Origin of the sequence: Falsiroseomonas sp., from assembly GCF_051859025.1 — a bacterium.
GTDB lineage: Bacteria > Pseudomonadota > Alphaproteobacteria > Acetobacterales > Acetobacteraceae > Falsiroseomonas.
In genome coordinates this window covers 1-218895 of record NZ_JBHYGL010000001.1, presented here as the reverse complement: position 1 = coordinate 218895, position 218895 = coordinate 1, and the positions used below count along the sequence as shown (strand labels likewise).

Genomic DNA, 218895 nt, shown 5'->3' with positions numbered 1-218895 from the left:
CGGATCTCCTTCAGGTCAGGCGCAGGCGGAATTCGTCGTTGCCGGCGCTGCTGGGCTCGGGCCGCAGGTCGAAGGACAGCATCGCGATGTTGTCCTCGTTGCTGTAGCGCGGGTTCAGCAGGCGGGACTGGGCCAGGTCGATGGTGCAGATGTTTCCGCCCACCGTGCCGTGCGTCACGCTGAAGGCGACCAGGCTGCCGAGCGAGGTGAAGAAGTTCGGCGTCAGGCCGTCCGGCGCCTCGATCGTCACGCTGGCAGTGGGCTGGCGGCCGGTGATCCGCAGGGCGCGGCTGCCGGGCATGTCCCGCATCGCGATCTGGTTGCCGTGCCGGTACTGGAACTGCCGCAGCACGACGTTCTGGCCGTTCAGCGTGCAGGTGGGCGTGTTGGCCTGGCTGACCGGCAGCGGCGCCTGGAAGCCCGTCAGCGTCGGCACCGGCAATGCCACGGCCGTGGGCGCGACGTAGAGGCCCTGCAGGTCGAAGCGGATGCGCGGGATCTGGCGCGCCTGCATCTCGATGCTGAAGTCGCCGCGGGCGCCCAGGCCCTGCTGCCGCGTGCCGTCCAGGAAGTGGTAGATGCTGGCGCTGTCCTCAGCGCCGCTGACCGGCGTGTAGTCCACGCGGGTGGTGGCGGTGATCGCCTCCGCCAGGCCGCAGGCCCGGAGCAGGGCGGCATAGCGGGGCGCGGTGCCCAGCGGGGTGCCACCACCGGCAAGGTCCACGGACCCCACCAGCCTATTGCGCGTGGCCACCAGGCTGACCGGATCGTTGCCGTAGTAGGGCAGCACCATCGGGCGCTCGACCTGGTCCGCCTCCATCGGCGTCCACTCCACGTCCTGGAACAGGACGGCGTCGGCCGTGTTGGTCGGAACGCTGTCTGTGGCGTAGGTGGTCTCGCGCTTCACCAGCGCGACCATGTGCGAATAGCGGGCCATGGATCAGGCCTCCTCAGGCTGGGATGCCGGTTCGGGCGCGGGATCGGTGGGCGCCGCCGGTGCGGGCACGGCCCGCGGACGGCGCCGGCGTGGCGCGGCGGTCTGCTCGGCCGACTGGGCCACGGGCAGGCCGTCATAGCCGATCACCTGGCCATCCGCGTTGCGTGGCGCGTCGCCGGCGGGGTGGGACCGCGTGGGCTCCTCCGCCCGCACGCGGGTGCCATCCGCCTGGATGATGTAGCTGCCGCCGCCTTCCATGGTGCCCCCTCAGGCCATGCGCAGCTGGCAGGCGGTGACGTAATCCTCCCGCCAGGCCAGCACGTTGTCTTCGATGTCGAGCAGACGGCCGGACCGCATCTCGACCTGTTCCCAGCCCGCCGCCGGCACCCAGCCCAGCAGGGCGGCGCGTAGCGCGGGGATCAGCGTTTCGGAGAGATCGACGGCGGCGGCCGCACCCCGCGCATCCCGCAGGTTCCGGTGCAGCAGCACCACGGCGAAGGTCTCTTGCGCCCGCTGGCGGAAGCCGCCGGCGGCCAGGTTGTTCGCGCCCCCGAGGCTGGCGATCGGCATGGCGTAGGCCGCAGGCAGCAGAGCATCGGGCGGCGGCGCCTGCAGCGCACTGAATTCGCCCAGCCCTTCCACCAGCTTCAGCGGCGGCATCATGGTGGCGCGAAGGCGCGCAATGACCAGGCGCTGGATCATGCGGCACCGCCGATGGCGCGCTGGATCTGGCGATCGACGATATCCTGGATCTCGGCCGTGTCCTCGGCATCCGGCGCGAGGAAGGGCCGGGCGGGGATCTTGATCAGCCGCTCCCCATAGGTGACGGGCTTGAAGCTCGTCGCATCCTGCCGCCGCGCGAAGACCTGGCGCTGCTGGCCACGCACGGTGCCGGCGCGGAAGCCCACCTTGCGCGAATAGGCGTACTGCGTGATCTCGCCCCCCAGTTCGTGGATGCGGGCATACGGCAGGTCGCTGCCGATCAGCACAGCATCACCTTCGCGCTGCCAGGCCAGCGTGTCCCGCAGGCGGCCGCTGACCACCAGGGGCAGGTTCTTGCCATCCTTGCGCGGTCGCTTGGCCTTCCAGGGCACGCGGTTCGGCCCCTGGCCTCGAATGAAGCGGGCGCGGCGCATCTCGGTCAGGTTGTCGCCGATCTCATCCAGGATCGGGCCCGGGTCCACAGCCCGCGCGGCGAGGCGCGCGAATGCGGCCTTCACCTGGCGGTCATCGACCTCGATCGTCGTGCCGCCGATCATCCGAAGTAGTCCGGCAGGCTGGCCCGGGCGAAGACGCGGTCCGGCGCGCTGACCAGCACGCGCCCACCGCCGGCGGCCGCGGGCGTGGCGCCGGCGGGGGCGGCGGCGGCGCCGGGCAGCGCGGCCCGGCCATCGGCCAGATCGCGCAGCACCTTCAAGGCGTCTTCATAGGCGGTTCGCACGGCGTCGCTGGCCGCGTTTCCGTGCAGCATGTACCGCGCCACATCGGCCGCCACCCGCAGCAGCATGGCCGGCACGGGCGCCACCGGCAGGGCGTAGCGCTGCGCCAGGTAGCCTTCGATCAGCGCGTCCGCATCCGCCAGGGCGGCGGAGACGACGGCCGCGTCGATCGTGGTGCCGGCGGTCCGGTCGGTGAGCTGCGCCAGTTCCGTGGAACCGAAGCGCGCGACCAGGTCCGCCTGGGTGGCGTAGGGCATGATCAGGCCCGCGGTGGCCAGCGCCAGGTGCGCTCGGCCGGCAGCAGGAAGAAGTTCACGGACGTCACCGCGAAGGCGGGGCCGGCATCGGCCAGGACATGCAGGTTCACGCAGTCCCGCGACCACACGCGGGTGATCACCGCCGGGTAGTAGTCCGCGCTGCCACGCCCCTCGCGCTCCGCCGCCGTCGGCGCGTAGAGCACGATGCGGCCGATCGCCGGCACGGGCGCGTCCTGGATGGCGGCGGCGGCACGCTCGATCGGCGTGGGGGCGGCGGGGTCCACGGGGAACATCAGTCGCCTTCCTCGGCCGCGCCGCAATCGATCAGCGCCTGGGCGGCCTTGGCCTCGATCGTGTAGCTCCGGCCGATGACCAGGTCTTCGTTGTCGTGCCTCACGGGCTGCAGGATGATGACGTCGAGGGTGCCACGCGTGACCACGGGCTCCGGCGCCGGTGGTGGCGCGGCGTCCACGGGCTCCGGCGCCGGCGGTGGCGCGGCGTCCACGGGCTCCGGCGCCGACGGTGGCGCGGCGTCCACCGGCGGGGCGGGGCTGGCGGCTTCCGCCGCCTTCGGGGCCTTCGCCATCAGGCGACCGCGTTCTCGAAGTAGTAGCCGCTGTCGGCGGCCGCGATGACCTCCTTCACGCTCTCGCCGACGCGGACGATCTCACTGCCCCGCAGGCCGGCGCGCGGCGCGGCGATGGACCCGGCGATCCGGGAACCCCACTGGGCGGTGAAGCCGAAGGTGGGCTGGTCCGCCGCCGCCTGTTCCTCCGACACGTACAGGAAGGCCGCGTGCTTGCCCCAGACGCGCGAGATGGTGGGCGTCTGGCCGCGCCGCGCGGTGTTGACGAAGCCGGCGCCGACCACGACCTCCCGCACTTCCAGCAGCGCGGCCATCTGATCCTTGCTGATGGCGCCGCCGGTCTGGGCGGTGCCGTAGACCGCCTGGATCACCCGGGGGTGCTGGCGCACCTTCGTCCAGGTGGCCTGGCCGAAGACCGCCACGTTCGGGCGAAAGATCGGGATGTCCAGCGCCGCCAGCATGGCGTCCAGCGGGTTGGCGTTGGTGAAGTCGGACCATTGGCTGGCGCCGGACAGCACGGTGCGGTTCGTGGACGGATAGGTCGCCTGCGCGAAGACCGTGTTCGCCACGCGGATCTCGCGGTCCAGCAGGATAAGCCCGGTCAGCAGAGACGTGGACTTCGCCATCGGCGAAACCGCGCCGGGAGCCTTCGGCATGCTGTTCCATGCCTCCTGCTCATCGTTCGGGATCATGTCGTCGAGGCCGTAGTCGATGCACTCGTCCGTCGCGTCCGTCCCGCTGAAGTCCACCATCGTGGGGTCGGACTTCCGGCCCACGCGAGTGCTGGGGACGGTGTAGGCCTCGCCGGCCGGATAGCGCCGGTAGTTGAAGCGCTTCGCGGTGGTGACGCGCGGCAGCACGCGATCCGCGATCAGGTCCACATCGCGGTTGCGGTAGCCGATGGCGATGGCGGTGAGTTCCGGATTGACCGGAAAGGCAGTGGTTGCCACGTCAGATGCTCCTGATCAGCCCTGGAGGGAACCGGGGCTGAGCAGCACCCGGATGATGTCGCCCGCGGCGACCGCCGCTTCCAGCGGGACGCCGATGATGCGGTTGTTCACCCCGGTGGCCGGCGCGGCGGCGACGGCGCGGCCGGTGGCGTCGGAGGTGACGAGGTTGGTCAGCGCGACCGCGCCGCCGGCCTCGACCAGCGCGATGCCGTTGATGACGACATCGGTGCGCTCGCCACTGACGGGCGCCACATCCATGGTCGCGCCGATCAGCGGTTCGGTCGCGGCCGCCGCCTGCACCACCGTATCGGCGGCGGACAGGCGGACGAGGCGGTAGGCAGCGATCGCGCCACCGGCCGTGAAATTCTTGATGAGTTCGGGATTGCTCACGGCTCAGGCTCCTGCGGCGCCGGTCTGGGCGCGGACGTGGGCGACCGCCTGGGCGGTCGAGACATGGCGGCCGGCATTGGCCTCGGCTTCCTGGAAGGCGACCGCCTCGGCGGCGATCGCGTGCGGGTCTTCGGGGCCGCCCTTGCGGGGGCCTCCGCCGCCGGCCATCTCGCGGAACTCCACGGCCTTGGGCTGGGCGGACAGCAGGGCGCGCAGCGCGTCACGCGGCGTTTCGGCCTCGCGCCCCTCCGCGAAGCTGACGGCATCGGCGCCATCCAGCTTGGCCAGCAGGCCCACCGCCAGCGACTGCACGGCCGGCAGCAGGCGGCCATCCGCGACCAGGCGCTCGCAGAAGGCGGCATCCTCGGCGCGGCGGCCGGCGGCCTCACGCTCCGCGAACTGGGCGACCTGGTCGCGCAGGCGCTGGGCCTCCGCTTCCAGCTCAGCCTCACGCGCGGACGGCTGGCCGCCCGCATTCTGGGTGGCCACGTCAGGCACCTCCGGCTTGGTGGGTTGTTCGGTGAAGGCGGGCGCGGGGGCCGGATCGGGCATGACTTCCCGCGCCTGATCGACGGCGGCCTGCGCCGCCAGCTGCTCGATGTCCCAGGCGGGCAGCGCCTTGTCGGCGGCTTCCTGGCCCTGGGTGCCGATCATCCACTCCCGGAAGCCACGAAACAGGCGCGCGACGGCGCCCATTGCGTAGCCCTCGGAGAACTCGACGACCCCTTCCTCGCCATCGGCGAAGGAAACGGACTTCAGCCCCTTCACCGCCGGCGGCTGCGCGCCGAGGAAGCCGACATGGCGCAGGTAGTAGGCGCCCGGCTTGGGGTTGGACGGGCTGTTCGGGGCGTAGAAGGTGACGCTGACCTTCTTGAACCGCCCTGCGTTGACCAGCTCCTGGAAGGCGGGGTCCACCTGGCGCGGCTCGGCGCGCAGCACGCCGTCGGTGAATTCCAGCCCGGCCACCCAGCCATAGGCCGGGCCATCATGCGCGGGGTGGCCGACGACGATCGGCGCCTCATGCACCGCCGGGTCATAGGCCGCGACGGTCGCGGCCATGTCGGCCTCGCTGAAGGTCAGCGCGCCCCCGGACATCGGGGTGTGCCGGCCGGGGCGGAAAATTTCGATCTGCTTGGCCACGTGCCCTTGCGATCCCTGTTCAGGATCGGCACCGTGGCGTTCAGGCACCCGTGATTATACGCTGACAGCTGTCAGCCGAACGCCTATCTTGGGGCGGACGGGCGGGCCCCCGCGAAGGACCAATGCCGGGCCCGGCCACAGATATCCCCGCGCGGAGAGGGTGGGCCCCACCCAGTTCCCCCGCCCGTCACTCCCCCCGCCTGAACAGCAGCACGCCGCGGCGCTGGCGCTCCAGATAGGCCAGGCCCTTGCGCTCGTCTTCGCCGGCGCTCGGCTCGAAGCTGGTCACGCCGCGCCAGGTGCCGATCCCCTGCTCGAACAGGGCGAAGCCAGTGCGGCGGCGGTCGGGCGTCGTGAACCATGCGAGGTAGTATCGCAGCAGGCGAACGCGCTGGCCGCCCTTGCCGTCGCCGGTGACATCCAGCGATGTCCAGACTTCGTCGGGGTCCAGCAACGCCTGGGCTGCCAACAGGATCGTGGGCGCTCTGCCCCGCTTGGTGACCTTCAGATCCCCGGTCCGGCGATCGCGAAACATCTCCTCGCTGATCAGCACGTCAGCGCCGAGCACATCGCGGAACAGGGCGGGCTTGCCCGGCGCGGCGCCGAACTCCGCAAGGAAGCGCTTCACATACTCTTCCGCCGGCAGATCACCCGGCAGGATCTTCTGTGGCGGCACGACGCGCGGCGCTGGCGGCGGCGGCACCGGAGACGGCGTTCCGAAGATCCTCGGGACAGCGTTCGCATCGCCCGCGGTCATGTCACCAAGCGTCACCAGCGGATGCTCACCCGCCGGCCGCGGCACCAGCGCATCCATCGGCCGCTGGCCGGGGCTGTGCCCGAAGCCGGTGTCGATGCCCTTCGGCACGCGCACCCGCTGCGGGCCGGCCGCGGTGTTGATGGTGCGGTCCTCGATCTCGACCGGCGGCGCCTGGTCGCTGACCTTCCAGCCCTCACGCCGCAGCATGCCCGGGGAAACCATCAGCACGGTGCAGCGGCAGCCCCAGCCGTTCTTCGGGCTATGGGTGCGCCACCACGGATGCTCGGGCGGCAGGATGGTGCCGTTCCAGGCCGCGTGCTCCGGCCGCGTCGCGAGATCCATGGTGGCGACGTAGCGCACCCACAGATCCCGCCCCGCTGCCCGCGCTTCGGTGATCTGGCGCCACTTCCCGGCTTCGCGGGACTGGCCGAGGTTGGTTTCGAAGATCACCCGGGCGCGCCACCCGATCGGGCCGCGATAGGTCCAGCCCTCCCGGGTCACGATCGCGGCGAATTGCCGCTGGAAGTGCCGCACATCGCGGCCGTCCTGCATCGTCTCCAGCAGCGCCTGGCCGATGGACTGCAGCAGGCTGTCCTTCTTGGCGCCGGCGACGGCGAAGCCCCAGTTGTTCACCTCGCCCAGCGTGTCCGTCCAGCGATCGGACGGCAGCAGCGTGCCGAGGCGCTGGCGCAGCGCATCGGCCTGCTGCGTGAAGGCGACGCCCCCGTTGATCGCGCCCGACATCAGGCGGCCAGGTTATCGGCGATCTCGGCGCGCCCGGTGAGCTGCGCGACCGCCAGCGCCTGGGACATCGCCTCCGCCAACCCGGCGGTGGCCAGGCTCGGGTAGAGCTTCAGCAGGCCGGACGCCACGTCCTCCAGGCTGGCGGCGCCGGCGACGACGCCGGCGATGCGATCGAGCCAGGCATCCGTCTCCGGCGCGGCCGCGGCGCCCAGCTGCTCGGCCAGCGCAACCTCCGGCACCTGGCCGCCCATCCTGGCCCGGGCCCGCGTGCCGGCCTCCGCGAACATCGCGGCCAGGTTGTCGCCGGGTGGCACCGTCGGCGGCGGCTCATCCGGCGGTGCCTGGTCGGGCACCCAGCCCTCGCCATAGGTGCCCTCGATGTATTCGGGCGTGGGCTTGTAGCCGAGGCCCTTGACCTTGGTGTCCCGCTCCGCCCGCGCGACCAGGTCCTCCGGCTCCGACACATCCCACCAGACGGACGGATAGGGGATGCCCAGCGCGGCGTAGCCCGGCAGGTTGAAGTCCACGATCCAGCGAACCAGGCTGCCATTCAGCGTGTCGGACAGCAGATCCGCATCGCCCTTGGTCAGTTCCAGCCGGACCTCATTGTGCACCTGGCCCAGCGCGCGGCTGCCGCTGCTGCCCTGGCTGGTGGTCAGCGTCTGGCCGAGGACGACCTTGCTGATGTCCTCGTCCATGTAGCGGGCCAGCTTCTCATAGCCGTCGAAGGTGCCGTTGCGCTTCGCTTCCAGCAGTTCCACCGCCATCCCCTCCGGGATCGCCACGCCGGCTTCGCTGGCGATCGCCTGCAGGGCGGCCAGCAGCTTCGCCTGGTCTGGCTCCGACGTGCCATTGGGATAGCGGCCCAGCGCCGTGGGCTGGCCGAACTTCTCCAGCCCGCTCAGCCAGAAGCCGATCCCCTGCCGCTTGAAGAAGACCGGCCAGAACAGCCGCGACCCCAGGCCAAGGCCCCAGGGGTGCTCATACTTCGACCCGAAGCGATGCAGCACGAACTTCCGGGGCGGCACCGCTTCGCCGATCGACGGAGACGCCTTGGTCAACAGCCGGAGATCCGCGACGGGCGGCGGGGCGTCCTGGAGGCGCGTCGGCGTGGTGGCGGGCGGCAGCCGGAATTCGAAGCGCAGCGGGTCCCGGCCGCGCAGCTCCGCGGGCATGATCTCCCGCCCCCGGATCACCCACATCACCTCCGCCACCGCCACGCCCTTCAGCAGGGCGTCCAGCAGCTTCTCCACCGCCTGGTTGAACTTGCTGCCCTTCAACGCGCGCTCGACCAGGTCCCGCGCCTGTTCGGCCCGGCTGTCATTCTCCGCCCCGGCATGGACGGACCATTCCCGGCCGAGCAACGCCATGCGGCGCTTGCCCAGCTCGCACCCCACCTGCGGGTCCCGCTCCAGCTCGTCATACAGGGCCAGGCGCTTGGCCTGGCCGCGCGACTGGATGATCGGGTCCTCGATCGCGATCTTGTCGCCGTAGTGCCAGCGGTTCGGGTCGGTCCCGATGGTGGCGACTTCGCGCGCCAACTCGGCCGGCGCGGGGGCCTGTTCGATGCTGTCCGACACGTCAGTGCCCCCTTGTCCGGCGAAGGCCGATTTTCTGGCCGCAGAGGCCCGTGGGGCGCCGGGCGCTCCGATGGCGCACGAAATCGCCCCGGAGCCGCTCAGCCCCTTTCAAACGGGTATGAACGGGCGCGTTTCGGGGCTGGGGGGTGGCGCGACCGCGCATCATCGCCCCCAGCCGTCCAGTCCGCCCATGAAGTCCCGCACGATCGGCGCGGCCGCGCGGCCCTGGCCGACGGTCTGGAACTCGATCGGCGCCGGCGGCGTGTCGGCGGCGCCGAGGCCGAGGAAGCACGCCCAGGCCCGGTCCGCGTGGCCGTTCGCATCGCGCTCCGCCACGAAGCGCGGCACGCCGGTGGCGCCCACTTCCTTCTTCAGTTTGTGCAGGTCCGCCCGCAGCGCCGGCCGTCCGGCCGGGATACGCACGCGGCGGTCCTGGAAGGCTTCCTTCGCCAGCGTCGCCAGGCGCAGCTGCACCGCGCCGTTCATCAGCACGCCTTCGACGCGGGTCGTGCCGTAGGCGCGCTGGGCGTCTTCCACCGGCTTCTCACCCATGCCCGTCTGGTCCCAGGCGGACCGGATCACGCGGTAGCGGTCGAAGACCTGGTCGCGGGCGCGGTCCTGTTGGGCGAAGGTGGCGCCCTTCAGCTCCACGATCTCCCGGCACCACATCACGTCCCCCACCTGTTCCCACACCCAGATGACGAACAGGTCCCGGCGCCGGCCGATATCGACGCCGACGAAGACCGGGCCGCCCTGGTACAGCTCCGGCCGCCCGGCGTCCTCATGCTCCACCCCGCTGATGAGGTCGAAGGACAGCCAGGCCGATGCCTCGTCCAGCCAGTGCAGTTCGAATTCCTGGGCCCAGGCGTCGTCGTCGTTGATCGCGGCGCGCAGTTGCTCCACGTCCCGAGGCAGGCCATCCGCCACGGCGCGGTGGATGTCCACGATGTGGCGGGACCAGGTGGCGTCCTGGCCCGTCACCAGTTCGTAGAACTTGTTGCCCTTGCCGTTGGGCGTGCTGGTGATGCGCAGGCGCCAGCCATTGGAGATGACGGGGAACAGGGCCTTCCAGATCGCGTGGCTGTCCTGGTGAAAGGCGAATTCGTCCAGGAAGACGTTCGCGCTGAAGCCGCGGGCGGTGTCCGGGTTGGCCGGCAGGGCGGTGATCTTGCTGCCGTTCGGCAAATCCACCTCCAGCGCCCGCACCCGCGTCTGTTCCCCCACCCAGTCGTAGTCCATGGCCTGGCAGGCGGCGCCATAGGCGGCGGCGTGGCGCTTGATGCCCTCGTCCATCGCTTCCTTCGCCTGGCGCTCGCCGCGCGACAGGATCACCCAGCGCTCGCGCGTGCCCTGCGCCGCCGCCTCGATGCAGCTGTCCACGATCTCCAGCGTGGTGGTGAAGGTCTTGCCGGTCTGGCGGGCGAACATGCCGAGCTTGAACCGGCTGCGGTCCAGGAACCAGGCGCGCTGATAGGCGAAGAGGGGAATGGCGGGGGTCATCCGGCTGGGAAGTCCTCGTCCTGAATGTCGTCCGGAAGCGGCTCCACGGTCAGCCGAGCTTCCACTGTGCCATACCCAACCCGGAATTCTGCGGACTGGCTTCCCCGCTGCCCGTGCGCGCACCAAGCCTCCATCCAAAGGTGGAAGGCCAGGTAGAGCGGCGCTTCGCTTTCCGGGATGCGGCGAGCGACCTTGCTGTCGTCCGGGTAGATGCCCACCCGCACCAGGTTTGTGGAGGTCAGGAACACCGCCTCGACGGCCAGATAGCCCGTCATCGGCGCCATGGACGCACAAAGCTCCATCGCCCGGCCGGGCAGCAGCCCAAAGCGTTCGGCGAGTGACGCTACATCGAGGTCGCGCTTAGTCGGCATGATGAGAGCCTTTCGTGGGTGCGCCAGCCTATCCGGCGCACCCAGCCGGCCTACATGGAGCAGCCCGGCCGCGTCATGCCCGATGGCGCCTCTGTCCACAGAAATCTCAGCGAACCCGACGGCCGGACAGAAACTCACGCAGCAGGTAGCCTTCCAGCGCCCAGATCTTCGCCCGGGCATTCTCCCGGGCGATGCGGCGGCCGATGGCCTGGTCGAAGTTCTCCGGGCTGGCCGCCGCGCTTTCACCGGTCACGCAGAAGCCGTTCCGCAGCGTCAGGCAGCACACGGTGAGCGTGGTGCCGGGGAAGACGTGATACGCCTCCGCCGCGATGGCCCCGTCGATCTGGTCCGGCGTCAGCCGCGGGGCAGTCAGGCCCTTCGCCACGATCTCCGCCTCGGTCGCCGCTTCGTCGCGCATGGTCATCCCTCCGGGTGTGGCCCGCCCCAAGGGCCGGGCGTGGGCTGGGCCTGCAGGCGCGCCAGGCGCTCGCAGGCGATGTCGAAGTACCGGCGCTCGGCCTCGATCCCGATGCAGTCGTGGCCCAACTGCTGGGCGGCCACGAGGGTGGTGCCGCTGCCCATCCACGGGTCCATGATGATCCCGCCGGCGGCCACCCGCGCTTCGCGGATGCACCACCGCATCAGGGCCGTGGGCTTCTGGGTTGGATGCACCCGGGGCTTGCCGGGCCCTACATCCTCCCGCCCCTCCGGCCCCACATGCCAGCCGCCCCATTGAAGGCGGTAGATCCGCATCGGGCGCTGCACGGGCCGGCGCGGGCGGCCGCCGCGCTGGCGGCGCGGGAAGGGCTTGTCCAGCAGCAGCGCGGCTTCGCCATCGCCCTGGCATAGCCGCCCGCCATCCGGCCTCTTGTCCCACACCAGCCAGGACCCGGGCGGCATGCGGTCCGCGAAGCGATGCGCGCCCCACAGCAGGATGATGTCGGCCAGGTGCAGCCAGGGCGCGGGGTCGAAGGGCGCGTCGTCGCCCATGATCGCGGGGTAGTTCTTCGACGGCTCGCCGGATCGTATGACGTTGACCTTCAGGCGCTGGCCATAGGGCGGGTCCGCCACCACGGCCGCGGGGCGTGGCAGCGTGGGCGCGATCTCCCGGCTGTCGCCCAGCCAGAGCGTGGCGCCGCCGATCCGGACGCATTCGGGCGTCATGCGGCGCCTCCCATGGCCCGCCTGGCCTGGATGCGCGCCATCTGGCGCAGGCGCCGCTCGCGTTCCCTCCGGCCGTTGGCGCCGGGCACAAGCGGGTTTGCACGGGGGTTGAAGCGGCGGCCTTCGCGTGGCCGAGGCGCGGCGTTCGCGCAGCTGACGTCGAAGATGGACGGCGCGAACAGGCTGAAGGTGTCGATGACGATCATGCTGCTGCTCCCGTGATGCCGTAGACTTCCTCCCGGATGCGCTTCAGCGCCTCCGGGTCCAGGCGCATGGCCTTGCCGACGCGATCGACGGCATCCACCGCGGCGGCCGCAGCCTTGGCCGTGGCGTCGGCGCGGGCCTTGGCTTCCAGATCCGCCTTGACCCGGTCCGTGTCCGTGATGGCCTTCACCATCCGCGCCAGCCGGGCCAGTTCCAGAGGCTCCACCGCCGCTTCGTTGTCGCCGGCCGCGGCCATGGTCTGGAAGGCGAGCGTCTTCACCATTTCCGCCAGCAGGCGGCCCACATCGCTGTCCGGATCCGCGCGGAACTGGGCGGTCCATTTCCCCGCGACTTCCTGCGCCTCCCGGTACCGGGTCAGGCTGTCCTCGAAGTTCTGGCGGTAGCGGTGCACGGCTGATTTGCTGGCGTCGCCGCCCATGCCGCGGATCAGGGCGACGATGTCGTCGAGCGTCGCGCGGCCTTCGGTGATGGCGGCGTCCACCGCCGCCTTCACGCGGGGGTCGAGTGCCTGGATGCTGGACCGGCGGGCCATGTCACCGCGGCCTCGGCTTCTTCACGCCGGGCACCACGGCGCGGCCCAGCGCCACGTCCTGCCCGCGCGCGGTGATGGTGGCCACCACCAGGCCGTGCGTGTCCCGGGTGGTGGCCAGCCCCTGCTCCGCCAGCCAGGCCAGGTCCACGCGCACCTGGTCGCCGGAAGGATTGTGGCCGAAATCGCCCAGGGCGGAATGCAGCAGCGCTTCATTCCCCGAACCACCCGGGGAGGCTTCCAGCAGCAGCAGGATGGACAGGCGCCGATCCTCGGTCACCAGCTGGGGGTAGGACATCAGGCGCCTCGCTTCAGGTGCTCGTCGATCAACTCCACGCGCCGGCCGGTGGCGGTCATCAGCTTCTCCATCCCTTCCAGCCGGGCGCCGACGGCGCGGACATCGCCGCGGAGATCCGCGAACATCAGCGTCAGGGCGTTCATCTGCTCCGCCGTGGGCAGGTGGCGCATGGCCGTCTCGATGCTCGCCAACCGGCCGTCATGCGCATCGATCCGCTCATCCAGCGCCTTCACCGCGCTGGCGGAGGCAGTGCCGGCCGTCTTTTCCGCCACGATCTGCAGGATGTGGCTGCGCAGCATCCAGCCGCCGAGCGCGACAATCAGGCCGAGCCCGAAGACCAGCAGGCCCTGGTACTGGAGCAGCTCCATGGCGCTACTTCTGCGCCCGGCGCGCGCGGATGATGTCGTCCAGGCCGGTGGGGCCGATCTTCAGCTTGGCCAGCGCATCGGGCACCCGGCCGCGCATGTAGGCGGCCGCATCGCCCACGATGCTCTCCGCTGCTTCGTAGACGGGCCCGTTGTCCGTTGGGGCGGTCATCGCCGCCAGCTGCAGACGCTGGCTGGCCGCGTCCTCGGCATAGGCGATGGCGCGGTCGAGCGCTTCCAGGAAGTAGCCCCGCACCTTGTCCTCGGCCGACAGGTTCAGCCAATCCGCCCCCTTCTTCGCGGCGACGGCGCCGAGGCCGAACAGCAGAGTGCCCGCGACGTTGATCGCGATCTCCGCGAAGGGCATCAGGAAATGGGCGATCGAGTTCATCGGCGTCTCTCCGGTTCAGGCTTTTGCCAGCTGGCCGGGCACATCGAGCCCGGCGAGGTCCATGGCTTTCTCGATCAGGTCCGGCGGATAGGGCTGCTGCCCGTTCTCCTGCCGGACGATGGCGGCGATCAGCGCGCCCATGACGGCGGGGTCCTGCACATCCACGGGGGTGGTGATGGTGACGCCCAGCGCCTTGGCCAGCGCCCGCGCATAGGCATCCGTGTGGTTCGCCACCACGGTGCCATCCGGCTTCCTGTGGCTGGGCGGCGCCCAGCGGTTCGCGATGGCCTGCGGCGTGCGGACATCCCGGTTGCGGTAGCTCAGCAGGATGCGGGCGATGGCGCGCAGGCCCCATTCGGGGGCGGTGAAGACCACGAATTCGGCATCGCCGGACTGGTCTTCCGCCTGGCCGCGCCAGGTGACGGACTTCGTGCGCAGCACGTTGCCGGGGTTGTGGTTGCGGATGCCGCGGGGCTGGCGGGCTTCGGCTTCCAGGATGGGCTTGCGGGGCGGGGTGGGGCTCGGCATGCTGGCACCGTGCCGTGCGGCGCCCCCACCCGGCAGGCTGACAGCTGTCAGCGGGACAGGCGAAGGGGGGCCGAAGCCCCCCTTCTTTCAGTCCAGTCTCAAGCCGGTTGAGACTGCGTTGAGACCGGCTTCAGCGGCCCGCCATCGGCCCGGTTCGCCAGCGCCTCCAGCTCCGCCTGCAGGGGCTCCACCAGCACGGCCAGGAGGGTGGAGAGGTTCTCCGCGCGGACCGAGGCGAGGTCCCCGGCGGCGGTGATCAGGTCCGTCACGCCACCCAGCGCGGCCGCCAGGCGCTGCGCGCGATCGAGGTCCGCGCCGCGGATGGGTTGGGCAAGATGGGCGGGGTCAAGCATGTCGGTGCCCCCCTCGCGACTGGTGTCCGATCATCGGACTACGCTCCTCTGGCTCAGGGCGCACGGGGCGCCCCGGGTGTTGGAAAGCCGCCAGAGGACAGCCGCGCGCAGCTTTAGGTTCGGCCGTAGCCGTTCCCTGAACATGCCTGCGCGCCACCCGGGACATAGGGGTTCCCCGTGCGAGGGGCGGACGCCTCTGGTCAGCACAGCCGCACGCGGTTTCCACGCCACATGCGTCCGTCGCGGAACATGCGCGCACGGGATGGTGAAGGCAAGGCATGGACTCTGCCCGCCGTCGAAATGGCTGGACGCCGAAGAGGCGCCGTTGCAGCGTTCGGCCACCGCACCGATCGGAGCCTGACCATGCGACGCCTTCTGCTTGTTGCCCCGCTGATCCTCGCCGGGTGTGGCGTTTCCCCCGCATTCCGGCCGACGACGCCCGCAATGCCCGGTCCAGATGGCCTGCCGGCTATGCAGTTCACCCGGACGGTCCGCCTGGAAGGCCCCGTCGGGAACCGCCTCGAATTCGTAGCCGGGGCCGTGCTTGTGGCTGACCGGACGCGCGACGAGGATGGCGCGACGCTGTGGTGCGGCCCCGTGCAGATCACGGACATCACGATCGAGCAGCGCCCGACCTGCATCACCAGGGATGGTGACAGCGTTCAGCTGGTTCAGGAAATTCGTGGCGGCGGGTGGCAACGCACATTGCCAGCCGGTAGCTACCGAGAATTCCGCCTGCGGTAGAAGGACAGTGATATGGCCTGGCCCCTGATCCCCGCCTTTGTGTGCCTGCTGGTCGCGGCCTGCGCACCAACGCCGCAGGACACCCGCGTTGACCAGACGCCGGACTGGGTGAGCCGCAACGCTGGCGCCGCGCCGGTCATTACTCCGCCAACGGCACCGGCTGTGCCGGCAACGGATGCCGCTTGGTTCGTTCGCTGCACTGAGAACGCCGTGACTACTGCCGCCGAATGCTTCGCCCAGCGCTGGGCCGGCGGCGGCCGCTTCGCGCGCGTCAGCTTCGGCCGCGCCCGAAACGGCGCGAGCTTCGGCCCCCACCTCCACGTAACCCACGACTGGCCCGATCCGCAGGTACAGCCCATCGTGAGGGTGGACACCTGGCGCCCGCTTGACCTTGACCAGCGGCGGATGGGTCGGAGTTGCGAAGCTATCCGGCAGATGAAAATTGGCGCCGTCATGCGCGTGCAGGCCGCGGACTGGCCGCGGTGCGAGGCCTGCATGCAGTACGAGGTATCGCTGCCAGGCTTCGCAGCCGCCTACGAAGAAGCCCGCCGCCGCGCCGCGGCCCAAGGCATCAACGCAAGCTGCCCCGGCGATCCGCCTCTGCGCTGACCCATCATTGCCCATCGTCGAGCGCCTGCCGTTCCGCGCGGTGCTCAACCAGGCGGATGTAGATCCCCACCGCCGCCACGGTCACCGCCGCGCCGATCGCAGCGCCGCCCAGCAGCATCACGACGGTCTGCGCGAAGCTCATCCCTTCGGCCCTTCCAGGCGAAGGCGCACCGGCATGAAGTCACGCCCGGGCTCGATGCGCAGGTGCAGCGACACATCCAGCCGCGTGCCGTCGGGAAGCTTGAAGTCGGCGTGGATGTAGGGGGAATTGCCCAACTCGGCCGTCTCGGCGCCCGCGATGAACACCACGGCCTGGTCGCTCAACAAGCCCAGGCAGCTCTTCAGCCCCTTCTGCAGCGCGCTGCGCGCTGCCTTTTCACGCGCGGCGCTCACGCCCCGAACCCCAGGCCCGCCACGCCGGCCACCCAGACGGCCATCTCTGGCGTCCGCGGCACCGGCCGCACGGGTGGCACCGCCACCACGGGCGCCATCTCGCAGAACTGGGCGATCAGCTCCTCGGCCTGCGCCAGTTCATGCACCGCATGCGCCAGCGCCCCGTAATCCCCCATGGTCCCGTCCGGCTGCATGCTGAGCGAGACGGCGAGTTCCGACGCCTCGTTCGCGATCATCAGCAGGGCATCCAGGCGGCGTTGCTGCCAGCGGCGCGCCGCGGCGGCAGGGTCCAGCAAGGGCATGGCGTCCATCACGAAGCTCCTGATGAGGGTGGCGGGAACAGGTTCATCTGGCGGCTTTCCTGTTCCTCTCGGAACTTCGCCAGCCAGCGATGCACGGTGCGGACATGCAGGCCGGTTTCTCCGGCCATCTGGTCCACCGTCAGAGGCCGCGCGGCCAGGCTGCGAAGCGCGCGCAGCTGCTGCGCGCGGTCCGCGTCAGGCCCCTGCGGGACCGTGATGCGCGTGCCCGGCTGGTGGTAGTCACGGGTCAGCAGCCATTCGAGCATCTCGATCCCGAAGGCCCGGGCGACAGGATGCTCCGCCGTGGCGCTGGCCGGCAGGTAGAGGTAGCGGCCGCCGAACCGGCGCGCGAAGGCCAAGGCCACGGGAAGCCCGTGCACCTCCGCCATGTCGCGCAGCAGGTTGGGCAGCCACACCCGTTCCATGGGTCAGGCGGCTTCCCGCGCGTTGATCGCGGCGCAGAGGTCGCAGCAGAAGCGATACCGGCTTTCGGGCTTGAAGGCGCGCTTGCAGCGCAGGCACTTCCGCTGGCCCACCTTGTCGGCCGCCTGGGCGCGGCCGGCGCCGATGCGCGTGGGCAGGGTCTGCCAGCTGCCGTCGCAGGCAGCGGCCAGGCGGCGGTTCTGGCCCACCGGCAGCATCGCCACCAGGCCGGCGATCCGCGCGGCGCGCAGCATGTCGGCGACAGTGCCCTCGTGCAGGTCCAGCGCATCGGCCAGGTCCTGATTGCTCGGGCAGGGCTGGCGGTCTTCCGCCGCGCGCCGCAGCTCCGCCACCAGGCGGTCCAGCGCTGCCTGGTTACGCTGCATCGCCGGCCTCCGCCTTCCGGGCGTGGCGGCGCAGCAGCGCGCCGAGGTCCCGCACCGCCTTCGCCGCCTGCGTGGCATCCAGCGCCGCTGTGTTGGCCACGCGGAAGGTCTTCGTCAGCCAGGTGTCCAGGCGGGACATGCGGCCGTGGCGCAGCGCGCCGGCATCGGCCAGCGCGCTCCACAGCGCCAGCACCATGGCCTGGTCCCGCGTCTCGGTCGGGTGGATGGTCAGGCCATTGGCGACTGCCACGACGGGGTCGCTGCCATCCACGCGGTCGCGCCAGTCCTTCAGCGCCTCGATCAGCTTGTTCAGATCGCGCGGCGTGCACCACGCCAGCTGATGCTTGCCGGTGACGCGCTTCGCGAAGGTGGCCAGGGCCTGTTCGCTGGGGTCCCGCACCGCGCCGGCCTCGTGCAACTCGATCCACAGGCCGCGCGCCATCTTCATCTGCGGGCGATCATCCAATGGCGTGGCCGTCTTCGCGGCCTTGCCCTGGCGCTTCGGCGCGCCGCGCTTGTGCAGCGCATCCAGCACCAGGCCGAGCTTGCGGCCATCCATCTCCCGCAGGCTTTCCCGGCCCGCGACATTGCCCAGGAAGGCGCGCCAGGTGCTCTCGTCCTCCAGGCCCTCGACCTGCTTGCGGCAGGCATGGACGGCGGCGATCAGCCGGGGCGGCGCGCTCATGCTTCGTCTTCCTCGTCGGGGTGCAGATCGGCCGGGTCCGGTTCCTCGCCCTCGACCACCACGCGGACCTGCGGCGCCAGCAGGCGCAGCACGGCCATGAAGTGCGCGCGGATGTGGTTGGCCATGAACCGGCTGGGGGCGATCAGCTCCAGCATCTCGCCGTCATGCCGCCGGCGGGGCGCGCACTTCGCGATCCAGGCGCGGAAGTCGGCGACCGACATGCGGTCCTTCAGCGCCGGCCACAGATCATGCGCCTCATGCGCCTGCCCGGTGCCGGCGCCTGCCTGCACCGCCGCGACGGCGGCCGGCAGGTAGTCCAGGAACCGGCCCTGGCGGAGAAAGGTCGCGGCGTGCGGGATGTAGGCCGGGTTGGTGCCGATCTGCTTGCATTCCGCCGCATAGTTCGCGGCTGTGGCGACCAGGTCCTCCGCCTTCCGGCCGGCCTTGACGGCCTCCGCGAAGGCGGCCTCTGCCAGTGCCTTCGGGTTCGGCATGCGCGGCGGATAGGCCTTCCAGAAGGCGTCGAAATGCGGCTTCAAATGCGGTGGAAGGCCGCTTCCACGGAACAGGCTGGCCTGGCGGGTCATTCGCGGCCGCCTCCGGGCAGCGCCAGCGGTGCGGCGCTGCCACGCATGCCGAGGCTGACATTGGTCTCCCGGCCAGACCGCGCCCCGGCGTAGTATGCTTCGGCGAAGTTGCGGGCATTCAAGCCCACCTTGCGCGCCTTGGCTGTCTTCATCGGGCCCTCGGCGTCGAGTGCCTTATCCGCCCGGTCCAGGTCGCGCTTGCGTGTGGGATCTTGCAGGTCGATCAACGCCAGCAGCTTCTTGGACATCGCCACCGCGAAGCCGGCCATGAAGGCCTTGCGCGCCTGGGTTTTGGTGCGCGCCGTGCGGCGCCGCTTCATCTCCGGCGACTTCGCGAATTCGCGTGACGCGCGGGCGGCCGCGCCGGCGATGACGCCGTGCAGATACTCCGCGATCTCCGGCCAAGGGTCGCAGCCGAGGTAGACCAGCGTCCGGCCCTGATAGCCCGTCTCGGTGTAGAGCCGGCAGCGCGCCGCATAGGCCACGGATGGCCAGATGGCGTCGATCTCGGTCCACTTCTTCAGCAGCGGCAAGCGCGCCTTGGTGACGGCGACCAGGTCCTCGGTCAGCCCATGCTGGCGCATCAGCTCCAAAGCCTTCTCCGCCGCCAGCAGCGCCTCGGCCTCGGTGCAGCCGCGCGCCGGCGTCTTGGCCAACAGCGCGCGGATGCGCGCCTTCACGGCGTCCAGATCGTCTCCGACCATCACGCAGCACTCCGCATGGCGGCGTCGCCGGCGGCCTCGTGCAGCGCCAGAAGGGCGCGCAGCGTGACGTGCAGGGCGGCGAGGCCGGGGGTGTAGGCGCGGGTCTCGAAGACCAGGCGCCGGGGGTTGGGGACCACGCCGTTGGCGTCCAGCGCGGCGGGCTCGCAGTTCGAACACATCGCCCAGCCCAGGACGGGCGCATGGCGCGGGTCGCGGCCAACGCGACACTCCCAGGCATCCGACAGCAGCGCGAAGGCGGCGAAGGGATCGCGGGACAGTTCGGGCACCGGCTGCCAGGTGCGCGCCAGCGGCCCGCGGCAGCGATAGGCGTTGGGGTGCCGCGCCTCAGCGCCCCGCCGCACGGTCCAGCCCAGCGCCTGCATGACGCGGGCGTCGATCACCCGGTTGGCACGCTGGGCCAGGCCGGTGGCGCCGATCAAGCAGCGCAGCTCGATAGGGTCCGGGCGCATCAGGCGCTGCCCCCCACCGCGGGATAGTGGCACAGCGCGCGGTCCGGCAGGCCGGCGGTGCCGCAGACCCAGCGGTGATGCACGATCACCACGGCGCCCGCGACCACGACACCGTAGAGATGCCCTTCCGGTGCGTGGAACATGGTCAGGATGGTGCCGAACCGGATGCCGAACTGCGGCGCGTGGACCAGCACCGGCGCGTCCGCCACCAGCGTCGGCGCTGCCTGGATGTCGGCGCCCGCGATCATCGGGCGGCCTTCCGGCGGGCGATCTCCGCCGCCTGTTCGGCCAGGACCACGCTGCGGGGCTTGGGCGGCTCGGTGGGCGCCGGGGCGGCGGCCGGGGCCGGCGGCTCCGACCAGTTCGGCAGCGTCACCTGGATCCACCGGTCCTGGTAATCGAACTCGACCGCCACAGCCGGGCGCTTTCCTGGCGCGATGCCCGGCGGCAGGGGCAGGCGCAGCGCGACCATGCCGGATGCGGCCCGGTGCGGCACCTTGGACAGCGGGTGCAGGCCGTTCGGCATGATCCGGAGCATGCCCTGATGCTCGCCGCCGCCGATCTCGACCTGGACACTGCTGCCCACGGTCAACCAGGTGATGCCGTCCAGCAGCGCCGGCCGGAAGCACAGGGTGAACTTCGGCGGGCGCCGGCCGATGCCGGCGCTGCTCGTGGCCGTGATCGCCACACGCGCCTTCGCCACAGCCTTGGGGCTGGGCGGGGGAAGCGGGGACCAGCTCATGCCGCCACCTTCGCGTCCGTCTCGGCGGCCATCTGCATGCCGGCCGGGGTGACGACGAAGTCCTCGATCCCGCTCTTCACCGTGATGCCGTCGATCGCGGCGGCGGCGACCGGTTCCTTCAGCAGGGCTTCCTTGTCGATCTCGTGCTTCGTGCGGACGAAGCGGCCGAGCTTCTTGTCGGCCAGCAGCGCCTCCAGCACCTTCTCCGCTTCCTTGATGGAGATGCTGGCGGGCCGCATGCGCCAGGCGATCTCGCCGGACGGCATGCGCACCGTCTTCGTGGCGCCTTCCCTCGTCAGGCGCGTGCGGTTCGCGTCGGCCCAGATCTGAAGGCCGCGGGTGGCGTCCTGGATCTGCTGGGCGATGGTGGCGGCCTCGGCCTCCGCCCGCTTCTTCGCAGCGGCGATCGTTTCATCCAGCGCTGCCTTCAGGACCAAGGCGCGGCGCTGCGCGTCGCCGATGCGCTGGACGAAGGCGTCGGCCTCCATCGCGTCCTGCGGCACCGGCACCGTGTTCGCCACGGCCTTGGCCTTCTTCGTCCTGCTCATGCGGTCACCTGCTCGGGCTGGGAAATGGCGCCGGCGCGCCGGGGGAGTGGCCGGGGAAAGGGAAGGCGCCGGTCCCGGCGCTGGGCGCCCGGCGCCGCCGTGGGCGCGGGCGCGCGGGTCAGGCGGGCGAAGCGGTGCTCGGCCTCCGCCACCCGCGTGCAGCGGCCGCAGGCGTCGATGCCGCCATCCGCCATCAGCACGGCGCCAGTGTCGGCGCAGAGGGGGCAGAGGTCGCGCATCAGGGGATGGCCAGCAGCTGGTTGAGCAGGAAGACCGCACGGTCCTTCTGCACCGGGGTCAGCACCACCTTGTCGGCCAGCAGTTTCAGTTCGCCGCGTTTCGCGGCGGACGCCTGGCCGGATTGACCGCGCCAGCTCCACCTTCTCCGCGTTGCAGGCGGCGATCATCGCGTCGCACAGCGCGAAGCGGAGGGCCTGCGCGGCGGGGTCCACGGGCGGGCCGCTCATTCGCCGGCCTCGTGCGCGCGCACATGCGCGTGCGCGCGAGGCCCGGCATCGTCAACCCCCTCCGCCTTGCCCTCGATTGCGGCCATGGCGGCCGCGCCCGGCCGGATGGGCAGGCCGAGCTTGCCGGGGTCGTGCCCCATCTCGACCAGGATCTTCAGCGTGGCCTCGTTCCGCTCCATGACCGCTTCCGGATCGCGGAGGAACCGCACCGCGGCGCGCAGGCCGTTCGGATCGACGCCCGCCTTCTTGGCTTCCTTGAAGACATCCGCCTTGTCGGCGTTCAGGCCCTTGATCTCCTCGTCCAGCTGGTCGATCCGGCTGACCCAGCCTTCCAGCATCGCCTTGACGTTGCTGCGGCTGCGCGGGGTCGGGGTACGCGTCATGCGGGCTGGCCCTGTTCGTTGGTGGTGATGGCTTCCAGGCGCTCCACCGCCGCGGCGGCCGCGTTCACGCGGGCGCGGAGGGCGGCGATGAAGGCGGGGCTGGCGAGCGTTTCCGGCGTCGCGATCGCGAGCAGGCCGGCGATGTGGTGGATCTGCGGCGCAATCATGCGGCGCGCTCCCGCGCAGCGCGGCTGTGCGGGCAGGCGCGGCAGCCGGCCGCCATGCGGCGGTGGAAGGCGCTGGCGGGCTGGCGCGTGGCGCGGGCCTGCCATTCGGCGCAGAGGTCCGTCTGCAGGTCGCCCAGCACCGGGCAGGCGACCACGGCCGCCATCAGGTGGCCGCGGACCAGCTGCTCGATGCGGTCGGTGCTGGCGCCGTAGCGGCCCCGCACCACGCTGTTCACCGCGCTGGGCGACAGACCAAGCGCCCGGGCGATCGCGCTCTGGCTGTCCGCGTCGCAGCGGCGGGCCAGCGTCTCCACCCAGTCCGGCACCTGGCCGGGCCAGCCCTCGATCGCGGCGGCCAGGTTCTTGCCGATGGGGCTGCCGGCGGCGCTCATGCGCGCTCCCATTCAGCCCAGACCACCTGGCCCTGGTTCGGGTCGAACAGGGTGGCGCGGCGCTGGATCTGCGGCGCCTGCGGCCCGGTATTCTTCACCAGGCGGTAGGTCGCCAGGCCGCCATGCGGCGTGCCCGGCTTGACGGTGGCCAGGTAGCCGGCACGGGACAGCGTCACGCAGTACTTCCGCGCCTCGGCCAGCGCGATCTTCGCGCCCGGCAGCGTCGCGGCGATAGCCAGGTCCTGGGCCGTGAAGGTGCTGAGCATCTTCATCGTCCGCCACATCCGGGCCCGGCCCGTCTCCGGCGCTTCCGTGCCGTCGGGCCGAAGCTCCGGCATCAGCACCGGCAATTCGCGGGTGGTCTGGTAGCGCGCGCCATCCAGCGGGCCCGGCGAGCCGCCACGGGCGACGAGGCCGGCGAATTCCAGCGTCTGCAGGAAGCCGCGGACGGTGCGCGTCGGCGCGCCGCTGGCCTTGCTCAGTTCCGTCACCGTGCCGCCCTTCAGGCGGCGCAGCGCGTCCCACACGGCCGGGCGGCCATGGGCGTGCCGGGCGGCGGCGACGGCATCCACGGGCCGGCGGCCGCGACCAGGCGCATGCACGGATCGGGTGGCCTGTGCCGTCATGCGCAGGCCTCGTCGCCGCGCAGCGTCTGCTCGATGTGCAGCGCGATCGCGCCCACGGTGGCGCGGTCTTCGAAGACATCCAGGCCGAAGTCGATGCCGAAGGTCTTCTCGATCTCCAGCTGCAGGTTGATGCAGTCCAGCGCATCGCAGCCGAGGTCCTCCAGCGCATCATCGCGGCGGATCTTCGTCACCGTGATGCCGGTTTCCTCGGCCACCAGCTGGCGCAGGATGTCGAAGGTGGTCAGCGGGCTGTTCATGCGCGCTGCCCTTCGGTGCGAAGCGCCAGCATCACGCGGCGCATGAAGCGGCGATGGGCCAGCGTCTCCAGCGCCTCGGCGCCCAGGTCGCGCGCCAGGTTCGCCACCAGGTGCCACGCCTGCGCGGGCAGGTGCCGGCGTCCCACCAGCTGCTGCATGCAGACGCACAGGGAGGCGCGGATGTGCATGCGGTGGGTGCTGAGCTGATCCGGGGTCATCAGCGGCCACCCATCTTGCGGGAGGACGGCGTGGCGCCGGGCAGGAAGGTGGTGCGGGGCTCGACGCGCCCCGTCATCAGCGGGCGGCCGCCCCACCAGGCGCTGTCCAGGATCTCCGCCGGGCGCTTCTTCGCTTCCTCGGCGATGTCCTGCAGGTTGATGCAGATGCGCCGCGCGCCGCCGTCGCTGGCCCGCACGACCTGGTCCATCAGGTCTTCGGCCACCGTGATGCCGGGGCAGTAGAGCCGCGCCAGCAGCTGCGCGTCCTGGCTGTCCGCCGGCACCGCGCCCACCCACTGCACCACGCGGTTATGCACCCGCTCCACCTGGCGGAGCTTCGCCGGCAGCCGTTCCTCACCGATCAGCGCGACGACGGCGCCGGAGGCTTCGTGGATGTCGCGCACGACCTCGATCGCGCCTGCCTGCAGGATGTGATCGGCTTCGTCCAGGATCAGCGGCCGCTGCAGGATCGCCAGCTGGTCCGCGATCTGCGTGACCATCTCGTAAACCCGCTGCGCGGGCTCGACGCCGATCTCCCGCAGGATGCCGAGGCACAGCGCCCGCTTCGTCCAGGTGCTGCGCGCCTCGACGTAGAAGGCGCGGTGGGCGTTGGCGGCGAAGGTGGCGGCGTGGGTCTTCCCGTAGCCGGACGGGCCGTAGAACACGACCAGGCCGGGTAGATGGGCGTGCCGGTGCATCGCCGCGTCCATCGCCTCACCGAACAGCGCGACGTTGCGCAGCAGGGCGTGGGAACCGGAGATCCCGAAATGGGCTGCCGCCGGAACGGCGGGGTGCTGAAGGACGCGTGCAGTCGCCATGATGTGCCTTTCAGGCCTGGTTAAAGCGGACAGCGGCGGGATCGGTGCCTTCGACGGTGCAGGCCCAGCGCCACTCGGCGCCGGTGCGGTAGGCGTCGAACCAGCGCCGATCCTCGTCGCTGATGGGGGTGCCTTCGGCCGCCGCCGCGCGGATCGCGCGGGCGCGGGCCAGGCGCGCGGCCTTCTGCGCATCGGCGCTGGTGGCGGCGGCGGCTTCGGCCGCGCGGGCGGCCTTCTGCGCCAGCCAATCCGCGCGCAGTGCATCGGCCGCGGTGCGTTCCGGCGCTCGCGGCGCCTCATCCGCGCGGGCGGCGCGGCCATGCTGCTCGATGGCCGGGGTGGAATGCGGCGTGACGGGGCGCGGGAAGGCGACGACGGTCGCGGCCTCCGCCTTCATGGCCGCGGTGGCCAGGATGGCGTCCGTCAGCGCCTTGCCCTTCAGCTTGCCGCGCGCTGCTTCGCGCATCTTCGCGCGGCCTTCGCTGATGCCGCGCTTCGCGATGGCCTTGGCCGCCTGCGCCACCGCCTCCCGGTCGATGCCGGTGCGGTCCGGGTCCTCCGCCACGCAGATGAAGGCGCCGTCCTCGTCGAAGACGTAGATGCGGCCGAGGTCCGCGGGATCGGCGCGGCACTGCACCGCTTCGCCGACGCGCAGGCCGAGTTCGGGGGCGATGAAGTGCCCGCCATCCACCCGGATGCCCTTCTTGCCCACGACCCGCTGGCCGTTGCCACCGGCCAGTGGAGCCAGCAGCACATCCAGCGCCCGCTCATCCTCGATCCGGCGCTGCGGCGCCTGGCAGGCGGCGGCGCGCAAGCGCGGCGTGGTGCCGATGCCGCCGTGGCGGCGGTTCTCGTAGAGGTCCCGGCACCACCGATCGCAGAAGTCCTGGAATTCGGCGGCGGTGAGCTTCACCTGGGCCGCGCCGCCCTGCTTCATCAGCTGCTGGGCGAAGCTGCGGCGGCTGCGGATGGCCTGCGCCTCCGCCACGTTGTGGCCGGTGTAGCCGGGCAGCAGCTCCACCAGGCCGTGGCTGAACACGCCCAGCGCGCGCTCGATGTGCGGCTTCTCTTCCGGGCTGAAGGGGTTGGTGACATCGCGCTCGATGCCGAGGTCCGCGCAGAGCCGGACGATGTGGGCGGAGGTGTAGTCCGCGCCGTTGTCGGTGCGCAGCACCTCCGGCACGCCCCATTCCAGCAGGGCGCGGCGGATCAGCAGCGCGATGCCTTCGCTGGACGATGTCGGCCACACCAGCAGGCGCTTGCGGCGGCTGAACACGTCCACCACGCCGACGACGGTGTGGCGACCATCCAGCAGCATCACGTCGCCCGGCGTGCTGTCCATTTCCCAGAGCTGGTTGACCCGCACGATGCCGGCGGAGGCATTCCCGAAGGCCGGCCGGAAGCGGCTGCGATGCGCATCCGGGCTGACGAGGTTCGCGTGCAGCTGGCGGTTTTCCTTCCGCCAGGCGTCAAGCCAGCGTTGGATGGACCGCACCGTCGGCAGCACCACGCCGGGATGCTCGGCTTCCAGCGTCTGCAGCAGCTGCGTGGCGTTGGCGCTGGGGTGTTCCAGCAGAAAGCCCTCGGCCGTGCCGGCCAGGGCGTCGGAGACATCGAGCGTCGCCTGCCGGGGCTTGTAGTCCCCGGCCAGGCCGGCCACGCCGCGCTCCGCGCGGATCTTCCGCCAGGACAGCAGGCTCTTGCCGCAGCAGCTCGGCACGATGGTCCGCACCCAGTCGGGCACGCTCACCGCGCCGGCGCTGTAGGCCTGGCAGAACAGGTCCGCGCCGCGGGCGCCCACCTTGCCGGCGCCGCCGGACCAGGTTTCGAAGGCCGCCAACACCGCGGCGCGGGCATCGGCCCGCAGCGCCAGCTTCGGCGGCAGGGACAGAAGGGCCTGCTGGGAACGGGTGACGGTCGCCAGTTCCGGCAGCCCGGCACCGGCGGGCGCGGCCGGCAGGCAGTGGCGGAGGAAGCTGGCCAGGCGCCGGGCGATCGCCGTGCGGATCGCGGATCGCATCGAGTACTTGTTGAAGACATGGACTTCGCCGCCTGGGCCGTCCTGCACTTCGAAGATGACGCGCTCGGCCTGCATCAGGTCCCGCACGCCGCGCTTCGTCGTCGGCAGGCCCGGCACCGCGAAGCTGGCGATCTCGGCGGCCGTCCAGCCGGGACGGCCGAGCAGCTCCGCCGCGCGCTGCGCCCATTCCGGCACCTCGGCCTCGGGCGCGCTCGTCGCTGCGTGCTGCAGCGCCATGGCGGTACCGCCGTCCATCAAGCGGCCGCCTGCCGGCGCGCATAGCGCGACGGCCAGATGGTTTCCGGCTGCAGGCCGAGCGCATGGGCGATCGCCTTTTCAGCCTTCGGCCAGGGCTTGTCCACGGCGTTGCGCAGCGCGGTGCCTTTGTATCCGGCCTCCTCGGACACCTGCTTCCAGGTCAGACCCCGGTCCCGGAACGCGATCACGAAATCGATCGCTTCCCAGTCCCTTTGCCTTGCCCGGTTGTGGCGAGGAGAAGCCATGCGCTACGATCTTTCGCGGTGAATATTTTCACTGCGAACTTCGCAGTAAAAATAGGAGGCGTCAAGCGCCGCATGAGCGAAAGTGCAACGGCCGCGCGTGGGCGCGGGCGACCACGCGCCGTGGTCGATGAGGGGCTGCGTGACCGGCTTCGGCTGGCTATCGGGGCGCGGTCCGTGAACTCGGTCGCCAAGGCGGCAGGGATCGGAGAGGGGCTGCTACGCGGCTATCTGCAGGGCATGCAGCCGGGCGGGGACAAGCTCGTGCGTCTGGCCACCGCGCTCGGCGTCAGGCTCCAATGGCTGGCCACCGGAGAGGGCGCGCAGACGGCCAGTTCGCCCTTCGCCACGGCGCTGCCTTCAGCCGACTTGGTGCGGGTGCCGCTCTATCCGGTGGAACTGGGCGCCGGCCCTGGACGCACTGTATGGCCGGCTGGCGAACCGGTCGGGCACTTCGACCTGCCACTCGCCACCGTGCGGGCCGCACACCAACAGATCTCGGCGCTGGCCGGCTTCCATGTCCGCGGTCGATCGATGGAGCCGGAGATCCGTGATGGCGATATCGCCATCCTCGACCTGACGCGCACGGTGCTGCCGCCGCACGGTCGCGCCATTTACGGCATCCGCCTCGATGGCGAGCTGTGCCTGAAGCGACTGGCCTGGATCGACGACGATATCGAGATCAGCAGCGTCAACGCGGCGGACTTCCCGCCCATGCGCCTGTCGGCGCCGGATGCCGAGCGCCTGGCCATCCTCGGTCGGTTCTGGGCCGCGTTCGACAGCCGCCCGCGCACCGTGCAGCAGTAGCCGAAGCCGGAACGACTTTTCGAATTAGGACGATTGTCCAGTTCCCACCTCGGTGCGGTGCGTGAGCCCGCCCTGGGCTGGTGAAAACCCGTTTTTTTGGCGGTTTCAGGCGCCTTTCATGCTTGGTGGGAACCGCCTTCACCGCACGGCCCTTTTCTTCCCACCCTGCTGGCCTCGCAGGACGGGCATTCAATGGCTTAGCGCCACACCCCGCAGCCTAGACGCCCCTAGCGAGGAAGAACCATCTGGCGCCCTCCAGGCAGCGCCGGCGAAGCCGAAAACCAATTTTTTGAAGCTTTAGGCCGGTTTCCCTCTATCTCCCGCCTCATCCCGGCATTTCCCGGTTCCTTCAGGACGGAAAGACCATCTGTCGGGTCACAAACGCGTCTCTCCAACCGGTATCGATTACCTGTTGGAAAAAGGCGCTTGCCTCAGTGCCAACCTATTGAAAAATATGGCGTCCCCTAGGGGATTCGAACCCCTGTTACCGCCGTGAGAGGGCGGTGTCCTAGGCCTCTAGACGAAGGGGACCCAGACAAACCGTCAGGCGCCGTGGCGCCGCGGTGCACGCTCTCTAGCGTCCCGACCGGGGGCGATCAAGCCGCCCCGCCGCTTTTTCCGGCGCGCTGTTTCGCCGCGTCGTAGCGCCCCGTCCGGCAGGCGTCGGAGCAGAAGCGCACCTGGTCCCAATCCCGCGCCCATTTCTTCCGCCAGGCGAAGGGGCGGCCGCAGGCGGCGCAGGTCTTCTCCGGCAGGTTGGGCTTGCGATGGGCCATCGGCGCCTACTCCGCCGCGCGCAATTCGCCGACCACGCGACCGCTGCGGCCATCCACCAGCAGCACGCGCTCAGACCCGTCGGGCCGCGTGACCAGGACCGCGATCCGGCCCTCCGCGCTGGCGATGGACATGATCCGCGTCCCCGCGGGCTGGCCGAGCGCGCGCGGCGGCATCACGCCGGAATCGCCACCGGCGCGCTGGACGATCAGCGCAACCAGCGTCACGGTGCCCGCGACGATGAGCACCCCCATCCCGATCACCAACGCCTTGAGCAGTGCCACGACCCAATCCCCCCTGAAGCCCGATCCCGAAACCGGCGAGACGCAGCGCGTCGTCGCCCCCGCCGAGGCTGCCGGCACCCGTGCCGACCGATTCATCACGGATGCCCTCGGCGTCGCGATAGGCGGTCTCTCGCGGTCCCGGGTCAAGGCGTTGATGGAAGCCGGCCAGGTGACGCGGGATGGCGCCATCATGCGCGACCCGGCGGAGGCGATCCGCGCCGGCGCGACCTACACGCTCCGCCTGCCGCCGCCGGAACCCGCGACGCCGCAGCCCCAATCCATCCCGCTGACCATCCTGTTCGAGGATCGGCACCTGCTGGTGATCGACAAGCCCGCGGGCCTGGTGGTGCACCCCGCGCCCGGCAACCTGGACGGCACGCTGGTGAACGCCGTGCTGGCCCATGCGGCGGAGGATCTGACAGGCATCGGCGGAGAGAAGCGCCCCGGCATCGTCCACCGGCTGGACAAGGACACCTCCGGCGTCATGGTCGTGGCGAAGTCCGAACGCGCGCACACCGCGCTGTCGGAGGCCTTCGCGACCAGGGACCTGGACCGCGAATACCTGGCGCTGTGCTGGGGCCTCCCCTCCCCCATCCAGGGGGAGGTCGATGCCCCGATCGGCCGCCACCCGATCGACCGCAAGCGGATGGCGGTGGTGGAACGGCAGGGCAAGCACGCGCTGACGCGTTACCGGACGGAACGCGGCTTCGGCACGGCCTGCGCCCTGGTCCGCTGCCGGCTCGCCACGGGGCGGACGCACCAGATTCGTGTCCACCTGGCCCATATCGGCCACCCCATCGTGGGAGACCCGGTCTATCTGAAACGCACGCCGGCCAGCGCGAAGACCCTTCCGGCGGCGACGCGGGACCTGCTGCTGGCCTTCCCGCGGCAGGCGCTGCACGCCGCGACTCTCGGTTTCAAGCACCCCGTGACCGGCGATTCCCTTACATTTTCGGCCCCGATTCCCCCCGACATGCAGGCACTTCTGACCGCGCTAGGCGGAGGTTAGCGTTCTGGATCAACGGGTTAACGTCTTCTGCAGCATGTTACTGGCACGTTACCGTTCGTAAACCTACCTTGCAGGTCGGTTTTTCTTGCCGGCCACGCGGCGTGGGGCTACAAATCCCCTGCCAGCATCGGGTGGGTGCCGCTTCGTGCCCTGCCCCGGAACCCAGGCCTCGCCGTGTCGAACCATGCGCACGGGGTGGATTGGGTGGCAGGAGCACCCCACCGCGCCTCTCCCCGTCGTGACCGGGGGGTCTGCGGAAAGGGAGGGCCCGTCCGGCGTTGGCGGAACAGCACAGTCACAGCGGACCCCGCCGTCACGGGGGGTGCCGGTGACATAGGAGGCAGTTCTCCCCATGGCTTCCCTGTCGATCCCGATCGCCCCCGAGGGCAACCTCTCCCGCTACCTGCAGGAGATCCGCAAGTTTCCGATGCTGACGCCGGACGAGGAGTACGCCCTCTCCAAGCGCTGGAAGGACGAGGGTGACGAACCCGCCGCCCATCGCCTCGTCACGTCGCATCTCCGCCTCGTCGCCAAGATCGCCATGGGCTACCGCGGCTACGGCCTGCCGGTCGGTGAGCTGATCTCGGAAGGCAATGTCGGCATGATGCAGGCCGTCAAGCGCTTCGACCCGGATCGCGGCTTCCGCCTGGCGACCTACGCCATGTGGTGGATCCGTGCCGCCATCCAGGAATACATCCTCCATAGCTGGTCCCTGGTGAAGATGGGGACGACGGCCGCGCAAAAGAAGCTCTTCTTCAATCTCCGCCGGCTGAAGGGCCAGATGGCGGCGCTGGAGGATGGCGACCTGAAGCCGGAGCAGGTGGAGAAGATCGCTCGCGTGCTCCAGGTGCCGGAGCAGGACGTGGTCTCCATGAACCGCCGCCTCGCCTCGCCCGACAACAGCCTGAACGCCCCGGTCCGCGCGGATTCGGACGGCGAATGGCAGGATTGGCTGGTCGATGACAGCGAGAGCCAGGAGACGGAGCTCGCGGACCGGCAGGACATGTCCAACCGCCGCCAGCTGCTGGGGGAGGCGCTGAAGACGCTGAATGACCGGGAACGCCACATCCTGATCGAGCGGCGCCTCAAGGACGAGCCGACGACGCTGGAGGAGCTTTCGCAGCAGTACAACATCAGCCGCGAACGCGTCCGCCAGATCGAGGTCCGCGCCTTCGAGAAGCTGCAGAAGAGCATGAAGACGCAGATCGTCGAGCAACGGCTCGCGGTCAGCTGATGCAGCGGCGACCGGCTGGCGGGTTCATCCCGCCGCCGGATCGCGCCGAATCGCATCCCTCTCGACAATGGTACGGCGCCCGGCGGAACCCCCTCCGGGCGTCATGCTTTTGGCCGTCCCGTGGACCAGAAGCACTCCCCCTCGCCCTCGCTGGCGACGCCCCCCCCCTCCGCCGATCAGGCGCCTGGCAGCAATGAAGGTCGGCGCTTCGACCCGCCACGCGCCGCGCCCGCCGCGGCGGTTCCGGGGCGCGACGACATCTTCTTCGCGGCCGTCGAGATGACGCGCATGCCGATGATCGTCACGGACCCCAACCAGCCCGACAATCCTATCGTCTTCGCCAACCAGGCCTTCCAGCAGATGACGGGCTACGCGGCGGAGGAGGTGATCGGCCGCAACTGCCGCTTCATGCAGGGCGCGGGGACGGACCCCGACAGCATCGCCACCCTCCGCTCCGCCATCGCCGACCGCACCGACGTGTCGCTGGAGGTGCTGAACTATCGCAGGGATGGCCGCCCCTTCTGGAACGCGCTCTTCGTCAGCCCGGTCTTCGCCGCCGATGGAAAGCTGCTCTACTTCTTCGGCAGCCAACTCGACGTGACGCGGCGGCGGGAGGCAGAGGCCGCGGCTCGCCGCGCGCAGCGGCTGGAAGCGCTCGGCCAGCTCACCGGCGGCGTGGCGCATGACTTCAACAACCTCCTCCAGGTCGTGACGGGGTCGCTGGAGATGATGCGCCCGCTGGTCGAGGCATCCGACAACCCCCGGTTCCGCCGACGGCATGAGGGCGCGCTGGAAGCCACCAGGCGCGGCGCGGCGCTGACGCGCCAGCTGCTGGCCTTCGCCCGGCGCCAGCGGCTGGAAGGAAGGCCAACCGACATCAACGACACCGTGCAGGGGCGGTCCGAATTGCTGGCGCGCGCGCTCGGCCCCGGCCTGGTGCTGCGGCTCGACCTCACGCCCCAGGCGGGCCAGGCGCATGTCGATGCCGGACAATTGGAAGCAGCCCTGGTGAACCTGCTGTTCAACGCACGGGATGCGATGCCGGCGCGGGGAGAGGTGGTGGTCGCCACCAGCCGGGTGGGAGAGGCCGAGGCCATGGCCGATGCCGGCCCGGATGAGGAGACCCGCGCGCCCCACGGCTTCATCGAACTCGCGGTGCGCGACAGCGGCACGGGCATCGCGCCGGAGATCCTGGACCGTGTGACGGAGCCCTTCTTCACCACCAAGGATGTCGGCCAGGGATCGGGCCTCGGCCTGGCGCAGGTCTATGGCTTCGCCCGACAATCCGGAGGCCATCTGCGGATCGAAAGCCAGCCGGGCCGCGGCACCACGGTCAGGCTCCGCTTCCCCGCGCTGCAGCCGGATAGCCGGGTACCGCAGCCCCCGGCGCCCGACCGGCCGCGCCAGGCGGAACCGCGCGGCGGCGGCGAGAGCATCCTGATCGTGGACGACAATGCCGAGGTGCTGGAACTGGCCGAAAGCGTGCTGACGGACCTCGGCTACCGCGTCGCCACGGCGGGCGATGCGCGGGCGGCGCTGGCCGTGCTGGAGGCCCCCGGCAGCCGCTACGACCTGCTGTTCAGCGACGTGGTGATGCCCGGCGGCATGAACGGCATCACCCTGGCCGCCGAGGCCCGCCGCCGCTTCCCGGGGCTGCGCGTGCTGCTCTCCACCGGCTTCATCGACCCGCGGGAGGAAGCGGCGGCGGAAGGCATCCGGCCGCATGGCTTCCCGGTGATGCAGAAACCCTATCGCCGGGCGGAACTGGCCCGCCGCATCCGGCGGGTCCTCGACGAGGGCGGCGGCGGGGGCTGATCATTCCCGCACCGGATGGGCCACGCGCCTGCCATCACCGTGACCGATGGACCCCATCCGCCCCCCCGATTGGACCGGGGATGGCCGGGCGCCCATCTTCCAGCCCACGGAGAAGGAACAGCCCGATGTCCGCCACCACCCTCGAACAGCCCGCCAATGCCGATTATGCCGCCGATCCCGGCCTGAGGATCGGCCATGTCCACCTCAAGGTCGCCGACCTTGAACGCGGGCTCGCCTTCTGGCGGGACATCATCGGGCTGCAGGTGATGCAGCGCATGGGGGACCAGGCGGTGTTCCTCTCGGCCGGCGGCTACCACCACCACATCGCGCTCAACACCTGGGAAAGCGCCGGCGGCAGCCCGCCCGGCTTCGGCATGACGGGGCTCTACCACGTCGCGCTGCTCTACCCCGATCGCCCTTCGCTGGCGCGAGCGCTGAAGTCGCTGGTGCAGGCGGGCTATCCGCTGGAAGGTGCCTCCGACCATGGCGTCTCCGAGGCCATCTACCTGCGCGACCCCGATGGCAATGGCGTGGAGCTGTACCGCGACCGCGACCGCGCCGACTGGCCCTTCGACGCGCAGGGGAAGCTGGCGATGGTGACGAAGCGGCTCGACCTGCGGGCGCTGCTGGCGGAGGCCGGCTGAGGCCGCGTCCGTCCCGCGCCCCACGCAGCGATTGACAAGCGCGAAGCCGGTCGCCTCAATTGTCCTGACAATTGGGCAAAGCCGGCGCGACCGGCAGGGGAGCGACCGCGATGGGTGGGATGGATCCTGGTGGCGCCACGTCGCTGCCTCGTCGCCGGGCGGTGCTGGGCGCGGCGCTCGGCGCCGGATTGCTGGCCTCGCCCGCCCTCGCCCAGCCAGCCTGGCCGGCGCGGCCCATTCGCGTCATCGTCCCCTTCGCCGCCGGCGGCGCCACGGACCTGATCGCGCGTCTGGCGGCGGAGCACGTGGCGCCGATCATCGGCGCGCCGATCGTCATCGACAACCGCGGCGGCGCGCAAGGTGCGCTCGGCATGCAGGCCGGGGCGCAGGCGCAGCCGGATGGCTACACCTTCATCGCCACCGCGCCGGGCGTCATGGCCGTCAATCCCTGGGTCGTGCGGCGCCTGCCCTATGACCCGGAGGCCGATTTCGTCTCCGTCGCGATGATCGCCAGCATCCCCTATGTCATGAGCGTACCGAAGACCGTCCCCGCGCGCAGCGTGGCGGAGTTCATCGCGCTCGCCCGCGCGCGGCCGGGCGCGCTGAACTTCTCCACCTCCGGCAATTCCTCCCGCCTCACGGTGGAGTTGTTCCGCGCGCTGGCGGGCGGGCTCGACATGACGATGGTGCAGTATCGCGCCGCCGGCACGCTGCGCACGGACCTGCTGCGCGGGGACATCCACCTGGCGATCGACCAGATGCCCGGCTTCCTCGAGGATTTCGCGAAGGGGGAACTCATTCCCCTCGCCGTCACAACGCTGACGCGCAGCCCCGCTCTGCCGGATGTGCCGACGATGCAGGAAGCCGGCGTCGCGGGGTATGAGGCCGCAGCATGGGTCGCCTATTCCGCGCCCCGCGGCACGCCCGCGCCCATCATCGCCCGCATGAATGCCGCGGTGAACGAGGCGCTGCGCAAGCCGGAGGTGATCGCGCGCCTCACCAGCTGGGGCGCCGATCCCGCCGGCGGCACGCCGGAAGCGATGGAACGCGATGTGAGGGCGGAGCGCGCTCGGTGGGGCGATGTGGTGCGCCGCGCCGGGATTGAACCCGAATAAGAACCCGCCCGGGTTGCCGTTGCGCCCGGGCGCTACGCCCTGGCGTGGCGCGACGGCACCGCCGGCAGGCCGAGATTGCCGCGCAGCGTCGTGGCCTCGTATTCCGTGCGGAACAGGCCGCGCCGCTGCAATTCAGGCACCACCAGATCCACGAAGGCGTGGATGTCGCGCGGTGACTTGGCGGGCAGCACGTTGAAGCCATCCGCCGCGCCTTCGGTGAACCACTGCTCCATCACATCGGCGACGTCGCTGGGCGATCCCACCACTTCCAGGTGCTGGTCGCTGATCACCGCATTCTCGAACAGCTGGCGGATGGTCCAGTTCATGCGACGCGCCTGCGCCAGGTAGCGGTCGCTGCGGCTGATGCCGGAAATCGACTTCACCTCCGGCGGCAACGGCGCATCGATGTCGTAGTGCGAGAGGTCGCCGAAATGCCGGCCGAGGCGCTGCAGCCCGACCAGGGGATCGAGTTCCTTCTGCATCTGGCGCAGCAGCGCCTGCGCCTTGTCCCGCGTCTCCGCCACCACGGGCAGGATGCCGGGCAGGATCTTGATGTCGTCCGGCGCGCGGCCGAACTTCGTCACGCGCTGCTTCATCGCGGCGTAGGTCTTCTTCGCCTCCTCGAAGTCGTTCGCCAGGGCGTAGATGACATCGGCGCAGGAAGCGGCGAAATCCATGCCGTCCTCCGACGATCCCGCCTGGAAGATCACCGGCCTTCCCTGCGGCGGCCGCGGCATGGTCAGCGGGCCATCGACGCGGAAGAACTTTCCCTTGTGGTTGATGGGATGCATCTTGGTCGCGTCGAAGAAGACGCCCCGATCCCGGTCGCGCGGGAAGGCATCTTCCTCCCAGCTGTCCCAGAGCCCGTCGCAGACCTCGATCGCCTCCTGCGCGCGCTCATAGCGCAGCGACTTCTCGAGAATCCTGTCCTCCCCGTAGTTCCGCGCCTCCGCATCCCGGGAGGAGGTGACGACATTCCACCCCGCGCGACCGCCGCTGAGATGGTCGAGCGATCCGAATTGCCGCGCCAGCTGGTAGGGCTGGTGCAGCGTGGTGGAGGCGGTGGCGACCAGGCCGATATGGGTCGTCAGGCCACTGAGCGCAGCCAGCAGCGTGATCGGCTCCAGATCGTCGCCGCCCGCAGCGCGGCCCAGCGCGCCCTTCGGCAGGTCGCTGGCGAAGAAGGCGTTGTGGTCGGCCAGGAAAAAGATGTCGAAGCAGCCGCGTTCCAGCGCGCGGGCGATGTCGACGTAATGCGAGAGCGTGGTGCCGCCAGACGATGGCATGGCCGGGTCGAGCCAGCCGGTGGGATGGTAGCCGAGCCCCTTGACCGAAGCCCCAAGGCGCATCCTGCGGTCGGTCACGGTCGTACTCCCTGCCATCGCGGCGCACCCAAATGTCAGGACATTTGGCAGGGGCTGTCAACGCCGCCCCCGCGCTACTTCCTCAACGCGTGCACCGACGACACTAGCAGCACCGCCGCGGCGCCGAGGTAGAGGAACACCGCCGGCACCAGCGGCAGCAGGATGCCGGCGGCAAGCGGCCCGAGCCCCGCGCCGATATCCCGCCAGGTCGCCATCCGCGCCAGCGCCGCCACCCTCTCCTCCGGCGGCGCCCGGCTGGCGGCCACGGGCGCGGGCAGCGGCTGCAGCAGCCCGCGCAGCCCCACCACCATCAGGCTGCCGACCCAGAGCCACCCCACGCCGATCACCGCAAGCCCGGCGGCGGAGGCCAGCGTCACCACCAGCAGGACCCGCGCCGCGCCGAAACGCTCGGCAAGCCGCCCGGCGGGCGGGCCGAGCAGCACCTCCGCCAGGTAGCGCGCCGCCAGGGCGCCGCCCGCCGCCAGGGCGGCACCTTCGGGCATCGCCTGCGCCGCCAGGAAGGCGAGGCCCAGCACGAACAGCCCATCCAGCGCGAAGCCCTGCACGAAGGACCAGACATCCAGCGACCGCGGCAGCGCGAAGCGCGGCCCGCCGGCGGAAAGCCGCACCGCCTCCCCCTCCGGTAACCGCCAGGCGAAGACCAGGCCGACCAGCGACACCGCGCCGAGGCAGAGGAACACCACCCGAGGCCCCGCGACCTCCGCCAGCACCGCGCCCGCCAGCAGCCCGATCATCGGCCCCGCCGCGATGATGCCGCGCGATGCACCGCTGCGCCGCGACGCGCCCGTGGGTTCGGCGGTGGCCAGTGCCTGGGTCGCGATGTTCATGGCCGCGAAGGCCAGGCCCCAGAGGAGGCGCGCCGGCAGCAGCCACCAGACGCCGGGCAGCACCGCGTAGCCCGTGGTGGCGCAGGCCGCCGCCAGCACCGCCACCACGCAGGCGCGGCGCGGGCCGAACACCTCATACCCCCGCGCCACCCAGCCATAGCCCAGGATCCGCACCAGGCGATTGGCCGCCAGCAGCAGCCCGGCCTCCGCCAGCGACACGCCGAAGACCGCGGCATGCAGCGGCAGCAGCAGGTACAGCACCGTGTCGCCCGGCAACGTCATCGCCAGGACCAGGGAGGCATCGCGGGATGCGCGGTCGGCCTCCGCCCGCGTCATGGTGCGGGCGCCGTGGCGGCCCCCTCCCCCAGCGGCCGCGTCATCAGCACGCTGTCCACCCAGCGGCCATGCTTCCAGCCGATCGCGGGCAGCATTCCCGCATGGGTGAAGCCCGCGCGGGTATGCACGCCGATCGAGGCCGCGTTCCCGCTATCCCCGATCACCGCCACCATCAGCCGGAAGCCGCGCGCCGTGCAGCCCTCCACCAGCGCATCCAGCAGCCGGGCGCCGATGCCGCCGCGCCCCGCATCGGGGGCGACGTAGATGCTGTTCTCCACCGCGAAGCGATAGGCCGGGCGGGTGCGGTAGGCGCTGGCATAGGCGTAGCCCAGCACGCGGCCATCGGCGGATTCGGCCACCATGTAGGGGTAGCCCGCCGCCAGCACCGCCTGGCGCCGCCGCGCCATCTCCGCCTCGCCGGGCGGCTCGGTCTCGAAGCTCGCCAGCCCATGGGCCACCCAGTGGCCGTAGATGGAGGCCAGGGCCGGCACATCGCCGTCGCGGCTGTCACGGATCGTCACCATGACAGTATGATGTCAGACAACTTCGCGCCCGACAACCAGATGTCTAGATGAATTACCGGTAGTCCCCCGCCCATGCGCCCGCCCCGTCAGGGGCGGGCGTGGCAGGAAGGTTCAGCCCGCGAAGGGGTCGCGCAGCATGATCGTGTCGTCGCGGTCCGGGCTGGTGGACAGCAGCACCACCGGCGCCTCCACCAGTTCCTCGATCCGGCGGACATACTTCACCGCTTCCGCCGGCAGTTCGGCGTAGCTGCGGGCACCGGCGGTGGAGCCCGACCAGCCGGCCATCACCTCCCACACCGGTTCCGCCTTCTCCTGCGCCGCGATGGAGGCCGGCAGGCGCTTCACCACCTCGCCGCCGATCCGGTAGCCCGTGCAGATGCGCAGTTCCGGCAGCCCGTCCAGTACGTCGAGCTTGGTCAGCACCAGGCCCTCCACGCCGCCGACCTTCACGGCCTGGCGCACCATGCAGGCGTCGAACCAGCCGCAGCGGCGCGGCCGGCCCGTCACGGTGCCGAATTCGCGCCCCCGCTCGCCCAGCAGCTTGCCGGTGGCGTCATGCAGTTCCGTCGGGAAGGGCCCGGCCCCGACGCGGGTGGTGTAGGCCTTGGCGATGCCCAGCACGTAGCCGATCTGCTTCGGCCCGATGCCCGACCCCGCCGCCGCATTGCCGGCCACGGTGTTGGAGGAGGTGACGAAGGGATAGGTGCCGTGGTCCACATCCAGCATCACGGCCTGCGCGCCTTCGAACAGCACGCGCTTGCCGGCGTGATGCGCCTCCTCCAGCAGGGCCCAGACCGGCTCCGCATAGGGGAGGAGTTGGGGCGCCAGTTCCAGCAGGCGGTCGAGCAACGCCTGCTTCTCGAAGGTCGGCGCGCCGAGCCCCTTCAGCAGCGTGTTGTGGTGCAGCAGCAGTTCATCGAGCTTGTGGGACAGCACCGCGGGCTCCGCCAAATCGCCCAGGCGGATGGCGCGCCGCGCCACCTTGTCCTCATAGGCCGGGCCGATGCCGCGGCCCGTGGTGCCGATGGCGGACGCCCCGCGCGCCACTTCCCGCGCCTTGTCGATGGCGGGGTGCAGCGGCAGGATCAGCGGCACATTCTCCGCGATGCGAAGGTTGTGCGGGCCCACATTGAGGCCCTGCGCGTTGACCTTCGCCACCTCCATCAGCAGGTGCTCGGGGTCCAGCACCACGCCATTGCCGATGACGCCAAGCTTGCCGCGCACCACGCCGGACGGCAGCAGCGACAGCTTGTAGACGTTGTCGCCGACGACGAGGGTATGGCCCGCATTGTGGCCGCCCTGGAACCGCACGACGATGTCGGCCCGGCTTGCCAGCCAGTCCACCACCTTGCCCTTGCCCTCGTCGCCCCACTGGGCGCCGATCACGGCAACATTCGCCATCGCGCTGTCTCCCTGGCCGGCCTTCGGGCCGGTGCGTGGTGAGAAGAAACCGTCAGACCGGAACCGCGTCGCCCGCGCCGTCCATGTGATGCGTGCAGCGCAGGCTGTCCGGCGTGTCGCCGGCCGACAGCTGCGCCACCGTGGCAAAGCCCTGCGCCCGCAGCGCCGCCGCAAGGGCGCCATCGGCGCCGGCGGGGATGAAGACGCGCCGCCGCGGCGGGGCCGCCGCCACCGCGCGCAGCATGGCATCGGGGTAGAGCGTCATGCCAGTCGCCGGCTCCTCCCCGGACAGGTACCGGCCACCGCGCGCCAGTTCCCCGGTCAGGCCCTCGCCGAAGATCGTGAAGGCGACGCCGGTGTGGTAACGGAAGCCGCGGAACTCGACAGGGTCCAGCGTGATGCGCAGCCCGGGCGCGCGGGCGCGCAGCGCCACCACGATCGCCGCCGCATTGTCGGCGATGGCCCGCGCCGCCGGGGGCAGGTCCGCCGCCGCAAGCGCCGCCAGCGCGCCATCCACCGGCCCGGCCGAGGCCAGCAGCGCCGGCAGCAGAAGCGCCGCGCCGCCGCCGGCTTCCGCCCGCGCCGTCACCGCCGCCATGTCCTTCCGGTCCAGCGCCCGGCCGAGCCGCCGCCGGTCCTCCCCCTCCACCCCCGCCGCATCCAGCAGCGCGGGGGCCAGGCGAGGCAGCGTGATGTCGAGCGACGCGCCGGTGATGCCGACCGCGGCCAGGGCTTCCGCCGCCACCGCCGCCACTTCCGCATCCGCTTCCGCGCTGTCGGCGCCGATCAACTCGATCCCCGCCTGGGGCAATTGCCGCGCGGGGGCCAGCTGCGTGCCATGCACGCGCAGCACCTGGCCGGCATAGGAAAGCCGCAGCGGCCGGGGCACGCGGGCCAGCCTGGTCGCCGCGATGCGCGCCACCTGCGGCGTCGTATCCGCCCGCAGCCCCATCATCCGGTGGCTCACCGGGTCCATCAGCCGGAAGGTCTGGTCCGCCACGGCGGCGCCGGAGCCCGCGAGCAGGCTGTCCTCGAATTCCAGCAGCGGCGGCTTCACCCGTTCATAGCCGTGCCGCGCGAAGACCTCCGCCAGCACCTCGACGAGCATCGCCTCGCGCTCCGCCTCGGGCGGCAGCACGTCGGACAGGCCGGCGGGCAGAAGGGCGGGGTTGGGCGGGTCGTCTGTCATTGGTCTTGCGGTGTGAACAGGCGGCGCGTGTGTGGCAGGGGGGGCGCCCCGCCGCAACCCCTGCCCCGCGCATGACCGCCCCCGGGATTAGGCGAGAAAGATGTCGAAATCCGCCCGCAGCCCGCCATCAACGGGCGCGACCCGGGCCGTCAGCAGCGCCCGCTGGTCCGGCGCCAGGCGGCGCAGCAGCATGTCGCCCTCGTTCCGGGGCTCATCCGGGAAATAGACCTGCGTGGTCAGCGCCGTGCCGCCCGCCGCCGGCTGCGCCCGCAAATGGATGTGGCGCGTGCGGCCGGGGTAGAGGCCCGGGCGGATGGTGCGGAAGGCGTAGCGCCCGGCGCCATCCGCCACCGCGCGGCCAAAGCCCTGGAAGCCCGCATCGCGCTGCGCCAGGCGGGAATCCCCGGGATGGAGGTAGATGCCCTGGTCATCCGCCTGCCAGATCTCCACCCGCGCCCCCGGCAGCGAGGTCCCGTCGGCGGCGCGCACCACGCCTTCCAGCAGCAGCGGCACGCCCCGGGCCGGCGCCGCCTGCCCCGCCACGCGCAGCAGATCCGCATCCGCATCGACCGGGATGGCGCGGGGGTAGTAGGGGCCTTCCATCTGGGCGGGCGTGCGCACCACCTGCGCGGCGGCGGGCGTCACCAGCAAGGCGGGGGCGACCAGCAGCAGGCGGCGGGGCATCAGGACGGTCATGGCGGCATCGTTCCTCTTGATGTCCGACCGGATAATCCGCCCCCCGGCTTGAAGGCGAGTGAAGAAGCGTGACCGGATTCGCCCTTGGCGCCGGCGCCTTCGCCCGCCACTCTGGCCAGGACAGACGGAGACCCCGCCATGCGCCGCGCCACCCTGCGAAGCCTGCCGATCCTGGCCCTGCTGGCGATGGGCGCCTGCGCCGATCCGGCGGCCGAACACCTGGGCGGCTTCGGGGATCCGGTGCGCGGCGCCGCGATGCACGCGCCCTTCATCCTGGGCGATACCGCCCTCCTCGCTGGGCAGCCCGCCCGCGCCGCCCGCGCCGCGGTGCAGATGGAGGTGCTGGCCCAGGGCTTCGCGGCCGATGCCCCCTTCCGCCACGACACATCCGGCAGCGTGCAGCACGCCACCGCCCTCGGCCGGGCGGAGATGCGCCGCGCGCTCGGCATCGCGCCGGATGCGCCCGCGGATCTGGTCATCGATACGCTGCGCGATGCCGCGGCGGCGCTGGATGCCGGCAGCCCCGCCCGGGCGGAGGCCGCGCTCTCCGGCCCCGCCTACCCCGCCGGCGCGGCGGCGACGCTGGCCCGCCTCAACCGCCTGCCCTACCTGCCCCGCGTGGCCGAAGCCGCCGGCGCCGCGTGGCAGGAAGTGCGCCGCCGGGACGGCTTCGGCCGGAGGGGCTGAGGCACGCCGGCAAGCCGCCGGGGGCTTCGCGCGTTCAGGCGCTGGCGCCCCCCAGTCGCGACGCCCTTTCGCGACATTCGACGGCATCGCCTTCCATGCCGAGGCGCCGATAGCTTTCGGCGAGCAGGCCAAGGGCGTGCCGCATCTGCCCCTGGCCCTGATCCGTGTCACGCCAGCGCTGGACCGCCCTTCCCGCCTGCCAGAAGACCTCACCGAGCGTGCAGACCTCCCGGTGCCATCCGACGTCCGCGCAGAGGTCCATGAGAAACAGGACGAGGTCCGGCCGGTCGCCGCCGCCGTTGCGACGGACTCCCTGTATGGCGACATTCGCAGCCGCGATGCGGTTGCCTGACGCCAGCAGGGCGCGTGCCTTTTGCAGCACCTCATCGAGAGCGCCGTCGGGGCCCGGGCGCCCGGCGCCGCCTGCGCCACGGGCCGCTTCCGCCGTCACGGCGCGGCTCCCGCATCGTCGATCATGGCCGTAAGCCGGCCCACATCGATCGCGAAATCGGATCCCTGCTCCGCGGGCTCTCCGAGCATGTACTGGTAACGACACCCCATCGCGCGACCCAGCCCCACATAGGCATCGGTGCCCCTGCCAGGATTGAAGATCTCGATCACCCGCGGGTTGCGGTGGGCGAATGCGAGATGCGTGAGGCCCGCGCCGTGCGAGGCGACGATGAAGTCGGCCTCCGACATGAGACGCACCTGATCCGCTGGCGGGATGTGCCCGAGCGCGACGCTCGTGAAGCCGCGCTGCTCCAGGGCTCGCCAGAGCTCCTCCTCGTTCACGACCTTCCGGGTCGCCGCATCGGCACGGGAGATGTAGAGGCGCCGCGCTGGCGCCACCGAGGATTCATGGCTGGCGACGCGGCGCAACCCGGTCGCGAAGCGGCGCAGATGCTCGACGGAGTTCGCGTGGAGGAGGTGGGCGGGATGCGAATTCGGCCTGGTGCCGCTGTCGCTGAACCAGCAGAGGTAGCCGCTTGGGCGGAACCGGCACGGCCCGTCCGGAAAGATGAATTGCGCGGTGTCCAGGCCGTAGGCTTCGGCCATGCCTGCCAGCATGAGCGCGGAGTAGCCGTTCAGCCGGGACGGGACGATGAAGAAAGCCTCCCGGGCCCGATCGGGGAACATCTGGAGGTAGAAGCCGACGCGATTGAGCCAGCAGAGCGTGAAATGGGAGATGTTGCGGCCGTTGAAGATGTCGCCGATGAGGATAGCGTCCCCGGGCAGGTCCACCGCGGGACAGCCGAGTATCGACCGGCCGAGCGCCATCGGGCTCGCGCCCATGAAGACGCGGTGCTCATCGGCGCTGAAGGCCTGGTACCAGAGGGAATCGGCGTAGAGGACCGCGCCTCGCTCCCGGAACACGTCGTATTCGCGGCGGCGCGGTGCTGCCGACAGGCGACGAAGGGGCGTGCCGACCGCGAAATCGGGATCGAAATACTCGTTCGCCGACTCCGGGCGTCCCTTCACCACCTCCGGCGGGGGCGCCGGTTCCAGGTAGTAGTCCCGTCTATCCAGGCCGGCGGCCTGGAAGACAGCGTCCTCCAGCCACCCATCCTTCGTGAACAGGCCCCGAGGCGGCACCTCCACGCCCGACTGCGCGGCAAGCTCGGCCAGTTCCTGGCGAACCCGCTTCTGCTCCCGCCCACCACGGAAGGTCATGTTCATCAGGTAGTAGTGGAGCTTGCGCGAGAAGCTTTCGGTTCCTCGGTGCTGCAGATGAACCCGCGCCATCTTCGCGATGTCGACCTGGGCCTTGTTGGGATCCGCATCGAGCGGAACTTGAGGGGCTCCTGACGTCTGCAATGGTCGCGCCCGCCTTGCGATGACGCCGCCGCTTACCCGGAGCATGGGTGACGGCACGTGAAGTGGCCCCATCAGACCGGCGTTGCGGCCTGGCGGAACTGCCCCGCTTTTGCGGCAAGGCGGGCGACCACTCTCTCGAACCGCGCCAGGCTTGTGAAGCCGTGCGCGTCATGACCGCGGACACGATTGCGGCATCGGGCGCGATGGCCCGTCGCGGGCTGCAAGACGATTCCGCAACCCCGCCCGCCGAGGGACGCTTTGCCGCCAGCGACGCACAACGCGCCGCGAGGGAGCAGAGAGACAATGCCGCAACTCGCCGCCACCGTCCGTCACATCGCCGAGGGCGTGAAGGGCTTCACCATCACCGCCGCCGTCAAGAACATCGAAGGCTGGGAGGAAACGCTCGGCAAGGTGGAGACACCGGGCGCCAAGGGGATCGTCCGTGACCTGGAACGCCTGAGGAAGCTGATCCAGTCCGACGACATCGATGGCGACGCCGTCAGGAAGATCATCGCCAGGCTGGGCGAGGAGACGGTGACGATGGCCGGCAAGGCCGATGAGCCGAAGGGCGGCCGCATCAAGGAACTGGGCGAGGCGCTGACCGCCGCCGCCAAGTGAAGGCAGCGCCAGCCGCCCGGGCGATCCCGGGCGGCTGGACCACCGTTCAGAAGGCCAGCGGCACCGCCCGCACCACCAGCGGCAGGCCGCGCACCGCCGCCAGCACGGCATCCGGCACCGGCCCATCCAGCCCCACCAGGCAGATCGCATCCCCGCCCGGCTTGTCGCGGCCGAGGTGGAAGGTCGCGATGTTGATGCCCGCCTCCGCCAGCGTCGTGCCGAAATGGCCGATGAAGCCGGGCCGGTCCTGGTTGGTGACGTAGAGCATGTGCGGCGCGAAATCGGCCTCCACCGGAATGCCCTTAACCTCCACCAGGCGCGGCTTGCCCGTGCCGACCAGCGTGCCCGCGACGCTGCGGGTCCACTCATCCGTCACCAAGGTGACGCGCAACAGCGTCGCGTAGTCACCGCTCCGTTCCAGCACCGTCTCCGCGACCTCGATCCCCCGCTCCTTCGCGAGCGCCGGCGCGTTCACCATGTTCACCGCGCCCATCATCGGCGCCAGAACACCCGCGAGGGCCGCGGCCGTCAGCGGCTTCTGGTTCAGCTCCGCCGCCGCGCCTTCGTATTCCACGCGGATGGCCTTCACCTCATCGCCCACATTGGCGGTGAGCTGCCCGGCCAGCGCGCCGAGTTGCCGCGCGAGTTCCATGTAGGGGCGCAGCCGCGGTGCTTCCTCGGCAGACACGCTCGGCATGTTGATCGCATTCGACACAGCGCCAGACAGAAGAAAGTCGCTCATCTGCTCCGCCACCTGCAGCGCCACATTCTCCTGCGCCTCTGCCGTCGCGGCGCCGAGATGCGGGGTGCAGACGACGTTCTCCAGCGTGAACAGCGGGCTGTCCGTCGCCGGCTCCACCTCGAACACATCGAGTGCGGCGCCGGCCAGGTGGCCGGATTTAAGCGCGTCATACAACGCCGCCTCGTCCAGCAGCCCGCCGCGGGCGCAGTTGATGACGCGCGCGCCCTTCTTCAGCGCGAAGATCCGCTCCCGGTTCAGGATGTTCTTCGTCTGCTCGGTATAGGGCGCGTGGATGGTGACGATGTCCGCGCGCGCGATCAGCGCATCGAGGTCCACCTTCTCCACCCCGATCTCCAGCGCCCGCTTCTCGGACAGGAATGGATCGAAGGCGACGACCTTCATGTGCAGGCCATTGGCGCGGCTGGCGACGATGGAGCCGATATTGCCGGCACCGATCAGCCCGAGCGTCTTGCCCGTCAGTTCCACGCCCATGAAGCGGTTCTTCTCCCACTTCCCCGCCTTGGTGGAGGCGCTGGCCTCCGGCAGCTGGCGGGCCAGGGCGAACATCATCGCGATGGCGTGCTCCGCCGTGGTGATGGCGTTGCCATGCGGCGTGTTCATCACGACGACGCCGCGCGCGGTCGCGCTCGACACATCGACATTGTCCACGCCGATGCCCGCGCGCCCCACGACCTTGAGGCGCGGCGCGGCATCCAGCACTTCCCGCGTCACCTTGGTCGCGCTGCGCACCGCGAGCCCGTCATACTGCCCGATGATCTCCCGCAGTTCCGCGGGCTTCAGGCCAGGCTTGAAATCAACCTCGATGCCCCGTGCCTGGAAGATCGCGATGGAGGCCGGAGACAGCTTGTCGGAGATGAGAACCCTGGGCGCCGACATCAGGCAGCCACCTTCTTCGCATCGGCGGCCACGCTAGCAAAAGCCCAGTCGAGCCAGGGCAGCAGCGCGGCGATGTCGCTGGTTTCCACCGTCGCGCCGCCCCAGATGCGAAGCCCCGGAGGCGCGTCGCGATAATTCGCGGCGTCGAGCGCAACCCCTTCCTTCTCCAGAATCGAAGAAAGCTTCTTCGCCGCCGCCGCCTGCCCGTCCGCATCCAGCGCCGTGAACCACGGCGCCACGATCTTCAGGCAGATGGAGGTGCAGGACCGCGTCGCCGCGTCATCCGCCAGGAAGGCCGCCCAGTCGCTGGTTGCGACCCAGCCCGCGATGGCGGCCAGGTTCGCCTCCGACCGCGCGACCAGCCCCTTCAGCCCGCCGACGCTTTCCGCCCAGCGCAGCCCGTCGATCGCGTCCTCGACGCACAGCATGGAGGGCGTGTTGATCGTTTCGCCCTTGAAGATGCCCTCGTTGATCTTCCCGTCCTTGGTCATGCGGAAGATCTTCGGCATCGGCCAGGCCGGCTTGTGGGATTCGAGCCGCGCGACGGCGCGCGGCGACAGCGCCAGCATCCCGTGCGCGGCCTCGCCGCCCAGGACCTTCTGCCAGGACCAGGTCACGACATCCAGCTTCGCCCAGGGCAGTTCCATGGCGAAGGCGGCGCTGGTCGCGTCGCAGATCGCCAGCCCCTCGCGGTCATCCGCGATGAAGTCCGCATTCGGCAGCCGCACGCCACTGGTCGTGCCGTTCCAGACGAAGACGAGGTCGCGCTTCGGATCGACCTGCGCCAAATCCGGCAACTGCCCGTAGCCCGCCGACAGAACGCGCACGTCCGTCAGGCGCAACTGCTTGGTGACGTCCGTCGCCCAATCCTTCGAGAAGGATTCCCACGCCAGGATATCGACGCCCTTCGGCCCCAGCAGCGACCACAGCGCCATCTCCACCGCGCCGGTGTCCGATGCGGGCACGATGCCCAGGCGCCAATCCTTCGGCATGCCGAGGATCGACTTGGACAACTCGATGGCTTCGGCGAGCTTCGCCTTCGGGTCCTTGGCGCGGTGGCTGCGCCCGAGCAGCGCGCCTTCCAGCGCGGCCAGCGACCAGCCGGGGCGCTTGGCACAGGGACCAGACGAGAATCGGGGATTGGACGGACGGATGTCCGGCTTGGTGCTCATGGCGGTGGCTCCCTTCCAGAAGCGAATGCGCCCCGGTGGGGGGGCGTGGCCCGCCGCAACAGGTAGTCCCGCGACGCGCTACCCGCAAGCGCCCCCTCGCTTGCCCACTTCTTGCATGCCAGTCTTCGCACGCTGAACCGGAGCCCCGCCCATGCCTCGCCTGACCCGCCGCGCCGCCCTGGCCCTGCCCGCGATCCTTGCAGCCCCGCTCACCGCACGGGCACAGTCGCGGACCATCACCCTGATCTGCCCCTTCGGGCCCGGCACCAATGTCGACCAGATCGCGCGCCTCATCGCGCCGGAACTGGGCAGCCGCCTGGAACGCCAGGTGGTGGTGGAGAACGTGACCGGCGCCGGCGGCACCATCGCCACCGAACGCGCCGCCCGCGCCACGCCGGACGGCACCACCCTGCTCATCGGCGTCGAAAGCACGATCAACGTCGCCCAGCTCGTCACCCCCTCCACCACCCGCTACGACGGGCTGCGCGACTTCGCGCCGATCCACATGATCGCGACGCTGCCGCTGCTGCTCATCGGCCGCCCGAACCTGCCCGCGAGCTTCGCGGAGCTGATCGCGATGAGCGCATCCCGCCCCGCGCCCTTCAGCTTCGGCAGCTCCGGCACCGGCACCTCCCTCCACCTGTTCGGCGAATTGCTGGTGCAGCGGGCGAACCTGAAGATGGAGCACGTGCCCTATCGCATGGGCGCGCAGATGCTGACGGATGTGATGAGCGGGCAGCTCGACCTGGCCATCAGCACCCTGACCAGCAGCGCGCCCATGGTGCGGGACGACAAGGTGCGCGCCTGGGGCGTGTCCTCCCCGACAAGGCACCCCTTCCTGCCCGCCATGCCGACCTTCGCGGAACAGCCGCAGACCGCGGGCATGTCCATGGAAGTCTGGCAGGCCGTCTTCGCCCCCGCGCGCACGGACCCCGCCTTCGTCGCGCGCGTCTCCGCCGCCGCGGCGGCCGCGATGGCGACACCGGAACTCCAGCGCCGCATCCGCGACATCGGGCAGACGCCGAGCACGCTGACAGGGGATGCGCTCAACACCTTCCTGCGGGAGGAAAGCGCGCGCTACGAGGCGCTGGTGAAGGCGGCGAATATCCAGCCGCAATAGCCTGACCCGTTCCGGGGGGAGCGCCGCTCCCCCCGATACCCCCCGCGCCAGGGCCGTGACGGCCCTGGACCGTCGTCAGTCAGCGGGGTGCCGACCCCAGTGCGGCGCTGCCACCCGGCAGCGGCAGCGCCTGGCCAACCGGGGCCAAGGCGCCATCCTCCGCCACGCTGAACAAATTCAGGCTCTGCTCCACCATGTTGCCGACCATCATCATCCGGCCGGCCGTGTTGAAGACCGCGCCCTGGGACCAGGTGCCGACCCGCCCCTCCCCCGCCGGCACGAAGCGCATATTCTCCACCCGATAGGTCCGCACCAGGCCAGGGCCCCGGAACGGCGAATTCTCCGCCTTGTTCGACCCGTTCATCACCGTCACGGCGACGACCTTCCCGTCCGGACTGACGGTAATCCCCTCCGGCGTCTGCCCCACCGTCAGCGTGTGCACCACCCGCCAGGTGCCGGGATCGCCGCGCAGGCTGATGAGGCTGATCGTGTCCTCATCACCCCCGCCACGCCCGATATTCGCCACCGCCGCCCAGCTCCCATCCGGCGCGATGCCGATGCCATAGGGGCGCAGCCCCGCGGAGATCGTGCGGTTCGTCCGCGTCACATTCTCCCCATTGATGGCCAGCACATGGATGAAGAAGTCGCCATCCCGCGTCACCAGCGCATGCCGCCCATCCGGCGTGATGGACACGGCGGAAACGCCCGTCGCCGCCGGCCCGATCTCCACCGTGCCCACGGCCTCCAGCCGCCCATCCCTGATGCGGAAGACGGAAACGCTGCCCGCTTCCCGGTTCGCCACCAGCGCCAGCGTCCCGGCGCGGTTCACCGCGATGCCGGCGGGGCCGCGCCCCGTCTCCAGCGTCTGCACGACAGCCGGCGGCGTCGCGCGCAGATCGATGACGGACAGCACATTGTGCGGCACCGTCCGCGTATCATTCGCCGGATCGATCCGCTGGTTGGCCGTGACCAGCACAAGCCTTTCATCCGGCGTCAGCGTGACGGAGGAAGGCGGCCCGACGACGGAGACCGGCGCCTCCACCTCCGCCACCTGGCGCGGCGGCGTCACCGAGAAATCGAAGACCGTCACGGTATCGGCAGGCGGGCTCGCCGCGATCACCGTCATGCCGTTGATGAGCCTGGCCTTGGAATCATTGGCTGAGGCAACGAGTTGCGCCTGCGCCGGCACCGCTGCCAGCGCAAGCAGCGCCGCGCCCGCGAGTAGGGTGTGTTTCAAGGTTTGTTCCTCCCCAGCCGGATCATGGCTCCGGTCGCGCGATCCTCCGCCCTCACCGCCGCGCGACGCAAGCGCCGATGGGCTTGCAAGCCGCCAGGGGCCGGGCCAATCGACAGGGGGATGCAAACGGGGGAAGCCACATGATCGGCGTGGATTGGGGCACCAGCAGCCTGCGGGCCTATCGCATCGGCGCGGATGGCGCGGTGACGGACCGGCTGGACCGGCCGGGCGGCATCCTGACGGTGGAGGGCGGCCGCTTCGCCGACGCGCTGCGCGACACGATCGGCCCCTGGATCGCCGCCGGCGAAACCCGCGTGCTGCTCTGCGGCATGATCGGCAGCCGCCAGGGCTGGGTGGAGGCCCCCTACCTCCCCTGCCCCGCCGGCCCGGCCGAGATCGCCGGCGCCACCATCCCCGTGCCCTTCGAGGATGCGGAAACCCGCCTGGTCCCCGGCCTGACCAGCAGCGACGAAGCCGGCGTGCCCGACGTGATGCGCGGCGAGGAGACGAAGCTGGTCGCGCTGGCCGACCTGCTCGGCGATGCGCCGGCGCTGGCCTGCCTGCCCGGCACCCACAGCAAATGGGCGCATCTCGAAGGCGGCCGCGTCACGCGCTTCACCACCCAGATGACGGGGGAGGCCTTCGCCGCCCTGTCCCAGCACACCATCCTGGCCCGCACGGCGCAGGATGGGCCGGACCAGCCGGAGGCCTTCGCCCGCGGCCTGGCCCGCGCCCGCCAGCCCGGCGGCCTGCTGCACCACCTCTTCGGCACGCGCGCCCTCCACCTGATGGACCGGCTTCCCGCCACCGAAACCCGCTCCTACCTCTCCGGCCTGCTGATCGGGCATGAAGTCGCTTCCGCCTCCAAGGGCGCGACGCGCGTGCAACTGGTCGGCGCCGCGGGCCTCGCCGCGCTCTACGAAACCGCGCTGCGCGATGCCGGCATCGAGGTCACGACCCATGACCCGGACCTGGTCGCATCCGGGCTGCACCACATCGGCAGGAGCCTCGGATGGCTGTAACACTGAAGGACTGGCTGGCGCGCTGCCCGCTGGTGGCGATCCTCCGCGGCGTAAGGCCAGAGGAGGTGGAGGCGATCGGCGATGCGCTGCTGGCCGCCGATATCCCCGTGCTGGAAGTGCCGCTGAACTCCCCCGACCCGCTGGAGAGCATCCGCCGCCTGGCCACGCGATTCGGCGACCGCGCGCTGGTCGGCGCGGGCACGGTGACGGACCCCGGCGATTGCGCGCGCATCGCGGCCGTGGGCGGGCGCCTGATCGTGACACCCCATGCCGACCCCGCCGTGGTTCGCGCCGCCAAGGCGCAGCAGATGATCTGCGTGCCCGGCTTCTTCACACCCGGGGAGGCCTTCGCCCTGCTCGCCGCCGGGGCCGATGGCCTGAAGCTGTTCCCGGCGGAGGCCGCATCCCCCGCCGTCCTCAAGGCGATGCTGGCGGTACTGCCGAAGGGCACGCCGGTGCTGCCGGTGGGCGGCATGGACGCCACCACCATCCCCGCCTGGCGTGCGGCGGGGGCGGCGGGGTTCGGGATCGGCAGCGCCATCTACAAGCCGGGCGACGATGCCGCCGCCGTGGCGGCCAAGGCGGCCGCGCTTCGTAACGCCTGACCCTTATGTAATATACAAATGGCCGCCTTGCCTGGACCGGCAGGTGCGGGCATTGATTGCGCATCCGGCGGTCTCCGCCGCGTCCAAGAAACGAACAATCCAGGGAGCTCATGGGATGCTGATCCAACGCCGCCACCTCGCGGCCCTCGGCGCCGCCGCCTTTGCCGCGCCGGCGCTGGTGCGCCCGGCCTCCGCGCAGGAACTGACGCTACGCCTGCACCATTTCCTGCCGGCGGTGTCCAACGTGCACCGCCACTTCCTGATGCCCTGGGCGCAGAAGATCAGCACGGAAAGCCAGGGCAAGCTGCGCGTGCAGATCTTCCCCTCCATGCAGTTGGGCGGCGCGCCGCCCCAGCTCTTCGACCAGGCCCGCGACGGCGTGGTGGACATCGTCTGGACGCTTCCCGGCAACACCCCCGGCCGCTTCCCGCGGATCGAGGTCTTCGAACTGCCCTTCGTCGGCAGCCCCAAGGCCGGCCCCAACGCCAAGGCGACCTGGGAATTCTACACCACGCATCTCCGCGACGAATTCCGGGAAGTGCATCCCATCACGGTGTGGACCCATGACGGCGGCGTCATCCACGCCAACAAGCCGGTCAACCGGCTGGAGGATATGCGCGGCCTGAAGCTGCGCTTCCCGACCCGCCAGGCCGGCGAGGCGCTGCGCGCGCTGGGCGCCGCCCCCATCGGCATGCCCGTCCCCCAGGTGCCGGAAGCCGTCAGCCAGGGCGTGATCGACGGCGCCGTGGTGCCGTGGGAGGTCGTGCCCTCCATCCGCCTCCAGGAACTGGTGCGCAACCACACGGAGATCGTGGGCGCCCCGACCCTCTACGCCGCCTCCTTCATCCTCGCGATGAACAAGGCGAAGTATGAGGCGATGCCGGCCGAACTGCGCACCGTGCTGGACGCCAATTCCGGCATGGTGGCCGCCGAGATGGCCGCCAAGGTCTGGGACGAACAGGGCCCGGTCGTGCGCGAACAGGTCGCCCGCCGGCGGGACAACCGCATCGTCCAGCTTTCCGCGGCCGAGAAGGAGCGCTGGATGATCGCCTGCCGCCCGGTGCTGGACAATTGGCTCGCCGCGTCGCGCGAACGCGGCTTCGATGGCGCCGGCCTGCTGGCCGATGCACGCGGGCTGATCGCCAAGCACGGCGGCTGAGACCACCGCGGCCAAGGCCGGCCCCCCACACGCAGAGGAGCCGGCCTTGTCCGAGCCTGACGCCCGCCCCGCGCCGCCGAGCGGCCCGATCGCGACCCTAGCGCGGGTGCTGGCCTTCGCCGGCGGCATCTCCCTGCTCGTGGGTGCCGGCATCACCACCACGTCGGTGCTGCTGCGCTGGACCACCAGCCAGCCCATCCGCGGCGACTTCGAGATGGTGCCAATCGCCACCGGCATCGGCGTCTTCGGCTTCCTCGCCTATGGCGCGCTGATGCGCGCGAACATCCTGGTGGACACCTTCACCACCTGGCTGCCGAAGCGCGTGACGGATGTGATGGACGGGTTCTGGACGCTGGTCTGGGCCGCCATCACCCTGTGGCTGGCGGAACGCATGGTCATCGGCTCGCTCGATACGCTTTCCTCCGGCACCCGCACCATCGGCCTGCTGGCGCTGCCCTATTGGTGGGCCATCGGCATCGGCGCGCTGTGCTTCGCGGCCACGGGACTCGTGGCCCTATGGTGGGTGCCGCGGCACCTGCGGGGGCAGGGCTGATGGCGCCCGAATTCGTCCTGGCCGCGACGGGCTTCGCGGTGCTGCTCGGCCTGATCGCGATCCGCGCGCCGGTCGGGCTTTCGATGCTCATCGTCGGCATCGGCGGCTATGTCCACATCCTGGACTGGAGCACGCTGGGCAACTACCTCAAGACCACGCCCTACCATCTGTTCGCGAACTACACGCTTTCCGTCATCCCGTTGTTCATCCTGATGGGGGCGCTGGCGGAACGGGGTGGCCTGGCGAGGGACCTGTTCGCCGCCGCCAATGCGCTGATCGGCCGCAAGCCCGGCGGCATGGCCATGGCGGTGATCGGCGCCTGCGCCTGCTTCGGCGCGGTCTGCGGTTCATCGGTCGCCACCACCGCCACCTTCGGCCGCGCGGCCCTGCCGGAGTTGCGGCGCTTCGGCTACCCCGCTGGCTTTTCCGCCGGCACGGTGGCCGTGGGCGGCACGCTCGGCATCCTCATCCCGCCCAGCGTCATCCTGGTGGTCTATGCCATCAGCACCGAACAGAACATCGCCAAGCTCTTCATGGCGGCGCTGATCCCCGGGCTGCTCGCCACCGTCCTCTACCTCATCGCCATCGCCATCGTCGTGAAGCTGAAGCCCGAACTCGGCCCGCCCGGGGAAGCGCCCAGCCCGGCGGAGCGGCGTGAGGCCTTCCTCAACGTCATCCCCGTGCTGCTGATCGCGATCGTCGTCGTCGGCGGCATCTATGGCGGCGTCTTCACGCCCACGGAGAGCGCCGCCGTCGGCTGCATCGCGACGCTGGCCGTCGGCGTGCTGCGCGGCACGCTGAAGCCCCGCCAGGTGAGGGAAAGCCTCTTCGCCACGGCGGAGACCACGGCGATGATCTTCGCCATCCTGCTGGGGGCGGAGGTCTTCAACACCTTCCTCGCCTTGTCGCAGGCGCCGGATTTGCTGGCGATGTGGATCACGGAGCAGGACTTTCCTCCGTACGGCGTCCTCGTCATCCTCCTCGTCGCCTACATCATCCTCGGCGCGGTGATGGATGAGTTGGCGATGATCCTGCTGACGCTGCCGGTCTTCTTCCCCGTCGTCACGGCGCTGGATTTCGGCCTGACGACGGAGGAAACCGCCATCTGGTTCGGCATCCTCGTCCTCGTCGTGGTCGGCATCGGGCTGACCGCGCCGCCCATCGGGCTGAACGTCTTCGTCGTCTCCGGCCTGGCGAAGGACGTGCCGATCTCCCAGATCTACAAGGGCGTCATGCCCTATCTGGCGATGGACGTGATCCGCCTGGTGCTATGCGTCATCTTCCCGGGCATCAGCCTCTGGCTGGTGAACTTCCTGACGGGATGATCAGCGCGCCGGCGGCATCTCCGTCGGCCCGCCCGCCTGCTTCCAGGCCGTGATGCCCCCGCCGAGATGGGCGACGCCTTCCAGCCCCATCTCCTGCGCCGTCCTGGCCGCCAGCGCGGATCGCCAGCCGCTGGCGCAGTAGAACAGGAAGCGCTTCTTCTCCTGGAAGACCGGCTTGGCATAGGGGCTGTCCGGGTCGATCCAGAATTCCAGCATCCCGCGCGGGCAGGCGAAGGCGCCGGGGATGCGGCCCTCCCGCTGGATCTCCCGGGGGTCGCGAAGGTCCACGAAGACCACGCCGGGGTCGCCCTGCAGCGCCAGGGCCTGCGCCGCTTGCAGCGTCTCCACCACCGCATCGGCTTCCGCCAGCAATTCCTTGTAGCCCTTGCGCATCGCCCTACCCCCCAAGCATCGCCTGGCAGGATAGGGCGCACGCGGCGCGGGAGGCTAGGTGCGCTCCGGGTGCACCGCCGGGCCGGGGGGCGCCGGGCCGGGATCGGTCGGGCCTTCCACCGGCCGCTGCGGCGGCTCATGCACCGCGGGGCCGACCGGCGCCGGGCCGGGGTCCGGCTTCCGTTCGGGCTGGACGCCGGTATTGCTCCCGCCGCCGCGTTCCTGTGAACCACTCATCCGCCGCTTCCTTCCGTTCGCATGGCGTCCCGAACGCGCGGCAACCGGGCGGGTTCGCCGGGGGGATCGGTTGACGCCAGCGCCGCCCGGCGGCACCAACGCGCCACGAAAGAGGGGACCCCCACCATGGCCGACGCCTTCATCTGCGACGCCGCCCGCACCGCCATCGGCCGCTATGCCGGCGCGCTCAAGGATGTCCGCCCGGACGACCTCGGCGCCGTGCCGCTGAAGGCGCTGATGGCCCGCAACCCCGGCGTGGACTGGGCCGCCGTCGATGACGTGATCTTCGGCTGCGCCAACCAGGCGGGCGAGGACAACCGCAATGTCGCGCGCATGTCCGCCCTGCTGGCCGGCCTGCCGGAGGGCATCCCGGGCGCCACCGTCAACCGCCTCTGCGGTTCCGGCATGGATGCCGTCGGCATCGCCGCCCGCGCCATCAAGGCCGGAGAGGCCGACCTCATGCTGGCCGGCGGGGTGGAGAGCATGACCCGCGCGCCCTTCGTCATGGGCAAGTCGGCGGAAGCCTTCGGCCGCGCCGCCGAGATCTACGACACGACGATCGGCTGGCGCTTCGTGAACCCGAGGATGAAGGCCGCCCACGGCATCGATTCCATGCCGGAGACGGCGGAGAACGTCGCCCAGGATTTCAGCATCAACCGTGCGGACCAGGACGCCTTCGCCTGGCGTTCGCAGCAGCGCGCCGGCGCGGCGATGGCCAGCGGCCGCTTCGCGCAGGAAATCGTTCCCGTCTCCATCGCCCAGAGGAAGGGCAACCCGATCATCGTCGACCGGGACGAACACCCCCGCCCCGACACGACGATGGAGGCGCTGGCGAAGCTCGGCACGCCCTTCCGCAAGGAAGGCGGCAGCGTGACCGCGGGCAATGCATCCGGCGTCAATGACGGCGCCTGCTCCATCATCCTCGCCAGCGAAGCCATGGCGGCGAAGTCCGGCCTGACGCCCCGCGCGCGCGTGGTCGCGGCCGCGACCGCCGGCGTCGCGCCGCGCATCATGGGCTTCGGCCCGGCGCCGGCGGTGCGCAAGGTGCTGGCCAAGGCGGGCCTGTCCCTGTCCGACATCGCGGTGATCGAGCTGAACGAGGCCTTCGCCGCCCAGGCCCTGGCCGTGACCCGCGACCTCGGCCTGCCCGACGATGCCGAATTTGTGAACCCGAATGGTGGCGCGATCGCGCTCGGCCACCCGCTGGGGATGAGCGGCGCCCGCCTGGTGCAGACAGCGGTGCAGGAACTGCACAACCGCCAGCAGCGCTACGCGCTGGTGACGATGTGCATCGGCGTCGGCCAGGGCATCGCGATGGTGCTGGAACGGGTCTGACACTCGACAACTTCAAAACGGGTCTGGAATCAGGCCCCAGGTCTCTCCCGCACAGCGCAACGAAGTGATACGGATCGCGCCGGGGCAGTGCGGGGGAACAGGATGTTTCTGCAACTCGGGGACATCGTTATGCATGCGGTGGTGGAGGGTCCGGCGGAAGCGCCGCCCCTCCTCATGCTGCATTCCATCGGCACGTCGCTGCACGTGTTCGATCCGCAGGCCGCGGCCCTGTCGCGCCACTACCGCGTCATCCGCATGGACCTCCGGGGCCATGGCATGTCCGGCGTCACGGATGGCGATTATTCCATGGCGCTCCATGCGCGGGATGCCGTCGCGCTGCTGGATTCGCTCGGCATCCGGCAGGCGCATGTGCTGGGGCTTTCCATCGGCGGGCGCATCGCGATGGAACTCGCGGTGCTGGCGCCCGATCGCGTCGCGTCGCTGATCCTGATGGACACCGCGCTGGAATTCCCGCCGCCCCAGGCCTGGCAGGATCGCATCGACGCGGTGCTGGAGATCGGCACCCAGGCGCTGGTCGAAGTGGTCATGCCGCGCTGGGTGGTGGATCCCTCCCTCGCTTCCTCCCAGGGCCTGCGCCAGATGCTGCTGCGCACGGATCGCCGCGGCTATGCCGGTTCCGCCGCCGCACTCCGCGATGCCCGTGCGGTGGACGTGGCGGGGAAGATCACCTGCCCCACCACGGTCGCCGTCGGCACCAGCGACATCGCGACGCCGCCGGCCATGTCCCGCGCCATCCAGGACGCCGTTCCCGGCAGCCGCTACGTGGAAATCCCCGAGGGCGGCCACCTGCCGACCTTCGAACGCGCCGCCGACACCACCGCCGCGATCCTCGGCCACTTCGCCGCCTTCGCGCCCCCGCCGGGCTATGATGCGGGCCTCGCCATCCGCAAGCAGGTGCTGGGGGAGGCGCATGTCGCCCGCGCCAGCGCCAACATCACGCCACTGGATGCCGCCTTCCAGGAATGGATCACGGCCAATGTCTGGGGCGGCGTCTGGACCCGCCCGGGCCTGCCGCGCCACACCCGCAGCCTGCTGACCCTCGGCATGATGGCCGCCCTCGGCCGGCATGAGGAGTTCGAGTTGCATGTCCGCGCCACCCGCAACACCGGCGTGACGCCGGAGGAGATCGGGGAGGTGCTGCTGCAGGTCGGCGCCTATGCCGGGGTGCCAACGGCCAATTCCGCGTTTAAGATCGCCAAGAACGTGCTCAAGGAAGGCTGACTCGAGAATGAGCGACCCAGTCCCCTATCGTAGGCCCGACCCGGCGACCCAGCCGCCCTATGACGCCCCGTCCTATGGCAGCACCCATAAGCGCCACCCGAAGCAGCCGATGCTGCGCGTCCCGCACACGCTGACGGAAACCACCGCGCCCCGCTTCGACCAGCGCTTCTACGGCACCCAGGCCGATATGAGCCAGGTGAACGGCAAGGGCGCGCTGGGTGAGCGGATCATCGTCGCCGGCCGCGTGACGGATGAGGATGGCCGCCCCTGCGCCAACACGATGGTGGAGGTCTGGCAGGCCAATGCCTCCGGCCGCTACCATCACCCGCGGGACCAGCACGACGCGCCGCTCGATCCCAATTTCGAAGGCCGCGCCCGCATCTTCACCGATGCCGATGGCCGCTATTCCTTCGTCTCCATCAAGCCTGGCGCCTATCCCTGGCGGAACCACCACAATGCCTGGCGGCCGATCCACATCCATTTCGGCCTGCATGGCGCCGGCTGGGCGCAGCGCATGATCACCCAGATGTATTTCCCGGGCGACCCGCTGCTGGCGCTGGACCCCATCTTCAACACCACGGCGGATGAGGCCGCGCGCAACCGCCTGGTCTCCAGCTTCGACCTCGATGTGACGAAGCCGGAATGGGCGCTGGGCTACCGCTTCGACATCGTGCTGCGCGGCCGCGACGCCACGCCCTTCGAGAATGCGTAAGGGGGACGCGCCATGACACCCGCAACGGCCCACCAGACCGCCGGCCCCTACTGGCACATGATCGATTTTCCTGAGTGGGCGGACCTGCTTCGCGCGGACGGCCCCAATGCAGGCGCGCAGGGCGAACGCGTCACCCTCACCGGCCGCATCACGGATGGCGACGGCGCCGCCGTGGTCGATGGCCTGGTGGAGATCTGGCAGGCCGGCCCGGACGGCGCCTATGAATCCGGCTTCCACGGCTTCGGCCGCTGCGCCACCGATGGCGAAGGCCGCTTCCGCTTCACCACCGTGAAGCCTGGCCCCGTCCCCGGCCTCGGCAACGCCACCCAGGCGCCGCACATCACCATCACCCTTTTCGCCCGCGGCCTGATGCGCCACGTCGTGACGCGCGCCTATTTCCAGGGCGAGGCCCTGAACGCCACCGACCCCGTGCTGGCGATGGTCGAAGACCCCGCCCGCCGCGCGACGCTGGTCGCGAAGCCGGCCGGCGATGGCGTCTGGACCCTGGACATCGTGCTCCAGGGCGAAGGCGAGACGGTCTTCCTCGACGTCTGAAGGGCGGGAGAACCCCCACCCAACCCTCACCCCGCGAGCGCGGGGGAGGGCTTTTCTGCCACCGCCGCCGCCGCTCCCTCCCCCGCGCTTGCGGGGGAGGGTTGGGGTGGGGGTCTGGTGCGCCCCCGGAGAACCCCCATGACCGTCTCCCCTGCCGATGGCCCCGTCTTCGGCGCCGTCTACGGCACCGATGCGATGCGCGCCGCCATGGGGGAACGCGCCTTCCTCCAGCGCATGCTCGACACCGAAGCGGCGCTGGCTCGCGCCCAGGCCCGCCTCGGCATGATCCCCGGGGAGGCCGCCGCCGCCATCACCGCCGCCGCGCGGGTGGAAACGCTGGACATCCCCGCCCTCGCCGCCGCCACCCGCAACACGGGCTTTCCCGTGGTTGGCCTGGTGAAGCAACTCAGCGCCGCTGCCGGCGCCGATGCGGGCCGCTGGACCCATTGGGGCACCACGACGCAGGACATCGTGGACACCGCCCTGGTGCTCCAGATGCGCGATGCCTTCACGCTGATCGCCGCCGACCTCGATCGCCTCATCGCCGCCTTCGCGAAGCTGGCGCGGGACCACCGCCACACCGTCATGGCCGGGCGCACCCATGCCCAGCAGGCCCTGCCCATCACCTTTGGCTACAAGGCCGCGCTGTGGCTCGATCCGCTCATCTCCATGCGCGAACGCCTGGGCCAGGCGCTGCCGCGCATCCTGAAGCTGCAATTCGGTGGCGCCGTCGGCACCCTTGCCTCGCTGGGCGACCGGGGCCGGGACTGCGCCGCGGAACTGGCGAAGGAACTTGACCTCACCCTGCCCGCCATCCCCTGGCATGTGGCGCGGGACGGCACGGCGGAAGCCGCCTGCTGGCTCGGCATGCTGTGCGGCGTATTGGCGAAACCCGCCACCGACGTGATGCTGCTGATGCAGTCCGAAGTGTCGGAGGCCAGCGAACCCTCGGCGCCGGGCCGCGGCGGGTCCTCCACCATGCCGCAGAAGCGCAACCCCATCGCCTGCGAATACGTCATCGCCCAGGCCCGCGCCGCCCAGGCCCTGGTGCCGCAGGTGCTGGGCGCCATGGCGCATGACCATGAACGCGGCGCCGGCCCGATGCAGATCGAGCAATTGGCCCTCGCCCCCATCTTCCTCTACGCCCATGGCGCCATGGCCCAGGCGCTGCTGATCGCGGAGGGGCTGGTGGTGGATGCCGCGCGGATGCGCCGCAACCTCGATGCCTCCGGCGGGCTGATCGTGGCGGAGGCGGTGATGATGGGCCTGGCCCCCCTGCTCGGCCGCGGCGTGGCGCATGACGTGGTGCACCACGCCTGCGACGTGGCGCTGGCGGAAGGCGTGACGCTGGATGTGGCGCTGGCCCGCGAATCCCGCGTGACGACGCATCTGGACCAGGCGGGCATCGCGAAGCTGACGGACCCCGCCGGCTACCTCGGCGCCACGCAGGGCTTCATCGACGCGGTGCTGGCCCGCGCCGCGGTTTAGCTGGCGGCACGCCGCCGGGGGGTTAGCTGGCGGCACGCCGCCGGGGGGTTAGCTGGCGGCCCGCCGCCGGGGGTTAGCTGGCGGCCCGCATCGCGCAGGCGATGGTCGCCGCCGCGCAGGCCACGCTGAAGGGCTTGGCCAGGAAGGGCGCCCCCGCCAGGCCGCGCCCCGGCTCCGCCTGGCGGAACCGGCCGGAGGCATAGATCACCGGCAGGTCCGGTCGCAGCACCCGCGCCGCCCGCGCCAGCGCGAAGCCATCCGCGCCCGGCAGGTTGATGTCCGTCAGCAGCAGCGCGATCTCGGGATGCCGGGCCAGGATGCGCAGCGCCATCTCGGCATCCTCCGCCTCCAGCACCTCGAACCCCGAATCCGTCAGCCCCTCCACCAGGGTCATGCGGACCAGCGGATCATCCTCGACGAGCAGAACATGCCGGGCCTCTGCCATGGGGTCCCCTTTTCCATGCCCAGCCTAGCGCCCGGATCGGGCCACGGGATGGGCGGTCGGTGGCACGACTGCGTGATGCCGGCGACGGGGGTGACGCTGTGACGGGAAAACACCATGGTCCTGCCGCGATCAGGGCATCGGTTAACAAGCGATCAACACCCTTCGCCGATGCAGCCGCCGCGATCCACGCCAGAAGGGCGAGTCGGCCGGTGACGGCCGATGCCCCAGAACCGCCGCCCCAGGATGGGGCGTTGGGCGCTTCGCGCCCACGGGATGTCCCCCTGGGGGCGCTTCGCGCCCACGGGATGTCCCCTTGGGGGCGCTTCGCGCCCACGCCATGCCCAATGGGCGCGCTTCGCGCCTACGGCATGCCCAATGGGCGCGCGTCGCGCCCAAGGCACGCCCCTTGGGGCGCGTCGCGGCCCTTGCCTCCGGCTCCGGCCGCGCCATACACGCAGGCATGGTTCCTCAGAACATCGCGATCGTGGGCGCCGGCCTTGCCGGCATGACCTGCGCCAAGACCCTCGAAGCCCATGGCGCCCGCGTGCGCCTCTTCGAGAAGAGCCGCCGACCCGGCGGCCGCATGGCGACCAGGCGGGTGGAGGTGGACGGCGTCACCCATGCCTTCGACCACGGCGCCCAGTACCTGACCGCGCGCGGCCTGCACTTCGCCGCGGTGCTGGAAGTGACGAAATCGATGAACTGGCCGGATGAGAAGCGCTGGGTCGGCCAGCCGAACATGGCGATCATCTGCCGCGGCATGGCGGACGGCCTCGACATCACGGCGAACCGCCATGTCGTGGAGATCACCGGCAGCCCCGGCGCCTGGATGGTCCGCCACCACGATGCCGCGCTGGTCACGCCAGGCGGCAACGCCCCGGATGCCCCGCCGGAGGAGGACGGGCCCTTCGACGCGGTGGCGCTGGCCATCCCCTCCCCCCAGGCGATCCCGCTGCTGGCCGGCCCCGCGCCCCATCTGGCGCTGGTGCTGGAAGGCGTGGTCATGGCGCCATGCTGGACGCTGATGGTGGCCTTCCCGACCCGCCTGCCCCTGCAGGACACGCTGCGCCTGACCGGCGGGCCGATCGGCTGGGCGGCGCGGGACAGTTCCAAGCCCGGCCGCAACGCGGAACAGGAGAACTGGGTGGTCCAGGCCAGCCCCGCCTGGACCCGCGAACACCTGGAACGCCGCCCGGCGGAGGTCGCGCTGCTGCTGCGCGATGCGCTGGAAAAACTGGTGGGCCAGCCCCTGCCGCCGACGCTGGTCTGCCTGGCGCATCGCTGGCGCTACGCGCTGGTGGAAAAGCCGCTCGGCGCCCCCTGCCTCTGGGACCCCGCCCTCGGCCTCGGCGCCGGCGGGGATTGGGCGATCGATGCGCGGGCAGAGGCCGCGGTGGATAGCGGCACGGCCATGGCCGCCGCGATCCGAATGGAATGACCCGCCCCCGATGACCTGCCCCGCATGACCCGCCAGGCTGCGCCCGCGACGCTGGAGGACACGCTGGGCTGGGCCCTCGCCATGGTCGCGCGCGGGGTCGCGGACCGGCGCCACCCCTTCCACACGCCGGTCCTTGCCACCACCGGGCTCGATGGCACGCCGCAGGCCCGCACCGTGGTGCTGCGCGGCATCGATCCCGCCACCCGCCAGCTTCGCCTGCACACGGATGCGCGGGCGGGGAAGGTGGCGGAACTGGCGGCGGAACCGCGGGCCACCCTCATGTTCTATGATGCCGGCGCGCAATTGCAGCTTCGCCTCGGCGGTCGCGCCACGCTGCACCGGGACGATGCCCTGGCCGACGAAGCCTGGGCGGCCAGCAGGGATTTCAGCCGGATGTGCTACGCGATCGAACCCGCCCCCGGGCAAGCCGTGCCCGCCCCGCCCGCCGCACCGCTGGACAGCCAGGCGGGCCGGCCGCATTTCTGCGCGGTGATCCTGCACCTCCACACCCTCGAATCCCTCCACCTCGCCGCCGGCGGGCACCGGCGCGCGCGCTTCGCCTGGGACCAGGCCAGTATCCCCAGCGGCACCCCCAGCGCCGCCTGGCTCGTCCCATGACGAATGCCGAGGCGCTGGAGGCCGAGATCCTCCGCCAGACCAGCGAACGCGGGGCGGAGAAGAGCATCTGCCCGAGCGAGGTCGCCCGCGCCCTGTCCGACGACGAAGCCACCTGGCGCCGCCTGATGGGCCCGATCCGCGCCGCCGCCATCCGCCTGGCCCTGGCCGGGCAGGTGGAGGTGCTGCGCAAGGGCAAGCCCGTCGACCCCACCGCGGAAATCCGCGGCGTCATCCGCCTGCGAAAGTCAGCAACATGAGCACCCTGTCCCTGCTGCTGGGCCGCGGCACCGCCGGCCTGCCGCAAGCGGAACCGGTCGACTTCAACGGCCTGGTCCTGCCCCCCTCCCCCAACGCCCACCTGGCCGCGCCAGCCGGCGCCACGGCCGAACGGCATGAGACGACGCCCCTGCTGCCCGTCTCCCCCGAAGCCGCCTGGGCCGCGCTTCGGATGCTGGGCGAAGGGGAGGCCCGGACCTGGAAAATGGCCGAATGGCCGGACCGGCGGCAGGTGCAATGGGTGGTCCGCACCCGCCTCGCCAATTTCCCGGACATCGTCGTCGGCCAGATCGTGCCCCTGCCCGGCGGGTCCGGCATGTTCCTCTATTCCCGCAGCCTCATCGGCTATTCCGATTTTGGCGTGAACAAGCGCCGCATCGCCGAATGGCGCGCGCGGATGGACGGGGCACTGCGCGCCCCCTGATACTGGCGGGGCTCCTCCAGGATTCCCCGCCATGCGACGCCTCGGTTCCTTCCTGCACGATGCCTGGACCCTGGCCCGCCCCTATTGGGTGAGCGAGGAGCGCGGCCGCGGCCTGCTGCTGCTGGGCGCCGTCATCGTGCTGAACCTGTCGCTGGTCGGCATGACGGTGGTCCTCACCTACTGGCAGCGCGCCTTCTACAACGCGCTGGAGGCGAAGGACGCCGCCACCTTCTGGTCCCTGCTGTTCCTCGGCGGAGAAGCCGATGGCACCTGGTTCCCCGGCTTCACCGTCGTCGCGATCGCCTACATCCTGATCGCCGTCTACCAGCTCTATCTCCGCCAGGCCCTGCAGATCCGCTGGCGCCGCTGGCTGACCAAGGACTACCTGGACCGCTGGCTCGCCGACCGCGCCTATTACCGCATCGCGCTGACGGACCCCGCGACCGACAACCCCGACCAGCGCCTGGCCGATGACCTCCGGCTTTACGTAGACGATACGCTCTCCCTCGGCCTCGGCCTGATGAACAGCGTCGTCACGCTGTTCTCCTTCATCCTCGTGCTCTGGTCGCTGTCCGGCCCGCTGGAGGTCTTCGGCATCACCATCCCCGGCTACATGGTCTGGGTGGCGATCCTCTATTCCGTCATCGGCACCTGGCTGGCGCATTTGATCGGCCGCCCGCTGATCCGCCTCAACTTCCTCCAGCAACGCGTCGAGGCCGATTTCCGCTACGCCCTGGTCCGGCTGCGCGACAACGTCGAAGGCGTGGCGCTGCACCAGGGGGAGGCCGACGAGAAGCGCGGCCTGCTCGCCCGCTTCAACGCGCTGACGGAGAACTGGTGGGGCATCATGACCGCCACCAAGCGCCTGACCTTCTTCACCGCCGGCTTCACCCAGGTGGCCAGCATCTTCCCCATCGTCGTCGCCGCCCCCGCCTATTTCTCCGGCCGCATCCCGCTCGGTGGCCTGATCCAGACGAGTTCCGCCTTCGGCCAGGTGCAGGGCGCGCTGTCCTGGTTCGTGGACAATTACGCAAGGCTGACGGAATGGCGCGCGACGGTCGAGCGCCTGACCGGCTTCCGCCGCGCGATCGAGATCGCCCGCGCCGCCACCGATGGCGTCCGCGCCACCCCCGGCACCGATCCCGCCGTGGTGCTGGACGACGTGACCATCAGCCTGCCCGGCGGCCGCGTGCTCATGCACGGCGCCTCGCTCCGGCTGGAGAAGGGGGAGGCCGTGCTCATCACCGGCGCCTCCGGCAGCGGGAAATCGACGCTGTTCCGGGCACTCGCCGGCATCTGGCCCTTCGGCCAGGGCACCGCCCATATCCCCGACGGCGCCCGCGCCCTGTTCCTGCCGCAGCGCCCCTATTTGCCGCTGGGCAGCCTCCGCCGCGCCGTCTGCTACCCGCTGGACGCCACGGCGGTGCCCGACGATGCGGTGCGCGAAGCCCTCTCCGCCGCCGGCCTGCCCCACCTGCTGGACCGGCTCGATGAGGAAGATGCCTGGGACCGGCGCCTGTCCGGCGGCGAACAACAGCGCCTCGCCATCGCCCGCGCCCTGCTGGTGAAGCCGGACTTCCTGTTCCTGGACGAGGCGACGGCGAGCCTGGACCCGACCGGCGAGGAAGCGCTGTACCGCCTGGTGGCGGACCGCCTGCCCGGTACCGCCGTGCTCTCCATCGCGCACCGCCCGGCCGTGGCGCAATTCCACGGGCGCCGGCTGGTGGTGGCGGAGGGGGCGCTGCGGGCGGGGTAGCGGGGGAGCCGGGTGTGGCGGGATGGCTGCTTGCGACCCGGTGCGGACATACGCACCGGATTCCTGCATAACCTATCTCACTGAAATTCCTGGGCCCGGAGCTAGTGCACAATTTCTGAATTATGCAACATATTCCGATAACGTTTGTTGATATTTTCGAAATTTCTCTTGCTCAGTCTGCACCCGCTATGTATCGTCCTTGTGTTGACCGGCTTGTGGTTCAACTGGCGTCTAAGAGTGTGGGTTCACGCCTCTCCACGAAAAAGGGCCATGTCATGGGAATCGGTTCGAGGCTTGCTGGACACATCGCAGACAAGGGTCTCGTGACAATAACGCAGGGAATGCATCTGGGCGACGAAATAACCGGAAATTCTAACGTGTTTATCAAATCAGTTGGCCTGGCCGCTGGTGTGATCGCGGGCGGTGCTGTAGCAGCAATTAGGTTAGCAAATCCCCTAGATATTGCCGATAGCATCCTGACGCCAGAGAAGGATATGATTGAGAGGGTGGAAAAGAAAATGGATGCTTTAATCAAAGAAAGCAAAAGCTAAACAGCCGCTATACCCTAAGCAACTCCTCTCAGCTTGTCGTATAGCGTGGCGAAAACTGCTCGCTGCGCAGATCATAGACCATGCGCTCCATCACCACGCCGTGCCATTGCGAAATTCTTGATTTTTGCACCAGCGGCTCGCTTCTGCTTGTTGCGCTCCCCGCCCTTCGCAGCCAATCCGCCTGCATGCACGGACAAGCTCCCCGAGCGCTGGTCCAGATTGGACGGTGCCCCAAATCGTAGTCGCCGCGATCCAGCACCTACGCCGCCAATGCGCCCGGGAGCCGCCTCCTCGAAGCGGCCCCAGGGAAACATCACCCCGGCAGCACCGGCGCATCCCGCGGCGTCAGCGCCCGCCCCGGGCCCAGCGCCCATTCCGCGATCTCGTCCCGCCGCGCGAACCACACGCCGGGATGCTTCCCCGCCCAATGCAGGAACCGCTGGACGGAGGGGATCACCGCCGGCCGGCCCGCGACGAAATCATGCAGCGGCACGCTCATCATGCGCCGGCGCGCCGCGCCTTCCTCGTACAGCACCTCGAATTCCTGCCGCAGCATCTGCTCGTAATCGTCCAGGCTGCGCTGCTGGTTCTGGAAGAAATTCAAATCGTTGACGTGGCCCATATAGGGCACCAGGCACAATTCCTTGTCGCCGTTGACCGCCTGGATCCAGGGCTCGTCGCGGGACCGGTCGTCGATCGAATAGACCAGGCCCAGCTCCTGCAGCAGGTCGTTGGTGTTCACGCTGCCCTGCAGGCCCTGGGCATTGAATCCCTTGGGCCAAAGGCCCGTCGCGCTGCGCAGCGCCTCGAACCCCTCCCGCAGGAAGTCCCGCTCCTGCTCCTTCGGCAGATGGTATTGCGGCGCGTGGCGGATGGCGCGGCCGCCGGCCTCATGCCCGCGCTCCACGATCTCCTTCGCGAGGTCCGGGTATCGCCGGATCGTCTCCCCGATCATGAAGGAGGAGACGCGGATATCCAGCCGGTCGAACAGGTCGAGCAGCCGCGGCACGCCTTCCTTCGCACCATAGGTGCGGCCCTGGATCATCGGCAGGTTGGGGAAGCGCTGCCCGGTCTGCGGCGTGCCGGGCGGCCCGTTCTGCCACATGGCGGGCTGCCCGCCATCGGCCTCGAACATCATGCAGACCCCGATGGCGAGCCTGGCGCCTCCCGGCCAGAAGGGCCCGCGCGGCCGCCGCGCCGGCTGCGCCACCACCGGCGAGGCCAGCAGCCCCGCCGCCGCGCCCATCATCGCGCGCCGTCCGATCGCCATCCCGCCTCTCCCGTCGTTGCGTCGCCGGCAGATCGGGGGCGGTGCCGGGTGGGTCAAGCCTCCAGCCCGCGGGCAACCCCCACAAGTTGGTCCAGCGCCGCGCCCCAGCCCTGGTCGAACCCCATGGCCGCGTGGCGGTCGCGGTCCGCCGCATCCTTGTGCATTACACGGGCGGTGTAGCGAGTGCCCTCCGCCACCTCCTCGAAGGTCAGGATGGCGGTGATGAAGGGGTTCAGGCGCGGCCGGAAGCCTGGCAGCAGCGCGTCGGTCCAGACCAGGCGGGAATGCGGCACCACTTCCAGCCAGCAGCCCGGCGGCTCGTTCATCACCTGGCCCTCGGGGCCCTGCATCACGGTGTGGAAGATGCCCCCGGGGCGGAGGTCCACCTCCGCATGGGTGGTCTTCCAGGGATGCGGCGTGAACCAGCGCATCAGCAGCGCGGGCTCCGTCCAGCAGCGCCACACCAGGCGCGGCGGCACCGGCAGGATGCGGGTCTGCACCAGGTCCGCATCAGTGTCGTTCACAGCCATCCTCGTCACCCCCCGCGCAGTCGCGGCCTGGTCGCGCCTGGCCGGCGCCGCAACCTATTGGTTAACCACTTAGCCAACCAATCACCATCCCCCCGACCCGTCCAGTCACGCCCGCGTCACCAGGTCCTTGCCAGATCGACCCGTCACGTTATGTTATACTGTACCATTTGGACCACCCGCCATGCCGCTCGACCTCGCCGACAACCCCTCCCCCCTCACGGCAGTCGCCACCCTCGCCCCCGTTCTGCGGGATGGCACCAACATCGCGGCCTGGCGGCGCAGCCCGCCACTCTGCCTCTTCGCCGGCCTCGCGCCCCTGCTCGCCCGCGGCCCCTTCGTGGCGATCGCGGAGGATGCCCCCGGCGCCGCCATCGCCACCCTCGACGGCGAGCTTTCGCTGCCCGACCCCCTGCGGGCCGATATCCTCGTCCTCGCCACCAGCTTCGCCACCCTGCTGGGCCAGGACCGCCTCCGCATCCGGCTGGAGGCGCTGCGCGGCCGCGGCTGCCATCGCTGGCATGCCGATGCTGTCGGGCTCCGCCTGCTCTGCACCTATGCCGGCCCGGGGACGGAGTGGCTGGACCTCGATGGCGGCGCGGCGCTGGCCCGGCGGCTCGACCCCGCGCACCTCATGATGCGGCCGCACCGCCTCGGCACCGGCGATGTCGCGGTGCTGAAGGGGGAGGCCTGGCCCGGCAATGCCGGCCATGGCTGCATCCACCGTTCGCCCCCCAACCCCGATGACGCGCCCCCGCGCCTGGTGCTCTGCCTCGATGAGGCCGGAAGGTTCCCCGCGCCATGAAGGCCGATCCCCGCCTGCCCGTCACCGTGCTCTCCGGCTTCCTCGGCGCCGGCAAGACCACGCTGCTGAACCATGTGCTGGCGAACCGGGAGGGCCTGCGCGTCGCCGTCATCGTCAACGACATGTCGGAGGTGAACATCGACGCGGCGCTGGTCGGCAATACGGCCGCGCTCTCCCGCACCGAGGAACGCCTGGTCGAGATGTCCAACGGCTGCATCTGCTGCACGCTGCGGGAGGATCTGATGAAGGAGGTCACGGCGCTGGCGAAGGAAGGCCGCTTCGACGCGCTGCTGATCGAGAGCACCGGCATCGCCGAACCCATGCCCGTCGCCGCCACCTTCGATTTCCGGGACGAACACGGCTTCAGCCTGGGTGACATCGCCCGGCTCGACACGATGGTGACGGTGGTGGATGCGGCCGCCTTCCTGGCGGATTACGGCAGCGCCGACAGCCTGCGCGCCCGCGGCCAGGCGACCGGCGATGACGATACGCGCCTGCTGGTGGACCTGCTGGTGGAACAGGTGGAATTCGCCGACGTCATCGTCGTCAACAAGGCGGACCGCGTCACGCCCGATGAACTCGGCCGACTGGCCGGCATCCTCGCCACCTTCAACCCGCGGGCGGAGATCGTGGCCAGCGTCCAGGGCCAGGTGCCGCTGCGCCATGTGCTGGACACCGGCCGCTTCGATTTCGCGCAAGCCTCCCAGGCCGCCGGCTGGGCGCAGGCGCTGTCCGGCCAGCATCTGCCGGAAAGCGAGGAGTTCGGCATCACCAGCTTCGTCTGGCGCGCCCGCCAGCCGCTCCACCCCGCCCGCTTCAAGCGGCTGATCGAAAGCCCCCTGCCCGGCGTGATCCGCGCCAAGGGCTTCTTCTGGCTCGCCACCCGCATGCCCTGGGCGGGGTCCTGGCAATTGGCCGGCGCCGTCGGCAAGCATGAGGCCGCGGGCGTCTGGTGGGCCGCCCAGCCGCGGGACCGCTGGCCCGAGGATGCCGACTGGCGCCGCGGCGTGATGGCCAATTGGCAGGAACCCTTCGGCGACCGGCGGCAGGAGATCGTCTTCATCGGTATCGGCATAGAGGAGGGCCTGCTGCGCATCGCCCTCGATGCCTGCCTGCTGACCGATGAGGAAATGCGCGGCGGCCCCAGGGCCTGGGGCCGCTTCGCCGATCCCTTCCCCGCCTGGCGGCAGGGCTGACCCTCAGCCCAGCCACCACCAGGCGGCCAGGCCCAGCACCACCGCCCACAGCGCCACCACCGCCACCGCCCCGCCCCGGCTGACGGGCCGGGCGGCCAGGCGCGCGGCCTCCGCCCCCAATTCGGCCTTGAGCCCCGCCGGGATCATGCGCAGCACCAGCCACACCAGGCCCGGCAGCAGGATCAGCTCATCCAGCAGCCCCAGCACCGGGATCACATCCGGAATCAGGTCGATGGGGGAGAAGGCATAGGCCGCGATCCCCGCCGCCAGCAGCCGCGCCGCCCAGGGCACGCGGCTGTCCCGCGCCGCCAACCACAGCAGGATCGCCCGGCGCTTCAGCGCCCCCGCCCATCGCTTCAGCGCCCCTGCCCATCGCTTCAGCGCCCCCGCCCATCCCTTCAGCCGCTCCATCAATCCCCCCGCCCGCCCGCCACGCACGAAGCCGTGATCGATGGCGCGTGGCTTGCTTGGCCCCTGGCGCCTGTCGGGCGCGGGAAGGGGATTGCCTCTTTCCCGTGCACACCGGGCCCATGAAATGCTGCCGGGATGATCAAATGAACCGCCGCCACCTGCTGACCAGCGCCACCGCGCTGGCCCTTCCCCTTCTGCTGCCCGCGGGCGTCCTCGCCCAGGGGGCCTTCCCCAACCGCCCCATCCGGATCGTCAGCCCCTTCTCGGCCGGCGGCACCTCCGACGGCGTGGTGCGGCTGCTGTCGCCGACGCTGGAACGCGTGCTCGGCCAGCCCGTCGTGCTGGACAACCGCCCCGGCGCCGGCGGCACCGTCGGCACCGCGCATATCGCGGCGGAACGGCCGGACGGCTATTCGCTGGTGCTGGCCAATGCCGGGCCGATGGCGATCGCGCAGACGCTGTTCCCCAACCTGGCATACGATGTGCGCCGCAGCTTCTCCTACGTCATGCTCGTCGGCGGCGCGCCGATGGTCGTCGGCGTTCGCCCGAACGGGCCGATCCGCAGCATGGCCGACTACCTGGCCGCCGCTCGCGCGCGGCCGGAGGCGATGAGCTACGGCTCCGCCGGCATCGGCTCCGTCGGCCACCTGGCGGGCATGCTCTGGGCCAGCGAGACGGGGGTGCAACTGCTCCATGTGCCCTTCCGCGGCGGCGGAGAGGCCGAGCAGCAGGTGCTCGGCGGCAGCCTCCACTCGCTGTGGAACACGCTCGGCGCCCATGCCGGCAGCGTGCGCGGCGGCACGCTGCGGGCGCTGGCCATCACGAGCGGCGAACGGATGTCCACCTTCCCCGACGTGCCGACCATCGTGGAGGCCGGCTTCCCCGGCGCGACGGCGATCAACTGGTTCGTCCTGGCCGGCCCCGTCGGCCTGCCGGAGGGCGTGGTGGCGCGCGTGCGGGAAGCCTTCACCATCGCGATCAACGAACCGGGCATGAAGGACCGCATCGCCGGCCTCGGCGTGCTGCCGATGACGGATACCGGCCCCGCCGATGTCCAGGCCTTCGTGAACCGGGAGGTCGCGCGCTGGTCGCCGATCGTCCGCGCCTCCGGCGCCACGCCGAGCTGAAGACCCTGTCGGGGGGAGCCATGCTTCCCCCGACGGCCTCAGTCGCAGCCGCGCAGCACCCGCAATACCTCGTCGCCATACCGGTCCAGCTTGGTCCGCCCGACGCCCGGAATGGCGCCCAGCTGGTCCAGGCTGCGCGGGCGGCCGGCCGCGATTTCCGCCAATGTCTTGTCCTGGAAGATGACATAGGCCGGCACCTGCTGGGCCTGGGCCTCCCCCCGCCGCCAATCCCGCAGCGCCTCGAACACCCGGTCGCCGACCGGCGCGCCGCCGCCACCGCCGCGCACGCCGCGCGTCCCGCTGCCGGAGGGGGCGTTGCCGGCGCGCAGCACATCCTCCCGCAGCAGCACCTTCTCCTCCCCCTTCAGGATCGGGCGGGCGGCATCGGTCGGCACCAGCTCGCCATGGTTCTCGACCGCCACGTCCAGCGCGCCCCGCGCCACCAGCTGCCGCGCCACGCCGCGCCAGGCGAATTCGGACAGATCCTTGCCCACGCCGAAGGTCGGCAGCTGGTCATGGGAGAATTGCGCGACCTTCTCCGTCATCTTGCCCCGCAGCACGTCCACCACATGCGCGACGCCGAAGCGCCGCCCGGTGCGCAGCACGGCGGAGAGCATCTTCTGCGCCGCCACCGTCCCGTCGAACAGCTTGGGCGGCGTCAGGCAGACGTCGCAATTGCCGCAGGGGGGGATGTCATCCTCCCCGAAGCAGCGCAGCAGGATCTGGCGGCGGCAGGTCGCGGCCTCCGCGATCGCGACCATGGCGTCCAGCCGCTGGCGCTCGATCCGCTTCTGCTCCGGCTGCGCAGGGCTTTCCTCGATCCGGTGGCGGGCGAGCGCGATGTCGCCGGCGCCATACAGCAGCAGGGCGCGGGCCGGCAGGCCATCGCGGCCGCCGCGGCCGATCTCCTGGTACCAGCTCTCCGGCGACTTCGGCAGGTCGAGGTGGGCCACCCAGCGCACATCCGGCCGGTCGATCCCCATGCCGAAGGCGATGGTGGCGCACATCACCACGCTGTCGCCGCGGGCGAAGCGGCGATGCGCGTCGCGCTTCGCGCCGCTGTCCATGCCGGCATGGAAGGCCAGCGCGTCCACGCCATCGCCCCGCAGCCATTCCGCCGTCTGCTCGGTCTTGTTGCGGGTGCCGCAATAGACGATGCCGGCGCCGCCCTTCGTGCTCTCCTCCCGCAGCAGGGCACGAAGCTGGGCGCGTTCCTGCTCCCGCGGCACGGCCTCGATCCGGATGTTCGGGCGATCGAAGCCGCCCCGGAACACCGGATCATCCTGCAGCCCCAGCTGCCGGCGGATATCCTCCACCGTCCGCTGGTCCGCCGTCGCGGTCAGCGCCACGCGCGGCGTGCGCGGGAAGCGTTCGGACAGGACACCCAGTGTCCTGTATTCCGGCCGGAAGTGATGGCCCCACTGGCTGACGCAATGCGCCTCATCCACCGCGAACAGCGCGATGGGCAGTTCCTCCAGCCGGTTGAGCATCCCCTCCAGGGTCAGCCGTTCCGGCGACACATAGAGAAGCTTGAGGTCGCCGCTATGCAGGTCCCGCAGCACGGTGCGGGCCTCGCCTTCCGGCAGGTCGGAATGCAGCGCGGCGGCGGCGACGCCCTGCTGGCGCAGCGCCGCCACCTGGTCCTCCATCAGGGCAATGAGGGGGCTGACCACCACCCCCACCCCTTCCCGGCACAGCGCCGGCACCTGGAAGCACAGCGACTTGCCGCCGCCCGTCGGCATGAGCACGAGGCCGGAGCCCCCGCCCGCGACATGGCGCACCACCTCCTCCTGCCGCCCGCGGAAGCCGGGGTGGCCGAAGACGCGGCCCAGAACCTCGACAGGGTCCACGAGGCTTTCCATGGGAGGGCTGGTTACGGCGGAGAATCGGCCATCATCGGGCATGGCATCCTGTGCCATGCCCGGGGGCCCGCGTCATGCGGCGATGCGCAAGCGCATCGTCCCTCAGTTCCCGCCGATATGGATCTCCACGCGGCGGCTCTGGATCGGGGCGGCATCGAAGGCGACGGCGCCGCGGCCCTGCTGGGTGATCTGCGCGCGCGGCACGCCGGCGGCTACCATCTCATTCACTACGCGTTCCGCCCGGGCGCGGGAGAGCGCGACGGTCGGCGCCAGGCCGGGCTCCGGCGCGGAGAAGCCGAGCACGCGCACCGGCGCGCCGGGGTAGCGCCTGGCCACCGCCACCGCATCCAGGATCACGGCCTTGGCCTCCTCGCTCACGCCGATGCTGTCATCCTCGAAGAACACGACGCGCACGGGCTGGGCCGCCAGCTGCGCGCCCATGGGGTCGGTCGGCGCGCAGGCCGCGGCCAGCGGCAGGGCAAGAAGGGCGGCGAGGCCCAGGACGCGACGATTCATGCAACAACTCCCCAGATCGATTGCCGCATTGGTCGCCGCTCGGCCGCCGCGCGTCAATCACGCGGTGCCGACGGCTCCGCTTTTCCGCCACTCGCATTCCGGTTGTGTGGCCACCTCCCGTTAAGCATTCGTCCCGCATCTTGCGACCGTGCCCGATCAAGCCACCCACGCCCCGGACAACGCCAGCAATCCGGCCCCTCGCGCCGGCCTGCCGGACCCACGTCGTTTTGACCCCGTCGCCTTCCCGGGCGCGGAGCCCGGGGAAGCCTGGCCGCCCACCCATTTCAACTTCCACGCGCCCTGGATGCACGAACCCGGCCTGGGCTTCGAACGGGATGCCAGCGGCGGCATCGCCGTGGTGCGGTCCTTCGCCCATCTCCGCCTGCTGGTGGATATCGACACGGCGCACCAGCTGTTCGACCTGGCGCCGGGCAGCCGCGATTTCCGCCTGCTGCGCCTGATCCCCGCCGCTTTGCGCTGCGTGGACCGCATCCTGCCCGGGGACCCCATGCCAGGGCCCCTGCTGGATGAGGAGGAGGAGGTGCCGGAGGAGCACCACCTCTACGCCGCCACCACCGCCATGGTCGAACGCCTGGCCTCCCAGGCCGGGGAGGAAGGCCAGGCGCTGGCGGAGGCGATGCGCCGCGTCCCCCCCGGCCCCGGGATGTTCGAGGCCGCGGTCGCCCGCTGCATCACCCGCTTCGGCTTCCCGATGGCGACGGTCGCCCCCCTGGCGCGCCGCCTGCAGCGCCTGGCCAATGCCCATGCCCGCGTGCTGGCCACCGCCGCCGCGCAGCCGGACTATGCGGCGATGGAGAAGGTGGTGCTGCGCACGCGCCAGACGCTGGGCGCCGATCGCGGCTGGGTCGGCGGCGGGCTGCTGACGCGCGCCATGGACGGGCTGCTGCCCCAGATCAACCGCCCCCGCCGCGCCAGCGCCGCCATCCTGGCCGCGGCGGAGGAAGCCATGCGCCGCCCCCTGCCGCTGGAAGCGCCGACGCGGCTGATCCTGGAACAGGATGGCTACCGGGACCGGCTGCTCGACATCTCCGTCTTCTGGCGCCGGCTTTCCGCCGCCTGGATGACAGTGGACCCCGACACCACCGACCGGCGGGAGATCGAGGCCCTGGCCCGCAACACGCTGCGGCGCCTGTCGCTGACCTCCCTCTACCGTCCGCCGGACGAGCCCTGAGGGCTATTCCTCCACATCCAGCGCGTAGCCGGCGGAGCGAACGGTGCGGATGATGTCCGCCTCCCCCTCCCCGTTCACCGCCTTGCGCAGGCGCCGGATATGCACGTCAACCGTCCGCGGCTCCACATGGATGTCGCGGCCCCAGACGGCGTCCAGCAGCTGTTCCCGTGTGAACACACGGCCGGGGTGGCTCAGAAAGAACTCCAGCAGCCGGTATTCGGTGGGGCCGAGATGCAGCGACCGGCTGCCCCGCGTCACGCGATGCGCGTCCTGGTCCATCACCAGGTCGGCATAGGTCAGGCGCCCCTTCACCGGCACGGCGCCGGACCGCCGCAGCAGCGCCCGGATGCGGGCCAGCAGCGCGTCCATGACGTAGGGCTTGGCGATGTAGTCGTCCGCGCCGGTATCCAGCGCGCGCACCGCGTCCTGGTCCTCGGTCCGCGCCGTGACCATGATGATGGGCAGGTCGCGGGTGTTGGGGCGCCGGCGGATCTGGCGGCAGACCTCCAGCCCCGAAAGCTGCGGCAGCATCCAGTCCAGCAGGATCAGGTCCGGCGGGCCTTCGGCGACGCGCAGCAGCGCCTCCTGCCCATCGGTCGCTTCCTCAACACGGAAGCCCTGCTTTTCCAGATTGTAGCGCAGCAAGGTCAGCAGCGGCGCCTCGTCCTCCACCACCAGGATGGTGGGCTTGGCCAGGCTGCCAATGGCGTCGGGCATGGCGTGATCCCTCACTCAGGCGGGCGGACGACGGCGTAGGCGGAGCCATCGGCCTTGGGCCGGTCATCCGGCAGGCTGTCGCCGCGCACGGCGTAATGCACCGTCTCCGCGATGTTGGTCGCGTGGTCGCCGATGCGTTCCAGGTTCTTGGCGATGAACAGCAGATGCGTCGCCGCGGTGATGTTCCGCGGATCCTCCATCATGAAGGTCAGCATCTCCCGGAAGATGCCGTTGTAGACATCGTCCACCGGCTCATCCGCCGCCCAGACGCGCTGCGCCGCATCGGCATCGTCATTCACCAGCGCATCGATGGCGAGCTTCAGGTTCTCCTGCACCAGGCGCGCCATGCGGCTGAAGCCGTTCAGGCTGCCGATCGCGGGCTGCTGCGCGATGACGATGCTGCGCTTGGCGGCGTTGCGGGCGTAGTCGCCGATCCGTTCCAGATTGTGGCTCACCTTCATGGCGGCGACGATGAAGCGCAGGTCGCTCGCCATCGGCTGGCGCGTGGCCAGGATGCGGATGCAGAAGGCCTCGATCTCGCGCTCCAGCTGGTCGATCGCGGCGTCGCGGCCGATCACCTCCGCCGCCAGCGTGGCATCGCGGCGCACCAGGGCGACGGTCGCGTCATTCACCTGGCGTTCCGCCAGCCCGCCCATCCGCGCCACCATGTCGCGCACGCGGCGAAGCTGTTCGTCGTAGCTGCGGACGATATGCTCGCCCTGTTCCATCGGCATGATCCAGATCCTCCCGATCAGCCGAACCGGCCGGTGATGTATTCCTGCGTCCGCTTCTCCCGCGGCGCGGTGAACATGCGCGCCGCCGGCGCCACCTCCACCAACTCGCCGAGGTAGAAGAACGCCACCTGGTCCGCGCAGCGCGCGGCCTGCTGCATGTTGTGGGTGACGATGCAGATGGTGAAGTCGCGCTTCAGCTCGTCGATCAGCTCCTCGATCTTGAGGGTGGAGATCGGGTCGAGCGCGCTGGTCGGCTCGTCGAACAACATCACCTCCGGCCGCACCGCGATGGACCGCGCGATACAAAGCCGCTGCTGCTGGCCGCCCGACAGGCCCATGGCGCTGGATTGCAGCCGGTCCTTCACCTCGCCCCAGATCGCGGCGCGGGACAGCGCCCATTCGATGCGGTCGTCCAGTTCCGATTTCGGCAGCTTCTCATGCAGTTTGATGCCGAAGGCGATGTTGTCGTAGATCGTCATCGGGAAGGGCGTCGGCTTCTGGAACACCATGCCGACCTTGGACCGCAGCTCATTCAGGTCGACCGACGGGTCGATCATGTTGCGGCCATCCATCAGCACCTCGCCCTCCGCCCGCTGCCCGGGGTACAGGCTGTACATCCGGTTCAGCACCCGCAGCAGCGTGGACTTGCCGCAGCCGGACGGCCCGATCATGCCCGTCACCTGCCGGTCCGGCAGTTCCAGGTTGATCCCCTTCAGCGCCTTGTTGGTGCCGTAGTAGAAATCGAGGTTGCGGACCGAAATGCGCGAGGTGGCATTGATCTGCGCGCCCGACCGCGCCTGCATGCCGCCGAAGCCGGCCTCGGCGCTCTGCTTGGTCTCGGTGGTGGAGCTCATCGGCCCTCTCCCTTCCTGGCTCACTGCCGCCCGCGCAACAGCGTGCGGGCGATGATGTTGATGGCGAGCACCCCGAGGGTGATGATGAGGGCGCCGGCCCAGGCGATCTCGATCAGGTCCGGGAAGCCGGAATTGGCCTGCTGGTAGATGGCGATCGGCAGGCTCGCCATGGCGCGGCTGAGGTCGAAGCTGGTGACGTTGTTGCCGAAGCTGGTCAGCAGCAGCGGCGCCGTCTCCCCCGCGATGCGCGCGATGGCCAGCAGGATGCCCGTCACGATGCCCGACGCCGCCGCCTTGTAGCAGACCAGCGTGATCATCTTCCACTTCGGCGCGCCGAGGCCGATCACCGCCTCCCGCAGCGTGTTCGGGATCAGCTGCAGCATGTCCTCCGTCGTGCGCACGACGACGGGGATGACGATGATCGCCAGCGCCAGCGCCCCGGCAATGCCGGAGAACGCCCCCATCGGCAGCACGACAAGCTGGTAGATGAACAGGCCGATCAGGATGGACGGGGCGGAAAGCAGCACGTCCGACACGAAGCGCACCGCATTGCCGAAAGCCGATCCCCGCGCGTATTCCGCCAGGTAGGTACCGACCAGCAGGCCGATCGGCGTGCCGATCAGGGTCGCGATGGATGCCTGGATGATGCTGCCGATGATGGCATGCACCAGCCCGCCGCGCTGCGCCGTCTCCTCGCCATAGCTGGTGGGGCGGAATTCGCTGACGAAGATGTTCAGGTCCAGCGCCACCATGCCGCGCCACAGCAGCGTCGCCATGATGGAGGCCAGGAAGAACAGCCCCAGCAGCGTCGCGCCCATGCACAGCCACTTGACGGTGATGTCCACCATCCGGCGGCGGCGCCCGAGCGCGCGGGCGGTGGCATCGTTGCGGGCCGCCGCCCGGGGCGGCAGGGTTGTCGTGCTCATGGGATCAGGCCTTCAGCCGGGACCGCAGCAGCCAGCGCGACAACGCCAGCACGAGGAAGGAGATGACGAAGAGCAGGAAGCCCACGGCGAACAGCGCGGATTGCTTCAGGCTGCCGGACAGGCTTTCGGGAAACTCCATCGCGATGACGGAAGCGATGGTGGTCGCGGGATCGAAGACCGATTGCGGCATCCGGTTGGCGTTGCCGATCACGAAGGTGACGGCCATCGTCTCCCCCAGCGCGCGGCCGAGGCCGAGCATGATGCCGCCGACGACGGAGATGCGGGTGTAGGGCAGCACCACGCCCTTCATCACCTCCCACCGCGTGGCACCCAGGCCGTAGGCGCTTTCCTTGTACACCGGCGGCACCTGCTGGAAGACGTCGCGCATGGTGGCGGCGATGAAGGGCAGGATCATGATGGCCAGCACGATCGCGGCGGTGAACAGCGACGTGCCCGCGAAGGACCGGCTTTCGAAGATGAAGCCGACCAGCGGGATCTGTTCCAGGTATTCGCCCAGCGAAAGCTGGATATAGACCTGCACGAAGGGCACCACCACGAACAGGCCCCACATGCCGTAGATGATGGACGGCACCGCCGCCAGCAATTCCACCGCCGTGCCGACCGGCCGCCGCAGCCAATCCGGCGCAAGCTCCGTCAGGAAGAAGGCGATGCCGAAGGCGACGGGCACGGCGAAGATGATGGCCAGGATCGCGCTGACCACCGTGCCGAAGACGGAGACGAGCGCCCCGTACTCCTCCCGGTGATCCTCCACCGGGTTCCACGCATCGCTGACCAGGAAGCCGAGCCCGTAGTGCTTGAAGGCCGGCAGGGCGCCGATGAACAGCGTCAGGATGATGCCGCCGAGCGTCAGCAGCACCAGCACGCCGGCGCCGGTACACAGGCCCTCGAACACCTTGTCGCCAAGGCTGCCGCTGCCGCGGCGTCGCGCGGCGCCGGGAATTGCCGAGGCATCGGCGGGGATCGTCTGCTGCAAGGCGCGTATCCTGGTCGGAGAAGAATTCGACGGACCTACAGGTGAATCAAGCCCATGCGGAAGGGCCAGGCGCCACCACGCCCGGCCCCCTCCTCACGGACGCGGCCGGATCAGGCGACCGGCCACAGCGCCTCGCCGCCCGGGCCCTTCACCCGCGCCGCCCAGGCGGCCCGGATGGCGGCATGGGCGGAAGCCGGCAGCGGGATGTATTCAAGCCGCGTCGCGGCCTCCGCGCCATTCGTGAAGGCCCAGTCGAAGAAGCGCATGGCATTGCGGCTACCCGCCACCTTGTCGGCCGCCGGGTTGGTCGGCAGCAGGATGTAGGTGGGGGAGGTGATCGGCCACACATCCGCGCCGGCCAGGTCGATCGTGTCGGCCGCGAAGTTCGGCACGTTCCAATCCGCCGTGGCCGCCGTGGCGTTGAAGGCCGCGGGCTGCGGCGTCATGAAGTTGCCGGCCTTGTTGCGGATCTGCGTCGTCGGCATCCGGTTCACGACGGCATAGGCATTCTCGATGTAGCCGATGGTGCCGGGGCTGTTGCGGATGATGTTGGAAACACCCTCATTGCCCCGCGCGCCATTGCCGACCGGCCAGCGGACGGAAGTGCCGGCGCCCGGGCCGTTCTTCCATTCCTCGGACACGCGGGACAGGTAGGTCGTCCACACCCAGGTCGTGCCCGACCCGTCGGCGCGATAGGCGATGGACAGCGGCAGGTTCGGGATGGTCAGGCCGCGGTTCAGCTCGACGATCCGGTTGTCGCGCCAGCGGGTGATCTTGCCCAGGAAGATGTCGGCGATGACTTCCGGCGTCAGCTTCAGCGCATTGTCCGCCACGCCGGGCAGGTTGGCGCTCAGCACCACCGAACCCATCACGGTCGGGAATTGCAGCAGGTTTCGCTCGGTCAGCTGCTCCGTCGTCAGCGGCGCGTCGGAGGCGCCGAAATCGACCGTGCGGGCCGTGATCTGGTTGATGCCGCCGCCGGAGCCGATCGACTGGTAGTTCAGCTGCACCGCACCGGCGTCACGCGCCAGCGCCGACCAGCGCTCATAAAGCGGGCGGGGAAAGGTGGCGCCGGCGCCGGTCACCGTCGGGACCTGGGCCATCGCGCCGCGGGCATCGAACAGCCCGGCGCCAAGGGCCGCGCCGGTGCCGAGCAGAAGGGTGCGCCTGTTCACTGTGTCTCTCTCCGGTCCTGTTCGCGTGCCGGAAGCGCAGCGTGGCGTCCGGCGAGCGCCTTCTAGGCGCATGGGACGACCAACCGATTGCAGTTTGATGAAGCTTCGATGACAGAGCGCCCGACAACCCGGCGCCTTGTCGCCATCTTCACGCCGCGTCGAGGGTGATCCTGGTGCGGTTCCAGCCATCCCCGGCCGGGCCGTAGTCCAGCCCCGCCGCCATCTTCCGCACCAGCGCCAGCCCCATGCCGCCGATGCGGTCGTCATCCAGCCGTGGTGCCGCGGGCCGGACGGCCGCCCGCGGATCGAAGGGCGCGGCCGCGTCCTCGATCACCAGCACGGCGGCGCCCCCTTCCGCCTCCACGCTGAGCCGGGCGGCGGGCGCCTCCCCCGCGAATCGGCCATGCATGACCAGGTTCGCCAGCAATTCCTCCGCCACCAGCGCCAGGCGGTAGGTGGCGGCGGGGCCGAGACCCGCTTCACCGGCCCAGGCCTCGATCGCCGCCTGCGCCTCCGCGATCGCGGGCAGCCGGATCGGCACCTCGAGTCGCAGCATCGGCGCGTCAGGCGGCCAGTCGGGCCAGCGCCTCATCCTCGGTCGCCACCAGCGGCAGCACCTGGTCCAGCGCCATCGCCGCCAGGACCTCCGCCACCATGGGCTGGGCGCCGAACAGCACCACCTTGCCGCCGCGCCGCGACACCACCCGCGCGGCGGACAGCAGCAGCCGGATGCCGAGGGAGGACAGGAATTCCAGCGCCGTCAGGTCCAGCACCGCGCTGCGGCCGGATGCGGCGATGGTCGCCGTGAAGGGCGTCTCCACCGCGCCGACCGTGCCGGAATCCAGCCGCCCCGTCAGCACGATCCTGTTGGCCTGGTCGTTGATCTCCACCACGTCGAACTTCACGCCATCGCTCCCGTCCCGAACCGCCGGTCATCTAGACCAACCGCCCGCGCCGCGCGTGTGACAGTTGCACGACACTGCCCCGCCGCCCCCGCCCGTGCCAGCATCGCGGCCGGAGGATAACGACCATGCTCGACCCGGAAGCCGAGGGGCCTGTCCCCTCCCCCGCCGCCCGCCTGCGCGCGGTGCTCGACGCACCCGGCATCGCCGTGGTGCCGGGCTGCCATGATGCGATGGGGGCGCGCCTCATCGCCCGCGCCGGCCTGCCCGCCGCCTTCCTCTCGGGCTACGCCGTCTCCGCCGCGCGCCTCGGCCTGCCCGATGCGGGGCTGGTTTCGTACCGGGAGATGCTGGATGCGGGGCGGGAGGTCTGCGCGGCGACCACGCTGCCCATCATCGGCGATGCCGATACCGGCTTCGGCAATCCCGTGAATGTCCGCCGCACCATCGCGGGCTACCACCAGGCCGGCTTCGCCTGCGTGATGATCGAGGACCAGATCTTCCCCAAGCGCTGCGGCTTCGCCCAGGGTCTGGAAGTGGCGCCGCGCGACGAAGCTATCATGCGCCTGCGCGCCGCCCTGGATGCCCGCGATGCCATCCGCCGCGCCGGCGGCGACCTCCTCATCATCGGCCGCACCGACAGCCGCGCGGCGGTCGGCCTCGACGAAGCCCTCTGGCGCGCCCAGGCCTTTGCCGAACTCGGCGCCGACATCGTCTATTTCGAGGCGCCCCAGTCAACGCAGGAAATGGAGGCGCTGCACCGCGTCACCGGCAGCACGCCCACCATGCTTGCCCAGGTCGAGAAACCCGGCCGCCCCTTGCTGGCGCCCAGGCAGGCGGAGGCGATCGGCTACGACATCCTGCTGCTCGGCGTCACGCTGATCAACGTCGTCATCAAGGCGCAGCAGGATGCGCTGGCGCTGATGGCGCAAGGGCAGCATCCCGGCGCGGACCGGCTGCTGCCCTTCGACGAACTCTATGACCGCGTCGGCTTCAACGCCTATTACGCCATGGAGAAAAAGTACGCGCGCTGAGCGCGCGTCACCACACCCAGCGCATGCCGATGGTGGCGACATGGTCGGTGCCGCCTTCGCGCTTCACCGCATCGTAATCCGCCACCACGGCGAAGCGGTCGCCGCGGTAGGCGGTGATGCCGATGCCGCCCGTCAGCCCGTTCTGCCCGACCCGCGCGGATTCCACGCCGAAGCCCACGCCGCCCAGACGGTGCGTGGATCGGCCGAGGCCATCCTGCATCTCCCGCGCATATCCCAGGCGCGCCTCCGGCCGCAGCCGCACCCCGTTGCCGAGGTCGAAGCTCCGCGCCGCGGAGACGCCGATGCCCGCGCGCAGCGCATCCGCCGTGCGCCCATCCACCGTCAGGTTCAGCGAACCCGCCCCCGTCTCCGTGAAGCCGCGGCGGGCGATGCGGTCCCAGCGCAGATGCAGCCGCGGCTCGATCTCGATCCCCTCGATCCGGGTGGAGAAGCCGATCCCGGCCTCTGCCGTCACATCCGTGCCCTGGCTGTCCGCGGTGGCGCGGCGCGACAGGGTGCCGAAGGCGATGGTGCGGCGCGCATCGTAGCGGCTGAGGCCGGTGCCGAGGGTGACATCGACGAAGGGCTTCCATGCCGCTTCCGTGGGCGGCGCATACAGGCCGTAGAGGCTGGCCTGGTAGCTCTCGATCCGCACCTCCCCCGTCGCGCCATCGCCATCCACCTGGCCGCGCAGGAAGCCCAGCGCGATGCCGCCGGTCAGGCCGGGCGCAAAGGCGCGGTCCGCGCCCACCAGCGCGCCGCCGGATTGCCGGCTGTATCCCGGCGCGACGCCGTCGCTGCCCGTGCTGCCCCAGCCGCCCAGCGCCCGGCCCCAGACGGACCAGCCCGGCAGCCCGAAGGCGCCATCGCCGCCGTCGCCCGTGGGCTGTTCCTCGTCGCCCACGCCCGCGCCCGGCATGGCGGACATCCGCGCGATGCGCGCGCTGTCCAGCGCCACGCGCGGCGCCAGCGCGCCCTGCGCCGCGACCAGCCCCGCATCGCCGCTGCGGATCGCGCCCATGCGCTGCGCGGTGGCGCCGCCGAAGATCCGGCGATGCGCCAGCGACGCCGCCAGCGCATCGGCATGGACGACGCCGGAGACCTGGTCCAGCGCCGCGGGAACGGCGCGGGCCGGCAGCGCGTAGAGCGCGCCGAAGGTGGCTTCCGCATCGCCCGTCATCCGCAGCCCCGCCGCCGGGCGGATGGCGTCCAGCGCCGCACCGGTGGAGACCTGGTTCACCCGCTGCCCGACGCCGAGCGGCGCGAGGTCCGCATAGCGCGCCGGTGTCAGCACCAGGTCGAGCGTATTGGCCCCATAGATCGCATCGAAGCGGGACCCCGCCGGCAGGCCATCCGTCGGCTGCGTGAGGCCCGCGAAGCTGCCGAGAACGCCACCCTCCGCCCGGATCACCCGGAAGCCCTGGCCGATGGCGGGGTTGAAGCTGTTGGTGGCATCCCCGCTGATGCCGCGCAGCACGGGTGCCAGCGTGCCGCCGGCGGTCAGCGTGCTTCCCGCGCCCGTCACCAGCACCTGGTCATGGAACCCGCTGCCCGTGCCGGCGGTGGGCCCGTCGATCTCCAGCCGGGTGGTGGACCCTGCCGCCAGCGTCACCGGCGCGGTGAAGGTGATGATGCCCGGCGATGCGCCGGGGGAGAGCGTGCCGGCGATGGTGCTGGGGCCGGTGACCGTGCCGCCGCCCATCACCGTGCCGCCCGACAGCACCGATAGCGGCCCGCCAAGCTGGCCCTGCACCGACAGCGTGCCCTGCTGCACCTGCGCGCCGCCGCCATTCTGCACCTGACCCTGCAGCGTCAGCAGCCCGCCGCCCAGCACCTGCAACTGCCCGTCGCCGGTGATGGTCCCCGTCAGCACCACCGCGCCCAGGGATGTGTCGATGATGCCGTTCGTCGCCTCCACCACCACGGGCTGGGTCAGCACCACGCGCGCCGTCGGTCGGAAGGTGCCGCCGCGGAAGGTCACGGTGGTGGCCTGCGCCGCGCTGTCACCCTCGTTGAAGGAACCGCGGCTGCTGTCGATCACGCCGCCACCGCCACCGCCGCCCGACAGCCCGCCCACCGGCACCACCGCGTAGCGCACCGTGCCGCCGCCCCACATCGTGTCGCCGCTGGCCTCGCCGTAGAAGGCGATGGTACTGAAGGTACCGCTATCGCTGATCGCGGCGACAAGGTTCCTGAACTGGCTGTAGCGCGCATAGCCGGGATTGTCGCTATCGGCATTGGCGGAGCCGACCAGAATCGGCGTGCCGCCATCGAAGGCGATATAGAGCGCGCTCGGGTAGCAGCAGGTCGCCCAGCCCTCCAGCTCGATCGCGAAGGCGTTGATGGGTGTGGTGAAGGTGAAGACCAGCCCGCTGCCCGCGATGCCGGTACCGTCCGCCACCATGCGCACGCTGTCGCCGCTGTTGAAGGTGCCGCTCGGCCCCTGGGTGGCCGTGAAGCGGGAGGTGCTGGTGTTGCGCGTGGCGCCGTCGGCGGCGGTGATGGTGAAGGCGCTGCGCGCCCAGCTCGTCGCGCCGCTGGTCAGCCCGCTCAGCAGGTCCGTGTTCACCGTGCCGCCCGCGGTCGCCACGCGATTGTCGAAATCCGTCCGCCCCTCCGCGATGCTGTCGAAGAAGGTCGCTGTCGACGCCGCCGCATCCGGCGGCTGCCACCCCATCAGCGCCAGGCTGGATGCGGAGAGCAGCAGCATGGCGGCACGGCCGGCATGACGCCGGCGACGGGGGAGCAGTTCAGACATTCCTTGGCCTTCCTGGCGCGTGGGCCAGGCCGATTAGCCAAGGTCGGGTAAAGGCCCGGTTAACACCGCGCCGCCGGACTCACTCGGCGGAGGCACCGGAGGCGCGGACCACCCCGGCCCATTTCGTCACCTCCTCCGCCAGGTAGGAAGCGAAGGCCGGGCGGTCCCGCGCATCCGGCACGAAGCCCATGGCATCGAGGCGCCCGCGCGTCTCGGCCGATGTCAGCACCTTGTTGACCTCGGCATTCATCCGGTCGGTGATCGCGGCGGGGGTTCCGTGCGGCGCCATGAGGCCGAACCAGGTCAGCGCCTCGAACCCCGGGAAGCCCTGTTCCGCGACCGTGGGCACATCCGGCAGCGCGGGGTCGCGCCGCAGGCTGGTCACGGCGATGCCGCGCAGCCTGCCATCCCGCACCATGGGCAAGGCGGGCGGCAGGCTCGTGCTGCCGATCGGCACCTGCCCGCCCACCACCGCCGTCACTGCCTGCGCCGGGCCAAAGGGCACGTGCTGCACCTCCACCCGCGCCAGGCTGCGGAACAGCAATTCCATGCCGAGATGCGTCGTCGTCCCGATGCCGGAGGAGCCGTAGTCCAGCGGCCTGGTCCGCGCCGCCGCGATCAGCTCGCCGAGGTTCGCGACGGCGAGCCTGTCCGTGTTCACCGTGATGATGTTGGGCGTGCTGGCCAGCATCGCCACCGGCTCGAAATCCGCCACCGCGTCGTAGCCGGCGTTGCGGAACAGGGACGGGTTGACGGAGAAGGCGACGGAATGCGCCAGGAAGACGCTGCCATCCGGCGCGCTGCGCTTCACCGTCGTGGTCGCGATGTTGCCGCCCGCGCCGGGCCGGTTCTCCACCACCACGGGCTGGCCGAGCACCGGGGCCAGCGCATTGGCCAGTGCCCGGGCCAGGACATCCGTGCTGGCGCCGGGCGGAAAGGCCACCAGGATGCGGATGGGCTTGTCAGGCCAGGGCGCCTGCGCGAAGGCCGGCGCCGCCAGCCATCCTGACGCCGGCTCCGCCAGCAGGCCCGCCGCGGCGCCCAGCGCGGCGCGACGGCCCATGATGATGCGCCCCATGGTCACGCTCCTCCCCATCGTCATTCTTCGTTGATGGGGCGGAGCATATCCCCACCCCGCGAGCGCGGGGAAGGGATCGTGGGTCTCAGCCGAAGGCGGGATCGTCTGCGATGGTGTTGCGCAGCACGCCGATGCCCTCGACCTCGATCTCCACCACCTTGCCCGGTGCCAGGAACAGCGGCGGCTTGCGCGCATAGCCCACGCCCGAAGGCGTGCCCGTCGCGATCACGTCGCCCGGCTCCAGCGTCATCACCTCGGAGATGATCTCGATCGCGCGGGCCACGCTGAAGATCATGTCGCCCGTCGTGCTGTCCTGCACCGTCTGGCCATCGACGCGCGCGCAGATGCGCAGCGGCGCCGCACCGGCGGGCAGTTCGTCCGCCGTCACGATCTCCGGCCCGAAGGCGCCCGTCGCGTCGAAGTTCTTGCCCATCGTCCACTGCGTGGACTTCCGCTGGTAGTCGCGGATGGACCCGTCATTGAACAGCGAATAGCCCGCCACGTAGTCCAGCGCGTCGGCCTGCTTCACGCAGCGCGCGCGCTTGCCGATGATGATCGCCAGCTCCGCCTCATAGTCGAACTTGTCGGAGACCTTGGGCCGCAGCATCGGCTGGTCCGGCCCCACCAGGCTGGTCTGCACGCGCAGGAACATCGCGGGATAGTCGGGGATGGGGTTGCCACCTTCCTTCGCATGCAGCGCGTAGTTCAGCCCGATGCAGGCCACCTTGCCCGGCCGGGGGATCGGCATGCCGAGCGTGAGGCCCGCCAGCTTCCGCCGCGCGGAGGCAGGTGCCGCCGCCGCCGCCGCCGCCAGCTTCGCAAGCCCCTCCGCCCCCAGCCTGACCAGCGCCAGCGCGTCATCCGGGAAGCCGGCCAGCGCGGCCACGGGCACCACCTCATCCCCGATCCGCACACCAGGCGCGCTGCGCCCATTCTCGATGAAGCTGAGCAGACGCATGCGGCGGTTCCTTGCGAGGGCCTGGACGGTGTTCCCACCTGGATTTTTATCGACAAAACCGCCCCCGGGCAACCCGCCCCCAATCCCCGGCCGACGCTGGCAGCCCCCCGCCTTCCGCGCGATACTCCGCCCCCGCAACGGACAGGCCCCTTCCATGCCGCACCCGATCCGCCGCCGAGGCCTGGCCGCCGCCGCCCTGCTCCTCTCCGCCGCCGGCCCCGCGCCGAGACGGGTGGGGGAGGCCGTGGAAATCACCGGCACCGCCCGGGCCGAACGCCCCGGCGCCAGCCGCACCCTCGCCCCCGCCGCGCCACTGGGGGAAGGCGATACCCTCGTCACCTCAGCCGAATCCCGGCTGCTGGCGCGGCTGGCGGGGGATATCGAACTCCGCCTCGGCCCGCTCTCCCGCCTGCTGCTGGACAGCCTGCCCGCCGCGCCCCAGGCCGCGCCGGCCGATGGCGCCGGCACCGTGCTGCGCCGCGCGGCCGGCTCCCTCTGGTTCAGCCGCCCCGAAACCGCCCCCCGCGCGCCCGTCGCCATCATCTCCCCCGCCGCGCTGATCGGCGTGCGCGGCACCGCCTTCTGGGCCGGGGAGACGGAGGGCCGCTTCAGCGTCTTCGTCGCGCGCGGGGAGGCCGCGGTCTCCGCCGGCGGCCGCCTCGTCACGCTGCCCGCCGGCTTCGGCACCGACATCATCGGCGGCGTGCCGGATGCGCCCCTGCCCTGGGCCGCCGCCCGCATCGCCCGGGCATTGGCCACGGTGGGGCTCTGACCCCCCTCCGCTGGGGTGCCGCCACCGCGGCGCTGCTCCTCGCGCTTCGCCTGCTGCTGCCGTCGCCCTTCGCCGCGGCGCGGGATGGCGCGCTGGATGCGCTGCTGGCCGCCTGGCCCCGCCCCGGCCCCGCGCCCCCCGTGCTGGTGGTGGCGATCGACCGCGACAGCCTGGCCGCCATCGGCCCCTGGCCCTGGCCGAGGGACCGCATCGCCGCGCTGCTGGACCGCCTGGACGGCGCCGCCGCCATCGCCACCGACATCCTGTTCGAGGGCCCGGACCGCGCCGCCCCCGCCATCCTCGCCCGGCGCCTGGCGGAGTCCCTGCCGCCCGCCGAAGCCGCCGCCCTGCTGCGCCGCGCCGCTGGCCTGCCGGACCATGACGCCACGCTGGCCCGCACCCTGGCCGGCGCCCCCGTCGCCATCGGCTTCCTGCTGGCGCCGGAGGCCACGCCACCCCCCGCCGCGCCCGGCGGCTTCGCTTTGCTCGGCAACCCCGTTGCGCTGACGCCACTCGCCGCCCCCGGCGCCGCCACCGCCCTGCCCGCGCTGGTCGCCGCCGCCCCCGGCCATGGCGCCGCCTCGATCGAGGGCGGTACCGTCCGCAGCGTGCCGCTGGTGGTGCGCGTGGGCGATGAATGGCGCCCGGGCCTGGTGCTGGAGGCACTGCGCCTGGCACTCGGCGGTTCCACCCCCCTGCTGGCGCCGGAGGGGCCGGAACTCCGCCTGCGCGGCGTGGTGCTGCCGCTGGACCAGACCCTGTCCATCCGCCTGCATCCCGGCCCGGCTTTGCCGCTGGTGTCCGCCGCCGCGCTGCTGGAAGGCCCCGCCCCCGCCATCCACGGCCATATCGTGATGCTGGGCGGCACCGCGCCCGAACTCGGCGCGCTGCGCGATTCCGGCTTCGCCCCCCTGGTCCCCGGCATCCGCCTGCAGGCGGAGGCACTGGCCCAGGCCATGACCCTCTGGCTGCCCCGCCGCCCCGCCTGGCTCGACAGCGCGGAGATCGCCGCCGCCGCCGCGCTCGGCCTGGCCGGCGCCGCGGCCGGCGCGGTGCTGCCACCGCTGGCGCTGGCGGGCCTGGCCATCGCCGCGCTCTTCGCCATCCCGATCGGCGTGCTGGCGCTGCTGTCAGGCACGATGCTGCTGGCGGACCCGCTGCTGCCGCTGGCAGCCCTGCTGGCGCCGGCCGCCGTGGCGGCGCTGGCCGCCTTCATCGCGACGCGCGCCAGCCGCGCGCGCCTGGTGGCCCGCTTCGCGCAATCCCTGCCGCCCGGGCTGGTCGCCCGCATCGCCCGCGAACCCGGCCTGGTGCGCATCAGCGGCGAGGCACGGCGGATGAGCTTCGTCTTCACCGACATCGCCGGCTTCACCGGCCTGGTGGAGCGCAGCGGCCCCGCCACGCTGATCGGCCTGCTGGACGCCTACATCGCCGGCGCGGCGGAGATCATTGCCCGCCACGGCGGCACGCTCGACAAGGTGGTGGGGGATGCGCTGCATGTGATGTTCGGCGCGCCGCTGGACCAGCCCGGCCATGAACGCCACGCCGTCGCCTGCGGGATGGAACTGGCGGCCTATGGCGAGGATTTCGCCAAGGCCCATGCGGAGGCCGGCTTCGGCATCACGCGAATCGGCATCGCGACCGGCGTCGCCATCGTCGGCGATGTCGGCGGCGGGCGGGTGCTGGACTACACCGCGCATGGGGATGCGGTGAACCTGGCCGCGCGGCTCGAAGCGGCCAACAAGATCTTCGGCACCACGGTGCTGCTGGATCGTGAGACAGCCGCCGCGCAATCCGGCGCCGGCTTCCGCTGCCTGGGCCGCCTGGCCGCCCGCGGCCGCGCCGCCGCCGTCGATGTCTACAGCCCGTGGGACGCCCCGCCCGAGGCCCGCGCCGCCTGGGATGAAGGCCTCGCCGCCCTGCTGGCCGGCGACGGCCCCGCCGCCCAGGCCGCCTTCAGCCGGGTCGCCGGCGCCCTGCCCGAGGACCCGCCGACGCTGTTCCAACTGGACCGCCTGAATCGCGGATTTTCTTCTGTTTTGGTGGACCAGCGCGGTGGGTAGGGGTCAGTCCAGCGGGATGTTGAACCCCCGGATCACCCCGCGATACTGCGCGACCGTCTCCTCCATCAGCCGCGCCAGCTCCGCCGGGGAGGAGGAGACAGCTCCCGCCCCGGTCCCCTCCACCGCCGCCCGGTATTCCGGGCTGGCCACCGCCTCCACCACCAGCCGATTCACCGTCGCGACGACGGGCGCCGGGATGCCATTCGCCCCGCAAATGCCGAGCCACCCCTGCGCCACCAGGTCGATCCCCTGTTCCCGGAGCGTCGGCACATCAGGCGCCACCGCCAGCCTTTCGGGGCTGGTCATCCCGATCGCCCGCACCTGCCCCGCCTGCGCCAGCGGCATGGTGTTCACCAGCGGCCCCACGAACAGCTGCAACCGCCCCGCGATGAGGTCCTGCAGCACCGGCGGCGTGCCGCGATAGGGCACCTCGACCATCCGCGCGCCCACCAGCCCCTCGAAGATCCGCGCCACAAGGTTCGGCATGGAGGCCCCGCCGACATGCCCGAAGGCCACCGCCTCCGGCCGCGCCGCCGCCAGCGCCGCGAATTCCCGCGCATCCCGCACGGGCAGGCTGTTGGGCACGACCAGCGCGTAATAGGCCCGCGTGATCTGGGAGATCGGCGCGAGGTCCGACAGCGGATAAGGCCGCGCGGTGCCGAGCGTATTCAGCGCATCGATATAGGTGCAGACCAGCAGCGTGTGCCCATCCCGCGGCTGGGACATCACATGATCCAGCGCGATGCGGCCGCCGGCGCCGGTGCGGTTCTCGATCACCACGGGCTGCGGCAGGCGGGCGCGAAGCTGGTCGGCGATGATGCGGGCGGGAATGTCCGTGGGACCGCCGGCGGGGAAGCCGACGAGGAGACGGACGGGGCGGGTGGGCCATTCCTGGGCGGCGGCGGGGGTGGTTAGTAGTGCGGCAGCCAGAGCCACGCCGAACACCTTTAACATGCCACGATTCCCCCCGGCGCGTCTTCGACCAGAGTATGACGCCATCTGCGACGAATGAACAAGCGCTTAATATGGCAATCTTATCTCTATAGATGCGCTCGGAGCTTAATTGCCGACCAACATGCAAGCGCCCAGCCCAAAGCCGGTTGGCGGAGGGCACCAAATAAGTTCAGATCACCCCAATCATACCGCACCAAACCGTACGTAAAGCGAATCAATCAAAGCAGGAAACGCAGCATACTAAATTTGTTCGTTTGCGGCTCGACTAAGCCGCAAGAGCGACACACATTTCTGCCGCACAACAAAATCAGTCTCATGAACTTCATCTGGCTGCATAAAAAGAATGTGCAGCGGCAGCCTTGCACCGGCCAAGCTTAATTCATTTTTAAGCCGCAATAAATTTTCTCCACGCGCACCAACGATTAGCAAATCTACATCCTGCCCAATCCCGCTTAAAGTCGAGCCAAACATAAACGATTCAAAATATGAGAGCGATGGACAGGCCACCAGAAGAAATTTTGCTATCTGGCTCGCAGTCATCAAGCGTTGCTCAAACGCTCTCTCAGCTCCTCCCATTTCAATACCTCGCATCCCAGTTCTCGCCCCGCATCTAAAGCGTCGAAAGATGGGCGCCCATTCGGATTGATGTTCCACACAAAATCCAGTGGACCGAATTGCTCCCAAAGACTACGAATTGCGTCGGCAGTCGGCTCGTACTCAGAAACCATACCAATAGTGACGGTCCGACCGTCTTTAAGAAAGACACGGTGTATGCGGTCGAATTTACGCTCTGTCCGCTCCACCGACCGATGTTGCCGGAGGATCCGACTAGAAAATCTATACATCTTATGGGACGCGGTATTTGCGTTACCCTCCAGCGCAGCCGATAAGAGGGTTCCAAAATTGCCCCAGCCCACACGGCGCGCTTCGAGATATTCGATTGCTCCACCCACCCAAACGCAAGTGGTGCGATAACCACAAATAAAATCCAAATCCGGAAACTCATTCACGTATTGCTTCGCGACCGCTTCGTCGATCAGCTCATCAGACGAAATCAGAGCTAGAACATCCGGCTGATCCTCAGTAGAAAGGCGAATCAAATTACCGGTCACGAATTCTGCCTTCGTTCGCCCAGCCGTCTTGGCGATATTGGCGAGTGCGTACCTCACCTGCCAATTCACGAGAATATAGCCTCCATTAAGACTGGAAAACGAGTTGCTTGCCCAACAACACCACAAACGTGGCGCTCGGATAGGCCGCGCACGTGCTCCTTATACTCCGCGAATACTTGACGCTCTCCGTCAGATGCAAGTGATAAATTCGCATTGACTATTGCCTGGATGCGGTAATGGTTTGGGAGAATAACGCTCCTCACTCGTTGGTTCCAGACCCTAGCAGCCTCCGACTCTGGATCATAGCTAAAATCAAATCCATCAACTGGCGCGTACCGCTGCCAGATCGCTTTGTTTTCAGCCAGGATGTGGTCAATTGCAGCCCTCACGTGCGAGCGATCGCTGTAGGTTTTAATCCCCTGCTTAAGCAGCAACCTCGCAAGGTGGTTGAGCTTCCAGTCAAGCAGCCTACCTCTCGGATAGGCTGCCGGATCCTTATCAATCATCGTGTGACACGTCGGACACAACACAAGCAGATTTTCGACCGAATCGGCGACGAAATTACCCTGCGGCCGATCCTTGTGTCGCGGTCCATGATCGCCGTGCGGGATAACATGCGCCATTTCGGCAATGTGCTTGTCGCCACCCAGTTCGCTTGGGAAAAGAGTATTTAGACAATCGGGATTCTGGCAGTGTCCGGACGCATCCGAAAACAAGCGAAGGCGCATTGCAGTCGGTATCGCTTTCCGCTCGGCCATCAATCACCCCCCACAACCTAGCCGCAACCGACCCTGGCGGAGCGGCCTTACGCGAAACGCAACCGGGAAACGTCAGCGGAATATCTGGCGTTACAGCACACGCGATGCAACTCAAAATGACTTTTTCAGGCTTCGTCACCCAGGCCTATGCCGGCTGCACGGTAAATGCTCAACTGGAGCGTGCGCAAGTAGGCCACGAAGTCATGAGTCGGCGAATCATGAGTCGATGGCGCAGGATGTGGGGGCAGGGGCGGCACACGGCAGGAGTTCAACGGCTGTATGAATCCGCAGCGCCGCGCTGAATAACCCATCCATGCCGCCTCAACCAAAGCGATTTGCTCACACCCCCCCTCTCGCAATCCCCCCCACAACCCCCTTCGCCGCCGTCTTCAACCCTGCAATCCGCGCCCCAATAACCTCCGCCCCCGCCCCTTCCCCCGCGCGCAATTCCAGCACCGCAATCGAGCACCCCAGCAGCGGAAACCGCCGCGCCTTCCCGTCCCGGTCCTTCCCCGCGATGCTCCCCGCCGCCCGCTCCTCCGCGCTGTAGAACGCCCCCGCCGCCTCGCTCATGAAGGCCTGGCGGAACGCCAACAGCCGCGCCTCCAGCGCCGCGCCTTCCACCTCCTCGAACCCCGCGAAGAAATCATCCCCCCCGATGTGCCCCAGGAAGCACCCCGCGACACCGGAGAAACACCGGCGCAGGACGGTGGCGCAGAGGAACAGCGCCTCGTCTCCCGTCCGGAATCCGAAGGCATCGTTGAACGGCTTGAAGTGATCCAGGTCGAGGTAACACAGCGCCCGCGGCACCGGCGCGGCCACGCCCAGCCGTTCCACCGCCTGGCGCACCGCCTGGTTGCCCGGCAGGCGAGTCAGCGGGTTGCGGTCCGTCGCTTCCTCCAGCTCCGCCCCATGGCGGCGGGCCTGGCGCAGCGCGCCATCGGCGGTGCTTTCCACCTGCGCCGTCGCCGCGCGCAGTTTCGCGCACAAAACCCCCAGCAGGCGAAGCAGCGCTTCCGGCCGCCCGGCCAGCACCGCCATGGCGGCCTCGCGCGGCAGGAACACGGCCTCCAGCTCGCTCGCGGCCACCGCATCGGCGGATCGGGCGCCGCCATCCAGCAGCGCCACCTCCCCCACCGCATCGCCGGGGCCGAGGTGGTTCAGCACCACCTCCGCCCCCTCCGCGCTCTCGATGCGGATGCGGACCTCGCCGGCCGTCACCACCCACAGCCCGTCGCCCGCATCGCCGCGGCGGAACAGCGCGCCCCCTTCCGGCACGCGCCGCGCCTCCGCCACCTCGCTCAGCGCGCGGAGGTCCGGGCCCGCCAGGGCCGCCAGCAGCGGCGCGCGGGAAAGCAGGCCCGGATCAGGCACGCCGATCGGTTATTCGGCGGCCAGCGGCATCACCTGGCCAGGCATCCGCCAGCCATACTGCGCATCCAGCCCCAGCGCCTTCACGATCGCCACGCCGCGCGCCAGATGGTCCGGCTTCAGCCCCGTCAGCGGCCGCCGCAGGTCACCGGCCGGCAGCCCGACGGCCTTCATCAGGGACTTCACGGCCACGGGGTTGATGGCGCTGTAGGTGAAGTGCAGCAGCGGCAGCAGCCGGAGGTAGGTCTCCCGGAACACGACGGATTGCTCCGGCGTCGCCCAGGGCGTCGAAAGCCGCGCCATCCCCACCGGGTCGATATTGCCCGTCATGTTCGCCGTGCCGTGGCCACCCAGCGACATGGTCGGCACCACCAGCCCGAGGTTCGGGCTGTCGCAGCACATGATCGTCGCATCGGGGTTCGCGGCGCAGACCTGCGCCACCTGGCCGACGCGGGTCGTGCTTTCCTTCAGCACCACGATGTTCGGGTGCTTCATCAGCCGCAGCAGATGGTCCCAGTGCAGGTCGGACTTCACCCGCGGCGGGTTGTTGTAGATGCCGATCGGCAGTTCCACCGCATCCGCGCATTCCGCGAAGAAGGCCTCGATATCGTCCTCCGGCGCGCAGATATAGGCGGGCGCCGCCAGGATCGCGCCATCCGCGCCCGCCGCCTTGGCGTGCTTCAAATAGGCGATGGTGGCCGCCGTGCTGGTGCCCGTGCAGCCATAGAACATCTTCATGCCGCCCACCTTCATGGCGGCCGTCTTCTCGACGATCTCGCGACGCTCATCCGGCGTCAGCATGGAGACCTCGCCCGTCGATCCCATGATGAGGATGGCGGAGGTGCCGGATTTCGCATGCCAGTCGATCAGCGTGCGGAAGCCGCCGAAATCGACGCTGCCATCGGCGTTGAAGGGGGTGATGAGGGCGACGAAGGAACCCTCGATCCGCATCTTGGCCATGGGCGCACCTGTGACGTTGGGGCTGCCACGCTAGCAACTCCGCCCGGGCCTGGGTAGGCGGCCAGGAAACACTGGCGCGGCGCCATTCGTTCCTGGTATGTTTCGCCCCCGTCACCACCCCTGCCGCGTCCCGCACCTCCGCGAAAACGGTGCTAAAGGTGCTAAAAGCACTAAATCCATAGTATTTTTTAGTGACCGGGATGCCACACCTGCGGTTTCCCGTCGCGCCCGGGGCTTCCCCTGCCGCCCCGCCCGCCGCAATTCTTCCCCCATAGCCGGAGGAATTCCATGATCGCGCGCCGTTCCCTGCTGCTCGCCGCCCCTGCCCTGGCGACGATCCCGATCGGCGATCGGGCGCTCGCGCAGTCCTGGCCGTCGCGCCCCATCACCATCATCGTGCCCTTCCCGCCCGGCGGGTCGAATGACCTGCTGGCCAGGCCGCTCGCCGCCAAGCTCCAGCAGGCACTCGGCGGCCATCCCGTGGTGGTGGAGAACCGGGGCGGCGCCGGCGGCACGGTCGGCGCGGCGCAGGTGGCGCGCAGCGCGCCGGACGGCCACACGCTGATGTGGGGCCATGTCGGCACGCTGGCCGTGAACCCCTTCATCTACCCCAACATCCCCTATGACGTGCTGCGGGATTTCGCCCCCGTCGCGCTGGTGGCGACGCTGCCGGGCGTGCTCGCCATCCACCCCTCCGTCCGCGCCCGCACCACGGCGGAATTCATCGCGCTGGCCAAGGCGCAGCCGGGCACGCTGGAATACGGCAGCGCCGGCAATGGCAGCGCGTCCCACATCACCATGGCCAGCTTCTGCGACGCCGCCGGCATCGACCTGGTCCATGTCCCCTATCGCGGCAACGGCCCGATGCTGACGGACCTGCTCGCCGGCCGCTTGAAGGTCGCCTTCGCCGGCGCGCCGGTGGTGCTGCCCGCCGTGCGCGACCGCCTGCTGGTGGCGCTGGGGATGAGCGCCGCGCGCCCCTCCCCCTCCATCCCCGGCATCAACCCGGTGGCGGAGGCGCTGCCGGGCTACGAGATGGTGCAATGGCACGGCCTGGTCGGCCCCGCCGGCATGCCGCCCGCCGTCATCACCCGGATCAACGAGGCCGTGAACGGCCAGCTCAATGACCCGGAACTGCTGCAGCGCCTGGCGACGGAAGGCGCGGATGCCGCGCCGCGCACGCCGGAGGCCTTCCGCGCCCTCATCGCCAGCGAACTCGATCGTTTCCGCACGCTGATCACGCGCGCGGGCATCCGGGCGGATTGAGCCCGCCTCCTACCGGTGCTCACATCCCGCGCGACGACAGGGGAAGAATGATGATCGGACGCAGGTCCTTGATGCTGGCCACCGCCGGGCTGGCCACAGCCGGCACGGCCCGAGGGCAGGAAGCGCGCGGCCCCGTGCGCGTGGTGGTGCCCTCCCCGCCCGGCGGCCCGCCGGACCTCATCCTGCGCGCCATCCTGCCGAAGATGTCGATCGCGCTGGGGCAGACGCTCATCACCGACAACCGCGCGGGCGGCGCGGGGCTGGTAGGCACCGGCTATGTCGCGCGGCAGCCCGCGGATGGGCTGACCTGGCTGTTCACCACGGCCAGCCACACCAACATCCCGCCCTTCAATGACAATGTGAACTACGACCCGGTGCGGGACTTCACCCATGTGACGCTGGCCGCGCAGAATTTCGGCCAGGCGCTGGTCATCCACCCCTCCGTCCCCGCCACCAACCTGGCGGAACTCGTGGCGCTGGCGAAGGCGCGGCCCGGTGCGCTGACCTACGCCAACGCCGGCAACGGCACCGCCAGCCACATCCCGGCCGAGCTGATGAAGACCATGACGGGCACGGACATCCTCTCCGTCCCCTATCGCGGCGTGGCGGAGGCGACGACGGACCTGCTGGCGGGGCGCATCGACATGTTCTTCGTCGGCACGCAGATCGCGCTGCAGCACGTGCAGGCCGGGCGGCTGCGCGCCATCGCGCTGACCGGCGCGCGGCGCTGGAAGGGCATGCCGGATACGCCGACGCTGCAGGAACAGGGCCTGGCGGGCTTCGATGTGGTGAACTGGTTCGGCCTCTGGCTGCCCGCCAATGCCGCGCCCGCGCTGGTCAGCCGCATCCACGCCGCGGTGGCGAGTGCGGTGCGCGACCCGGAGGTGATGGCGCAATTCGACAATCTGGGCCTGGAAGGCGTCGCCATGCCGCCCGCGCAATTCGCCACCTTCGTGGCCGACCAGGCCCGCATCGCGCAGGAAATCGGCCGCCGCGTGGCTCGTCCTGGCTGATGCTGACGCTGACCGTCGCCTGCGCGCCCTATGACCGCGTGCGGCCGCTGTTCGATGGGCGCGTGGCGCTGCCGGGCATCCGCCTGGTGCCCGTGCCCATCCATTCGGAGCAGAGCTTCCCCCGCGCCTTCACCCGCGCGGAATTCGACGTGACGGAGCTCTCGCTCTCCTCCCAGCTCATCCAGGTTTCCCGCGGCCAGGGCGAGTATGTCGCCATCCCCGCCTTCGTCTCCCGCGCCTTCCGCCATGGCTGCATCTACCTGCGCGCCGATGCCGGCATCGCCGATGCGAAGGGGCTGGAGGGCAGGCGAATCGGCATCCCGGAGTACCAGATGACGCTTGGCCTCTGGCTGCGCGGCATCCTGGCCGATGATCACGGCGTGGACGTCAACGGCATCGCCTGGCGTACCGCCGGCACCAACCAGGCGGGGCGCAAGGAACGCCTGCCGCTGGAACTGCCGCCAGGGATGGATGTGCGGCCGCTGCCCGATGGCGCCACGCTCAACCAGGCGCTGCGGGATGGCGAAATCGATGCGATCCTGTCGCCCACGGAGCCCCTCGCCTTCGCGCAGGGCGATCCGCGCGTGGTGCGCCTGTTCCCCGATCCGCGCGCGGCGGCGATGGCGTATCACCGCCGCACCGGCTTCCACCCCATCATGCATGTGATGGGCCTGCGGCGTGACATCGCGGCGAAGCATCCCGGCCTCGCCGGCCAGCTCTACGCCGCCTTCGACGAAGCCCGCCGCATCGGCCTGGCGGACATGGAGGCCGATCTCCGCCATTCATCCCTCAGCCTGATGCTGCCCTTCCTGGCGGAGGAATGGGCGGCGACCAAGGCACTGCTCGGCGCCGATCCCTGGACCTATGGCATCGCCGCCAACCGGGCGGAGCTGGAGGCGATCGCCCGCTGGTCGCACGCCCAGCACCTGTCCCGCCGCCTGCTCCGGGTGGAGGAGATGTTCCACCCGGAAACGGCTGGCAGCTAGGCGGCCAGCCTGCCGCCCCGCAGACGGTCCAGCAGCGGCTCCGCCGCCTGGCTCGGCGCGGATCGGAACACCACCGCCAGCACGCCGCCTTCCGCGCGCACCACGCGCGCGGCTTCCGGCCTCTGGCCTGGCGCCAGCACCATGGACAGTTCCGTCCCCGGCGAAAGCTCCACCGCGCAGCGCAGCGCGGCGCCGCCGGCCGAGAGATCCACCAGTTCCACCGACTGCTCGGACCGGCCAGGCAGCAGCAGGCCGACCCGGCTGCCCTGCGCCGGCAGGCGTTCGAAGCGCCGGCGTTCGCCATTGTCGCCGCGGATGGCGGCGAGGAAGCCATCCACCTCCTGCCGCAGCGTCATGGTCTGCGCGGAAAGCCCCTCCGCGGCGCCGAGCACGGCGCGGCTGTCGGTGCCGGAATTGCGCGCAATCGAGGACAATTCCTCCATCGCCCCGGTGACGACCCGCGTGCTGGTGGAGACGGACTGGACGCGCTGGTTGATCTCCTGCGTCGCGACGCCCTGCTCCTCCACCGCGGAGGCGATGGTGGCCGCGACCTCATCCATCCGGCGGATGGAGGCGACGACGCCCTGCATGGCATCCGCAGCGCCGCGCGTGGCGCTTTCCATGGCGGTGATCTGGGCGGCGATCTCCTCCGTCGCCTTCGCGGTCTGGGTCGCCAGCGCCTTCACCTCCCCGGCCACCACGGCGAAGCCCTTGCCGGCCTCACCGGCGCGGGCGGCCTCGATCGTGGCGTTCAGGGCCAGCAGATTGGTCCGCCCGGCGACGTCGGAGATCAGGCGCACGATGCCCCCGATGCGGTCCGCCGTCACCGTCAGGGCCTGCATCCGCTCATCCGTCGCGGTCGCCTGCTCCACCGTCTCCCGCGCCACCATCGCGGCGGTCGCCACCTGGCGGCTGATCTCGGAGACGGAGGAGGCCAGTTCCTCCGCGGCCGAGGCCACGGTGCCGAGGTCGCTGGCGGCGCTGTCGGCGGCCTGGGCCGTGCGCGCGGCCTCGGCTTCCGTCTGCTGCGCGCTGGCTGCCATGCCGCCCGCGGTTTCCCGCATCGCGGAAGCGGCTTCGCCCAGCGATCCCAGCACGCCGCCGACGGACCGGCCGAAATCGGCGGTGTGGCGTTCCATCGCCGCGGCGCGGCGCAGCTGGATGGCGCGTTCTTCCGCCGCCTGCGCCTCAAGCCGCCGCTTCTCGGACGCGGCCGCGGCCAGTTGCGCCAGCGCGCCGGCCATGCGGCCGATCTCATCGCTCCGCCCGGCGCCGGGGATGGCGACATTCTCGCGTTCCTGGGCGATGTCGCCCATGGCGACGGCCATGCCGACCATGGGGCGCGCGATCCGCGCCGCGATCAGCAGGCCCGCCAGCGCCGTCACCGCCACCAGCACGGCCGCCACCGCCAGCATGCGCAGCACCGCGGCCGTGCGGGCCATGGCCCAGGGCAGGTCCGGCACGGCCAGCACCGCGGCGCCGGCGGGACGGCCCTGGAAATCCTTCACGCCCACGACGAGCGCGGTGTGCAGGCCCTTGTCGCCGAGTTGCAGCATCAGCGGCACGGCGGAACCGCCCTGCCGCGCCGCCGCCAGCAGCGCCGGCGGCAGCGCCTCCGCCGTGAGGCCCGGGACGGTGGAGCCGAGCAGCGCGCCATTGACGAAGAGCAGCGCCTCGCCGCCCGCCAGCTCACCCAGCATGGTGGCGGTGGCGGCGTTCAGCCGCGTGCCCGCCTTCACCGTGCCGACAACGCGGCCATCCTGCATCACCGGCAGCGTGGCGCCGATGGCGAGTTCGTTGCTGGCCGGCGACATGACATTGCCGAGTCCCGGGCGGCCGGACAGCGCCGCCGCCACGTCCGGCACCGCCGATTTATCATCGCCGAAGCGATCCGGCCGGTGCCCGCGCGCCAGGATGCGGCCGCGCGAATCGGTGGCCTCGATCACCTCTACCGTCGGGTCGGCGGCGCGGATGGCGGCGAAGGTCTCGGCCATCAGCCGCTGCGCCGCCGGCGCATCGCCGCGCGCCAGCGCCTGGACGACGTTGGGGCGGGAGGCGAGGCTGCCGGCATAGCCATGCATCTGCCGGCCGATATCCGCCAGCGCCGTGGACAGCCGCTGGCTGGCCGCGGCCAGTTCCGCATGCTGCCGGTCCTGCTGCACCGCGAGCAGCGCGGAATAGCCGCTGGCCGCCGTCAGCAGCACGGCGATCAACGCCGGCACAACGGCCAGGGCCGTCAGGCGGCCGCGCAGGCCGGTGAACCGGGATGGGATTGGCAAGGCAAGGCACCTCCGCGCTGATCCCTCCCACCCTGCTGTAATCAAGTGAATGGAATGAGAACGGTTGCAGCCCTTGGCGGGGATCGCGTGAAGGCCGAACCGGGGCGGTGGCGTCGAACCCGGGCCCGGTCCGCACGGTTCACGGGCGAACCCTGCCTTGGTGGAGGATGCGGTGCGCGGCCTCAGCCCGGCGTGAGCCCCGCCGCGCGCACGATCGGCGCGAAGGATGCCAGTTCTGCCTGCACGAAGCGGGTGAAATCCGCCGGCGTGCTTTCCGGCGGGGGCGCGCCCAGCAACTCCTCGAACCGCGCGATGGTGGCGGGGTCCGACAGCGCGCTCCGCACCGCCTCCGCCAGCCGCGCCACGATGGCGGGCGGCAGGCCGGCGGGGCCGGAGAGGCCGAACCAGGCGGCGCTGACGACATCCACGCCCCCCTCCCGCAGGGTCGGCAGGTCCGGGAAGCGGGCGGATCGCGTGGCGCTGCTGACGGCCATGCCGCGCAGGGAACCCGACCGGATATGCGGGCCGGCACTCGGCAGGCTGTCCAGCATCGCCGGGACGACTCCCGCGATGGTGTCCGTCAGCGCCGGCCCCGCGCCGCGATAGGGCACGGCGTTCACCTTCACGCCCAGCGCCGCGCCCAGCCGGATGCCGGCCAGGTGGCTGGAGGTGCCGATGCCCGCCACGGCGAAGTCGATCTCCCCGGCCGCCCGCGCCATGGCGATGAACTGCGCCAGGTCCCGCGCCCGGTGGCCCGGATTCACCACCAGGACGGAAGGGCTGGTCGCGACCAGCGCGACATGGGTGAAGTCCCGCATCGCGTCATAGGGGATGTTGGCATAGAGCGCGGGGGAGACGCCGTGGGAGGTGCTGTTGGACATCACCAGCACATGCCCATCCGGCTGCGCCTGCGCGACGGCGGCGGAGCCGATGGTGGCACCCGCGCCGGCGCGGTTCTCCACCACCACCGCCTGGCCCAGCAGCGCGCCCAGCCGTTCCGCCACCAGCCGCGCCATCACATCCGTCGTCCCACCGGGTGCGAAGGGCACCACCAGGCGGATCGGGCGCGTCGGCCAGGATTGCGCGCGGGCCGGGAGGGCAAGGAACAACGGCGCGGCCAGCGCCGCGCGGCGGGTGAGCTTGGGCATGGGGTTTCCTCCGGTCTTGCGGCGATCATCGCCGCGACCGGCGCTGGCCTCAACCCGCCCGGGCGAGCTTCCGCCTTTCCTGCCCGGCCGCGTCGAAATTGGCGGGGTCGAGCCAGGCCGAGATGGAAGCGCGCCGTGCGGGCCATTCCTCCGCCAGCAGCCCGTACCAATCCGTGTCCCGCCGCCGCCCGCGCGCGATCATGTGGGCGCGCAGCCGCCCCTCATGCCGGAAGCCCAGGCGTTCCGCCGCCCGGCCCGATGTCGGGTGCAGCGCGTTGCACTTCCACCCCGCGCGCAGGTAGCGGAGGTCCCCCAGCACATGGTCCAGCAGCAGGAAGCAGGCCTCCGTCGCCGCCCGCGTCCGCGCCAGGCCAGGGGGAAACCAGATATTGCCCAGTTCCACCGCCGCATGGGTCGGGCGGATGTCGAGCAGCCCGATCCACCCCGCCGCCGGGCCCGGCATGCCATCGGCGCAGAGCGGCCGGACGGCCCAAAGCAGTTCCTCCCGGCTTGCCCCCGCCAGGCGGAGATAGCCGCGGAAGGCAGCCTCGCCGGCGAAGGGGCCGACGGGGAGGAAGGCGAAGCTGTCCGGCGCCGCCTCCGCCCTCGGCCAGAGATCGGCGGCATGGCCGGCCACCAGCGGTTCCAGCAGCGTCCAGCGTCCGGCATGGGGTTCCGCAGCCGGGCGGGCGCGCGGCATCGCCTCCACCACCGCTCCCGTCATGCCAGGCGCCGCCCGCCGGCCAGCACGCCGTAGAAGGCGGGAGAGAGGCGGAACAGCACCACCCCGGCCGCCGCGGTGATGGCGATGGTGAGGGCGACGGAGGCGCCGTAATGCGCCAGCAGCCAGCCCTCCCCGGTCGCGGGCATGAGGCGGGAGAGGATTTCCTTCACCAGGGCGATGACGGGGTAGTGCGCGGCGTGCAGGAAGAAGGCGAAGCCGCCCCAGCGCGCCAGCGCGCCGCCCCAGCCCGTGGCCGCCAGGTGCAGGCAGGCCCCCCAGCACGCCGCGACACCGAGGGGGCGCATGAGGCGGGTTGCGACATCGAGCCAGGCGATGGTCGCGGGGTCCGCCATGTCCACCATCAGCGGCGCCAGCGTGCGCAGCGCGACCAGCGCGGCATAGGCCACCAGCAGCGACAGCGTGACGGTCGCGGACAGGCGAAGATCCCATTCCCGCCGCCGTGCCAGCGCGCCCAGATAGAAGAAGAACAGCACATCCGTCCGGATGAAGATGCCGAGCGTGAAGCCCGCCGCCCAGACCGCCGCCAGCACGACGGCGCCCGCGATCGGCGCGTGCCGCAGCGCCAGCCAGATCAGCGGCGCGCAGAGCACCGTGACGAACAGATCCCGCACGAACCAGAACTGGAAGGCGATGGGGACATCGGTGATGCCGAGCACCGCATTCACATAGTCCCAGGCCCCGGCGGTGGCGGATTGCAGGTTGAACTGCTGCGCGAAGCCGATGGTGGGCGCCACGCGCTGCACCAGGATCGCCAGCGCCAGCGTCGCCAGGTTCCACAGCAGCAAAGGCAGCAGCAGCGACCTCGCCCGCCCCCGCATCTTCCGCCCGGTGCCCTGGCCCGCATTGTCGCCGCCGCCAAAGAACAGCCAGCCGGAGACGGCGCTCAGCAGCGGCACGGCGCTGAAGAAGAAGAAGGTCAGGAAGCCGTTGATGAAGGTGGCGATGCGAGGGCCATCGGGATCGATGCCCAGGAAGGGCGGGCGATGGTCACCGGGCAGGTTGAAGTAGTGCAGGAACACCAGCCCGATCACCAGCGCGACGCGGGCGAATTCGATGGTACGAGGCAGCGAGGCAGCAGCCTCGATCGGCCGCGCCGGGGCATGCGGTGCGGTCAGCACGGCACTCATCCTCTCTCTCCTGTCTCGCCGGTCAGCGCGCGGGCAGCGCCAAATCGGGCAGGCTGCCCTCCGTGGGCCGGTCGCGGTGCGGGGTGCTCACGCCGCTGGGCGCCTCGGCGCTGTCCAGCCGCAGCGCCATCTCCTCCACCAGGCCTGCCGCCGCCGCCTGCATGGAAAGCGGCGCCAGGGTGTGTTCCGTGCCGTCCAGCACCCGGCAGCGCACCAGCGGGAAGGCCGCCAGGCGGCGCCCGCGGCGGCCGAAATGCGCGCGCAATTCCCGCAGGCCGCGGTCGCCCTGGCTGTAGCCGAGCAGCAGGTGCACCCGCCGCGCCGCCAGCCGCCGCATCCAGGCGGAAGGCGCATCCAGCCCCGTCTCGATCCCGAGGGCGGCGAGGCGGCGATCCGCCTCCGCCCTCAGCCGGCGCCACGCCATGCGCGGGCGGCGCAGCCAGGGAGCCTCCCCGGGCGGGGGGCCGCCATCCAGCGCGGGGGCGCCGCCCTGGCTGCGGTCGAAGGCCGGCAGGTTGAACAGCGCCAGGCCATCGATGCGCGGGTCCAGCAGCGCCAGCCGCAGCGCCACATGCGCGCCCGAACAGAGCCCGATGGCCAGGCAGCGGGAGGCACCCTCCGCCGCCAGCGCATCCCGCCCGGCCCGCGCCGCCGGCAGCAGGCCATCGGCGAAGGGATCGGGGGCCACGGCGGGGTCCACGCCTTCCGCCGTGTCGCTGTCGCCAAGCCCGGGCAAATCCATGCGGAGCGACGGGATGCCCGCCGCCGCCAGGCGCCGCGCCAGGCGCACGCCGAAGCGCCCGACGCCCACATGGCCATTGGCGCCGCTGTTCAGCAGCAGCGCCGCGGTGCGCCGCGCCAGGGCCGGCGACGGGCTGCACAGCACGCCGGCCAGGCTGCCGCCGGGGCCGAAGCGCAGCACGCGTTCGGTGGCGCCGCCGCCGATGGGGCGGGGCTCGGCTTCGCTGACAGTCGGGTTCACCGTGGCGGGGCCGGCGCCTTCCGCGAGCCAGGCGCTGGCGCGGGCGAAGGCCTCCACGGGCAGGCGCGCCTCATGCGCGGGGGCCAGGAAGCGGGCGAGGCCGTCGAATTCCTCGAAGGCGACGGCGGGGGCGACGCGGCGCGCGGCGCCGGCCTCCCGGTCCATCACCAGCACGCGCGGCACGGCGGCGCGGCAGAGCGCGGCGCCAAGGTCGCCACTCGCCAGGTCGTCCAGTTCCTCCGCCGGCCAGGCATGGCCCGCGACCTCGATCCCCGCCGCGCGGTCATCCCGCCCGCCGCCCACGTCAGCCGCCAGCAGCATCTGGCGGCGATGGGTGCGGCCCTGCGCCACGGGCGCCAGCAGCAGCAGGCAGGCGACCTCCCCCGGCCGCCGCGCCGCCGCCTGGGCGGCCAGCAGGGTGCCGAGGCGGAGGCCCGCCAGCGCCACCGCCTGGCACCCCGCCTCCGCGCGCATCCAGTCCATCGCGTCCAGGATCGCGCCCCGCGCCGCTTCCAGCCGGAAGCGATCGCCGGGACTGTCGCCAGCGCCGGGATGGTCCATGCGCAGCGTCGGCAGGCCGAGCGCGGCGCATTGCATCGCGAGGTCGCGCAGCCCGCGATGGGCCAGCAGCGCCTCATGCCCCTCCGGCCCCACCAGGATGACGCCGCGGTCGGTTGGCTCACCAGAGGCGGGATGGAACCAGCCATGGCAGCCCGCGACGGTGACCGGCACCGCGCGAGGGGGTGCCTGGCTCCTCACGGCCACAACGCCGCGCGGACAAGACCGGGCCAGCGGGTGGGGTCCATGCCGTGGTGGCGCAGCAGCGCCAGCACGATGCGTTCCAGCCCGAAGCCGGCGCAGCCGGTATGGGCGAGTTCGCCATCCGCGCCCTGGATGCCGTAGGCCTCCGCGAAATGGGTGACGTGGTAGTTGAAGGACCCGCAGGCGTTGGGGCGATCGGGGTCGCTGATCGGCACCAGGATCTCGAACTTCAGGCGCTGGCTGCGCTGGCCGTCGCGCATCAGGGGCGCGGCGCGGCCGAAGAAGGGATCGTTCGCGATATCGGTGGCCGCGGGCAGGTGCAGGGATGCGAACATCGCCATGGCGCGGTCCATCCAGCGCGACTGGAATTCGCGGATGCGGTCCGGCGTGCCGAAGCAGACCTGTTCGCGCTGGCGGAACATCTGCATCCGCACGGGATCGACGGAGGGTTCGCGCCGGAAGCAGTAGGAGGAACTGTCCACCAGCCAACCGTCCGCCGGCAGGCGGCCGCGCGCGGCGACGATGGGATAGACGGGGTAGCAGGAAGCCGGCGTCAGCATGACGTCGGCGGGCTGCATGTGGCTGGCCCAGCCGCCCTGTTCCGGCGTGCAGGCCAGCGCGCGGCGATGCGCGGTATCGTCGCCGCAGAAACAGGAAACCCCTGCCGTCAGCTGGGGAAAGTTGCGGAAATAGCCGCTGGCCTCGAACCCCGCACGGGACATGGCGGGGGGGAAGCGCAGCACCTCCACCCGGTCGTCGCCGGCAAGGCGGCCGACCATGGTGTCCACAGCGGCGACGACGCTTTCGAAGGCTTCCCCGCGCCCATAGAGGCCATCGACGCCGGTCGGCAGGAGATGGCCGTGGCGGACCAGCTCTTCACGGAAAAGATCGGCTGGCGTCGCAGCCCTGGCCAGGATGGCGGTGTCCATGATGCTTCCTCTCGGGGGCCCGTTATTCAGGCAGCGAGGGAATGCCGTTGCAGTTCCTCCGCCGCACCGATCAGCGCCGCAACGGTGGAAAAGGTTTCCCTCTTCAGCAACCGATCAGGGAAACTTGAACCGAAATGTTCCTCCAGCCCCACCATCACCTCGACCGCGCCGAAGGAGGAAAGGCCGGCATCGAAGAGATCCGCCGTCAGCGCCAGTTGCGCGACGGGTACCGAGAGGTCGCCGCGCCCATCCAGAATCTGCCGTACCACCTGTTCCATTGCCGCCCTCATCCATCTGGGAAGATGCGAGATTCGGCGATGCGTCGCGCGGCCACAATTCAACTCCGCATCAAGTCGTGGCTGCAACAGTGGGCATTTATTGCGCGGTCAGCGGAACTCGATGCGCATTGCGAATTTGCAAGACAGCGCAAAGGCTCCATCACACGGAAGGCAGCGTGGATTGCATCGCCTTCCATACTCGTTCCGGCGTCGCTGGCATGTCGATATGCGCCACACCGATCGCATCGCAGATGGCGGAGATGATGGCGGGCAGCGCGCCGACCGTCCCGGCCTCACCGGCGCCCTTGGCGCCGAGGGGGTTCATCGGCGTGGGCTGCGGGTTGGACTGCACGGCGACGAAGGGCATGTCCACCGCGCGCGGCATCGCATAGTCCATGAAGGACGCGGCAAGAAGCTGCCCCGTCTCCGCGTCGAAGACCGCCTCCTCCATCAGCGCCTGGCCGAGGCCCTGCGCGACGCCACCCTGGATCTGGCCCTTCAGCAGCAGCGGATTCACGACGGTGCCGACATCATCCACCACCGTGTAGCGCGTGATGGCGACGGCGCCGGTCTCCGGGTCCACCTCCGCCTCGCACAGATGGCATCCGTTGGGGAAGGTCGCGTCCTGCGGGGCGACGATGGCGGTGGCGTGGAAGCCCTTCTCCTCACCCTGCGGAAGCCCGCCCGGCACATGCGCAGCGCGCGCCACCTGTTCGATGGTCACGGCGCGGTCCGTGCCGGCCACGGTGAAGCGGCCATCGGCGAAATCGATGTCGGCGCCGGCGGCTTCCAGCATGAGGCCGGCGATGTGGCGGCCGCGATCGATGATGCGCCGGGACGCCACCGTCATCGCCGTGCCGCCCGCGATGATGGACCGGCTGCCGAAGGTGCCGCGGCCATGCGGCAGGGCATCCGTGTCGCCATAGGCCACGCGGACCTTCAGCGGATCGAGCCCCAGCATCGTCGCCGCCATCTGGCGGAAGGCCGTCTCATGCCCCTGGCCGTGGCTGTGCCCGCCCAGCAGCAGCGTGCAATGCCCGTCGGAGCCGAAGCGGATCTCCACCCCTTCCTCACCCGGCGTCTTCGCGGGACCGGCGCTGATCTCGATGGCATTGGCGATGCCGAGGCCGAGTTTCATCCCGCGCGAAGCCGCTTCCGCGCGGCGGGCGGGGAAGCCGGCGACATCGGCGGCTTCGAGCGCCATCGCCATGCCGCGGGGGAAGTCGCCGCTGTCATAGGTGAAGACCAGACCCGTGCGGAACGGCAATTCGGTCGGCTGGATCAGGTTCTTCCAGCGCAGCGCGGCACGGTCCATGCCCAGATGGAGCGCCGCCATGTCGATCACACGCTCGATCGCATAGGTCGCCTCCGGTCGGCCGGCGCCGCGATAGGGGGCCGTCGGCTGGGTGTTGGTGAAGGCGCCCAGCACCTCCGCATGGATCGCCGGCGTGCGGTAGACACCGGCCAGGCCGCCGAGGTTGTTGGTGGAGGAATGCGGCGTCAGCAGCGCGAGATAGGCGCCGAGATTGGCGACGGTGCGGATGCGGAGCGCGAGGAAATTGCCCTCGGCATCCAGCGCGAGTTCGACGGTGCTGTCATTGTCCCGCGCATGGGCATCGGATTGCAGCGCCTCGCTGCGATCGGCCACCCAGCGCAGCGGACGGTTCAACCGCTTCGCCGCCCACAGCAAAGCGGCCTGTTCCTGCGTGGGGTGGCTGCGCAGGCCGAAGGCGCCGCCCATGTCGGGGGCCACGACCCGCAGGGCGGAGGAGCCGGCGCCCAGCACGGGGGCCAGCGTGTCGCGCAAATTGTGCGGGCCCTGGGTGCCGTTGCGGAGCGTCCAGCGCCCTTCCGCCTCGTCCCATTCCGCGATGGCGGCGCGCGGTTCCATGGGGTTGGCAGAGACGCGGCTGATGCGGAAATCCAGCGTGACGCGATGCGCGGCCCGCGCGAAGGCGGCGCCGACCGCCGCGGCATCGCCCTGGGCGAAGCCGAAGCAGATGTTGTCCGGCGCCAGGTCCGGCCAGACCGGGGCCGCGCCTTCCGCCAGCGCCACGGTGGCGCTGGTGACGGCGGGCAGCACCTCCCACTCCACCAGCACCGCTTCCGCCGCGTCCCGCGCCTGCTGCTTCGTCTCCGCGACGATGAGGGCGATGGGGTCGCCGACATGCTTGGCGGCGCCCACGGCCAGCGGGCGGTAAGGCGGGCGGGGCATGGGGCTGCCATCGGGGCGCTGGCGCGGCACGGCGCAGGGCAGCGTGCCGATACCATCCGCCACCGCATCCTGCCCCGTCAGCACGGCGATCACGCCAGGCAGGGAAAGCGCCGGTGTGACGTCGATGGCGGTGATCCGGGCATGGGCGTGGGGGGACCGCAGGAAGACCGCATGGGCGGCATCCGGTGCGCGCAGATCGTCGGTGTAGCGGCCCTGGCCGCGCAGCAGGCGCGCATCCTCGAACCGGCGGATGGGCTGGCCGATGCCATTCGGGTTCGGGGCGGGCTGCTGCATGGGACGGTCCTGCGTTCTTTCCCAAGGCCTACCGCCGGTCGTCCGCCGCGTCCATGCGGGTGCTTGCGCCAGGATGGACGCACCGTAGAGTCCAGACCATGGAAACGTCCACCGCACCCCAGCCGCCCCGCCGCACCCGCGCGCCGGAAGCGACCAGGCGCGCCATCCTGGACGCGGCGCGCGCGGAATTCGCGGCCAAGGGCTACGCCGGCGGCCGCGTGGACGATATCGCGGCGCGGACTGCGACCTCCAAGCGCATGATCTACTATTACTTCGGGGGGAAGGAGCAGCTCTACGCCGCGGTGCTGGAGGAGTTGTATGGCGGCATGCGCGATGCCGAGGCCGCGCTGGCGCTGGACAGCCTGCCGCCCGCCGAGGCGATGCGCCGCCTGGTCGAAGTGACCTTCGACCACCACGCCGCGCATCCCGAATTCGTGCGCCTCATCAGCGTGGAGAACATCCACGAGGCCAGCAATGTGAAGCAATCCCCCGAGATCCGCACGCGCAACGCGACGGTGATCGGGCGGATGACCGCGCTGCTGAAGCGCGGCGAGGCGAGCGGCGATTTCCGCCCGGGCGTGGACCCTGTGGACCTGCACATGCTGGTCAGCAGCTTCTGTTTCTACCGCATCTCCAACCGCCACACGCTGGGCGCCATCTTCGGGCGGGACACGATGGAGCCCGCCACCGCGGCGCGGCAGCGGGAGATGATGGTGACGGCCGTGCTGCGGTACCTCGCGCCTTGATCAGATGCGCCCGAGCACCATCAGCACGATGATGACGATGAGGACGGTGCCGAGCACGCCGACGCCGCCATGGCCGAAGCCGTAGCCATAGCCGCCGAAACGCCCGCTTAACCCGCCGAGCAGCAGGATGATCAGCGCAATGAGGAGGATGGTGCCGAGGCTCATCGGATCAGCGCGTCTGCACGCTGAGGCGCTGGCCGCCGACATTCACGTCCAGCACGGTGTTGTTCTGGTTGTAGGCCCAGACGCCGACGCCGCCCGCGATGGCGGCGAGCATCGCGACGACGAGGATGACGGATTGGCGGGTCATGCGGCGTATTCCGGTTGATGGGTCCGGCACCTGAACACCCCAGGGATGCGCCGGGTTCCCATCGTTGCGGAATAATCAGCCGCCCCGCAGCGCCGCCCTGAAGCCGGCCAGCATCCGCTCCGCATCCGGCACCAGGCCGGAGAAATGCGTGAAGGCGTGCGCGGCCTGGAACACCGCCATGCCGCCGCCATCCAGCGTGCGGCAGCCCAGGGCGCGCGCGGCTGCCAGCAGCGCCGTCTCCAGCGGGAAATAGACGATCTCCGCCACCCACAACCCGCCATGCAGCATCGCCGGCGGCAGCGCCATGCCGGGCAGCTTCGCCATGCCGACCGGCGTGCAGTTCACCAGGCCATCGGCTTGCGCGACCTCCTCCGCCAGATCGGCCACCGGAACGGCGCGGCCATCCCCGAAGCGGGCTGCGAGCGATGCGGCGAGTTCACCCGCGCGGCCCGCATCCACGTCATGCACCGCCAGGCGCTGCACGCCCGCATCCAGCAGCGCCTGCGCCACGGCGGAACCGGCGCCGCCCGCGCCCAGCTGCACCACGCGCCCGCGCGCCACGCCGGGCAGGCCGCGGCGGAAACTCTCCCCGAAGCCGCTGCAATCCGTGTTGTGGCCGATGCGCCTGCCATCCCGCAGCACCACCGTGTTGACGGCGCCCAGCGCCGCTGCCTCCGGCGACAGCTCATCCAGCAGGGGAATCACCTGCTGCTTGCAGGGGAAGGTGATGTTGAGCCCCGCGAAGCCCATCCTCTCCGCCGCCACCAGCAATTCCGGCAGCGTCGCGGCGCCCCCCGGAATGCGATCGAGGTCGATGATCCGGTAGACGCAGGGGAAGCCCTGGGCCGCGGCCTCCGCCATGTGCAGCGCCGGCGTGCGGCTGGCCTGGATGCCCGCGCCGATCAGGCCGAGCACCAGGCCCTTTTCCTTGAGGGGCGCGAGGACGGAAGCGGTCGGCAGGCTGTCGGGCATGGACGCATCCTCGCGTATCGCGGCCCCTTCAGAAAGGGCTTGCAGTTTTTATGGACTAACCAGTACATACACGTCAACGGAACCGATGGCCGCGCCCTGCGCGAAGCCCCGGGCCGGAGGAACGGAGACCAGGAATGACCAACCTCACCCGCCGCGGCTTCGGCGCCGCTTCGCTTGGGCTGATCGCCGCCGCGCGCCCCGTTTTCGCGCAGGATGCCTGGCCCGGCACGCGCCCCGTCACCCTCGTCGTCTCCTGGGCGCCTGGCGGGTCTTCCGACTTCACCGCGCGCCTGCTGGCGCAGGGGCTGTCGCGGGAACTGCCGGGCAATGTGGTGGTGGATAACCGCCCGGGCGCGTCGGGCACGATCGGCCATGCCTCCGTCGCCCGCGCGCGGCCGGATGGCACGACGCTGCTGCTCGGCGTGAATTCCACCTACGCCATGTCCCGCCATCTGTTCCCGCAGCGCGGCTATGATGATGAACGCGCCTTCGCGGGCATCGGGCGCGTCGCGATCTCCCCCATCTTCCTCTGCGTCAGCCGGGCGCTTGGCGTGACGGACATCGCGGGCCTGGTGGCGCGCGCGAAGGCGGAGCCGGGCAGGCTCTCCTACGGCTCCTCCGGCGCCGGTTCCTCCGCCCATCTGGCGACGGAGTTGTTCCTGCGCGCCGCCGGGATCGACATCCTGAACGTCACCTATCGCGGCGGCGCGCCGGCGGTGCAGGCGCTGGTGACGAATGAGGTGCAGGTCGCCTTCGTGGATGGCGTCACGGCCCTGCCGCTGATGGCGGCCGGCCAGATCGTCGCCATCGGCATCAGCAGCCTGGAACGCAATTCCCTGGCGCCGACCGTGCCCACCATCGCCGAATCCGGCTTCCCGGGGTTCGAGGCCACGACCAACTGGTCCCTCCTCGCCCCCGCCGGCACGCCACCCGCCATCATCGCGCGCCTGGCCGCCGCCAAGTCGACCGTGCTGCGCACGCAGGACGTGATCGACCGCCTGCGCCAGGTGGCGATCGTGCCGATGGACGGCACGCCGGAGCAGTTCCCGGAATATCTGGCGGCCGAAAGCGCCAAATGGGGCGAGGTGATCCGCAGCCGCGGCATCACCCTGGAATGATCCCGTAACATCGGTAAAACGTGCCTGCCCGGCCGGCCCCCATCCCGGGGCCGGCCCCAGACGAACCAAAGGGGAAGAGACACCGCCATGATCACCCGTCGCCTGCTCGGTGGCCTTGCCGCCGTGCCCTTCATCGCCCGCGGCGCCGCCGCGCAGGATGCCTGGCCGAGCCGCCCCGTCACGATGGTGGTGCCCTGGGCCGCCGGCGGTTCGACGGACGCGGTCGCCCGCATCCTCGCCGCGCGGCTGTCCAGCGATTCGGGCCGCAGCTTCGTGGTGGACAACCGCACGGGCGCCAATGGCACCATCGGCTTCAACTCCGTCGCCCGCGCGCGGCCGGATGGCTACACGCTGCTGGTCTCCACCGTCAGCACCTACGCCATGGCGCCGCACATGATGCAGCTGCCCTACAACAACGAACGTGACTTCGTCGGCATCGGCCTGATGGCCGCCATGCCGATGATCCTCTGCGTCAACAAGAATTTCCCGGCCAACACGCTGGCCGAATTCGTCGCGGCCGCGAAGCGCCCGGGCGCCAACGTCACCTATGCCAATTCCGGCGTCGGCTCCTCCACCCATCTGGCGACGGAACTGTTCCTGCAATCTGCCGGCCTCCAGCTCACCGATGTCGGCTACCGCGGCGGCGCGCCGGCGGTGCAGGGCGTGCTGGCGAATGAGACGCCGATGATCGTGCAGGCGGCCTCCGGCGTGCTGCCGCTGATCCAGGCGGGCGAACTCAAGGCGCTGGCGATCTCGACCCGCGACCGCAGCCCGGTGGCGCCGAACATCCCGACCTTCCGCGAACAGGGTTTCGCCGAGTACGAGGTGTACGAGCACATCGCGCTGCAGGCCCCGGCGGGCCTGCCGGAGGCGATCGTCAACCGCGCCAACGCCCTGGCCAAGGCCGCGCTGGAAGCGCCGGAGACGCGGGAACGCCTGGCCGCGCTGGCCGTCGTCCCCGTCGTCGGCACCCCCGCCGAATGGCCCGCCTATTTCGCGGCGGAGAACGCGAAGTGGCGCGGCATCATCCGCAGCCGCAACATCACCCTTCAGTAAGGGCAGCCCACCCGGCACCGGGATGCGCTATGCGTGTCCCGGTGCCTTCCAGGGACGAATCCAGCATGCAGCGGTCGATCGCCACGGTCTGTCTTTCGGGCACCCTCCCGGACAAGCTGGAATCGGCCGCCGCCGCGGGGTTCGAGGGGGTGGAGATCTTCGAACAGGATCTCCTCGCCTTCGATGGATCACCGGCGGAGGCCGGGCGCATGGCCGCCGACCTCGGCCTCGCCATCACCATCTTCCAGCCCTTCCGCGACTTCGAGGCGATGCCCGAGCCCGCGCGCGCCCGGAACATGGACCGCGCGGAGCGAAAATTCGACACGATGCAGGCGCTGGGGACGGACCTCGTCCTCGTCTGCTCCAACACCCAGGCCGCCGCGATCGACGACCCCGCCCGCGCCGCCGCCGATTTGCGGGAGATGGCGGAACGCGCCGCCAGGCGCGGCCTGCGCGTGGGGTTCGAGGCCCTGGCCTGGGGCCGCCACACCAACCGCTGGCGCCAGGCCTGGAGCATCGTGCAGCAGGCCGACCACCCCGCGCTCGGCCTCATCCTGGACAGCTTCCACACGCTTTGCCTCGGCGATGACCTGGCCGGGCTGTCGCAGGCGGTGCCACCCGAAAAACTGTTCTTCCTGCAACTCGCGGACGCGCCGCGGCTGACGATGGACCCGCTTTCCTGGTCCCGCCACCACCGCACCTTCCCGGGCCAGGGGGAGCTGGATGTCGCCGGCTTCCTGCGCGCCACGCTCGATGCGGGCTATGCTGGCCCGGTCTCGCTGGAGATCTTCAACGACGAATTCCGCGCCGCCCCCTCCCGCCGCATCGCCCGCGACGGGCTGCGCAGCCTGGTCTGGCTCGGCGAACAGGCGAAGGTCGCGGCGCTGCCGGCGGTGCCGAAGCTGGCCGGCATCGAGTTCGTGGAATTCGCGGTGGATGAGACGGCGCGCGCCGAACTAGCCGCCTTCATCGCGGCGCTCGGCTTCCGGCGCGCGGGCACGCACCGTTCGAAGGCCGTGGAGCTGTGGCGCAATGGCGGCGCCAACATCGTGTTGAACGCGGAACCGGACAGCGCGGCGGCGGAGCGCTTCGCCCAGCTCGGCGCCACCGTCTGCGCCATGGCCTTCCGCGTCGATGATCCCGCCCGCGTCGTGGCCCGCGCCGAGGCGCTGCGCTGCCCAACCTTCCGCGAGCGGGTTGGCGAGGGCGAGCGCCGCATCCCCGCCGTGCGCGCGCCGGACGGCACCCTCATCTACCTCGTGCAATCCCCGAGCCCGACGCCGATCTGGGAGGACGACTTTCATTTGTTGCCCGATGCGGGTGAGGACAAGGGCGACCTGACCGGCATCGACCATGTCGCGCAGGCCCTCGCCCCGGGGATGCTCGACAGCTTCGTGCTGTTCTACCGCGCCGTTTTCGGCCTGGCCGCCGACGCGCCCTGGGAATTGCCGGACCCCTACGGCCTGGTGCGGTCCCGCGCCTTCACGGGCGGAGACGGGTCCGTGCGCCTGCCGCTCAACGTCTCCGAAAGCACGCGCACGGGCACGGGGCGCTTCGTCTCCGCGCTGGCCGGCGCCGGCGTGCACCACATCGCCTTCTCGACGAGGGACGCGGCTTCGGTGGTCGATGCCGCTTCGACCCGTGCCGCGCCACTGCTCGACATTCCCGAGAACTACTACGAGGATTTGGCCGCGCGCGTGGGGCTCGGGGATGCGGCGCTGGCTGGGCTTCGCGAACGCCACCTGTTGTTCGACCAGGACGGCAGCGGCGGCGTGTTCCTGCACGCCTATACCGCGCCCTTCCATGACCGCTTCTTCCTGGAGATCACGGAGCGGGAGGGCGGCTATGCCGGCTTCGGCGCGGTGAACGCCGCGGTGCGCATGGCGGCCCAGCAGCGCGGCAGGGGCTGATTACGCCGCTGTTGCCGCCGGCAGGGTGATCCGGAACACCGCACCCGGCCCCTCATTCGCCGCGCTGATCGTGCCGCCCATGCCCGTGACCAGGCCGTGGCAGATGGACAGGCCGAGCCCGGTGCCGAGATCCGCTCCCTTGGTGCTCACGAAGGGCTGGAACAGCCGCGCCAGCACCGCATCGGGCAGCCCGCCGCCGGTATCGGCGATGGTGATGCTGACCAGGCCGGCGGCCGCATCCGCCACGGCGCTCACATCGATCCGCCGCGGCCCCTCGGCGGCGGTCTGCACCACCGCATCCCGCGCATTCATGATGAGGTTGGCCAGCACCTGTTCCAGCGCAACCAGGTGCCCCAGCACCACGGGCGGCGGGTCCCCGAGCGTGACGACGAGTTCCACCATCGCATCGCGCAGGCTGCTGGCGACGAGGGACTGCGCGCCCTCGATCGCGGCCTTCACCGGCACCGGCTGGGGCTCGCCGCCGATCTCCGGCCCGCGCGCGAAGCGGCGGAGATGTTCGATCACCTCCGCCGCGCGCTTGGCATAGCCGATGATGCGCTGCAGCCGCTGGCTGGCTGCCGCGGTATCGCCGCGCTCCACCGCCGATTGCGTGTTGGTCGCGGCCAGGGTGATGGCCTGCAGCGGCTGCTTCAGTTCATGCGCCAGGCCCGCCGACATCTCCCCCAGCGACGCCAGGCGCGCGCTGGTGATGGCGCGGGCCTTGGCCTCCCGCTCCGCCGTCACATCGGCGATGTAGCCCACCACCTCCGTCCGGCCATCCGTGCCGCGATGCATCACCGCCATCGTCACCGCCACGGTGATGAGGCGCCCGTCGCGGCAGCGCATCGTATAGTCGCCGCTGACCTCGCCCTCCGCCATCAGGGCGGCCATGTCGGCGGCCAGGCGTTCCGGATTGTCGAGGATGGAGCGCAGGCCGCCCGGCTGGTTGATGGTTGCCATCGGCCAGCCCGTCAGGCGTTCCATGCCGGTGCTGACGAAGGTCTTGCGGAAGGTGCCATCCGGCTGGGCGCTGCCCCTGAAGACCACGACCGGCGCGGCGGCCAGGGTCTGGTCGAGTTCGACCCGCGCCTGCTCGGCACGGCGCGAGGCCTCGTATTGCGCGGAAACGTCGCGGGTATAGCCCACCACCTCCCCGCCCCCGTTCGGATGGACGGAGACGCGGACCAGCACGGTGGACATGCGGCGATAGGATCCATCGGGCTGGCGGAGCTGCCAGTCATACTCCGTGGAGCCATGGGCCAGCGCATCCGCGATGCTGTCGTCGATCCAGGGCGTCCCCTCGGCCATGTAGGGTGTCCAATCGGCCATCCCGGCCAGGCGGCCATCCGGCCAGCCCGTCACCAGGTCGATGGCGCCGCCGCGGTACAGCAGGCGCGATGGGCCGCGCGGACCGAGTGATTCCCGCAGGAACAGGACCACGGGCAGCCCGCCATGCAGCCGCTCCACCTGCCCGCGCCCCTTGCGCAGTGCACTCGCCTCGACCTTGAGCCGTCGGGCGCGGGAGATGGCGACGCCCCCCGCCACCGCCAGCAAACCAGCCAGCAGCCCGCCCAGCACCGACATCCGGATCGAATTCCGCAGAGCCGGAATTCCGCGCAACTCCGACTGCGTATCGACCGCGACGAAGACGGCCAGGTTGGTATCCGCCACGAGGCGGCCAGCGCGCAACGTCTCCGCCTGTGTGAAGGGGTTGCGGCCGCGTGCCGTGTATTCCCCGTTTTCGTCGAGTTCCGTGGTCCAGGGATCGCCGCCAGCAGGAACCGGGCCAGCGATTGGCACCCCGCCGGCCTGCGGACCGACATGCGCCCGGATCAGCGCATCGCCCTGCCGGCGGATCACGGCGACCACATCGCCTTCCCGCTCCGCCAGCGGCGCCAGGGCGCGGCGGAGTTCTTCCGGCCTCAGGCCGACCAGCACGACGCCGCCGAAATCACCCGCCGCATCATGCAAGCGCTGCGCGGCCAGGATGATGGTGCCGCCGGTGCCCCGCCCGACGATCGGTGCGGTCAGGAAGGTGCCTCGGAAGCCATCCCGCAGCGCGATGAAGTAGTCGCGGTCGCTGGCCTGGAACTGCATGGAATCGGGGATGGAGGACCAGCGCATGTGCCCGTCCGGCCCGAGGATCACCACGCTGCGAAAGGGCGTCCGGCGCTCCCCGCGATCCCGCACGAGATGCCGGAGCGTCGTCTCCATCTGCCGGCGCAGGACCGCATCGGCGACGTCGTCCAGCAACACCCATTGCTGGGCCAGCAATCGCAGCGTCACCATGTCGTCGAGGTTGCGGAGCAGCAGTTGCTCCGCCACGCGCGCCGTGGATTCCGCGCGTTCGAAGCCGGCACCGGTCTTCAGGTCTTCCTGCAGCCGGACGAAGCCTTCGCCGAGCAGCCACGCCGATCCGGCGCCGCCCACCACAAGGGCGACAGCACCGACGATCACCACGGGGCGGAAATACCGCCACTTCGAGAAGCTGGAGAGCACCGCGCACTGATCACAGAAAATTGATTGAACGCGTCTTAACCAGTCCAGCAATTGGAAGCGAGGCTTCGACCAAATGATCTTTCTTGGGATGATCAGCGCCGGATGAGCACGTAATTGACCGTCAGGTCGATGGTGACGCCGTTCGGGTCCACCGGCGGCGGGAAGGCCGGCAGGGTCGCGCCGCTGAAGGGGAAGGTGGTGCCGAAATTCAGGGAAGGCGAGGTCGAGGGGCCGGTCAGCCGCACGCTCCGCACCTGGCCGTTGGGCTCCACGATCACCTGCACCCGCACCGTCCCGGATTCCCCCAGTTCCAGCGCCCGCATGGGGTAGCGCAGGTTCCGGTTCATCCAGTCGCGGAAGGCCGCGCTCCACCCCGCATCCACCTGCGCACCCAGGACCCGCACGCTGGGGTCGGTGCTGGCGGCACCCTCCGCCAGGCGCGGATCGACCGAGAGGTCGAGCCCCTGCGCCTGGCGCCGCCCCGGCGGGGCGCTGCGTGCGGGCGCGCCGAGTTGCACGCCGCCCGGGACGAAGACGCTGCCGGGCGGCAGGGCCGGGCCCGCCTGCTGTCGCGGCGGTTCGGGCCGCGGCGCCGGGCCGGGGGGTGCGTCGAAGCGGGGGCGGAGGCGAAGCGGCTGGGCCGGCGGCAGGATCTCCGCCTCGGTCGGCAGAGGGGGCGGCTCCGCGACCTCCGCCGGCGGAGCATCGGGTACCGGCGGTGGCGCCGGTGGGGGCGCCGGTGGGGGGGGCAGCATGGCGATCACGCCCGGCGGTGCCGGCGGCGGGGGTGGCATGGCCAAGGGCGGTGTGGACGGCGGTGCGACCGGCGGCGGGGCGGGGGGACGCGGTACGGGCGGGGCCACCACCCGCGCTTCCGGGAAGGGCGGCGCCGGGACCGGCGGCGGCGGCAAGGCGGGCGGCGGCACGGGTTGCGGCGCCGGCTGCGGCGCCGGCGGGGCGCTGGCCTGCGGTGGCGCGGGCACGGCTGCCGCCATCTCGGGGGCGGGCGGTGCCTCGATGCCTGGTGGCGGCTCCTCGGTCGGCCGGTCGGGGTTGCTGCCCTCCAAGACGATCTCGATGGCGGAATCGGCGGCGCTGCTGTCCCGGCGTTCCCGCTGGCCGTCCCACAGCAGCAGCGCCATCACCAGCGCATGGGCCAGGAGCGACCCCAGCAGCCAGCCGAGCACCCGCCGCGACCGGCGCCCGGCGGCGGGGCGCACCTCCGCCGGCGGAGGCGCATCCCCCGCCAGCGGCAGCGGGTCGCGCCGCGCCGGGCCCGGGCGCGATGCGCCGAAGCGGGGCAAGGGGGAGGAAGGGCGGGGGTTCTCTGACACGGGGCGCGACCGGGATAGACGATCCCGGCCGCGATGGGGAGGAAACCGGCCGTGACGAAATGTCGCCCCTGCCGGTTAGCACCAGGGGGTTACAACCCGGGTTCTATGACCAGGGGCCTAGGCCAGGATGGCCACCCCATCGGCCGCCCGCGCCCCCTGCCCTGCCGGCAGAACGAAAAGCGGATTGATCTCGGCCTCCACCAGGCGATCGCCCAGCGCCTCCCCCATCCCGGCGAAGCCCAGCACGGCCTCCACCAGCGCGGCCTCATCCGCCGGCGGCGCGCCACGGAAGCCGGCCAGCAGGCGGTGGGCCTTGAGGCTCCGCACCATCGCCTCCGCATCGGCGCGCGCCAGCGGCAGCATCCGCAGCGCGGTATCCCCGAAGATCTCCGCCGCCGTGCCGCCCGCGCCGAGCAGGACGGCGGTGCCGAGATGTGGGTCACGGATCAGGCCGAGGATCATCTCCACCCCGCCCGAGACCATCTCCTGCACCAGCACGCCCTCGGCCTGCGGCACGCGGGCCAGCAGGGTGGCAGCGGTGGTGGCGACATCGGCGGGGGCGACGCGCAGCGCCACGCCGCCGATATCGGATTTGTGCGCGATGTCGCGGGCCAGGATCTTCACCACCAGCCGGTCGCCCAGCCCCGCGGCGGCGGCCTGCGCGGCTTCCGGCGTCAGCGCCACGGCTTCCCGCACGGGCGTCACGCCGAAGCGGGCGAACAGGCGCTTGGCCTCGGCCTCATCCATCGGGCCCGCGGGCAAGTCCAGCGCCTGCGCCGCCGTTTCCGCCGCCAGCACGGGCGCGGGGCGCGCGAGGGCGGAGAGGATCGCGGCAATCCCCTCCGGCGTGGTGGAGGCCGGGACGCCGCGGCTGTTGAGCCCTGCCGCGATGTGGGGGGCATGGGGGCTGACATAGGCGATCACGGGCTTGGTGCTGCCCGCCCGCGCTTCCAGGATCGCATCCGCCACCAGCGTCGGCTGCGCGAGCGCCGAACTGCCGACGATCACCACCAGCTGGTCATAGGAAGGGCTTTCCAGCAGCGCCGTGATGGCGCCCCGGAACAGGTCCGGCCGCACGCCGGCCAGCGTGACATCCACCGGGTTGCCCGCCACCGCCTCCCCGATCAGGGCCTCGATCCGTGCGGCCGTGGGCGGGTCCAGCGGCGGCAGCGTGCCCCCCGCCAGGCCCGAGGCATCGGCGACCAGCGCGCCCGCGCCACCGGTGGAGGTCAGCACCGCCACCCGGAACCCTGCCGCGCGGCGTTCACCGGCCAGCGCGGCGGAGACCTCCAGCAGGTCGGAGAAGCGCTCCACCCGGATCACGCCGAGGCTGGCGAAGAAGGCGTCATACATCCGGTCCGCGCCGGCCATGGCGCCGGTGTGGGAGATGGCAGCGAGGGCGCCGGCCTCGCTGCGCCCCACCTTGAAGACCACCACGGGCTTGCCCGCAACGGCCGCGCGGCGCGCGGCGCGGCGGAAGGCGGCGGGGTTGCGGATGCCTTCCAGATACAGCGCGATGCAGCGCGTGGCGGGGTCGTCCACCAGGTGGTCCAGCACCTCCGCGGCCTCGATGTCGCCCTCATTCCCCGTGGCGACCAGGCGCGCGAAGCCGATGCCGGCCGCGGCGCCCCGTGACAGCAGCGCGCCAAGGATGCCGCCGGACTGGCTGACGACGGAAAGGCCGCCCGAGGGCAGATCCTCGAATTCCAGGGCGCCGGTGGCGCTGAGGACGATGCGGTCGGCCAGATTCACCAGGCCGATGGTGTTCGGCCCCAGCAGGCGCATCGGCCCGCAGGCCTCCCGCAGCCTGGCCTGCTTCGCGGCACCGTCCTCGCCCGTCTCGCCATAGCCGCCGGCGAGCACGATGGCGGCCTTGCAGCCCTTGGCCGCGAGGTCGCGCAGCGCCTGTTCCGCGCGGTCCGGCCCGACCAGCACGATGCCGACATCCGGCGCCCCGGGCAGGGACGCCACATCGGGGTAGCAGCGCAGCCCCGCGATCTCCGCAGCGCGGGGGTTCACCGGCCAGACATCACCGGCGAAGCCGTGCCGCACCAGGTAGCCCACGGGCCGCCCGCCGGTCTTGGTCAGGTCGGTCGAAGCCCCGACCACCGCGACGCTTTTCGGCCGCAGCAGCGCATCGAGGCCCGACATCTCAAGCGGGCCGGTCACTTCTTCGACTTCTCGAGGAAGGCGGTGACGGAGGCGCGGTGTTCCGCCGTGGTGTAGCAGATCGCCTGGCTCTGGCTGCCGATCGCCAGCACCTGTTCGAAGGAGGATTCGAGGCTGCGGTCCAGCGTCGCCTTGGCGAGTGCCAGCGCGCCGGAGGACCCCGCCCCCACCTGCTCCGCCCATGCCTGCGCCTGCGCCAGCAGATCGGCATCGGGCGCGACGCGATCCGCGAGGCCCATCGCCAGGGCCTCCTGCGCCGCCACGCGACGGCCGCTGAACACGAGGTCCTTCGCCTTGGACAGGCCGATGCGGCGCGGCAGGAAATACATGCCGCCGCCATCCGGGATCAGGCCGCGGTTGATGAAGCTCATGGTGAAATGTGCGGAATCGCCGGCCAGGATGAAGTCGCAGGCCAGCGCCACATCCGCGCCCAGCCCCGCCGCCGCGCCATTCACCGCGGCGATGGTGGGCTTCGGCATCAAATGCAGCAGCGTGATCGATTTGTGCGTCCGCGCCTGACGCCGCCAGCCATTGACCGCCACTTCCTCGGCCGGCGCCGCCAGGCGGTTCTTCATCCCCCGCACATCGCCGCCGGCGCAGAAGGCGGTTCCCGCGCCCGTCACGACCAGCGCCTTGATGGCGGGGTCGGCGGCCACTTCCTCCAGCGCCTCGATCATCACGCCGCGCATCGCATCGTCGATCGCGTTGCGCACCGCCGGGCGGTTCAGCGTCAGCGTCGCGATGCCGTTGGTGACGGACAGCAGGATGGCGGGGTCGGACATGATGCGGTGATCCTATTCGGCGCGGAGGTTGGCGCGGCGCACGACGCCGGCCCAGCGTTCACGGTCGGAAGCCAGGAGCTGCGCGAAATGCTCGGGCGCCGGGCTGGGGGCGATCTCGTCCACGCCGGATTCCACCAGGCGGCGGCGGATCTCCGGGTCCTCCATCGTCGCCTTGGCGGCGGCATGCAGCACGGCGATGCGATCAGCCGGCGTGCCCGCCGCCGTCAGCAGCCCGTACCAGGTGGCGCTATCCAATTCGGGAAAGCCCTGCTCCACGCTGGTGGAAAGCTCCGGCAGCGCCACGCTGCGCGACCGCCCCGCGATGGCCAGCGCCCGCAGCGTGTTCGCCGCGATATGCGGCTGCAACGGCGCGGAGGCATTGGTCAGGATATCCAGCCGTCCGCCGAGGATGTCGTTCAGCGCCGGCCCCGTGCCGCGGTAGTGGATCGCCTCCAGCTCGATCCCCAGCACCACGCCGATCATCGCGCCCAGCGCATGGCCATTGGTGCCGACACCAGGCGTGCCGAAGCGCAGCGGTTCCCGCCGCTGCTTCCCGAAGGCCTGCAACTCCGCCAGGTTGCGCGCAGGGATGGAGGGATGGACGCAGATCACGTTGGGCGAGGCGCCGAGATAGGCGATGGCCGCGAAATCCCGCACGGGGTCGTAGGGCAGCCGCGGCTGCACGAGGGAGGAGATGACGAAGCTGCCGCTGCCAGCCAGCAGCATGGTGTGCCCGTCCGGCGCCGCCTTCGCGACCGCGTCATTGCCGAGCAACCCGCCCGCGCCGCCCCGGTTCTCCACCACCACGGGCTGGCCGAGGCGCGCGGCCATGCCGTCCGCCAGCATCCGCCCGACCACGTCATTGCTGCCGCCCGCGGTGAAGGGGATCACCATCCGGATGGGGCGGGCGGGAAAGGCCTGCGCATAGGCGGGCATGGGAAGAAGGGCGGCGGGCAGCAGCTTCAGGGCATCGCGGCGACGCATGGCGGTTTCCTCCGTGGCGCGGCACTGCGGCCGCTTGGTGGGTGGCTGTGTGCAGGCATGGCGAAGACGGCGCCAGCGCGCAATCCTTGCCCTACCCCAAGCCCCGGTTATGCTGGGTGGCCATGGACCTTCCGCCCCTCGGTGCGCTGCGTGCCTTCGCCCTGGTGGCGGAAACCGGCAGCCTGACCGCCGCCGGCGCCCGGCTGAACCTGACCCAGCCCGCGATCAGCCGCCGGATCCGGGAACTGGAGGCGGCGCTGGGCGTGGCGCTGGTGCATCGCGGCGCCAATGCGCTGCGGCTGACCGAGGAAGGGGCGCGCTACGCGGCCGCGCTGAACCAGGCCTTCGGGGACATCACGGCGGCCACGGCCGCGCTGCGCGGCGCCACGCCGCTGCGCATCCGCGCCTATACCACCTGGGCGCTGCGCTGGCTGATCCCCCGCCTGCCCCGCTTCCGCGCCCTGCATCCTGGGCAGGAGGTTGAGGTGATGACCGGCACCGACCCCGCCGTGGATTTCGCGCGGGAAGGCCTGGACGCCGCCATCCGCACCGCGCCGGCAGACAGGCCCCCGGCCCGTGGCGCGGTGCGCCTGCAACCCGTGCTGGTCGCGCCCTTCGCCGCCCGGCGGGGGAGGCTGGAGGGCATGAGCCTGCTTGGCAGCCGTGTCCGCCCGCGCGACTGGGCACGGTGGCATGAGGCCGCCGGCCTGCCGCCCCCCGCCGCGCCCCTGCTGTTCGAAAGCACGACGCTGGCGATCCAGGCGGCGGCGGAGGGTCTGGGCGCCGTCATCTGCTCCCCGGCCTTCGTGGAGGAGGAGGTGCGGCGCCGCCGCCTGGCCAGGCTGTCCCGCGTGGAAGCGGAAACCGGCGACCATTACTGGCTGATGCTGCCCCCCGGCACGCCCACGCCCCGCGCCGCCGCGCTGCGCGACTGGCTGCTGGCGGAAGCCGCGCCGCCTACCGCCGCCAGCGATCCCTGAGCGCCCGGAACCCGCAGCGTTTCACGCCCGCCGCGGCGATGACTGCATCCATCGTGCCGTCGCCAAAGCGCTCATATTCGCCGATGCGCCATTCCGGCTTCTGCCGCGGATGGGCTGCCGTGATGGCCTCGATATCGCCGGGCGCGTTGGGGTGGAGGGAGACGAAGGTCAGCCCCTCCTCCGCCGGTACGACGATGTCCCGGTAGCTTTCGGCGGAGACGTCGCGGTTCGGCGTCATGGCGAAGCGGTCGATCACGGGCATGCCCGCCTCGGTCATCATCGCGAAGGCAGCGGCATAGAGCCCGCGATCCACCTCCCCCAGCTTCAGCACGCCGAGGTAGCTGCCGATCTCTCGCGGCAGCAGCAGCGGCAGGCGGTATTCCAGCGCGAGCGCCAGCGTGTGCGGCAGGATCTCCGGCGCCAGGGCGGCGCCCATATGCGTGTCGAGATGCGTGGCATCGATGCCCATCGCCAGCGCGCGGTCGATCTGCGCCCGCATTTCGTCGCGCGCCGCATCGGGCTTCACCGTCGCGCGCAGCGTGGCCACGTTCGGCGGGAAGTAGCCATCGGCATCCATCAGGCCGGATGCCGCGCTGCGCGTCGAGATCGGCCCCCAGCGATAGGCGGGCCATTCGCTGGTCAGCGTGAGATGCACGCCGAGGTCGAGCGTCGAATCCCCCCGCGCCGCCGCCGCGATCTCCGGGAACCAGGGACACGGCACCATGACGCTGCCGCTATCCAGCCGACCCGCCCGGAACAGGTCGAGATAGGCGACATTCGCCCCATGGCACATGCCGACATCATCGGCGTGGAGGATGACGGTGCGCGTCACCCGAAGGCGCTGGCCGCGAAGCGCGCCAAATTGTCATGGCCCATGCGCGCATAGGTCAGGGGATGCGCGATGGCGGGGTCCTGCTCGGCCTCCACCACCAGCCAGCCTGCATAGCCGGCGGCGGCGACATGGGGCAGCACGGCGGCGTAATCCACGCAGCCATCGCCCGGCACGGTGAAGACGCCGGCCAGCACGCTGTCGAGGAACGACAGGTTCCGCTTCTTCACATCTGCCATCACATCCGCGCGGATGTCCTTGGCGTGGAAATGCGTCACGCGCTTCGCGTGGTTGCGCGCGGCGCGCACGGGATCGCCGCCCGCGAAGGTCAAATGCCCCGTATCCAGCAGCAGCCCGACATGGCTGGTGCCCGCCATCATCCGGTCGATCTCGGCCTCGCTTTCGATCAGCGTGCCCATGTGGTGGTGATAGGCCATCGCCAGGCCGCGATCGCCGAGGCGCTTCGCCATCTCATCAAGGCGCGGCAGCAGCACATCCCATTGCCGTTCCGTCAGCACCGGCCGCTCCGCCACCGGCTTCGCCTTGTTGCCGTGAATCGCCGACGTCACCTCGCAATGCACCATCGCCGTGCAGCCGAGTGCCGAGAGCAGCGCGATATGCGGCTCGGCGGCTTCCATCTCGGCGTCCACGTCGCGTTCCAGCAGGTTCGACCCATACCAGCCCGAGGCCAGCGCCAGCCCATGCGCATCCAGGATCGGCTTCAGCGCGGATGCCATGCGCGGGAATTTGTTGCCGAGTTCCACCCCCGCGAAACCCGCCAGCTTCGCCTCCGCCAGGCAGGTCTCGAGCGGCGTTTCCGCGCCCAGTTCCGGCATGTCGTCATTGGTCCAGGTCAGCGGGTTGATCGCCAGCTTCACGCGCATCTCAGTGTTCCTGCTTCTTCAACGCGGCCTCATAGGCGCGCCGTGCTGCAATCTGTGTCTCGCCACGCGGCGCGGCGGCCACGGGCACGTCCCACCAGGCGCCGCCTTCCGCGGTGCTGACCTGCGGGTCGGTATCGATGACGATGACGCTGGTGCGCTTCGCCGCCAGCGCCTTCGGCAGCGCCGCTTCCAGCCCCGCAATGCCATCCACCTTCAGCGCGATGGCGCCCATGGATTTCGCATGCATCGCGAAATCGACGCGCGGCGCGGCATCCGGCAGCAGATTGTTGAAGGGCGCGCCGCCCGTGCCGCGCTGCAACCGGTTGATGCAGCCGAAGCCGCGGTTGTCCAGCACCACGATGGTGAGCTTCGCGCCCAGCATGACGGAGGTCGCGATCTCGCTGTTCATCATGAGGTAGCTGCCATCGCCGACGAGGACCACGACCTCCCGCTTCGGCAGCGCCATCTTCGCGCCGAGCCCGCCTGCGATCTCATACCCCATGCAGGAATAGCCGTATTCCAGATGGTAGCTGGCGGCATCCGTCGCGCGCCACAGCTTGTGGAGTTCCCCCGGCAGCCCGCCCGCCGCGCAGACCACGACGCCATCGGCCGGCATCGCGCGGTTCACGGCGCCCAGCACCTGCGCATCCGATGGCAGCGCCACGTCCTTCGGCTTCGGCGCGGCCGTCACCTTCTCCACCACCCGGTGCCAGCGCGCCGTCGCCGTCACGGCCTTTTCCTGCCAATCCCTCGGCGCCGCCCAGCGGCCGAGCGCGCTGCTCATCGCCACCAGGCCCCGCGCCGCATCGGCCACCAGGGGCTGGCCCTCATGCTTCACCGCATCGAAGGCCGCGACGTTCAGGCCGAGCAGCCTCGCGCCCCCGAACAGCGCGCGCGATCCGCTGGTAAAATCCTGCAACCGCGTGCCGACCGCCAGCACCAGGTCCGCCTTGGCCGCCAGCGCATTCGCCGCCGCGCTGCCCGTCACGCCGATGGAGCCCGCATTGCGCGGGTGGTCCCAGGACAGGCTCCCCTTCCCCGCCTGCGTCTCCGCCACCGGCACGCCATGGCGATGCGCGAAATCGGCCAGCGCGGCCTCCGCCCCGCTGTATTTCACGCCGCCGCCGGCCAGGATCAGCGGGCGCTTTGCGGCGCGCAGGGCCTCCACCGCCGCTGCCAACTCCCGCGCATCGGGCTCCGGCGCGCGGGTGCGGTGGATGCGCTTGCGGAAGAACTCGGTCGGCCAGTCGAAGGCTTCCGCCTGGACGTCCTGCGGGAAGGCCAGGGTGACAGGGCCGCATTCCACGGGGTCCGTCAGCACCCGCATCGCCGCCGGCAGTGCCGCCAGCAGCTGTTCCGGCCGCATGACCCGGTCGAAATAGCGGGAGACGGGGCGGAAACAGTCATTGGCGGAGACCGTCCCATCCGCGAAGGATTCGACCTGTTGCAGCACAGGGTCGGGCCGCCGATTCGCGAAGACATCGCCGGGCAGCAGCAGCACCGGCAGCCGGTTCACATGCGCCAGCGCCGCCGCCGTCACCATGTTGGTCGCCCCCGGCCCGATGGAGGTCGTGCAGGCCATCATCCGCCGGCGCGCATGGGCCTTGGCGAAGGCGATGGCGGCATGGGCCATGGCCTGTTCGTTATGCGCCCTGAAGGTCGGCAGGGCCTTGCGGTTCGCCTCCAGCGCCGGGCCGAGTCCCGCCACATTCCCATGCCCGAAGATGGCGAAGACCCCCCCGAACAGGGGGACGGTCCGGCCTTCGACCTCGGTCATCTGGGCCGCGAGGAAGCGCACCGTGGCCTCGGCGGCGGTCAGGCGTATGGTGGCCATGGGACTGGTCCTGGAGAATTCGGCGTGGCCGAGTTGACGGCCGGGCCAGTGTTACGGATTGATGACAGCCCCCACAAGCCGGGGCCGCCCATGGCGGCCCCAAGGGGAGCCTCAAGGGAACGCCATGCTGCAATTCGCACAATTCGGGGCCGGGCGCATCGGCGCCATCCATGCCGCCAACCTGGCCGCCAGCGGCAGGGCGGCGCTGCGCCATGTCGTCGACGTCCACGCCCCCTCCGCCGCCGCCCTGGCCGCGAAGCATGGCGCCCAGGTCAGCGACACGGCCACCGCCTTGGCGGACCCCGCCGTCGGCGCCGTCATCATCGCCAGCTCCACCGACACCCATGCGGACCTGGTGATCGCGGCGGCCGAGGCCGGCAAGGCCATCTTCTGCGAGAAGCCGATCGACCTGTCCCTGCCCCGCGTCGATGCCTGCCTGGCCGCCGTCGCCAAGGCCGGCGTCCCCATGCTGGTCGGCTTCAACCGCCGCTTCGACCCCAATTTCGCCGAACTCCACCGCCGCATCGGCGCCGGCGCCATCGGCGCGGTGGAACAGGTGGTCATCACCAGCCGGGACCCCGGCCCGCCGCCGGTTTCCTACATCAAGGTCTCCGGCGGGCTGTTCCGGGACATGACGATCCATGATTTCGACATGGCCCGCTGGATGCTGGGCGAGGAACCGGTGGAGGTCTTCGCCACCGGCGCCGTGCTGGTGGACAAGGCGATCGGGGAGGCCGGCGACATCGACAGCGCCATGATCATCCTCAAGACCGCGTCCGGCCGCATGGCCCATATCAACAACAGCCGCCGCGCCGCCTATGGCTATGACCAGCGCGTGGAGGTGCATGGCAGTGCCGGCCGCCTGATCGCGGGCAACCGCGTGGGCACCACGGTGGAGCAGGCCGATGGCAAGACGGTGGCCACCGACCTCCCGCTGCATTTCTTCCTGGAACGCTACGCCGATGCCTACCGCATCGAACTGGCCGCCTTCCTCGACGCGGTCGAGAAGGGCACGCCCATGCCCGTCGGCGCGGAGGATGGCCGGCAGGCGTTGGTCCTGGCCGATGCCGCCTACCGGTCCCTGACCGAGGGCCGCCCGGTGAAGATCGGATGACCATCCTGCCGAAGGTCTCGCTGACGGGCCGCTGCGTGCTCGTCACCGGCGGCACACAGGGAATCGGGGAGGCCTGCGCGCTCGCCGCCGCCGAGGCCGGCGCCCGCGCCGTCTGCATCACCGGCCGCAACGCCGATCGCGGCGCAGCCGTCGTCGCGGCGCTGCGGGCGCTGGGGGCGGAGGCGCATTTCGTCGCCGCCGACCTGGCCGATGCCGAAGCCACGGCCGGGATCGTGGCGCAGGCGGAAGCCGCGCTAGGCCTGGTGGATGGGCTGGTGAACGCGGCCGGGCTGACGGATCGCGGCACCATCCTCGGCACCGATATCGCGCTGTGGGACAGGCTTTTCGCCATCAACGCCCGCGCGCCCTTTCAGCTGATTCAAGCCGTGGGTCGTCGCCTGGTCGCCGAAGGGCGGACGGGCACGATCGTGAATATCATCACCATGTCCTCCCATGGCGGGCAGCCCTTCCTCACGGGCTATTCGTCGTCCAAGGGCGCGCTGGCGGTGCTGACGAAGAACACCGCGCTCGGCCTTCGCCCCCACCGCATCCGCGTCAACGGCATCAATCTGGGCTGGGCCGATACGCCGGGGGAACACGTGATCCAGCAGAAGGACGGCAACCCGCCGGACTGGCTGGACCGCGCCGCGCCGACGCAGCCCTTCGGGCGCCTGGTCAGCGCGCCGGATGTCGCGGGGCTCGCGACCTACCTGCTGTCGGATGCGTCGGGCATCGTCACGGGATCGCTGATCGATTTCGATCAGAACGTCATGGGAGCATACGAATGAACACCCGTGACCTCGCGCTGCGGCGTGATGCGGCGGCCGCCATCGCGCGGGATGCCGCGCAGGGCGCCTTCCTCATGCGCGCCCGCGGCATGGGTGCGGCCAGCTTCAAGGGCGCGCAGGATTTCCTGACGGAAGCCGATGGCGCCACCGAACGCTTCATCCGCGACCGCCTGGCCGTGATCTTCCCCGGGGAGGCCGTGCTGGGCGAGGAGATGGGCGGCGGCCTCGGTGCCGTGGATGGCCCGCTCTGGATCATCGATCCCATCGACGGCACCTCCAACTTCTCCCGCAACGGGGATCGCTGGTGCGTCTCCATCGGCATGGCTCTCGATGGGAAGGCGGTCGTCGGCGCCGTCGCCCGCTACGTGCCGTCCGAGGTCTTCGCCGGTGCCAAAGGCTGCGGCGCCACGCTCAACGGCGTGCCGATCCGCGCCTCCGCCATCGACAGCATGGCCCTAGCCACCATCGAGGTCGGCTGGTCGATGCGCCGTCCCCTCGCCGCCTTCCACCAACTGTCCCAATCCATCATGGGCATGGGCGCCGGCTTGCGCGTCGGCGGCTCCGGCACGCTGGGGCTGGTGGAGGCCGCCAACGGCCGGCTTGAGGGCTATATCGAGCAGCACATCAATTCCTGGGACGCCTGCGCCGCCGTCGCCATCGCGCGGGAGGCCGGCGCCTGGGTGAATGACTTCGACAGCGGGGACTGGCTTTCCAGCGGCAACCCCGTCGGCATCGGCGCACCCGCCCTCGGACCGATCCTGGCCCCGCTGCTCGGCCCTTGAGCCTACCCCCTGCCCGGCCTTAACTGTTTCACCATCATCCCGGACCGGCCTGATAAGGCTGGCCGGATCAAGGAGGTTTCCCGTCCATGTCCCTCGCCCGTCGTCTTCTCGCCACCGGCCTCCTGCTCGGTGGCACGGCCTTCCTCCCCGCCGCCGCCAACGCCCAGGGCAACCTGGTCGTCTACTGCTCGGTGCAGGAGGAATGGTGCCGCCCGATGATGCAGGCCTTCGAGCGTGCGACCGGTGTCCGCGTCGCCATGACGCGGCGATCGAGCGGCGAGACGATGACGCAGATCCGCGCGGAAGCCACCAACCCCCGCGGCGATGTGTGGTGGGGCGGCACGGGCGACCCGCACATGCAGGCGGCGGAGGAGAACCTCACCCTCGAATACCGCTCGCCGCGCCTGTCGGAACTCCATGACTGGGCGACGCGCCAGGCGGAGCAGACGCAGTTCCGCACCGTCGGCATCTATGCCGGCGCGCTCGGCTATTCCTACAACGTGACCGAGTTGAACCGCCGCCGCATCGCGGCCCCGCGTTGCTGGGCGGATCTGGCGAAGCCGGAATTCCGTGGCGAGATCCAGGTGGCCGACCCCAACACCAGCGGCACCGCCTACACCATGCTGGCGACGCTGCTGCAGGTGATGGGGGAGGAACCGGCCTTCGCCTACCTCCGCGCCCTGCATCGCAACGTGAACCAGTACACGCGGTCCGGCGCCGCCCCCGCCCGCGCGGCGGCCACGGGTGAAACCCTTGTCGGCATCACCTTCCTGCATGATGCGGTGACGCAGAAGATCGCCGGCGCGCCGGTGGAGATCGTCGCGCCGTGCGAGGGCACGGGCTACGAGATCGGCTCCATGTCCATCATCCGCGGCGCCCGCAACCTGGATAATGCGCGCCGCTTCTATGACTGGGCGCTGTCGCCGGAGGCGCAGAACATCGCGGGCCAGGCGAATTCCTACCAGCTTCCTTCCAACCGCAACTCTGCCATCCCGCCCCAGGCCCCGCGCTTCGAGAATATCCGCCTGATCGACTATGATTTCGCCCGCTGGGGTTCGGCGGCGGAGCGTACGCGCGTGATCACCCGCTGGGAACGCGAAGTCCGCGCCGGCTCCCGCTGAGAGCTTGTGCGTCAATGCCCGACGGCGCCGACCGGCGAAGAAGCCGGGACGACTGCGTGGCGGGCATTGATGCTCAAGATCGATTTCTCTCTTTTCGATAGGCCTTCACCATGGGCGCGTTGACCCTTGGCCGCGCGGCGCTGATATGCGCCGCGATCGGCTTCCTCCTCGCGCCCTGGCATGGGCTAGAGAATGGCCTGGCGGCGATGTCCGCCTGGCCCCGCGGCGAAGCATCCCCGCTGCTGGTCCTGCTGCTGGATGGTTCCCGCTGGTGGCTGTGGCCCGTGGCCGCGCTGCTGGCCGCCGTCGCGCCCGCGCTGCTGCGCGGCCGGGCGCAGGGCCTGCTGATGATGGTCGCTGGCGCGGGCATCGTCGCCTGGGTCTTCCTGATGGGCCACGCCATCGGGCTGAACGGCCTGGCCTGGAAGGGCCTGGCGCCGCTGCTGGGCGCCCCGCCGCCGCAACCCTCCCTCGGCTGGGGTGCGCTGATGGTGCTGGCGGGTGGTGTCGCGCTGTTCTCGGCGGGGCTCGCCGCACGCGGCAGCTTCGGCGCGGATGCCTTCGTCAGCTTCCTCGTCTGCGGCAGCGCCTTCCTGCTGATGCTCTTCGTCTTCGTGCCGCTCGTCACGATCCTGTCGGCCGCGATCTATGAGGGCGACCGCTTCGCCCCCGATGCACTGGCGGCCCGCTTGACGGCGCCCGAAGCGTGGTCGCTGGCCTGCGTCACCACCCATGCCGGCTGCGGCGTGGTGTGGAACACGCTGCTGCTGGCGACGCTGACGGGCGTGATCTCCACCCTGCTCGGCCTCGGCTTCGCGCTGCTGGCGGTGCGCGGCAATGTGCGCGGCGCCGTCGCCTTCCGGGCGATGACGATCCTGCCCCTCATCACGCCGCCCTTCGTCGTATCGCTGGCCTTGATCGTGCTGTTCGGCCGCACCGGCATCGTCACGGGCTTCCTGTGGGAGAATTTCGACATCCCCCGCAGCCGCTGGATCTACGGCCTGCCCGGCGTGCTGCTGGCCCAGGTCCTGGCCCAGGCGCCCGTCGCCTTCATGCTGCTGGACGGCGCGCTGCGCGCCATCTCCCCGAGCCTGGAGGAAGCGGCCAGCACCATGGGCGCGAAGCGTTTCAAGGTCTTCCGCAGCGTCACCTGGCCGCTGCTGAAACCGGCGCTGGCCGCGGCCTTCCTGCTCGGCTTCGTCGAAAGCCTGGCCGATTTCGGCAATCCGCTGGTGCTGGGCGGCGATTTCGACGTGCTCTCCACCCGCATCTTCTTCGCCATCGCCGGCGCACGGCATGATCCCGGTCGCGCCGCGGCGCTCGCCTTGCTGCTGCTGGCGCTGACCTTCGGTGCCTTCGCCTTCCAGGCCTGGTGGCTCGGCAAGCGGCGCTACACCACGGTGACGGGCAAGGGCGACAGCGGCTTGCCGGCGCCGCTGCCGAAGGGGCTGAAGCTCGGCTGCTCCCTCGTCGTCTGGCCCTGGATGGCCTTCACCGCCGTCGTCTACGGCATCATCCTGGTCGGCGGCTTCGTGCGTGACATCGGCCGCGGCGACATGGAATTCACCTGGCGCCACTTCCTCACGGGCTTCGAGGTCGAGTGGCACAACGGCGTCGATTTCCGCAGCAGCGCCTGGGACAGCCTGTTCACGACGATCGAGGTCGCGGCCATCGCCGCGCCGCTCACCGCCGGGCTTGGCATCCTCCTCGCCTGGCTGATCGCGCGGCAAAGCTTCAAGGGGCGCGGCACGCTGGAATTCATGACCATGCTGTCCTTCGCCATCCCCGGCACGGTGGTCGGCGTTTCCTACGTCATGGCCTTCAACGTGCCGCCGGTGGAACTGACGGGAACGGCGCTGATCCTCATCATCTGCTTCGTCTTCCGCAACCTGCCTGTCGGCGTGCGCGGCGGCCTCGCGGCCCTGGCGCAGATCGACAAGTCGCTGGACGAGGCCTCCGCCACCATGGGCGGCGGCGCGCTGTCCACCCTGCGGCGCGTGGTGCTGCCGCTGCTGCGGCCCGCCATCGTCGCCTCGCTGGCCTTCAGCTTCGTCCATGCGATGACGGCGGTGTCCGCGGTGATCTTCCTCGTCTCCGCGCAGCATAATCTGGCCACCGTCTACATCGTCGGCCGGGTCGAAGCGGGTGAGATGGCGCTGGCCATCGCCTATTCCACCGTGCTGATCGTCATCATGCTCGTCGTCGTGCTGGGCATCGAGAAACTGGTCGGCCGCGCGCAGATCGGCCGGCGCGCCGCCACGCCAACCACCATGCACGCCGGGGCCTGACCGACATGTCCGACGTCTCCATCACCTTCGATCGCGTGACCAAGGCCTTCGGTGCCTTTCGCGCGGTGGACGAGGTCTCCTTCGCCCTGCCCCGCGGTGCACTCGTCACCCTTCTCGGCCCCTCGGGCTGCGGCAAGACCACCACGCTCCGCCTCGTCGCCGGCCTCGAACTGCCGACCGGCGGGCGTATCGAGATCGAGGGCAAGGACGTCACGGCCCTTGCCGCCGCGGAACGCAAGATCGCGATGGTGTTCCAGTCCTATGCGCTGTTCCCGCACATGAACGTGCTGGAGAACGTCTCCTACGGCCTGCTCGTCAACGGCGCCCGCAAGGCCTCCGCGGAGAGCGAGGCGCAGGCGATGCTCAAGACGCTGGGCCTCGAAGGCCTCGGCCAGCGCCTGCCTTCCGAACTCTCGGGCGGCCAGCAGCAGCGCGTCGCCGTCGCCCGCGCGCTGGTGCTGCGGCCGAAGGTCCTGTTGTTCGACGAACCGCTCTCCAACCTCGATGCCCGGCTCCGCCGCCGGGTGCGGGAGGACATCCGCGACCTGCAGAAGAAGCTCGACCTCTCCGTCGTCTATGTGACGCATGACCAGCAGGAAGCGCTGGCCGTCTCCGACCTCGTCTGCGTCATGCGCGCGGGCAAGATCGCGCAGATGGGCACGCCCAACGCGCTCTACGAAGACCCCGCCGACGCCTTCATCGCGGATTTCATGGGGGAGGCGAACGTCATCCAGGGGGAGGTGCTCGGCCCCAACCGCATCGCCCTCGGCGGCATCGCGCTCGACACCATCATGCGCGCGCACGCCTCCGGCCCCGCGCAGATCGCCGTGCGCCCGGAATCGGTTCTCCTCCAGCCCGAGGGATCGCCCGGCCTGCCGGGCCGCATCCAGCGCGCCGCCTTCCTGGGCCAGACCCGCGAATATGAGATCCAGACCCCGGCGGGAGAGTTGTTCGTCGTCACCCCCGCCGCATCCCCCGCCTTCGCGCCGGGCGATGCGGTATCCTGCGCGATGCAGCGCGTGATCCCGCTGCGACCGGCAGCTTGAGAGCACCACGATGACGACCATCGACTACTACATCAGCCTCAACAGCCCCTGGGCGCATCTGGGCGCCGCCCGGATCGAGTCCCTGGCCGCCCAGCACGGCGCGACGCTTCGCGTGCATCCCTGCGACTACCGGGAGACGATCTTCCCGGCCTCCGGCGGCCTGCCCCTGCCCAAGCGCAGCCCGCAGCGCCAGGCCTACCGGATGCAGGAATTGCGGCGCTGGCGCGATCTACTCGGCACGCCCATCATGCTGGCCCCGCAGCACGCACCCTTCGACGAACCTTTCGCCGCGCATTGCGTCATCGCGGCGCGGGAGACAGTGGGGAATGCCGCCGCCGTCACCCTCGCCCACCGCATCCTGCGCGCGCTGTGGGAGGAGGAGGCGAACCCCGCCGACCCCGCGACGCTCACGCGCCTCATCACGGAAAGCGGGATCGACGCCCCTGCCCTGCTCGCCACCGCCGCCGAACCCCAATGGGCGGCGATGCGCATCGCGGAGAGCCAGGCCGCGCTGGCGCGCGGTGTCTTCGGTGCGCCGAGCTACGTGATCGGGGACGAGATCTTCTGGGGCCAGGACCGCCTGGATTTCGTCGCCCGTCACCTCGCCGGGGGTTAGCCCCCGGCCCGTTCCAGCATCCGCAGCGCGATCTCCCTCTCCCCGCTGATGGAGAGGTTGGCGCCGAGGCCGTTGAGGTGGTCCACCGCCTCATCCGAATGGGCGCGGGCCAGGATTTCCAGCTTCGCGTTCACGGCGCGGCATTGCTCGACCACCTGACCGGCCTCGAAGGTCTCCGGCACCGTCACGAACAGGCGGCGCGCATGGGCCATGTTGGCGGCGGCCAGCACTTCCGGGTCGGCGGCATTGCCGACGACGATCTCCGCCCCATCGGCGCGGGCGGCCGCCACTGCCTCATCCGCTTCCTCGATCACCACCACGGGGCGTCCCGCGGCCACCAGGCGGGCGCCGACCAGGCTGCCGACGCGGCCATAGCCCACCACCACGTCATGGTCCGTCAGCGTCGTCACCGCGGGCCCGGCCGTGTCGGGCTCGGGCTCCGGCGTGTCGGAGGTGCCTGCCGCCACGGCGTCCCTGGCGCCCTCCACCACCGCTTCCGCCACCGTCGCCGGCGCGGGTTCCGGCACCGCGTCGGCTGCCGCCTGCGCGGCGGCTTCGGGGGCGCGGGGCGCCGCATCGGCCGCGGCCTTCGCGACGGCGTCCTTGGTGAACTGGATGCGCGTCAGGATCTTGGTGCGGCCGCGCTCCACCGCCGCGAACAGGAAGGGGTTCAGCAGGATGGAGATGATCGCGCCCGCCAGCACCAGGTCCCGCGCATGCCCATCCACCAGGCCGAGCGTGACGCCGAGCCCCATCAGGATGAAGGAGAATTCGCCGATCTGCGCCAGGCTCACGGAAATCGTCATCGCGGTTGCGGCAGGGTGGCCGAAGGCGCGGACGATCGCATAGGCCGCCGCCGACTTGCCGATGACGATGATCGCCACCGTCGCCAGAACCGCCATCGGGCTTTCCACCAGCACAGCCGGGTTGAACAGCATGCCGACGGAGACGAAGAACAGCACCGCGAAGGCATCGCGCAGCGGCAGCGCTTCCTCCGCCGCGCGCTGGGACAGGCGGCTTTCGCCCATCACCATCCCCGCGAAGAAGGCGCCCAGCGCGAAGGACACGCCGAACAGCGCCGCCGCGCCATAGGCAACGCCCAGCGCCACCGCATAGACGGCCAGGCGGAACAACTCCCGCGACCCGGTATGGGCGGCGTAGTGCATGATCCAGGGGATCAGCCGCCGCCCCGCCACCAGCATGAGCGCGACGAAGGCCGCGACCTTGGCGATGGTGATGGCGAAGGTGGAGGCGAGGTCGGACATCGACATCGCCGCGCCGCCCGGCAGCAGCGCCGGCCCGATGGCGGGCAGCAGCACCAGCGCCAGGACCATCGCCAGGTCCTCCACGATCAGCCAGCCGACCGCGATCTTGCCGCGTTCGGTATCGATGATCCGCCGTTCCTGCAGCGCCCGGACCAGCACGACGGTGGAGGCCACGGACAGCGCGAGGCCGAAGACCAGCCCCGCGCCGATGCCCCAGCCCAGCGCCCAGGCCAGCGCCATGCCCATCAGCGTCGCCACCGCGATCTGCCCGACCGCGCCGGGCAGCGCGATGGACTTCACCGCCATAAGGTCCTTCAAGGAGAAGTGAAGACCGACGGCGAACATCAGCAGGATCACGCCGATCTCGGCGAGCTGGTTCGCCAGTTCCTGGTCCGCCACGAATCCGGGCGTGAAGGGCCCGACCGCCACGCCCGCCAGCAGGTAACCCACCAGCGGCGAGAGTTTGAGGCGGTGCGCCACCATGCCGAAGATGAAGGCCAGGCCGAGGCCCGCCGCGATCATCGCAATCAGTGGCGTGTGGTGTTCCAATGTCTCGTCTCCGGCGTGGTGAAGATCCGTGCCGAAGCCGATAGGGCAACCGGCACGGGCCGGCCACCCATAATCATGGGTGGCTCAGGCGCCCTGCCGCAGGCAGGACGTCAGGCGACAGCGTAACGTTCGAGTGCGAGGTCATCCGCCGCGATCTCCGGCGTGCGCCCCGTGACCAGGTCCGCCAGCAGGCGGCCGGATCCGCAGGCCATGGTCCAGCCGAGCGTGCCGTGGCCCGTGTTCAACGACAGGTTCGTGAAGCGCGTCGGCCCCACCACCGGCGTGCCGTCCGGCGTCATCGGCCGCAGGCCGGTCCAGAAGCTCGCACGCTCGATGTCGCCGCCCTTCGGAAACAAATCGCCGACGCTGTGCGCCAGCGTCTCCCGCCGCGGCTTGCGGAGCTTGAGGGAGAAGCCCGCCAGTTCCGCCGTGCCGCCGACGCGAATGCGATCGCCGAGGCGCGTGATCGCGACCTTGTAGGTCTCATCCATCACGGTGGAGACCGGCGCCGCGGTCTCGTCCGTGATCGGCAGGGTCAGCGAATAGCCCTTCACCGGATAGACCGGCACCCGCACGCCGAGCGGCCGCAGCAGCGCCGGCGAATAGCTGCCCATGGCGACGACGTAATGGTCCGCGGTCACGCGCCCCGTATCGGTCATCACGCCGGTCACGCGCCCGCCCTCGGTCTCCAGCCCCGTCACGGTCACGCCGTGGCAGAAGGCCACGCCCGCGGCGGCGGCGAGCGCCGCCAGGCGCTGGGTGAAGACATGGGCGTCGCCCGTCTCGTCCCCCGGCAGTTGCAGGCCGCCGACGAACTTGCCCGGCACCAGGCCCAGCGCAGGCTCGGCGGCGATGCAGCCGGCCTGGTCCAGCACGTCGTGCCGCACGCCGAAGCCCTTCAGCACTGCGATGTCGGCGCCGATGGAATCCAGCTGCTTCTGCGTGCGGAACAGCTGCAGCGTGCCGCGGGTGCGCTGGTCGTACTGGATGCCGGTGTCGTCGCGCAGATCCTTCAGGCAGTCGCGCGAATACTCCGCGAGCCGCACCATCCGCGCCTTGTTGCGGCCATAAGCGGCTTCCGTGCAATTCGCGAGCATCTGCGCCAGCCAGCCATAGAGGCCGCTATCCACGCTCGGCCACATCACCAGCGGCCGATGGCGCATCATCAGCCACTTCAGCGCCTTGATCGGGATGCCGGGGCCCGCCCAGGGGGCCGAATAGCCGGGGGAGACCTGCCCCGCATTGGCGAAGCTGGTTTCCATGCCCGCCGCCGGCTGTCGGTCCAGCACCGTCACCTGGTGGCCCGCCCGGGCCAGGTACCAGGCGCTGGTCACGCCCACCACGCCACTGCCGAGGACCACCACGCGCATCGCTGCCACTCCGTTGCGAGTGGGTTAAGGATACGAGCGGAAGCGGTGAATTTCATGCGTGATCGACGCAGATTGCCTCGCCAGTGGGCAGTTTGCGCAATAATCTGCGATGATTCCGCAGGATCCACCAGACCCATGGATGACATCGACCGCGCCATCATCCGCGCCCTCCGCATCGATGGCCGCATGCCCAATGCGAAGCTGGCGGAACTCGTCGGGCTCAGCCCCTCCGCCTGCCTCCGCCGCCTGCGGATGCTGGAACATGACGGCACGATCCGCGGCTACACCGTGGTGGTGGAGGATGCGGCACCGACGGGCGCCGTCGTCGTCATCGTGCAGATCACGCTGGAACGGCAGACGGATGACCACCTCAAGCGCTTCGAGGAAGCGGTCCGCCGCTGCCCGGAAGTGCGGGAGTGCTACCTGATGACCGGCATCGCGGACTATCTGCTGCGGGTGGAGGCCCGGGACGCGGCCGATTACGAACGCATCCACAAGGAAGCGCTGTCCCGCATGCCCGGCGTGGCGCGCATCCAGTCCAGCTTCGCGATCCGCACCGTCATCCGGGGATAGCCCCATCACGGTCACGAATGACGACCATCGCGGTCGTGCGCTGGCGTTGCCGCCGCCGGGCGCCCAACTGTGCCCTCAACGCCGCGGCGCATCCCCGCCGCCGGCCGCTTTCCAGGGATTGCCCCGATGACCGAAGCCCGAGACCTCTTCGCCCCCGCCACGATCGGCGACATCCCCGTCGCCAGCCGCATCGTCATGGCGCCGATGACGCGCAACCGCGCCCCCGGCAACCTGCCCAATGCGCTGATGGCCGAATACTACGGCCAGCGCGCCTCCGCCGGCCTGATCGTGACGGAGGGCACGACCCCCACCGCCAATGGCCGCGGCTACATCGACATCCCCGGCCTCTACAGCGATGCGCAGGTGGAAGGCTGGCGCGGCGTGGCGGATGCCGTGCACGCCAAGGGCGGGCGCATCGTCGCGCAGCTCATGCATGTCGGCCGCATCTCCCACCCCGATTTCCAGGAAGGCGCGCAGCCCGTCGCGCCCTCCGCCATCGCCGCCAAGGGGGATATCTTCACCTTCGAGGGCATGAAGCCCCTCGCCACGCCGCGCGCGCTGGAACAGGCGGAGATCGAGGCCCTCATCAAGGCCTATGGCGATGCCTCTGCCAATGCCGTGAAGGCGGGGCTGGATGGCGTGGAGATCCATTCGGCGAATGGCTACCTGCCCAACCAGTTCCTGGCGCCCAACGCCAACCAGCGCACGGACCAGTGGGGCGGCAGCGTCGAGAACCGCGCCCGCTTCCTGATCGCCATCGTGGAGTCCGCCGTGAAGGCGATCGGCGCCGGCCGCGTCGGCGTCCGCATCAGCCCCGGCAACCCCTTCAACGACATCGCCGACCCGGCGGCGGAGGAGACCTATGAGTATGTGACCAAGGCGCTCGGCGGCCGCGGCCTGGCCTTCCTGCACATCCTCGATGCCCGCCCGCCCTTCGACATCGCCGCCATGGCGCGCCGCAATTTCGGCGGGCCGATCATCCTGAATGGCGGCTACGACAAGGCGCGGGCGCAGGCGGATATCGCCAGCGGCCGGGCGGATTTCATCGCCTTCGGATCGAAGTTCATCAGCAACCCGGACCTGCCGGCCCGCCTGCTGAAGGATGCGCCGCTGACGGCCCCGGATACCGCCACCTTCTACGGCGGCAACGCCAAGGGCTACACGGACTACCCGACGCTCGCGGCGTGACAATGACGGGGGGCGGGCAACCGCCCCCCCGTTCCGCGCTACCACCCGATCGCCTTGGGCAGTCAGGTCGCGCACTGACGATCCTTTGAGTTGAGCCTCCCGGCGAAGGGGCTTCTTGTCCACCTCCCGGCGGGAGGAAGCCCTGGATCACGTGACAATGGCCCCCGCGCTGGACGGGCGCCCTCCGCCGCCCTCGCGTCGCCGCGCCGGCCTCGACCAATTGGCCCAGGTCGCGGCGGTGCTGGCCCCCGCCCTGCTTTTCGCAATCTTCGCCGCCAATGCCTGGCATGCCGCCTGGGATGATGCGGGCGCGGAGCTGCGCCGCAGCGCCGACACCGCCGCCGAATACGCCAGGCGCGTGCTGGACAGCCACGCGCTCCGCCTCGACCGCGCGAACGACCTGCTGGCCGGGCTGGATGACGACCGCATCCGCGTGGAGGAAGCGCGGCTGCACGCCGCCTTCGCGCGCATCGCGAAGCAGGGCGCGGATGCCGATCCCGGCATCTCCATCTTCGTCTTCGATGCTGCCGCCCGCCCGCTGGTCAGCGCCAGCGTCATGCCGGTGCCGCGGAACCTCGACCTCTCCGACCGTGAGTTCAACCAGGCACTGCGCGACCCCGCGGTGGAGGAGCCGCATCTCAGCGGCGTGCAGGTCGGCCGCCTCGACAAGCGCGCCTTCTTCGCCCTGACCCGCCGGCGCGCCCCTTCCGGCACGCAGCCACCCGGACGCTATGAGGGCGTGCTGAACTACAGCATCTATTCCGACCATGCGGCGGAGGATCTGCGCCGCATGGCGGCCCAGCCCGCCGACATCGTCAGCCTGGTGCACCGGGATGGCCGCGTACTGGCGCGTTCGGTCCCTGCCCCCGGCGACCCCACGCAACTCCGCGTCTCCACGAACGGTCCGATGCTGGCGGCGATGGCGCGGGGGGAGCCGGCCTTCACCTCCCGCCGACCCTCCGGCCTCGATGGCGTCGAACGCCTGGCGGTGTATCGCGCCGTCACCGGCTATCCCGCCTATGTCGCGCTCGCCCGGCCGCGCTCCGCCATCGTCGCGCGCTGGGCGCAGGGCGCTGCGATCCAGGGCCTGGCCGCGCTGGGTGCGGCGGCGGCGCTGCTGACGGTCGCCGCCGCCATCCGCCGCCGCCGCCTGGCGGAGGATGCGGAGGCCGAGGCGCTGGCCGACGCCAACCTGGTGCTGGAACGCCGCGTCGCCGAACGCACCGCGGCGCTGGCCGAGGCAACGCAGCGGGCGGAGGATGCGGCCGCCGAACGCGCCACCATCCTGTCCCAGCTGGCGGAGGGCGTGATCGTCGCCGACCGCCATGGCCAGATCACCTTCGTGAATGACGCCGCCGCCCGCATCCACGGCGCAGCCCATCTGGGCGTCCCGCCCGAAGGCTATGCCCGCGCCTATGAATTGCTGACCGAGGACGGCCACCCCCACCCGCCGGACGACCTCCCCCTGTTCCGCGCGGTGCGGGAAGGCACCGTCGTCACCGATGCGCGCTGGCGCATCCGGCGGCCGGATGGCGTGGTGGTGCTGGCCAGCGGCAGCGCGCGCCCTCTCCTCGATGCCACGGGCCAGCCCCATGGCGCGGTGCTGACGCTGCGGGACGAAACGGCGCGGGACAGGGCGGAGCGCGCACTGGCCGCGAGCGAGGCCGAGTTCCGCGCCATCTTCGACACCGCCGCCGCGGGGGTGACGGAGGTGGATGTCGCCACCAACCGCTACCGCCGCGTCAACCGCCGCTTCGGCGAACTGGTCGGGCGGGATGAGGCGGAGATCATCGGCGCCGGCCTCGGCCCCGATGACGTCACGCATCCCGCCGACCGCGCCATCAACATCTCCGCCGGCGCGGCGGCGGCGCCGGACGGGCGGCAGGAGGGGGACAAGCGCTACATCCGCCCCGATGGCGGCGTGATCTGGGTGCGGATCAGCGCGGCCGTCGCGGCGCGGGACGCGGCCGGCAACCCCACGCGCACCGTCTCCATGGTCCAGGACATCACGGAAAGGCGGCAGGCCGAGCGGCGCCAGGCGCTGCTGGTGGCGGAACTCAATCACCGCGTGAAGAACGCGCTGGCCACCGTCCAGGCCATCGCGAGCCAGACCCTGCGCGGCGCGGGCGGGGATCCGGGCCGCTTCGCCACCGATTTCACCGGCCGGCTGCGCGTGCTGGCCCGGGCGCATGACCTGCTGACCGACAATGCCTGGCAGGCGGCGGACCTCGATGTGCTGGCCAGGGCGGCGCTCGCGCCCTGGATCGCCGCGGAAAGCCCGGACCGGGTGGCGATCAGGGGCCTGGCCGGCACTCCGCTCGGCCCGCGCCAGGCCCAGGCGATGGTCCTGGCGCTGCACGAACTCGCCACCAACGCGGCCAAGCATGGTGCCCTGTCACGGCAGGGCGGGCGCGTGGCGCTGGAGGCCTCGGCAGCGGAGGAGCGCGTGCGCCTGTCCTGGCGGGAAGCCGGCGGCCCGCCGGTGCCGGGCCCGCCCGCCCGCCGCGGCTTCGGCACCCGCCTGCTGGAACGGGGCCTTGGCGCCGATCTCGGCCCCGGCGCCAGCGTCCGCCTCACCTTCCCGGCGGATGGCGTGCAGGCGGAAATCCTGTTCCGCCCGGACGGAGACGCCATGGCGTGATGCCCCCCGGATTGGCGAAGCCCGCCGTCCGGCCTAGCCTGCGGTCATCCCGATCCGAGAGGCCCCGCCCTGATGACCGACGCCCCCTACGACCTGCTGCTGCGTGGCGACCTTGTGCTGTCGGACCGCGTGGTGGCCGATGGCTATGTCGGCGTGCGGGCGGGGCGGATCGCCGCGATCGGGGAAGGCGAGGCCCCGCCCGCGAAGGCCGTGGCGGATCATCGCGGCAAGGTGGTGATGCCCGGCCTGGTCGATGGCCACATGCATACCTCCAGCAGCACCGGCTGGCCGGGGATCGAGGGCGCGACCATGACGGCCGCCGCCGGTGGCGTCACCACCGTCTGCGACATGCCCTATGACGTGCCGAACCCCGTGACCACGGCCGCGATCTTCGCCGACAAGGTGGAGCATGTGCACCGCCTGTCGCATGTGGACATGGCGCTCTACGGCACCATCCGGAAGGATGGCGGGCTGGACGACATCGCCGCCATCGCCGAAGCCGGTGCCTCTGCCTTCAAGGTCTCCACCTACGAATACGACGCGCACCGCTTCCCGCGCATCGACCACCCGACGATGCTCTCCGCCTTCGCGGAGATGGCGAAGACCGGCCTGATGGTCGCCGTGCACAACGAGGACCAGGAACTCGTCGTCAAGCTGACGGAAGCCGCCAAGGCCGCGGGCAACACCAGCCCCATCTGGCATTGCCGCACCCGCCCGCCACTGACAGAAAGCATGGCGGACCTCGAGATCTTCGAGATGGCGCTGGAAACCGGTGCGCATGTCCACATCGCCCATTCCTCCATCGCCCGCGGCTTCGACCTGGCGACGCTGTATCGGAACATGGGCGCCAGGACCTCCGGCGAGGCCTGCATCCAGTATCTCTGCATGACGGAGGAGGACATCATCCGCCTGCAGGGCTTCGGCAAGTGCAACCCCCCCTTCCGCACGGCGGAGGAGGTGGAGCGCATGTGGGGTGCCATGGCCGCCGGCACCGTCGCCTATGTCTCGACCGACCACGCGCCCTGGCCCAAGGCCAAGAAGCAGTACACCGGCGACATCTTCACGGTGGGCGCGGGCCTGACGGGCCTGCAGAGCTTCGCGCCGCTGATGTACACGCTGCTCGTCGAACGCGGCATGTCGCCCACGGTGATGGCGCGCATGTGCAGCGAACAGCCCGCCCGCTACCACGGGCTGGATCCCGTCAAGGGCGGCATCCGGCTCGGCGCCGATGCGGATTTCTGCGTGCTGGAGACCGGCGACTTCGTGTTCGACGAACGCATCATCCAGGATCGGGAGGATGCGCGCTGGTCGCCCTATCACGGCCGCCCGATGAAGGCGCGCGTGGCCAGCACCATCCTGCGGGGCCAGGAGATCTGGAACGGCAGCGAGGTGAAGGCGAAGCCCGGCACCGGCCGCTTCGTGCCGCGCCAGCACCGCCGCAGCGCGCTGGACTGATCGCCATGCCCGGCGACTCCAAAACCGGCGACTATTACGTCAAGGCTCTCGCCGTCGAACTCCCCCTCGCCTATGCGGAACGCATCGTGGACGCGACGCTGGCGGCGGGGCGGGAAGCCGGGCTGCTGCCGCTGACCGTCGTCGTCCTCGATGCCGGCGGGCATGTCGTGGTGCAGAAGCGGGAGGATGGGTCGGGCATCCTCCGCGCGGAGATCGCCCGCGGCAAGGCGCATGGCGCGCTCGGCATGGGCATCGGCAGCCGCGTCATCCGCGACCGGCTGAAGGAACGCCCGGCCTTCCAATCCGCCATCGCGGCAGCCAGCGACGGGCGCTTCATCCCCGTCCCCGGCGGCGTGCTGGTCTGCCGCGCGGATGGGGCCGTGATCGGCGCCGTTGGCGTCAGCGGCGATGCGTCGGACAAGGATGAATACGCGGCCATCGCCGGAGTCCGCGCCGCGGGCCTGACGCCCCATCCCGAGAGCCCCGTGGAGAATTGGCGCGATGCCGGGCTTTGACAGACGGGTCTTCGAGCGGCGTTCCCTGCTGATCCTCGCGGGCAGCACGCTGGCGGTACCGGCGCTGGCGCAATCCTTCCCCGCGCGCCCCATCCGCCTGGTGATCCCCTTCCCCGCCGGCGGCCCCACCGATGTCTATGCCCGCTTCTACGCGGAGCGCATGACCCGCGAACTCGGCCAGCCCGTGGTGACGGAGAATCGCGGCGGCGCCGGCGGCGCGATCGGCGCGCAGGAGGTGATGCGCGCGCGGCCGGATGGCCACACGCTGCTCTTCGGCACCGCCTCCACCCACGCGCTCTACAACCTCGTCACCGCGCAGCCGCAATACGACCAGGCGAAGGATTTCCTGGCGGTGGCGACGCTCGGCGGCGGCCCGCTCTGCTGGCTGGCCAATCCCTCGCAGCCCGGCACGCTGGCGGGCTTCCTCGCCGCCGCCCGCGCCGCCCGCCCTCCCCTCGCCTATGGCTCCCCCGGCACCGGCACGCTGATGCATCTGGCGACCGAGATCCTGAAGCGGGAAGCCGGTGGCGTGGACATCAACCACATCCCCTATCGCGGCGCCGCGCCCGCAATGAACGACCTGATCGCGGGGACCCTGGCGCTGGCCGTCAACACGCTGGGCGCCGGGTTGCCGTTGCACCAGGCCGGCCGCGCCCGGATGCTGGCCGTGGCGTCGGGCGCCCGCGCCCCCCAGGCGCCCGATGTGCCGACGGCGGCGGAGGCGCTGGGCCGCCCCGGCTTCACCGCCGTGCTCTGGCACGCCGTCTTCGCGCCCCCCGGCCTGCCCGACGCCATCCTGGCCCGGCTTTCGGAGGCGACCAACGCCGCCCTGGCGGACCATGGCTTCCGTGCCCAACTGGCGAATGCGGGGATCGAGGCCGCCGCCCCCGGTACACCCGCTTCCGCGGCGGCCTATATCGCGGCGGAAACGGCGCGCTACCGCCCCATCGTCGACGCCATCCGCCCCGAACTGGAGAGCTGATTCCGCCCCATGGCCCGCCGACCGCGCCGCGACGATGCCGACCGCGACCCCGCCGATGATGAGGCGCGGGAGTACACGCCGCCTTCCCGGCGGACGAGCAATATCGTCATCGGCGTGCTCGTCAGCGCCGGTCTGTTCCTGATCGCCTATTTCATCCTGGAACTCAGGCTGGAGGACATGGGCGGCACAGCCGGTATCATCGTCATGGCGATCGTCTTCATCCTCATCGGCCGCGCCGCCCCCTGGCGATAGGGGGACGCCCTGCCCGGCCGGCCAGGCCCATAGTTCCGTCGTGCCCCCCGGAAGCAGGAGCCCCCCCGATGCCCGTCCCCGCCATCGCCCCCTTGTCCCGCGACGCGATGGAGCCCCGCTGGCGCGCGGTGGCGGAAACCGCGGACCAGGTGCGCGGCGAATCGACGCTGATCGAGGTGCTGGCCCAGGCGCCCGAGTTGCTCGGCTGGTACTATGACGGCTTCTACGCGGAGGTCTTCTTCAAGGGCCGCGTGGAACGCCGGGTGAAGGAGGTTCTGCGCCTCAGCCTCTCCACCATCCATGGCTGCGCCTTCTGCAACAAGGGCAACACGAAATCCGCGCTGGATGCCGGCGTCACCCCGGCGCAGATCGACGCCATCGGCGATATCACCAACCCCGTCTTCGACGACCGCGACCGCGCGGTGATGCGCCTGGCCGCGGAAATGGCGCTGCCGAACATGCAGGGCGAATGCACCCCCGCCCTGCAGGCCGAACTCCGCCGCTTCTTCACCGAGCCCGAGATCGTCGAACTCGCCATGGTCGCCGCGGTGCTGACCGGCATGGCCAAGATGCTGTTCGTCTTCGACCTGGTCAGCCGCGAAGCCACCTGTCCGATCGGGCCGCGCGCCTCACGGTAGCGGCTCCACCCGCCAGCCGAATTCGCCCCGGCGCAGCATCACCGCCTCCGGCCCCATCATCGCCGGTGGCGCGCCGCGCCAGGCGCAGAGCATCGCCTCCTCCGCCCCGGTCCAGCGCCAGAAGGTGAAGAAGGTGAAGCGCTCGGGCTCGCCACGCGGCACATGCTGCCAGGCCCGCACCAGGCCACCGCGGGAGAGGTCGAACACCTCGATCCCGTTCAGCGCCATGTAGTCGGAGGCCGAGACGGAGATCATCCATCGCAGGCCGGGGGAGAAACGCGGCTGATCCGCCAGCGACTCCGCGATGCCGGTGGTCCGGTCCACCCAGAGGAAATCGGCATGTTCGTAGTGCTGCCGCTGCACCAGGTAGCCGCGCGGGGCATCGAAGGCCGCGACAAGCCGATGCGTCACGCAATACGGGTCATCGACACCCCGGGCGCAGCCGGCGGCATCGGGCAGCAGGATGGGATCGCGGTCGCCCTCCAGCACCAGCACGGCGCCTTCCCGCCGCGCCAGAGCCAGCGCGGTCGGCGTGGGCATGGGGGTCGCGGCGCCGAAGCCTGGGGCGGCGATGAAGGCATCACCCTCCCCCTCGCAGGGCGTCTCCGCGAAGGCCATGGCGGGCAGCAGCAGCAGGGCAGCCATCAGGTGTCGCATGGCGCGCATCATGCCGCCGACCGCTTGCAGAATCATCGACGCAGCCACCCCCCGGGCTGACTCGGGCCGGCCAGGGCGCTAACACTTCGCCATGGCCACCCACCCCCGCCGTCCCCCCGGCCAGCGCTGGATCAAGCGCCCGCCCCGGCCCTCCCGCGCCGCGCCGCCCCAGCCAGCGGTGCGCCAGAAGCCCGGCCGCACCCAGCTGCTCATGGCGGTGGGCACCGGCACCGCGGCCGGCATCGTCGCCGTCATCCTCGCCCAACTCGCCGGCGCCCGGCCCGGCATCCCGGGCTTCGCCTTCGGCGTGGCCTTCTGCCTCGGCTTCATCATGCTCTGGCGCGGCTTCGGCGGCACGGTGCAGGACATCAAGGATATGTTCCGATGACACGCAAGCTCATCATCGCCGGCGCGCAGCTCGGCCCCATCCAGCGCGCAGACAGCCGCGCGGCGACACTCGCGCGCCTGGTCGCGCTGCTGGAAGCGGCGGCGGCGAAGGGCGCGAAGCTCGTCGTCTTCCCGGAACTCGCCTTCACCACCTTCTTTCCGCGCTGGCCGATGGAACGCGACGCACCGGAACTGCTGGGCTGCTTCGAAGCCGCCATGCCGAACCCGCAGGTGCAGCCCCTGTTCGACCGCGCCCGCGAACTCGGCGTCGGCTTCTACATCGGCTATGCGGAGCTCACGCCCGATGGCCACCGCTTCAACAGCGCGATCACCGTCGGCCCCGATGGCGCGATCCTGTTCAAGTACCGCAAGATCCACCTGCCGGGCTCCGACCACGTCAAGGACGGCCAGAAGTACCAGCAGCTCGAGAAGATGTATTTCGAGTATGGCGACATGGGATTCCCCGTGCAGCGTGGCCCGGAATCCTGGGGCCGCCCCGTGCTCGGCATGCTGGTCTGCAACGACCGCCGCTGGCCGGAAGGCTGGCGCGTGCTCGGCCTGCAGGGCGTCGAACTCGTCATGGTCGGGTACAACTCCGCCGCCTACGACCCCAATGGCGGTGAGGGCGAGAGCGAGGAGCTGCGTACCTTCCATTCCATCATGGCGGCGCAGTCCAACGCGTACATGAACGCCACCTGGGCGATCGCGGTGGCCAAGGCCGGCGTGGAGGATGGCGCGGGCCTCATCGGCGGGTCCGTCATCGTCGATCCCAACGGCCGCATCGTCGCGCAGGCAGCGACGAAGGATGATGAGGTGATCGTCGCCGAGGTCGATTTCGACGCCTGCCGCCAGGGCAAGGAGAAGATGTTCAACTTCGCCCAGCACCGCCGGCCGCAGCATTACGCGCGCATCGTGGACCAGGTAGGCGCGACGCCCCCGGCCTGAACGACGCCACCCGCAGCACCCTCGCATCAGGATACGCCATGTCCCGCCGCCTCGTCGTCGCCGCCGCCCAGATGGGTCCGATCCAGAAGGCCGAGGGGCGCGACGTCGCCATCGCCCGTATGGTCGGGCTGATGGAGAAGGCCGCGCGGCGCGGCGCGGAAGTGGTGGTCTTCCCCGAACTCGCGCTGACGACCTTCTTTCCGCGCTGGTATCACGGGAATCTTGCTGAGGCCGACCATTGGTACGAACACGCGCTGCCGTCGAACGAAACCGCCGCCCTGTTCGACGCCGCCCGCCGCCTGAACATCGGCTTTCACCTGGGCTATGCGGAAAAGACGCCTGACGGCCGCCGCTTCAACACGGCGGTCTATGTCCATCCGAATGGCGAAATCGTGCTGAAATACCGCAAGGTCCACCTGCCCGGCCACGCGGAATACGACCCTGTCCGCACGGTGCAGCACCTGGAGAAGCGGTATTTCGAACCGGGCGACCTCGGCTTCCCCGTGGTCCGCGCGCCCCTCGGCGCCGCCGGCCCCGTGAACATCGGCATGATGATCTGCAATGACCGCCGCTGGCCGGAAGCCTGGCGCGTGCTGGGCCTCCAGCAGGTCGAGCTTGTGATGCTGGGCTACAACACCCCCAGCCTGAACATGGAGAACCGGGGGTTCGAGGCGCATCATCTTCGCGTCGCCCACAGCCATCTCTCGATCCAGGCAGGCTGCTACCAGAATGCCTGCTTCGGCATCGGCGTCGCCAAGGCGGGCACCGAGGACGGGCACGAGCTGTTCGGCCATTCGATCATCGTGAACCCGCAGGGCGAGATCATGGCCCAGGCCACGAGCTGGGATGACGAGGTGATCGTCGCGGAATGCGACCTCGGCATGTGCGAACTCGGCCGCAACACGATCTTCAACTTCGCCCGCCACCGCCGCCCGGAACACTACACCCGCATCACCGCGCAGGTGGGCAGCGAGGCCCCGCCGGTCTGGACGCCCAAGCGCTGAAGCGTCGCAGGCTAGCCGCCGCCCCGCCGCCCGCGCTAAACCCCCCGCACGCCCCGATCGCGAAGGCCCCGCATGACCGACCCTGACGCCTACCCCGTCCTTTTCCGCGTCACCGCGGCGACCGAGCTGCGCCAGGGTCCGGGCGCGGACCAGAAGACGGTTCGTGCCCTGCCGGCCGACCAGATCGTGGTGATGGTGACGGAAGCCGTCGATGGCTGGGTCCAGGTGGAGGCCCCGGGCGGCCAGCAGGGCTATGCCCCGGTCGGCCTGCTCCGCCGCCAGGTGGCAGGCGCCAAGTCGCCGACCCATGTGACAGAAACCTTCCCCTGGCGGAACGTGGACCGCGTGAACCGCGATCCGAAGATGCTGCACCCCGCCTTCCGGGACCGCGCCCTGCGTGTCGTCTCCCGCCTCAACGCGGAAGGCATCCCCTTCGGCATCTATGAGGGCATGCGCGGCCCCTGGCGGCAGAACCACCTCTACGCCTCCGGCCGCAGCCGGTCGGGCCGGATGCTGACGCCGGTGGCGGCCTGGCACAGCCTGCACCAGTTCGGCCTGGCCGCCGATTTCGTCCTGGCCCTGGAAGGCCGCTGGTCCTGGGATGCGGATGAGGGCCAGTCCCAGATGTGGGACCGGCTGGAAGCCGTTGGCCGTGACGAGGGCCTGGTCTCCAAGCCCGGCGAACGCCCGCACCTCCAGCTCGGTGGCATCACGATCGAGGATCTGAAGGCCGGCCTGCCCCCCGGCGCTGACCCCGCCTGGCTGACCGCCTTCACCTGGGTGACGGATAGCTGGGACGGCAAGCCGGCCGGCCCCAAGCTGAAGTAGTCGCTACCTGGCGCGGGCCAGTTCCCGCGCCAGCGTCTCGCGCTCCGCGCAGCCACCACAGCTGTTGGTGAGCTGCGCCAAATTGGCCGCCGCTCCCGCGCGGTCCCCCATCTCCAGCATCAGGCTGCCCTGGTAGGCAAGGGCGCCGGGGTGGTTGGGGTTGCTGCCCAGCGCCAGCAGATAGGCCTCCATCGCCGCATCCCGCCGGCCCAGCCGGCGATGCGCGAAGGCGATATAGACCAGGATGTCGGGGTCCCCCGGCAGGCGGGCCAGCGCCGCTTCCAGCAGCGGCAGGCCGAGCTCATAGCGCCCGCCCTCCACCAGCCGGGCGCCCTCCGCCACCTCCGGGTCGCCGGGCGGGTCCGGCAGCACCGCCAGCGCCGGCCCTGCGAGCAGGGCCAGGGCCACCACCGCGGCGCGCCTCATTCGGCCGCCAGGGCCAGCGCCGGCCGCCCTGCCACCACCGCCTGGATCGCCAGCGCCGCCGCCGCCTGGCAGGGCTCGATCACTGGCACGCCGCAGGCGGCCTCGACCGCCGCGCGATGCGCCGCCATGCCGGCGCAGCCCAGGATCACCGCCTCCGCCCCCTGCTCCACGATCCGCCGCGCCGCCGCGACCAGGGCGGCGCGGGGCGCCACCGGGTCCGTCAGCACGTCCATCGGCAGGTTCAGCGGGATATGGCCGGCCAGCCGCGCCTCCACCCCCATCGCCGCCATGGAACGCCGCTGCCGCGCGATGGAGGGATCGGCGAAGGCGATGATGCCGAAGCGATCCGCCCGCGCCAGCGCCGCGGCGATGGCGCTGCGGAGCGGGCCGAAGACCGGCGCCTTCGTGACGGTCCGCACGGCGTCCACGCCCGGGTCCGACACGCAGGCGATGATGTAGGCTGCCGCGGCCTCCTGCTGCACCAGCTGGCACAGCGGTTCGGCCACGCTGAACCAGTCCCGCCAGGTCACGACCGCCGGCGGGCCGTCGCGCAAATCCGTCACCTCCAGCAGCGGCATCCCCGGGGCGGCGAAGCCTGCCAGCGCCGCCGCGATCCCCCTGGTGCAGGCGGTGCTGCTGTTCGGGTTCACCACCAGGATACGCTCTGCCATCGCCCCGCTCCTTGCTGCCACCGCGGAGCCTTCCGCCCCGCCGCCGCGTTGACGCAGCATCCCGGACCAGGCCCGCGCCGACAAGCGCGGACCGCGGCACGGGCCGTGGTTGCCACCCTGCCATGCAACCGCAACGCTTGATCCGGCCCCGGCGCCACGCCATGATGCAGTGCACAATATGGCGGGGCACGCCTGGGCTTCACGGCCGTCACCGACGGCCGCCGCCCCGGTTGGGGCCACAACGCCGGAAGGGACGCCTCATCATGCGCTGGGAGCCCGATCGCTCGGCCGCCGCCCTGCCCTACACGCCACCCACCAGCATCTGGCAGGCCGCCGGGCGCGGGATGCGGAATCGCTGCCCCATCTGCGGGGTCGGCAAGGTCTTCAGGGGCTATCTGAAGGTGGTGGACGAATGTTCCAACTGCCACGCCCCGCTGGGCCGGCTGCGGGCGGATGACGCGCCGCCCTATTTCACCATCTTCGTCGCGGGCCACATCCTGTTCCCGCCGGTGCTGTGGATCGAGAAAGCCTACCAGCCCCCGATGTGGCTCCACATGGTCGTGTGGCTGCCGGCCTTCACCATCGCCTGCCTGCTGCTGCTGCCGCCCATCAAGGGTGCGACCGTGGGGTGGATGATGCGCCTCGGCTTCGATGGGTCGGAACATGGCGCGGAACCGGCGCCCCGGTCGGCGCCCCGGCCCGCCCCCGGACGTCCCGATGCCTGATCGCGTGCATGGCCCCCGGGACCTGGTGAGCATCGTCCTGCCCGATGCAACCACGCTCCCCAGCCCCTATGCGGAGGCCGATCGCCGCCAGGCGGTGGAGGATCTGCTGGCCGCCAATTGCTTCCGGCCCCAAGGGCTCGGGCAGGGCCCCTTCGGCCTGGCCATCGCGGTACGCGATGGTCGCCTCATCCTGGATATCCGCGACGCCCAGGACCAGCCGCTGCACGCGCTGGTCCTGGCGCTCGGCCCCTTCCGCCGCCTCATCAAGGACTACCATTTGGTGGTGGAAAGCCATGAGAAGGCGGTGGCGGAGGGAGGGTCGGAGGCCCGCATCCAGGCCATCGACATGGGCCGCCGTGGTTTGCACAACGAGGGGGCGGAACTGCTGACCACCCGCCTCGCCGGCCGTGTCGAGATCGATTTCGAAACCGCGCGCCGCCTCTTCACCCTGGTCTGCGCGCTGCACCAGCGTATCTAGCGGGCGCGGGGCTCGCCGCTGACGGGGTCGATCCGCAGCTCGACCTTGCGGCCATCCCGCGTGCGGTATTCGACCTTCCAGTATCCGTCATCATCCCAGTCCAGCTCCGCCAGGTGCCCGAAATCCGGCCGCTGCTCGATCATCCGCAGCAATTCCGAGGCCGGTCGCGCATTGGCGGGCGGCGCCGCGGCCCAGGCGGGCAGCGCGGTCATGGCCAGCAGCGCGGCGGCGGTCAGCGTCAGGCGCATCGTTCTTCCTTTCATCATCCGCCCCCTGGATGAGGAGGCACCGGGCATGGTTCAACGCACATTCTTCGGGAGACAGGCATGAAGATCGACGGCACCCCCTATCGCAGCGTCTGGGTCGACCAGGCCGATGGCTGGTCCGTCCGCATCTTCGACCAGACGAAGCTCCCCTGGTCGCTCGACATCCTGCGCCTGACCGATGAAGACCAGGTTGCGACCGCGATCCGCTCCATGCAGGTGCGCGGCGCGCCGCTGATCGGCGCCGTCGCCGCCTATGGCGTGGCGCTGGCTCTGCGGGCCGATGCCTCCACCACCAAGCTCGACCGCGTCGTCGCCATGCTGGGGGAGACGCGCCCCACCGCCATCAACCTGCGCTGGGCGCTGGCCCGGATGCGCGCCGCGCTGCACAACCTGCCCCCCGCCGATCGCGTGGCCGCCGCCTATGCCGAGGCCGCCGCCATCTGCGACGACGATGTGGAAACCTGCCGCCGCATCGGCGAACACGGCCTGCCCCTCCTGCAGGACATCGCCGCCCGCAAGCAACCTGGGCAGCGCGTGAACATCCTGACGCATTGCAATGCCGGCTGGATCGCGACGGTGGATTACGGCACCGCGCTGTCCCCCATCTACCAGGCCCATGATTCCGGCATGGACGTCCATGTCTGGGTGGATGAGACCCGGCCGCGCAACCAGGGCGCCGCGCTGACGGCCTGGGAACTCGGCCGCCACGGCGTGCCCCACACCGTCATCGCCGACAATGCCGGCGGCCACCTGATGCAGCACGGGGAGGTCGATATCGTCATCGTCGGCACGGACCGCGTGACCCGCACCGGCGATGTCGCCAACAAGATCGGCACCTACCTCAAGGCCCTGGCGGCCCGCGACAATGGCGTACCCTTCTGGGTCGCCCTGCCCCATTCCACGCTGGACATGACGGTGGCCGACGGCGTCGCCGAGATCCCGATCGAGGAACGCAACCCCGTCGAGATCACGGACCTCACCGGCCGCACCGCCGATGGGCGGATCGAGACGGTGCGCGTGGTGGCCGAGGGCAGCCCCGCCGCCAACCCGGCCTTTGATGTCACCCCCGCGCGCCTGGTCACGGGCCTCATCACCGAACGCGGCCGCTGCGAGGCCAGCGAGGCCGGGCTGCGCGCGCTCTACCCCGACAAGGCCTGACGGCAGGGGGTGGGCGTAATCCCCGCCCCCGAATTCACGAAATCTTGAGCGCCCCCGCCTAGTTTCCGCCCCGGCAGGTCAATGCCTTCAGGCAACGGGTAGGAGACGGACATGGCGCGGCTTACGATCAGGGAACAGATCATCGGTCTGGTGGCCACGCTCCTGCTGCTGCTGGCAGGCATCGGCGGGCTGGCGGCGTCGCGCATTGCCACGATCAACGGTCACGCCCATGAGCTCGCGTCCAACTGGATGCCGAGCATCACGGCGGTCGGCCATGTCAGCACGCTGATCGGCGAATACCGCGCCACCATCCTGTCGCACATTCTCAGCACCGATCCTCAGCAGATGGCGACGCTCGATCGGCGGATCGACGATTTGCGGCGCGAGATGGCGAACGCCACCCGCGTGTATGAGGGCCTCATCAGCAGCCCGCAGGAAACCGCCCTCTATCGCAATTTCCAGGCTGCCTGGGGCCGCTACGAGGCCGGCGTGGCGCGGCTGCTGGAGTTGTCGCGCCGCAACGCCAATGCGGAAGCGGCCGCCTTCATGGACCGTGAGTTGCGGCCCCTCGCCCTCGAAGCGTTGCGCCTCATGGCCGAACTCACCACGCTCAACAACAATGGCGGTGCGGCGGAGGCGAACGACGCGGGAGATTCGGCGCGCAGTGCCCTCACGCTGATCGCCATCCTCGGCGCGGGCGCGGTGCTGGTCGGGCTGGTCTTCAGCCTCATGGCCATCCGCACCCTCTCCCGCCAGATGTCCGCCGTCTCCCGGCCCATGGCCCGGCTGGCGGCGGGCGACCTGGCGGCGGAAGTGCCGCCCCTGCCCGCCCGCACGGAGATGGGCGGCTTCGCGCGGCAGCTGGCCGTCTTCAAGGATGCGCTGGTCGCGCAGAAGGAAGCCGATGCGCAGACGTTGCGTGACGCGGAGGACAAGGCGCGCCGCGCGGCGACGCTCGCCCAGCTGGTCGCGGAGTTCGAGCGCAGCGCGGCGGAGGGCCTGCGCGGCATGGCGGGCGCCGTCACCGAACTCGATGCCATGGCGGGCTCGATGACCGAAACGGCCCGCCGCGGGGAGGAAAGCGCCAATGGCGTCTCCGCCGCGGCCGGGGAAGCCGCCGGCTCCGTCAGCACCGTCGCCAGCTCCGCCGAGGAACTCGGCGCCTCCATCGGCGAGGTCGCCCGCCAGATCAGCGAGACCGCCACCGTCGCGCGCCGCGCGAGCGAGGATGCCCGCGCGACGGACGCCACCGTCACCACGCTGTCGGAGGCCGCGCAGAAGATCGGCGACGTGGTCCGCCTCATCTCCGGAATCGCCGGGCAGACGAACCTGCTGGCGCTCAACGCGACGATCGAGGCCGCGCGGGCCGGCGAACACGGCAAGGGCTTCGCCGTCGTCGCCTCGGAGGTGAAGACCCTCGCCGCCCAGACCGCCAAGGCCACGGAGGAGATCGGCACCCAGATCGCCGCCATGCAGGCGGAGACCGAGAAGGCCGTCGCCGCCATCCGCGGCATCGTCGACACCATCGGCAGGGTGGACACCATCACCGTCCAGGTGGCCGCGGCGGCGGAGGAACAATCCGTCGCGACGCAGGAGATCATCCGCGCCGTCGTCAGCGCCTCCTCCAACACGCAGCGCGTCAGCGGCTATGCCGACCAGGTCATGCAGGGGGCGACAGCCACCGGCGCCGCCGCCACGCAGGTCGGCGCTTCCTCCCGCGAACTATCGCAGCGCGCGGAGAAGCTGCGGAAAGAAGTGGACCTTTTCCTGGACGGCGTGCGCGCGGCCTAGGATCTGTTGGTCCAACAGCACGAAACCCGATCGCACCGCTTCGGTGTGATCGGGTAGCGCTTCAGCGACCCGCCGCGGGCCCCTTCGCCGGCGCGGGGCCCGCGCCATCCAGCAGCCACAACCCCGCCACCAGCGCGACGCCCCCGATTCCCGCCAGCGCCGCGGCGAAGAAAGGCGGCACGCGCCCGGGCAAGGTGGCGTCGCCCATCACCAGCAGCACCGTCAGCAGGATCGCCAAGAGGCCGAGCACGACGAGGGTGAGCGCAAACCGGGGCATGGGGTTGGTTCCAGGGGCAGTGGTGAGCATCAGCATCCCCTTTCTACGCAGCGCATGGGGCGGGCACGCGCCGCTGGCGGGGCGAAATTGGGGCATGGCGTTAACGGCATCCTTCATGCTGCATACGAAAGAAGCACAGGATTTTCCGGGACTTGCCCGCCCTGCCGCCAATCCGCCCTCGCTTCGGGCAATCACGTCTCGAAATCAGGTGAATTCTCAGTAATCCGGGCCTCCGCCGCGTGGCGTCCGGGGCGTGCTGATGGGAGTGTCCCCGCCGGACCACACCCCAGACCACCCCAATCACCCGGAGGCCCGTCACCATGCGCCGTACCCTTGCCGCATGCCTGCTTGCATTCAGCGCGCTTGCCGCCGCGCCCGCCAGCGCGCAGCAGCCGCCGCTGCGCTGCGCCGTGGACGGCACCTTCGCGCCCCACGCCTTCCCGCGCCTCGAAGGCGGGGTGCAGGGCTTCAACATCGACCTGTTCCGCGAAGCCGCCCGCCGCATGGGCCGCGAACTGACGATCGACAGCGCCAGCTTCTCCGGCCTTGTCCCCGCCATGAATGCCGGCCGCTACGATTTCCTCTGCGCGCCGACGACGGCGACGGCGGAGCGCGCGGCAAACATGCTGTTCACGGAAGGCTACCTCTACACCGCCTTCCAGTTCGGCATCCGCCGCGGCAGCGCGCCGCTGCGCAGCACGGATGATTTGCGCGGCAAGGCCATCACGGTGAACAAGGGCAGCGCCTATGACGCCTGGGCGGCCGCCAATGCCGAACGCTTCGGCTTCACGGTGCAGACCTACGACACGCAGACCGATGCCGTGCAGGCCGTGATCTCCGGCCGCGCCTACGCCAACCTCGGCGGCAACACCGTGGTCCGCTACGCCGCGACGCGCACGCCGCAATTCGTGCCCGACCTGGTGCTGACCGACACGCGCGCGCATTGGTCCGCGCCGCTGCCGATGGGCGCCACCGCCATGCGCGTGCAGCTGGAGAACGCGCTGGAATGCATGAAGCGGGACGGCACCATCGCCCGCCTGTCGCAGCAATGGTTCGGCAGCGCGCCCGCCGCCGACGACGCGGAGAACACCGTGTTCCCCGGCACCGGCGTTCCCGGCCTGGCGGGCTACGACGCCACGCCGCGCGAACCCCGTTGCTGATCCTGCCTGGCACGAAGCCCTTTCCCCCATCCGGGGGGAAAGGGCCGGATGAAGGCGGAGGTCCGGGCGCATGAGTGCTTGGGAAAAATTCGCCTTCTCCTTCCTCAACCCTCGCGTCGCGGCGGAATACACGCCGAAGATCATCGAGGGCCTGGGCCTCACCATCCTCCTCGCCATCTGCATCATCGCCACCGGCCTGCTGGCCGGGTTGCTGCTGGCCGTCGTGCGCGCGCTCGGCATCCGGCCGCTGAACTGGCTCATCATCTTCACGGTCGATGTGTTCCGCGCGCTGCCGCCGCTGGTCATCATCGTGCTGATCTATTTCGGCCTGCCCAATGCGGGCCTCGATTTCTCGGGCTTCGGCGCCACCTGGCTGGCGCTGTCCCTCGTGCTGATGGCCTTCGCGGAGGAGATCTACTGGGCCGGCATCTGCGCCGTGCCGGCGGGGCAGTGGGAGGCATCGCGCGCCTTGGGGCTGCGCTTCCTGCCGACGCTGTTCCGCATCGTGCTGCCCCAGGCCATCCGCATCGCCATCCCGCCGCTGGTCAACCGCACCATCGCCATCACCAAGGGCACGGCGCTGGGTTCCGTCGTGGCCGTCGCCGAAATCCTCGGCGCCGCGCAATCCGCCATGGCCTTCTCCGGCAACCCGACGCCGCTGACGCTCGGCGCCATCGCCTACATCATCCTCTTCCTCCCCGTCGTCTTCGCCGGGCGATGGATCGAGACGAAATTCGCCTGGAAGCGCTGATGGAAGACTTCATCGAGACCTTCCTGAACCTGGACATCGCGCGCCAGGCCAGCCCCATCCTCATCCAGGGCCTGATCCAGACGCTGCTGCTGGCGGCGATGACGGTACCGCTCGGCCTCGGCGCCGGGATCGTGCTGGCGGTGCTGTCCACGCGGAAGAACCCGTGGGTCCGCTATCCGCTGATGGCCTTCGTCGATTTCTTCCGCGCCATCCCGCCGCTGGTGCTGCTGATCTTCCTCTATGCCGGCCTGCCCTTCGCGGGCGTCGACCTCGGCGCCTGGGGCGCCGTGGCACTCGGCTTCCTGCTCAACACCGGCGCCTATTACGCCGAGATCCTGCGCGCGGGCATCGAGAGCGTCCCCCGTGGCCAGCCGGAGGCCGCGCGCGCGCTGGGCCTTCGCCGCTGGCAGGTCTGGGTCTTCGTGGTGCTGCCGCAGGCCGTGCGCAATGTGCTGCCGGATTTGATCTCCAACACGCTGGAGGTGGTGAAGCTCACCTCCATCGCCAGCGTCGTGGCGCTGCCTGAACTGCTGTTCCAGGCCCGCCAGGCGCAGAGCGTGACCTACAACGCGACGCCCATCATGGTCGCGGCACTCGCCTATTTTCTCCTGCTGTGGCCCTGCGTCCGCCTGCTGTCGCGGCTGGAGAACAAGCAGATCGCGGGGAAGCGGTAACGCTCAGAACCTCAGCCCCATCGCCCGCACCATCGCGCTGTCCTCGGCGTAGAATTCCCGCGCATAGCGCGCATATTCCGCGCCGTTCGCATACATCACAGGCATGTTGAAGCGTTCCAGGATCGCGAGATGCGCGGGGTCCCGCAGCGCATCGCGGAAGGCGTCGTGCAGGGTCGCGACGATCTCCGGGTCCATCCCCTTCGGCCCTGCCAGGCCGTAGGGCGAGGAGTTCGCCACCGGCACTCCCGCCTGGCGCAGGGTCGGCGCCATGGTGAAGCGCGCGGGCCGCTCCTCCCCCCAGGTCGCCAACAGCCGGAGGCGCCCGTCCAGCACCAGCTCCGCCCAGACGCTGCTCTCAGCCGAGACGTTGATCTGCCCGCCCAGCAGCGCCTGCATGTTGTCCGCGCCGCCGCGGAACGGGACATGCACCCACTGGATGCCGCCCGAGAGCTGCGCGATGCGCTCCATCGTCACATCCAGCGTGGCCACGCCGGGGGTGCCATAGGTGATCTTCCCGGGATTGGCCCGCGCATCCGCCAGCAATTCCTGCAGGGTCTGCCAGGGCGCATCGGCGCGCACGACGATGCCGAAGGTGTAGCCCACCAGGCGGATCACCCAGGTGAAATCCTCCATCGGGTCGTAGCTCGGCCGCGCCATCATCACGGGGATGCGGAAGATGGAATTGGGCATGCAGGACAGCGTGTAGCCATCCGGCCTGGTCCCCTGCGCCAGCGCGGTTGCGCCCAGGCTGCCGCCGGCGCCGGGCCGGTTCTCGATCACGATGGGCTGGCCGAGGCGCCGCGACGCGCCCTCGCACAGCGCCCGCATCTGGATATCCGTGGTGCCGCCGGGCGGGAAGGGCACCAGCACGCGGATGGCGCGGTCGGGGAAGCGACCCTGCGCGAGCGCAGGCGTCGCCAGCAACATCCCCAAGCCGACGCGTCGCCCGAAGCGGAATCCCATCATCGATTGTTTCTCCCCGAGATTCTTCTTGGGGATCAGACTGCCTCGGGCAGCCCCCCCGCCGCAACTACGACGCGCAGATGGTGGTCCACATCGCCGAAGATCGTGCCGAGCATGGTCAGCCGCCTGAAGTAATGGCCGGCCTTGTATTCCTCCGTCATCGCGATGCCGCCATGCAGCTGGATCGCATCCTTGCCGAGCTGGTCGGCAAGCTTCGCGACCAGCGCCTTGGCGGCAGACAGCGCCGTGCGCCGCGCCGCCGCATCGCCGGACTGCACCATCATCGCGGCATACATGGCCATGCTGCGCGCCTGTTCCGTCGCCACCAGCATGTCCGCCGCACGGTGCTGAAGGGCCTGGAAATTGCCGATGGCCTGGCCGAATTGCTGCCGCTGCTTCAGGTAGTCCACCGTCAGGTCGCGCAGCACATCCATCGCGCCCAGCGCCTCGGCACACAGCGCCGCATTCGCCTCATCCACCACCAGCTCGATCAGCGGCAGCGCCTGGCCTTCATGGCCCAGCATGGCGTCCGCGGGCACCCGCGCGCCTTCCAGCACCAGCTCCGCGGCGCGCAGCCCGTCCTGCGTCGCGTAGCCGCGGCGTGTCACACCAGGCGTGGCGGGATCGAGCAGGAACAGGCTGATCCCCTCCCGGTCCCGCCGCGCGCCGGCGGTGCGGGCGGAGACGATGATGCGGTCCGCGCTGTCACCCGCCAGCACCACGCCCTTGGCGCCATCCAGCACCCATTCCGCGCCATCCCGCCGCGCCGTCGTCGCGACGTCATGCAGATCATGCCGCGCCTGGCGTTCCTGATGCGCGAAGGCGAGGACCATGGAACCCTCGACGACGGAGGGCAGGATCGCCGCGCGCTGCGCCTCGTTCCCCGCGCGTCGCAGCAGCCCGCCCGCCAGCACCACCGTCGCCAGGAAGGGCTCCAGCACCAGGCCGCGGCCGAAGGCTTCCATGACGATCATCGTCTCCACCGGCCCACCCCCGAAGCCGCCATCGGCCTCGTCGAAGGGCAGGCCGAGCAAGCCCATCTCGGCCAGCGCCTGCCAATTGGCATCGGCGAAGCCCCGCGGCGCGGCGCGGTATCCCTTCCGGTGCTCGAAGTCGCCATAGGCATCGGTGACAAGGCGATTGACGCTCTCGCTCAGCATCCGCTGTTCGTCGGTCAGGTCGAAATCCATGGTGATTCAGAGCCCCAGGAATGCCTTGGCGATGATGTTCCGCTGGATCTCGTTCGACCCGCCATAGATCGAGACCTTGCGGTAGTTGAAGAACAGCGGCGCCGCCGCATCCGCCCATTCCGGCCCGACGGAGGGCAGGTTCAGCCCCTCCTCCTCCCGGTCCGGCCGCGGCATGGCATAGGGCCCCGCCACATCCACCAGCAGCTGCGTCGCCTGCTGCTGGATCTCGCTGCCCTTGATCTTCAGGATGGAGGAGGACGGATCCGGCTTGTCCGATGCCTTCGTCCGCTGCGCGGCCACGACACGCATCTGCGTGATCTCCAGCGCCTTCAGCTCGATCTCGCTCCACGCCAGGCGACGGCGGAAATCGGGATCGTCCCACACCATCCCCTCACCCGCCGGCGTCTCCTGCGCCAGGCGCTTCACCCGCGCGAGCCGTTCCTTGGTGAGGCCGATGCGCGCGATGCCGATGCGTTCGTTCGACAGGAGAAACTTCGCGTAGTCCCATCCCTTGTTGGCCTGGCCGACAAGGTTCTCCGCCGGCACGCGCACATCGTCGAAGAAGACCTCATTCACCTCATGCCCGCCATCGATGGTGATGATCGGACGGATGGTGATGCCCGGCGTCTTCATGTCGATCAGGATGAAGGAAATCCCCGCCTGCTTCTTCGCCGCCGGGTCCGTCCGCACCAGGCAGAAGATCCAGTCGGCATATTGCCCGAGTGTCGTCCAGGTCTTCTGCCCGTTGACGACATACTCGTCGCCTTCCAGCTTCGCCGTCGTCTTCAACGACGCCAGGTCGCTCCCCGCGCCCGGCTCCGAGAACCCCTGCGCCCACCAGATATCCAGCGTCGCCGTCTTCGGCAGGAATCGCTCCTTCTGCGCGTGGGACCCGAAGGTCGCGATGACGGGGCCGACCATGTTGACGTTGAAGGACAGCGGCTGCGGCACCGCGCAGGCCTGGATTTCCTCGGAGAAGATGTAGCGCTGCACCGGCGACCAGTCCTTGCCGCCCCATTCCAAGGGCCAGTTCGGTGTCGCCATCCCATGCGCGTGCAGCACACGCTGCGTCGTCACGATATCCTCGCGCGACAGCTTGCGCCCCTCGCTGACCTTCCGTCGGATTTCCGCCGGAACTTCCGTCTTGAAGAACTGGCGCAATTCGTCGCGGAAGGCGATCTCGTCCGGCGTGTAGCGGAGGTCCATGGCGTCTCTCCTATTGCTGGGCCGCGCGCGCGGCTTCCTCATCCCGCAGCGTCGCGGCCATCAGTTTTCCGGCCGCGCTGCGTGGCAGGTTTTCGCGAATCTCAAGCGCCGAGGGCAGTTCATGCTTTCCCAGGCGGTCGCCCAGAAATGTGCGCAACTGCTCCAGGGTGAAGGGGGCCGCGCCCGGCTTCAATGAACAAAAGGCCTTGGCCGCCTGGCCGCGATAGGCATCCGGCACGCCGATGACGATGCATTCCGCCACGGCGGGATGCTCATAGATCGCCTGCTCGATCTGCGCGGGATAGACGTTGAAGCCGCCGGACAGGATCATGTTCTTCCGGCGATCAACCAGGGTGAAATAGCCCTGCCCGTCCATCCAGCCATTGTCGCCGGTCAGGAACCAGCCATCCACGAAGGCCGCCGCATTCTCCGCCGGCCGGTTCCAGTAGCCCGCGAAGACGTTCGGCCCGCGCACCGCCATCTCCCCCACCTCACCCGGCGGGAGTTCGCGCGTGGGTTCGTCCAGCGCCACGATCCGCGCATCAACGCCCGGCAGCGGCAGCCCGATCAGCCCCGCGCGCCGCGGCGCATGCGGCGGCAGGCGCGTGCCAGCCGGCCCCGTCTCCGTCATGCCCCAGCCGCCGCCGATGCGCTGGCCGAGCACCGCTTCCAGCTTTTGCTGCACCTCATGCGGCATCGGCGCGCCACCCGAGCTCAACTGCCGCAGGGATGACAGGTCGCGCGTCTCGATCCCCGGCAGGTTGAGGATGCCAATCCACATGGTCGGCACACCGGGGAAGGTCGTGATCCGCAACCGCTCCACATCATCCGCCCAGGCGGCCGCGTCGAAGCGCACGCGCAGATGACACAGCGCGCCTTCCGACATCTGCCGCAGCAGCACCGCCGTCAGCGCGAAGATGTGAAACAGCGGCAGCGCCACCAGCACCCGCGCCGTGCCTTCCGGCAGCGATGTCGCATCCCGCCACGCCTTGTAGCAGGCGACCGTCGCCGTCAGGTTGCCATGCGTCAGCACCGCGCCCTTCGGCGTGCCGGTCGTGCCGCCGGTGTATTGCAGCAGCGCGACGTCATCGACGCCGATTGCGGGCCAAGCCGCCGGTGCATCGGCTTCGGGCAGCGCGAGAAAATCATTCGCCGCATCCTCCCCGCCCCAGCGCGCTTCGGGCGCCAGGAACACATCCCGCACCACGCCCGTCTCGCGCAGCCATTGCGCGTTCGCGACCAGCGATCCGAAACCGGTGGTGATGACGCAAGTCGCGCCGGCATCCCGCGCCTTGTGCGCGATCTCCCGCTTCGCATCGAGCGCGGACAGATGCACCACCCGCGCCCCCGTCCGCAGCACCGCGAAGAAGCACAGCGGATGCCAGGGCGTGTTCGGCAGATAGAGCGCGACGCAATCCCCGCGCCCGATTCCCCGCGCCATCAGCCCCGCCGCGATGCGGTCCGACCAGTCACGCAGTTCGGCGTAGCGCAGCAGATGCCCGCGATACTCCAGCGCGGGCAGGCCAGAAAAACGCGTGGCGACGTCGTCCAGGAACCCCGGCAGCGTGCCCGTCCGGATGGGCACGTCCCACCGGCATTCCGGCGGGTATGCGGAATCCCAGGGGCGCATCACCCGGCCTTGAGACTCGCGAAACCCTTGCCCTCCGCCGCCAGCCTGGCCAGCAGCGGTGCGGGGCGGAGCGATTCATCGCCGGTCTGGTCGGCGAACTGCGCAAGCCGCGCCGCGACCTCCGCCAGCCCGCGCGCATCGGCGTAGTGCATCGGCCCGCCGCGCCAGGCCGGCCAGTTGTAGCCGTTCAGCCAGACCACATCGATGTCGCCCGACCGCGCCGCGATCCCTTCCTCCAGGATGCGGGCACCCTCATTCACCATCGGCAGGACCAGCCGGTCCAGGATTTCATCGCCATCGATCACCCGCCGCGCCACGCCCTCGGCGCTCGCGACCTTCTCGATCAGCGCATCGACATCCGGATCGGCGACGCCCGTCCTCGCGCCTTGTGGGTACAGGTAGAAGCCCTTCTGCGTCTTCTGGCCGAGGCGTCCCGCCTCCACCAGCGCATCCGCCACCGGCGCGCGCCCGCCGGTCGCCTTCCGCACCCGCCAGCCGATATCGAGCCCCGCGAGGTCCGTCATCGCAAACGGCCCCATCTTGAAGCCGAAGCCCGTCAACGCCGCATCCACCTGCGCCGGCGACGCGCCTTCCAGCAGCAGCCGCTCCGCCTGCCGCGACCGGGCCGCCAGCATCCGGTTCCCCACGAAGCCGAAGCAGACGCCGACCACCACCGGCACCTTCTTCAGTTTTCGGCCAATTTCCGCCGCCGTGGCCAAGGCCTCCGGGCTCGTCTCCTTCGCCCTCACGATCTCCAGCAGCTTCATCACATTGGCCGGCGAGAAGAAATGCATCCCCAGCACGTCGCCTGGCCGCGACGTCACCGCCGCCATCGCATCGATGTCGAGATAGGAGGTGTTGGAGGCCAGCACCGTCCCCGGCTTCGTCACGCGGTCCAGCGTCGCGAAAACCTGCTTCTTCAGCTCCAGGTCTTCGAAGATGGCTTCGACCACCAGATCGGCATCCGCCGCGCTCTCCAGCCCGACCGAGCCCTCGATCATCGCCATCCGCGCATCCCGCGCCTCCGGCGTCAGGCTGCCGCGCTTCACGCTGGCCTCATAGGTCCCGCGGATGCGCTCGATGCCCTTGGCGCTGGCAGCCTCATCCGTCTCGATCACGCGCACCGGGATGCCCGCATTGGCGAAGCACATGGCGATGCCCGCGCCCATGGTGCCGGAGCCCAGCACCGCGGCGCGCCTGACCTCCCGCGGCTTCGTGCCCGACGGCACGCCCGCGATCTTCGCCGCCTCGCGCTCCGCGAAGAACACATGGCGCAGCGCCTTGCTGCGAGGGTCGTCGAGCAGCCGCAGGAAGGCCGCACGCTCGAACGCCACGCCGTCCACGAACGGCATCTCGAAGGCCGCGCGGACGCAGGCGATGCAATCCGCGATCTGGGGTTCGTCCTTCGCGCGGCCGGCCAGCTTCGCGGCCTCCGCCTCGAACGCCTCGCGCGACCCCAACCCCTCATCCCGCGCCGAAACCGGCTTCGGCGTCGGTCCATTGGCCAGATCCGCCGCATGCGCCCGCGCCGCGGCCAGCAAATCGCCCTCCGCCACCGCATCCGCCAGCCCTGCCTCCACGGCCGCCTTCGCCGGCAGCGGGTCGCCCGCCACCATCAGCTTCAGCGCGGCCGCCGCCCCCATCAGCCGCGGCGCCCGCTGTGTGCCGCCAGAGCCCGGCAGCAGCCCGAGCTTCACCTCCGGCAGGCCGAGGCTCGCCTTCGGCCCCAGCACCCGAGCCGTGCAGGCCATGGCCACTTCCAGCCCGCCGCCCAGCGCCGCCGCATGGATCGCTGCCACTACCGGCTTGGCACACCCATCCAGCGCCGCCACCAGCTTCGCCAGCGTGGGCGAGGCCGGCGGCTTGCCGAATTCGGAGATGTCGGCGCCGGCGATGAAGGTCCGGCCCTCCGCCGCGATCACCAGGGCGCGCACCGAAGCCTCGTCCTCCGCCCGCTTCACCGCCGCGAACAGCGCCGCTCGCAGCGCCGCCGAAAGCGCGTTGACCGGCGGGTTGGAGAGCGTGGCGACGCCGATGCCGTCCATCACCTCGAACCGGACCAACTCGGCCATGCGGCGCTCCCTTATTCCGAACCGTGGAAATTAATGCTCAACCCTTGGCACACAGGTCGCCCATCGCCGGTGGACCGTCAAGCCGGAACCATAATTCCACAAAACAGAATTATAGGCAGAAACCTTGCACCCCCGGAAACCCACCCCCATCCTGCGCCCATCCGACGCGGAGCCCCCGATGCCCCTTCCCGCTTTGCTGCAGTCCCGCCTGAGCCTGCCCGCGATCGCCGCGCCGATGTTCATCGTCTCCCACCCCGACCTGGTGATCGCCCAATGCCAGGCGGGCATCGTCGGTTCCTTTCCCGCGCTGAATGCCAGGCCGAAGGAAGCGCTGGACGAATGGCTGACGCATCTCCGCGCCACGCTGACGGATCGCGATGCCCCCTTCGCCGTCAACCAGATCGTCCATGCCTCCAACGACCGGCTGGACCATGACCTCGACATCTGCGCGAAGCACCGCGTGCCCATCATCATCACCTCGCTGCGCGCACCCAACGCCGTGATCGACAAGGTGCATGGCTGGGGCGGCATCGTGTTCCATGACGTCACGAACCTGAGACACGCGGAGAAGGCGCTGGAGGCCGGTGTCGATGGCCTGATCCTGGTCGCCGCCGGCGCCGGCGGCCATGCCGGCACGCTGTCCCCCTTCGCGCTGGTGGCCGAAATCCGCCGCATCTTCGCCGGCCCCATCGCGCTGTCCGGCAGCATCACCCAGGGCGGGCAGATCCTCGCCGCGCAGGCCATGGGCGCCGACCTCGCCTATATCGGCACGCGCTTCATCGCGACGCGGGAGGCGAATGCGGCGGAGGCCTACAAGCGCATGATCGTCGACAGTAGCGCGGCCGATGTCCTCTACACCCCCTTCTTCACCGGCGTGCACGGCAACTACCTGAAACCCTCCATCACCGCGCAGGGCCTCGACCCCGATGCCCTGCCGCCGCGCGACAAGACCGCGATGAATTTCGGCAGCAATGCCGTGAAGGCATGGCGGGACATCTGGGGCGCCGGCCAGGGCGTCGGCAGCATCACCGACGCACCCACCACGGCGGAGGTCGTCGCCCGCCTGCGCACGGAATATGAGGCGGCGCGCGAAAGGCTGCGCTGATGGCCCGTCGCCGCGCCGGGGAGACCCTGCCCGCGGAGGCCGCGGACACCGTCACCGCCCTGACCCGCGGGCTCGACGTGCTCGGCTGCTTCCGCCGCGGCGATGGTCCGCTCGGCAACCAGGACATCGCCGCGCGCGTGCGCCTGCCGCGCAGCACCGTCTCCCGCCTCACGGCCACGCTGACCCGCGCCGGCTGGCTGCTGCATATGCCGGAGACGCAGCGCTACCGCCTCGGCCCCGCCGCCATCGCGCTGGGTGGCGCGGCGCTGGGTGGCCTCGACATCCGCGGCATCGCCCGCGCGCCGATGCAGGCGCTGGCGGACCGCACGCGCGCCGTCGTCGCGCTTGGCATGCGTGACCGGATGTCGATGCTCTACCTGGAAGTCGTGCGCAGCGACGCGCCCATTTCGCTGAACCTGGAGGCAGGCTCCCGCATCTCGCTGGCCTTCTCCGCCATGGGCCGCGCCTGGCTGGCCGCGGCGCCGCCCGCCGAACGAGAGGATGCGCTGCTGCGCCTGCGCGAATTGGATGACGGCGCCTGGCCCCGCATCGCCGCCGGCGTGGCCCGCGCGCGGGAGGATGCGGCTGTTCTCGGCGTCTGCTGTTCCTTCGGCGAATGGCAGGATGGCGTGAACGCGATCGCGACCAGTTTCCGCCCCGGCGGCGGCCTGCCGATGATGGTGCTGAATGTCGGCGCGCCGGCCTTCGTCTGCTCCACCGAGTCGCTGCTCGACGAAGCGCGCCCCGCGCTCCTCGCCCTCGCCCGCAGCCTGGACGGCGTGCTGGACCGCCCGAATTGACCCGGCGCCCGCACGGCGCCTAGCCTCCCCCCGCTGTCGAGAAGAACAGCGAGGAGGAAGCCACCATGCAACGCCGTTCCCTGCTGCAGGCGGGGGCGGGGCTCGGCCTGTTCGCGCCGCACGCCCCCGCCATCGCCCAGCCCGCCCGCGCCGCCACGCTGCGCTTCGTGCCACAGGCCAATCTGACCGCGCTCGATCCCATCTGGACGAGTGCCATCGTCACCCAGATGCATGGCTATCACGTCTACGACACACTCTATGCGCTGGACACCCAGCTGCGCCCGAAGCCGCAGATGGCGGAAGGGCATGAGACCTCCGCCGATGGCCGGACCTGGCGCATCAAGCTGCGGGAGGGGCTGCGCTTCCATGATGGCGAACCCGTGCGCGCCCAGGATTGCGCCGCCAGCCTGGCGCGCTGGGCCCGTCGCGATCCCTTCGGCCAGATCCTGGCGCTGTCCGTCGATGAATGGCGCGCCGCCGATGACCGCACCCTGGAAGTCCGCCTGAAGCGCCCCTTCCCGCTGCTGCTGGAGGCCTTGGCGAAACCCGACGCCAACGTCCCCTTCATCATCCCCGCGCGGCTCGCGGCCACCGATGCCAACACCCAGGTCAGCGACCCCGTCGGCAGCGGCCCCTACCGCTTCGTCCGCGATGAATTCGTCAGCGGCAGCCGCGTCGTCTATGCGAAGAACGAGGCGTATCGCCCGCGCGCGGACGCCAATGATGGCGCATCCGGCGCCAAGATCGCCCACTACCCCCGCATCGAATGGCACATCCTGCCGGACCCCGCGACGGCCGCCGCGGCCCTGCAGGCCGGGGAGGTCGATTGGCTGGAACAGCCGCTGTCGGACCTGGTGCCGACGCTGGCGCGCAACCGTAACATCCAGGTCGGCGTGCTGAACGATGCCGGGCTGATGTCCGTCATGCGCCTCAACCATTTGCAGGCCCCCTTCAATAACTTGAAGGTGCGGCAGGCCGTGGCACTGGCGGTGGACCAGCAGGAATACATGCGTTCCACGCTGGGCGACGACCAATCCGTCTGGCGCGAATGCCGCAGCCTGTTTCCCTGCGGCACGCCCTACGGCGTGGAGGATCTGTCACCGCTCAACGCCGCGCCCCGCAGCCTGGACCGCGCCCGCGCGGCGCTGCAGGCCAGCGGCTACAACGGGGAGAAGGTGGTGGTCATCAACCCCACCGACTTCCCGCTGATCGGCCCGCACGGCCAGATCACGGCGGACCGCCTGAAGCGCATCGGCATGAATGTCGAACTGGCGGAAACGGATTGGGGCACCGTCGTGCAGCGCCGCGTCCGCACCGAACCGACGGAGCGCGGCGGCTGGAGCATCTTCCACACCTACGGGTCGTCGCTGGCCTACCTCAACCCCGCCGTGTCGTCCCTGGTGAAGGGGCCGGGCGCCACCGGCTGGTTCGGCTGGTACGACAGCCCCCGCGCGCAGGAGCTGATCCAATCCTGGTTCGACGCACCCGACGCCGCGCGCCAGCAGGCCTTGGCGAATGAGATCAACACCCTCGCGCAGAACGATGTCGCGACGGTGCCGCTCGGCCAGTTCACCGTGCGCAACGCCTGGCGGCGGAGCATCACGGGCCTGGTGAAGGGGAGCATGCCGTACCCCTGGGGCGTGCGGCCGGCGTAAAGCGGCGCTCCCAAGCTCCCTCCCCCGCGATTGCGGGGCGTCGGCGGCGCTGCCGCCGACGCCGAAGGCTGGTCGGGGTGGGGGTCCCGCGCCCCTACCCGCCCAGCTTCGCCTTCAGCACCTCATTCACCAGGGCAGGATTCCCCTTGCCCTGGAGGGCCTTCATCGTCTGACCCACGAAGAAGCCGAACAGCGTCACCTTCCCCGCCTTGTACTGCTCCAGCTGTCCCGGATTGGCGGCCAGCACCTTGTCCACCGCCGCATCGATGGCGCCGGTATCCGTCACCTGCTTCAGGCCGCGCTCCTCAACGATCGCGGCGGGCGTCTTGCCCTCCTCGAACATGATCTCCAGCACGTCCTTGGCGATCTTGCCGTTGATCGTCTTGTCCGCGATCAGGTCGATCAGCGCGCCGAGGTCCTTGGCCGGCACCGGGCTCTCCTCGATGCCGACGCCGCGCTTGTTGAGATGCGCGAAGAAATCACCGGTCAGCCAGTTCGCCACGATCTTGGCGTCCCGCCCCGTGGCGACGCTTTCGAAGAAGACGGCCGTCTCCTTCTCCAAGGTCAGCACATGGGCGTCATAGGCCGACAGGCCCATGGCGACGTAGCGCGCGCGCCTGGCATCCGGCAGTTCCGGCAGCGCCGCCTTCAGCGCCTCCACCCAATCGGATTCCAGTACCAACGGGGGAAGGTCGGGCTCGGGGAAGTAGCGATAGTCATGCGCATCCTCCTTGGACCGCATGGACCTGGTCGTGCCGCGGGCGGTGTCGAACAGGCGCGTCTCCTGCGACACCTCCCCGCCATCCTCCCACACCTCGATCTGCCGCCGCGCCTCGGCCTCCACCGCCTGCATGACGAAGCGGATGGAGTTGACGTTCTTCACCTCGCAGCGCGTGCGATAGCCCTCGCCCGCCTTGCGGACGGAAACGTTGACGTCGGCGCGCATGGACCCCTCGTCCATGTTGCCGTCGCAGGTGCCGAGGTATCGCAGGATTTGTCTCAGTTTCGACAGATAGGCGCCCGCTTCTTCCGGGCTCCGCATGTCGGGCTCGCTGACGATCTCCATCAGCGCCACGCCGGACCGGTTCAGGTCGATGAAGCTCTTGGACGGGTGCTGGTCATGCAGCGACTTGCCGGCGTCCTGTTCCAGGTGCAGCCGCGTGATGCCGATGGTCTTCACCGCGCCATCGGCCAGCGTGATCTCCACCGCGCCTTCGCCCACGATGGGATGCGCGAACTGGCTGATCTGGTAGCCCTGCGGCAGGTCGGCGTAGAAGTAGTTCTTCCGGTCGAAGCGGGACCAGAGGTTCACCTTGGCATTCAGCCCGAGCCCCGTCCGCACTGCCTGCGTCACGCATTCCGCGTTGATCGCCGGCAGCATGCCGGGGAAGCCCGCATCGATGAAGCTCACCTGGCTGTTCGGCGCCGCGCCGAATGCCGTGGCGGCACCGCTGAACAGCTTGGACTGGCTGATGACCTGGGCATGGACCTCCAGGCCCACGACGATTTCCCAGGGGCCGGTGCGGCCCTCGATGGTGTAGCTCATGCCCCAGCCCTCAGCCCCGGCAGTGCCGTGAAATTCGCCGCCTGTTCGATCGCGCGGCCCACTGCGAAAACGCTTTCCTCGTCGAAGGCGCGCCCGATCACCTGCAACCCCAGCGGCAGCCCCTGGCCGTCCAGCCCCGCCGGCACGGCCAGGCCCGGCAGGCCTGCCAGGTTGGCCGTCACCGTGAAGACGTCATTCAGGTACATCGTCACGGGGTCGTCGTACTTCTCGTCCATCCCGAAGGCGGCCGAGGGCGTGGCGGGCGAGACAATGGCGTCCACCGTCCTGAACGCCTCCTCGAAGTCCCGGCGGATCAGCGCGCGGATCTTCTGGGCCTTCAAATAGTAGGCGTCGTAGTAGCCGGCGCTCAGCACATAGGTGCCGATCATGATCCGGCGCTTCACCTCCTGCCCGAAGCCCGCCGCGCGGGTCCGTTCATAGAGGTCGCGCAGGTCCGACCCCGGCTCCGTCACCCGGCTGCCGAAGCGCACGCCGTCATAGCGCGCCAGGTTGGACGAAGCCTCCGCCGGCGCCACGATGTAGTAGGTCGGCAGCGCGTACTTCGCATGCGGCAGGCTGATCTCCACCGTCTCCGCGCCCTGCTCCCGCAGCCAGGCAAGGCCCTGGTCCCATAGCGCCGCGATCTCCGGCGCCAACCCGTCCAGCCGGTATTCCTTCGGCACGCCGATCCGCAGGCCCTTCACGCCCCGGCGGCAGGCCGCCGCGAAGTCCGGCACCGCCATGTCCGCGCTGGTGGAATCCTTCGGGTCGTAGCCCGACATGGATTTCAGCAGCAGCGCGCAATCCTCCACAGTCCGCGCCACCGGCCCCGCCTGGTCGAGCGACGACGCGAAGGCCACGACCCCGAAGCGGGAGCACCTTCCATAGGTCGGCTTGATGCCCGCAATGCCGCAGAAGGCCGCGGGCTGGCGGATGGACCCGCCGGTATCCGTCGCCGTCGCCCCCAGCGCCATCCGCGCCGCGACCGCGGCCGCGGACCCGCCCGACGACCCGCCCGGCACCAGCCTGGTCGCCGGATCATTCGCCCGCGACCACGGATTCTCCACCGGCCCTGCCGCGCTGGTCGTGTTGGACGACCCCATGGCGAATTCGTCGAGATTCGCCTTGCCGAGGAACACCGCCCCGTCATCCAGCAGCTTCTGCGACACCGTGCTCTCATAGGGCGGCACGAAGCCCTTCAGGATCTTGCTGCCCGCGGTCGTCTCCGTCCCCGCCGTGCAGAACAGATCCTTGATGGCCAGCGGGATGCCTTCCAGCGCCCGGGCATCGCCGCGCTTGCGCCGGGCATCGCTTTCCGCCGCCTGGGCCAGCGCCTTCTCACCGGTCACGGTGATGTAGGCGTTGATCCGCGGGTTCAGCTTCGCGATCCCGTCGAGATGCGCCTGCGTGAGTTCCACGCTGCTGATGGCGCCTTCCTCCAGCGCGGCCAGCGCGCCGGCGAGGGTGAAATCGGTCGGATGCATCACTCAACCACCTTCGGGACGCCGAACCAGGCGCCCATGCGGTCCGGCGCATTGGCCAGGACCTGTTCCGCGCGATCGCCATCGGTCACGGCATCCGGCCGCAGCCGCGCCTGCGCCTGGCCCACCGGGCTGCCGCCCGACATCGGCTCCACGCCTTCCGTGTTCACGGCTTGCAATTGCTCGATCCAGCCGAGGATGCCGTTGATCTCGGCCTGCACGCGGGGAAGCTCGTCATCTTCCACCCGGATGCGGGCCAGGGCGGCGATGCGCCGGACGGTTGCGGAATCGAGGGACATGGAGGGCCGAAAATCCTTGATATCGCTTGGTTTGCCCAAAGCGAGGCGCCGGACCATAACGGCCGCCATGCCCATCTTCAACATGGCCGACCTTCGTGCCGCGCTTCCCCGCCATTCCCGGCTGATCGGAATCGACCCCGGGGCGAAGACGATCGGGCTCGCGCTGTCCGATGTCCTGCTGATGCTGGCCTCCCCCTACGGGTCGCTGCCCCGCGGCAAGCTGGGGAAAACCGCGGCCGACATCGCCGCCATCGCGGCGAAGGAGGGTGCCGGCGGCCTGGTGGTGGGCCTGCCGCTGTCCATGGATGGCAGCTTCGGCCCCGCCGCCCAGGCGGCCAAGGATTTCGGCCGGGACCTGGCCCATGCCGCCGGGCTGCCGGTCGCCTTCTGGGACGAACGCCTGTCCTCGGCGGCGGTGAACCGCGCGATGATCGAGGCCGATGTGACGCGCGCGAAGCGCGCCAAGGCCGTGGATGCCGCCGCCGCCGCCTGGATGCTCCAGTCGGCCTTGGACGCGAGCGTGCCCCCCGGCTAGTTTCGCCCCAACCAGCGGCGAGTCCCCATGTTCCCCTACCCCCACCGCCACCTGCTCGCGATCGAGGGCCTCGAGCCCCCCTACATCGCCGACCTCCTCGACCTCGCGGAGAACTACGCCCTGCTGAATCGTCAGGGCAAGACGCAGCGCGACCTCCTCAAGGGCCGGACACTCATCAATCTGTTCTTTGAGGACAGCACCCGCACCCGCACCAGCTTCGAACTCGCGGGCAAGCGGCTGGGCGCGGACATCGTCAACATGTCCGTCTCCACCAGCAGCGTGAACAAGGGGGAGACGCTGCTCGACACCGCCTCCACCCTGAACGCCATGAAGACGGACCTCCTGGTCATCCGCCACGGCCAGTCCGGCGCCCCGGCGCTGCTGGCCCAGAAGCTGGACGCCGCCGTCATCAATGCCGGCGACGGCACCCATGAACACCCGACCCAGGCCCTGCTGGATGCCCTGACCATCCGCCGCCGGAAAGGCACGCTGGAGGGGCTGACGGTCGCCATCTGCGGCGATGTCCTCCACTCCCGCGTCGCGCGCTCCAACATCCATTTGCTGCTCGCCATGAACTGCCGCGTCCGCATCGTCGGCCCGCCCACCCTGATCCCGGCGGAGGCCGCGGCGCTCGGTGTCGAGGTCCATCATTCCATGAAGACCGGCCTGGCCGATGCCGACGTCGTCATGATGCTGCGCCTGCAGAAGGAACGGATGACCGGCGGCCTGGTCCCCAGCGCCCGCGAATTCTTCCGCTTCTACGGCCTGGACGCCGAGAAGCTGGCCCATGCCAAGCCGGACGCCATCGTCATGCATCCCGGCCCCATGAATCGCGGCGTCGAGATCGACAGCGCCATCGCCGACGACCCCGTCCGCAGCGTGATCGGTGAACAGGTCGAAATGGGCGTCGCCGTCCGCATGGCGGTGCTGGACGTGCTGGCACGGGGCCTTCGCCGGAACGCGTGAGCGACGGCAAGCCGCCACCATCCGACGCCTTCCGCCTCTCCGGCCCCGTCACGGTCACGGAGGCGCCGGGACCCTACTGCCGATCGAGCGGATGATGAAGGTCGGCCTCGCCATCATCCTTGGCCTGTTCGCGAGCTTCATGATCGGCACCAGCGTCTGGCGCCTGCGCAACCCGCCATGACGGAACGGCCCGACCCGCCCGCCTTGCGATGGCTCGACCGCGCCAGCCAGGCGGCCCAGGCCCGAAATCGCTTCGTCCCGGCCACGCGGCGGGAGGCGCTCGTCTGGATCGTGGTCGCGGTCGGCTTCGCGGTGATCGCCTTCGATATCCCGCGACTGACGCGCGAACGCTGGATCGCGCTGACCTGGACGAAGGTCGAAGCCACCGTCACCAGCGTGGCCCCGGGCGGGGACCGGGAGCCGAAGCGCGGCTTCCCCTTCCTCGTCTCGCTCGAGGCCACGCTACCGGACGGACGCCGGATCGCCACGCCGGCGCCGGTCCTGCTGTTCAGCCCGACCCTCGACCCCGACGCGCCCTACCGGTTCGGCGCTCGCCGCTTTCGCGCGCCGCAGCCGGGGCAGACGCTGCCCGCCTATGTCGATGCGCGCGGCGCGGACGAATGGCTGCTCGCGGAGCGGACGCTGCCGGTCATCGACCTGCTGTGGCTCGCGTTCCTGCTGCCCACGATCGGCGCTGGCCTCTGGCGCCTGTGCAACCCGCCCGCCCGGCCATGACCCCGCCCGCCCTGACGATGCGCGAACTGACGCGACGCTTCCTGTGGGGCGGCGTCGCCTTCCTGGTGCTCGCCCTCATTGCCACTGGCGTCGTGCTGCGCCAGGCCTCCACCCACCCTGGCGAGCCGTCCGAGGTGCTGGTGGAATGGACCGGCCGCCAGTTCGGCAAGCCGCGCCGGGTCGAGATAGCCTTCATCGTCACCGATACCGCCGGCAACGCCGCCACAATCGAAGCCGGCCAACGCTACCGGGGCGAGGTCGGCCTCGGGATGTGGGGCAAGGTCCCGAGCCCGGGCGACCGGCTCCAGGTCCATCTACCGCCTGACCGCATCCCCCATCTGGTGCCGCTCGACGGCCGAACCGAGGCGCGAGCGAGTCTCGGCGTCCTGCCGTTCTTCTGGTTGCTGGCCCTCCTCTGGCTCTTCGTCGCCGGCACGCTCCACTGGGGTCTCGCCAAACCGAGGCATAAATAGAATACATTATTCTTGTTGTTCACGCCGCTGTGATCGATACTGCCGACCTCTCCACGGAGGCCCCGCATGACCACCATCGCCTGGGATGGCCGCATCCTGGCCGGCGACCGCCGCGGCAATGCCGGCGGCATGGCCTATGAACTCGGCAAGCTCCGACGCACCGCCGATGGCCGCCTGCTGGGCTTCTCCGGCGATATCGGCGTGGGGATGCTGATGCTGGATTGGGTTGATCGCGGAGGTTCGCGCCCGCCCCAGCAGGACACAGACCGCTGGGCCACGGTGCTGGAGATCACGCCCGACGGCACCTGCTGGTGCCATGGCCGCGACAGCCGCTGGCGGATCGAGCAGCCCTTCTTCGCCATCGGCTCCGGCCGGGACTTCGCCCTCGCCGCGATGGCGCTGGGGCGCACGGCGGCGGAGGCCGTCGACCTCGCCGCCCGCTTCGACACCGGCACGGGCAATGGCGTGGATGCGCTGCCGCTGGCCGAGGCCCCCACGCTGAAGGTCGCCGCCTAGATGCCGTTGCCAAGGACGTCGTCCCTGTCGATGCGACTGAGGGGAGGTTTTCCCTTCAGGGCGGAGTGGGGGCGAGCGGTGTCATAATCGTGCAGCCAGGGGCGCATGGCGCGGGTTCGCTCATCCGAGCTTCGAAAGGGCGTGGCATAGGCCCATGCGCGGATGCTGGTCTGTATGAAGCGTTCGGCTTTGCCGTTCGTCCTGGGCGTCTAGGGTCGGCTTCCACCACCACGCCGCCCTTTGCAGCGCCGCCTTCGGGTTCCTCATCGCCGAACGGGCGGTCGACGCATGCGTCGCCCCCCCCACAGCAGAACCCGGTACGCCATCGCTCCACGCAGCTGGCATTCCCGAAGATCACCGACCACGAGGCGACGCCGATCCGGCCTGAACGCCACGTCCAGAACTCCATCGCCACCCCGCGCATGCGCATCGCCCGCGCCATGCCACGAAGCCCCTGCTGCCAACGCCTGATCCAGCGTCGACCCTCTGTGACACAGGTGAACTAGAACAGCGTATCCGGCATGTAGATCCGGACGGTGGAGGTGGAGGTGTTTCCGTAGACGTCGACGGCCTCGAAACCAACTTCCGCGATGTCGTCGACGTCAGTCTGGTACGCGTAGCCAGGCTGCAGGGTGGCGTCCGCGTTGATGGAATAGGTGCCATCCCCGTTGTCGACCAGGTCGAAGAAGCCTGCATTGGCACCGGTCAGGCGCGCCGATGCGACGGCAGTATCGTCCTGCGCGCGGATCGTGACGAAGTTGGTTCCAGCGGCGACTGCGTTCGCCGCAGCCTGCACGGGCGTGCCGCCAGCGATGAAGAAGGCGAAGACACCATCGGTATTCGAGTTGGAACCGATATTCGTCTGGTTCTGGGAGTCGAGCCAGGCGGAGATATTGTTGAAGTCGATCTGCTGGTAGCCGACCCCCGGCAAATTGTAGCCGGCCAGCGCTGGCTTACCGCCGTTGTTGGCAGAACCGTATTCGATGAGGCCGTACTGGATCCTGAAGTACCAGACGTCATTGGCAGGATCGACATTGACCATGACGAGCTGCAGATCATTGGTCAGCCTGCCATCGCCATTGGTGTCGGTCCCGAAGATGCCGCGACCCGCCGCGCCGGCAGCCGCTCCATTGGGAAAGGGTTCAATAGAGGACCAGGTGATGACCACCGTATCGGTCGCGTCATCGACGGAATAGTAGATGTCGCCGCCTACCCTGGGATAAAGATCCGTGAGCATCACCGAGATGATCGGCGCGAAGGTGACTGCGGCAAGGGACAGGCCGCTGCTGAAGCTGCTGCTTCCAACACCGAAACTCACAAAGCCATTCGAGGAGACGTAGAAATCGTTCGCACCTGAGAAGTTGGTCCCGCCAAACTGGAAGCCCCCGAAGGCGGCGCTGATATCAACGCGGGCGAAGGCATCGTCGCTGTCGGTGATCGAAGCTATCAGGGTATGCGAACTCGGATCGATGTAGCCGGTGCTCGCACCCGAGACGACGCTCGAAAGCTGTGTCGCGGAGACGATGCTGAAGGTCGGCGCATTCAGCTCGTGAAACTCGCTGAGCGTGATCTGCCGGACCTGCGACCAGTTGCCGGCCGCGTCACCGGCCTGGACGTGGTAGCTGTTCTGGTTGCTGCCGATCAAGAAGTTGTTCACACCGGAAGCCGCGCCAGCCGCCGTTATCGTGATCCCGCCAGCGGCGGAAATCGCGAAATACCCGTCCGCCGAGGTCGCGCCGTGGGTGGTCGAGCCGTCGCTGCTGACGAAGCGATACTGCGTCACGCCGACATTGTCGGTCGCCCCCGAGACGGTGGCAACTTGGCGCGCGGCACTCTGGCCCGGGTCAGACAGGTAGGTGTAGGTATAGCTCCCTTGGGCGGAGAACACGGGCCCCGCGCCGTCCTGGACGGTGAGGGTGAAGGCAGGCCCGCCGGCGCCGAATTGCACCCGGACGAGTTCGCCAGACACCACACCCTCAAGCCGGGCGTAGGATTGCGCCTGTCCGCGGCCCGTTCCGTCACTGTCGATCCACAGCACAGAGCCACCTGCACTGTCGGTGCGGACCGAGACGTAGTCGGCGTGATTCCGCATTGCCGCCAGCGCCCAGGCCGGCGTGATCGAGAATTGCAGTACATCCTGCTCGGCGCCAGGCGCCGTGCTGTAGTTGTAGTCGGTGATGGTATCGAAGCCATTCGCCAGCCGCGAGACTTCGAGCGAGAATATGTCGTTGCCGGCACCGCCGATCAGCCGGTCATTGCCCGCGCCGCCCATGAGGGTATCGTTGCCAACGCCGCCATCCAGGATGTCCGCGCCGCTCGTGCCCCACATCGTGTTGTCCCGTTGTCCGCGTACGAACGGTGTCAGCATGAACATGGACTGCAACCCCAGAAGCGCGCTGTGCGCATGGACAAGGAAGCCTGGAGGCAAAATCGGACGGCGACGTCAGCCGAACGCACGAAACCGCCAGGCGCAGGCGGTCAGACGCCGTACAGGAGTAGCGTATCAAAGCGCGTCAGCGCTTCCTTGCAGGTTCCCTACAGGACGGCCTGCGCCTAACACGGCAGCCCGCGCCGGCGTCGCGGGATGCCATGCCTGCCGACGTGCTGGATGGAGGAGGCAGCACAGAAAGCCACCAGCCAGGCACGCCGCAAAGGGCCCCTGGCGCTGTTCACGCCTGTCATCGATCAGCAGGCGAACGAGGCCGGCCCCATCCACCGGGAAGGGTGCGTCGCAGCACCACGTGACCCTGCGCAGGGGCATCGCCGCCCCGTCCCGCCGCGGGCCGCTACAGGACGATCATCTCCACCGTCAGGGAGTATCCAACCCCGCGCACGGCGCGAATGGCGTGCGGGCCGGCGCCTGCGCCCACAAGCTTGCGCCGAAGCCTCGCCATGCGGACTTCCAGAGCCTCCTTGGTGGCATCTTCCTGCCCCAGGAGTTGCAGGAGTTGCCAACTCTCCAGGCGGTGCCCGCGGGAGCGGACCAACGCGGTCAGCAGCAGCGTCTCAGCCGCTGAAAGCCGCTGCTCTCCACCCGGCCCGACCAGCCGCCGCGAGACGGCTTCGAGGGTGAAGCATGCTTCGTCCCCGGCCGACACGCTGTCCGCATTCGCGCTGACAACGCGGCGTCCGAGTGAGCGGACGACGGCGCAGAGTTCCTGCACCGAAACCGGCTTGCCGAGTGAGAAGTCGGCCCCCGCCTCGTAGCTGGCGAGCCGATCGCCAAGCGCATTCCCGGCTGTCAGGATGACAATGCCGAGTCCGGGATGAGCCTCTCTCAGCCGACGGCTGAGACTGAACCCATCCTCGCCCGGCAGCTTGGCGTCGATGATGACCACATCGACAGCCCGACCTCCGTGCTCATCATCGAGCGCTTCCGCGCAATCAACGCCGAACGCCTGGAAGCCATGGCTGTCCAGGGCAGCGACGATCGACTTCCTGAGAGCGTCGTGATCCTCGACGACGGCGATTCTGCTGTGGAACAAGGCAGACATACAATTTTACTACAGATGCGATGCATCGCACCTATCATGGCGACCAGGCCCTCAATAGGCGCGCGCTGCCCGTCTCCACAAAACTGGGGATGACTCTTCTCCATGCGGCAACATGCGACGCCTGCTGTGTTCATTGCCGTGTGGCGTGCGCATTCATGTGGTCCACGCCGTCCTGGTGGCGGCGGCGGACACCGGGCACATGCCTGCATGGGCCCCGGGGTGGGACCCTGGCGCATCGGCCTGGCGCCGCTGGTCCGGCAGATTGCGCAGCACCCTCCAGCCGGAGCACGACCGGGCGCCATGGAAGGATGGCCTTCACGCTGGCGCGCCGTGACGATCTCCGGGACCTGGGATCCGGCTTGGCAAGGTGAACAGCAGCTTCGGCACCGCCACTCCGCGTCGCTCCACGCCGACGGATGGCACCGCTCCGCCATCATCACAGCCGGCACCATCGCGTCGGCTCGATGCGTCCGATCCGCCGCTATCAAAACGCCGCCGTCGCCCACAGACGCCAGCACCTGGGAGCCTGTCCGAGACATTGCGAGCCGATCCTGCCTTGCTTTGATTCCCTGTGGGGTATGGGCAAGACCTTCCGCCCCTGGAACGTGGACCAGACATGGCTTTTGCCGGCGCCGATGCATGAATTCGTGCCGCCCGGCCATCTGGCGCATTGTGTGCGGGAGGCCTCGGACCTTTCGGCGATCGTCGGCGCCTGCAAGGGCGAGCAGGGCCAGCCGGCAAATTGCGCGGGCCTGCCAGGACCGGCGGGACGTGATGGCGGTTGCCGGTCTGAAGCGGCCGGATTTGCGCACCATCAGCGACTTCCGCCGCCAGAATGGTCAAGCTGGGGCATGGCGCGGTGGATGGGGGGGCTGGCCGACCGGCGAAACCGCCCGCCTCGAACGCCACGACGCCCGATGGCGGGACTCCACCGCCACGCTATAACCGCGCCATGGCCGACACCCTCATCACCCATGCCCGCCTGATCGACCCCGCCTCCGGCCTCGATGCCCCGGGCGGCCTGCTGGTGCGGGACGGCGCGATCCTCGACCACGGCGGCAACCTCGGCGTGCCGGATGGCGCCACGATCATCGATGCCGGCGGCGCCATCCTGGCGCCCGGCATCATCGACATGCGCGCCGCACTCGGCGAGCCCGGCTTCGAACACCGCGAGACCGTCGCCTCCGCGGCCCTCGCCGCCGCCGCCGGCGGCATCACCACCCTCTGCGCCCTGCCGGACACCGACCCGCCCATCGACGATGCTGCGCTGGTCCAGTTCCTGATCCGCCGTGGCGAACTCACGGGCAGCCTCACCATCCTCCCCTACGGCGCCGCCACCGCGGGCTGCGAGGGCAAGGACATCGCCGAATACGGCCTGCTGAAGGAATCCGGCGCCATCGCCTTCACCGATGGCCGCCGCGCCATCGGCAATGCGCGCCTCATGCGGCTCGCCCTCTCCTACGCCCGCGCCTTCGGCAGCTTCATCATCCAGCACCCCGAGGACCCGTCCCTCGCCGCCAATGGCGCCGCGACGGAGGGCGAGCGCGCCACCCGCATGGGCCTGCCCGGCATCCCGCCGGCGGCCGAATCCATGATGGTCGCCCGCGACATCGCCCTGGCCCGCCTGACGAAGGGCCATGTCCACTTCGCCCATGTCAGCACCGCCGCCGCGCTGGACCTGATCCGGAGCGCGAAGGCCGAGGGCCTGGCCGTTACCTGCGACACCGCCCCCCCCTATTTCGACCTGAACGAGACGGCGATCGGGGAATACCGCACCTACGCCAAGCTCTCGCCCCCGCTCCGGATCGAGGCCGATCGCCTCGCCGTCGTCGCCGCGCTCCGCGACGGCACCATCGATGCCATCGCCTCCGACCACCAGCCCCGCGATGCCGATGACAAGCGCCTGCCCTTCGCCCAGGCCGAGCCCGGTGGCGCCGGCCTTGCCACGCTCCTCGCCGTGACCCTGGCGCGCGTGCATGGCGGCGACCTGACCCTGCCCCAGGCCCTGGCCCTCCTCACCGCCCGCCCCGCCGCCCTCCTGAAGCTGGCCACCGGCACATTGGCGAAGGGCGCGCCCGCCGACCTCATGCTGTTCCAGCCCGAGCGCGGGTGGCGGGTGGAAGCCGGCAAGCTGCCCGGCAAGGCGCAGAACACCCCCTTCGATGGCCGCGCCCTGGAAGGACGCGTCATCGGCACCTGGAAGGCCGGGCGGAGGGTCTTCGGCTGATGTCGCTCCTCCTCGCCGCGCTCCTCGGCTACCTCCTCGGCTCCGTCCCCTATGGCCTGCTGCTGACCCGCGCCGCGGGGCTCGGCGATATCCGCGCCATCGGGTCGGGCAATATCGGCGCCACCAATGTGCTCCGCACCGGCAACAAGAAGCTGGCCGCCGCCACCCTGGCGCTGGACGTGCTGAAGGGCGTCGCCGCCCTGCTGATCGCCCGCGCGGCCTGGGGAGAGGACGCGGCCCTCGTCGCCGGCTTCGCCGCCATGGCGGGCCACGCCTTCCCCGTCTGGCTCGGCTTCAAGGGCGGCAAGGGCGTCGCCACCGGCGCCGGCGTGCTGCTGGCCGCCGCCTGGTGGCTCGGCCTCGTCGCCGTGCTCACCTGGGCCGCGGTGTTCTTCGCCACCCGCATTTCCTCCGCCGCCGCGCTGGCCACCTGCGCCATCGCCCCCATCATCGCCTTCGCCTTCGGCGACACCAGGCTCGCCCTCTTCGCCCTCGGCCTCGCCGCCCTCATCACCTGGCGGCACAAGGCCAACATCCAGCGCCTGCTGGCGGGGACGGAGCCGAAATCCAGCTTCGGATCGAAGAAGGCCTGATCCGCCGCGCTTGCGCGCACACCCCCTGCGCGATCACACTGGCCGCCTATCAACCTGGACGACAGGATGGCGGCCACCCACACCCCTGCCGAAGACCTCGCCTGCCTCCGCCTGGCCCGGACGGAGGGTATCGGTCCCGCCACCTTCCGCCGCCTGATCGCCCGCCACGGCACGGCGCGCGCCGCCCTTGCCGCCCTGCCGGCCCATGCCGCCCGCAGCGGACGCGCCCTCACGCCCTTCCCGGAAGCCCTGGCGGAGCGGGAGATGGCGGCGCTGACCATGCTGGGTGGCCGCTTCCTATTCCTTGGCACGCCGGCCTACCCGCCCTTGCTGGCCCTGCTGGAGGATGCGCCGCCCGCGCTGGCCGTCCTGGGCAACCCTGCCCTGCTATCGACCCGCCAGATCGGCCTGGTCGGCGCGCGCTCCGCCTCCGCCGCCGGGCGCCGCATGGCGGAACAGCTGGCTGGCGAACTGACGCAGGCCGGCCTCACCATCACCTCCGGCCTGGCGCGGGGCATCGACGCCGCGGCCCATGAAGGCGCGCTGGCCGCCAAGGGCGCCACCATCGCCGTCGTCGCCGGCGGCCTCGATGAGCCCTACCCGCCGGAGAACGCCCCCCTCCAGGCCCGAATCGTGGCCGAAGGCGGCGCGGTGGTGGCGGAGGCACCGCTGGGCACCGCCCCCCTCGCCCGCCATTTCCCCCGCCGCAACCGGATCGTCGCCGGCCTGGTGCTGGGCGTGGTGGTGGTGGAAGCCGCCCCCAAATCCGGCAGCCTCATCACCGCGCGCCTGGCGCTGGAGGCCGGGCGAGAGGTCTTCGCCGTCCCCGGCAACCCGCTGGACCCCCGCGCCAGGGGGGGCAACGACCTGATCCGCCAGGGCGCCCACCTCACCGAAACGGCGGAGGATGTGCTGCAATTCCTCCCGGAAAGCCCCAGGGACCTGCCGCTTTTCGCCCCTCGCGCGCGGGTGGAACAGCTTGCTGAACACCGTGCGGAGCCCCCGGCACCCCCCGGTGACCCCACTAAAGTGCTTGAATTGATTGGCACCCAGCCGGTAGCCGTTGACGATCTGGTCCGCCGCTGCCAGCTATCCGCCCCGTCCGTGCAGGCGATCCTGCTTGACCTGGAGTTGTCCGGGCTGGTGGAAACCCTGCCCGGAAACCGGGTCGCACGGTCCCTTTCCTAGGCCTTGCCGACAAGCGCGCGAAAGCAGATCGACAGAACATGCCCGACGTCCTCGTGGTCGAAAGCCCTGCCAAGGCGAAGACCATCAACAAGTATCTCGGCTCGGACTTCACGGTCCTCGCCTCCTTCGGCCATGTCCGCGACCTGCCGCCGAAGGACGGGTCCGTCCGGCCGGAGGAAGACTTCGCCATGGATTGGGAGGCCGATGAGCGCGGCGAGCGCCAGGTCGGCGCCATCGCCAAGGCGCTGAAGGGCGCGCGCCGCCTGTTCCTGGCCACCGACCCGGATCGCGAAGGGGAGGCCATTTCCTGGCATGTCCAGGACATGCTGGCCCGCCGCGGCGCCCTGAAGGGCATCGACGTCAAGCGCATCACCTTCAACGAGATCACCAAGCGCGCCGTCCAGCACGCGGTGGCGAACCCCCGCCAGCTCGACGTGCCGCTGATCGACGCCTACCTGGCCCGCCGGGCGCTCGACTACCTCGTCGGCTTCAACCTCTCGCCGGTCCTGTGGCGCAAGCTGCCCGGCAGCCGCTCCGCCGGCCGCGTGCAGTCGGTCGCGCTCCGCCTGATCTGCGAACGGGAAGCCGAGATCGAGGCCTTCCGCGCCCGCGAATACTGGACGGTGGAAGCCCAGTTCGCGACGCCCGTCGGCGCCAAGTTCACCGCCCGCCTGACCCACCATGAGGGCAAGCGGCTCGAACAGTTCGACCTGCCGAACGAGGCCCTGGCCATGGCGGCCAAGGCGGCGGTCGAGGCCGGCAAGTTCACCGTCGCCGCCATCGAGAAGAAGCGCACGAAGCGCAACCCGCCCGCCCCCTTCACCACCTCCACGCTCCAGATGGAGGCCAGCCGAAAGCTGGGCATGGGCGCCCAGGCCGCGATGCGCGTGGCCCAGCAGCTCTATGAAGGTGTCGATATCGGCGGCGAGACCGTCGGCCTCATCACCTATATGCGGACGGACGGCGTGCAGATGGCGCGGGAGGCGATCTTCGCCATCCGCGACCACGTCAAGGAAACCTTCGGCGACAGCTACGTCCCCGGCGCGCCGCGCGAATATTCCTCGAAGGCCAAGAACGCCCAGGAAGCGCATGAGGCCATCCGGCCCACGGACGTGACCCGCACGCCGGACCAGGTGGCCCGCTTCCTCGATGACCGCCAGCGCAAGCTCTATGAGCTGGTCTGGAAACGCGCCGTCGCCTCCCAGATGCAATCGGCCGAGATCGACCAGACCGCGGTGGACATCGCCGACCAGTCCGGCCGCACGCGGCTCCGCGCCAACGGCTCCGTCATCGCCTTCGACGGCTTCCTGCGCCTGTACCGGGAAGACGAGGATGACCGCGCCGCGGACGCCCGCGCCGGCATCGGCACCGCCGCGACGGAAGACGAGGACAGCAAGATCCTGCCCCCGATGCGGGAGAAGGATGGCCTGAAGAACGGCCCCGTCGCCGCCAACCAGCATTTCACCCAGCCCCCGCCGCGATTCAGCGAAGCGACGCTGGTGAAGCGGCTGGAGGAACTCGGCATCGGCCGCCCCTCCACCTACGCCTCCATCCTGCAGGTGCTGCAGGACCGGGAATATGTGCGCCTCGACAAGCGCCGCTTCATCCCGGAGGACCGCGGCCGGCTCGTGACGGCCTTCCTCGTCGCCTTCTTCGAACGCTACGTCGATACCGGCTTCACCGCGGGGCTCGAGGAGAAGCTGGACGACATCTCCGGCGGCCGTGCCGATTGGCGCGCCGTGATGCACGCCTTCTGGGAGGATTTCTCCAAGGCCATCTCCTCGACCAGCGAACTCACGATCAGCGACGTGATCGATGCGCTGGACGAGGATCTGGGCCCGCACTTCTTCCCCGCCCGCACGGACGGCACGGACCCGCGCGCCTGCCCGGCCTGTTCCGGCGGTCGTCTCGGCCTGCGCCTCGGCCGCACCGGCGCCTTCATCGGCTGCAACAACTACCCGGAGTGCCGCTACACCCGCCCCCTGGTCGCTCCGGGTGCGGAGGCCGATGGCGCCGCCAGCTTCAACGAGGGTGCGCGCGAACTGGGCGTCGATCCCGTCTCCGGCCAGCGCGTGCAGCTGAAGCGCGGGCCCTACGGCCTTTACGTCCAGCTCGGCGAGGAAACCGAGGACGCGAAGGGGAAAAAGGTAAAACCCCGCCGCGCCAGCCTGGCCAAGGGCATGGACCCGGAGGGGCTGACGCTCGACCGCGCGCTCGCGCTGCTGTCGCTGCCCCGCATCGTCGGCGTGCATCCGGAGACGACGGAGGAGATCACCGCCGCCATCGGCCGCTTCGGGCCGTATCTGAAGATGGGGCAGCTCTTCAAGTCGCTGGACGCGGATGATGATGTGCTGGTGGTCGGGCTCAACCGCGCCGTGGCGCTGCTGGCCGATGTGAAGCCGCGCGGCCGGGGGCTGGGCGACCATCCCAGCGGCGGCGTGGTGGAAGTGCGGCGCGGGCGCTTCGGCCCCTTCGCCATGCATAGCAGCCGCGTGGCGTCCCTGCCGAAATCCATGGATTTCGACACGGTCACGCTGGAAGACGCCGTGAAGCTGCTGGCGGAGAAGGGCAAGGATTTGCCGCCCAAGGGTGGCAAGGGCGCCAAGGGGAAGACGAAGGCCGCGCCGAAGAAGGCCGCCGCCGCCAAGGCACCGGCCGCCGACGGCGAAGCCCCCGTGAAGAAGGCGCCCGCCAAGAAGCCGGCAGCGCCCAAGGCCGCGGCCGCCAAGAAGCCAGCGGCAAAGAAGCCGGCGGCGAAGAAACCCGCGACCACGACGAAGAAGCCGGCCGCCCGGAAGGCCGGCTGAGATGCCGCGGCGCGCCCCGCCGCTGAAGGGCTTCGGGGTGCGCAGCCGCGCACCCCTCGGCAAGAAATCCGCCCTCCATCGCATCGCCGCCACCGCCGAGCCCGGCGTGATGCCGACACTCGAAAAACTGCGGGAATTCATCCAGGCCGCCGGCCAGCGCGTCGGCAAGACGGAAATAGCCGCGCATTTCGGCCTGAACTCCGACCAGCGCATCGAACTGCGCGGGATGCTCCGTGAACTCACGGAAAGCGGCCACGCCACGCCCATCGGCCGCAAGGGCCTCATCGCCCATGACCGCCTGCCCGATATGGCGGTGGTGGAGATGACCGGCACGGACCCCGATGGCGACCCCATCGCCCGCCCCGTGCAGTGGGACAAGGCCAACGGCCCGGCGCCCATCATCTACATGCACCGGGAAGCCGCGGGGCAGCCCGCCCTGGCCCCCGGCCAGCGCGTGCTCGCGCGCCTGAAGTTCATCGGCATCGGCCGCTACGAAGGCCGCACCTTCAAGCGCCTGCACAGCACCGCGCCCACCCGCATCCTCGGCGTCTTCGAAGACGGTCGCATCACGCCGACGGACCGCCGCCAGAAGGCGGATTGGCGCGTGCCCGCGAATGAGGTGAATGGCGCCCGCCCCGGCGATATCGTGCTCGCGGAGCCCCTGCCCTCCGGCCACGGCCTCGGCGCCCGCCCCGCCCGCATCATCGAGCGCATCGGCAAGATGGGGGAAGCCCGCGCCGTCTCCCTCATCTGCATCCACGCCCATGGCATCCCCGATTCCTTCCCGGAGGAAGCGGAGGAGGAAGCCGAGGCCGCGAAGGGCGTCACCAAGCGGGGCCGCGAGGACCTCCGCGCCATCCCCCTCGTCACCATCGATGGCGAGGACGCCCGCGACTTCGACGACGCCGTCTGGGCGGAACCCAGCGAGGGAGGCTGGCGCTGCCTGGTCGCGATCGCCGATGTCGCGCATTACGTGAAGCCCGACAGCGCGCTGGACCGCGAAGCCTGGGCCCGCGGCAACAGCGTCTATTTCCCCGACCGCGTCGTGCCCATGCTGCCCGAGGCTCTCTCCAATGGCTGGTGCAGCCTGCGGCCGAAGGAGGATCGCGGCTGCCTCTTCGTCGAGATGAACTTCGACAAGTCAGGCACCAAGACCAGCCACCGCTTCGGCCGCGGCATCATGAAAAGCGCCGCGCGCCTGACCTATGAACAGGTCCAGGCCGCGCGCGATGCCGGCACGGTGCCGGATGGCGTCCCCGCCGACCTCATCGCCCATCTCTACGGCGCCTTCGACGCCTTGCTGGCAGACCGTGCCCGCCGCGGCACGCTGGACCTCGATCTGCCCGAACGCCGCGTGCTGCTGGACGCCAAGGGCCAGGTGGAAGCCGTGGTGCCCCGCACGCGCCTCGATTCGCACAAGCTGATCGAGGAATTCATGGTCGCCGCCAATGTCTGCGCGGCGGAGGAACTGGAACGCCTCCAGCAGCCCTGCATGTACCGCGTCCATGACCGCCCCTCCGACGAGAAGCTGGAGGGCCTGCGCCAGTTCCTGCAGTCCCTCGACCTCAACCTGCCCGCGCGGGACCGCCTGCACCCCCGCGACTTCGGCGGAATCCTCGAGCGCGTGAAGGACAGGCCGGAGGAGCGCCTGGTGAACGAAGCCGTGCTGCGCGGCCAGGCCCAGGCGGCCTATGACCCCGACAACATCGGCCATTTCGGCCTGGCGCTGTCCCGCTACGCCCATTTCACCAGCCCCATCCGCCGCTATGCGGATCTGCTGGTCCACCGCGCCCTCATCCGCGGCCTCAACCTCTCCAAGGGCGAAGGCGGCCTGACCGATGCCGAAACCGCCCGCTTTCCCGACACCGCGGAGCACATCACCAGCACCGAGCGCCGCGCCGCGGCGGCGGAGCGGGAGGCCGTGGACCGCTACCTCGCTGCCTTCATGGCAACACGCGTCGGAGAGTTGTTCGAAGCGCGGATTTCGGGGGTGACACGCTTCGGCCTGTTCGTCACCGTGGAGGAGAACGGCGCCAGCGGAATCGTACCGCTCGCGTCCTTGCCGGACGACAGATGGACGTTGGACGAGACCGGGCGCGGACTATCCGGTCGCAATACGGGTCTGACCTTTTCCCTTGGCCAGGCGGTCGAGGTGCGGCTGGCGGAGGCGACTCCGCGGACGGGTGCGATGGTTTTCGCCATCATGCAGGGCGATCCCTCCGCTGCCTCACCGCGCGGCGCGCGATCCCGCGCGGGTGGCAAGCGCTTGTCGAAATCGCCCGCGCGGCGACCGTCGGAGCGTTCCTCGCGGCGGCAATAGCCGCGCCCTCCACGGCGCAGGAGAACACCTTCCCCCGCAGCGCCGTGGAACCCGTCCTCGCCGAGAGCCACGCGTTGGTGCTGGAACGGCATCTGGACGCCGAGAACCCCGCCAACCTCGCCCTCTGGTCGCTGCGCGGCCTGACGGTGATCGACCCGCGCCTGGGTGCGGAGATCCGCCAGGACCGCCTCCGCCTGCTGGGGGAGGATCGGGTGCTGGCCAGCATCCCCATCGCGTCCCTGGTCGCCCGCGCCGGGCCAAGGCAGCTCGGCAACGCCGTCGCCCTGACGCTGACCGACCTCTACGAGGCCGCCTGGCGCGCCTCCCCGGCGATTCGCCGCGCCGGCGCCGAACGCCTCATCGCCTCGGGGTTCGAGGAACTGTTCAACCACCTCGACCCCTACAGCCGCTACGTCACCCCGACGGAGGCCCGCACCGCCCGTGAACGTCGCGTCGGCCAGTCCGGCCTCGGGCTCCGCGTCGCCGCCCGGCGCGATGCGCTGGTCATCGCGGAAGTGCTGCGGGATGGCCCCGCCGCCCAGGCCGGCATCCGCCAGGGGGATCTGCTGATCGCGGTCGAAGGCCGCACCCTCGGCCCCCGCGACCCCGGCCTGGCCGCGACGCTGCTGGAAGGGCCGGAGGGCTCCGAAGTCACCTTCACCATCAGCCGCGGCCGCATGCGGCGGGAGGTGACGCTGGTGAGGGAGGTGGTCGTGCCGGAAACCGTCACGGCGGAATACCGGGACGGCATCCTCTGGCTGCGCATCACCGGCTTCTCCGCCGTCACCGATCGCCGCGTCGCCACCCTGCTGAGCGACGGATTCGCCGTGCCCCGCCCGCCCCGCGGCGTGGTGCTGGACCTCCGCGGCAATCGCGGCGGGCTGCTCGGCCAGGCCGTCGCCGTCGCGGATGCCTTCCTGGCCGATGGCGAGGTCGTCCGTACCGAAGGCCGCCACCCCGAATCCAACCGTCGCTACCGCGCCGGCGGGCAGGATCTGGCCCAGGGCATGCCGGTGGTGGTCCTGGTCGATGGGCGCACCGCCTCAGCCGCCGAGATCGTGGCCATGGGCCTGGCGGAACGCGGCCGCGCCGCCATCGTGGGCAGCGCCACCATGGGCAAGGGGCTGATCCAGCTGGTCGCGCCACTGCCGAATGAGGGCGAGATCCTCGTCACCTGGTCCCGCGTGGTGGCGCCCAGCGGCTGGCCCATCCAGGGCATGGGCGTGCTGCCCAGCCTCTGCACCAGCCTCGGCCCGGAAGCCCTGGCCCAGGGCCTGGCCCGCCTGAACATCGGGGAAGCCCCCATGGGCCGCGCCCTGCTCCGCCAGCGCGCCGCCCGCGCCCCGGTGCTGGCCAGCGAGATGGCGGCACTCCGCGGCGCCTGCCCGCCGGCAGAAGGCCGCACCGCCGACGTGACCGCCGCCCGCGCCCTGATCGAGTCGCCCGCCGCCTACGCCACCGCCATCCGCGGACCCGACGGTTGAAGCGTTCTCTCCCCTCAATCGAGTCGTGCCGCAGGCACGCCTTCGGCGTGAGGCGCCGGCTCCGCCGGCTTGCCTACGCGACACAGGTCGCGGGCCGCATTCGCGGCCTCGGCCGACTTCGTCGACCGCATCATCGCCCCGTCCCGCTTGACCTTCCCGCCCCGCCGACTATGGTGCGCCTCCTCGACGGGTGGGCCGCAAGGCTCGCCCGCAACCTGTTTCGCGCGTTGGAACCTGAACGATGGCCAAGGCCAATACCATCCTGATCAAGCTCGTCAGCACGGCGGAGCCGTCCACGGGCTACTTCTACGTGACCAAGAAGAACACCCGGAATGCCCAGGGCAAGCTGGAACTGAAGAAGTACGACCCCGTCGCGCGCAAGCACGTCGTCTTCCGGGAAGCCAAGATCAAGTAATCCCGCGGGGCCTCGCGCCCCGCGCCGATTGACCGATCCAACGCGAACCGCGCCAGGCCCACAGGGTCTGGCGCGGTTTTGGTCGTTATGCGTGCCATAGGTGTGAATGGGGGAAGGCGCTGCCTTTCCCATGCCCCATCCGCAAGGGCCGAACCGGCCCTGGGCCGTCTTCAGAAAGTCAACGCGCCTGGCGGGCGGCGGGCGTGCCGCGATCGGCGCTCGGCGGCCAATCCTCCTCGACCGCCGGCTCGACCCGGTCCCGGCCGCTGTTCTTCGCGCGGTACAGCGCCGCATCCGCCGCGCTCACCACATCATCGGATTGCGCACCGATGCCGCCGGACGCCACGCCGATACTGGCCGTCACCGTCAGCGAATGCCCATCCGCCACCATCGGCACATTGGCGATCGCCGCCCGCAGGCGCTCCGCCACCAGCATCCCATCCTCCGTCGTCGCACCGGACATGACGATGAGGAACTGCTCCCCGCCATAGCGCGCGATCACATCGGCCGCCCGCAGATGTCCGCGGACACGCTCCGCCACCTCCCGCAGCACCACGTCGCCCGCGGCATGGCCATAGGTGTCGTTCACGGACTTGAAGCGGTCCACGTCGATCAGCAGGCACGCCGCGCCGGAATTGCGCAGCACGCCTTCCAGGTGGCGCCGGACATAGCGGCGGTTGCGCAGGCCCGTCAGCGGGTCCGTCACCGCCATCTCCAGGCTCCGGTCGAGGTCCGCCCGCAGCCTTTCCTGGTAGCGCTTGCGCCGGATCTGGTTGCGCACCCGCGCCCGCAACTCGTTCGGATCGACCGGCCGCAGCACATGGTCATTGGCGCCCAGGTCGAAGCCCCGCAGCACCAGGCCCTTCTGCCCCGTATCCGCCACCAGCAGCACCGGCAGGTCCCGCGTGGCCGCCTGCGCCCGCAGGCGCGACGCCAGGCGCAACGCATCGCCGCCATCCAGCGACAGGCTCAGCAGCACCACGTCATGCTGCCCATCCATCAGGATGTCCCAGCTTTCCGCACTGTCCGTGCAATGCGCGACATCGATGCCATCGGCGGCCAGCACGCGGGTCAGCGCATCGGCCTCGTCGAAATCCTCGTTGACGATCAGCGCGCGGGCACCGGCCACATTGGGCGATGGCCCCGGCGGCGGCTCGAACCCCAGGTCCCGCGCCGTCTCCGCCCGCAGGCGCCAGGCATCCAGCACCTGCTTCATGCGCAGCAGCGCGCGCAGTCGCGCGAACAGCGTCGCGTCATCGACGGGCTTGGACAGGAAGTCATCCGCCCCCGCCTCCAGCCCGCGTACGCGCTCCACTGGATCGGTCAGCGCGGTGATCATCACCACGGGGATATGGGCGGTGCCCGGCTGCGCCTTCAGGCGCCGGCAGACCTCATAGCCATCCATCCCCGGCATCATGACGTCGAGCAGCACGACATCCGGCATCCAGCGCTGCACCGTCGCCAGCGCCTCGGGGCCCGAGGATGCGAGCTGCACCTCGTAATACTCGTTCAGCAGCTTGGCTTCGAGCAGCCGCAGATTGGCGGCGATGTCATCGACGACGAGGACGCGCGCGGTCATCGGCCGGCCACTCCCGGCTGGCGGCGCGCAACGAATCGGCGTAGAGGAGCGCGGTTACGCCACATGCACACCGTCATAAATTTGTCAAGGACAAAATCATGGCAGACACCACCACCGGCGGCCGCGCCCATACCGAAGTCGCCAACGCCGCCCTCTTCTTCCGGCGATGGCTCGCCAATCCGCTGCAGATGGGTTCCATCATCCCCTCATCCCCCGCGCTCTGCCGGAAGATCGCGGCGCTGGTGAGGCATGCGGAGGATGAGGTCGTGGTCGAGCTCGGCGCCGGCACCGGCGTCATCAGCCGCGCGCTCCTCGCCGCGGGGGTGCCCGCGGAAAAGCTGGTGGTGGTGGAGATCGTGCCGGACATGGCCCACCATCTACGACGGGTGCTGCCCGGCGTCACGGTCATCCAGGGCGATGCCTTCGAACTTCCCGAAGCCCTGCCGGCACGGCTGCACGGCAAGGTGGGCACCGCGATCTGCGGCATCCCCCTCGTGCTGCTGCCCATCGAGCAGCAGCGCCGATTCATCGCGGCGGTCGAAGCCGTGGCCCCGGGCAAGGGCTTCCTGCTGTACACCTACTGCATCACCTCGCCGCTGCCATGGCGCGATCTTGGACTGGAGGCGAAGCGGAAGGCCTGGACCCCCCTGAACTTCCCGCCGGCCAGCGTCTGGCACTACCAGCCTGCCCGCTAGCGCGCCGTCCCGCAACGCCCGGAGGGCGGAATTAAGCGCGCCCTCCACTGCGACTTGCACTCGCATCCCCGCGGCTCAACCGCTGGCGAGGGCCACTTCCGTCCCATCCGCCCGCATCATCCGCGCCACCAGCCGGGGATGCGGGCTGCGCCGGACCTTCAGCGCCTCCTCCAGCCCGCGCGCCGCCAGCGCCTGGCGAAGCGCGTCCACGTCATGGTGCTCGGCCTCCAGCGCCACCAGGCGGCAGCCCGAATCCGCAAGCCGCGGCGCCGCCCCCTGCCCGTCATCCCATTGGATGAGGGAGGGGATGAGGTTCCGCATGTCCTGCCGTTGCGGCGGCATGGCCATGCGCCAGGACAGCGTCCCCCGCTTCCAGGCCCGCACCTCCCCCGCCACCGCCGGACCCAGCCGCGCCGCCACCGCTTCCAGCGCCGGCGTGCGCGCCACCCAGCCGATCAGATGCGGCCCCGCTTCCAGCATCAGTTTCACGGAAGGATCATCCAGGTCGAAGGGCCGCCCCTGCGGCGGTGTCGGCTGGTCGGGATCGGCCGCGATCACCTCCAGGTAGCAATCGGGGCCGAGGCCCATGACCAGGTTGTGCGTGCCGATGCCGTCATGGCGCCCGCCGGGCTGCGGCCGGGCGCCGAGATGCGCCTCCACATAGGCGGCGCCTTCGTCGAGCGTCCGTGCGCCGATGACGATGTGATCGATCTCCGCCATGGTCAGCGTGCCTTGAACTGGGTGTTGCCGAACAGCACTTCGCGCTCCTTGTCACTCATCGCGCCGACCCGCTGGTTCGCCGCCAGCACCTCAACGCCGCGCATCACCGCGGGTCGCATCGCAATCGCATCGTGCCAGCGTTTCACCGAGGGGAAATCCGCCAGGTCGATGGCCCGCCGCGCGGGGTTGCGGATCCAGGGGAAGGTCGCGATGTCCGCGATGGAGTAGTCGGCACCGGCCAGGTACTCGGCTTCCGACAGCCGCTTTTCCAGCACCCGGTGCAGGCGAGTGACCTCCTTCGCGTAGCGGTCCTTCGCATAGGGGATCTGTTCCGGCGCATAGGCGTGGAAATGCCCGTACTGCCCGAACATCGGGCCGACGCCGCCCATCTGGAACATCAGCCATTGCAGGCAGGCGTAGCGCCCGGCGGGATCGGCCGGCACCAGCCGCCCCGTCTTCTCCGCCAGGTACATCAGGATCGCGCCCGATTCGAACAGCGCGATCCGCTGCCCGCCCGGCCCATCGGGATCGACGATGGCGGGGATGCGGTGGTTGGGCGTGATGGCGAGGAATTCGGGCGCGAACTGCTCCCCCGTCCCGATATTCACCGGCACCACCGTGTAGGGCAGGCCCAGCTCCTCCAGCGCGATATGCACCTTGTGGCCATTCGGCGTCGGCCAGGTCCAGACCTCGATCGGCTTGGGGGCTGCCATGGGGGGGTCTCCTGTCGGTTCTTGTCGCGGACGTTGATCCCGCCCCGCCGGGGTTGCAAGACCGGGCCGTGATGCCTCCCACGCGGGCAGGGCCGCGCATCGACCACGCGGCAACCCCGCTTCCCGCCGGCGATGCTGCGCTGCGGCGGGCTTGGCGCTATAAGCCCGGCATCGAAAACCGAGGCCCCCTTGCCCGATCATGACCTGCCCCCGGCCATCCGCGCCCTCGATGACCGGGCCTGGCTCGACCTGCTGCTGAAAAGCCTGGTGTCGCGCGATGTCGCCGGCGCCACCTTCCCCGCCTTCCCGGATGCCGAGACGCAGCGCCGCTTCGTCGGCGCCGATGGCCCTTCGACGCTGCATGAGGCCTTCAGCTTCTATACCCTGCTGAAGGACCGCGCGGCGGCGCTGGGACAGCCCCTGTCCGATGGCCGCGCCTTCCTCGATTTCGGCTGCGGCTGGGGGCGCTTCCTGCGCTTCTTCTGGAAGGATGTGGGGGCGGAGGCGCTGCATGGCTGCGATGTCTGGCCCCAGGCGATCGATCTGTGCCGGGACCTCGGCGTGCCGGGCAACCTCGACCGGCTCTATCACTGGGGGCGCCTGCCCTATGCGGATGCGTCGATGGACATCGTCATGTCCTATTCCGTCTTCACGCATCTGCCGGAAGCGCCGCATCGCCACTGGGTGGCGGAGATCGCGCGCGTGCTGCGCCCCGGCGGCATCTTCGCCCTGACGCTGGAACCGCGCCGCTTCCTGGATTTCGTGGAGGCCCTGCCAGAGGGCGCGACGGGGTGGGAGGGCGACCTGCGCCGCCACGCCGCGCGCATCCCCGCGCTGCGCGGCCAGTTCGACGCGGGCGACATCGCCTTCCTGCCGAGCGGTGCGGAGGGCGACTTCGCCAGCGCCCTCTATGGCGATGCCGCCGTGCCGCTGGCCTTCATCGAACGCCACTGGTCCGACTGGTTCACCATCCGCGACTACGTGGATGATCCCGGCCGCTTCTTCCAGGCCGTCCTGGTCGTGCAGCGGAAGTAGCTGGCCTTGCTGCCTCCCCCGCGATTGCGGGGGAGGGTCGGCGCAGCCTTGGCCGCTAAGCCAACGGCGTCAGGCATTCCCGCCGAGATACTCCATCGCCACCTGCACGCCGCCCGCCTTGTGCGGGATGCCGGCCGCGCGCAGCCCCATCTCCACGCCACCCAGCGCGCCGACCAGCTGCAATTCGCTGATGTCGCCGAGATGCCCGATGCGGAACACCCGGTCATTCAACTGGCCGAGCCCATTGCCCAGCGACATGTTGAACTTCTGCAGGATCGTCGCGCGCAGGTCGTTCGCGCTGTGCCCTTCCGGCAGGCGCACGGCCGTCAGGACGCTCGAGAAATGCCGGGGCTCCTGGCACTGCGTCTCGAACCCCCAATGCCGCACCGCGCGGCGCGTCGCTTCCGCGACCTTGTCGTGGCGGGCGAAGACATTCTCCAGCCCTTCCTCCAGCAGCATGTCGAGCGCGGTGTCGAGCGCGTAGAGCATGTTGGTGGCAGGCGTGTAGGGGAAGTAGCCCGTGGCGTTCGCCGCCAGCATCGGCTTCCAGTCCCAGAAGCTGCGCGTCAGCTTCGCCGTCTCGCTGGCCTTGATCGCCTTGGCGCTGATCGCGTTGAAGGACAGGCCCGGCGGCAGCATGAGGCCCTTCTGCGAGCCCGAGACGGTGACATCCACGCCCCACTCGTCGTGCCGGTAGTCCATCGAGCCCAGCGAGCTGATGGTATCCACCAGCAGCAGCGCCGGATGCCCAGCCGCGTCGATGGCCTTGCGGACCTCATCGATGCGGGATGTGCAGCCCGTGCTGGTTTCGTTGTGCACCACGCAGACGGCCTTGATGGCGTGGCCCTTGTCCGCCGCCAGGCGCTCCGCGATCTGCTCCACATCGGCGCCGCGGCGCCAATCCGTCTTGATGAAGTCGGCCTGGATCGAAAGCCGCTCCGCCATCTCGTTCCAGAGATGCGCGAACCACCCCGTCTCGCACATCAGCACACGGTCGCCGGGGGACAGTGTGTTGACCAGCGCCGCTTCCCAGGCGCCGGTGCCCGATGCCGGGTAGATCACGACCGGCCCCTCGGTCTTGAACACCTTCCGCACCTTGGCGAGCAGCTGCTTGCCCATGGCACCGAAATCCGGCCCGCGATGGTCCATCGTCGGGTTGTCCATCGCGCGCAGCACGCGGTCCGGCACGTTGGAGGGCCCGGGGATGTGCAGGAAATGCCGGCGCGCATCGGGCTTGGACTGGAAATAGGCCATGGGACGATCCCTTCTCTGTGGGGCCTACCTACCGCCCTTCCATGCCGCCCGCCAATGAGTAACCCTTGTCAGATTGATGAGCATTATAGATCGGATTTCCAGGCAGGCCCGCGCTACATCCTGCCGGAGATAAGGGACCGTCACCGCATGAACGCCATCGCCGGCCAGCACAGGCTCACCGACAGCCAATTCGGGCAGCGCCTGCGCCGCCATGTGGAGGGCGAGGTCCTGTTCAGCGCAGGCGATCGCGGCCGCTACGCCACCGATGCCTCCATCTACCAGATGCAGCCCGTGGGCGTGCTGGTGCCGCGCAGCATCGATGATGTCGCCGCCGCCATGGCCGTCTGCCGTGAGGAAGGCGTGGCCGTGCTGCCCCGCGGCGGCGGCACCAGCCAATGCGGCCAGACCGTCAACCACGCCCTCGTCATCGACTGCACGAAGCATCTGCGCAACGTGTTGTCGGTGGAGGGCGATACCGCCCGCGTGCAGCCCGGCATCACGCTGGGCGCGCTGAACGATGCGCTGAAAAGCTCGGGGCAATTCTACCCGGTCGATCCCTCCACCTGGGCGCGCTGCACCATCGGCGGCATGGCCGGCAACAATTCCTGCGGATCGAAATCCATCCGCTACGGGCTGATGGCCGACAATGTCCGCGCCATCGACGCGATCCTCGCCGACGGCACGCGCTTCAATTTCGGCGAGATCCCCGACAATCTCGGCCCGGATGTGCCGGGCAGCGTCGGCGACCTCATCGCGAAGCTCCGCGCGATCGGGATGCGGGAGGCCGAGGAGATCGCCGCCCGCTTCCCCGAACAGCTCCGCCGCGTCGGCGGCTACAACCTCGATGCCCTGACGCCCGATGCCCGCGCGAATGGCCGCGGGTCGCTGGCCCGCCTGCTGGTGGGCAGCGAGGGCACGCTCGCCTTCTCCGCATCGCTCGATCTGCGCCTCTGGCCCATCAAGCCGCGCAAGGTCCTGGGCATCTGCCAGTTCCCGTCCTTCCGCCGCGCCATGGAGGCATCGCGCCACCTGGTCACGCTGGACCCGGAGGCGGTGGAGCTGGTCGATCGCACCATGATCGACCTCGGCCGCTCCATCCCGATCTATCGCGACACCATCGACCAGATCCTGATCGGCGAACCCGACAGCCTGCTGATCGTCGAGTTCCACGGCCATGACGATGCGACGCTGCTGCAAGGGCTCGACCGGCTGGAGGAGATGATGGGCGACCTCGGCCTGCCCGGCCAGGTGGTCCGCATCACCGATGCCGGCTTCCAGGCCCGCGTCGCCGAAGTCCGTGAAGCCGGCCTCAACATCATGATGTCGATGAAGGGCGACGGGAAGCCGGTCTCCTTCATCGAGGATTGCGCCGTCGGCCTCGACGACCTCGCCGACTACACCGAACGCCTCAACGACGTTTTTGCGCGATATGGCACCAAGGGAACCTGGTACGCGCACGCCTCCGTGGGCTGCCTGCATGTCCGCCCCGTCCTCAACATGAAGTCGGGCGAGGACGTGACGAAGATGCGCGCGATCGCGGAGGAATGCTTCGCGCTGGTCCGCGAATACAAGGGCTCTCACTCCGGCGAGCACGGCGACGGCATCGTCCGTTCCGAATTCAACGAACCCATGTTCGGCCCCCGCATCGCGCGTGCCTTCGAAGCGGTGAAGGACGCCTTCGACCCCGCCACCGCCGAACTCCCGCACGGCCTGCTGAACCCGAACCGCATCGTCCACCCGCCGCGCATGGATGACCGCACCCTGCTGCGGTACCACGAGGACTACACGCCCGCCGCCATCACCCCCGCCATGGACTGGTCCGCCTGGGCGGCCCGCCCAGGGGACATAACAGGCGGCCTGCTGGGTGCGGTAGAGATGTGCAACAACAACGGCACCTGCCGGAAATTCGATGCCGGCGCCATGTGCCCCTCCTACCGCGCCACGCGCGACGAAAAGCACCTGACGCGCGGCCGCGCCAACACGCTGCGCCTGGCGCTGACCGGCCAGCTTCCCGGCGGCCTCGCCTCCGATGACGTCGCCGACGCCATGGAACTCTGCGTGGGCTGCAAGGCTTGCCGCCGCGAATGCCCGACCGGCGTGGACATGGCGAAGATGAAGATCGAGGCCACCGCCGCCCGCAACGCCGTCCACGGCCCGCGGATGCTCGATCGCCTCATCGGCCCCATGCCGCGCTGGGCGCCCTTCGCCGCGATGGTGCCCTGGCTTGCCAATGCGCGGGACCTGGTCCCCGGCGGCAAGCGGCTGTCGGAGGCGCTGCTCGGCCTCGCCGCCGGCCGATCCCTGCCCCGCTTCCGGCTCGACGCCTTCCATGACTGGGAATGCCGCGCGCCGGATGGCCGCGAAGGCGAGGTCATCCTCCTCCCCGACCTCTTCAACCGCTATTTCGAACCGGAGAACATCCGCGCCGCGCTGCGCGTGCTGCGCGCCGCCGGCGCCGACCCCGCCGTGGCCCGCCCGCCGCGCCGCACCCGTCCCCTCGATGATGGCCGCACCTATCTGGCGGCGGGAATGGTCGCGCAGGCCCGCGCCGAGGCCGCCCGCACGATCGAAGCCTTGGCGCCCTTCGACAGCCCCGTCCTCGGCCTCGAACCTTCCTGCCTCATGACCTTGCGTGACGAATTCCTGGCCCTGCTCCCCGGCAAGGCCAGCGAGAAACTCGCCTCACGCGCCATGCTGATCTCCGAATGGCTGGCGGCGACCAAGCCGACGCTCCGCCTCAAGCCCATCGGGGCGGAGGCCCATATCCACGGCCATTGCCACCAGAAGGCCTTCAACGCCTTCACCCCGGCGGTCGCCATGCTCGCCGCCATCCCCGGCCTGAAGGTGACGCCGATCACGTCTTCCTGCTGCGGCATGGCCGGCGCCTTCGGTTATGAGGCCGCGAAGCTCCCCGCCTCCAGGGCCATGGCCGAACTCTCCCTGCTGCCCCACATCCGCAAGACCGCTTCCAGCGCCTTCATCGTCGCGGACGGCACCTCCTGCCGCCACCAGATCGGCGACCTCGCGCAGCGCAACGCGGTCCACTCCATCCGCCTGCTCGACAAGGCCCTGGCATGAACGCCGATATCCAGCGCCTGCTGGCCTTCTGGTTCAGCGAGGGCCCGACCACCTGGCGCCAGGCCTGGTTCGTGAAGGACGAGGCCTTCGACACGACCTGCCGCGACGGCTTCGGCGCACTCGTCGCCCCCGCCCGCGACGGCGCGCTGGACGACTGGGCGGAGACGCCGGAAGGCGCGCTGGCCCTCCTCCTCCTGCTCGACCAGTTCCCCCGCAACCTGTTCCGTGGCAGCGCGGAGGCCTTCGCCTCCGACCCCCACGCCCGCGCCATCGCCCGCCGGGCCGTGCTGAGCAACCGCCAGGACCTGGCGCTGACGCCCCTGCAACGGGTTTTCCTCTACCTGCCCTTCGAACACGGGGAGGCCCTGGCCGACCAGGACCTCTCCGTCGCGCTGTTCGAGGGCCTGCGCGACACGCCCGCGCTCGCCTTGCCCGGCAGCGTCATCGCCTATGCCTGGGCCCACCGCGCCGTCATCCAGCGCTTCGGCCGCTTCCCCCACCGCAACGCGGCGCTCGGCCGGGCGAACACGCCGGAGGAAACCGCCTGGCTCGCCGCCGGCGGGGGATTCTGAGGCGCCTCACCGCGCGCGCAGCGCCGCCAGCAGGGCGATCGCCAGCGCGCAGGCCAGCGAGAGCACCACCATCTCCCCGCCATCCTCCACCAGGCCGAACAGCCGGTCGAAGGCCCGCCGCTGCCCCGCCACCGCGGCATGCACCAAATCCACCACCACCGCGAAGCCGCCCAGCGCCAGCAGCAGGCCGACAAAGGGCAGGCCCATGCGCCGGTGCGGCGGCGCGCTGCGTGTGAAGCCCAGCGTCAGCGCCGCCAGCATCAGCAGCCCCGCCGCCAGGAAGAAGGTGATCTCCCCGCCCGCCTGCGCCGCCCCTCGGCCCAGCGGCAGCAGTTGCGCGACCGCGGCGCCCCAACGCTCATGCAGCGCCAGGGCATTGTCGGCCAGCGCCAGCGCGAAGGCGGCCGCGAGCGCCGCATAGACGGGCTGGGATTCCCGCCACGCGACGATCACCAGCGCCAGCACGCAAACGCCGGCCTTCGCGCCTTCATAGATCTCGGAGGGCCCGCCCTCCGCCTCGATGCTGAACCGCGCCGCGCCCGGCGCGACCAGCCCCCGCCATTCCGCGATCACCTGGCCCGCATGGGCCGCCAGGAAGCCCGCATCCACCAGCAGCAGCAGCGCCAGCACGCCCAGCAGCAGCCGGGACCGGATCAGCGCGCGCAGGGGCAACTCGGCCAGGGGAGCCCCGGACAAGGCAATGGTCATCGTTCTGTCTCTCCGTTGCCCCCGCAACGCAACACGAGAGAAATAGTATACGTTTGTCGCGACCTCTTGCGTCAGCCCCCCGCGATCGCCGCCGCGACGGCCGGACCCAGCCCCTGGAACTCCGCCGCCCGCGGGCTTCGGGGCCGCCAGGCCAGGGCCAGCACCCGCCCCGGCGCCGCCCCTTCAAGCCGCCGCACCTCCACCGGCGCGCCCGCCAGCACCCCGCCATCCAGCGCGAGTTGCGGCAGCAGGGTCACGCCAAGGCCCCCGGCCACCATCTGCACCAGCGTGTGCAGGCTGGTCGCGGCGAAGCCTTCCTCCCCGGCCGGCAGGATGCCGCGCGGCAGGCCGCAGGCGGCGGCCGCGTGGTCCCGCAGGCAATGCCCATCCTCCAGCAGCAGCACCCGTTCCCCCGCCAGCGCCTCCACCGGCACCACCTCCCGCGCCGCCAGGCGGTGGCCGGCGGGCAGCGCGACGCTGAAGGCATCCTCCCCCAGCGGCAGCGTCTCCATCTGCCCCGCCGCCGCGCCCGCCACCGCCACCGGCAAGGCCAGCAGCAGCAGGTCCAGCCGCCCGGTCTCCAGCCCCTGCACCAGGCGCTCCGTCAGATCCTCCCGCAGCCACAGCCTGAGGCGCGGATAGGCCCGCCGCAGCGCCGGCATCAGGCGGGGCAGCAGGAAGGGGCCGATGGTCGGGATCACGCCCAGCCGCAGCGGCCCCGTCAGCGGGTCCCGCGCCGTGGCCGCGGTTTCCGCCACCGCCTCCAGCGCCGCCAGCGCCACCCGCGCCCGCGCCACCACCTCCCGCCCCAGCGGCGTGAAGACCGGGCGCTTGGAGGCGGAGGCCCGTTCCAGCAATTGCGCCGCCATCTGCCGTTCCAGCGCGATCAGCCCCGCCGAGAGCGTGGATTGCGTCACGGCGCAGGCCGTCGCGGCCCGCCCGAAATGCCCGTGATCCGCCAGGGCGATGAGGTAGCGAAGCTGCTGGGGGCTGGGCAGGATCATCGAGCCATCCGATCAACGCGATCCCGTCTTCTGGGCCGGATGATCGGCCCGGTCGATGGAAATCCGGAAAACAATTCATTGGAAGCGACTGAGCAGGTGCAGCATATCGCAGTGCAGCAATGCCCCGCGACCGGTCCCGCGAAACATTCCGCGACCGGCCGCGCCGCCTTGCGCAACCGCAGACAGGAGCTCCCCCTCATGCTGACCGTTGGCGACAAGTTCCCCGCCTTCAAGCTCACCGCCGTCAAGGCGGGCAAGGAAGGCCTGGGCGGCCCCGGCAAGTCCTTCACCGAAATCACCGAGAGCACCGATGCCGGCCAGTGGAAGATCGTCTTCTTCTGGCCGAAGGACTTCACCTTCATCTGCCCGACCGAGATCGCGGCCTTCGGCAAGCTCGCCGGCGAATTCGCCGACCGCGACGCGGTGCTCTACGGCGTGTCCACGGACAGCGAGTTCGTCCACCTGAACTGGCGCGTCTACAACGAGGACCTGAAGAACCTCGAGATCCCGATGCTCGCCGATGTGAAGCGGGAGCTCTCCACCGCGCTCGGCATCCTCGACAAGGAAGCCGGCGTGCCGCTGCGCGCGACCTTCATCGTCGATCCGAACGGCACCATCCAGTGGGCCTCCGTCAACGGCCTGAATGTCGGCCGCAACCCGCAGGAAGTGCTCCGCGTGCTCGACGCGCTGCAGACCGACGAACTCTGCCCCTGCAACTGGACGAAGGGCGAGGAAGCCCTGAAGCCGCAGCAGCTGTTCGAGAAGGCTGCCTGAAGCTTTGCCTTCGCGCGGCGCGGTAGCCGCGACTCCAACCCTACCGCGCCGCGCGAACGGGGGGCATCCAGCCCCCCGTAGACCCCCCGCTCCCGCGCTGACGGCGCGGGAGGGGCGCGCTCTTTCCCCAGCCAGAGGTCCCTCCCCATGTCCCTCGAAGCCATCCGCAACCGCCTGCCCGACTACGCCAAGGACCTGAAGCTCAACATCGGTTCGCTGGCGACGGAGCCCGCGCTGACGCAGCAGCAGCGCGCCGGCACCTTCGTCGCCGCCGCCATCGCCAGCCGCAACGCGGAACTGACCGCGGCCCTGGTCGCGGAATTCGGCGCGCAGCTTTCCGCCGAGGCCCTGACCGCCGCCAAGGCGGCGGCCGCCATCATGGGCATGAACAACGTCTACTACCGCTTCACCCATCTGGTGGGCGGGGACTACCCCAACATGCCCGCCAGGCTGCGCATGAACATCATGGCCAAGCCCGGCGTGGACAAGGTGGATTTCGAACTCTGGTCGCTGGCCGTCTCCGCCATCAATGGCTGCGGCATGTGCATGGAAAGCCATGAGAAGGTCGTCCTGCATGGCGGGCTGAGCAAGGAACAGGTCCAGGCTTCCGTGCGCATCGCCGCCGTCGTCCATGCGGTGGCCGGCGTGCTGGATGCGGAAGACGCGCTGGCCAGCACGCTGCGCGCCGCCGCCTGACCGCGAAGCCCTCTCCCCCCCTGGGGAGAGGGCCGATCGCCCCCCGGCCCGACACGCTTCCTCAACCTGTCGTGGCCTACCCTTCGCCCATGGCCGCCGCTCAACAACGCTCGCTGGGAGACCGGGAGCGCTTCGTCGCCTTCGCCTTCGCCGCGGCCGACCTGTTGGTCGAGGTCGGGGCCGATGGCCGCATCAGCTTCGCCGCCGGCGCCTTCCGCGCCCGCCTCGGCCGCACGCCGGAAAGCCTGATCGGCCGCGACGCCGCCGATGTGCTGGCGCCGGAGGATCGCGCCATCTTCCAGACCGCCGTCGCCCTGATGCCGGCGCATGGGCGCCTCGGCCCCACGGCCCTCCGCCTGGCCGATGCCGCGCGTACCGTCGTTTCCGTCTCCGGCCTCCAGCTTGCCTCCGCCGATGCCGGGCCGCGCCTCTGCCTGGCCTTCGCGCCCATGCCCTCCCCGCCCGACTTCCACGATTGCGATGGCGAAGTCCTGCTGCGGGAGGCGACGCAGCAGCTCCGCGCCGGCGGCAAGGCCCAGCTTGGCCTGCTGGAGGTGAAGGGCGTGGCGGGGACGGAGGCCGAGCAGCGGATCGACCGGCTGATCATCAGCCAGCCCGACCCGGGCGGCCTCACCGCCCGGCTCGGCCCCGGCCGGTACGGCGTGGTGCCGGATGAGGCCGGCTCCCTCCCCAATCTGCAGGACGTCACCAGGCACCTGGAGGCGCTGCTCGGCCCCGACAATCCCGGCATCTCCATCGTCGCCACCCCCATCGACCTGAAGACCGATGGCCTCACCCCCTCCCAGGCCGCTCGCGCGCTGCGCCACGGCCTGGCCGCCTTCGCCCGCTTCGGCGCGGATGGGCTGCGCGATGCCGGCTTCGCCAACGGGCTGGGGGGCGTCGTCGCCCGCGTCACCAGCCGCGCCGCGGCGTTGCGCCGCACCGTGGCCGAACGCCGCTTCCGGCTCGATTTCCAGCCCATCGTCGATCTCGAAACCCGCCAGGTCCATCACCACGAAGCCCTGATCCGCCTGGATGCCGGCGTGCTGGAACCCGGCGAGGGTCCGCAGGATTTCATCGCGCTCGCCGAGACCATCGGCCTGACGGAGGAACTGGACCTGGCCGTCGCCTCCATGGCCATCGCGGCGGCCAATGCGGTGGCGGAAGGCCATCACCTCGCCTTCAACATCTCCGGCCTCTCCACCCAGTCCCGCGCCTTCCGCACGCGCCTCCTCGCGCTGCTGGACCGGGACCCGCGCGGGGCCAGGCGGGTGATGGTGGAGCTCACCGAAAGCGCCGAGATCGAGGATGAGGATTCCGCCGCCTCCACGCTGCGGGCGCTGCGCGCCCGGGGCGTGCCCGTCTGCATCGATGATTTCGGCGCCGGCGCCGCCGCCTTCCGCTACCTGAAATCCTTCCCTACGGACTACGTGAAGGTGGATGGCACCTTCGTGCAGGCCGCGCTGACCAGCGAAAGGGACCGCAGCTTCGTCGCCGCCATGGTGGATCTGTCGCTGGCCGTCGGCGCCAAGGTGGTGGCGGAACGCATCGAGACGGAGGAGGAGGCGGAGGTCATGCGCAACCTCGGCGTCCATTACGGCCAGGGCTGGCTGTTCGGCAGGCCCGGCCCGCTGTAGCAGGCGCCATGCGCCTCGCCCTGTCCCTGCTGCTGCTGGCGCCCGCCCTGGCAAGGGCGGAGGAACCGCGCCTGGCGCTGCCCCTGACGCCGGCCTGCATCTCCTCCCCCTTCGGGCCGCGCAGCCTGGACAACCCGCGTGCCTCCGGCGACCACAAGGGGATCGACATCCCCGCCCCCGCCGGCGCCTGGGTCCGCGCCGCCGCCGCCGGCACCGTCACCACCATCCGCCGCACCCGCGCCGGCACGGGGCTGGAGGTGGAGCTGCGCCACGCCGATGGGCTGGTGACGCGCTACGCCCATCTCGGCGCCGTCGCGCCCACCCTGGCGAATGGCCGCCGCCGGGTGGCGGAGGGCGAGGCGATCGGCCGCATCGGCCGCACGGGCATCACCACGGGGACGCATCTGCATCTGGAAGTGCTGCGGGAAGGCCGCCACCTGGACCCCGCGCCGTTCCTGGCGATCAGCCCCTGCGCGTGAGGCAGGACGCCGTTTCCGCTGGCGCCAGCCGCTTTGTTTCTGCTACGTTCTCTCCATCATTGGCCAGCACTGCACCCGGCACGGCTGGGCTGCCGCCGAGGCACCCCCGAAAACGGTGCTAAACGTGCTAAAGCGGGTAAATCGGGCTAAAAACTAAAAAGCCACACTACCCGCCATACCCCGCCTGCCGCGGCAGCCACAGCGCGATCTCCGGGAAGGCGATCAGCATCGCGGTGCCGAAGGCCAGCATCAGCATGTAGGGGTAGATGCTGCGGTTCACCTCCGACAGCGGCGCGCCGGTGATGGCCTTGATGACCACCAGGTTCAGCGCGACGGGGGGCGAGATCAACGCCATCTCCAGGCTCAGCGTCAGCAGGATGCCGTACCAGACCTTGTCGATGTCGAGTTGCGCCAGCAGCGGCAGGATGGCCGGCATGGTCAGCAGGATGATGGAGAAGCTCTCCAGCACCAGCCCCAGCACGAACAGAAGGACCATCATGGCGATGAGAAAACCCGTGCGCCCCAGCCCAAGGTCGGCGACGAGCTTCGTCAGTTCCTGCGGCACCTGCAGCTTGGTCAGCATGAAGCCGTAGATGGCCGCGCCCGCGATGATCATCAGCAGCATGGCGGAGGTGCGCGTCGCCTCCTCCACCCCCTGCACCACGTCCCGCCAGGTCAGCGTCCGGTAGATCAGCCCCGCGATCAGCAGGGCGTAGAGCGTGCCCGTCCCCGCGGCCTCCGTCGCGGTGAAGACACCCATGTAGATGCCGCCGAGCACGAAGATCGGCAGGCTCAGCGACCAGCCCGCGCGGGCCAGGGCCTGGTGCGCGGCCTCCGGCACCGGCTCATCCGCCGGCACCACCGCCTTGCCCTCGGTGATGAAGCAATAGGCCGCGAACATCGTCGCCATCAGCAGCCCCGGGATCAGCCCCGCCAGGAACAGCGCGGCGACCGAGGTTTCCGTCACATAGGCGTAGAGCACCATCGGCGCGGAGGGCGGGATCAGGATGCCGAGCGTGCCGCCACCGGCGACGACGCCGAAGGCGCCCTTGCGGGACATGCCGTATTTCAGCATCTGCGGAATGGCGATCTTGCCGATCGTCAGCGCGGTCGCGACGGATGAACCGCTGATGGCGGCGAAGATCGTGCAGGCCGCGACGGTGGCGATGCCGACGCCGCCGCGGACCTTGCGCATCATCGCGAAGGCGGCGTTGTAGAGGTCATCCACCACACGTCCGCGCACCATGATATGCGCCATCAGCATGAACAGCGGGATGGCCACCAGCAGGTAGCCATCCAGCTTGCCGATCACCATCTCGCCCAGTGCCGGCACGCCGCCTTCGAGCGCGATGAGGACGCCGAGCGGCAGCAGGAACAGCGCCGCGAACATCGGCATGCCGAGGTAGAGCAGCCCGATCAGCACCGCGAGCAGGATCAGGAAGGTCACGAATTCACTCCCCGCGCGCCAGCGTGTCGCGCGGCAATTCCTCGTCGCCCGTCGGCAGGTGGTCGGGCCGCCCGCCGAGTGCCAGCACCAGGCTCTGCACCAGCGCCACCACCAGCAGCAGCCCGGCACCGATGGGCAGCAGCAGCTGGATCCACCATTCCGGCACGCCGTCGATATCCGTCATCATGCCGACCATCAGGCTGAATTCGATCGCCTCCCAGCCCGCATAGACCAGCACCGCCGCCACCGCCGCGACGCTGAGCGTGCCGATGAGATGTGCGGCGCGCGCCAGCCTGGGGCCGAGCTTCGACACCGCGACATCCACGCCGATATGCTCGAAGCGCCGTTGCGCCTCCGGCGCCGCCAGCATCACCAGCCCCAGCACCAGCCACCCCGCCACCTTGTCCACCCAGGGCTGCGGCGCGCCGAAGGCGTAGCGCATCACCACGGAGTAGCCGACGAGGAACAGGCACGTCACCGTCGCCACCGACCCGATGGCGACGGCGACGCGACTCAGGATGGCCGCCAGGCGCTGCACCAGCTTCACGCGGCAGGGATGCCGCGCAGCAGTTCCAGGATGCGGGCGCCGCCTTCCGGCGCGATGCGCAGGAAGGCGTCGATCACGGGCTGCTGCATCGCGCCGCGCCAGGTCGCGAGTTCCTGCGGCGTCTGCTCATGGATCGTCATGCCCTTGGCGCGGAGTTCGGCGACGGCCGCGGCGGCGGTTTCCTCCGTCACGCGCAGCTGGTCGATCTCCGCCTTGCGCGCGGCCGCGTCGATCGCCGCGCGGTGTTCGGGGCGCAGGCCGTTGTACCAGCGCGGGTTGACGTAGACATGGCTGATGACGGCGAAGTAGGGCGTGACGGTGCCGAAGCGCTGCACTTCGTAGAAGCGGCGCGACACGGCGGCGGAGAGGTCCGTGAGCCCCGCATCCAGCACGCCGGATTGCAGCGCCTGCGGCACTTCCGGCCCGGGCATGGAGGAAGGCGCCGCGCCCACCGCCGTCAGCGCATTGTCCGTCAGCGAATTGAGGCCGCGGATCTTGAGCCCGCGGAAATCCTCCAGGTTCACGATCGGCCTGCGGCCGCTGGTGAAAATGCTCTGGCGGGTGGTGTAGAGCCACATGAGGTTCTTCACCGCGCGCCGTTCCAGCGCCGTCTCCAGGAACCTGGCCGCGTCGCTGCCGACGAAGCGCTGGATGCGCGGGAAATCCGTGAAGAAGTAGGGCACGGTCATCGCGTTCATCTCCGGCAGGGTCGTGCCCCACTGGAAATTCACCGCGGCCGCGGCCTCGAAGGACCCGCGCGCGACGCCCGGGAAATTCTCGCCCGCGCGGGCGAGCTGCTCCGCCGGGAAGACCTGCACGGCCACCTGGCCGTTCGACCGCGCGGCCACATCCTCGGCGAAGGATGCGATGACGCGCGCATTGTGGTGCGCGGGCGGGAACTGGTGGGACAGGCGCATCGTCACCGTGGCCTGCGCGCGGGCGATTCCCGGCATGGCGATGGCGGCGCCCATGGCGGCGGTTGAGGCAGCAAGAAGATGGCGGCGGCGCATGGCGTTGTTCTCTCCCCGATCTGGCGGGCGAGGTTTGCGACAGCAGGCGTCGCCGGTCAACGTCATGGATGGGATGCGCGGGGGATAGTGGTGGGCGCTACAGGGATTGAACCTGTGACCCCTACCGTGTCAAGGTAGTGCTCTACCGCTGAGCTAAGCGCCCCACCGTCCGGAGGCCCGCTGATTAGCGCCCCGGCGGAGGCGAGACAAGCCCCCCGAAGCGGGACTCCTCCAGGCCGGCATGACCACCGACAACATCCTCTTCCTCCTCGCGCGGCTGCTGATGGGCGGCCTTTGCGGCCTGGCCGCCGTGCTGGCGCTCTGGCGCCTCGCGGCCGCGTCCCGCCAGGGGAAGCCGGAGCCGGTGCTGGGCCTCATGGCCCTCGTGCTCGGCATCGGCGTGGCGGAGGCGGTGCAGGACAGCTGGTGGAACGTGGTGCAGGCCCCGACCGCTCCCATCAGCCTCACCAACTGGCTCTGGATCGGCTTCGACCTCGCGGTGCCGCTGCTGGCGCTGCGCGTCATGCAGGTGATGGCGCAGCGCGACGCGGCGCTGGCGCAGCTCGCGGCGCTGTCGGTGACGGACCTGCTGACCGGCCTGGCCAACCGCCGGGGGTTCGAGGCCCAGGCCCATGCCGCCATCGCCACCTGCCGCCGCCAGGGCCAGCCCGTGGCGCTGCTGGCCTTCGACCTCGATCGCTTCAAGCGCATCAACGATGGCTGGGGCCATGCCGCCGGCGATGTCGTGCTGGCCGGCGCCGCCCGCGCCATGGCCGGGCAGTTGCGCGCCGGCGATGTGCTGGGCCGGCTGGGCGGCGAGGAATTCGCCGCCCTCCTCCCCGCCACCAGCCTGGCGGAGGCCGCCACCCTGGCGGAGCGCCTGCGCCAGGCCGTCCGCGCGGAAGTCCCCCACCCCGAGGGCGGGGATTCGGTGACGACCGTCTCCATCGGCATCGCCACGCTGGGTGGAGGGGATGCCACGCAAAGCCTGAAGGCCGCCCTCGCCGCCTCCGACCTCGCCCTCTATGCGGCCAAGGAGAGGGGGCGGGACCGCGTCGAAGTGGCGCAGGCGGGGTGACAGCAGGGGTCGCGCTGTGGCTTGATCGGGCGATCCATGGACCTCCCCCTCAAGACCGAGGCGCCCGCCGCTGATCTGCCGCCCTTCCGCATCGCGCGGCCGGAACGGCAGACCGTGCCAGTGGTCTTCGCCTCCCCGCATAGCGGCACGAACTACAGCCCTGCCTTCCTGGCCGGCGCGCGGCTCGACGCGACCGCGCTTCGCCGCAGCGAGGACAGCTTCGTCGACGAACTCTTCGCCGCCGCCCCGGGCTATGGCGCGCCGCTGCTCACCGCCACCTTCCCCCGCGTCTATTGCGATGCGAACCGGGAGCCGTGGGAGCTGGACCCGACGATGTTCGATGGCCCCCTCCCCGCCTGGGTGAACAGCGCGAGCCCCCGCGTCGGCGCCGGCCTCGGCACCATCGCCCGCGTGGTGGCGAGCGGTGAGCCCGTCTACCGCCACAAGCTGCCCTTCGCGGAGGCCGAGGACCGAATCCGCCGCTGCTGGCAGCCCTACCACGCGGCGCTGGGCGAATTGATCGCCGATACGCGATCCGCCTTCGGCGTCTGCCTGCTGATCGATTGCCACTCCATGCCCGCGCATCCCGCCCATGGCGGCAACCCGGCCGATTTCGTGCTGGGCGACGCGCATGGCACCGCCTGCGCCCCCCGCGCCACCCGCCTGGTGGAGGAAACGCTTTCCGGCATGGGCTACCGCGTGCGGCGCAACGACCCCTATGCCGGCGGCTACGTCACCCGCCATTACGGCCGCCCGCGGGAAGCCGTGCATGCGCTGCAGATCGAGATCGCGCGCAGCCTCTACATGGATGAGGCACGGGTGGAACGGGCGCCGGGGATGGGGCCGCTAACGCGGGACCTGAAGCGGCTCATCAGCGTCCTGGCGGGGACGGACTGGACCTTTTTGCGCTGATATCGGTGGCCGGGGTCGCCAGGCTGCCCTCGCGACGGTTCAACCGCGCCGCGTAAGCCCTTGATTCCTTCCTCGCCCGCCCGGGCAAAAAAAAGGGCGGTCCCGTGAGGGACCGCCGAGTTTAGGGAGGAAACGTCCAAGAAAGACAGACAACCCAGCGATGCTGTGTTGCTGCGATGCACAAAATAGGGACCGCCTACCCCCGCTGCAAGGTCTTTTTGCCCTCGCAGCCCAGGCATGCGTCAGCCGCATGAAAACGTTAATGATCTGCGCCCAACGCTTAACGAACGCCCAAGCAATCATCCGAAAGGGAGCATTCGTGGCAAGCTTTGCCTGCCTGCGCAGCAGCCCTTAACCCGCGAATTCCGCCCGGATCGCCGCCCCGTGCTCACCCAGCGCGGGAACCCGGCCGTATACGCGCGCGCCATCCGCGAATCGGGCCGCCGGCGCGGCCATGGAGACGATGCCCGCCGGAGTCTCCACCGCGAGCCGCCGCAGCGCCGGATGCGCCGCCAACTCCGCCACCCCGTTCACGAAGCCATAGGCGATGCCCGCCGCGTTCAGACGGGCCGCCGCCTCCGCCCGGGTCAGCCCGGCGAAGTGGCGCGCGACCTCCGCATCCACCGCCGCGCGGTTGGCGACGCGGTCATTGTTGCTGCCCCAGCCCGGCCGCGCGGCGATCGCCGCATCGCCCATGAAGCCCGCGCAGAGGCCCATCCATTCGCGCTCATTCTGGATGGAGATCAGCACCAGCGCCCCGTCGGAACACGCGAAGGCGCCATAGGGACAGATCGAGGGATGCGCGAGCCCGACCCGCGCCGGTGCCTTCCCCGTGCCCTCGAAATACAGCAGGGGCACATTCATCCAATCCGCCATGCCGTCGAAGAGCGAGACGGCGATGCCCTTGCCGCGCCCGGTGATGCCGCGCTCGATCAGCGCCTCCAGCACCGCCGCATGGGCGTTCATCCCGCAGGCGATGTCGACGACGGAAACACCGACGCGCCCCGGCCCCGCCGGATGGCCCGTGATGGCGGCGAGCCCACTTTCCGCCTGCACCAGCAGGTCATAGGCCTTCATCGCGGCATACTCGCCTTCCTCCCCGTAGCCGGAGATGTCGACGGTGATCAGCCGCGGGTGCTTTTCGCGCAGCGCGGCGCTGCCGAACCCCGCCCGCTCCATCGCGCCTGGCGCCAGGTTCTGGATAAAGACATCCGCGCGGGCCAGCAGCCGCCCGAGCAGCGCCTTGTCCTCGGGGTTCTTGATGTCGAGGGCCAGGCTCTCCTTCCCCCGGTTCAGCCAGACGAAGTAGCTGGACTGCCCCGCCGCGGCGGTGTCGTAGCCGCGGGCGAAGTCGCCCTCCGCGCGTTCGATCTTGATGACCCGCGCGCCGGCATCGGCGAGCTTCACCGAACAGGTTGGCGCGGCGACGGCCTGTTCCATGGCCACCACCAGCAGCCCCGCCAGCGGCTTGCCCCGCTGTTGCGCAAGATCGGTCAAGCCATCCCCCCTTGCCGCGACTGCCCCGCAGCCACCATTTCCGCGCCGATACGATGCACCGGGGTGCCTTCATGCCGAAGAGCTGGGATCATAAATATCACGGCGCCAAGCCTGCCCATGTGGCCATACTCGAAAAACCCTTCGCAGGCCTTCGTGCCGGCCAGCGCCTGTTCATCGCGACGCCCGCGCTGCTGGAGGCGCGCATCCGCGCCATCCCCGCCGGCGAGACGCGCGACATCGCCGCGCTGCGCGCCGACCTCGCGCGGGAACACGGTGCCGACGCCACCTGCCCCACCTCCACCGCCATCTTCCTCCGCATCGTCGCGGAGCGCGCGCTGGAGCGGATGGCGGAGGACCCCGCGCCCTTCTGGCGCCTGGTCGCGCCGGAGACGCCGCTGGCCCGCAAGCTGTCCTGTGGCCCCGACCTGATCCGCCACCATCGCGCGATGGAGGCTCAATAGCTCCGCGGCATCCCCAGCACATGCTCGCCGATGTAGCTCAGCACGAGGTTCGTGCTGATCGGCGCCACCTGGTACAGCCTGGTCTCGCGGAACTTGCGCTCGATGTCGTATTCCTCGGCGAAGCCGAAGCCGCCATGGGTCTGCACGCAGGCCTCCGCGGCCGCCCAGGCGGCATCGGCGGCGAGCATCTTGCCCATATTCGCTTCCTCACCGCAGTTCAGGCCGGCCTCGAACTTCTCAAGCCCCTGCTTCACGATGGCTTCCGCGGCGCGCATCTGCGCATAGGCCTTGGCGATCGGGAACTGCACGCCCTGGTTCTGCCCGATCGGGCGTCCGAACAGCACGCGTTCCTTCGCATAGGCCACGCTGCGTTCCGTGAACCAGCGCGCATCACCCACGCATTCGCTGGCAATCAGCAGCCGCTCGGCATTCATGCCGTCGAGGATCTGGCGGAAACCCTTGCCCTCCACGCCGACGAGGTTCTCGGCGGGGACTTCCATGTTGTCGAAGAAGACCTCGCAGGAATTGTGGTTCATCATCGTGCGGATGGGGCGGATGGTCAGGCCGTTGCCGAGTGCCTTGCGCATGTCCACGATGAAGGTGGACAGCCCATCGGTCTTCTTCGCCACCTGGTCCTTCGGCGTCGTGCGCGCCAGCAGCAGCATCAAATCGGAATGCTCCGCCCGGCTGGTCCAGATCTTCTGGCCGTTGACGATCCACTTGTCGCCCTCGCGCTTCGCCGTCGTGCGCAGCGCGGTGGTGTCCGTGCCGCTCGTCGGCTCCGTCACGCCGAAGGCCTGCAGGCGCAGCGATCCATCCGCGATGCCCGGCAGGTACTGCGCCTTCTGGGCCGGGCTGCCATGCTTGAGGATGGTGCCCATGATGTACATCTGCGCATGGCAGGCCGCGCCATTGCTGCCGCTGGCGTGGATCTCCTCCAGGATCGCGGCCGCACCGGACAGCTTCAGGCCGGCGCCGCCGAATTCCTCTGGGATCAGCGCGGCCAAATAGCCGCTTTCCGTCAGCGCCGTGACGAATTCCGTGGGGTAGCCGCGCCGCGCATCCAGCTCCCGCCAGTATTCACCCGGGAAACGCGCGCAGAGCTTGCGGACCTCGGCCCGGATCTCGGCATAGGGATCGGTCGCGGGCTGATGCATGTCCATGGCGGCTTCCTCGGGGCAATCCGGCGCAATCTGGCGCGGGCGGGGTGGCGCGGATACTACAATCGCGGCCGATCACCTATGCCGGCTTTGTATCGGCGGCGATCAGCTGCCCGTCCCAGACGCCGGATTCCACCATGGCGCCCACCTCCTCGCGCAGCATCTCCGCGAAGCGACGCACCGCGTTGCCGGGCTGGCGGCCCAGCGGTTCCGCCACCACCAGCTTGCGGGACAGATGCGGGTCGATGATGGGGGCGGCGTGCAGCCTTCCGGCCTCCACCTCCTCATGCACCGCGGCGCGGGGCAGGATGGTGGCGCCGAGGCCGCGCAGCACCAGGCCCTTCAGCACGGTCAAATCATCGGCCTCCACCGCCACATCCAGCGCCAGGCCCCGGCGCTCCGCCTCCGCCTCCACCAGCAGGCGCAGGCCGTGCTGCGGCCCGGGCAGGATCAGGCGATGCGCCGCCACCGCGGCGAAGCCGATGCCGTGATGCGGCGATGGCACCTGGCCGCTGGCGGTGACGAAGCACAGCGTCTCCACCAGCAAGGGTGAGGCCCTGACCCCCGCCGCCCGCGCGCCCGCATAGACGACGGCGATATCGACCTCGCCCCCCTGCAGCCATTCCAGCAGGTAGCCGCTGAAGGCCTGGACGACGCGCAGCTTCACCTCGGGATGCGCGGTCAGGAAGCGTTCCACCAGGCGGTTCGCCACCACCGCGCCGACCGTCGGCGGCATGCCGAAGATGACGCGGCCGCGCACCGCGCCGGCTTCCTCCATCAGCCCCGCGCGCGTCTCCTCCACGTCGCGCAGGATGGAGGCCGCCCGCGTGCGCAGCCGTTCCCCCGCCGCCGTCAGCACCATGCCGCGACCATGGCGGGTGAAGAGCGGCACGCGCAGCTCCTCCTCCAGCAGCCTGATCTGCCGGCTGAGCGCGGGCTGGGCGATGCGGAGCCGGTCGCTGGCCCGGCTGAGGCTGCCGAGTTCCGCCACCTGCACGAAAGTATTGAGCTGCCGGAGGTCCATGAGCCATCCCATCACGGCATAGCTCAATGCACAACCTTATAGTCCCGCTATGCCCCTCCCCGCGTCATCATCACCGGCACCAGAAGGAGGGACACCATGACACCGAACGAAAGCCCCGATTGGCGCAGGCAGGTCTTCGACGTGCTGAAGGCCGCCGGGGTGAAGCACATCGCCTATGTGCCGGATGCCGGCCACGCCACCGCGCTGCGCCTGGCGGAGGCCGATCCCGACATCACCGCCGTGGTCCTGACGACGGAGGAGGAAGGCATCGGCTACCTCGCCGGCGCCTGGCTGGGCGGGGAGCGGGGCGCACTGCTGATGCAATCCTCCGGCGTCGGCAATTGCATCAACACGCTGGGGCTGGTCGCGATGGCGCGCTTCCCCTTCCTGACGGTGGTGACGATGCGCGGCGACTGGGCGGAGTTCAACCAGCACCAGAACCCGATGGGCCAGGCGACGGAGGCCGCGCTCAAGCTGATGGGCGTCATGACCTGGCGCGCCGATGCGCCGCAGGATGTGGCACCCCTGCTGAAGGGCGCCGCGACGATGGCGTTCGAGGGCGATGGCGCCTGCGCCGTGCTGCTCGGCCAGCGACTGATCGGTGAGAAGGCGTGGGTGCAATGACGATGAGTGGAAACCTCGACCGCCGCGCGGTCGTCGCCGATCTGCTGCGGGACCGCGGCGGGTTGATGGTCGTCAGCGGCCTCGGTTCGCCGAGCTACGATGTGATGGCCGCCGGCGACCACGATCTGAACTACTACCTCTGGGCCGCGATGGGCAGCGCGATGACGGTGGGGCTCGGCCTGGCGACCGCGCAGCCCACGCGCCCGGTCGTGGTCATCACGGGGGATGGGGAGGCGCTGATGGGCTTCGGCGCGCTGGCGACCATCGCGCTGCGACGCCCGCCGAACCTCTCCCTCGTCATCCTCGACAACGGCCATTTCGGGGAGACGGGGATGCAGCCGAGCCACACCGGCCAGGGGCTTGAACTGGACCGGGTGGCCGCGGCCTGCGGCTTTCCCACGGTGGATCTGGTGACGGAGCGCCAGGGCGTGGAGCCGCTTCGCCGCCGCATCCACGCCATGGCCGGGCTGAACCTGGCCGTGGTGAAGATCACCGCCGAAAATCTGCCCCGCGCCTTGCCGCCCCGGGACGCGGTCCATGTGAAGAACCGCTTCCGCCAGGCGCTGGGCTTCAGCCCGGCCTGACGGCGCCGGCCCTACCGGTAGCGGTCGCGGTCCCGCCCGCGGCCGCGGCCGCGATTGTCGTAGTAGGGCTGCCGCGACTGCTGGGACTGGTCATAGAGGTAGCCGCCGCCGGCGCCGACACCGGCGCCGAGCAGCGCGCCCAGCCCCGTATTGCCGCTGAAACTGCCGAGGATGCCGCCAATGGCACCGCCGCCGAGCGCACCGGTCGCCGTGCGCTGCTGCGTCGGGTTGAGGTCGCCGCAGGCGGAAAGGCCGAGGCCCGCGGCCAACAGCATGCCGAGCTTGATCTTGTGCATGATGGCGTCCTCCTCAGCGGGCCGCGCGCGGGGCGCGGGCCGGGGGCGTGGGTTGCGGGCAGGGGAAGGTCGCCTGCGCCCAGCGCAGCATCCCATCCAGCGCCGGCTCCCGCGCATATTGCGGATTGGCGCGCGCCCAATTGCTGAAGGCGATGCCGGATTCCGCGACGGTCGGCCCCGGCGTCGGGACGCAGAAGAGCGGCCGCATTGGGCTGGAAGCGGGGTGCAACAGCGTGTGGTACTGGCCGGCCGCGGTCAGGAATCCCTGGCAATAGGCGATCGCCTCCAGCCGCGGCACGCCGCCCCAGCTCGGCTGGCACACCGCCGCGAGGTCGGAGACGGTGGCGACATGGTCGATCAGGTCTTCCTGCTGCCGGGTGGCCGCAGGCTGGGCGGTGGCCGCCCCCGCCGCCAGGCATAGCGCGAGCGCAATGGGTATCGTCGTCTGCCGCATGGCGTGCTCCCCTGTGGCCGACAAGTTCGGCCGCGCAAGGAACGCGCGCGATGGGAAACGGTTCCGCTACCTAGCGAAGAGTCGGCACCAGGCTCGCCACCAGCAGCAGCGCCATCAGGATGTTGAAGGCGCGCAGCCGTGCCGGGCTGCCCAGGAACCGCCCCGCCCCCGCGCCGATCCCCGCCCAGACCAGCAGGCATGGCAGGGAGACGGCGATGAAGGCGGCGGAGATGGCGACGACCTGCGGCAGCAGCGGCTCCCCCGCCCGGGTGAAGGCGGGCGTCACCGCCGCCGCGATCATCCAGGCCTTGGGGTTGACCCATTGGAACAGCGCCGCGCTGCGGAACCCCATAGGTGGGCGCCGGGGCCCCTCACCCGCCCCCTTTCGGTCCGATACCGGCGCGGAGGCGATCTTCCAGGCCAGCCAGAGCAGCCAGGCCGCACCAGCCCAACGCATCGCCTCATGCAGCCAGGCGCTGGCCGCGAGCGGCCCCGCCAGGCCAAGCCCCACCAGCAGCAGCATCGCGCCGAAGCCGACGGTGATGCCCAGCATGTGCGGCACGACGCCCCGCACCCCATGGCTGGCCGCGCCGGCCGCCACCATCAGCACATTAGGCCCCGGCGTGACCGAGGTGGCGATCGCGAAGCCCAGCAGGGGGAGCCATTCCGTCATGCGCCCAGCCTGCCAGTCAGGGGATAAAGGTCAATATAACTGACCCATATAGCAGCCCCGCGTTTGCATCAGGGGTTGGTGACCGCCATCCGCGCCGCGATCGCCTGCACCCGCACCCCGTCATGCGCCACATCCAGCGTGACGGAGATCAGGCGGTTGTCGTCCCGCCGCGCGCGGTAGCGGCATTCCACCGCCGCCCCCGCCACGAGCGGCGCCCCGCAGGTGAAGCCGAAGCGGGACAGCCGACCAAAAAGCGGGCCGATCTCGCTGCCCGGGGGATGCGCGGCGCGCAGATCCCGTTCCAGCTCCTGCGCGCCGATCCGCGGGCCGGACCGTACATAGCGCTCCATCTCCGTCGGCCCCGCCGTCCAGCCGCCCCGGAAGACCTGGGACGCCACCAGCAGCCCAACCAGCATCAGCGCCACCATGATGAGGGCGTTGCGGCCGGTATGCTGCTTCCCCTCCGGCGCCGGCGTGTCGTCATTGGCGACGCGCCGCTTCAGGGGCAGCCAGGCAGGGAGGAAACGGGCCAGCGGATCAGGCCCGGTGCCGTGTGACCAGGCGCCCGGGCCGGGCACCCGTCGCGCCGCCCTTGTCGCCCACACCGTGCCGGAAGGTCGCGACGCCATTGGCCCAGACCTCCTCGATGCCGATGGAGGGCACCATCGGCGTGTCGAAGGTCGCGGCATCGATCACCGTCGCGGGGTCGAACAGCACCAGATCGGCATAGGCGCCTTCCCGCAGCACGCCGCGATCCACGATGCCATAGGCCTCCGCGCAGCGCCCGGTCATCTTGTGGATGGCGGTTTCCATGCTGAACAGGTTCAGGCCGCGCGCGTAGTGGCCGAGCACGCGGGGGAAGGTGCCCCAGAGCCGGGGGTGCGGATGCGCGTCATGCGGGATGCCATCGCTGCCGATCATGGACAGCGGATGCGCCATGATGCGCTGCACGTCATCCTCATCCATCTGGAAACTGATCTGCCCGGCCGGCGTCAGCTTCTGCGCGGCCGCGCGGATATCCGTGTTCCAGCCGCGGGCGATGTCCGCCAGGTACTTCCCCGCCATCTCCGGGTGGGGAACCGACCAGGTGATCATCACCGGCACGTCGTCCCGCAGGCGATCCGGCATCAGCACCGTGGATCCCGCGGGGTAGGGGTAGACGTCGTAGGCGACTTCCTGCGTGCGCGAATAGGCTTCGATCAGCGGAAGGGTCTGCACGGACCGCCCGTAATTCTCCGGCAGCGAGCATTTGTGGTGGCTGATCTGCACCGCGACGCCGGCCTTCTTGCCGATGCGCATCGTCTCCTCGATCGAGGCCAGGACCCGATCGGCCTCGTCGCGCATATGCGTGGAATAGAGGCCGTCATAGGGCTTAAGCGCCTCGGTGATCGCGATCACCTCTTCGGTCGTCGCATGCTTGTTGGGGTCGTAGTAGAGGCCGGTCGAGAAGCCGGAGGCGCCTTCCTGCATGGCCTGCTTCACGCGGGCATGCATGTGGTTGATCTCCCGGTCATTGGCGGGGCGCATCACATCGCCCTCCATCGCCTCCACGCGCAGCGTCTGGTTGCCGACGAGGGCATAGACATTGACCTCGGAGCCCTTGGAGTTGATCGCGTGAGCGTAGTCCCCGAAATCGCCGAAACGCCACCAGCCCTCCGCCCCGATCAGGTCGAGCGGGGGCGGCGGCGCCGTCTTGAACCGCGCGGGGGCGAGAGAGACGCCGCAGCAACCGCAGACGACCGTGGTAACGCCCTGGCTGGTCTTGCAGGTGGTGCCGGCGGGGCCCATCAGCACGGCGCGGTCGTCATGGGTGTGGGCATCGATGAAGCCAGGCGCCACGGCCTTGCCGGTCGCGATCACCTCCCGATCCCCCGAGGCGCCGCCGAGGTCCCCCATCGCGGCGATCCGATCGCCCTTCACGCCGATATCGCCGACGCGCCGGGGCGCGCCCGTGCCGTCGAACAGCGTCGCGTCGCGGATGATGAGGTCGCAGCGGAGGGCCATGGGATGTTCCTAGGCGTCAAGGATCGGTGGCACGATGCGGGACAGGTCGCGCTGGCCGTGGCTGATCCCGACCCATCCCCCGGACGCAGCGAAACAGAATAGCGCATCCGCGCCAAGCCGGCTGCGGGAGATCGTTGTTGATCGGGCTGGTTGCTGTTTGTGCTGCAGCGTTCTGCGCAAGAAAAAGCCGCCGGACATTGCTGTCGGGCGGCTGTTTGGTGGGTGTGGGATGCGG

At 70.4% G+C, this 218895-nt stretch carries 232 protein-coding genes, 2 tRNA genes and 2 pseudogenes; 97 read left to right on the top strand and 139 right to left on the bottom strand.

What is annotated here, in order from left to right; translation table 11 throughout:
• Positions 1 to 10: 10 nt before the first annotated feature.
• The 23 genes from ACTIE5_RS01180 to ACTIE5_RS01070 all read right to left on the bottom strand — a co-directional run bounded on the left by ACTIE5_RS01180 (position 11) and on the right by ACTIE5_RS01070 (position 14504).
• The gene (locus tag ACTIE5_RS01180) at positions 11 to 937 is read right to left on the bottom strand and encodes a phage tail tube protein (RefSeq protein WP_439547858.1); all 927 of its coding nucleotides are present in this window, start codon (positions 935 to 937) and stop codon (positions 11 to 13) included.
• A 3-nt stretch (positions 938 to 940) separates the two neighbouring features.
• On the bottom strand, positions 941 to 1195 hold the full coding sequence (locus ACTIE5_RS01175) for a hypothetical protein (protein WP_439547857.1): 255 nt from the start codon (positions 1193 to 1195) through the stop codon (positions 941 to 943).
• A gap of 9 nt (positions 1196 to 1204) precedes the next feature.
• Positions 1205 to 1639 carry a phage tail terminator protein gene (locus ACTIE5_RS01170; protein ID WP_439547856.1) on the bottom strand — a complete coding sequence of 145 codons (435 nt, stop codon included), beginning with the start codon at positions 1637 to 1639 and terminating at the stop codon, positions 1205 to 1207.
• Positions 1636 to 2196: a phage virion morphogenesis protein gene (locus tag ACTIE5_RS01165; RefSeq protein ID WP_439547855.1), complete on the bottom strand. Its 561-nt coding sequence runs from the start codon at positions 2194 to 2196 to the stop codon at positions 1636 to 1638. Before ACTIE5_RS01165 ends, ACTIE5_RS01170 begins: the two co-directional genes overlap by 4 nt.
• Positions 2193 to 2633: a gp436 family protein gene (locus ACTIE5_RS01160; RefSeq protein ID WP_439547854.1), complete on the bottom strand. Its 441-nt coding sequence runs from the start codon at positions 2631 to 2633 to the stop codon at positions 2193 to 2195. Before ACTIE5_RS01160 ends, ACTIE5_RS01165 begins: the two co-directional genes overlap by 4 nt.
• A 2-nt stretch (positions 2634 to 2635) precedes the next feature.
• On the bottom strand, positions 2636 to 2926 hold the full coding sequence (locus ACTIE5_RS01155) for a hypothetical protein (protein ID WP_439547853.1): 291 nt from the start codon (positions 2924 to 2926) through the stop codon (positions 2636 to 2638).
• A complete protein-coding gene (locus tag ACTIE5_RS01150) occupies positions 2926 to 3219 on the bottom strand; it encodes a hypothetical protein (RefSeq protein WP_439547852.1) in 294 nt (97 codons plus the stop codon). The genes ACTIE5_RS01155 and ACTIE5_RS01150 overlap by 1 nt, the downstream gene beginning before the upstream one ends.
• A complete protein-coding gene (locus ACTIE5_RS01145) occupies positions 3219 to 4169 on the bottom strand; it encodes a hypothetical protein (RefSeq protein ID WP_439547851.1) in 951 nt (316 codons plus the stop codon). The genes ACTIE5_RS01150 and ACTIE5_RS01145 overlap by 1 nt, the downstream gene beginning before the upstream one ends.
• A gap of 15 nt (positions 4170 to 4184) precedes the next feature.
• The gene (locus ACTIE5_RS01140; protein WP_439547850.1) at positions 4185 to 4559 is read right to left on the bottom strand and encodes a hypothetical protein; all 375 of its coding nucleotides are present in this window, start codon (positions 4557 to 4559) and stop codon (positions 4185 to 4187) included.
• Positions 4560 to 4562: 3 nt separating this feature from the next.
• Positions 4563 to 5654: a hypothetical protein gene (locus tag ACTIE5_RS01135; protein WP_439547849.1), complete on the bottom strand. Its 1092-nt coding sequence runs from the start codon at positions 5652 to 5654 to the stop codon at positions 4563 to 4565.
• Positions 5655 to 5886: 232 nt separating this feature from the next.
• Positions 5887 to 7200 (bottom strand): PBECR2 nuclease fold domain-containing protein, encoded by a 1314-nt coding sequence (locus ACTIE5_RS01130; protein ID WP_439547848.1) that lies wholly within the window; start codon positions 7198 to 7200, stop codon positions 5887 to 5889.
• The gene (locus tag ACTIE5_RS01125) at positions 7200 to 8780 is read right to left on the bottom strand and encodes a DUF935 domain-containing protein (RefSeq protein WP_439547847.1); all 1581 of its coding nucleotides are present in this window, start codon (positions 8778 to 8780) and stop codon (positions 7200 to 7202) included. The genes ACTIE5_RS01130 and ACTIE5_RS01125 overlap by 1 nt, the downstream gene beginning before the upstream one ends.
• 162 nt (positions 8781 to 8942) lie before the next feature.
• Positions 8943 to 10280: a terminase large subunit domain-containing protein gene (locus tag ACTIE5_RS01120; RefSeq protein WP_439547846.1), complete on the bottom strand. Its 1338-nt coding sequence runs from the start codon at positions 10278 to 10280 to the stop codon at positions 8943 to 8945.
• A complete protein-coding gene (locus ACTIE5_RS01115; RefSeq protein WP_439547845.1) occupies positions 10277 to 10651 on the bottom strand; it encodes a hypothetical protein in 375 nt (124 codons plus the stop codon). The genes ACTIE5_RS01120 and ACTIE5_RS01115 overlap by 4 nt, the downstream gene beginning before the upstream one ends.
• A gap of 106 nt (positions 10652 to 10757) precedes the next feature.
• Entirely contained in the window at positions 10758 to 11069 is a 312-nt protein-coding gene (locus ACTIE5_RS01110) for a Gp49 family protein (protein WP_439547844.1), read from the bottom strand.
• Positions 11070 to 11071: 2 nt separating this feature from the next.
• A complete protein-coding gene (locus ACTIE5_RS01105; protein ID WP_439547843.1) occupies positions 11072 to 11815 on the bottom strand; it encodes a DNA methyltransferase in 744 nt (247 codons plus the stop codon).
• On the bottom strand, positions 11812 to 12021 hold the full coding sequence (locus tag ACTIE5_RS01100) for a hypothetical protein (protein WP_439547842.1): 210 nt from the start codon (positions 12019 to 12021) through the stop codon (positions 11812 to 11814). The genes ACTIE5_RS01105 and ACTIE5_RS01100 overlap by 4 nt, the downstream gene beginning before the upstream one ends.
• A complete protein-coding gene (locus ACTIE5_RS01095; RefSeq protein ID WP_439547841.1) occupies positions 12018 to 12572 on the bottom strand; it encodes a phage protein Gp27 family protein in 555 nt (184 codons plus the stop codon). The genes ACTIE5_RS01100 and ACTIE5_RS01095 overlap by 4 nt, the downstream gene beginning before the upstream one ends.
• Before the next feature lies 1 nt (position 12573).
• Positions 12574 to 12867, bottom strand: coding sequence for a VpaChn25_0724 family phage protein (locus tag ACTIE5_RS01090; protein ID WP_439547840.1), 294 nt, complete (start codon positions 12865 to 12867; stop codon positions 12574 to 12576).
• Entirely contained in the window at positions 12867 to 13235 is a 369-nt protein-coding gene (locus ACTIE5_RS01085) for a DUF2730 family protein (protein WP_439547839.1), read from the bottom strand. Before ACTIE5_RS01085 ends, ACTIE5_RS01090 begins: the two co-directional genes overlap by 1 nt.
• A gap of 4 nt (positions 13236 to 13239) precedes the next feature.
• Positions 13240 to 13623 carry a hypothetical protein gene (locus ACTIE5_RS01080; RefSeq protein WP_439547838.1) on the bottom strand — a complete coding sequence of 128 codons (384 nt, stop codon included), beginning with the start codon at positions 13621 to 13623 and terminating at the stop codon, positions 13240 to 13242.
• Positions 13624 to 13638: 15 nt separating this feature from the next.
• Positions 13639 to 14151, bottom strand: a complete 513-nt coding sequence (locus ACTIE5_RS01075) for a hypothetical protein (RefSeq protein ID WP_439547837.1) — start codon at positions 14149 to 14151, stop codon at positions 13639 to 13641.
• A gap of 98 nt (positions 14152 to 14249) precedes the next feature.
• A complete protein-coding gene (locus ACTIE5_RS01070) occupies positions 14250 to 14504 on the bottom strand; it encodes a hypothetical protein (RefSeq protein WP_439547836.1) in 255 nt (84 codons plus the stop codon).
• Positions 14505 to 14867: 363 nt separating this feature from the next.
• Here ACTIE5_RS01070 and ACTIE5_RS01065 point away from each other — a divergent pair, with 363 nt between their 5' ends.
• Both ACTIE5_RS01065 and ACTIE5_RS01060 read left to right on the top strand, forming a co-directional pair.
• Complete coding sequence (locus ACTIE5_RS01065) at positions 14868 to 15248, top strand: hypothetical protein (protein WP_439547835.1); 381 nt, start codon at positions 14868 to 14870, stop codon at positions 15246 to 15248.
• Between the two features lie 12 nt (positions 15249 to 15260).
• Positions 15261 to 15857 carry a hypothetical protein gene (locus ACTIE5_RS01060; RefSeq protein ID WP_439547834.1) on the top strand — a complete coding sequence of 199 codons (597 nt, stop codon included), beginning with the start codon at positions 15261 to 15263 and terminating at the stop codon, positions 15855 to 15857.
• 4 nt (positions 15858 to 15861) lie between these two features.
• Here the strand turns inward: ACTIE5_RS01060 and ACTIE5_RS01055 are convergent, their stop codons facing one another.
• From ACTIE5_RS01055 to ACTIE5_RS00950, 22 genes are all read right to left on the bottom strand, one after another.
• Positions 15862 to 15999, bottom strand: coding sequence for a hypothetical protein (locus ACTIE5_RS01055; protein ID WP_439547833.1), 138 nt, complete (start codon positions 15997 to 15999; stop codon positions 15862 to 15864).
• A complete protein-coding gene (locus tag ACTIE5_RS01050; protein ID WP_439547832.1) occupies positions 15996 to 16250 on the bottom strand; it encodes a hypothetical protein in 255 nt (84 codons plus the stop codon). The genes ACTIE5_RS01055 and ACTIE5_RS01050 overlap by 4 nt, the downstream gene beginning before the upstream one ends.
• The gene (locus ACTIE5_RS01045; protein WP_439547831.1) at positions 16247 to 16561 is read right to left on the bottom strand and encodes a hypothetical protein; all 315 of its coding nucleotides are present in this window, start codon (positions 16559 to 16561) and stop codon (positions 16247 to 16249) included. The genes ACTIE5_RS01050 and ACTIE5_RS01045 overlap by 4 nt, the downstream gene beginning before the upstream one ends.
• Positions 16561 to 16977, bottom strand: coding sequence for a hypothetical protein (locus ACTIE5_RS01040; protein WP_439547830.1), 417 nt, complete (start codon positions 16975 to 16977; stop codon positions 16561 to 16563). The genes ACTIE5_RS01045 and ACTIE5_RS01040 overlap by 1 nt, the downstream gene beginning before the upstream one ends.
• 3 nt (positions 16978 to 16980) lie before the next feature.
• Positions 16981 to 17361, bottom strand: coding sequence for a hypothetical protein (locus ACTIE5_RS01035; protein WP_439547829.1), 381 nt, complete (start codon positions 17359 to 17361; stop codon positions 16981 to 16983).
• Entirely contained in the window at positions 17351 to 18046 is a 696-nt protein-coding gene (locus tag ACTIE5_RS01030) for a regulatory protein GemA (protein WP_439547828.1), read from the bottom strand. The genes ACTIE5_RS01035 and ACTIE5_RS01030 overlap by 11 nt, the downstream gene beginning before the upstream one ends.
• Positions 18043 to 18633, bottom strand: coding sequence for a DnaA N-terminal domain-containing protein (locus ACTIE5_RS01025; RefSeq protein WP_439547827.1), 591 nt, complete (start codon positions 18631 to 18633; stop codon positions 18043 to 18045). Before ACTIE5_RS01025 ends, ACTIE5_RS01030 begins: the two co-directional genes overlap by 4 nt.
• Positions 18630 to 19313: a DUF7168 domain-containing protein gene (locus ACTIE5_RS01020; RefSeq protein WP_439547826.1), complete on the bottom strand. Its 684-nt coding sequence runs from the start codon at positions 19311 to 19313 to the stop codon at positions 18630 to 18632. The genes ACTIE5_RS01025 and ACTIE5_RS01020 overlap by 4 nt, the downstream gene beginning before the upstream one ends.
• Positions 19314 to 19336: 23 nt before the next feature.
• Positions 19337 to 19807: a hypothetical protein gene (locus ACTIE5_RS01015; RefSeq protein WP_439547825.1), complete on the bottom strand. Its 471-nt coding sequence runs from the start codon at positions 19805 to 19807 to the stop codon at positions 19337 to 19339.
• Positions 19807 to 20055, bottom strand: a complete 249-nt coding sequence (locus ACTIE5_RS01010; protein ID WP_439547824.1) for a hypothetical protein — start codon at positions 20053 to 20055, stop codon at positions 19807 to 19809. Before ACTIE5_RS01010 ends, ACTIE5_RS01015 begins: the two co-directional genes overlap by 1 nt.
• Positions 20052 to 20549 (bottom strand): hypothetical protein, encoded by a 498-nt coding sequence (locus tag ACTIE5_RS01005; protein WP_439547823.1) that lies wholly within the window; start codon positions 20547 to 20549, stop codon positions 20052 to 20054. The genes ACTIE5_RS01010 and ACTIE5_RS01005 overlap by 4 nt, the downstream gene beginning before the upstream one ends.
• Positions 20546 to 21097 (bottom strand): host-nuclease inhibitor Gam family protein, encoded by a 552-nt coding sequence (locus tag ACTIE5_RS01000; RefSeq protein ID WP_439547822.1) that lies wholly within the window; start codon positions 21095 to 21097, stop codon positions 20546 to 20548. The genes ACTIE5_RS01005 and ACTIE5_RS01000 overlap by 4 nt, the downstream gene beginning before the upstream one ends.
• Complete coding sequence (locus tag ACTIE5_RS00995; RefSeq protein WP_439547821.1) at positions 21094 to 21336, bottom strand: hypothetical protein; 243 nt, start codon at positions 21334 to 21336, stop codon at positions 21094 to 21096. The genes ACTIE5_RS01000 and ACTIE5_RS00995 overlap by 4 nt, the downstream gene beginning before the upstream one ends.
• A 224-nt stretch (positions 21337 to 21560) precedes the next feature.
• Positions 21561 to 21902 (bottom strand): GapR family DNA-binding domain-containing protein, encoded by a 342-nt coding sequence (locus ACTIE5_RS00990; protein ID WP_439547820.1) that lies wholly within the window; start codon positions 21900 to 21902, stop codon positions 21561 to 21563.
• Positions 21903 to 21943: 41 nt separating this feature from the next.
• Positions 21944 to 22114, bottom strand: a complete 171-nt coding sequence (locus ACTIE5_RS00985) for a hypothetical protein (RefSeq protein WP_439547819.1) — start codon at positions 22112 to 22114, stop codon at positions 21944 to 21946.
• Complete coding sequence (locus tag ACTIE5_RS00980) at positions 22111 to 22506, bottom strand: helix-turn-helix domain-containing protein (RefSeq protein WP_439547818.1); 396 nt, start codon at positions 22504 to 22506, stop codon at positions 22111 to 22113. Before ACTIE5_RS00980 ends, ACTIE5_RS00985 begins: the two co-directional genes overlap by 4 nt.
• Positions 22503 to 23132 carry a helix-turn-helix domain-containing protein gene (locus ACTIE5_RS00975; protein ID WP_439547817.1) on the bottom strand — a complete coding sequence of 210 codons (630 nt, stop codon included), beginning with the start codon at positions 23130 to 23132 and terminating at the stop codon, positions 22503 to 22505. Before ACTIE5_RS00975 ends, ACTIE5_RS00980 begins: the two co-directional genes overlap by 4 nt.
• Positions 23129 to 23389 carry an acyl carrier protein gene (locus ACTIE5_RS00970; protein ID WP_439547816.1) on the bottom strand — a complete coding sequence of 87 codons (261 nt, stop codon included), beginning with the start codon at positions 23387 to 23389 and terminating at the stop codon, positions 23129 to 23131. Before ACTIE5_RS00970 ends, ACTIE5_RS00975 begins: the two co-directional genes overlap by 4 nt.
• Positions 23386 to 23607 carry a hypothetical protein gene (locus tag ACTIE5_RS00965; RefSeq protein WP_439547815.1) on the bottom strand — a complete coding sequence of 74 codons (222 nt, stop codon included), beginning with the start codon at positions 23605 to 23607 and terminating at the stop codon, positions 23386 to 23388. Before ACTIE5_RS00965 ends, ACTIE5_RS00970 begins: the two co-directional genes overlap by 4 nt.
• A complete protein-coding gene (locus tag ACTIE5_RS00960; protein ID WP_439547814.1) occupies positions 23607 to 24425 on the bottom strand; it encodes an AAA family ATPase in 819 nt (272 codons plus the stop codon). The genes ACTIE5_RS00965 and ACTIE5_RS00960 overlap by 1 nt, the downstream gene beginning before the upstream one ends.
• Positions 24426 to 24435: 10 nt before the next feature.
• A complete protein-coding gene (locus ACTIE5_RS00955; protein ID WP_439547813.1) occupies positions 24436 to 26700 on the bottom strand; it encodes a Mu transposase C-terminal domain-containing protein in 2265 nt (754 codons plus the stop codon).
• On the bottom strand, positions 26700 to 26948 hold the full coding sequence (locus ACTIE5_RS00950; protein WP_439547812.1) for a helix-turn-helix domain-containing protein: 249 nt from the start codon (positions 26946 to 26948) through the stop codon (positions 26700 to 26702). The genes ACTIE5_RS00955 and ACTIE5_RS00950 overlap by 1 nt, the downstream gene beginning before the upstream one ends.
• Before the next feature lie 72 nt (positions 26949 to 27020).
• Here ACTIE5_RS00950 and ACTIE5_RS00945 point away from each other — a divergent pair, with 72 nt between their 5' ends.
• The gene (locus ACTIE5_RS00945) at positions 27021 to 27752 is read left to right on the top strand and encodes a LexA family transcriptional regulator (protein ID WP_439547811.1); all 732 of its coding nucleotides are present in this window, start codon (positions 27021 to 27023) and stop codon (positions 27750 to 27752) included.
• A 455-nt stretch (positions 27753 to 28207) separates the two neighbouring features.
• Here the strand turns inward: ACTIE5_RS00945 and ACTIE5_RS00940 are convergent.
• The 3 genes from ACTIE5_RS00940 to ACTIE5_RS00930 form a co-directional block, all read right to left on the bottom strand.
• Positions 28208 to 28283: transfer RNA gene (locus ACTIE5_RS00940), tRNA-Glu, on the bottom strand.
• Between the two features lie 65 nt (positions 28284 to 28348).
• Positions 28349 to 28528 carry a DUF2256 domain-containing protein gene (locus tag ACTIE5_RS00935; RefSeq protein ID WP_439547810.1) on the bottom strand — a complete coding sequence of 60 codons (180 nt, stop codon included), beginning with the start codon at positions 28526 to 28528 and terminating at the stop codon, positions 28349 to 28351.
• Positions 28529 to 28534: 6 nt separating this feature from the next.
• Positions 28535 to 28810, bottom strand: coding sequence for a DUF6476 family protein (locus ACTIE5_RS00930; protein WP_439547809.1), 276 nt, complete (start codon positions 28808 to 28810; stop codon positions 28535 to 28537).
• Here ACTIE5_RS00930 and ACTIE5_RS00925 point away from each other — a divergent pair.
• The 5 genes from ACTIE5_RS00925 to ACTIE5_RS00905 all read left to right on the top strand — a co-directional run bounded on the left by ACTIE5_RS00925 (position 28797) and on the right by ACTIE5_RS00905 (position 34627).
• Positions 28797 to 29819 (top strand): RluA family pseudouridine synthase, encoded by a 1023-nt coding sequence (locus ACTIE5_RS00925; RefSeq protein WP_439547808.1) that lies wholly within the window; start codon positions 28797 to 28799, stop codon positions 29817 to 29819. The genes ACTIE5_RS00930 and ACTIE5_RS00925 overlap by 14 nt on opposite strands.
• Positions 29820 to 30171: 352 nt before the next feature.
• Positions 30172 to 31053 (top strand): RNA polymerase sigma factor RpoH, encoded by an 882-nt coding sequence (rpoH, locus tag ACTIE5_RS00920; protein WP_175533788.1) that lies wholly within the window; start codon positions 30172 to 30174, stop codon positions 31051 to 31053.
• Positions 31054 to 31173: 120 nt separating this feature from the next.
• Positions 31174 to 32868, top strand: coding sequence for a histidine kinase famiy protein (locus ACTIE5_RS00915; RefSeq protein ID WP_439547807.1), 1695 nt, complete (start codon positions 31174 to 31176; stop codon positions 32866 to 32868).
• 125 nt (positions 32869 to 32993) lie between these two features.
• Positions 32994 to 33512 (top strand): VOC family protein, encoded by a 519-nt coding sequence (locus ACTIE5_RS00910; RefSeq protein ID WP_439547806.1) that lies wholly within the window; start codon positions 32994 to 32996, stop codon positions 33510 to 33512.
• A 110-nt stretch (positions 33513 to 33622) separates the two neighbouring features.
• Positions 33623 to 34627: a Bug family tripartite tricarboxylate transporter substrate binding protein gene (locus ACTIE5_RS00905; RefSeq protein ID WP_439547805.1), complete on the top strand. Its 1005-nt coding sequence runs from the start codon at positions 33623 to 33625 to the stop codon at positions 34625 to 34627.
• A 32-nt stretch (positions 34628 to 34659) separates the two neighbouring features.
• On the opposite strand, the gene ACTIE5_RS00900 is transcribed toward ACTIE5_RS00905, so the two are convergent.
• The 6 genes from ACTIE5_RS00900 to ACTIE5_RS00875 form a co-directional block, all read right to left on the bottom strand.
• Positions 34660 to 35991 carry an LLM class flavin-dependent oxidoreductase gene (locus ACTIE5_RS00900; RefSeq protein WP_439547804.1) on the bottom strand — a complete coding sequence of 444 codons (1332 nt, stop codon included), beginning with the start codon at positions 35989 to 35991 and terminating at the stop codon, positions 34660 to 34662.
• A 74-nt stretch (positions 35992 to 36065) separates the two neighbouring features.
• Positions 36066 to 37175: an MFS transporter gene (locus ACTIE5_RS00895; RefSeq protein WP_439547803.1), complete on the bottom strand. Its 1110-nt coding sequence runs from the start codon at positions 37173 to 37175 to the stop codon at positions 36066 to 36068.
• Positions 37172 to 37699 carry a GNAT family N-acetyltransferase gene (locus ACTIE5_RS00890; RefSeq protein WP_439547802.1) on the bottom strand — a complete coding sequence of 176 codons (528 nt, stop codon included), beginning with the start codon at positions 37697 to 37699 and terminating at the stop codon, positions 37172 to 37174. Before ACTIE5_RS00890 ends, ACTIE5_RS00895 begins: the two co-directional genes overlap by 4 nt.
• 111 nt (positions 37700 to 37810) lie before the next feature.
• Positions 37811 to 39100, bottom strand: coding sequence for an adenylosuccinate synthase (locus tag ACTIE5_RS00885; RefSeq protein WP_439547801.1), 1290 nt, complete (start codon positions 39098 to 39100; stop codon positions 37811 to 37813).
• A 52-nt stretch (positions 39101 to 39152) separates the two neighbouring features.
• The gene (locus ACTIE5_RS00880) at positions 39153 to 40289 is read right to left on the bottom strand and encodes an ATP phosphoribosyltransferase regulatory subunit (protein WP_439547800.1); all 1137 of its coding nucleotides are present in this window, start codon (positions 40287 to 40289) and stop codon (positions 39153 to 39155) included.
• An 87-nt stretch (positions 40290 to 40376) separates the two neighbouring features.
• Positions 40377 to 40985: a hypothetical protein gene (locus ACTIE5_RS00875; protein ID WP_439547799.1), complete on the bottom strand. Its 609-nt coding sequence runs from the start codon at positions 40983 to 40985 to the stop codon at positions 40377 to 40379.
• Positions 40986 to 41123: 138 nt separating this feature from the next.
• Between ACTIE5_RS00875 and ACTIE5_RS00870 the strand changes: the two genes are divergently transcribed.
• Positions 41124 to 41672: a hypothetical protein gene (locus ACTIE5_RS00870; protein WP_439547798.1), complete on the top strand. Its 549-nt coding sequence runs from the start codon at positions 41124 to 41126 to the stop codon at positions 41670 to 41672.
• A gap of 34 nt (positions 41673 to 41706) precedes the next feature.
• Here ACTIE5_RS00870 and ACTIE5_RS00865 read toward each other — a convergent pair whose 3' ends face one another.
• Positions 41707 to 42123 (bottom strand): hypothetical protein, encoded by a 417-nt coding sequence (locus tag ACTIE5_RS00865; RefSeq protein ID WP_439547797.1) that lies wholly within the window; start codon positions 42121 to 42123, stop codon positions 41707 to 41709.
• Positions 42120 to 43532, bottom strand: a complete 1413-nt coding sequence (locus ACTIE5_RS00860; RefSeq protein WP_439547796.1) for a glycosyltransferase family 61 protein — start codon at positions 43530 to 43532, stop codon at positions 42120 to 42122. The genes ACTIE5_RS00865 and ACTIE5_RS00860 overlap by 4 nt, the downstream gene beginning before the upstream one ends.
• Before the next feature lie 258 nt (positions 43533 to 43790).
• Between ACTIE5_RS00860 and ACTIE5_RS00855 the strand changes: the two genes are divergently transcribed.
• Positions 43791 to 44105 (top strand): hypothetical protein, encoded by a 315-nt coding sequence (locus ACTIE5_RS00855; protein ID WP_439547795.1) that lies wholly within the window; start codon positions 43791 to 43793, stop codon positions 44103 to 44105.
• Between the two features lie 46 nt (positions 44106 to 44151).
• On the opposite strand, the gene serA is transcribed toward ACTIE5_RS00855, so the two are convergent.
• Together serA and ACTIE5_RS00845 are read right to left on the bottom strand one after the other, a co-directional pair.
• Positions 44152 to 45744 carry a phosphoglycerate dehydrogenase gene (gene serA, locus ACTIE5_RS00850; RefSeq protein WP_439547794.1) on the bottom strand — a complete coding sequence of 531 codons (1593 nt, stop codon included), beginning with the start codon at positions 45742 to 45744 and terminating at the stop codon, positions 44152 to 44154.
• Positions 45744 to 46916, bottom strand: a complete 1173-nt coding sequence (locus ACTIE5_RS00845) for a phosphoserine transaminase (RefSeq protein WP_439547793.1) — start codon at positions 46914 to 46916, stop codon at positions 45744 to 45746. Before ACTIE5_RS00845 ends, serA begins: the two co-directional genes overlap by 1 nt.
• 151 nt (positions 46917 to 47067) lie before the next feature.
• On the opposite strand from ACTIE5_RS00845, the gene ACTIE5_RS00840 reads away from it, so the two are divergent.
• Positions 47068 to 48036 carry a Bug family tripartite tricarboxylate transporter substrate binding protein gene (locus ACTIE5_RS00840; RefSeq protein ID WP_439547792.1) on the top strand — a complete coding sequence of 323 codons (969 nt, stop codon included), beginning with the start codon at positions 47068 to 47070 and terminating at the stop codon, positions 48034 to 48036.
• A gap of 79 nt (positions 48037 to 48115) precedes the next feature.
• Here the strand turns inward: ACTIE5_RS00840 and ACTIE5_RS00835 are convergent, their stop codons facing one another.
• On the bottom strand, positions 48116 to 49273 hold the full coding sequence (locus ACTIE5_RS00835; RefSeq protein ID WP_439547791.1) for a beta-propeller fold lactonase family protein: 1158 nt from the start codon (positions 49271 to 49273) through the stop codon (positions 48116 to 48118).
• Positions 49274 to 49413: 140 nt separating this feature from the next.
• Between ACTIE5_RS00835 and ACTIE5_RS00830 the strand changes: the two genes are divergently transcribed.
• From ACTIE5_RS00830 to ACTIE5_RS00810, 5 genes are all read left to right on the top strand, one after another.
• The gene (locus tag ACTIE5_RS00830) at positions 49414 to 50295 is read left to right on the top strand and encodes a 2-dehydro-3-deoxygalactonokinase (RefSeq protein WP_439547790.1); all 882 of its coding nucleotides are present in this window, start codon (positions 49414 to 49416) and stop codon (positions 50293 to 50295) included.
• Entirely contained in the window at positions 50286 to 50900 is a 615-nt protein-coding gene (locus ACTIE5_RS00825; RefSeq protein WP_439547789.1) for a 2-dehydro-3-deoxy-6-phosphogalactonate aldolase, read from the top strand. The genes ACTIE5_RS00830 and ACTIE5_RS00825 overlap by 10 nt, the downstream gene beginning before the upstream one ends.
• Before the next feature lie 115 nt (positions 50901 to 51015).
• Positions 51016 to 52059, top strand: a complete 1044-nt coding sequence (locus ACTIE5_RS00820; protein ID WP_439547788.1) for a TRAP transporter substrate-binding protein — start codon at positions 51016 to 51018, stop codon at positions 52057 to 52059.
• A gap of 46 nt (positions 52060 to 52105) precedes the next feature.
• Positions 52106 to 52612, top strand: coding sequence for a TRAP transporter small permease (locus ACTIE5_RS00815; RefSeq protein ID WP_439547787.1), 507 nt, complete (start codon positions 52106 to 52108; stop codon positions 52610 to 52612).
• Entirely contained in the window at positions 52612 to 53937 is a 1326-nt protein-coding gene (locus ACTIE5_RS00810) for a TRAP transporter large permease (RefSeq protein WP_439547786.1), read from the top strand. The genes ACTIE5_RS00815 and ACTIE5_RS00810 overlap by 1 nt, the downstream gene beginning before the upstream one ends.
• Here the strand turns inward: ACTIE5_RS00810 and ACTIE5_RS00805 are convergent, their stop codons facing one another.
• Positions 53938 to 54330 (bottom strand): rhodanese-like domain-containing protein, encoded by a 393-nt coding sequence (locus tag ACTIE5_RS00805; protein WP_439547785.1) that lies wholly within the window; start codon positions 54328 to 54330, stop codon positions 53938 to 53940.
• Positions 54331 to 54384: 54 nt separating this feature from the next.
• Positions 54385 to 54567 (bottom strand): hypothetical protein, encoded by a 183-nt coding sequence (locus ACTIE5_RS00800; protein ID WP_439547784.1) that lies wholly within the window; start codon positions 54565 to 54567, stop codon positions 54385 to 54387.
• A 126-nt stretch (positions 54568 to 54693) separates the two neighbouring features.
• On the opposite strand from ACTIE5_RS00800, the gene pcaF reads away from it, so the two are divergent.
• From pcaF to ACTIE5_RS00775, 5 genes are all read left to right on the top strand, one after another.
• Positions 54694 to 55902 carry a 3-oxoadipyl-CoA thiolase gene (gene pcaF, locus ACTIE5_RS00795; RefSeq protein WP_439547783.1) on the top strand — a complete coding sequence of 403 codons (1209 nt, stop codon included), beginning with the start codon at positions 54694 to 54696 and terminating at the stop codon, positions 55900 to 55902.
• Positions 55903 to 56004: 102 nt separating this feature from the next.
• Complete coding sequence (gene pcaDC, locus ACTIE5_RS00790; protein ID WP_439547782.1) at positions 56005 to 57144, top strand: bifunctional 3-oxoadipate enol-lactonase/4-carboxymuconolactone decarboxylase PcaDC; 1140 nt, start codon at positions 56005 to 56007, stop codon at positions 57142 to 57144.
• 7 nt (positions 57145 to 57151) lie between these two features.
• A complete protein-coding gene (gene pcaH / locus ACTIE5_RS00785) occupies positions 57152 to 57856 on the top strand; it encodes a protocatechuate 3,4-dioxygenase subunit beta (protein WP_439547781.1) in 705 nt (234 codons plus the stop codon).
• Positions 57857 to 57868: 12 nt separating this feature from the next.
• Complete coding sequence (gene pcaG / locus ACTIE5_RS00780; protein ID WP_439547780.1) at positions 57869 to 58411, top strand: protocatechuate 3,4-dioxygenase subunit alpha; 543 nt, start codon at positions 57869 to 57871, stop codon at positions 58409 to 58411.
• 138 nt (positions 58412 to 58549) lie between these two features.
• On the top strand, positions 58550 to 59899 hold the full coding sequence (locus ACTIE5_RS00775) for a class-II fumarase/aspartase family protein (RefSeq protein WP_439547779.1): 1350 nt from the start codon (positions 58550 to 58552) through the stop codon (positions 59897 to 59899).
• A gap of 73 nt (positions 59900 to 59972) precedes the next feature.
• Here ACTIE5_RS00775 and ACTIE5_RS00770 read toward each other — a convergent pair whose 3' ends face one another.
• Positions 59973 to 60344, bottom strand: coding sequence for a response regulator (locus ACTIE5_RS00770; RefSeq protein WP_439547778.1), 372 nt, complete (start codon positions 60342 to 60344; stop codon positions 59973 to 59975).
• 460 nt (positions 60345 to 60804) lie between these two features.
• Here ACTIE5_RS00770 and ACTIE5_RS00765 point away from each other — a divergent pair, with 460 nt between their 5' ends.
• From ACTIE5_RS00765 to ACTIE5_RS00740, 6 genes are all read left to right on the top strand, one after another.
• Positions 60805 to 61782 carry an NAD(P)/FAD-dependent oxidoreductase gene (locus ACTIE5_RS00765; protein WP_439547777.1) on the top strand — a complete coding sequence of 326 codons (978 nt, stop codon included), beginning with the start codon at positions 60805 to 60807 and terminating at the stop codon, positions 61780 to 61782.
• 24 nt (positions 61783 to 61806) lie between these two features.
• Positions 61807 to 62400, top strand: coding sequence for a pyridoxamine 5'-phosphate oxidase family protein (locus ACTIE5_RS00760; RefSeq protein ID WP_439547776.1), 594 nt, complete (start codon positions 61807 to 61809; stop codon positions 62398 to 62400).
• On the top strand, positions 62397 to 62657 hold the full coding sequence (locus ACTIE5_RS00755) for a DUF3253 domain-containing protein (protein ID WP_439547775.1): 261 nt from the start codon (positions 62397 to 62399) through the stop codon (positions 62655 to 62657). The genes ACTIE5_RS00760 and ACTIE5_RS00755 overlap by 4 nt, the downstream gene beginning before the upstream one ends.
• Complete coding sequence (locus ACTIE5_RS00750) at positions 62654 to 63100, top strand: DUF1499 domain-containing protein (protein ID WP_439547774.1); 447 nt, start codon at positions 62654 to 62656, stop codon at positions 63098 to 63100. The genes ACTIE5_RS00755 and ACTIE5_RS00750 overlap by 4 nt, the downstream gene beginning before the upstream one ends.
• A gap of 31 nt (positions 63101 to 63131) precedes the next feature.
• On the top strand, positions 63132 to 64856 hold the full coding sequence (locus tag ACTIE5_RS00745; RefSeq protein ID WP_439547773.1) for an ABC transporter ATP-binding protein/permease: 1725 nt from the start codon (positions 63132 to 63134) through the stop codon (positions 64854 to 64856).
• A gap of 122 nt (positions 64857 to 64978) precedes the next feature.
• A complete protein-coding gene (locus ACTIE5_RS00740) occupies positions 64979 to 65407 on the top strand; it encodes a hypothetical protein (protein ID WP_439547772.1) in 429 nt (142 codons plus the stop codon).
• Between the two features lie 313 nt (positions 65408 to 65720).
• On the opposite strand, the gene ACTIE5_RS00735 is transcribed toward ACTIE5_RS00740, so the two are convergent.
• Both ACTIE5_RS00735 and ACTIE5_RS00730 read right to left on the bottom strand, forming a co-directional pair.
• Entirely contained in the window at positions 65721 to 66677 is a 957-nt protein-coding gene (locus ACTIE5_RS00735; protein WP_439547771.1) for a polysaccharide deacetylase family protein, read from the bottom strand.
• A gap of 53 nt (positions 66678 to 66730) precedes the next feature.
• A complete protein-coding gene (locus tag ACTIE5_RS00730) occupies positions 66731 to 67201 on the bottom strand; it encodes an SRPBCC family protein (RefSeq protein WP_439547770.1) in 471 nt (156 codons plus the stop codon).
• 187 nt (positions 67202 to 67388) lie between these two features.
• Between ACTIE5_RS00730 and ACTIE5_RS00725 the strand changes: the two genes are divergently transcribed.
• Both ACTIE5_RS00725 and zigA read left to right on the top strand, forming a co-directional pair.
• Complete coding sequence (locus ACTIE5_RS00725) at positions 67389 to 68009, top strand: DUF1826 domain-containing protein (protein ID WP_439547769.1); 621 nt, start codon at positions 67389 to 67391, stop codon at positions 68007 to 68009.
• Positions 68006 to 69205: a zinc metallochaperone GTPase ZigA gene (gene zigA, locus ACTIE5_RS00720; RefSeq protein ID WP_439547768.1), complete on the top strand. Its 1200-nt coding sequence runs from the start codon at positions 68006 to 68008 to the stop codon at positions 69203 to 69205. Before ACTIE5_RS00725 ends, zigA begins: the two co-directional genes overlap by 4 nt.
• A gap of 3 nt (positions 69206 to 69208) precedes the next feature.
• Here the strand turns inward: zigA and ACTIE5_RS00715 are convergent, their stop codons facing one another.
• Positions 69209 to 69616 carry a YkvA family protein gene (locus ACTIE5_RS00715; protein WP_439547767.1) on the bottom strand — a complete coding sequence of 136 codons (408 nt, stop codon included), beginning with the start codon at positions 69614 to 69616 and terminating at the stop codon, positions 69209 to 69211.
• A 143-nt stretch (positions 69617 to 69759) separates the two neighbouring features.
• Here ACTIE5_RS00715 and ACTIE5_RS00710 point away from each other — a divergent pair, with 143 nt between their 5' ends.
• Positions 69760 to 70743: a Bug family tripartite tricarboxylate transporter substrate binding protein gene (locus ACTIE5_RS00710; protein WP_439547766.1), complete on the top strand. Its 984-nt coding sequence runs from the start codon at positions 69760 to 69762 to the stop codon at positions 70741 to 70743.
• Positions 70744 to 70781: 38 nt separating this feature from the next.
• On the opposite strand, the gene recQ is transcribed toward ACTIE5_RS00710, so the two are convergent.
• Positions 70782 to 72605: a DNA helicase RecQ gene (gene recQ, locus ACTIE5_RS00705; protein ID WP_439547765.1), complete on the bottom strand. Its 1824-nt coding sequence runs from the start codon at positions 72603 to 72605 to the stop codon at positions 70782 to 70784.
• 102 nt (positions 72606 to 72707) lie between these two features.
• Positions 72708 to 73121 carry an OmpA family protein gene (locus ACTIE5_RS00700; protein ID WP_439547764.1) on the bottom strand — a complete coding sequence of 138 codons (414 nt, stop codon included), beginning with the start codon at positions 73119 to 73121 and terminating at the stop codon, positions 72708 to 72710.
• 148 nt (positions 73122 to 73269) lie between these two features.
• Here ACTIE5_RS00700 and ACTIE5_RS00695 point away from each other — a divergent pair, with 148 nt between their 5' ends.
• A complete protein-coding gene (locus ACTIE5_RS00695; RefSeq protein WP_439547763.1) occupies positions 73270 to 74313 on the top strand; it encodes a hypothetical protein in 1044 nt (347 codons plus the stop codon).
• Between the two features lie 3 nt (positions 74314 to 74316).
• Here the strand turns inward: ACTIE5_RS00695 and phoB are convergent, their stop codons facing one another.
• The 8 genes from phoB to ACTIE5_RS00655 form a co-directional block, all read right to left on the bottom strand.
• Complete coding sequence (phoB, locus tag ACTIE5_RS00690) at positions 74317 to 75030, bottom strand: phosphate regulon transcriptional regulator PhoB (protein WP_092957741.1); 714 nt, start codon at positions 75028 to 75030, stop codon at positions 74317 to 74319.
• Positions 75031 to 75041: 11 nt separating this feature from the next.
• On the bottom strand, positions 75042 to 75764 hold the full coding sequence (phoU, locus tag ACTIE5_RS00685) for a phosphate signaling complex protein PhoU (protein ID WP_439547762.1): 723 nt from the start codon (positions 75762 to 75764) through the stop codon (positions 75042 to 75044).
• Positions 75765 to 75781: 17 nt separating this feature from the next.
• The gene (gene pstB / locus ACTIE5_RS00680) at positions 75782 to 76567 is read right to left on the bottom strand and encodes a phosphate ABC transporter ATP-binding protein PstB (RefSeq protein WP_092958965.1); all 786 of its coding nucleotides are present in this window, start codon (positions 76565 to 76567) and stop codon (positions 75782 to 75784) included.
• Positions 76568 to 76638: 71 nt separating this feature from the next.
• Entirely contained in the window at positions 76639 to 77544 is a 906-nt protein-coding gene (gene pstA / locus ACTIE5_RS00675; protein WP_439547761.1) for a phosphate ABC transporter permease PstA, read from the bottom strand.
• Positions 77545 to 77548: 4 nt separating this feature from the next.
• Positions 77549 to 78547 carry a phosphate ABC transporter permease subunit PstC gene (gene pstC / locus ACTIE5_RS00670; RefSeq protein WP_439548637.1) on the bottom strand — a complete coding sequence of 333 codons (999 nt, stop codon included), beginning with the start codon at positions 78545 to 78547 and terminating at the stop codon, positions 77549 to 77551.
• A 101-nt stretch (positions 78548 to 78648) separates the two neighbouring features.
• Positions 78649 to 79713 (bottom strand): phosphate ABC transporter substrate-binding protein PstS, encoded by a 1065-nt coding sequence (gene pstS, locus ACTIE5_RS00665; protein WP_439547760.1) that lies wholly within the window; start codon positions 79711 to 79713, stop codon positions 78649 to 78651.
• Positions 79714 to 79861: 148 nt separating this feature from the next.
• Positions 79862 to 80269, bottom strand: coding sequence for an ATP-binding protein (locus ACTIE5_RS00660; RefSeq protein ID WP_439547759.1), 408 nt, complete (start codon positions 80267 to 80269; stop codon positions 79862 to 79864).
• 7 nt (positions 80270 to 80276) lie between these two features.
• Positions 80277 to 80618 (bottom strand): STAS domain-containing protein, encoded by a 342-nt coding sequence (locus ACTIE5_RS00655; protein ID WP_439547758.1) that lies wholly within the window; start codon positions 80616 to 80618, stop codon positions 80277 to 80279.
• A gap of 125 nt (positions 80619 to 80743) precedes the next feature.
• On the opposite strand from ACTIE5_RS00655, the gene ACTIE5_RS00650 reads away from it, so the two are divergent.
• Positions 80744 to 81649: an isocitrate lyase/PEP mutase family protein gene (locus ACTIE5_RS00650; RefSeq protein ID WP_439547757.1), complete on the top strand. Its 906-nt coding sequence runs from the start codon at positions 80744 to 80746 to the stop codon at positions 81647 to 81649.
• 7 nt (positions 81650 to 81656) lie between these two features.
• On the opposite strand, the gene ACTIE5_RS00645 is transcribed toward ACTIE5_RS00650, so the two are convergent.
• The 3 genes from ACTIE5_RS00645 to ACTIE5_RS00635 all read right to left on the bottom strand — a co-directional run bounded on the left by ACTIE5_RS00645 (position 81657) and on the right by ACTIE5_RS00635 (position 86443).
• Positions 81657 to 84407, bottom strand: a complete 2751-nt coding sequence (locus ACTIE5_RS00645; RefSeq protein WP_439547756.1) for an autotransporter outer membrane beta-barrel domain-containing protein — start codon at positions 84405 to 84407, stop codon at positions 81657 to 81659.
• A 79-nt stretch (positions 84408 to 84486) separates the two neighbouring features.
• On the bottom strand, positions 84487 to 85485 hold the full coding sequence (locus ACTIE5_RS00640) for a tripartite tricarboxylate transporter substrate binding protein (protein ID WP_439547755.1): 999 nt from the start codon (positions 85483 to 85485) through the stop codon (positions 84487 to 84489).
• An 85-nt stretch (positions 85486 to 85570) separates the two neighbouring features.
• Positions 85571 to 86443, bottom strand: a complete 873-nt coding sequence (locus tag ACTIE5_RS00635; RefSeq protein WP_439547754.1) for a fumarylacetoacetate hydrolase family protein — start codon at positions 86441 to 86443, stop codon at positions 85571 to 85573.
• Between the two features lie 154 nt (positions 86444 to 86597).
• On the opposite strand from ACTIE5_RS00635, the gene ACTIE5_RS00630 reads away from it, so the two are divergent.
• On the top strand, positions 86598 to 87215 hold the full coding sequence (locus ACTIE5_RS00630) for a FecR family protein (RefSeq protein ID WP_439548636.1): 618 nt from the start codon (positions 86598 to 86600) through the stop codon (positions 87213 to 87215).
• Positions 87167 to 89278 (top strand): CHASE2 domain-containing protein, encoded by a 2112-nt coding sequence (locus tag ACTIE5_RS00625; protein ID WP_439548635.1) that lies wholly within the window; start codon positions 87167 to 87169, stop codon positions 89276 to 89278. The genes ACTIE5_RS00630 and ACTIE5_RS00625 overlap by 49 nt, the downstream gene beginning before the upstream one ends.
• A 3-nt stretch (positions 89279 to 89281) precedes the next feature.
• Here the strand turns inward: ACTIE5_RS00625 and ACTIE5_RS00620 are convergent, their stop codons facing one another.
• The 6 genes from ACTIE5_RS00620 to ACTIE5_RS00595 all read right to left on the bottom strand — a co-directional run bounded on the left by ACTIE5_RS00620 (position 89282) and on the right by ACTIE5_RS00595 (position 94433).
• A complete protein-coding gene (locus ACTIE5_RS00620) occupies positions 89282 to 90232 on the bottom strand; it encodes a Bug family tripartite tricarboxylate transporter substrate binding protein (RefSeq protein ID WP_439547753.1) in 951 nt (316 codons plus the stop codon).
• A 240-nt stretch (positions 90233 to 90472) separates the two neighbouring features.
• Positions 90473 to 90772, bottom strand: a complete 300-nt coding sequence (locus ACTIE5_RS00615; protein WP_439547752.1) for a hypothetical protein — start codon at positions 90770 to 90772, stop codon at positions 90473 to 90475.
• Entirely contained in the window at positions 90772 to 91413 is a 642-nt protein-coding gene (locus tag ACTIE5_RS00610; RefSeq protein ID WP_439547751.1) for a hypothetical protein, read from the bottom strand. Before ACTIE5_RS00610 ends, ACTIE5_RS00615 begins: the two co-directional genes overlap by 1 nt.
• Complete coding sequence (locus ACTIE5_RS00605) at positions 91410 to 92102, bottom strand: HNH endonuclease signature motif containing protein (protein WP_439547750.1); 693 nt, start codon at positions 92100 to 92102, stop codon at positions 91410 to 91412. The genes ACTIE5_RS00610 and ACTIE5_RS00605 overlap by 4 nt, the downstream gene beginning before the upstream one ends.
• Before the next feature lie 339 nt (positions 92103 to 92441).
• Positions 92442 to 93476, bottom strand: a complete 1035-nt coding sequence (locus tag ACTIE5_RS00600) for a cyclic nucleotide-binding domain-containing protein (protein ID WP_439547749.1) — start codon at positions 93474 to 93476, stop codon at positions 92442 to 92444.
• A gap of 9 nt (positions 93477 to 93485) precedes the next feature.
• Complete coding sequence (locus tag ACTIE5_RS00595) at positions 93486 to 94433, bottom strand: dihydrodipicolinate synthase family protein (protein WP_439547748.1); 948 nt, start codon at positions 94431 to 94433, stop codon at positions 93486 to 93488.
• Between the two features lie 288 nt (positions 94434 to 94721).
• Between ACTIE5_RS00595 and ACTIE5_RS00590 the strand changes: the two genes are divergently transcribed.
• The 3 genes from ACTIE5_RS00590 to ACTIE5_RS00580 all read left to right on the top strand — a co-directional run bounded on the left by ACTIE5_RS00590 (position 94722) and on the right by ACTIE5_RS00580 (position 97698).
• Complete coding sequence (locus tag ACTIE5_RS00590) at positions 94722 to 95699, top strand: Bug family tripartite tricarboxylate transporter substrate binding protein (protein ID WP_439547747.1); 978 nt, start codon at positions 94722 to 94724, stop codon at positions 95697 to 95699.
• A 71-nt stretch (positions 95700 to 95770) separates the two neighbouring features.
• Positions 95771 to 96712 (top strand): tripartite tricarboxylate transporter substrate-binding protein, encoded by a 942-nt coding sequence (locus ACTIE5_RS00585; RefSeq protein WP_439547746.1) that lies wholly within the window; start codon positions 95771 to 95773, stop codon positions 96710 to 96712.
• Complete coding sequence (locus ACTIE5_RS00580) at positions 96712 to 97698, top strand: ABC transporter substrate-binding protein (protein ID WP_439547745.1); 987 nt, start codon at positions 96712 to 96714, stop codon at positions 97696 to 97698. Before ACTIE5_RS00585 ends, ACTIE5_RS00580 begins: the two co-directional genes overlap by 1 nt.
• Here ACTIE5_RS00580 and ACTIE5_RS00575 read toward each other — a convergent pair.
• From ACTIE5_RS00575 to ACTIE5_RS00540, 8 genes are all read right to left on the bottom strand, one after another.
• Positions 97695 to 99977, bottom strand: coding sequence for a methyl-accepting chemotaxis protein (locus ACTIE5_RS00575; protein ID WP_439547744.1), 2283 nt, complete (start codon positions 99975 to 99977; stop codon positions 97695 to 97697). The two genes, ACTIE5_RS00580 and ACTIE5_RS00575, sit on opposite strands and share 4 nt — an antisense overlap.
• 182 nt (positions 99978 to 100159) lie before the next feature.
• Positions 100160 to 101125 carry a Bug family tripartite tricarboxylate transporter substrate binding protein gene (locus ACTIE5_RS00570; protein ID WP_439547743.1) on the bottom strand — a complete coding sequence of 322 codons (966 nt, stop codon included), beginning with the start codon at positions 101123 to 101125 and terminating at the stop codon, positions 100160 to 100162.
• 49 nt (positions 101126 to 101174) lie between these two features.
• Complete coding sequence (locus tag ACTIE5_RS00565; RefSeq protein WP_439547742.1) at positions 101175 to 101849, bottom strand: GNAT family N-acetyltransferase; 675 nt, start codon at positions 101847 to 101849, stop codon at positions 101175 to 101177.
• Entirely contained in the window at positions 101846 to 102997 is a 1152-nt protein-coding gene (locus ACTIE5_RS00560; protein ID WP_439547741.1) for an acyltransferase family protein, read from the bottom strand. The genes ACTIE5_RS00565 and ACTIE5_RS00560 overlap by 4 nt, the downstream gene beginning before the upstream one ends.
• A 22-nt stretch (positions 102998 to 103019) precedes the next feature.
• On the bottom strand, positions 103020 to 104711 hold the full coding sequence (locus ACTIE5_RS00555; protein WP_439547740.1) for a serine aminopeptidase domain-containing protein: 1692 nt from the start codon (positions 104709 to 104711) through the stop codon (positions 103020 to 103022).
• Positions 104712 to 104734: 23 nt separating this feature from the next.
• Positions 104735 to 105670: an amino acid--[acyl-carrier-protein] ligase gene (locus ACTIE5_RS00550; RefSeq protein WP_439547739.1), complete on the bottom strand. Its 936-nt coding sequence runs from the start codon at positions 105668 to 105670 to the stop codon at positions 104735 to 104737.
• A gap of 26 nt (positions 105671 to 105696) precedes the next feature.
• Positions 105697 to 105948: an acyl carrier protein gene (locus ACTIE5_RS00545; protein WP_439547738.1), complete on the bottom strand. Its 252-nt coding sequence runs from the start codon at positions 105946 to 105948 to the stop codon at positions 105697 to 105699.
• Between the two features lie 160 nt (positions 105949 to 106108).
• Entirely contained in the window at positions 106109 to 108457 is a 2349-nt protein-coding gene (locus ACTIE5_RS00540; protein WP_439547737.1) for a xanthine dehydrogenase family protein molybdopterin-binding subunit, read from the bottom strand.
• Positions 108458 to 108555: 98 nt separating this feature from the next.
• Here ACTIE5_RS00540 and ACTIE5_RS00535 point away from each other — a divergent pair, with 98 nt between their 5' ends.
• Positions 108556 to 109203, top strand: coding sequence for a TetR/AcrR family transcriptional regulator (locus ACTIE5_RS00535; protein WP_439547736.1), 648 nt, complete (start codon positions 108556 to 108558; stop codon positions 109201 to 109203).
• On the opposite strand, the gene ACTIE5_RS00530 is transcribed toward ACTIE5_RS00535, so the two are convergent.
• The 3 genes from ACTIE5_RS00530 to ACTIE5_RS00520 all read right to left on the bottom strand — a co-directional run bounded on the left by ACTIE5_RS00530 (position 109204) and on the right by ACTIE5_RS00520 (position 110485).
• Entirely contained in the window at positions 109204 to 109368 is a 165-nt protein-coding gene (locus ACTIE5_RS00530) for a DUF3309 family protein (protein ID WP_439547735.1), read from the bottom strand. It lies immediately after the preceding gene.
• Positions 109369 to 109372: 4 nt separating this feature from the next.
• Entirely contained in the window at positions 109373 to 109513 is a 141-nt protein-coding gene (locus ACTIE5_RS00525) for a hypothetical protein (protein WP_439547734.1), read from the bottom strand.
• 75 nt (positions 109514 to 109588) lie between these two features.
• On the bottom strand, positions 109589 to 110485 hold the full coding sequence (locus tag ACTIE5_RS00520) for a shikimate dehydrogenase (RefSeq protein ID WP_439547733.1): 897 nt from the start codon (positions 110483 to 110485) through the stop codon (positions 109589 to 109591).
• Between the two features lie 134 nt (positions 110486 to 110619).
• On the opposite strand from ACTIE5_RS00520, the gene ACTIE5_RS00515 reads away from it, so the two are divergent.
• The 3 genes from ACTIE5_RS00515 (at position 110620) to ACTIE5_RS00505 (ending at position 114569) form a co-directional block, all read left to right on the top strand.
• Positions 110620 to 111603, top strand: a complete 984-nt coding sequence (locus ACTIE5_RS00515; protein WP_439547732.1) for a Bug family tripartite tricarboxylate transporter substrate binding protein — start codon at positions 110620 to 110622, stop codon at positions 111601 to 111603.
• A gap of 87 nt (positions 111604 to 111690) precedes the next feature.
• Positions 111691 to 112659: a Bug family tripartite tricarboxylate transporter substrate binding protein gene (locus ACTIE5_RS00510; protein ID WP_439547731.1), complete on the top strand. Its 969-nt coding sequence runs from the start codon at positions 111691 to 111693 to the stop codon at positions 112657 to 112659.
• A gap of 65 nt (positions 112660 to 112724) precedes the next feature.
• Positions 112725 to 114569, top strand: a complete 1845-nt coding sequence (locus ACTIE5_RS00505) for a bifunctional sugar phosphate isomerase/epimerase/4-hydroxyphenylpyruvate dioxygenase family protein (RefSeq protein ID WP_439547730.1) — start codon at positions 112725 to 112727, stop codon at positions 114567 to 114569.
• On the opposite strand, the gene ACTIE5_RS00500 is transcribed toward ACTIE5_RS00505, so the two are convergent.
• From ACTIE5_RS00500 to ACTIE5_RS00480, 5 genes are all read right to left on the bottom strand, one after another.
• Positions 114570 to 117068: an ATP-binding protein gene (locus tag ACTIE5_RS00500; protein WP_439547729.1), complete on the bottom strand. Its 2499-nt coding sequence runs from the start codon at positions 117066 to 117068 to the stop codon at positions 114570 to 114572.
• 92 nt (positions 117069 to 117160) lie between these two features.
• The gene (locus ACTIE5_RS00495; protein ID WP_439547728.1) at positions 117161 to 118402 is read right to left on the bottom strand and encodes a TonB family protein; all 1242 of its coding nucleotides are present in this window, start codon (positions 118400 to 118402) and stop codon (positions 117161 to 117163) included.
• A gap of 117 nt (positions 118403 to 118519) precedes the next feature.
• Entirely contained in the window at positions 118520 to 120571 is a 2052-nt protein-coding gene (locus ACTIE5_RS00490) for an acetate--CoA ligase family protein (RefSeq protein ID WP_439547727.1), read from the bottom strand.
• Positions 120568 to 121353 carry an enoyl-CoA hydratase/isomerase family protein gene (locus ACTIE5_RS00485; RefSeq protein WP_439547726.1) on the bottom strand — a complete coding sequence of 262 codons (786 nt, stop codon included), beginning with the start codon at positions 121351 to 121353 and terminating at the stop codon, positions 120568 to 120570. Before ACTIE5_RS00485 ends, ACTIE5_RS00490 begins: the two co-directional genes overlap by 4 nt.
• 12 nt (positions 121354 to 121365) lie before the next feature.
• A complete protein-coding gene (locus tag ACTIE5_RS00480) occupies positions 121366 to 122337 on the bottom strand; it encodes a Bug family tripartite tricarboxylate transporter substrate binding protein (protein WP_439547725.1) in 972 nt (323 codons plus the stop codon).
• A gap of 122 nt (positions 122338 to 122459) precedes the next feature.
• On the opposite strand from ACTIE5_RS00480, the gene ACTIE5_RS00475 reads away from it, so the two are divergent.
• Positions 122460 to 123317 carry a LysR family transcriptional regulator gene (locus ACTIE5_RS00475; protein WP_439547724.1) on the top strand — a complete coding sequence of 286 codons (858 nt, stop codon included), beginning with the start codon at positions 122460 to 122462 and terminating at the stop codon, positions 123315 to 123317.
• On the opposite strand, the gene ACTIE5_RS00470 is transcribed toward ACTIE5_RS00475, so the two are convergent.
• From ACTIE5_RS00470 to iolD, 3 genes are read right to left on the bottom strand one after another with little or no spacing between them, the layout of a single operon-like run.
• Positions 123295 to 124149, bottom strand: a complete 855-nt coding sequence (locus ACTIE5_RS00470; RefSeq protein ID WP_439547723.1) for a polysaccharide deacetylase family protein — start codon at positions 124147 to 124149, stop codon at positions 123295 to 123297. The two genes, ACTIE5_RS00475 and ACTIE5_RS00470, sit on opposite strands and share 23 nt — an antisense overlap.
• Positions 124146 to 125030, bottom strand: coding sequence for a myo-inosose-2 dehydratase (gene iolE, locus ACTIE5_RS00465; RefSeq protein WP_439547722.1), 885 nt, complete (start codon positions 125028 to 125030; stop codon positions 124146 to 124148). Before iolE ends, ACTIE5_RS00470 begins: the two co-directional genes overlap by 4 nt.
• A gap of 1 nt (position 125031) precedes the next feature.
• The gene (gene iolD, locus ACTIE5_RS00460; protein WP_439547721.1) at positions 125032 to 126864 is read right to left on the bottom strand and encodes a 3D-(3,5/4)-trihydroxycyclohexane-1,2-dione acylhydrolase (decyclizing); all 1833 of its coding nucleotides are present in this window, start codon (positions 126862 to 126864) and stop codon (positions 125032 to 125034) included.
• Positions 126865 to 126988: 124 nt separating this feature from the next.
• Between iolD and iolG the strand changes: the two genes are divergently transcribed.
• The 7 genes from iolG to ACTIE5_RS00425 all read left to right on the top strand — a co-directional run bounded on the left by iolG (position 126989) and on the right by ACTIE5_RS00425 (position 134619).
• Entirely contained in the window at positions 126989 to 127978 is a 990-nt protein-coding gene (gene iolG, locus ACTIE5_RS00455; RefSeq protein WP_439547720.1) for an inositol 2-dehydrogenase, read from the top strand.
• On the top strand, positions 127975 to 128766 hold the full coding sequence (locus ACTIE5_RS00450) for an SDR family oxidoreductase (protein ID WP_439547719.1): 792 nt from the start codon (positions 127975 to 127977) through the stop codon (positions 128764 to 128766). The genes iolG and ACTIE5_RS00450 overlap by 4 nt, the downstream gene beginning before the upstream one ends.
• On the top strand, positions 128763 to 129548 hold the full coding sequence (locus ACTIE5_RS00445; RefSeq protein ID WP_439547718.1) for an inositol monophosphatase family protein: 786 nt from the start codon (positions 128763 to 128765) through the stop codon (positions 129546 to 129548). The genes ACTIE5_RS00450 and ACTIE5_RS00445 overlap by 4 nt, the downstream gene beginning before the upstream one ends.
• Before the next feature lie 86 nt (positions 129549 to 129634).
• On the top strand, positions 129635 to 130669 hold the full coding sequence (locus ACTIE5_RS00440; RefSeq protein WP_439547717.1) for an ABC transporter substrate-binding protein: 1035 nt from the start codon (positions 129635 to 129637) through the stop codon (positions 130667 to 130669).
• A 110-nt stretch (positions 130670 to 130779) separates the two neighbouring features.
• On the top strand, positions 130780 to 132957 hold the full coding sequence (locus ACTIE5_RS00435; protein ID WP_439547716.1) for an ABC transporter permease: 2178 nt from the start codon (positions 130780 to 130782) through the stop codon (positions 132955 to 132957).
• Positions 132958 to 132962: 5 nt separating this feature from the next.
• On the top strand, positions 132963 to 134003 hold the full coding sequence (locus ACTIE5_RS00430) for an ABC transporter ATP-binding protein (protein WP_439547715.1): 1041 nt from the start codon (positions 132963 to 132965) through the stop codon (positions 134001 to 134003).
• 10 nt (positions 134004 to 134013) lie between these two features.
• Complete coding sequence (locus ACTIE5_RS00425) at positions 134014 to 134619, top strand: 2-hydroxychromene-2-carboxylate isomerase (protein WP_439547714.1); 606 nt, start codon at positions 134014 to 134016, stop codon at positions 134617 to 134619.
• Here ACTIE5_RS00425 and ACTIE5_RS00420 read toward each other — a convergent pair.
• Together ACTIE5_RS00420 and ACTIE5_RS00415 are read right to left on the bottom strand one after the other, a co-directional pair.
• Positions 134616 to 136433, bottom strand: a complete 1818-nt coding sequence (locus tag ACTIE5_RS00420) for a cation:proton antiporter domain-containing protein (protein WP_439547713.1) — start codon at positions 136431 to 136433, stop codon at positions 134616 to 134618. The genes ACTIE5_RS00425 and ACTIE5_RS00420 overlap by 4 nt on opposite strands.
• Before the next feature lie 110 nt (positions 136434 to 136543).
• Entirely contained in the window at positions 136544 to 137812 is a 1269-nt protein-coding gene (locus ACTIE5_RS00415) for a D-amino acid dehydrogenase (protein WP_439547712.1), read from the bottom strand.
• A 126-nt stretch (positions 137813 to 137938) separates the two neighbouring features.
• On the opposite strand from ACTIE5_RS00415, the gene ACTIE5_RS00410 reads away from it, so the two are divergent.
• The 8 genes from ACTIE5_RS00410 (at position 137939) to ACTIE5_RS00375 (ending at position 146047) form a co-directional block, all read left to right on the top strand.
• A complete protein-coding gene (locus tag ACTIE5_RS00410; RefSeq protein ID WP_439547711.1) occupies positions 137939 to 138376 on the top strand; it encodes an Lrp/AsnC family transcriptional regulator in 438 nt (145 codons plus the stop codon).
• 126 nt (positions 138377 to 138502) lie between these two features.
• Entirely contained in the window at positions 138503 to 139564 is a 1062-nt protein-coding gene (locus tag ACTIE5_RS00405; protein WP_439547710.1) for an alkene reductase, read from the top strand.
• A 157-nt stretch (positions 139565 to 139721) separates the two neighbouring features.
• Entirely contained in the window at positions 139722 to 142205 is a 2484-nt protein-coding gene (locus ACTIE5_RS00400; RefSeq protein WP_439548634.1) for a PAS domain S-box protein, read from the top strand.
• Positions 142206 to 142277: 72 nt separating this feature from the next.
• A complete protein-coding gene (locus ACTIE5_RS00395; RefSeq protein ID WP_439547709.1) occupies positions 142278 to 143660 on the top strand; it encodes a dihydroorotase in 1383 nt (460 codons plus the stop codon).
• A gap of 5 nt (positions 143661 to 143665) precedes the next feature.
• A complete protein-coding gene (locus ACTIE5_RS00390; protein ID WP_439547708.1) occupies positions 143666 to 144175 on the top strand; it encodes a GlcG/HbpS family heme-binding protein in 510 nt (169 codons plus the stop codon).
• On the top strand, positions 144162 to 145157 hold the full coding sequence (locus ACTIE5_RS00385) for a Bug family tripartite tricarboxylate transporter substrate binding protein (RefSeq protein WP_439547707.1): 996 nt from the start codon (positions 144162 to 144164) through the stop codon (positions 145155 to 145157). The genes ACTIE5_RS00390 and ACTIE5_RS00385 overlap by 14 nt, the downstream gene beginning before the upstream one ends.
• Before the next feature lie 9 nt (positions 145158 to 145166).
• Positions 145167 to 145409 (top strand): hypothetical protein, encoded by a 243-nt coding sequence (locus ACTIE5_RS00380; RefSeq protein WP_439547706.1) that lies wholly within the window; start codon positions 145167 to 145169, stop codon positions 145407 to 145409.
• A 68-nt stretch (positions 145410 to 145477) separates the two neighbouring features.
• The gene (locus tag ACTIE5_RS00375; RefSeq protein ID WP_439547705.1) at positions 145478 to 146047 is read left to right on the top strand and encodes a carboxymuconolactone decarboxylase family protein; all 570 of its coding nucleotides are present in this window, start codon (positions 145478 to 145480) and stop codon (positions 146045 to 146047) included.
• Here the strand turns inward: ACTIE5_RS00375 and ACTIE5_RS00370 are convergent.
• A complete protein-coding gene (locus tag ACTIE5_RS00370; RefSeq protein WP_439547704.1) occupies positions 146039 to 146740 on the bottom strand; it encodes a hypothetical protein in 702 nt (233 codons plus the stop codon). The genes ACTIE5_RS00375 and ACTIE5_RS00370 overlap by 9 nt on opposite strands.
• A 55-nt stretch (positions 146741 to 146795) precedes the next feature.
• Here ACTIE5_RS00370 and ACTIE5_RS00365 point away from each other — a divergent pair, with 55 nt between their 5' ends.
• From ACTIE5_RS00365 to ACTIE5_RS00350, 4 genes are all read left to right on the top strand, one after another.
• The gene (locus ACTIE5_RS00365; protein ID WP_439547703.1) at positions 146796 to 147092 is read left to right on the top strand and encodes a hypothetical protein; all 297 of its coding nucleotides are present in this window, start codon (positions 146796 to 146798) and stop codon (positions 147090 to 147092) included.
• On the top strand, positions 147089 to 148036 hold the full coding sequence (locus ACTIE5_RS00360) for a nitrilase-related carbon-nitrogen hydrolase (RefSeq protein ID WP_439547702.1): 948 nt from the start codon (positions 147089 to 147091) through the stop codon (positions 148034 to 148036). Before ACTIE5_RS00365 ends, ACTIE5_RS00360 begins: the two co-directional genes overlap by 4 nt.
• 38 nt (positions 148037 to 148074) lie before the next feature.
• The gene (locus ACTIE5_RS00355) at positions 148075 to 149040 is read left to right on the top strand and encodes an N-carbamoyl-D-amino-acid hydrolase (RefSeq protein ID WP_439547701.1); all 966 of its coding nucleotides are present in this window, start codon (positions 148075 to 148077) and stop codon (positions 149038 to 149040) included.
• Positions 149041 to 149112: 72 nt separating this feature from the next.
• The gene (locus tag ACTIE5_RS00350; protein WP_439547700.1) at positions 149113 to 149868 is read left to right on the top strand and encodes an SH3 domain-containing protein; all 756 of its coding nucleotides are present in this window, start codon (positions 149113 to 149115) and stop codon (positions 149866 to 149868) included.
• 3 nt (positions 149869 to 149871) lie between these two features.
• On the opposite strand, the gene ACTIE5_RS00345 is transcribed toward ACTIE5_RS00350, so the two are convergent.
• Together ACTIE5_RS00345 and ACTIE5_RS00340 are read right to left on the bottom strand one after the other, a co-directional pair.
• On the bottom strand, positions 149872 to 150294 hold the full coding sequence (locus ACTIE5_RS00345) for a tetratricopeptide repeat protein (protein ID WP_439547699.1): 423 nt from the start codon (positions 150292 to 150294) through the stop codon (positions 149872 to 149874).
• Complete coding sequence (locus ACTIE5_RS00340; protein ID WP_439547698.1) at positions 150291 to 150965, bottom strand: aspartate/glutamate racemase family protein; 675 nt, start codon at positions 150963 to 150965, stop codon at positions 150291 to 150293. Before ACTIE5_RS00340 ends, ACTIE5_RS00345 begins: the two co-directional genes overlap by 4 nt.
• Positions 150966 to 151228: 263 nt before the next feature.
• Here ACTIE5_RS00340 and ACTIE5_RS00335 point away from each other — a divergent pair, with 263 nt between their 5' ends.
• Complete coding sequence (locus ACTIE5_RS00335) at positions 151229 to 151690, top strand: DUF983 domain-containing protein (protein WP_439547697.1); 462 nt, start codon at positions 151229 to 151231, stop codon at positions 151688 to 151690.
• Entirely contained in the window at positions 151683 to 152168 is a 486-nt protein-coding gene (locus ACTIE5_RS00330) for a UPF0262 family protein (protein WP_439547696.1), read from the top strand. Before ACTIE5_RS00335 ends, ACTIE5_RS00330 begins: the two co-directional genes overlap by 8 nt.
• Here ACTIE5_RS00330 and ACTIE5_RS00325 read toward each other — a convergent pair.
• The gene (locus ACTIE5_RS00325; RefSeq protein WP_439547695.1) at positions 152165 to 152416 is read right to left on the bottom strand and encodes a PepSY domain-containing protein; all 252 of its coding nucleotides are present in this window, start codon (positions 152414 to 152416) and stop codon (positions 152165 to 152167) included. The two genes, ACTIE5_RS00330 and ACTIE5_RS00325, sit on opposite strands and share 4 nt — an antisense overlap.
• A gap of 78 nt (positions 152417 to 152494) precedes the next feature.
• Here ACTIE5_RS00325 and mtnA point away from each other — a divergent pair, with 78 nt between their 5' ends.
• Together mtnA and ACTIE5_RS00315 are read left to right on the top strand one after the other, a co-directional pair.
• On the top strand, positions 152495 to 153592 hold the full coding sequence (gene mtnA, locus ACTIE5_RS00320) for an S-methyl-5-thioribose-1-phosphate isomerase (RefSeq protein WP_439547694.1): 1098 nt from the start codon (positions 152495 to 152497) through the stop codon (positions 153590 to 153592).
• A gap of 111 nt (positions 153593 to 153703) precedes the next feature.
• Positions 153704 to 155383, top strand: a complete 1680-nt coding sequence (locus ACTIE5_RS00315; protein WP_439547693.1) for a methyl-accepting chemotaxis protein — start codon at positions 153704 to 153706, stop codon at positions 155381 to 155383.
• A 61-nt stretch (positions 155384 to 155444) separates the two neighbouring features.
• Here ACTIE5_RS00315 and ACTIE5_RS00310 read toward each other — a convergent pair whose 3' ends face one another.
• On the bottom strand, positions 155445 to 155660 hold the full coding sequence (locus ACTIE5_RS00310) for a hypothetical protein (RefSeq protein ID WP_439547692.1): 216 nt from the start codon (positions 155658 to 155660) through the stop codon (positions 155445 to 155447).
• Between the two features lie 320 nt (positions 155661 to 155980).
• On the opposite strand from ACTIE5_RS00310, the gene ACTIE5_RS00305 reads away from it, so the two are divergent.
• The 3 genes from ACTIE5_RS00305 to ACTIE5_RS00295 all read left to right on the top strand — a co-directional run bounded on the left by ACTIE5_RS00305 (position 155981) and on the right by ACTIE5_RS00295 (position 158245).
• Positions 155981 to 156820: a transporter substrate-binding domain-containing protein gene (locus tag ACTIE5_RS00305; protein WP_439547691.1), complete on the top strand. Its 840-nt coding sequence runs from the start codon at positions 155981 to 155983 to the stop codon at positions 156818 to 156820.
• Between the two features lie 70 nt (positions 156821 to 156890).
• The gene (locus ACTIE5_RS00300) at positions 156891 to 157571 is read left to right on the top strand and encodes an amino acid ABC transporter permease (RefSeq protein WP_439547690.1); all 681 of its coding nucleotides are present in this window, start codon (positions 156891 to 156893) and stop codon (positions 157569 to 157571) included.
• Complete coding sequence (locus tag ACTIE5_RS00295) at positions 157571 to 158245, top strand: amino acid ABC transporter permease (RefSeq protein ID WP_439547689.1); 675 nt, start codon at positions 157571 to 157573, stop codon at positions 158243 to 158245. The genes ACTIE5_RS00300 and ACTIE5_RS00295 overlap by 1 nt, the downstream gene beginning before the upstream one ends.
• Positions 158246 to 158248: 3 nt before the next feature.
• Here the strand turns inward: ACTIE5_RS00295 and ACTIE5_RS00290 are convergent, their stop codons facing one another.
• The 5 genes from ACTIE5_RS00290 to ACTIE5_RS00270 are packed head-to-tail and all read right to left on the bottom strand — an operon-like array spanning position 158249 to position 165306.
• Entirely contained in the window at positions 158249 to 159211 is a 963-nt protein-coding gene (locus tag ACTIE5_RS00290; RefSeq protein WP_439547688.1) for a tripartite tricarboxylate transporter substrate binding protein, read from the bottom strand.
• Positions 159212 to 159243: 32 nt separating this feature from the next.
• On the bottom strand, positions 159244 to 160398 hold the full coding sequence (locus ACTIE5_RS00285; RefSeq protein ID WP_439547687.1) for an acyl-CoA dehydrogenase family protein: 1155 nt from the start codon (positions 160396 to 160398) through the stop codon (positions 159244 to 159246).
• Between the two features lie 6 nt (positions 160399 to 160404).
• Positions 160405 to 161604 (bottom strand): acyl-CoA dehydrogenase family protein, encoded by a 1200-nt coding sequence (locus ACTIE5_RS00280; RefSeq protein ID WP_439547686.1) that lies wholly within the window; start codon positions 161602 to 161604, stop codon positions 160405 to 160407.
• A gap of 10 nt (positions 161605 to 161614) precedes the next feature.
• Positions 161615 to 163189: an AMP-binding protein gene (locus tag ACTIE5_RS00275; RefSeq protein WP_439547685.1), complete on the bottom strand. Its 1575-nt coding sequence runs from the start codon at positions 163187 to 163189 to the stop codon at positions 161615 to 161617.
• Between the two features lie 44 nt (positions 163190 to 163233).
• Positions 163234 to 165306, bottom strand: a complete 2073-nt coding sequence (locus ACTIE5_RS00270; RefSeq protein ID WP_439547684.1) for a 3-hydroxyacyl-CoA dehydrogenase NAD-binding domain-containing protein — start codon at positions 165304 to 165306, stop codon at positions 163234 to 163236.
• 178 nt (positions 165307 to 165484) lie between these two features.
• Between ACTIE5_RS00270 and ACTIE5_RS00265 the strand changes: the two genes are divergently transcribed.
• From ACTIE5_RS00265 to ACTIE5_RS00255, 3 genes are all read left to right on the top strand, one after another.
• On the top strand, positions 165485 to 166411 hold the full coding sequence (locus ACTIE5_RS00265) for an NAD(P)H-dependent flavin oxidoreductase (protein WP_439547683.1): 927 nt from the start codon (positions 165485 to 165487) through the stop codon (positions 166409 to 166411).
• Complete coding sequence (locus tag ACTIE5_RS00260) at positions 166411 to 167211, top strand: IclR family transcriptional regulator (protein ID WP_439547682.1); 801 nt, start codon at positions 166411 to 166413, stop codon at positions 167209 to 167211. Before ACTIE5_RS00265 ends, ACTIE5_RS00260 begins: the two co-directional genes overlap by 1 nt.
• 65 nt (positions 167212 to 167276) lie before the next feature.
• Positions 167277 to 168866 carry an ABC transporter substrate-binding protein gene (locus ACTIE5_RS00255; RefSeq protein WP_439547681.1) on the top strand — a complete coding sequence of 530 codons (1590 nt, stop codon included), beginning with the start codon at positions 167277 to 167279 and terminating at the stop codon, positions 168864 to 168866.
• A 94-nt stretch (positions 168867 to 168960) separates the two neighbouring features.
• Here the strand turns inward: ACTIE5_RS00255 and gatB are convergent, their stop codons facing one another.
• The 3 genes from gatB to gatC are packed head-to-tail and all read right to left on the bottom strand — an operon-like array spanning position 168961 to position 172192.
• Positions 168961 to 170412 carry an Asp-tRNA(Asn)/Glu-tRNA(Gln) amidotransferase subunit GatB gene (gene gatB / locus ACTIE5_RS00250; protein WP_439547680.1) on the bottom strand — a complete coding sequence of 484 codons (1452 nt, stop codon included), beginning with the start codon at positions 170410 to 170412 and terminating at the stop codon, positions 168961 to 168963.
• Complete coding sequence (gatA, locus tag ACTIE5_RS00245; RefSeq protein WP_439547679.1) at positions 170409 to 171896, bottom strand: Asp-tRNA(Asn)/Glu-tRNA(Gln) amidotransferase subunit GatA; 1488 nt, start codon at positions 171894 to 171896, stop codon at positions 170409 to 170411. The genes gatB and gatA overlap by 4 nt, the downstream gene beginning before the upstream one ends.
• Positions 171896 to 172192 carry an Asp-tRNA(Asn)/Glu-tRNA(Gln) amidotransferase subunit GatC gene (gatC, locus tag ACTIE5_RS00240; RefSeq protein ID WP_092957980.1) on the bottom strand — a complete coding sequence of 99 codons (297 nt, stop codon included), beginning with the start codon at positions 172190 to 172192 and terminating at the stop codon, positions 171896 to 171898. The genes gatA and gatC overlap by 1 nt, the downstream gene beginning before the upstream one ends.
• Before the next feature lie 67 nt (positions 172193 to 172259).
• Here gatC and ruvX point away from each other — a divergent pair, with 67 nt between their 5' ends.
• The 5 genes from ruvX (at position 172260) to ACTIE5_RS00215 (ending at position 175417) form a co-directional block, all read left to right on the top strand.
• Positions 172260 to 172727, top strand: coding sequence for a Holliday junction resolvase RuvX (gene ruvX, locus ACTIE5_RS00235; RefSeq protein ID WP_439547678.1), 468 nt, complete (start codon positions 172260 to 172262; stop codon positions 172725 to 172727).
• A gap of 27 nt (positions 172728 to 172754) precedes the next feature.
• Entirely contained in the window at positions 172755 to 173693 is a 939-nt protein-coding gene (locus tag ACTIE5_RS00230) for an aspartate carbamoyltransferase catalytic subunit (RefSeq protein ID WP_439547677.1), read from the top strand.
• Between the two features lie 177 nt (positions 173694 to 173870).
• Positions 173871 to 174428 (top strand): hypothetical protein, encoded by a 558-nt coding sequence (locus ACTIE5_RS00225; RefSeq protein ID WP_439547676.1) that lies wholly within the window; start codon positions 173871 to 173873, stop codon positions 174426 to 174428.
• Positions 174425 to 174901, top strand: coding sequence for a hypothetical protein (locus tag ACTIE5_RS00220; RefSeq protein WP_439547675.1), 477 nt, complete (start codon positions 174425 to 174427; stop codon positions 174899 to 174901). The genes ACTIE5_RS00225 and ACTIE5_RS00220 overlap by 4 nt, the downstream gene beginning before the upstream one ends.
• 66 nt (positions 174902 to 174967) lie before the next feature.
• Positions 174968 to 175417: a hypothetical protein gene (locus ACTIE5_RS00215; protein WP_439547674.1), complete on the top strand. Its 450-nt coding sequence runs from the start codon at positions 174968 to 174970 to the stop codon at positions 175415 to 175417.
• On the opposite strand, the pseudogene ACTIE5_RS00210 reads toward ACTIE5_RS00215, so the two are convergent.
• From ACTIE5_RS00210 to ACTIE5_RS00200, 3 genes and pseudogenes are all read right to left on the bottom strand, one after another.
• A pseudogene (locus ACTIE5_RS00210) lies at positions 175414 to 175626 on the bottom strand (integrase core domain-containing protein); the annotation flags it as partial. The gene ACTIE5_RS00215 and the pseudogene ACTIE5_RS00210 sit on opposite strands and share 4 nt — an antisense overlap.
• Before the next feature lie 293 nt (positions 175627 to 175919).
• Positions 175920 to 177791, bottom strand: a complete 1872-nt coding sequence (locus ACTIE5_RS00205) for a hypothetical protein (protein ID WP_439547673.1) — start codon at positions 177789 to 177791, stop codon at positions 175920 to 175922.
• Positions 177792 to 178203: 412 nt separating this feature from the next.
• The gene (locus ACTIE5_RS00200; protein WP_439547672.1) at positions 178204 to 178911 is read right to left on the bottom strand and encodes a response regulator transcription factor; all 708 of its coding nucleotides are present in this window, start codon (positions 178909 to 178911) and stop codon (positions 178204 to 178206) included.
• 578 nt (positions 178912 to 179489) lie between these two features.
• On the opposite strand from ACTIE5_RS00200, the pseudogene ACTIE5_RS00195 reads away from it, so the two are divergent.
• The 8 genes and pseudogenes from ACTIE5_RS00195 to rpmG form a co-directional block, all read left to right on the top strand.
• Positions 179490 to 179748, top strand: a pseudogene (locus tag ACTIE5_RS00195) (transposase); the annotation flags it as partial.
• Positions 179749 to 179863: 115 nt separating this feature from the next.
• Positions 179864 to 181138, top strand: a complete 1275-nt coding sequence (locus ACTIE5_RS00190) for a dihydroorotase (protein ID WP_439547671.1) — start codon at positions 179864 to 179866, stop codon at positions 181136 to 181138.
• On the top strand, positions 181138 to 181731 hold the full coding sequence (gene plsY, locus ACTIE5_RS00185; protein WP_439547670.1) for a glycerol-3-phosphate 1-O-acyltransferase PlsY: 594 nt from the start codon (positions 181138 to 181140) through the stop codon (positions 181729 to 181731). The genes ACTIE5_RS00190 and plsY overlap by 1 nt, the downstream gene beginning before the upstream one ends.
• Before the next feature lie 66 nt (positions 181732 to 181797).
• Positions 181798 to 182919, top strand: coding sequence for a DNA-processing protein DprA (dprA, locus tag ACTIE5_RS00180; RefSeq protein WP_439547669.1), 1122 nt, complete (start codon positions 181798 to 181800; stop codon positions 182917 to 182919).
• A gap of 38 nt (positions 182920 to 182957) precedes the next feature.
• On the top strand, positions 182958 to 185726 hold the full coding sequence (topA, locus tag ACTIE5_RS00175) for a type I DNA topoisomerase (protein ID WP_439547668.1): 2769 nt from the start codon (positions 182958 to 182960) through the stop codon (positions 185724 to 185726).
• A 1-nt stretch (position 185727) separates the two neighbouring features.
• A complete protein-coding gene (gene rnr / locus ACTIE5_RS00170; protein ID WP_439547667.1) occupies positions 185728 to 188046 on the top strand; it encodes a ribonuclease R in 2319 nt (772 codons plus the stop codon).
• 44 nt (positions 188047 to 188090) lie between these two features.
• Positions 188091 to 189530: a S41 family peptidase gene (locus tag ACTIE5_RS00165; RefSeq protein ID WP_439547666.1), complete on the top strand. Its 1440-nt coding sequence runs from the start codon at positions 188091 to 188093 to the stop codon at positions 189528 to 189530.
• 241 nt (positions 189531 to 189771) lie between these two features.
• Entirely contained in the window at positions 189772 to 189945 is a 174-nt protein-coding gene (gene rpmG, locus ACTIE5_RS00160; RefSeq protein WP_092958002.1) for a 50S ribosomal protein L33, read from the top strand.
• Between the two features lie 178 nt (positions 189946 to 190123).
• Here rpmG and ACTIE5_RS00155 read toward each other — a convergent pair whose 3' ends face one another.
• On the bottom strand, positions 190124 to 191524 hold the full coding sequence (locus ACTIE5_RS00155; RefSeq protein ID WP_439547665.1) for a PleD family two-component system response regulator: 1401 nt from the start codon (positions 191522 to 191524) through the stop codon (positions 190124 to 190126).
• Between the two features lie 98 nt (positions 191525 to 191622).
• Between ACTIE5_RS00155 and ACTIE5_RS00150 the strand changes: the two genes are divergently transcribed.
• A complete protein-coding gene (locus ACTIE5_RS00150) occupies positions 191623 to 192219 on the top strand; it encodes a class I SAM-dependent methyltransferase (protein ID WP_439547664.1) in 597 nt (198 codons plus the stop codon).
• Between the two features lie 75 nt (positions 192220 to 192294).
• On the opposite strand, the gene ACTIE5_RS00145 is transcribed toward ACTIE5_RS00150, so the two are convergent.
• Both ACTIE5_RS00145 and ACTIE5_RS00140 read right to left on the bottom strand, forming a co-directional pair.
• Positions 192295 to 192939: a VOC family protein gene (locus ACTIE5_RS00145; protein ID WP_439547663.1), complete on the bottom strand. Its 645-nt coding sequence runs from the start codon at positions 192937 to 192939 to the stop codon at positions 192295 to 192297.
• A gap of 2 nt (positions 192940 to 192941) precedes the next feature.
• On the bottom strand, positions 192942 to 193652 hold the full coding sequence (locus ACTIE5_RS00140) for a glutathione S-transferase N-terminal domain-containing protein (protein ID WP_439547662.1): 711 nt from the start codon (positions 193650 to 193652) through the stop codon (positions 192942 to 192944).
• Between the two features lie 189 nt (positions 193653 to 193841).
• Here ACTIE5_RS00140 and ACTIE5_RS00135 point away from each other — a divergent pair, with 189 nt between their 5' ends.
• The gene (locus ACTIE5_RS00135; protein ID WP_439547661.1) at positions 193842 to 194687 is read left to right on the top strand and encodes a class I SAM-dependent methyltransferase; all 846 of its coding nucleotides are present in this window, start codon (positions 193842 to 193844) and stop codon (positions 194685 to 194687) included.
• A gap of 69 nt (positions 194688 to 194756) precedes the next feature.
• Here ACTIE5_RS00135 and ACTIE5_RS00130 read toward each other — a convergent pair whose 3' ends face one another.
• Positions 194757 to 195941 carry a pyridoxal-phosphate-dependent aminotransferase family protein gene (locus tag ACTIE5_RS00130; protein ID WP_439547660.1) on the bottom strand — a complete coding sequence of 395 codons (1185 nt, stop codon included), beginning with the start codon at positions 195939 to 195941 and terminating at the stop codon, positions 194757 to 194759.
• A gap of 147 nt (positions 195942 to 196088) precedes the next feature.
• On the opposite strand from ACTIE5_RS00130, the gene ACTIE5_RS00125 reads away from it, so the two are divergent.
• A complete protein-coding gene (locus ACTIE5_RS00125) occupies positions 196089 to 199019 on the top strand; it encodes an FAD-binding and (Fe-S)-binding domain-containing protein (RefSeq protein WP_439547659.1) in 2931 nt (976 codons plus the stop codon).
• Entirely contained in the window at positions 199016 to 199591 is a 576-nt protein-coding gene (locus ACTIE5_RS00120) for a DUF924 family protein (RefSeq protein ID WP_439547658.1), read from the top strand. Before ACTIE5_RS00125 ends, ACTIE5_RS00120 begins: the two co-directional genes overlap by 4 nt.
• A gap of 6 nt (positions 199592 to 199597) precedes the next feature.
• Here ACTIE5_RS00120 and ACTIE5_RS00115 read toward each other — a convergent pair whose 3' ends face one another.
• Both ACTIE5_RS00115 and ACTIE5_RS00110 read right to left on the bottom strand, forming a co-directional pair.
• Positions 199598 to 200299: a hypothetical protein gene (locus tag ACTIE5_RS00115; RefSeq protein WP_439547657.1), complete on the bottom strand. Its 702-nt coding sequence runs from the start codon at positions 200297 to 200299 to the stop codon at positions 199598 to 199600.
• 71 nt (positions 200300 to 200370) lie between these two features.
• The gene (locus tag ACTIE5_RS00110; RefSeq protein ID WP_439547656.1) at positions 200371 to 201303 is read right to left on the bottom strand and encodes a hydrogen peroxide-inducible genes activator; all 933 of its coding nucleotides are present in this window, start codon (positions 201301 to 201303) and stop codon (positions 200371 to 200373) included.
• Between the two features lie 198 nt (positions 201304 to 201501).
• Here ACTIE5_RS00110 and ACTIE5_RS00105 point away from each other — a divergent pair, with 198 nt between their 5' ends.
• The 4 genes from ACTIE5_RS00105 to ACTIE5_RS00090 all read left to right on the top strand — a co-directional run bounded on the left by ACTIE5_RS00105 (position 201502) and on the right by ACTIE5_RS00090 (position 204889).
• Entirely contained in the window at positions 201502 to 202077 is a 576-nt protein-coding gene (locus ACTIE5_RS00105; RefSeq protein WP_439547655.1) for a peroxiredoxin, read from the top strand.
• Positions 202078 to 202224: 147 nt separating this feature from the next.
• Positions 202225 to 202773 (top strand): carboxymuconolactone decarboxylase family protein, encoded by a 549-nt coding sequence (locus ACTIE5_RS00100; protein WP_439547654.1) that lies wholly within the window; start codon positions 202225 to 202227, stop codon positions 202771 to 202773.
• An 89-nt stretch (positions 202774 to 202862) separates the two neighbouring features.
• Positions 202863 to 204410 carry an EAL domain-containing protein gene (locus ACTIE5_RS00095; RefSeq protein ID WP_439547653.1) on the top strand — a complete coding sequence of 516 codons (1548 nt, stop codon included), beginning with the start codon at positions 202863 to 202865 and terminating at the stop codon, positions 204408 to 204410.
• Between the two features lie 8 nt (positions 204411 to 204418).
• Positions 204419 to 204889 carry a M23 family metallopeptidase gene (locus ACTIE5_RS00090; RefSeq protein WP_439547652.1) on the top strand — a complete coding sequence of 157 codons (471 nt, stop codon included), beginning with the start codon at positions 204419 to 204421 and terminating at the stop codon, positions 204887 to 204889.
• 166 nt (positions 204890 to 205055) lie between these two features.
• Here the strand turns inward: ACTIE5_RS00090 and ACTIE5_RS00085 are convergent, their stop codons facing one another.
• The 4 genes from ACTIE5_RS00085 to ACTIE5_RS00070 all read right to left on the bottom strand — a co-directional run bounded on the left by ACTIE5_RS00085 (position 205056) and on the right by ACTIE5_RS00070 (position 208056).
• Positions 205056 to 206336, bottom strand: a complete 1281-nt coding sequence (locus ACTIE5_RS00085) for a TRAP transporter large permease (RefSeq protein ID WP_439547651.1) — start codon at positions 206334 to 206336, stop codon at positions 205056 to 205058.
• Positions 206337 to 206340: 4 nt separating this feature from the next.
• Positions 206341 to 206883 carry a TRAP transporter small permease gene (locus ACTIE5_RS00080; protein ID WP_439547650.1) on the bottom strand — a complete coding sequence of 181 codons (543 nt, stop codon included), beginning with the start codon at positions 206881 to 206883 and terminating at the stop codon, positions 206341 to 206343.
• A complete protein-coding gene (gene dctP / locus ACTIE5_RS00075) occupies positions 206880 to 207893 on the bottom strand; it encodes a TRAP transporter substrate-binding protein DctP (protein WP_439547649.1) in 1014 nt (337 codons plus the stop codon). The genes ACTIE5_RS00080 and dctP overlap by 4 nt, the downstream gene beginning before the upstream one ends.
• Positions 207894 to 207981: 88 nt before the next feature.
• A tRNA-Val gene (locus tag ACTIE5_RS00070) sits at positions 207982 to 208056 on the bottom strand.
• A 78-nt stretch (positions 208057 to 208134) separates the two neighbouring features.
• Here ACTIE5_RS00070 and ACTIE5_RS00065 point away from each other — a divergent pair.
• A complete protein-coding gene (locus ACTIE5_RS00065; RefSeq protein ID WP_439547648.1) occupies positions 208135 to 208971 on the top strand; it encodes a GGDEF domain-containing protein in 837 nt (278 codons plus the stop codon).
• Between the two features lie 36 nt (positions 208972 to 209007).
• Complete coding sequence (locus ACTIE5_RS00060) at positions 209008 to 209883, top strand: N-formylglutamate amidohydrolase (protein ID WP_439547647.1); 876 nt, start codon at positions 209008 to 209010, stop codon at positions 209881 to 209883.
• 351 nt (positions 209884 to 210234) lie between these two features.
• Here the strand turns inward: ACTIE5_RS00060 and ACTIE5_RS00055 are convergent, their stop codons facing one another.
• A complete protein-coding gene (locus ACTIE5_RS00055; RefSeq protein WP_439547646.1) occupies positions 210235 to 211380 on the bottom strand; it encodes a CaiB/BaiF CoA transferase family protein in 1146 nt (381 codons plus the stop codon).
• A gap of 11 nt (positions 211381 to 211391) precedes the next feature.
• Here ACTIE5_RS00055 and ACTIE5_RS00050 point away from each other — a divergent pair, with 11 nt between their 5' ends.
• Entirely contained in the window at positions 211392 to 211841 is a 450-nt protein-coding gene (locus tag ACTIE5_RS00050; RefSeq protein ID WP_439547645.1) for a hypothetical protein, read from the top strand.
• Here ACTIE5_RS00050 and ACTIE5_RS00045 read toward each other — a convergent pair.
• On the bottom strand, positions 211835 to 213004 hold the full coding sequence (locus ACTIE5_RS00045; protein ID WP_439547644.1) for an acyl-CoA dehydrogenase family protein: 1170 nt from the start codon (positions 213002 to 213004) through the stop codon (positions 211835 to 211837). The genes ACTIE5_RS00050 and ACTIE5_RS00045 overlap by 7 nt on opposite strands.
• Positions 213005 to 213080: 76 nt before the next feature.
• The gene (locus ACTIE5_RS00040; protein WP_439547643.1) at positions 213081 to 214025 is read right to left on the bottom strand and encodes a LysR family transcriptional regulator; all 945 of its coding nucleotides are present in this window, start codon (positions 214023 to 214025) and stop codon (positions 213081 to 213083) included.
• 96 nt (positions 214026 to 214121) lie between these two features.
• Between ACTIE5_RS00040 and ACTIE5_RS00035 the strand changes: the two genes are divergently transcribed.
• Together ACTIE5_RS00035 and ACTIE5_RS00030 are read left to right on the top strand one after the other, a co-directional pair.
• The gene (locus ACTIE5_RS00035; RefSeq protein ID WP_439547642.1) at positions 214122 to 214649 is read left to right on the top strand and encodes a thiamine pyrophosphate-binding protein; all 528 of its coding nucleotides are present in this window, start codon (positions 214122 to 214124) and stop codon (positions 214647 to 214649) included.
• Between the two features lie 2 nt (positions 214650 to 214651).
• Positions 214652 to 215233: a thiamine pyrophosphate-dependent enzyme gene (locus ACTIE5_RS00030; RefSeq protein ID WP_439547641.1), complete on the top strand. Its 582-nt coding sequence runs from the start codon at positions 214652 to 214654 to the stop codon at positions 215231 to 215233.
• An 11-nt stretch (positions 215234 to 215244) separates the two neighbouring features.
• Here ACTIE5_RS00030 and ACTIE5_RS00025 read toward each other — a convergent pair whose 3' ends face one another.
• From ACTIE5_RS00025 to ACTIE5_RS00005, 5 genes are all read right to left on the bottom strand, one after another.
• Complete coding sequence (locus ACTIE5_RS00025) at positions 215245 to 215529, bottom strand: glycine zipper domain-containing protein (protein WP_439547640.1); 285 nt, start codon at positions 215527 to 215529, stop codon at positions 215245 to 215247.
• A 13-nt stretch (positions 215530 to 215542) separates the two neighbouring features.
• Positions 215543 to 215983, bottom strand: coding sequence for a Rap1a/Tai family immunity protein (locus tag ACTIE5_RS00020; RefSeq protein WP_439547639.1), 441 nt, complete (start codon positions 215981 to 215983; stop codon positions 215543 to 215545).
• A gap of 70 nt (positions 215984 to 216053) precedes the next feature.
• Complete coding sequence (locus tag ACTIE5_RS00015) at positions 216054 to 216656, bottom strand: LysE family translocator (protein WP_439547638.1); 603 nt, start codon at positions 216654 to 216656, stop codon at positions 216054 to 216056.
• Between the two features lie 68 nt (positions 216657 to 216724).
• Positions 216725 to 217234, bottom strand: coding sequence for a hypothetical protein (locus ACTIE5_RS00010; RefSeq protein ID WP_439547637.1), 510 nt, complete (start codon positions 217232 to 217234; stop codon positions 216725 to 216727).
• Positions 217194 to 218660: an N-acyl-D-amino-acid deacylase family protein gene (locus ACTIE5_RS00005; protein ID WP_439547636.1), complete on the bottom strand. Its 1467-nt coding sequence runs from the start codon at positions 218658 to 218660 to the stop codon at positions 217194 to 217196. Before ACTIE5_RS00005 ends, ACTIE5_RS00010 begins: the two co-directional genes overlap by 41 nt.
• Positions 218661 to 218895 lie beyond the last annotated feature (235 nt).

Coding starts and splice junctions, on each gene's coding strand:
- ACTIE5_RS00945 (WP_439547811.1), top strand. CDS start 27,021: ATGAGCGAAAGTGCAACGGCCGCGCGTGGGCGCGGGCGACCACGCGCC.
- ACTIE5_RS00520 (WP_439547733.1), bottom strand. CDS start 110,485: ATGCCCGACAGCCTGCCGACCGCTTCCGTCCTCGCGCCCCTCAAGGAA.
- ACTIE5_RS00840 (WP_439547792.1), top strand. CDS start 47,068: ATGCCTCGCCTGACCCGCCGCGCCGCCCTGGCCCTGCCCGCGATCCTT.
- ACTIE5_RS00905 (WP_439547805.1), top strand. CDS start 33,623: ATGGGTGGGATGGATCCTGGTGGCGCCACGTCGCTGCCTCGTCGCCGG.
- ACTIE5_RS00560 (WP_439547741.1), bottom strand. CDS start 102,997: ATGAGTGCCGTGCTGACCGCACCGCATGCCCCGGCGCGGCCGATCGAG.
- ACTIE5_RS00270 (WP_439547684.1), bottom strand. CDS start 165,306: ATGGCCGAGTTGGTCCGGTTCGAGGTGATGGACGGCATCGGCGTCGCC.
- ACTIE5_RS00435 (WP_439547716.1), top strand. CDS start 130,780: ATGGGCGCGTTGACCCTTGGCCGCGCGGCGCTGATATGCGCCGCGATC.
- ACTIE5_RS00765 (WP_439547777.1), top strand. CDS start 60,805: ATGGTTCCTCAGAACATCGCGATCGTGGGCGCCGGCCTTGCCGGCATG.
- ACTIE5_RS00820 (WP_439547788.1), top strand. CDS start 51,016: ATGCTGATCCAACGCCGCCACCTCGCGGCCCTCGGCGCCGCCGCCTTT.
- ACTIE5_RS01115 (WP_439547845.1), bottom strand. CDS start 10,651: ATGCCGACTAAGCGCGACCTCGATGTAGCGTCACTCGCCGAACGCTTT.
- ACTIE5_RS00985 (WP_439547819.1), bottom strand. CDS start 22,114: ATGATTGCGCCGCAGATCCACCACATCGCCGGCCTGCTCGCGATCGCG.
- ACTIE5_RS00150 (WP_439547664.1), top strand. CDS start 191,623: ATGGCAGACACCACCACCGGCGGCCGCGCCCATACCGAAGTCGCCAAC.
- iolD (WP_439547721.1), bottom strand. CDS start 126,864: ATGGCCACCATACGCCTGACCGCCGCCGAGGCCACGGTGCGCTTCCTC.
- ACTIE5_RS00140 (WP_439547662.1), bottom strand. CDS start 193,652: ATGGCAGCCCCCAAGCCGATCGAGGTCTGGACCTGGCCGACGCCGAAT.
- ACTIE5_RS01060 (WP_439547834.1), top strand. CDS start 15,261: ATGGCCTGGCCCCTGATCCCCGCCTTTGTGTGCCTGCTGGTCGCGGCC.
- ACTIE5_RS00935 (WP_439547810.1), bottom strand. CDS start 28,528: ATGGCCCATCGCAAGCCCAACCTGCCGGAGAAGACCTGCGCCGCCTGC.
- ACTIE5_RS00025 (WP_439547640.1), bottom strand. CDS start 215,529: ATGCACAAGATCAAGCTCGGCATGCTGTTGGCCGCGGGCCTCGGCCTT.
- ACTIE5_RS00120 (WP_439547658.1), top strand. CDS start 199,016: ATGAACGCCGATATCCAGCGCCTGCTGGCCTTCTGGTTCAGCGAGGGC.
- ACTIE5_RS00040 (WP_439547643.1), bottom strand. CDS start 214,025: ATGGACCTCCGGCAGCTCAATACTTTCGTGCAGGTGGCGGAACTCGGC.
- ACTIE5_RS01090 (WP_439547840.1), bottom strand. CDS start 12,867: ATGTCCTACCCCCAGCTGGTGACCGAGGATCGGCGCCTGTCCATCCTG.
- ACTIE5_RS00595 (WP_439547748.1), bottom strand. CDS start 94,433: ATGGCCAAGATGCGGATCGAGGGTTCCTTCGTCGCCCTCATCACCCCC.
- ACTIE5_RS00350 (WP_439547700.1), top strand. CDS start 149,113: ATGACCGACCCTGACGCCTACCCCGTCCTTTTCCGCGTCACCGCGGCG.
- ACTIE5_RS00890 (WP_439547802.1), bottom strand. CDS start 37,699: ATGGTGACGATCCGTGACAGCCGCGACGGCGATGTGCCGGCCCTGGCC.
- ruvX (WP_439547678.1), top strand. CDS start 172,260: ATGCCCATCTTCAACATGGCCGACCTTCGTGCCGCGCTTCCCCGCCAT.
- ACTIE5_RS00715 (WP_439547767.1), bottom strand. CDS start 69,616: ATGGAGCGGCTGAAGGGATGGGCGGGGGCGCTGAAGCGATGGGCAGGG.
- ACTIE5_RS00090 (WP_439547652.1), top strand. CDS start 204,419: ATGCGCCTCGCCCTGTCCCTGCTGCTGCTGGCGCCCGCCCTGGCAAGG.
- ACTIE5_RS00060 (WP_439547647.1), top strand. CDS start 209,008: ATGGACCTCCCCCTCAAGACCGAGGCGCCCGCCGCTGATCTGCCGCCC.
- ACTIE5_RS00220 (WP_439547675.1), top strand. CDS start 174,425: ATGACCCCGCCCGCCCTGACGATGCGCGAACTGACGCGACGCTTCCTG.
- ACTIE5_RS00620 (WP_439547753.1), bottom strand. CDS start 90,232: ATGTTAAAGGTGTTCGGCGTGGCTCTGGCTGCCGCACTACTAACCACC.
- gatB (WP_439547680.1), bottom strand. CDS start 170,412: ATGAGCTACACCATCGAGGGCCGCACCGGCCCCTGGGAAATCGTCGTG.
- ACTIE5_RS01160 (WP_439547854.1), bottom strand. CDS start 2,633: ATGCCCTACGCCACCCAGGCGGACCTGGTCGCGCGCTTCGGTTCCACG.
- ACTIE5_RS00065 (WP_439547648.1), top strand. CDS start 208,135: ATGACCACCGACAACATCCTCTTCCTCCTCGCGCGGCTGCTGATGGGC.
- ACTIE5_RS00635 (WP_439547754.1), bottom strand. CDS start 86,443: ATGCGTCTGCTCAGCTTCATCGAGAATGGGCGCAGCGCGCCTGGTGTG.
- ACTIE5_RS00960 (WP_439547814.1), bottom strand. CDS start 24,425: ATGGCGACTGCACGCGTCCTTCAGCACCCCGCCGTTCCGGCGGCAGCC.
- ACTIE5_RS00830 (WP_439547790.1), top strand. CDS start 49,414: ATGATCGGCGTGGATTGGGGCACCAGCAGCCTGCGGGCCTATCGCATC.
- ACTIE5_RS00995 (WP_439547821.1), bottom strand. CDS start 21,336: ATGCGCGACCTCTGCCCCCTCTGCGCCGACACTGGCGCCGTGCTGATG.
- ACTIE5_RS00710 (WP_439547766.1), top strand. CDS start 69,760: ATGAACCGCCGCCACCTGCTGACCAGCGCCACCGCGCTGGCCCTTCCC.
- ACTIE5_RS00955 (WP_439547813.1), bottom strand. CDS start 26,700: ATGGACGGCGGTACCGCCATGGCGCTGCAGCACGCAGCGACGAGCGCG.
- serA (WP_439547794.1), bottom strand. CDS start 45,744: ATGTCGGCGCCCAGGGTTCTCATCTCCGACAAGCTGTCTCCGGCCTCC.
- ACTIE5_RS00215 (WP_439547674.1), top strand. CDS start 174,968: ATGACCACCATCGCCTGGGATGGCCGCATCCTGGCCGGCGACCGCCGC.
- ACTIE5_RS00745 (WP_439547773.1), top strand. CDS start 63,132: ATGCGACGCCTCGGTTCCTTCCTGCACGATGCCTGGACCCTGGCCCGC.
- ACTIE5_RS00335 (WP_439547697.1), top strand. CDS start 151,229: ATGCGCTGGGAGCCCGATCGCTCGGCCGCCGCCCTGCCCTACACGCCA.
- ACTIE5_RS00910 (WP_439547806.1), top strand. CDS start 32,994: ATGTCCGCCACCACCCTCGAACAGCCCGCCAATGCCGATTATGCCGCC.
- ACTIE5_RS00770 (WP_439547778.1), bottom strand. CDS start 60,344: ATGGCAGAGGCCCGGCATGTTCTGCTCGTCGAGGATGATCCGCTGGTC.
- ACTIE5_RS00130 (WP_439547660.1), bottom strand. CDS start 195,941: ATGGCCTATTTCCAGTCCAAGCCCGATGCGCGCCGGCATTTCCTGCAC.
- ACTIE5_RS00095 (WP_439547653.1), top strand. CDS start 202,863: ATGGCCGCCGCTCAACAACGCTCGCTGGGAGACCGGGAGCGCTTCGTC.
- ACTIE5_RS00805 (WP_439547785.1), bottom strand. CDS start 54,330: ATGCGCAAGGGCTACAAGGAATTGCTGGCGGAAGCCGATGCGGTGGTG.
- ACTIE5_RS00030 (WP_439547641.1), top strand. CDS start 214,652: ATGAGTGGAAACCTCGACCGCCGCGCGGTCGTCGCCGATCTGCTGCGG.
- zigA (WP_439547768.1), top strand. CDS start 68,006: ATGAAGGCCGATCCCCGCCTGCCCGTCACCGTGCTCTCCGGCTTCCTC.
- ACTIE5_RS00885 (WP_439547801.1), bottom strand. CDS start 39,100: ATGGCGAATGTTGCCGTGATCGGCGCCCAGTGGGGCGACGAGGGCAAG.
- ACTIE5_RS00365 (WP_439547703.1), top strand. CDS start 146,796: ATGGCCACCCACCCCCGCCGTCCCCCCGGCCAGCGCTGGATCAAGCGC.
- ACTIE5_RS00970 (WP_439547816.1), bottom strand. CDS start 23,389: ATGAACAGCCCGCTGACCACCTTCGACATCCTGCGCCAGCTGGTGGCC.
- iolG (WP_439547720.1), top strand. CDS start 126,989: ATGCTGCAATTCGCACAATTCGGGGCCGGGCGCATCGGCGCCATCCAT.
- ACTIE5_RS00450 (WP_439547719.1), top strand. CDS start 127,975: ATGACCATCCTGCCGAAGGTCTCGCTGACGGGCCGCTGCGTGCTCGTC.
- ACTIE5_RS00445 (WP_439547718.1), top strand. CDS start 128,763: ATGAACACCCGTGACCTCGCGCTGCGGCGTGATGCGGCGGCCGCCATC.
- ACTIE5_RS00505 (WP_439547730.1), top strand. CDS start 112,725: ATGCAGCGGTCGATCGCCACGGTCTGTCTTTCGGGCACCCTCCCGGAC.
- ACTIE5_RS01035 (WP_439547829.1), bottom strand. CDS start 17,361: ATGCAGCGTAACCAGGCAGCGCTGGACCGCCTGGTGGCGGAGCTGCGG.
- ACTIE5_RS00990 (WP_439547820.1), bottom strand. CDS start 21,902: ATGCTGGAAGGCTGGGTCAGCCGGATCGACCAGCTGGACGAGGAGATC.
- ACTIE5_RS01030 (WP_439547828.1), bottom strand. CDS start 18,046: ATGAGCGCGCCGCCCCGGCTGATCGCCGCCGTCCATGCCTGCCGCAAG.
- ACTIE5_RS00735 (WP_439547771.1), bottom strand. CDS start 66,677: ATGGCGATCGGACGGCGCGCGATGATGGGCGCGGCGGCGGGGCTGCTG.
- ACTIE5_RS00530 (WP_439547735.1), bottom strand. CDS start 109,368: ATGAGCCTCGGCACCATCCTCCTCATTGCGCTGATCATCCTGCTGCTC.
- ACTIE5_RS00370 (WP_439547704.1), bottom strand. CDS start 146,740: ATGATTCTGCAAGCGGTCGGCGGCATGATGCGCGCCATGCGACACCTG.
- ACTIE5_RS01010 (WP_439547824.1), bottom strand. CDS start 20,055: ATGATCGCGGGCGCCGACATCCAGGCAGCGCCGACGCTGGTGGCGGAC.
- ACTIE5_RS00440 (WP_439547717.1), top strand. CDS start 129,635: ATGTCCCTCGCCCGTCGTCTTCTCGCCACCGGCCTCCTGCTCGGTGGC.
- ACTIE5_RS01175 (WP_439547857.1), bottom strand. CDS start 1,195: ATGGAAGGCGGCGGCAGCTACATCATCCAGGCGGATGGCACCCGCGTG.
- ACTIE5_RS01025 (WP_439547827.1), bottom strand. CDS start 18,633: ATGACCCGCCAGGCCAGCCTGTTCCGTGGAAGCGGCCTTCCACCGCAT.
- ACTIE5_RS01055 (WP_439547833.1), bottom strand. CDS start 15,999: ATGAGCTTCGCGCAGACCGTCGTGATGCTGCTGGGCGGCGCTGCGATC.
- ACTIE5_RS00405 (WP_439547710.1), top strand. CDS start 138,503: ATGACCGAAGCCCGAGACCTCTTCGCCCCCGCCACGATCGGCGACATC.
- ACTIE5_RS00295 (WP_439547689.1), top strand. CDS start 157,571: ATGGAAGACTTCATCGAGACCTTCCTGAACCTGGACATCGCGCGCCAG.
- ACTIE5_RS01045 (WP_439547831.1), bottom strand. CDS start 16,561: ATGGACGCCATGCCCTTGCTGGACCCTGCCGCCGCGGCGCGCCGCTGG.
- ACTIE5_RS00255 (WP_439547681.1), top strand. CDS start 167,277: ATGCAACGCCGTTCCCTGCTGCAGGCGGGGGCGGGGCTCGGCCTGTTC.
- ACTIE5_RS00395 (WP_439547709.1), top strand. CDS start 142,278: ATGACCGACGCCCCCTACGACCTGCTGCTGCGTGGCGACCTTGTGCTG.
- ACTIE5_RS00550 (WP_439547739.1), bottom strand. CDS start 105,670: ATGGACACCGCCATCCTGGCCAGGGCTGCGACGCCAGCCGATCTTTTC.
- ACTIE5_RS00525 (WP_439547734.1), bottom strand. CDS start 109,513: ATGACCCGCCAATCCGTCATCCTCGTCGTCGCGATGCTCGCCGCCATC.
- ACTIE5_RS00870 (WP_439547798.1), top strand. CDS start 41,124: ATGCGCCGCGCCACCCTGCGAAGCCTGCCGATCCTGGCCCTGCTGGCG.
- ACTIE5_RS01065 (WP_439547835.1), top strand. CDS start 14,868: ATGCGACGCCTTCTGCTTGTTGCCCCGCTGATCCTCGCCGGGTGTGGC.
- ACTIE5_RS00200 (WP_439547672.1), bottom strand. CDS start 178,911: ATGTCTGCCTTGTTCCACAGCAGAATCGCCGTCGTCGAGGATCACGAC.
- ACTIE5_RS00650 (WP_439547757.1), top strand. CDS start 80,744: ATGCTCGACCCGGAAGCCGAGGGGCCTGTCCCCTCCCCCGCCGCCCGC.
- ACTIE5_RS00265 (WP_439547683.1), top strand. CDS start 165,485: ATGCCCCTTCCCGCTTTGCTGCAGTCCCGCCTGAGCCTGCCCGCGATC.
- ACTIE5_RS00965 (WP_439547815.1), bottom strand. CDS start 23,607: ATGACCCCGGATCAGCTCAGCACCCACCGCATGCACATCCGCGCCTCC.
- ACTIE5_RS00410 (WP_439547711.1), top strand. CDS start 137,939: ATGGATGACATCGACCGCGCCATCATCCGCGCCCTCCGCATCGATGGC.
- ACTIE5_RS00020 (WP_439547639.1), bottom strand. CDS start 215,983: ATGCGGCAGACGACGATACCCATTGCGCTCGCGCTATGCCTGGCGGCG.
- ACTIE5_RS00645 (WP_439547756.1), bottom strand. CDS start 84,407: ATGTCTGAACTGCTCCCCCGTCGCCGGCGTCATGCCGGCCGTGCCGCC.
- pcaF (WP_439547783.1), top strand. CDS start 54,694: ATGGCCGACGCCTTCATCTGCGACGCCGCCCGCACCGCCATCGGCCGC.
- rnr (WP_439547667.1), top strand. CDS start 185,728: ATGCCGCGGCGCGCCCCGCCGCTGAAGGGCTTCGGGGTGCGCAGCCGC.
- phoB (WP_092957741.1), bottom strand. CDS start 75,030: ATGCCCGACGCCATTGGCAGCCTGGCCAAGCCCACCATCCTGGTGGTG.
- ACTIE5_RS00855 (WP_439547795.1), top strand. CDS start 43,791: ATGCCGCAACTCGCCGCCACCGTCCGTCACATCGCCGAGGGCGTGAAG.
- plsY (WP_439547670.1), top strand. CDS start 181,138: ATGTCGCTCCTCCTCGCCGCGCTCCTCGGCTACCTCCTCGGCTCCGTC.
- ACTIE5_RS00875 (WP_439547799.1), bottom strand. CDS start 40,985: ATGACCGTCCTGATGCCCCGCCGCCTGCTGCTGGTCGCCCCCGCCTTG.
- ACTIE5_RS00305 (WP_439547691.1), top strand. CDS start 155,981: ATGCGCCGTACCCTTGCCGCATGCCTGCTTGCATTCAGCGCGCTTGCC.
- ACTIE5_RS01105 (WP_439547843.1), bottom strand. CDS start 11,815: ATGACGCCCGAATGCGTCCGGATCGGCGGCGCCACGCTCTGGCTGGGC.
- ACTIE5_RS00615 (WP_439547752.1), bottom strand. CDS start 90,772: ATGACTGCGAGCCAGATAGCAAAATTTCTTCTGGTGGCCTGTCCATCG.
- ACTIE5_RS00630 (WP_439548636.1), top strand. CDS start 86,598: ATGCCGCACCCGATCCGCCGCCGAGGCCTGGCCGCCGCCGCCCTGCTC.
- ACTIE5_RS00545 (WP_439547738.1), bottom strand. CDS start 105,948: ATGGAACAGGTGGTACGGCAGATTCTGGATGGGCGCGGCGACCTCTCG.
- ACTIE5_RS01150 (WP_439547852.1), bottom strand. CDS start 3,219: ATGGCGAAGGCCCCGAAGGCGGCGGAAGCCGCCAGCCCCGCCCCGCCG.
- ACTIE5_RS00045 (WP_439547644.1), bottom strand. CDS start 213,004: ATGGACATGCATCAGCCCGCGACCGATCCCTATGCCGAGATCCGGGCC.
- ACTIE5_RS00310 (WP_439547692.1), bottom strand. CDS start 155,660: ATGCCCCGGTTTGCGCTCACCCTCGTCGTGCTCGGCCTCTTGGCGATC.
- pcaG (WP_439547780.1), top strand. CDS start 57,869: ATGACACCCGCAACGGCCCACCAGACCGCCGGCCCCTACTGGCACATG.
- ACTIE5_RS00775 (WP_439547779.1), top strand. CDS start 58,550: ATGACCGTCTCCCCTGCCGATGGCCCCGTCTTCGGCGCCGTCTACGGC.
- ACTIE5_RS00355 (WP_439547701.1), top strand. CDS start 148,075: ATGTCCCGCCGCCTCGTCGTCGCCGCCGCCCAGATGGGTCCGATCCAG.
- ACTIE5_RS00800 (WP_439547784.1), bottom strand. CDS start 54,567: ATGAGTGGTTCACAGGAACGCGGCGGCGGGAGCAATACCGGCGTCCAG.
- ACTIE5_RS00540 (WP_439547737.1), bottom strand. CDS start 108,457: ATGCAGCAGCCCGCCCCGAACCCGAATGGCATCGGCCAGCCCATCCGC.
- ACTIE5_RS00950 (WP_439547812.1), bottom strand. CDS start 26,948: ATGGCTTCTCCTCGCCACAACCGGGCAAGGCAAAGGGACTGGGAAGCG.
- pcaH (WP_439547781.1), top strand. CDS start 57,152: ATGAGCGACCCAGTCCCCTATCGTAGGCCCGACCCGGCGACCCAGCCG.
- ACTIE5_RS00880 (WP_439547800.1), bottom strand. CDS start 40,289: ATGACAGACGACCCGCCCAACCCCGCCCTTCTGCCCGCCGGCCTGTCC.
- ACTIE5_RS00430 (WP_439547715.1), top strand. CDS start 132,963: ATGTCCGACGTCTCCATCACCTTCGATCGCGTGACCAAGGCCTTCGGT.
- phoU (WP_439547762.1), bottom strand. CDS start 75,764: ATGCCGATGGAACAGGGCGAGCATATCGTCCGCAGCTACGACGAACAG.
- ACTIE5_RS00290 (WP_439547688.1), bottom strand. CDS start 159,211: ATGATGGGATTCCGCTTCGGGCGACGCGTCGGCTTGGGGATGTTGCTG.
- ACTIE5_RS00580 (WP_439547745.1), top strand. CDS start 96,712: ATGCTGACGCTGACCGTCGCCTGCGCGCCCTATGACCGCGTGCGGCCG.
- recQ (WP_439547765.1), bottom strand. CDS start 72,605: ATGGAAAGCCTCGTGGACCCTGTCGAGGTTCTGGGCCGCGTCTTCGGC.
- ACTIE5_RS00570 (WP_439547743.1), bottom strand. CDS start 101,125: ATGCCCAAGCTCACCCGCCGCGCGGCGCTGGCCGCGCCGTTGTTCCTT.
- ACTIE5_RS00225 (WP_439547676.1), top strand. CDS start 173,871: ATGACGGAACGGCCCGACCCGCCCGCCTTGCGATGGCTCGACCGCGCC.
- gatC (WP_092957980.1), bottom strand. CDS start 172,192: ATGTCCCTCGATTCCGCAACCGTCCGGCGCATCGCCGCCCTGGCCCGC.
- ACTIE5_RS00755 (WP_439547775.1), top strand. CDS start 62,397: ATGACGAATGCCGAGGCGCTGGAGGCCGAGATCCTCCGCCAGACCAGC.
- ACTIE5_RS00110 (WP_439547656.1), bottom strand. CDS start 201,303: ATGATCCTGCCCAGCCCCCAGCAGCTTCGCTACCTCATCGCCCTGGCG.
- ACTIE5_RS01080 (WP_439547838.1), bottom strand. CDS start 13,623: ATGAACTCGATCGCCCATTTCCTGATGCCCTTCGCGGAGATCGCGATC.
- ACTIE5_RS01085 (WP_439547839.1), bottom strand. CDS start 13,235: ATGGAGCTGCTCCAGTACCAGGGCCTGCTGGTCTTCGGGCTCGGCCTG.
- ACTIE5_RS00380 (WP_439547706.1), top strand. CDS start 145,167: ATGGCCCGCCGACCGCGCCGCGACGATGCCGACCGCGACCCCGCCGAT.
- ACTIE5_RS01165 (WP_439547855.1), bottom strand. CDS start 2,196: ATGATCGGCGGCACGACGATCGAGGTCGATGACCGCCAGGTGAAGGCC.
- ACTIE5_RS00385 (WP_439547707.1), top strand. CDS start 144,162: ATGCCGGGCTTTGACAGACGGGTCTTCGAGCGGCGTTCCCTGCTGATC.
- ACTIE5_RS00400 (WP_439548634.1), top strand. CDS start 139,722: ATGGCCCCCGCGCTGGACGGGCGCCCTCCGCCGCCCTCGCGTCGCCGC.
- ACTIE5_RS00700 (WP_439547764.1), bottom strand. CDS start 73,121: ATGAATCGTCGCGTCCTGGGCCTCGCCGCCCTTCTTGCCCTGCCGCTG.
- ACTIE5_RS00155 (WP_439547665.1), bottom strand. CDS start 191,524: ATGACCGCGCGCGTCCTCGTCGTCGATGACATCGCCGCCAATCTGCGG.
- ACTIE5_RS00005 (WP_439547636.1), bottom strand. CDS start 218,660: ATGGCCCTCCGCTGCGACCTCATCATCCGCGACGCGACGCTGTTCGAC.
- ACTIE5_RS00585 (WP_439547746.1), top strand. CDS start 95,771: ATGCTGGCCACCGCCGGGCTGGCCACAGCCGGCACGGCCCGAGGGCAG.
- ACTIE5_RS01075 (WP_439547837.1), bottom strand. CDS start 14,151: ATGCCGAGCCCCACCCCGCCCCGCAAGCCCATCCTGGAAGCCGAAGCC.
- ACTIE5_RS00035 (WP_439547642.1), top strand. CDS start 214,122: ATGACACCGAACGAAAGCCCCGATTGGCGCAGGCAGGTCTTCGACGTG.
- ACTIE5_RS00145 (WP_439547663.1), bottom strand. CDS start 192,939: ATGGCGGAGATCGATCACATCGTCATCGGCGCACGGACGCTCGACGAA.
- ACTIE5_RS01135 (WP_439547849.1), bottom strand. CDS start 5,654: ATGTCCGGGGGCGCGCTGACCTTCAGCGAGGCCGACATGGCCGCGACC.
- ACTIE5_RS00105 (WP_439547655.1), top strand. CDS start 201,502: ATGCTGACCGTTGGCGACAAGTTCCCCGCCTTCAAGCTCACCGCCGTC.
- ACTIE5_RS00300 (WP_439547690.1), top strand. CDS start 156,891: ATGAGTGCTTGGGAAAAATTCGCCTTCTCCTTCCTCAACCCTCGCGTC.
- ACTIE5_RS01015 (WP_439547825.1), bottom strand. CDS start 19,807: ATGCGCCCGGACCCTATCGAGCTGCGCTGCTTGATCGGCGCCACCGGC.
- ACTIE5_RS00535 (WP_439547736.1), top strand. CDS start 108,556: ATGGAAACGTCCACCGCACCCCAGCCGCCCCGCCGCACCCGCGCGCCG.
- mtnA (WP_439547694.1), top strand. CDS start 152,495: ATGAAGATCGACGGCACCCCCTATCGCAGCGTCTGGGTCGACCAGGCC.
- ACTIE5_RS00475 (WP_439547724.1), top strand. CDS start 122,460: ATGGACCTTCCGCCCCTCGGTGCGCTGCGTGCCTTCGCCCTGGTGGCG.
- ACTIE5_RS01100 (WP_439547842.1), bottom strand. CDS start 12,021: ATGATCGTCATCGACACCTTCAGCCTGTTCGCGCCGTCCATCTTCGAC.
- ACTIE5_RS00725 (WP_439547769.1), top strand. CDS start 67,389: ATGCCGCTCGACCTCGCCGACAACCCCTCCCCCCTCACGGCAGTCGCC.
- ACTIE5_RS00590 (WP_439547747.1), top strand. CDS start 94,722: ATGATCGCGCGCCGTTCCCTGCTGCTCGCCGCCCCTGCCCTGGCGACG.
- ACTIE5_RS00845 (WP_439547793.1), bottom strand. CDS start 46,916: ATGAGCACCAAGCCGGACATCCGTCCGTCCAATCCCCGATTCTCGTCT.
- ACTIE5_RS01130 (WP_439547848.1), bottom strand. CDS start 7,200: ATGTCGGGCGCGATCAACGGGGGCGTCGCCTTCACGCAGCAGGCCGAT.
- ACTIE5_RS00605 (WP_439547750.1), bottom strand. CDS start 92,102: ATGGCCGAGCGGAAAGCGATACCGACTGCAATGCGCCTTCGCTTGTTT.
- pcaDC (WP_439547782.1), top strand. CDS start 56,005: ATGTTTCTGCAACTCGGGGACATCGTTATGCATGCGGTGGTGGAGGGT.
- ACTIE5_RS00315 (WP_439547693.1), top strand. CDS start 153,704: ATGGCGCGGCTTACGATCAGGGAACAGATCATCGGTCTGGTGGCCACG.
- ACTIE5_RS01170 (WP_439547856.1), bottom strand. CDS start 1,639: ATGATCCAGCGCCTGGTCATTGCGCGCCTTCGCGCCACCATGATGCCG.
- ACTIE5_RS00345 (WP_439547699.1), bottom strand. CDS start 150,294: ATGAGGCGCGCCGCGGTGGTGGCCCTGGCCCTGCTCGCAGGGCCGGCG.
- ACTIE5_RS00485 (WP_439547726.1), bottom strand. CDS start 121,353: ATGTCCGACCCCGCCATCCTGCTGTCCGTCACCAACGGCATCGCGACG.
- ACTIE5_RS00425 (WP_439547714.1), top strand. CDS start 134,014: ATGACGACCATCGACTACTACATCAGCCTCAACAGCCCCTGGGCGCAT.
- ACTIE5_RS01110 (WP_439547844.1), bottom strand. CDS start 11,069: ATGCGCGACGAAGCGGCGACCGAGGCGGAGATCGTGGCGAAGGGCCTG.
- ACTIE5_RS00975 (WP_439547817.1), bottom strand. CDS start 23,132: ATGACGGCACAGGCCACCCGATCCGTGCATGCGCCTGGTCGCGGCCGC.
- ACTIE5_RS00340 (WP_439547698.1), bottom strand. CDS start 150,965: ATGGCAGAGCGTATCCTGGTGGTGAACCCGAACAGCAGCACCGCCTGC.
- ACTIE5_RS01155 (WP_439547853.1), bottom strand. CDS start 2,926: ATGTTCCCCGTGGACCCCGCCGCCCCCACGCCGATCGAGCGTGCCGCC.
- pstB (WP_092958965.1), bottom strand. CDS start 76,567: ATGCAGGCGCGGTCGGGCGCGCAGATCAATGCCACCTCGCGCATTTCG.
- ACTIE5_RS00205 (WP_439547673.1), bottom strand. CDS start 177,791: ATGTTCATGCTGACACCGTTCGTACGCGGACAACGGGACAACACGATG.
- ACTIE5_RS00330 (WP_439547696.1), top strand. CDS start 151,683: ATGCCTGATCGCGTGCATGGCCCCCGGGACCTGGTGAGCATCGTCCTG.
- ACTIE5_RS00660 (WP_439547759.1), bottom strand. CDS start 80,269: ATGCTGCGACTCGAGGTGCCGATCCGGCTGCCCGCGATCGCGGAGGCG.
- ACTIE5_RS01070 (WP_439547836.1), bottom strand. CDS start 14,504: ATGCTTGACCCCGCCCATCTTGCCCAACCCATCCGCGGCGCGGACCTC.
- ACTIE5_RS00260 (WP_439547682.1), top strand. CDS start 166,411: ATGGCCCGTCGCCGCGCCGGGGAGACCCTGCCCGCGGAGGCCGCGGAC.
- ACTIE5_RS00980 (WP_439547818.1), bottom strand. CDS start 22,506: ATGAGCGCCGCCGGCAGCCCCATCGGCAAGAACCTGGCCGCCGCGATC.
- ACTIE5_RS00740 (WP_439547772.1), top strand. CDS start 64,979: ATGCAACATATTCCGATAACGTTTGTTGATATTTTCGAAATTTCTCTT.
- ACTIE5_RS00390 (WP_439547708.1), top strand. CDS start 143,666: ATGCCCGGCGACTCCAAAACCGGCGACTATTACGTCAAGGCTCTCGCC.
- ACTIE5_RS01000 (WP_439547822.1), bottom strand. CDS start 21,097: ATGAGCAGGACGAAGAAGGCCAAGGCCGTGGCGAACACGGTGCCGGTG.
- ACTIE5_RS00375 (WP_439547705.1), top strand. CDS start 145,478: ATGCCCGTCCCCGCCATCGCCCCCTTGTCCCGCGACGCGATGGAGCCC.
- ACTIE5_RS00810 (WP_439547786.1), top strand. CDS start 52,612: ATGGCGCCCGAATTCGTCCTGGCCGCGACGGGCTTCGCGGTGCTGCTC.
- ACTIE5_RS00125 (WP_439547659.1), top strand. CDS start 196,089: ATGAACGCCATCGCCGGCCAGCACAGGCTCACCGACAGCCAATTCGGG.
- ACTIE5_RS01005 (WP_439547823.1), bottom strand. CDS start 20,549: ATGAGCTGGTCCCCGCTTCCCCCGCCCAGCCCCAAGGCTGTGGCGAAG.
- ACTIE5_RS00360 (WP_439547702.1), top strand. CDS start 147,089: ATGACACGCAAGCTCATCATCGCCGGCGCGCAGCTCGGCCCCATCCAG.
- pstA (WP_439547761.1), bottom strand. CDS start 77,544: ATGAGCACGACAACCCTGCCGCCCCGGGCGGCGGCCCGCAACGATGCC.
- gatA (WP_439547679.1), bottom strand. CDS start 171,896: ATGCATCCGACCGATTTCACCCTCGCCGGCGCGCTGGCCGCGCTGGAG.
- ACTIE5_RS01180 (WP_439547858.1), bottom strand. CDS start 937: ATGGCCCGCTATTCGCACATGGTCGCGCTGGTGAAGCGCGAGACCACC.
- ACTIE5_RS00190 (WP_439547671.1), top strand. CDS start 179,864: ATGGCCGACACCCTCATCACCCATGCCCGCCTGATCGACCCCGCCTCC.
- ACTIE5_RS00515 (WP_439547732.1), top strand. CDS start 110,620: ATGACCAACCTCACCCGCCGCGGCTTCGGCGCCGCTTCGCTTGGGCTG.
- iolE (WP_439547722.1), bottom strand. CDS start 125,030: ATGCGCGTGAAGCTGGCGATCAACCCGCTGACCTGGACCAATGACGAC.
- ACTIE5_RS00285 (WP_439547687.1), bottom strand. CDS start 160,398: ATGGATTTCGACCTGACCGACGAACAGCGGATGCTGAGCGAGAGCGTC.
- dprA (WP_439547669.1), top strand. CDS start 181,798: ATGGCGGCCACCCACACCCCTGCCGAAGACCTCGCCTGCCTCCGCCTG.
- ACTIE5_RS00115 (WP_439547657.1), bottom strand. CDS start 200,299: ATGACCATTGCCTTGTCCGGGGCTCCCCTGGCCGAGTTGCCCCTGCGC.
- topA (WP_439547668.1), top strand. CDS start 182,958: ATGCCCGACGTCCTCGTGGTCGAAAGCCCTGCCAAGGCGAAGACCATC.
- ACTIE5_RS00895 (WP_439547803.1), bottom strand. CDS start 37,175: ATGACGCGGGCGGAGGCCGACCGCGCATCCCGCGATGCCTCCCTGGTC.
- ACTIE5_RS00640 (WP_439547755.1), bottom strand. CDS start 85,485: ATGGGGCGCATCATCATGGGCCGTCGCGCCGCGCTGGGCGCCGCGGCG.
- ACTIE5_RS00325 (WP_439547695.1), bottom strand. CDS start 152,416: ATGCGCCTGACGCTGACCGCCGCCGCGCTGCTGGCCATGACCGCGCTG.
- rpoH (WP_175533788.1), top strand. CDS start 30,172: ATGGCTTCCCTGTCGATCCCGATCGCCCCCGAGGGCAACCTCTCCCGC.
- ACTIE5_RS00860 (WP_439547796.1), bottom strand. CDS start 43,532: ATGCTCCGGGTAAGCGGCGGCGTCATCGCAAGGCGGGCGCGACCATTG.
- ACTIE5_RS00510 (WP_439547731.1), top strand. CDS start 111,691: ATGATCACCCGTCGCCTGCTCGGTGGCCTTGCCGCCGTGCCCTTCATC.
- ACTIE5_RS01120 (WP_439547846.1), bottom strand. CDS start 10,280: ATGACCCCCGCCATTCCCCTCTTCGCCTATCAGCGCGCCTGGTTCCTG.
- rpmG (WP_092958002.1), top strand. CDS start 189,772: ATGGCCAAGGCCAATACCATCCTGATCAAGCTCGTCAGCACGGCGGAG.
- ACTIE5_RS00750 (WP_439547774.1), top strand. CDS start 62,654: ATGAGCACCCTGTCCCTGCTGCTGGGCCGCGGCACCGCCGGCCTGCCG.
- ACTIE5_RS00230 (WP_439547677.1), top strand. CDS start 172,755: ATGTTCCCCTACCCCCACCGCCACCTGCTCGCGATCGAGGGCCTCGAG.
- ACTIE5_RS00825 (WP_439547789.1), top strand. CDS start 50,286: ATGGCTGTAACACTGAAGGACTGGCTGGCGCGCTGCCCGCTGGTGGCG.
- ACTIE5_RS00565 (WP_439547742.1), bottom strand. CDS start 101,849: ATGACGGGAGCGGTGGTGGAGGCGATGCCGCGCGCCCGCCCGGCTGCG.
- ACTIE5_RS00100 (WP_439547654.1), top strand. CDS start 202,225: ATGTCCCTCGAAGCCATCCGCAACCGCCTGCCCGACTACGCCAAGGAC.
- ACTIE5_RS00280 (WP_439547686.1), bottom strand. CDS start 161,604: ATGGACCTCCGCTACACGCCGGACGAGATCGCCTTCCGCGACGAATTG.
- ACTIE5_RS00480 (WP_439547725.1), bottom strand. CDS start 122,337: ATGCGTCGCCGCGATGCCCTGAAGCTGCTGCCCGCCGCCCTTCTTCCC.
- ACTIE5_RS00015 (WP_439547638.1), bottom strand. CDS start 216,656: ATGACGGAATGGCTCCCCCTGCTGGGCTTCGCGATCGCCACCTCGGTC.
- ACTIE5_RS01040 (WP_439547830.1), bottom strand. CDS start 16,977: ATGGAACGGGTGTGGCTGCCCAACCTGCTGCGCGACATGGCGGAGGTG.
- ACTIE5_RS00760 (WP_439547776.1), top strand. CDS start 61,807: ATGACCCGCCAGGCTGCGCCCGCGACGCTGGAGGACACGCTGGGCTGG.
- dctP (WP_439547649.1), bottom strand. CDS start 207,893: ATGCGCCGCCGCCATCTTCTTGCTGCCTCAACCGCCGCCATGGGCGCC.
- ACTIE5_RS01095 (WP_439547841.1), bottom strand. CDS start 12,572: ATGGCCCGCCGGTCCAGCATCCAGGCACTCGACCCCCGCGTGAAGGCG.